Below are 230,686 nucleotides of genomic sequence, written 5' to 3' on the forward strand. Positions count from 1 at the left end.
CTCAATTTATTATTATCAATCCAGCAGCCTTTACGCACACCAGTGTTGCTTTGCGTGATGCCATACTTGGGGTAGCGATTCCGTTTATTGAAGTACATTTATCTAACGTACATGCCCGCGAACCTTTTAGGCACCATTCGTACTTTTCAGATAAAGCCCTAGGAGTAATTTGTGGCTTAGGCGCACAAGGTTATGATTTTGCTCTGCAAGCGGCGATTAAGCACTTGAGCGATAAACACTAAATATCATTCTATAAAGGGATAGTCCTTGAGTAAGTTAAAAGCGGACGTGAGCATTATTTACAGTGGCATATTCAGCCAATGGGACAATCAAAGCGATGACTTGCCGCGCTTGTTGCAGGCAACGATACATGTGCCTGCGATTATCGACACCGAATTTGGTTTCATCACGCGCATAAAAAAAGCCAAAAACCAGCAATTAACCTACTGTATTTATCATCCTGATATTCCGGATGACGATGGTCATATTCGCCCGCCATTTGATGGTACTGTATTCATAAAAGAAAACGATTGGCGCTTTTATCTGGGCGATTGCATTTGGGCACCAATTAGCAATAAAGTCGGTAATTGGCGTATGACGCTGGAGTTAAATGGCAAAATCATTGCAGACAAAACCTTTAAGGTGCATGTACCAGATTAATTGCGACGCTTAATAGTCTGTACCGCAACTTCACTAAGTTAGAATGTTTGCTATAATCCGCGCCAATAGCCACACCATTTAATGAGCCCTCATGTCCATTCAAGCTGTTTTAGCCGATGCTTTAGCCAAGCGTGCCACTTTTTTTGAGCAAGCTGCCAAAGATAATACTGATTGTTATCGGGTTTTTCACGGTACCGTTGAAGGTGAAAATGGCCTTAACATTGACCGTTACGGCGATGCATGGCTTATTCAAACATTTCACCAAACCTTATCGGCTCAGCAACTTGAAGACATATCAAGCCTACTGACTGCTCACGCGGACTATCATATCGTCTATAACGATCGCTCAGGCAGCCATTCTCGTGTGGTCAATCATGCCGAAAATGAAGCCCAAGACTTCTCGCAATCAGAGCAAGTCATCCATGAAAATAGCATCGCTTTTACCTCCAAGTTGCGCCATGAAGGTCAAGATCCGCTGCTATTTTTAGACATGCGTATTGGGCGTGAATATGTACGCGCTAACAGCCAAGGTAAGAGTGTTCTAAACTTGTTTTCATACACTTGTGGTATTGGTACTGCTGCAGCGATGGGCGGTGCTCGTAAAGTCATGAATGTCGACTTTTCATCATTTGCATTAGCTGCGGGACAAAAAAATGCTGAGCTAAACAATGTCACTGATGTGTGTGAATTTGTTCAAAGTGATGCGTTTCCGGCATTGCGTCAATTAGCGGGTTTGCCTATTGGCGGTCGTCGTAATCAAAAACTGCCTAAATACCCTAAACTGCGTGTGACTCAGTTCGACCTAGTGTTTTTAGACCCGCCACGGTTTGCTAAAAGCGCCTTTGGTATTGTCGACTTAGTCAATGATTACCAAGGTTTATTTAAACCAGCAGTATTAACCACCAAAGTCGGCGGTAAAATTGTCTGTTGTAATAATGTCGCTAAAGTTGATCGCCAAGCATGGTACGACAGCCTAGTCCGTTGCGTAGAAAAGCAAGGCCGTAAAGTCACTGCGACTCAGTGGTTAGATTGCCACCTAGACTTCCCCGCATTTGATGACAATCATCCGTTAAAAATTGTCGTGCTAACAATAGACTAACAGTAAATTAGTTATATGTTTAATTAAGCGTTATGCCTCTTATATAAATAATTCAGCCACCTTTAAGGTGGCTGAATTGTATCTGCGAATTCACATCAGCTGATTACGACACCGGCGTGACTTTAGGGCTACCAGCGGTACTGGTAGCACTGTAACCACGAGCATCTAACTTAACAAATGTCTTATCTAAAATAGTATCGACGTATTGCCAATCACTGCGGACTTCATTTTCGGTAAATGTCAGTAATAAGTAACCACGATCCTTCAAATTAGCGTATTTAAGATCGGCGACCAAACCGACTATTGCCGCTTCAGTTGCCGGCATTTCAGCATCAGACAAGCCTAAGTAATACTCAAGCCCGGGGGATGACACCGAGCTTGTGGCAAATTCTATTCCGACAATATCACCACCACTATCGGTTAAATCGCTGGCCCAGGCATTATGAGTATCTCCGGCAATAACCACCAAGTTATGCTGTAACGACTTTGCTGTCGCTAAAATCACTTCGCGCTCGTAGGCGTAACCGTCCCACGCATCTAAGTTGTATGGAATGGCTGGCAGCTGTAGCAATGCAATAACTTCTGGCGTCAGCTTGGCTTGATTCGCTTGTAAGTAAGCTAACTCTTCTGCGGTTAATGTTGGGTCGCCCGCTTGAGCACGGCCCGCTAGCTGCGCTAATCCTGCAAGTTCAGCAAACTGCGGAATACTCATTTGCAGAGTCGCAATGGCCGCTGGCATTAACATTTTGCCCATTAACACTTGTTGACCTAATACTTGCCACTTAGCAGTAGACTGCAATAAGGTTTGTTGTAACCACAATAGTTGAGTCTGGCCTAACAGGGTGCGGTCAGTATCGGTTACATCAGCTAAAAATGTGCTGCTGTTAAATGCACCTGTGGTCGCATCAATATATTGGCTATATTCTAATTGTTTATCGCGAGCCAATACCCGAGTATCGAGCATGTGCAAATCAACCAAGTTACCGTAATTAAAACTTCTGTAAATTTCTTCATGGTTACCTTCACTCCATGGACGAATTGGCAGCCATTCAAAGTAAGCTTGTAGTGCGGCTTGTTTGCGTTGATCAAAATCCCCTTCTCCATCATTATGATTTTCAGCACCGTCTTTCCACGTATCATTGGCCACTTCATGGTCATCCCACACGGTAATAAACGGTACTTTGGCATGTAGTTTTTGTAAGCTCGCATCACTACGATATTGGCTGTAACGGGTGCGATAGTCGTCTAATAAAAATAATTCACCGGCTGGCAACACTTCACGCCCAAGCTCGACAGCATGTTCACTGGCATATTCACCACGAGCATACTCATATAAGTAATCGCCTAAGTGCACGACAGCATCCAAATCATTTTGCTGTGCGGCCATTTCATACACATTAAAATATCCAGCAGGAAAGTTAGCGCATGACATTACCGCCAACTTAACAGACGCCACGCTACCTTCAGGTAATGTGCGTGTTTGACCCATTTCAGATACCGTTTCACCCGCTTTAAAACGATAGAAATACTGTTGGCCCGCTTCAAGTCCGACAGCGTCAACTTTAACGGTATAGTCTCGGTTTTTATTCGTTATCATTTGGCCGTTAGTGACTAATTGGCTAAAACCGCTGTCGGTGGCCACTTCCCATGACACAGTAATGTCACCTTCCACATCAGGCGTAACCCGAGTCCATAAAATCACCGCATCTGCAGCTGGGTCGCCACTGGCAATCCCTTGCAAAAACTGACCCGATACGACATCGTCATCATCACTGCTACAGCCCATTAATCCATAAGACACCACTACTGCCCCAGCACCTTTAGCTGACATAGCCAAAAAGTCACGACGAGTTACAAACCGTTTCATAGCCTATCCTTATTTTTTATCTTTCGCATATTATGTGGCGATGCTTAGCACTGCCTAAGAGGTCTAATGAGTGGCTATTGTGAGAGCTAATGATGACATAAAGGTGACAGAAGAATGACAAGCTAATCAAATTGATACTGAAGTACAGCTAAGGTTTATAGCCATTGAATAGTAATTTTTAGACAGTGATTTTTAAATAATAAGACAACAACGGGAATTAAATTGCACACAATGTAGTTGCAAATTGTTTGTGGCTTAGCTATAGTAAACACAATTAGATTGCGCGCAACTTAAATTAATTTACTTTTACATGAGGTTTACTATGAAAGCACTATATACCACTTCAGCAACAGCATTAGCAGGCCGTAATGGTCAAGTTTCTACCGACGACAAAAAAGTTGATTTACAGTTAAGTTACCCAAAAGAAATGGGTGGCAGCGGTGAATTTACTAATCCAGAACAGTTATTTGCTGCAGGTTATGCCGCATGTTTTTCTAACGCGATTCTGCATGTAGCCAGCCAAAGTAAAGTCGCTATCAAGGCCGCTCCAACGACAGCAACTGTCGATATCGGTGCCAATGATAATGGTGGTTTTGCATTAACAGTAGCGCTAGCAGTTGAACTTGATTTAGACCAAGCAGAAGCTGAACAGTTAGTAACAACAGCGCACCAAGTTTGCCCATATTCAAACGCAGTACGTGGCAACATCGATGTAAAATTAACCGTAAACGGTCAAGCAATTTAAGCTTTTTGTAAACCCGTTTTATTGACTTACAAACAAAAAACCAAGACAGATGTCTTGGTTTTTTTGTATTTGTGCCAACCCATCAACACTGACTTAGTCAACTTACTTAGCCAACTCGATGACTTTAGCGGCGCTATTGTTTCACGCTCATTAAAATATCCAAGGCGCGTAAACGATGTTCACTGTCATATAAGTCATTGGTAAACATAAGCTCATCAACACCTAGCTGTTGAACAATCACTTCAAGTCGATGTTTCATCGTTGCTGGTCCGCCACACACCGACAAACTTAAAAAGTTATCAACGTAGCTTTTCTCTTGCTCGCTCCACAACCCATCCATACTATCGACAGGCGGTTTAAGCCACATTTCATTGCCGCGAATTAACGCCAAAATACGTTGTTTCGAGCTAGTACTAAGGTGCTCTGCTTCAGCATCTGTTGGGGCGGCGACCAGAGGTAATCCCAACATAACATAAGGCTTGCCCAATACAGCTGAAGGAATAAATTCACGTCGATAAAGCTCAACTGCATCATATAAAAAACGCGGTGCAAAGTGGCCTGCAAATACATACGGCAATCCACGTTTAGCAGCCAACTGAGCGCTAAACAAACTTGAGCCTAATAACCAAATTGGCACATTAGTGTCTTCGCCCGGAATCGCTCTCACTTGGGCGGATGCAGCTTGTTGACGCTGCGATCGCGGACCTAATAATGACTGTAGTTCGCTCACTTCTTCTGGGAAGTGTTCAGCTCGGCTATCATCACGATTCAATGCACGACTCGTCACTTGGTCGCTACCGGGTGCGCGGCCTAAGCCTAAATCTATACGGTTGGGATACAAACTGGCCAAGGTGCCAAACTGCTCTGCAACCACTAAGGGTGCGTGGTTAGGTAACATGATCCCGCCAGCACCAACACGAATACGTTGAGTCCCACCTGCTATATAGCCAATTAATATCGAGGTTGCCGAACAAATAATGCCTGGCATATTGTGATGTTCAGCCAACCAAAAACGATTAATACCAACATTTTCGGCATGTTGAGCATAACGTAGGCTACCGTGTAATGTTTCAGCGACGCTGGCGTCTTCGCGCATCGGCGCGAGTTCGAGTAATGAAAAAGGAATATCTGCCAATATTGACATCATGGCTCCTTATTTAAGGTAAGAATTGATGGCATCCACTGAAAACCAAGCTGTCGAGCTAGTAAGAAAGGTTTTCAACAGATGATGATCTAAAAGGCTTGTAGCATCTCGGGAGTAAACTCATCAGCATCAACAGAAACACCGGCGGCATCGATACATTGCTGTAGTTTATTTAACTCATTATTGACGTTTGAAATAGTTAACGTGTTGTTATCTAACTCATACACTAGTGCCAAGCTTTGATAATAAAAACTGAGTATCACTAATGCATTACGGTTATTGTCTTTGGCAGCTTGTTGAACAGATTTCAGCTTGCGGTAAATTTTGTTCTGCAGCTGCTTCAGTTGCCACACATAATAGACTTCATAAAATTTCTGTTTGGTACGCAGGTTACGTATTAATAGGCTGCATACCATTAGCGCCAAAATCACCCCAGTAAAATTAAGATGAAAATTGCCAGTAGCCTCTGCACCGGGTAATGGCTTAACGCCAAAAAAATAGATCATCAACTGACCAAATATCACAGACAAAATAGCCAATGTTGCCACTAAACCTATCTGTACTTGATTGTTAACCGAACGATACTGGCTTTTATTAATTGTAACTAACTTCATCACGCCGCTCACATCACTTATTTATCTATAGCTTAACGCGTCACAGCTATTTATAGAATGAAATATTAACGCTTATTAAGTGTGATTTAATCTAATGCTATTGGGGGTAAGTGAGTTGATAATCAGGAGCGACCAAGATCGCTCCCCATTAATTCATCATTCAAATAGGCAATGCCCGATTGTAAGCGGAATATTAGTTACGACCAGCCATCACGCCGCCATCTACATCCCATATCGAGCCCGTCACCCAAGCGGCTTGCTCTGATAACAAAAATACTATGCTGTTTGCTACATCGGCCGGACTACCTACTCGACCAATTGGATGGAATGAATTAAAACTATCAAGCACAGCGGCCATATCTTGCGGTTCAATAAAGGCTTGATAAATTGGCGTACTCACAACGGCTGGTGATACTGCATTAACGCGAATGTGATGCTCCGCCAGCTCCATTGCCATGTGTTGAGTTAATGCATGTAAACCCGCTTTAGCCATAGAATATGCGCTTGATGGTGTGGCTTTAATCGCTTGTTTAGCCCACATAGAACCAATGTTCACTATGCTACCGCCATGATGTTTAATCATGTTTCTGGCTACTGCCTGTGAAATCACAAAAATGGCTTTGTTAAGCTCCATGTAGATATCGTAATCGCTCACTTGGTGATCTAAAAACGGCTTAGGATTAAAATAACCGGCAGCATTAACTAAATGATCAATTTTATGATCGATGGTGTTGATCATATTGATCAAACGGCTGAGATCTTGCGAATCGTATAAATTGGCTTGAAAGCCACTGACATTTCCAAGTGGAGACAGTTGCGCCACTGCAGCATTGAGTTTGTCGGCTTTATTGCCAACAATAATGGTATCAACACCCTGAAGCACGAGTTGTTTGGCCGTTTCAAAACCGATACCACTTGTACCGCCAATAATCAGCGCTGTTGTTTGAGTTGAATTCGTCATTTGAACACACCTAATAAAAGAGTAAGTGTGTTAAGCTTATTGGCAAACTATCTGATTGAATAGTAAGTACAATTAAGTCCTATAGGTACTTTTAGGTACATATTAATGAATACAAAAGAAAAATTATTTCTGCGAAAGTCTGCCCCAGAGAAAAGTGCCCGTATGGTCGAAACCATTTACGGCTGTAAATGGTCATTAACTGTGTATCAGTTATTAGCCAATAACATTAACCGTCCTGGTGAAATGGTAAAATCAGTTGAAGGGCTCAGCACCAAAGTGCTCAATCAATGTTTGAAAAAAAACATCGAATTTGGCATTTTGAATAAAATTAATTACCCTGAAATTCCACCGAGAGTAGAATACCAAGTGACCGAATTTGGCCAAAAATTTATGCGCATATTAGATGATATTGAAAAGCTGCAACACGAAATTGATGCTTAGCCCGCAGGCTAAGCAATCGTTCAGCTCATAACACATTCACTCAAATTAAGTTTCTGATGGCTCATTAGACCCACTCGCCGTATTCAGCCACACAAACTCAGGTAACGCGTTTAAGTCTAGGCAATCTCCTCGTTGGGCAATCGCACTATTTTTCGGTTTATTGTCACTGTCTTGATTAAGCGCTTCAATCAATACTTGCTGTGCTTCTAGTTCACCATGTACCAATATCACTGCGGGAGAATGCTCAAAATGGCGATACCAAGACAATAACTCGGCTTGGTCGGCATGGGCTGATAACCCACCGACAGTATGGATACTGGCAGCCACTTTAATACTTTGGCCATGAATCGTCAGCTCTTCAGCGCCGTCGACTAGTATTCGCCCTGGCGTTCCCATTGCCTGAAAACCACAAATAATAATATCGGCTTCTTTACGCCATAGATTATGCACAAAATGATTACGAATTCGGCCACCATTACACATACCACTACCTGCAATAATGATTAACCCTTCATGAATATCGTTCAGCTCTATCGACTCTTCGGTGCTACACACAAATTCAGCACTAGATAACAACGGATGGTTGCCTGGTGACATGCGGGTAAAACGCTTAAAGTCATCGTCCATCAACGGATAATTATTAACATATACCTCAGTTGCTTTAATCGCCATTGGACTGTCTAAACAAATACGCCAACGCGATAAGTCCCACTCTTTGGCATATAGATGGAACAGATAAAGCAGCTCTTGAGATCGGCCAACAGAAAATGCCGGGATCAAAATATTGCCTCTACTTTCACGAGTTGTTCGTTTAAAAATTGATTTCAGTTCAACCAATGTATCTTCCCAACTGCGGTGCAATCTATCACCGTAAGTACTTTCCATTAGCACTAAATCAGCTTGTTCAATAAACGTTGGATCATCCAAAACCGGCATGCCTGCACGACCTAAATCACCACTAAAAACCAGTTTTTTCTGTTCAGGTTTATTGCCTAACCACAACTCAACCACAGCAGAACCTAAAATATGTCCTGCATCTGATAAACAAACCTCTACCGCATCGGCAACCTGTACGCGTTGACCATAATCTACCATCACAAACTGCGCCATCACTTGATCAACATCTTTCTCGGTAAATAGCGGTTCTAGCAGTTCTAAATCATGTTTTGCACGTTTTTTATTTTGCCTGTCGGTATCTCTTTCTTGCAGCATGGCTGCATCACGCAACATGACATCGCATAACTGCGCGGTGGCTTTTTGAGTATAAATAGGTCCAGTAAACCCCTGATTAATCAAATAAGGCAGACGGCCGGAATGATCAATGTGTGCATGGCTTAATACCACGGCATGGATTTGTGTTGCATCGAATGGAAAAGGATCGTGATTACGTAACGCGTCAGCTTTACTCCCTTGAATTAATCCACAATCAAGTAGCACTTGCTGCCCTTTGACGGTGAGTAAATGGCAAGATCCAGTGACCTCTTGAGTTGCGCCGTGAAACTGTAAAGTCATGTCCATAATGTCGCCCCCGATAAAATCGATAACATTGCTAAATTAAGCGTATGCCATTGGTGAAATAAAGTCGCGATCTACATCAAATAAACGCTTAAAAAACACTCGCCTCAACAAATAGATAAAAAACCATATTAAGTGCATAAACAACCACCTCGCAACATTTACTTACATTTATTAACCATAACGCAACCCATTACTAACACTCGGTTTTACTAAGTCATTGAACAATGAATTATATGAGATATATCGCCTTTTTTGAGCATATTTCACTTTGAGAGTCACTCATAGGTTTGATATTCTCCGTCGCCTCAATGGAAAGATATATTAACGGACTAAGCTGTGCTTACTCAAACAACAAGACAAGAGATTAAAATGAACAGAACATTAATTGCAGCATTGATTTCAACAATTCTTATCGCACCTGCAGCGTCGGCAATCGAAGTTTATAAAGATGATGTCAATGCGGTTAAAATTGGCGGCTTTATTGATGCGCGCGTGATCAATACCCAAGGTGAAACAGAAGTTGTTAACGGTGCTTCACGCATTAATTTTGGTTTTAGTCGTCAACTCCAAAATGACTGGAAAGCTTACGCCTTGCTTGAGTGGGGTGTAAATCCGGTCGGTAGCACAGACATTGTTTACAACAACCGCTTTGAATCAATTCAAGAAGAGTTTTTCTATAACCGTCTTGGTTATGCCGGTTTATCGCATGACAAATACGGTAGCATCACAATTGGCAAGCAGTGGGGTGCTTGGTATGACGTGGTATACAGCACAAACTATGGCTTTGTATGGGACGGAAACACTGCGGGTGTTTACACTTATAACAAAGATGACGGCGCGGTAAACGGTGTCGGTCGTGGTGACAAAACCGTTCAGTACCGTAACAGCTTTGGCGACGTAAGTTTTGCCGTGCAAGCTCAACTTAAAAACCGTGCTTTCTATACTTGTGATGTAGAAAATATTACTCAAGAGGCCTGTGAAGAGTTATGGGCAACAAGTTCAACGTCGGCACAACAAGTTGAGTATAACTATACCTATGGTGGTGCTGTCACTTACCAAGCAACTGATAAGCTAGTGCTAACTGCCGGTGTTAACCGTGGTGAGTTTGATGTGACCTTTGGTAACGGTGGAACATCCACTGCTGTTGATCTTATTTACGGCATGGGTATCACTTGGGGCAACTTTGAGCAAAATGGTTTTTATGCTGCTGCCAACGTAAACAAAAACGAAAATCATGACACCGACAATATCGGTCGTTTAATTAACGACGCTGTGGGTGTTGAATCATTGTTCTCATATAAGTTCGATAACAATATTCGTACTTTTATTTCGTACAATATTCTTGATGCTGGCTCTAACTACGTGATCCAACCTAACTACAATACCGATCCAGATGACGTATTCAAACGTCAGTTTTTCGTAGTAGGTTTACATTATGTATTTGACCCAGATACTGTTTTATATGTTGAAGCTCGCCGTGATTACAGCGATTTCACCAGTGCAGACAAAGCACAGCAAGCCAGAATGGAAGTGTCTGAAGATGACGGCGTTGCCATTGGTATTCGTTTCACTCTTTAATGTAAGTACTGTGGTTTAACAAACCGATCAAAAAAGGTTCGACAGTGATGTCGAACCTTTTTTATTGCGTTGTTTTAAGCTAGTGCTAATAGTTAATCGCTAGTGCTTAATAGCTATTACTTACTCGCTAATGATTAATAGCGAGTGTTTAGATAGTGCAGCGCACTTAAGCGACGGGTTTCTCGTCAACAATCGTCACTTTCTCAACAATAATCGGCTCACGCGGTACATCTTCATGGCCTGCCATCGTCGTTGTTTTAACTCGCTCCATTTGCTGAATAACATCCATACCGGCAGTCACTTTTGCAAACACTGCATAACCCCAACCCGCATTAGTCATTGCAGCGTGGTCTAGAAAATCATTGTCGGCGACATTAATAAAAAATTGCCCAGTAGCTGAATGCGGCGCATCTGTACGTGCCATCGCCAAAGTACCTAACACGTTGTTCAAACCTTTATTGGCTTCATTGGCAATCGGGTCACGGGTTGGCTTTTCTTTCATTTTGGCGGTTAAGCCACCACCCTGCACCATAAAACCTTTAATAACGCGATGAAAAATAGTGCCTTCATAAAAACCATCTTGGCAGTATTTTAAAAAGTTTTTTGAAGAAACCGGCGCACGTTCCATTTCAAGCTCTACGGTAAAATCGCCAAGGTTGGTGCTAAAGATAATCATATACGGCCATGTTCCAAAAATGAGAATAGCCGCCATTATATTATATAGAACCGAAGGCGGCTATTGCACTTATCGTTGAATGAAATCCTGTCCTTTAATACTGTTCGTTTATTTTGCTGGTTGATTAAATAAATCCATCGCAGTGCGTGTCATCGCCCTAACCCCAGTACGAATAGTTAACGGCATAGATAACCGGGTGCAAACTGACTTGAATGTAAACGTTCAAGTTTATTGCGCTGGTTGATTAAATAAATCCATCGCGGTGCGTGTCATCGCCCTAACGCCAGTGCGAATGGTTAACGGCATAGATAACCGGGTGCAAACTGACTTGAATGTAAACGTTCAAGTTTATTGCGCTGGTTGATTAAATAAATCCATCGCGGTGCGTGTCATCGCCCTAACGCCAGTGCGAATGGTTAACGGATAATCTGGCGCGAACTGGCTAGAATGCAAAGAAGGTAAGGTATTGCCAGACTCAACACTCGCTTGATACTGGCTAGGTTCTACCCCGCCCAGCCAGAATAAAGTAATCGGGCGTTTCTGTGGTGTGAGCCCATATAAACCAAAATCTTCGCCAGCCATTACTGGCGGTGCCACCAGCACATTGTCACTGCCTAACTCGGCTTCAATACTGGCTTTAACCTTAGCGGCTAACGTAGGATCGTTATAGGTTGACGGAATGGTTTCATCATCATGTACATACACCACAGGCATAAGGTCATCTGGCAAGCCAGCACTAATCGCGATACCGGTAGTAATACGTTTAATCGCCGCTATTTGCTGCTCACGAACCTTAGGGTTATACGAGCGTAAGGTGAGCTGAAGCTTCACTTCATCTGAAATAATATTGTGCTTTGAGCCGCCATGAATAGACCCAACAGTAACCACATTAGGCTCTAACGGCGAGACCTCGCGGCTAACAATGGTTTGCAGTGCAAGTACTGTGCGCGCTGCAAGTACCACAGGATCGATAGTGACGTGCGGATAGGCGCCATGGCCACCTTTGCCCTTAATGGTAATATCAACCGAATCAACATTGGCCAGGGCATAACCACTTACCGTGCCTACTTTTCCTGCAGGAATTGACGCACTAACATGCAAACCAATAATGCTGTCTGGTGTTGGAAACTGGCTAAACAAACCCTGTTTAAGCATGGCTTTGGCGCCGCCACCGACTTCTTCTGCTGGTTGAGCCACCATCATCAAAGTACCTTGCCAGTCGGCTTTGTGAAGCATCAGTTGCTGTGCAGTACCAATTAAACTGGTCATGTGAATATCGTGGCCGCAACCATGCATAATACCAACGGTACTGTTGTCCGCATTAAGGGTTGTCACGGTCGATGCGTACTCTTTTCCCGTTTGCTCAATAATGGGTAAGCCATCAATATCTGCACGGATCATCACCACGGGTCCATTACCGTTTTTGACAATACCAACCACACCATAACCGCCAAAATTAGACGTAACCTCAAAGCCTAATTGCTTGAGTTCTTGCGCCATACGTTGGCTAGTGGCTTTTTCTTGATATGACAATTCAGGGTGTTGATGAAGATGTAAATAAAGCTGCTCAAGCTTTGGTAACGCTTTACTTACAGAGAGATCAAGATCGCTCGCACTAGCAGTAACAGACAACGACGAAGCTGAAAACACTAACGCCAATAAGGGGTACGCAACACGTAAGCAGGTCATATTATTATTCTTAATTGTCGGGATTTGAGTATGTTAACCTACCATAAGCTTAAGCCACTTTGTAATGGGTTTTAGGTAACCGCAAGTTAAGGGATAAGGTTAATTGTGGCATAGTGATTAAGTCATTGTGGTCAGAGAAATAATAATAAGGGAAACCAATGACAGTCATTACTGAAACACCAAGGTTAATTATAAGAGAATTTACCCTTGAAGATGCACCTGCAGTATTGCATTTTAATGCTCCAGAACAAGTCAGCCTCTATACCGGTGACGCAGGAATGTGCACAACACTAACCGACGCAGAAAACATCATTACCAATATTTGGTTAGCTGAATATCAGCAATACGGTTTTGGCCGTTGGGCTGTGGTACTTAAAGAGACCAATACTGTTATTGGGTTTTGCGGTTTTAAAAATGAAACTCGTATTAATGCCGTCGATATTGGCTATCGCTTACACCCGGATTACTGGGGCATTGGTTTAGCGACAGAAGCCAACCTAGCTTGTATCGAATATGCCAAAAAACACATGGATTTAAGCATCGTCTATGCCACTGTTGTCGATGCCAATAGCGGCTCAATCAATGTGGCCACTAAACTAGGCATGACATATCACTCTCAATACCAAGATGGCGAATTCACTATTAATCGTTATGAGATTTTATTAAAGACTCATACAGTTTAACTTGAAATAAAAACAACATAGCTGTTTGTTTACGCTCAACCTCTTACGTGAACCTCATCACAAAATGAATGTTTTTCACCCAATATCGGTTTAACTAATGTTTGCATAACCTAGATTATTTAAGTAGTTTATGAATAACAACTGCATAAATTTAAGTCTTCAGACAACATTTATGCTCAACACCGTTATATGACATATTTATGATGGTATGTAAGAAATGTAAGAGATTCATGGATGAAGAGCCTCCACTGCGCTTAGCATAGCCAGAACAGTTACGCAGCAAAGACACGGATGCTTTCGAAATTACACAGCCCGTATTTCCCCTTCATTCCATAGCCTCTACAGATCCAATGACATGCCTTGCATCGTATAAGTAAAATTCGTTTATTTTTATAGGCTTAGTTTTTAAAACTTCTATTATCAGCCATAACAATCGAATTTACAGAACGATAGACCGTTAAGCGTATTTATAATCGTTAAATCTATCGAACTAAGGTTTATTTATTGAGTCGCAATACTATAAAGAAGAGGTAATCCCGCTGTTGAAAAACAACACGATTTCGATACCACCAGAAATGCTAATGTCTTGGCAAACTACAGTAGACCTCATCGCTAAGGTCGCTAAAGTGCCGGCATCATTAATCATGAAACTGCATGCAGATGAAATGGAAGTATTTGTTGCCAACAATAACACCGACAGCCCATATTCTCCTGGGATGAAGGACAAGCTGGGTCATGGCTTATATTGTGAATCAGTCATTGAGCAACAAACTGAATTACATGTTGAAAATGCATTAACCGATACTCGTTGGCGCCAAAATCCAGATCTTGCTGTTGGTATGATTTCGTATTACGGCTTACCGCTCAATTGGCCTAACGGCGAGGCCTTTGGCACCATTTGTGTACTCGACAAAAAAGCAAAAGGTTACTCAGCCGATCTTGTTATGCTGCTGGAGTGCTTTCGTAAAAATGTTGAAAGTAATCTAGAAATACTCGATCAAAAGGAAAAGCTGGCACAAGCTAATTTACAATTAGAAACCCGTATTGCACAGCGCACTTTTGAATTAGAAAAGCTTAACAATGATTTAATGCAAGAAATCGACTCACGAATAGCGGCAGAAAAACTACTCGATATTCAACAACGTTTCGACACTGTCACCGGATTACCCAAATTCAACCAGCTCGAAACGATGTTTAACCAACTAACGACCAAAAATGAATTTACCAGTATTTCAGTAGTCCATTTCAGCATCACAAACTTAAAAGTCATTCAAGACGGTTTAGGTTATGACATGAGTGAAAAAGTGCGTAATTTAGTGGCTCAGAAGCTACAGCGCTTTATTACTAATAACGCCTACCTTGCTACTGTCAGTGAAACCACATTCTGCATCGTTATCTCCACCAAGAAACAGCTATATGCCGATAAGATGGCGGCTTTTTGCAGTCGTTTGTGTCAACATTTTGCTCAAGTTATCCATGTTGATGACTTCCCAGCATCCATTACCACCGCAATAGGCGTATCATTTTATCCTAACGATGGTAGTTGTTTTATGGAGCTCTCCAGAAAATCCAGCGCAGCACTTTCACACTGTGAAATAAGTAATAACAATGGCTATAAGTTTTTTAACCCCAAAATGGAATCCGAACTCTCTAATCGTATACAAATGGAGTCATTATTAAGAGGTGCGCTTAGCCGCGATGAGCTGTCGTTAAATTACCAACCTTTTGTCGACACCCAAAGCCAAAATGTTATTGGTGCCGAAGTACTTATCAGGTGGTATAACCCAACTTTAGGTCAAGTGTCACCGGTCGACTTTATTGAAAATGCTGAACAATCTGGACAGATTATTGAAATCGGTTATTTTGTGTTGAGAAATGCGTTGAAACAATTAGCTTACTGGCGCGAATTATATAACCGAGACTTTTACCTGGCGATTAATATTTCTCCTGTACAGCTCAAAGATAGTTACTTGATAGATAAGATTGTGCAACTGCTGGAGTTATATAAAATACCTGGCAACTTACTTGAAATAGAACTAACAGAGAATGCGTTTATACACGATGCTACACATGCCCAAGAAATATTAAATAAGTTACACCATCATGGGATCCGGTTGTCTTTAGATGATTTTGGTACCGGCTATTCATCACTCAGTTATTTGCAAAACTACCCGTTTAATTCGGTTAAAATTGATCGCAGTTTTATACGTAATCTTGAAACTTCAGAACAAAGCCGACAGTTAGTTAACACCATTATCGCCATGGCAAATAATTTACAATTATCGTTGGTAGCAGAAGGGGTTGAAAATCAATTCCAAGCCGATTTTGTGGCTAAACAAGGTGCCAACATATGGCAGGGTTATCATTTGGGGAAACCTGTAGATGCCAATGATTTTGCCCAGCAATACTTAATTCCCTCAATGACACCTCTATTTTAATCTACTGCATGTGTCGCAATAGTGTAGCAATAGTTCCGCACTCAACGAGTACCGTATAAGCCGACCGATACAAAGTCGGCTTGTATTTACTACAGTAAGCCGTATCACATTTTTAACTGCACATTCGAAGTCATTTTAGTCGAGCACGCCAATACAAAACCTGCAGCGATTTCTTCAGCGGTTAATGCCATTTTGCTAGACGATACAGTAGTGCCTGAAACAACCTGACATTTACATGCACCACATACACCCGTTCGGCAAGCCGCAATCATCGGTAATTTTGCAGACTCTATGCCATCAAGTAGGCTTTGATCGCCAGTTAACTGCACCTGCTTATCACCAATACTCAGCATAAACCGTTCTGTTGATGGATTACTGTCTAGCGCCGCTTTTAAACCCAGAGCGCTACTTGCGCCAAAGCTTTCTTGATTAAACTGACTCATATCAAATTCGGCAGCTTCAAGCATTAATTTTACTGCAGCCATGTAGGGTTCTGGTCCACAAACAAATACCGTACGCTGTTGATAATCTGGTACTAATTTGACTAAGGTTTCTAAACTTAAGCGGCCACCTTCGCAACCTGTAGAAGTATGTTTATCGGTTAAATCTTGCTTATTACTGTCTGACTCAAGTACATAATTAAGATTAAAACTCGGGCTTCGTGATGCCATTGACGCCATCGAATCGGCAAACATAATGTCATGAACCGTTTTGGCACTGTGTACAAAGGCAATATCACTGTCGGTAGTGGTATCGCAAAGCCAACGCGACATAGAATGCATAGGTGTGACACCACAACCGGCACTTAACAATAAGTACTTATCGGCTTCAATGTCGATCAAGTTAAATATTCCATCAGGGCCAGTAACCGTCACTTCATCGCCAACATTGAGCGACTCAGTTAAGTAATTAGACACCAAACCACCAGCGATTTTTTTAACCGTAACCACTAACGAAAATGGTCGTGAAGGTGACGATGAAATAGTGTAACTGCGGTAAACCTTGTCGCCATTAATGTCGAGTTTAAAGGTAATAAACTGTCCCGGTTTAAAATTAAACTTAACCGGTTCAATCCCTTGAAATCGAAAACTCACCACATCATGGGTTTCATTCCATTTTTCAACACAGCAAAGTTGCACCTCACCTCGTTGCCAGTTCTCAGCAGCCAAAAGTGCTTTCGAGCCTGTCAACGCAGGTGGTTGCACCGTAGGCGGAGTCTCGATAACGGGGGCCTCGATAACAGGAGTCACCTTTTTTGCCGCTTGGGCAGAAAGCGCTTGTGAAAATGAAAAACCAATTGAGGGAGTACTACTCATTTTGACACCTTTAACGCAGTAAAAAACACAGAGCGCGATATGAAAATCTCATATCGCCTTTAATCGTTATCGTGCAAATACGGGTAACATAAATGCACGATTTTTAGGGCTAATTACGCCACGTTCATCATGGCTTTTAAGTCTGACTCAACATCGGTAGTGCCACGTAAACCAAACTGTTGCTCTAAAATATTCATTAGATTTTCAGATAAAAACGCTGGCGCAGTAGGTCCTGTACGGATGTTTTTCACGCCAAGCGATAACAAGGTTAATAGCACCACAATCGCTTTTTGCTCAAACCACGACAACACTAGGCTCAGCGGTAAATCATTAAGGTCACACTCAAAAATATCTTTTAACGCTAACGCTAACTGAATAGCAGAATAGGCATCGTTACATTGGCCCACATCAAGTAAACGTGGCACACCATTGATGTCACCAAAGTCTAATTTATTGAACTTGTACTTACCGCAACCTAAGGTCAAAATAATTGAATCGTCAGGCACAGATTTAGCTAAATCGGTAAAGTAATTACGTTCTAACTTGTCACCATCACAACCACCAATTAAGAAGAAGTGCTTAATAGAACCATTTTTAACGTTTTCAACTACGGTTGGTGCTGCTGCCATTAAGGCGTTACGGGCAAAACCGATGGTGATCATGTGTGGAATTTCATCATAAGCAAAACCTTCAAGTTCAAGGGCTTTGTTAATCACTTCGCTGAAATCATCACCTTCAACGTGAGTTACACCAGGCCAACCTACGATACTGCGGGTATAAATACGGTCAGAGTACTCACCCACTGTAGGGTCGATAATACAGTTTGAGGTCATCACTACTGCACCTGGGAAAGTGGCAAATTCTTTTTGCTGATTCTGCCAAGCGCCGCCGTAGTTGCCGACTAAATGCGAGTATTTTTTAAATGCTGGGTAAGCAAGTGCTGGTAACATTTCGCCGTGAGTAAAGACATTAATGCCCTTGCCTGCGGTTTGCTCAAGAATAAGCTCTAGATCTTTCATGTCGTGACCAGACACTAAAATCGCTTTACCTTTAACAGATTTGGTATTCACTTGTGTTGGCTCAGGATGGCCAAAAGAGGTGGTTTCGCCTAAATCTAACATCGCCATAATGCGATAGTTTAATTGGCCAATTTCCATTGCGGTAGCAAATAACTTGTCAGCATCAACAGAGTCTTCGCCTAAGAATGCCATGATTTTATGGAACTCAGCAGCCACATCGACATCAGTTTGATCTAATACGCGAGCATGCTCCATATAAGCCGCTGCGCCTTTTAAGCCATATAGGCATAATAAACGTAAGCCTAAAATGTCTTCATTTACGCCTCCGCCGTTAAGCAGTGCAATTGGCGCCTGGGCTAAAATCTCAGGTTTTGAGGTAGCAAGTAATAACTCACCTTGGCCGCTCACCATTTCTGGCTCGACACCTTGGCCTTTACAAGCAGCAATGTAAGCCGCTTTTAATTGGTCGCGATACGTTTGTGCCTGGTAGGCATAATCAATTAAGCGTTCATCGTCGAAGTTTACGTTAGTTAACGTGGCAAAAAAGGCTTTCGGCACAAAAGTGTCAATGTCGTTGTCTACAATGCCAAACTCACGCGCTTTCACTGCATAAGCCGACACGCCTTGCAGCATATAGATTAATAAATCTTGAATATCAGACGTCGACGCTAACTTGCCGCACATACCTTGCGAGTAACTACAGCCATTGCCTTCTGGTGTTCTAATGGTTTGCTCACATTGCACACAAAACATAACTCTACTCCTCAAATATTATTCATGTATAAGTTTTACATGTTAGAAGCGAGTTTACTCTTTACACTGTAAATCAAAACCCGTTTTTGGTAGCAATGTTAGATTTTATGAGCCACATCACCTTCAGCAATCGCTAATATTGATTGGTATTTGTTGAATGAAAACGGAGGGTATGGCGCGCTAAAATCAATATCTATAGCGACATAATGAACATGAATATAGGGAACATAACGTAGCTAGAGTCAGTAAGACATCATTAACTGTATGTCTTACTGATTTAGTTGATTGACCAAATTAAATAGTTAAAAAAGTCTTTTGCCGGAACAAATAAAGCATTAATAAAACGATAGAAAGATCTATTAACCTCAGCACTAGCCTCCGTGGCCACCATGCCCTTCATGATGCCCACCATTGCCGTTGCCGCACTCATGTATCGTTTGTTGTCCACCAAGAGGGCCTGATTCAATCGTTATAGTGTCTGCATCTTTATACATTACAAATGGGCCTGCGCTAATGTCATCAAGGATTGGATCATCTAAATGACCTAAACAACTATAACCCACGCGGTAGTTCCCTTCGGGTAAATATCCCATTGCAAAATACCAATCCCCATCAGTAGTTTGTAACAATCGGCTCACCGACAACGGAGCCGTTAGCCCTGTTGGAGGTGTTGTTCCCATATCGGCCATTTGATCAATAGAAGTGACACTGTCTGGGTATAAATAAGCTAAATGATAAAATTCCCCGCCAACTGGAGTGAGATCTGCGTAGTCCATTTCACAACTGGCAACCCATTGCGGATCGACTTCGCCAATTAAATGGCCCATTTGACTGTTATCAACTGACCACATTGCACGATGACGCAATTGGTATTGCTCTTGCTCCATCAACAAACCCCGAAATAAATTAATTTCCAACGTCATCACACGTTCTCGGTTAGCAATAATCTGCACATCATCTATTGGCAAATAACCATTTTCAACTTGTAAACTATGACGGCCTTGACCATCTTCAACGTAACAACCCTGATTGCCATCGCCCTGATCAATTGTCACGTGGACATTATGATATTGGCCAACAGGTAGATCGATATTATCAATGGCAAGATGCCTATTCATGCCCTGATAATCGAGTAAATTGAACTCCCTATGTTGTAAGCTATAACGGTGTATTTCTCCCTTAGCGTCCGTCATAACAAGTTCATTCATCACTAATCCTAATCGAGACACTCCAACCATAGGAGCATCAGACACTCCTAAAGAGAATTGGCCTACATCGGTTGTGCTATCGCTATCGCTGCCACAAGCGCTCAGCAATAAAACTGAAGATAACATTAATACTGAATAATAAGTTTTCATCACATGTCCTCAATGTATTTGAAACACGACTAGTGTTACCTACAAAGAGGTAGTTGAATTTGATCAACATCAACAAACAGCGTTTAAATTAGTATGATTTATAACCTAAAATTAACATTGTAAAATGAATTCACACATAACTTATCAATAGCGACATAAGCATAAAATATTGCGCTACAACATGCGGCTGTGAAATATGAATATCGAACCACACTTTATTTCCATTTCTACTATAAAAGTACGTAGAATGAGCAAAAGAGTTAAAGACTTTCAATCAGGATGAATAGATGAAAACCAAACTTAATGCGATCGCATCAGCCCTATTTTTATTACTCGCTCCAGCAGCAATGGCCGCCAATGTTGCTGTTATCACCTTAGAAAATGGTGCCAATGTTCGTCTAAAAGACGACTTCACTTGGGAATACATCATTACCGAAACAGTAACCCAACCAGTGCAAGCTGCTAAAGCAGACATCACAGAGCAAGCAAACGGAGTAACACCGCCTGCAATTGCACCTGCAGCGTCGGTAGCTGCAGCAACAACACCTGTTGCAGCACAATCGGTTGCCATGCCTACTGCGCCTGCAGTTAATTCTCAAGTAGCAACCACACGCTTAACTGCAGCGGCGTTAGCACAACCAGAATTATTAGGCAGTACGGCTAAAGACGGCATTAAAATCACCCTTGCAGACACAAAATGGAAAGGCGATAAGCTCGGCTTAGTGTTCGATTTTGACAGCACCAGTAACGAACATGTCACAGTTGTTGAAGTTGAAGTGAGTTTTTACAATGACAACGGTGCATTGCTCAAAACAGAAAAGCTTGAAGCCTGGGAAGCTATATTCCGTATGCCAGAAACTTACCTGCGTAAAGGTCAGCATCGCCAAAGTGATACAATTTGGGTAGAAGGTGTTAATAAGCAGCAATGGCAAAAGCAGTTAATCAGCTTAAAAATTATTGAAATTGAATCACGTTAGTAAAATCGATATTAGCGCCTGTACATACAGGTGCTAAAGACAAAAAGCCCAAATGAAATATCGTTTCATTTGGGCTTAATTTAGTGTGTAGGTTGGTAACCTTAGTTCAATAATTCATGTTCTTTAGGCAGTTGCTTACTAATCCACAATATCAATTTATGTTTACGATTTGGACCATCATCTTTATCTTCGGCTAATGGTTGGATTAAATTGTCTTGCACTAATAATCGATAAATACATTCCACTTTATCTTTTGGCGAAATGCCTTTGCCAAAATCTTCAAAACCACGCTTTTGCGCGTATCCCATGCCAATCTCCATCGCGAGCTTGAGCAGTTTTGTATCGTGTTTACCCGCTTTCATCTATCACCCTCGTCGTGCTATCTATTGCTATTAAGCTACGCGAATATCCACAAATTACCACTACAATTACAACCGGAATGCCGCAAAATCTAACAAATATCACTATTAGTAACTTTAGTTACAATAATTAATCTTAGTTAATACCATTAACCTTTGCTGCAAGGCGCAGGCTTGGTATTGTACTGGGGTTATTACTTTATGTTTTTATTGTCACTATTCAGCCGCACAACACATTTTGAATAGGCATAAAAACACCTAAAAGGGCCAAGACCCAAGGATATTTCAATGCGTAAAACACTTATCACGACTGCAGTTAGTGCTGCACTGATGCTCAGCGCGTGTTCAGAGCAATCAGCAGACACCGCCATGGCAGCCAAAACCACAACAGATGCATCAACAACAATGACCAAAGCGCCTGCAACTGCCGACAACGTACTGTTAACACCAAGCCCTTTACAATACATGGCACCACAGTTCGACAAGTTTAATGCGGGCGACTACTTACCTGCGTTTGAACAAGGTATGCAAGAGCACAAAGCAGAAATCGCTGCCATTACTAACAACACTGAAGCTGCCACGTTTGACAATACCATCGTCGCACTTGAAAAAACCGGCGCGATTTTAGACCGCACTCAACGGGTATTTTTCAACCTTTCAGGGCTTATTTCAGACGACAACTTCATCAGTGTTGAAGAGCAAATTGTGCCTAAACTCACAGCACACCAAGACAACATCTATCTTGATGAAAAACTGTTTGCGCGCATCCAAGCAATTTATAAAAACAAAGCCACATTAACAGGCGAAGACTTACGTTTAGTTGAAGTGTATTACGACCGCTTTGTCCGTGCCGGTGCTGAATTATCAGTCGCTGACAAAACAACAATGCGTGAGTTAAACGGTGAGCTAGCCAAATTTGAAACCAGCTTCTCACAAAACGTATTAAAGTCATTTAATGACGATGTGATCATAATTGAAGATAAAGCCCTGCTTGATGGCTTATCAGACAACGACATTGCATCATTAGCTGCTGCCGCTAAAGCTGCTGGTAAAACGGGTTACATGATCACTTTAGTGAACACCACCACTCAACCATTGCTTTCTAGCCTTAAAAACCGCGATGTACGTAAACAGCTATGGGAAACCTCAGCATATCGCGCCATGGACACCAACGCGCCGTTAAACATCAAAATTGCTCAACTGCGTGCACAAAAAGCCAAACTATTAGGCTACCCAACATGGGCGGCATACTCTCTAGGCGACCAAATGGCCAAAAACCCAGAAGCGGTTTATGGCATTCTTGATGACTTAGCGCCAAAAGCACTGGTTAAAGCCAAAATTGAAGCGGCAGACATTCAAGCCGAAATCGTTAAAGACGGTAAAGACTTTACTTTAGAACCATGGGACTGGGCTTACTACGCAGAAAAAGTACGTAAAGCCAAATATGACCTAGACGACAACCAAGTTAAGCCATACTTTGAAATGAACACAGTGCTTAACGACGGATTGTTTTTCGCAATGGAAAAGCTGTACGGCATTACAGTTAAACCACGTAACGACCTTCCTGTGTGGCACAAAGACGTCACAGGCTATGAAATCTTTAACAAAGACGGCAGCTCAATTGGTTTATTCTATCTCGATATGTACGCACGCCCTGGTAAGCGTGGTGGCGCATGGATGGATGAGTTCGTTAGCCAGTCATTCTTAAAAAATACAAAACCAGTGGTATACAACGCACTTAACGTGCCAAAACCTGCTGAAGGTCAACCAACACTGCTAACCTTTGACGAAGTGAGCACGTTATTCCACGAGTTTGGCCATGCCATTCACGGTTTATATTCACAAGTTAACTACCCAAGCCTAGCCGGTACTTTAACAGCACGTGACTTTGTTGAGTTTCCATCACAAGCTAACGAAGACTGGAGCATCGACCCTGCCGTGCTAGCCAACTACGCGAAACACTACCAAACTGGTGAGCCGATTCCTGCAGAGTTATTAGGCAAAGTGTTAAAAGCCCACACCTTTAACCAAGGTTTTGGTACAGTTGAATACTTAGCTGCTGCGCTACTTGATATGGAATGGCATTCAATTCCAGCAGGCACCGAAATTACCGATGTAGCCGCTTTTGAGAAACAAGCACTAGCCAAACACGGCCTAGACTACGGCCCAATTGCGCCACGCTACAAAACCACCTACTTTAGCCACAGCTTCGGCGGCGGTTATTCAGCTGGTTATTACGCATACCTATGGACCGAAGTGTTTGCAGCAGACTCGTTTGCTTACATGATGGCTCACGGTGGATTAACGTTAGAGAACGGCCAAAAATACCGTGACGCAGTATTGTCAAAAGGTAACAGCCGAGATCTAATGCAAAGCTATATCGACTTTGCTGGTAAAAAGCCATCAACCGACGCCCTATTAAAGCGTCGTGGTTTAGTTCACTAATCGTTACTGATGTTACTGCCTCTCTCGTTAGCAACAAGCTATCGAGAGAGGCAAACTCACTATCGTCAACAGAGCTAATAATAAATTAATCGCGTTAAAAGTGTAAATATTGTCCAAACGCGACCCTTTTAAGGTCATTTTGCACATTTGTTGTGCCATTGAGCACATCAAGGCTTTACATTTTTTAGAATACCCTTATTATTCACCGCGTTCGGAGGGATGGCAGAGTGGTCGAATGCACCGGTCTTGAAAACCGGCAACGGTTTATCCCGTTCTAGGGTTCAAATCCCTATCCCTCCGCCACATTTAACGAGAAAGCCTCATCAGAAATGATGAGGCTTTTTTGTTTTGGCGAAAGATAGGGATTTAAACCCCGGGTTCCTCTTTATTACAAGCAAGCTATCCCTCCTCAAGATTCAAGTAAAAAGGCTCATCAGAAATGATGAGCCTTTTTTCGTTTAGGTGAAAGATAGGACTTTGAACCCACGGGTTCCTATTTATAAGATCGATACTTACATATGAGTTGTAAAGTGTATTCAGCATGTGGTTAATCATTCAATGACGAATTAGTGTGGTCATTTATGTCTACGGGCGGCATGTCTCTGCACACGGAAATGTATGCGCGGAGGTATACACGATGAACACAAGCCTAGTTCGTCATAACATGAATAAAAGCCGTATATCTTTGCAATTTCTCTCTTTCACTATGTGGTAAAAATCTAGATATGCTGATAACTTGTCGTTCATGTATGATTTTTGGGATAAAGCCGCATGGATAGCAAGAAATTACTTATTAAAACTGTTTGCGAGAGAATGCCTTGGAAAGTGCTTCAAGTAGCTCTAAAGTCAGTGAAGTTACCAGTATCCAAAGGAACTGAAGCTACATTAGATAAATTGTTAAATTTAGTAACACTTGGACAGATTGACGATGTGCTTGAACGACAGTTATTCAATCTTTATTGTGATTACCTAAAGTTTGGTGATAAGACAGTACGGTTTGATAGTGCAAGTGGAGAATCTATTCAGTTTATAGTTGATAACGTTTGTAATATGCAGTTGGATATATCACCAAAGGATATTAATTTTCCATTTAGAGATAGTGAATCAGATTGCAAATTATCGAGTAAGTATAAATTAGTTCAACTAGACGATACCGAGGAACATATCTACTTTTACTTTGTCTCACTGAAGTCTCTAACTGAAAAAATCATCTTAGATAGTAATTACTTGCAATCAATCAATGCTTCTTTTACGTTACCTTTAGATCTATTTAATATTACGGCAAATCAAAGAAAAGAAAAACGATACTATGATATCGTTTGTGTGAATAAAAGCACTGGGGTCGTTGACTATAGGCTCGACACCGCTAGTGGATTAAGTACTGATGATCTTGAAACTTCGTTTAGGGATTTGAAAACATATTTCGCAACAAAAATTCAATCTCTAGAAAAAAATAATGCTGTTCAACTTAGCTTTGAAAGGAAGAATCTTTTTCCATACATTCCTGCGCTTTATCGTGAATCTGATGATCGTGTATGTGAGCTCGGCTTCCAAGTTGGCTCGGTGACTCATCATGAAAGAATGAGAGTATCTAACAAAGACCTCAGAGATGAAGTTTTTCATAAAGCAGGGAAAAAAGAGGTTGATTCTATCGATGTCTTTAGAATTGCTGTAAGAAAACTGAATGATATCAATCATCAAACTTATGAGTCTGAAGTTTATCTTCCCGGCACAATCAAATTAATGTCCGGTACTTCTATTTCGAAATTAGATCACGCTATTTTCTCAAACTGTCTTAATGAACATGACTATAATTACCTAATGAGTTCGATGGAGAATTGTATGAGTAAGTATCAGAAAGATGACTTCATTGATATTGAATTAGTCAGTTAAAATTTTATTATGAATCAAATAAAAAAGCTAAGATCTCGTATAGAAAACGACTGGAGTGGAAGTTCCACATTGCCGGTGGTTTTAGGTATATTTGATCGGCTGTTAGAAAAGCAATCATTTTACTTTGATTCTTTTTTAACATTGATGACATTTGAAGAGTTAACAAAGAAAAACTTCTCTAATACCTCAGTATTTTGGTCTCGAAGAATGGTTATAGAGTCAGTTTGTAGTGGTCAAGTAATATTGGCCACGGTTTTAGAGTCATTCCAATATAAACGTTCTGACTCATTTGGAGTTAACCCACCATTATATTGATGGGGTCTAGTTTCACTGTAATATCCAGTGATGTAATTTGTGATCGCTTTGTCTGCTTCTGTAAAATTCCCATAGCCACTTGCGGGTACCCATTCAGATTTCAAACTTCTAAAGAAACGCTCCATTGGTGCGTTATCCCAACAATTCCCGCGACGACTCATGCTTTGCTCAATCTGAAGACGCCATAATAACTGTCTGAATTTCAAGCTTGTGTAATGTGAACCTTGGTCGCTGTGATATATCACATTCTCAGGTTTCCCCCTTAACTCAAATGCCATTTTCAAGGCTTTAGAGGTCAGCTCGCTGTCAGGCGATAATGACAAAGCCCACCCAACAGGTTTGCGGGAAAATAAGTCTAAAACAACGGCTAAATATGCCCAACGATTACCGACCCAAACATACGTCACATCGCCACACCACACTTGATCTGGTTGAGTTACTGCAAACTGTCGATTAAGCGTGTTTGGGATCGCTACATGCTCTTGTGCAGCTTTCCTATAAGAATGCTTAGGCTGCTGACAGCTTAATAATCCAAGCTTTCTCATTAGATTACGGGCTCGATAACGACTGAGATTAATCCCTTTGTTAGTCACTAATTGCGCTATCGTTCTAGCACCGGCAGAGCCATTACTAATACGATGCGCGGCCTTCACTTCACTGCATAAAATAGTAAAGTCAGCATCGATATGTTCTTTTCTTTTTAGCCAATATTTATAGCTACTTCGATGCACTTTGAATGCATTACAAATTGTGAGAATAGAGTGGCTCTGCTTGAGTGCGCTGATCAGCGTAAATTGTTCATCGAGTCTGACATCAAGAGAGCGGTAGCCTTTTTTAGAATAAGATTATGCTCCTCAAGACGGGCTACCTGTTTCTTCAGTTCACGGATTTCAATTTGTTCAGGGGTAATGGGAGAGGCTTTTGGCGTGCCACCCTGGCGTTCTAGTTTTAACTGTCTCACCCATTTATCCATGGTTGATTTACCCACGTTCATCGCCTTTGCTGCTTCGATGATGCTATGGTTTTTATCGAGGACTAATTGGGCTGCTTCAAGTTTGAATTCAGCACTAAATGTTTTTCTGGTTATCGATCTCATGTGTTCACCTAAAGTCATGTACGAGGTAATAATATCACCTCTATTTAGGTGGCCAAAATAACTATGCCACTACAGTTAATTATTTACTTGATCCAAGTATAAATGTTTTGAAAGTCAGATATGAGTTTATAGATGATTATTGTACATCTATACTTACCCCTGATGACATTATAGAGGCTGATAGTGACGGTTTCTTAGTTCACCCAGAAACGGGGAAGGTAGTTGATAATTATAAAGAAAGTATAGTTTTAACTTTCCACTTAAGCGAATGTGTAGCGGAGGCAGAAATTGAATCTGCCTAATCAAATACTTGAACGTACATCATTGAAAGAGCTACTTGATGGCGATCTTGAAATGCTTCTCCCGAACGCAACAGCTTCTATCCAAAGTGAACTTTCTAAAAGTAATTTTGATGAGTTCATAAACAATACTTATAGTTTGCTAGATAAAATTATTGGTAGAATTGAGTTACATCCGATTCATCGGGAACATGATTCAGAAGATAGAACGACGATCGAAATAGTCAATGCATTTAACTACTTAGGAGAGCGACTAGAACACGAGGCTAGTTATGGTGGTAATTGTGATTTAACCAGCAATTTTCAAAATAAATATTTATGGTTAGGTGAAGCCAAAATAGACTATAGCAATGCTCATATCTACCAAGGCTTTAGGCAGCTTTGCGACCGTTATCTGATGGCCTCAAAAATGAGCAAGCAAGGTGCATTATTAATTTATTGCAAAAGCAAAAATATTGCTGAAGTGATTTCATCGTGGAAAACATACTTTAAAAGATCCGCTCAGACAGAATATAGCATTAGTATAGAAGAAGAAGGAAATGGTTACTTTATTACTAACCATTTTCATAAACCTACACAACAAAACCTAAAAATTAAGCATATGGCAATATCATTATTTATATCTGCTTCTGATAAAAGTGCAGTCAAAAGAAAGCCATGCTTACATAGTTGCCCTCAATGTTGCGCTGAAGTAAAGCCAATAACTCTATAAATTAATAAACAGCCTATTGATACATAAGTACATTAAGGCTGGTCAATGTTGGTGAATGTCTATGCTTTAATTATTACAGTTTGGTGTAACAATTTACTCATTCAATACTCGTACAACCCGCGAATACAGGCGCCATAGAAATAGGGGGGAGGGTTCAAATCCCTACCCCTTTGAATATTGAGTTTTCAGAACGATGACTTTACGTTTATATTCTGTAGTTATACTTTAGCCCTCATAAAGTTTCTGTGTTAACCGTATTTGGCCGCCTATTTACAACACGCTTTGTGACTGAACCACTGACCTTGTCACTAACCCATTAGGAATTGAAACGATGAAACAAATTTGCTTGGTTTTATTGGCCTTGGTCTCAATGACTGCATTGGCTGATGACGTGATGTTAGCTGACACGATGAAAGCGCTTGATACTGCGGTGTTTGACTCATTTAATCATTGTCAAAATCCGCAAGAGCTAGATAAGCACGCAAGCTTTTTTGCAGCGGATGTTGAGTTTTATCATGATAATGGTGGGGTAACGTGGGACCGTGACAGCATGATTACGAATACTAAAAACAATGCATGTGGTCATTACACTCGGAAGTTGGTTGAGGGCTCTTTTAACGTCCACTCGATTAAAGATTTTGGTGCGATTACCGAAGGGGTGCATATCTTTTGTCAGAATAAAACCAACCAATGTGAAGGTAAAGCTGACTTTGTCATGGTTTGGCGTAAAGTAGATGAAAAATGGCAAATACCCCGAGTATTAAGTTACGGTCACCAAGAAAATAAATAAAAGGATATTAATAATGTACAAGCAAGTTTCAATTATTACACTCAGCATGATGCTGTTAATGGGTTGTTCTGGCACTGTGCCTACTTTAGGCATTAATGATGGCCAGTTAATGCCATGTCCTGAATCACCAAATTGCGTCAATAGCCAACAATCAATTGCAGATGAAGAACATGCTATACAACCGATTGAGTTCGTCGGCACACGCCAGCAGGCACAGGCAAAACTGTTGCACGTACTAAAAGCTGCTGAGCGAGCGAATATCGTCGTGGTTGAGGATGATTATATCCGAGTAGAATTTACCTCGCAGATAATGCGTTTTGTCGATGATGTTGAGTTTTACTTTCCGTCAACAACATCTAATAACATTACTATCCATGTTAGATCTGCTTCACGTATCGGAAAGTCTGACTTTGGGGTTAACCGCGAGCGAATAGAACAGATTAGAAATAACGTCAAACTATAGTGACTATAAAAAGATCGATCAACGTAATAACAGGTTAGCTTGTGTCTGTTTCATTTTACTAAAAATGAAACAGATGGAAGTCACCGCCCCCCAGAGATTGGTCTGGGTGCTTGTATAAAGAGCCCTCATGAGTTTGGTTAGTTTCGGGTTATCTACTGCAACATTATCAACTAAACTTCATCAACGGTGGTATCACTGCCACCTCATCAAAGTCTGGAGTTAGTATGAATAGTAAAATTATTGGGATTGTACTTGTTATTGCGGGTATTTTTTTAGCGTTGTGGGGCTACAATATTTATGATGCAGCGAGCTCTCAAGTTACCCGCGCGATAAGCGGTGATACGCCTATTGAAGCCTGGGCTGGAATGGCCGGTGGTATTATTGCGGTTCTAATAGGTATTACAAAGTTGAAATAATGGATTGTGATTAAACGTTGATGTAAAAACATTCAACCATAATGGCTGCCAGCTGATGACTATTTATCAGTAACGTTATTGACTCCAAAAAACCAAATTAATACCTGTAAACAGCAAATGATTATTGGTTTTTACTTTTGAACATTCATTATTATTGGCATCGGTAAAGGTTACAGTAAATAACCTCTGTAACCTTATTTTAGACCTCACCTAAATAACGTTATCCAGCCAGCTTATCGTTAAGTAAATCGAGTCTATCTTGTCCCCAAAATGGCTCATTTTGATACACATAGGTCGGCACACCCAACACACCTTTTTCAATAGCATCTACGGTATTTGATTCGTATATTGCTTCTATTTCGGCTGACAATGCTTGCTGCACAACACCGTCGGCATCTAGATTGAGTGAGGTTAATATTTGTCGGATAACCGCTTCGTCTGCAATGTTTTGATCTTTTGCCCAACATGCTGCCAGTACATTGGCAACAAACTCACTGACAGCTTGTCCAGCTTGCTGTAACACAATAGTACATCTGTCGGCCAAGCCTGGGTCTGCAGGGAAGAAAGCGGGCTGCAGATTAAGGGTTAATTTGCGCTTTGTTGACCAACGAGCTAACTCAATCAAACGATAGTCTTGCCTGGCTTGCAGGCGTTGTTTTACCGGTAACACACCTAATACTGCAAACAATTTTGGCAGTTTAATCGGCTTATAGTTGATAGCAGTTTTGTGCTGTTCAGCCAACGAGGTAAAGGTGTTATGGCCTAAATAGGCATAAGGTGAAAGGCTAGTAAAATAATAATCTATTGCTGTTGTCATGGTTCACATTACCTTTTTAGGCTTATTTGAGGGACTGAGTGATTACACAAGTGTATTTAGCTTATACCTAGCATTAACTGCTAATAGATAGCGGGTAACAGGTAACAAGTAACTGGTAACTGGTAACTGGTAACGACCATAATACAATAATAACGAACAGATAAATTCTAAGTACTATTGCTTAAAGCCTGTCTTTTGGCCACTGAACACTTTTCAACCAAGCTCATAATAAACTAACAATAAACCTTAAAGAATATTAAGTCTCTCTACGATTAAGACCATAATTTAATAAGGTAGAACAACATAAACCTGTTACAGGGCCAGCTGTTGTAACTCACTCTTTAGCGTAAAAAAGTGTTTCACACTCTCGCTAAGTGACTGAGATTGAACATAGTCGGCATGACTCTGTTATAGAGTAATGCCGATAAATACAAAAAGTGCCAAAAGGCACTTTTTGTATTTTAAAGAGGAAAGATACCTCTTTAGCAACTTAGCATTTATTGCGCTGGATTAACGCCAGGGGTAACTTCATCCACACTAAAGTTCGTGTTGGCCGATTGAATGACATTAATCGCTTCAGATGTCAGTGCATTATTGCCTGTCAGTAGGTCATTTAAGTTACCAGACTCTGAATTAACTAAACCTAACTCTCGTAGCATGGCGTCAACCACAGGGGCATTAGCACGATAGTTTAATGCTGCAGTGGTTACTTGCTCTGCAATACCACCCTGAGATTGGTTACCCTCGCCGTTACTCATTTGATTGCCCGTACCATAGCCTTGTAAAATCTTAATACCTTCAATTTTTTCAAGCGGTTTAACGGCTTGAGCAATAATGTCGGGTAAGGCTTTTAATATGGCTAATGATCTTTGCAGTGCAATTTGTTCGTTGCTCAGTACGTTTTCAGCTTCGTACTGTGCCCGCTTACCAGCCGCTTCAACTGCATAGATTTTCTCATCGGCTGAGGCTTTTAGCATTTTAGCGTCTGCACTGGCTCGCGCTTCAATTAAAATGGCGCTAGCTCTATCTTCCGCGGCAACTTTTTCTGATTCAGCTCGAACTGTAACGCCCACGGCCTCGCGCTCAGCTTCTTTACGGGCGTCAATCACCTCAATGTCTTTACGACGATTAGCTTCTGCAGTTTGGCGCGCAGTAATAACCGCTTCTTCTTTTTCTACCTTGGTTTTTTCAGCTTCTGCAGCGCGAGCGCGAGCGGCTGACTCTTCTTCCGACTTAGCAGCTACCGCAATGCGTTTGTCTTGTTCAGATACTTCAATATCGCGTTGTTGCTGAATGCGTGACTGTTCAATAGACTTATACTTTTCAATTTCACGGGTTTCGATGTCTTTGGTTTTTTCAATTTCAGCCGTTTCAATTGCGCGCTCTTTGGCAATTTCTGCTTCACGCTCTTCGCGGGATTTGTTTTCTTTTTGTTTAATGATTTCAGCTTTTTGATCGGCACGTTTAAATTCGAGTGACTGCTGCTGAGCAAGGCGAGCTTCTTCTTCCGACTTTTCGATTTCTAACGATTCTTTTTCCGCTTCAAGATTACGCTGTTCAATTTTGATACGGTTTTCTTGTTGAATATCGTTGGTTTCTTTACGTTTTTCTTCAATGATTTTTGCTAGACGAGCACGACCTTCGGCATCAAATGCGTTATTTTCATTAAAAAATTGCAAGTCAGTTTGATCAAAACCCGTGAGCGACACAGATTCTAATTCTAGGCCGTTTTTCTCAAGGTCATTGGCGACATTGTTCTGCACTCGCTGGACAAAGTCTGCGCGCTGCTCGTGCATTTCGGTCATGGTCATTTCAGCTGCAACGGTACGCAATACGTCGACAAACTTCGATTCCATTAACTTTTTAAGTTCTTCAACACGATTAGTGCGAGTACCTAACGTTTGCGCTGCCATTGAAATCCCTTCGGCATTTGGCGCAACACGTAAATAGAAGTCAGCTTTTACATCCACGCGCATTCTGTCTTTGGTGATCAGGGCATCTTTTTGATTTTTTTCAACTTCAATACGCAAAGTATTCATGTTGACCGAAATAGTTTCGTGCAGCACTGGCAGCACAATTGCGCCACCATCTTTAATGATTTTCTCACCGCCGAACCCCGTACGAACAAAAGCCATTTCTTTACTGGCTCGTTTGTACAGTTTGGCAAAAATAAGTCCAATAATAATCAATCCTAATACTGCTATGCCAGCAATGAGGAGGACAAAGCCGCTTCCTGAATCAAAGTTTGTTAACGTTTCCATCTAATTTCCTTTTAAATACAACTGTGTTTATCAAAAAGTGTCATTGGAATGACATTTTTATTTTTAGGGTATATCTCAATAAGATATTTTTAGGTTAACTGAACCTGGTTGCTGTCCAGACTTTGCCTTGATGAGCGATGAGTACAACATCGACGCCAGGCAAAAATTCGACATCGTCGTGTTCTGGTTCAACTAACACGTAGTGTTTCTGCCCAAATGTGTCCCGAACCACCGCTTCTGTCGGCATGCCTTTTATTGCACGACCTTGGGTGATCTTGCCAACACAACCGCCAAGCGCATCAATTGATATTGCTGAGGTTTCGTTTTTAGGAAGAATATTGGCAATACCATTACCAATAAAGTGGCTTGAAAAAAACATTATGACTAACGCAACAGGTACGGTGATGATTTGGGGTAAGAAACTGCCAAAAAGTTGTGAATAGCCAAAGTTAATCACATACCCTGCTATCGCAAAACTACTTAACGCTAATACAAACCAGATAAGTAACGGTAAGCGATTAAGACACAGCCAACCCAATATACCGGTCATACCGGTAACAGATACCGTGGTATCAACATCTGTATCGACATCGAGTGAAAACCAATTATCAAGTGCACTAAATACACTTAAGCCTGCAATCAAGGCGATGATTTCGAACATCCCCAATATGACCACAATAGCGAGCGCAATTGAAAAGGGTATATTTGCTTGAGCGACTAAAAAAGCCTGCATTGTTTCTCCATAAACCTAACGGGTTAAACTCCATTTGATTGTAAAATATCATGTTATTTTGCAGGAGGATATGAGCGAATAATAATTCCGGATGCTTTTTGAGATGTAAGCCTACTATTATGGATAAATCGGAACCATTTTGATTCGACAATACTCAGACAAAACCGCGCGCATAAAGCAGTGATGCCATAATTGTTGAGAACAACCTAAAACGTAAGTTGAGTGTTTTCTGTGCTTCGACACGACGTAAACACAAACGATACTGCAGACTAATGCAGTGACCTGAGGCCGTGTTATTTGTACGTAAGCTAGCTCATATTGCTAGCTCATATTGCTATCTGATAATACCAACTCTTATTGCTTAGTTATTTGCTAAGTACGATTTAATCTAAACTGTAAATAGGCAGCGATAATGGCATTCGCGTCTTCGACTTGTGGGTAATGCCCCAACGTAGGCAGTTCGGTTACATCTGCATGAGGAATCAATTTACGATAATGATCGATCATGTGTTGGCCCGAGATCGGATCTTTAACCCCAGCGATCAACTTGATCGGTATTGTACTGTTGATAATCGCCCCAACCCAACGTTCGCGGTGTTGTTTACGCTGGGTGATATAGTTAATCAATTTATGCATTACCGCTAAGCCATTATTGTGGTTAAGCAGTTGCCATAAAGCGTCGATAACCTGTGGCGTAGGCGGTGTCGATGGCCCAAATATACGTTGTAAATTAACTGCAAACTTTTGTTTGTTAATTAACTTAGACACCAGAGGCCCTAATGGAGACAGTAGCAAGGTTTGAATGAGCAAAGGTTTGTGGGTTTCGGGAAACAAACCACCATTTAGAAAACACACACTGTTAATGCTCAATGTACTGTTGCCATCAAGTTGTCTTGCTAACAACTCTTGCGCGACCGTATCACCATAGTCATGGGCTAAAATATGATAATGGCTAACGCCAAACTGCTGTAAAACAGCTTCATAAATATCGGCTTGCTGACTGATTAAATAATCAACATTTTTGGGCTTGTCTGAAAATCCAAAGCCCAACATATCAAGAGTTACCACAAAATAGTGTTGAGTTAACTCATGCCACATACCTTCCCAATCCCAACTTGCGCTAGGGTAACCATGAATTAACAATAACGCTGGCGCCTTTCTATCACCCGCTTGACGAGTAAAGATCTGCTGATCGTTAATAGACAAAAATTGCCCCTGCTGTTGCCACTCGCACAGTTGGATCATGACCATATTATCCGTTAAATAATGAGCTTAGATAACAGAATCACACATCATCTCCATATTGGCTAGCATGTGTTTATGGAAATTAATCCATAAAAAATAACTTAGAGTCATATATGTTAATGATAAATAATACTTTAATCGAAACTCATTTTTCGGTCCTTAAATCATCACGAAAGTAGTATTCCCTTCTTATTGCGGTCTGCTAATTCTTAATCTAGTCATAAGCACTTAACCTCCTGCTAATTTCTTGCCTAATTAACGGGAGCGGGTGCTATGATTCCATCTCGTTTAACTTCAACCAAACGACATGTTCAGTTAACTTATTCATTTTCATGAATAGGCTATTAACCATCTGTTATTAGCCTATCCATTTTAACTGATTAACATCGCGAGGAACGTCAGTGTTAACAGATCCATTATTTTGGTTAGTGGCTATTCCAGCGGTATTAATTACCGGGATGTCAAAATCAGGCTTTGCTGGCGGTGCGGGCGGATTAACCGTGCCTTTACTTGCCTTGGCCATTAGCCCTGCTGCTGCCGCGGCAGTCATGTTACCGCTATTGGTTTACATGGACTTTTTAAGTGTGCGCTCTTGGTGGGGAAAACAAAATACGACTCAACTATGGATTTTGTTGCCGGCGGCCATTGTCGGTATTGTGGTGGCTTATCTGCTATTTGATCAACTGAATGAGCAGTATTTACGCGGCTTATTAGGGGTTATTTCGTTAGGGTTTGGTGTTTATGGCCTGACCTTAGGAGAATGGTCACAACGAAAACCATCCTCTTTTATCGGCCGAATTTGCGGCACGATTGCTGGCTTTACCAGTTTTGTTGCTCATGCCGGTGGGCCGCCATTAAATGCTTATTTAATCCCACTACGTTTGCCCAAAACAGAATACTTAGGCACTGCGGTGGTATTTTTTGCGGTTGTGAATGCAGTAAAGTTAATTCCCTACAGCATGCTAGGACAAATTAACCTTAGTAATTTATTAGTCTCCGCACTATTGGCGCCAATTGCCTGGGTTGGGGTAAAACTCGGGCTGCGCATTCAAGATAAGTTTGATGAAAAACAGTTTAAAAAAATCATCCTAAGCTTAATGATAGTGGTAGGTTTACGCTTACTGTGGACGGCGCTGATACCATAATTGATGTGGTAATATTTGATGTCGCTATAACAAGCTCAACAATATAAAGAAGGTAAAATATGAGTGCTGATAATCGCTATTTTTATGAACCTAGTAAAGGTCATGGCCTGCCACATAACCCACTCAATGCCATTATTGGCCCACGCCCCATTGGCTGGATTGCCTCTCGCAATACCCAAGGCCAGCGAAATCTAGCGCCTTATAGTTTCTTTAACTGCTTTAATTACGATCCGCCAATTATCGGTTTTGCCAGTACTGGTTGGAAAGACAGCGTCGCCAACATTGTTGAAACTGGCGAGTTTGTATGGAACTTAACTACCCGCAGTTTAGCCGCGCAAATGAACCAAACCTCTGCCGCATTACCCCGTGGTACTGATGAATTTGAATTTGCCGGACTAACGCCAATAGCAGGCAACATTGTTAAAGCCGATCGCATTGCACAAAGCCCAGTCAGCTTCGAATGCAAACTGTCGCAATGCATTCAGTTAACCGCAGCTAATGGTGACAAAATTGATACTTGGCTAGTACTTGGTGAAGTAGTGGCTGTGCATATTGAAAAGCACTTGCTGAGCGCAGAAGGGATTTATCAAACAGCATTAGCTGAACCCGTATTACGTGCTGGCGGCCCATCGGCTTATTATGGTATTTCTGACGAGTTACGTTTTGATTTACATCGCCCGACTTTATAAGTTGAATAAATGATGGATGCTAAACGATGGATAATGAGCAACTTGCTTCACATCAGCCAGAAATAGCCTTAACGAGATAGCTTTGAAAATTCCAAACCGTATTTTACAAACAATTAGTCAGGCTATTTCGGCAGATAGAGTCACTCATATAGAGGTAATTCAACCGCTTTGGGGTGGTTATGGCCAATTATTTCGCGCTTATGTAACAGGCAAACAGTACTCATCGGTGATTGTGAAATATATCTGTTTGCCTCAACCGGAGTCGCATCCTCGAGGTTGGAATACTCCACTGTCGCATCAGCGTAAATTACAGTCGTATCAAGTAGAAGTGAATTGGTACCAACACTATGCAAATAATCATACACAGCAGCAATTCAGTCCTCTTCCGCGTTGTTTGTATGTAGACCAACAAGCCAATGAAACCCTATTAGTATTACAGGACTTGCATACCCTGGGGTTTACCCAAGTCAGAAAAACCGCCACATCTGCCACCGTACTCGCGTGCTTAACGTGGTTAGGGCATTTTCATGCTAAATACATGCACGTAGAGCCAAAAGGACTTTGGCCTATTGGTACATATTGGCATCTCGATACGCGACCAGACGAGTTAGCCGCTTTAGCCCACAGCCCACTTAAGTCGGCAGCCCATCTCATCGACGATGCCTTGAAACAATGTCCATTTCAAACCTTGGTGCATGGCGATGCCAAATTAGCTAACTTTTGTTTTAGCCAGAATGACCATGCTGCAGCAGTCGATTTTCAATATATCGGCCAAGGTTGCGGCATGAAAGACGTAATAATGTTGTTAAGCAGTGTATTGAGCTATCACGAACCAGAAGCGTTAATTAATGGTTATCTTAATCATTATTTTGCCGCGCTAACCCAAGGCCTAGCTGAGTGTCATCCGTTAATCGATCCACTTGAGGTACAACAAAAATGGCGACCTTTATATTGTGTGGCTTGGGCTGATTTTCAACGTTTTATTAAAGGTTGGAGTGTTGAGCATTTCAAAATCAACTCATATACCGAAACGCTAACCGAACAAGCGATAAAACAACTCGCCACAGCCTAACCTCATTATTGCTGATTAATTAACCATCCAAAAGTTATTATCTTATCCCAATTGGCTAAGGCTGCTATTGCCGTCTACAGTTGATAAACACTGTAGTATTTGTTGCCCCATCCATCGGTTATTTATTACCAGCAAGCACTGCAATCCGCTGTCTAGTTCAAGTAAACATAGCTTCGTTTTGGATTTGTATAAACAAAGCCATAAGCTAGGAAGTCACCATATGGAAAGTCCGTTTACGTATATTTTAATCACCTTGTTTTTTTCTAGCATTCTGCTGTCGATAATCTTTTTCATGACATGGCAAACCATGGGAAAACAAAAATATGCGTTAATGTTTTCATTATCTTTTTTAGCCTCAACAGTGCTGTGGGCTAATAGTCTGTTTAAAAGCTTATTTCTTTCTCACGAACTGTATTGGATGATAGGTTGCAGTGTTTCCATGCTGTCGGTGGTGCTCGGGACATGGGGGCATTGCTTACGCACTAACACTAAAATCCATCCCGCAACACTGCTAGGCATAGGCGTATTTGGGATGATGCTAACCTATTACTTTACGTATATTAGCCCCCACCTAGGCTTAAGAATGTCGTTGTATTTATACGTTGATGTGTTGTTATTGATGATCACCAGCGTGGTGATTATTAAACACCGCACCAAATCACGCCCTGCCGAAATTGGTGCGTCGTTAATGCATTTCATATTTGCAATGTGCATATTGGTTGCAGCGAGTATCGCACTATCCCAAGGTAAAGAGATGGATGTAGAACTTATAAAGCTCTACGCCATTGTTAACTTTACCGCCCTACCTGCGGCTTATGTTGGGATGTCAGTATTTGTGATTTATATGCTGGCTTCTGATTTGGCCGAAGAAATGAAGTTGCTGGCGATGACAGATCCGCTGACTGATTGCTTTAATCGTCGGGGATTTTATAGCCACGCAAAACAAAAATTACTTGAGTTACAAAAGCAGCCGCAACATGCGTGCCTCATTTATTGGGATATAGATAAGTTTAAAGCAATTAACGATCAGTTCGGCCATGCTGGCGGCGATCAAGTATTAATCAGCATTACCCAGTTAATCAAACAACATATAAAAAAAGACGACTTAATCGGCCGCATGGGCGGTGAAGAGTTTGTTATATTAATCGAGCGCAGCAATTATCAGGAGGCTATCAATGTCGCCGAGCGATTAAGGGCCATGATTAACCAAACACCTATTGTTTATTGCGGTCAGCAAATTAGCGTGACCGCCAGTTTTGGGGTCGTTGAACTCAGTAACCAAGACATACCAATAGAACAAGCAATCGATCTCGCCGACAGCGCGTTATATCAAGCCAAAAGCAGTGGCAGAAACAAAGTAGTCTTTAGCGAACTCAGCTCAAGATAGTTCACTACCTCTGAATCGAAGCCACTCCAGGAAAACGATGAGCGATTGACCAAATGAGGGACAGGTTAGTTAACTTCGATTCGAATATTATCGCTTAATGTTTCTAGCTGTGAAATTAACAATGCGATAGTCACATTTTCCGGTAATCTTAATGTCAGCTTAGCGCTGTACACCGTTTTACCTAAACTGGTGACTTGCACACGGTAACATTCCTGGTGGTCTACGCTTACCTCAAGATCGGCTAAAATTTGATTCATATCATGGGTTAAACCTGAGCGATCATTGCAATCTAGAGTGAGTTTACATTCTTGTGATAGACGAACAGAATCATGCTCATATTCTGCATAGACGAATGTTAATTGTGAAAACTGTTGCTCTAATGCTTGTTTTAATGCCGCTTCCTTATCGGCATCTATCATCACCCTCATCATGGCCACAAATTGCCCGTCGAGTTTAATGACTTTACTGGTTTCCCAACTTGCACCTATTTCACGGCTAACTTGGGCAAGTGATTGCAGTAGATTAGGCTTTAAAGTCCCTAATACTGTAGTGATAAACCTATGTTGCATATAACCTCCGATGCCAATAAACCACAAACATGCTGGTATATTTAATGTGGTTTTAGTTAAAGCCTAGCTACAGACTAGCTATCACACGAAAGCGCGTCTGTGGTCTAGCACACAAATCAAACAAATGAGTTGTCATCTGCGACCAAACATCTCGATAGGTGAAGTAATCGAACGGGTAAATACGCTTGGTATAATACGCAAAGTAGCAGCAGAAAATTGTCGGTGCTAGTCGGCATTTATTGACCATAGAGATAAATTTTGCAGCAAATGTTATTTTTGCAGGCCACAACAAACTTAGTGAATTTGTATCGCTTGCATCACAAAATTACGTTTATCAGCTACGGCTTAATAACCCAAGTGAATGGTATAACGATGCTGTTTTTGAGACTTATCACACCAATAGCAACAACTTGAACTATGTCACGCCATTCCGATGCAATGTCATTATCTAATTGAATTTAAACAACTTATTATAATCATCCCAGTCACCCTTAAACTGCCCCACAAAAACAACCGGTTAAGTCATTGTTTTTAAAGATAAATATTTATTTTACCATTAACGCTACATGCCCATTATTGCTTATTGCTACCCATAGACGCTTTCTCTAAAATGCGCGCCTTGCCCATAAGGGTACAGATTCACTTTTAGCGGCATTACATTCGCCGTTGAACTTTTCCATTAGAGGAACACAATGTCTACAAAATTAGCGAATCCGGCACCATTAGGATTAATGGGCTTTGGCATGACAACCATACTGCTCAATATCCATAATGCTGGCTATTTTCCAATTGATTCGATGATCCTCGCAATGGGGATTTTCTACGGTGGCATTGGCCAAGTTATTGTCGGTATGATGTGCTTTATGCGTGGCGACACTTTCGGCACCACCGCGTTTACTTCATACGGCTTATTTTGGTTAACCTTAGTGGGTATTATCTTAATGCCAAATATGGGCATAGCCGCCAGTCCTGCACACTTTATGGGGTGGTATCTAACGCTATGGGGCACCTTTACTGCCTTTATGTTTGTAGGATCGTTACGTTATCCACGAGCAAAACAAGTAGTATTTGGTTCATTAACTATCTTGTTTTTCTTATTGGCCGCTCGTGACTTTACCGATAATGCGTTGCTTGGCACGATTGCAGGTTTTGAAGGTATTTTTTGCGGAGCAAGCGCCATTTACTTTGCCATGGCCCAAGTGCTTAATGCTGAATACGGCCGAACTATTTTACCTGTTGGAGAGTTAACTCAGTCTAACACTCAGGTTCAGCCCCAAACAGCTGAAGCAGAAAAAGTGACCTTACACTCGGTTAAAGCATAAATAATCAGAGCTAGGTATAAATACTTAACAGGTCGATGCATTGCATCGACCTTTTTGTTTGCATAAATTAATGCACCAAACGACAGCCACATACGGTATTACTCGGCTGAAATAATACCACTGCATAATCTTTAGTTTCATCGCGTTCCAACACCTGGATGCTTAATGAGTGCATGCCATTCTTGTTTAAATTTATTCCGCTCACATACGACAAATATTCATAATGTGCTGGGGTCTCGAAACTGCTTCCGCCCAAATACTCTTGTTTAGTGGTCACTGAAATATCGTACATTTGCCTTTGAGCATCAATTTTATTTACTTTGCCCGTCATCGCTAATGTGCCAGCAGAATTGCCCTCTAAGTCATAATAGCGATAGTTAATTTGGGCTAAACCATCTTTAGAGACTAAATCGACCAATAAGTAATGATCGCTGTCTACTGTACCAACTTCATGATTAAACAGTTCAGAACTGCAGCTCAACATAAAGCTTGGAGCCTTAGATGTTAGCGAGTAAATGGCGCCAATACTGGCCAGCAAACACAGCAGAATGACAATATTGATGGCCCATAATCCTTTTCTTGCCATTGTACTAACGCCCCTGAGTTCTATGAGATGAGGCAAGTCGAACAGGTAACGAGTCGCAAATATTCACTTGTTCAAGCCATTCTGGATTGATAAACCGTTTAGGTTGGCGTAAGTCGCTAATTTTTAAATTACGAATAATAGATTGGCCAAAATAATCACCTCTTAGAGTAATATTCAATACTTGCTTGTCATGCGATAAAGATAAAAAAGCTCTATTCCATACCGTTTCAGTACAACCTAATAAACTTTGTGTGAGATGTTGCCCTTGATCAATCAGCAACTCATTATTAGTGTTTGAGGGGGAATACAAAATCACATCGACTTGCTGACCTGAATCTAAGGTTGCAGTTTCTATGCTCAACGGCATGGTTGGGCTGACAGCATGGCCGACTTGATTAAACCACCATAAACTTACCAGCGACACGCTAATAAGGGCAATGACCACCAGCAAAGCTTGTAAAGGTCGAATGAATACGCGGCCCAATTTATTGTCGGTTTCTTTACGGGCACGATGATGCCTTAGCAAATAACCTTGGCCTTTTACTGTTTCGATAAGCGTTTCATATTGTGGTCCAAGAAAAGACCGTAAGGTAAAAATAGCCCTAGCGACTGACGCTGAACTTAAATGTGACTCGTCTTCATGACCTGACTCTAATAATGGTTTAGCAACAACTTTCCCTTGATACTCGACCAATAAAGTCAGCACATGTAATTCGGCTCTGGGAAGATGCCACACCACCCCAGTTTCCTGGTTAATCAACTCCCCTTTGTCGATACTGAACCTGCAATGCCCCAATTGCATGTAGACCGCCTCTATAATTGACCTAATTTCGACATACTGAAGTGTATGCATAAAATCTTATTAATTCTGTGATCCTGATGCTTAAGCACTTTATTCCTTATAAAATGTAAGCCTTTAAATGTGCAAACTAATCAATTTGTGAGCGATATCACGTCATTTCATGATTTTAAAAACAGACTAAATGGCTGAGAAGATGTATGAAATGTGGAAAATAATGAGACTTACATCATGAAAACTCTTAAATTTAAGCCAAATTGTCCGTAAAAAAACGATGCCATAATCACTAAAAATCCATATTTCAATCTGCTATCTTTATCTGCTTTGAATCACATTTTTAATTGCTCCATTGCTTATTGTTACCACATCAAGTTGTTAGCTCGTTTTTTACTAGCAACTCAAAAACCCCCCAACACTAGAGATTGGGAATAATAAAATAACGATGAGTAAAGGGTGATTATTATGAGCATGAACAGACGTCAAGCATTGACACAGATTATTGGTTTAAGCACTGCAGCAGCTGGGGCAACATTATTAGGCACGTCTGCATTTGCTGCCACAGACGCAGATGGAAACTACCGTTTAGAACTAGGTGAAAAACTTAAATATGCGCCACTTGATGCGATGCTAACAGCAAAGCTTGCCTATGAAACGGGGGGCGGTTGTATGCACCAAGTGTTTCACGCCATTGTGACTATGCTAGCGGCATCTGGCAGCGTTGACGCCAGTAAGTTTGCCACTATCCCTACTGCATTAGCAGGCTATGGTTGGGCAGGCGTGGTTGGCCAAGGAACATTGTGTGGCAACCTTAATGCTGCCGGTATGTTGATTAATATTCTTGATGATATTAATGGGCAAAACAGCGCCATTATTGGTGCATCGTTCCGCTACTACGAAACTAACGATTTACCTTTATCATCTGCTGAGTTCATTGCGGGCATTGGCTCTACAGATGCTAAATCACTCGAAGTAGGTAAAACCTCTATTGCTAACAGCCCACTGTGCCATTCATCTATTAGTAATTGGTCTGCGGCATCTGGAAAGCCTTTTGCGTTAAAAGGTGAACGTTGCAAACGCCTCTCTGCCAGCATGGCTTTTTATATTGTTGATTTACTCAATCGTGCCAATGCCGGTGAAGATATTTCAGTATTAGCAGAAGCAAAACCGTCTGCTGAAGCGCAGGCATGTCAGTCTTGTCATGGCGTTACCGAAACGATGGGCTCTGCAGCTAGCGTGAAAACGGATATGGAATGTACCACTTGTCACACAGGGCATTACAATTAAGGAGCGCATCATGAAGGTTAAATATCTTAGCGCCATATTAGCGAGTTCATTGTTAATCTTTGGCTGTAATAGCGACAATGATGACGAAGTTGTCACTGAGCCACCAGTGGTTGTTATTCCCCCTGTTGTTGTGCCACCTGTTGTTGTGCCACCAGTAGTAGTTGTACCGCCTGTTGTTGATGGCGTGAGTATTGATGATGCCAGCACTGTGGTGGTTAAACTCGACACATTTGACTCCATTACTGGCGCACTATCATTCACTGTTGCTAATAGTGAAGGTGAAGCGCTAACGAACGTAGCCAATTACGATATTGTGTATTTTGGTTTTCCTGACCCGGCCTCACCTTCCATAAAGCCTAAAGCTTGGAAACGTTGGCATGTCACTCAAAACTATCAATGCGATAGTACAGCCACCGACACCTGTACAGGCACATTAGAAGCGACAGATACTGCGGGTAAATATACTTTTAATGTGAGCGATCTCGACTTACAAAGTAAAGCATCGGCAAATGCTGAAATGGTCTTTAAGGTTGCGGTCCAAATTAAGGGCGCGCTTGCCAGTAATGAAATTGAGTTGATTGACCCAAGCAATTAATCATCATTCAGCCTCCCCCCGGCTAATGGCGAGAGAAAACCACTTGTGCTCATTAGCTTCAGGCTATTTGCCGCAGCACTACACTGCGGCTCTTTTTATCATTTTCGCAGCACGGCTTGAATATACAAAACTGGGTATGCACCGCTTAGATAAATAGTTTAACACTGTATAGCTGTGAATATTGAAAACAAAAAAAGGGTTTCAGCAGCGCTGAAACCCTTTTTTATTCAACCCTGGCTACTGATAAATTTAACGAAGCTGTTGCATTAAGTATGCGTAAACCATTGAACTTAACTCGGCGGCCTGAGTATTGTCTGCCGCGCCAGCATGGCCACCTTCAATGTTTTCGTAATACAACACATCTATGCCCATGTCTTCCATTTTCGCCACCATTTTACGCGCATGCGCTGGGTGCACACGGTCATCACGTGTTGACGTGGTGAAGAACACTTTAGGGTATTTAACCCCTTGTTTTAAATTGTGATATGGCGAATAGGTTTTAATGTATTCCCACTCTTCTGCGATATCAGGGTTACCATATTCGCCCATCCAACTGGCACCAGCCAATAACTTGTTATAGCGCTTCATGTCCAACAATGGCACCTGGCACACTACAGCGTTATACAGCTCAGGACGACGAGTAAATGCAGCACCCATTAACAAACCACCGTTACTACCACCTTGAATACCAAGATGCTTGCTTGACGTAATTTTACGGGCAATTAAGTCTTCAGCAATGGCTTCAAAGTCTTCATACGCTTTATGACGATGTTGCTTTAACGCTGCTTGATGCCAAGCTGGGCCGTACTCTCCACCACCACGAATGTTAGCAAGTACATAAACACCGCCCTGCTCTAACCAGTTTTTACCAATAGTGGCCGAATAGGCTGGTAAGCGCGATACTTCAAAACCGCCATAACCATAAAGTAATGTAGGGTTACTGCTATCGAGTTTAATGTCTTTAGCCATCACCACAAAATAAGGCACTTTTGTGCCGTCTTTTGACTTAACAAAGTACTGTTTCGTGACAAACTTATCGGCGCTAAATTGTTGCGGCATGGCTTTAATTTTATCGGTTTTTAAGCTTGCACCATTTAAGCGATATAAACTGGCTGGTTCTAAAAAGCTGGTGTAATTAACAAAAAAATCATCACTATCACGTTCAACATCAAACACACTTAAGGTGCCATTGGCTTCAAATGGCACAGGTTTGCTTTGCCACTCACCTTTATCGTTTTGCATGTATCGTACAAGTTTGCTTTTTACATCATCTAGCCAAGTGACAAAAATGGCATTCTGGCTAAATGCGACTTGTGAAATAGAAGCATGCTTCGTTGGCGATACCAGTTCACTAAACTCAGGTTTTTGCGCAATGAGTTTATCAACGGGTGTGTAAACAATGGCACCTTGTTTGAAAGTACCTTTGGGGGTGACTAAATCGCTTTTTAACTCTATATATAGCTGACCTTTAAAGTAACCTTTTAAATCGGCATCTTTAGGAATAGGCAGCGACACTAACTTACTATCTTGATAAACATAATGTTTAGCGGTGTAGAAGGTTAAACTTTCTGTGACGATATTCAGCGGTGTTTTATCATCAAACATCACATAACCCGACACGGCAACTGAGGCTTTATCACCTCTAAACACTAATTTGGCTGCAGATAACGGTGTGCCGCGTTTCCATAATTTAACCACACTTGGATAGCCTGAATCCGTCATGCTTTGCGCATCACCAAAATCAGTTCCGACAAACACGGTATCTTTATCAATCCAGCTTAACCTTGACTTAGCTTCAGCCAACACAAACGGCTTTTGAGTGCTGTCGACAAACGCTTTTGCGGTTAAATTAAATTCTCGCACCTCAGCGGCATCTGCGCCCCCACGAGACAACGACACAAAGCAGCGCTCGTTCTGTGGATATTGGCATTCAATGCCCTTAAATACCCAATTAACCCCCTCTGCTTTACCAAGGGCATCGATATCAAGCACGGTTTCCCAGTTGGGTTCAGCCTTAGCATATTCCGCCAGTGTGGTACGACGATAAATACCACGCTCGTGGATTTCGTCTTTCCAAAAATTATACAAATAATCGCCAATACGAGTGGCATAAGGAATACGGGCTTTATCGTTTAAAATCTCTAGGCTGTTTGATACTAAGTTATCAAAACCTGAGTAAGCCTTAATGTGTGTTGCAGACACAGCATTTTGCTGCTTAACCCACGCCAGCGGCTTAGCGCCTTCAACATCTTCTAACCAAATATATTTGTCTTCTTCTGCATTAACTGGTGTAGCCATTGTCATCGCACTCGCTATACATAAGGGTATGATTCGCTTAAGCATTAAAAATTTCCTTTTTTGTTATTTGCTTGCGGCATTTTACTAGCATGCATCTACTTTATAGGATCCATGTAGATGTTCAATCGATAAGGAGAGCAAACAGTAACAGGCCATGCCCCATAACAGAGCAAATTATTGCTAGATTATCATGCCAATTTGGTCGACTAAGCAGGTATAATGTCGCGCTAAACATTGCTCTACCCATTCAAACAAATAAATACAGGCACCAACATGGCCAAAACCGCAGCAGCATTACATATTTTAGTTAAACACCAAACTCAGGCTGAAGACATCATTAAGCAGCTTAATAACGGTGCTAAATTTGATGTTTTAGCCAAAAAACATTCTAGCTGTCCTTCGGCCAAAAGCGGCGGCAATTTGGGTGAATTTAAAAAAGGTCAAATGGTGCCACCATTCGATAAAGTCTGTTTCAACGGCGAGCTCATTACGCCGCACCTCGTCAAAACCAAATTTGGCTGGCATGTGGTGAAGGTACTTTATCGCACCTAGCAATCGTCGGATTGAAAAGAGTAACATCGACAATAGTCGCGCATATAGTGAACCGTATTTCGAATGAGCCACACTTCGAATGAGCAAGCCCAGAACAGTTCAGTCATAAATAAATACTAAGTTGTGGGCTTGATATCAACGCCCACTTTTAAAAACACCAACGACTTACAATATTTACTTGCGCAGTTTGATCGACAACTCACCATCACGAATTTGAATATCATCAACACCATCAGCAAAAGCATTCCAAAAGCCACGATCGCCAAACTCACCGACCAAGTTAACGTTTTTCATGTTTCCTAGCCACGCATTCGGAATAGGCACGCCCATTAAGCTCACGCCAACTAGCGCAACAACTGGACGACGATTAGCATCAAGATGAATATCAAGCCCAGTATTCACGCGTAAAATCTCCCCAGCCATAATCGGAAAGTCGTCTGGGATCGGGATCAGCATTTTGGCACTGGCTAAGTTATTAGAAAAATCAATTGCGACACGCTGAGCAAAATCAGGATTACGACCAATCATCGAATTCACTTCTTTCTCACTAAATGTCACTTGCCGATCAGCGTCAAACTCACGATACGCTTCAGGGGTTAACTCATCACTATCTGCACTAACATTATCAGTAGTACGGGAATCACCACTTGATGCTGTAACCGCTGAGCGAGGTTCAACTTGCCAACCTAACTGAGTCAATTTTTGATCCAATTGTTGCTCTTCTTTAGCGTTTAAGCTGACTGGGGTAAGCGGTGACGGAAAGATATAAGTGCGGATAATAAAAAATGTCAGCCCTGCTGTAACAAGCATCGTTGCTGCAATAATCAGTAACAGTTTGGCTCCAGAGGCACCAGTTTGCCGACTGCGCGGTGGTGACTCATTGATTGATAAAGCTCGCATGATATGCCCTTTGTTATTCTCTTATTGTGCATCATGGTAATGCCCTACTCGACTAAACAGCAAATAAAAAACTGTTTTGTGGTTAAAACCAAAACACACAACGTTAATAATTTGTTAACCAAATGAATTTTATGTTACAAAATAAGTGTAGAAATAATTTAACTGCTGAAGACTAAGCCACGTTGATGTCTATAAAGCAGAGTTAACCACCACAAAATAATAACAAATAGGAATGCTTATTCTATGAAACTATCGACTATTTCAATGTCACTATTAGCTCTTGGTCTTACAGCAACGGCACATGTACAAGCAAGCGACGACCGTTATGTCATTCAAGTTGACCCACAAAAAAAAGGGATTGTAAAAGCTCTTGCCAAAAAATTAGGTGCACAAATTAATGTTGATGGAGAAGGTTTTATCGCCGCGACGTTTACCGGCAAAGATTTAGATCAAGTTAAAGGATTACTCAATAACCCACACGTTAAATTAATTGAAGAAGATCAACGACGTCATTTAATGGGCTTTTCCGACGACATTGGTAATCCAATGACAACCCAAATAACACCTTATGCAGTTTATCAATCGCAAGCCGATCAGGTCACATTCAACCCTAATGCGGGCATCAAAGTATGTGTAATCGACTCAGGTCTCGATCGCAGTAATGCTGATTTTGTGTGGAATAATATTACCGGTAACAACGACAGTGGTACAGGCAACTGGGACGAGAATGGTGGTCCACACGGTACACATGTAGCCGGAACTATTGGCGCTGCAGATAACGGTTTTGGCGTTATTGGCATGGCTCCTGGTGTTGATATGCACATCATCAAAGTATTTAACGCCGACGGGTGGGGTTACTCATCTGATTTAGCTCAAGCTGCAAATCTTTGTTCACAAGCGGGCGCCAATATTATTAGCATGAGTTTAGGTGGCGGCGGTTCAAACTCAACAGAATCAAATGCATTCCAAAGCTTCAGCGATGCTGGCGGGCTCGTCATTGCAGCTGCAGGTAACGATGGCAATAATGTGCGTTCATATCCTGCAGGTTATTCATCAGTGATGATGATTGGTGCCAATGATAGCAATAACGTTATTGCAGATTTCTCTCAGTTCCCGACATGTACATCGGGTAAAGGTCGTAAAGTAACAACTGATGAAACCATTTGTGTTGAAGTTTCCGCCGGCGGTGTAGATACCCTTTCAACCTATCCAGCAGGGCAAGCTACTGCGTCAAATTTATCAGCAGACGGATTCGCTCTTTCCTCATCGGCAATGGAAAACGCAGGTTCAGTAGTGGGTAACACATTTTACATGGGAACAGCTGAGTCAACCAACTCAGGTGCTAACGGTAATATTTGTGTGATCGACCGTGGTGTAATTTCATTTTACGATAAAGTCGCTAACTGTGAAGCATCTGGTGGTGTCGGTGCCATTATTATTAATAATGAACCAGGCATGCTGTACGGTACATTAGGTGATACTAATGCGACAAGTATTCCTGCCGTTGGGGCAGCATTTGAAGATAGATCAACCTTAGTTAATGCGGCAACTGCAAATATTGATATTGGTACATCAGACTTTGGCTTTATGAGTGGTACTTCTATGGCTACTCCTGCGGTGTCGGGAATTGCAGCCTTAGTATGGTCACAACATAACGAATGTACGGGCAGTGAAATCCGTGCAGCACTTAAAGTCACAGCGTTAGACGCCGGAGCATCAGGTAAAGATGACTACTTTGGTTATGGTATTGTGCAAGCTGCTGCTGCAGATGCTTATTTATCAAGTAATGGCTGTGCAGGCGGTGGGGTAACTCCGCCACCAACGGGCGGCGATATTACATTGTCACTTAATGGTTATAAATCGAAAGGCGTTAACAAAGTTGATTTAACCTTTGGCGGTGCAAGTTCAGCCAATGTAGACATTTTCCGCAACAACAGCAAAGTAACCACTACGGCAAATGACGGTAGCTATACAGATAGTATTTCAGCAAAAGGCGGTGGAACATACACTTATCAAGTATGCGAATCTTCTACTGCCACTTGTAGTGCAGAAAAAAATGTCACGTTTTAATTAGCTAGAAACAAACGTTATTAATGAGGCTATAGCTTAAATAGTCCGAACAAAAAATCATCTCAATTTGAGATGATTTTTTATTTTTTAAAACACTCAATGCCACATGTACTTCAATTGTGCTTTGCTAGTATTGTGTCAAGCTCCGCTAAAATCTCGTCAATAGTTGTAAGTTGTAAGTTGTATAGCATGACGAGTACAAATCAGTAATGCCAAGCCCTTGTTAAAAGCATGCTGGACCATAAAAAGAATATTAAAAACGCAGTGCAAATTCCAACATTTATCACGGTGTGATCTCGATTTTCTATATCTCTTTTTTGTCATTAAGCATATTGAAATACTAGTATTACATCGATAGCAGAATAATGAGCTTTATACTCAGTAAAGGTTAACCAAACAACCAAGCTCCACCTTTGAACAACAGACAAACCCCTGCACCCATCATAAATAAATAGCTAAAAATAAAACCAACGGCGCCACTAGAAGGACCAGTCCCATCTAAGCGAATAATCATTCCACTGATATAAAACAAGCTAAAAAAGTTTAGCATCATACTCAACATAAAATAGTCACCCATGACGGGAAGCACACCACCGATAACACTACAAATGAGTAGCAAAAAGTCGCTAAACTTTTCTTTGGTTATATATTTTTTCTCTAAAACTCGGACACAAAATACCACCAGCATAATCGCTAAATAAAGCAGTGAAATTGATAATGCGGAGTACATTCCTTGTTGTATTGTTACCGCCGTAACCTCTGATGTTACAGCGGTGTTTTGACTTGAGCCTGTAAATAAACCTGCAATAAAATGACCTATGCCAAATATTATCAACCACGCAATAGCGAATGAAATGAGATCATCGCGAACAATAGGATGGCTTGCCTTATGGTTAACCATTTTGGCCAATAGCAAACCGAATAACGTGATTGCAGCCAGTAAGCTTAACGCATACCAGTATTGGTCTAGATAGAAGAAAGCAAAGCTGGGAGGAATAACTAAAAAGGATTGATAAAACTCGTTTTTTTTCGTTGTCAGGCCGGTATCTTTATAAAATGCCAAATACACAATTAACGGTTGAGAAATAACAACGGCAATACAAAGGGTAACAATATCCATATAAAACATCCGTGTAGTTAAACGAAACATACAGCACCATGCCATACCGGGCTTAGTATAAACGCCAATATTGTAAACTCAATCAATAATGCATCGCCGTTAATATAGACATGATGAACTATCACTATAATCCCTCAACACAACACCAAGCAGGCAGGCATGAATAAGCCTATGAATTATTACAGATTTTTATTCATGTAGTTAATTCAAGTAGTTGATATGTTGTAGAGTAATAAGACAGAGCAATTAAGATAGAGTCATGAAACGGAGCTACAAGACTGAATCACTAGACTGACGTTAATAGTAGCGGCGACTCTGAGGCCGTAAACAATACATCAATCATATCGACAGTTATCATGAATAGATAATGAGGCTTGCACCAGTATTATGAAAACGTGATAAAATCACAACTTAGTCAATTAACATTACAAGGTATAGCAATGAACCCGATTCTTGCCATCTTCAAAGAACACAATATCAGTGACGTACAAATTAATGAGTTGTTCCAGACGTTAACTGAAAACCCATTCGCAGCAATGGCAACTATTGGTCAATTAGGTATTCCTGCAGAAAAGCTACAACAGTTGATGGGCATGGTGATGCAAAACCCAGCCTTGATCAAAGAAGCTGTGGTAGAACTTGGCTTAGATTTTTCAAAAGTTGAAGCGGCAAAAGCCCAGCTACAACCATAAGCACTAAGCTATTAAAAATGCACTAACAAAAAACGGCCAGTATCTAAGATGCTGGCCGTTTTTGATTTCATCGGTTTGTTACTAACGGGCTGAATAAATAGTTTGAATTGTCTTTTTTATTTCAGAGCTCAAGAAATCGTAACTATTAAGTTCTTTTTCTATGGCTCTGTATGCTGACGGGCTGCTATTAACTGCTGAATTAAAAAGTTCAGTAACCAGTTTGTCAGCACTTGGTGGTTGATATGCACTCCATTGGATCAGTGCTACAGCAGCTTCATATTGCCCCATATTAGCAAGTGTTGTAAGCGACACCTGACTTAGTTCACTGTTTGGGTCTCTCGAGTTAATTATTTGCTGTAGCTTAGGAACAAGCTTTTCTTGAGTAATATTCTCCATGCTATTCATTGCAATACTGGACTTATCACCAAGGCTATCGATTTGATTAATAATAAAATCGAAACTTGATTCTGAAGCATTTTTCGCAATAGCATTGGCAATATCAGATAAAAAGATATTATCGCTATCCATACGACTAAAACTCGATTCAAACAAACTCATATGAGTATCAGAACGAGCTATTTTTTGTAGTGATTTTTTCGCCGAATATATCGCATTCGAATCGGTAATGGGAGTATTTTCTAGTGTCGTTAGGAGCAATGAAACCGATTCATGGGTATTTATTACGGCTAGTAAACTTAATAAATACTCTTGATTTCTGGATGTTAAGTTAACATCTGGTTGCTGCAATAATTGGCTAATTTCTGCCAATATTTGTGGGTTGCTCGTCTGTTTCAATGAATTAATGAGTTGCTTTTCAAGACCTATATCTATTTTACCCGCAGTTAAGAGGGTTTTGATTTCCCCCCATACATCAAAGAGCTCATCGGGTGATATCGACTTAGTTGTTGGCTTAGACATTGCGGTTTCAATTTTTGCTATTGGTGCAATTTTATCTGGAGCATTATTCACTAAGTGAGTGACATTTTTTGCATCACTGGCAGCTTGAACAATATTTTGACCTTGTTTGCTCGCATCAGAAACAACATAAGTCGCGACAGAAATAATGCCAATAGCTAAAAGGATAATAATCTTCTTTTTCATATAATTACTGCTCCCAGCCAATTTGTACCCGAACCGATTCAAACATTGAGTATAAATCACTCACTTGTTGAGTCTGTTCTGTATGGATTACATTGTATGCTGTACTAGAAAAAGATAAATCAACATTTCGAGCAACAGGAATCAATAACTCACTCAACTGTTGGCTATAAGCAGGAACGATACCATCACCAATAAAACTATCTCTTGTTTGGCCATTCTCAATATAACGCAGGGTACTTGGATGTGGATGATCACCCCCGAACCATGCGCCATAATCATATAGATCATAATCAGAACCTAATCCAACATCCTCTGCTAATATGCCAAAGTTGGTTCCACGATAACTCAATTGAGCAATAATGATATTTTCAAGAGCTAAAATATTACCATTTAACTCTATTATTTCTGTAGATTCTGGCGACAAAAAGTCAATACTGGGAACTCTTAAATCTATATACTCATAATCTAAGTACCATCGTTCTCCAGCTAACATTTTGACAACTTCCCAGTTATCTTCACACATGCCACTATCATTTTGATAAGAAATTTGTGGGATACAATTTAATTCCATAAAACGATAAAAACGCCCTAAAGGTGAGCCTTGATGTGGAGTACCAGTAGTAACTAAACTTTTAACGTATTCTTTATATAGTGAATCCGAATTTTGTAAATAAGCTCTAGCAGCTAACCCACCGCGACTGTGTCCAAGCAAAACAACTTCAGTATCTATACCTAATGCAGTCACAATTTGGTCAATAGCGGTTTCGACTTCTTTACCTAATAAATTAAAGTTTGAAAAGTCACCATTACATCCATCAACAGTAATACACGTTTTACCATCTAAACCAGCTGTGGCTAAGCCACTATCTCGGTCATAACCACCAAAATCAAGCCTAAAGCAATATTCACCTTTACTGTTAGCTTGGGGCAATTCGGTTAGTTCATCAGCTATATTCAACCTAGTACATGAACCAGAAAAGAAACTATCATCATCAACTAGCTTATTCCAAGTCCCTGCCTCTGACGCTAAGCCATGCAACAATAAACTCACTTTACTCACTACTATTTCATCTAAAATAGCTTCTAAGCGATACCCTGAGTCCTCCCTCGCCGCAACGGCAATAAAATGTTTTTGACCTTGTTTTAATCTTTGAAGACACTTTTCTGCGCTTTGGAAACTATTATTTGAACGGCAATCATAATCAAACCTTGTCGGAACCGAATCTTGCTTTACATATAGATCGACATCTCCTGTTAATTGCGACAAATTAACATTTAATAAAATATTATCTAGAGTTGTCAATTCAAAGTAATGCCATTGACCCGCTAGGAGAGTTTCAGTTTTTATCTGTCCCAGTAGTAATTCACTTGGCTTTCTTTCTGTATGGCGATCAATAATGTAGGGATAAGGATCTTGTTCATTTGGAATATCGTCACCATCAATATCCCCATCTTCACCATCGGCAATACCATCATTATCAGTATCCAATTCAATAATATTAGATGAATTTCTAACAACGGCTTTAAAGCTACTGGTGTCACTTTGTATATTGGCATATTGAGTAACTTCGGTTGAAATATTTAGCGGGTTAACAGTCACCTCGACTAATTGAGTAGGTGTTTCTGGGAAAATATTTAATCTCACCATATCTGCAGCAATTAATGTCATACGTTGATTATTATTAGCAATAAAATCTGTAAGTAATTCAACATTTGAAATTTGTAACTCATTAGCAATGTCAGAAATAGCAGCATCTTGAGACAATCCAGATTTCATTTTAATATACACAAGCGTAGAGAATGGAGTCACTACCCTCTCACCTGCTGGTGCAGCTAAAGTAAAACTATTAGTGACTAACCGGTTAAGACCTTTATCAAAAGTGATCAACGGTTTTGCTTCTACAATAACTGGAAAATTTGTTGCTATTAAAGTATCTGGAATACTTAAAATAGCCTCTCCATTGCCATGCGTTTGAGATGTTGGATGAGTTGAAGAGTAACTTCCCGTATTATTTACATCTAACCATGCAGTCGCATTTTCTAAATAACCGTCAATGGCTGTAATGGTATAATCAGTGTAGATAATTTTAGGGGCTGGCGGTGCAGTTTTTGCCGGCTCATCAGAGGAACCACCACCACAAGCTGAAAGTATAAAAAATAATATTGATGATAATATCACCATCGTCATCCGTTGACATATAAACATAAAACATCCATTTTTTTGAGTAAAAAACATACAAAACAGTAAGTAACAAAATTTATATTATCATAATAAATTTACGATGTTACTTTTTTAATATGGGATTATTGTGATTTCTCTGCTCACAATCGCTATTGATTGCCTTCAAAACCAGCTAACCAGGTTTTGAACAATTGGTTGAGCTCGGGCAGTTCAGAATCTGAAAGGCTTGCCACCAGTTTGTGTTGAATGCGTACGTGCTCCTCAATCGCTTCATCTATAATGGCAAGGCCTTTGTTAGTCAAAGCTACCGATACGCTGCGCCTGTCTTCAGTGCTGTGTACGCGTGCAATTAAGTCTTTAGATTCAAGCTTGTCTAAACGATTTGTCATCGCGCCAGACGTTAACATCATCGACGATAATAATTTCGAAGGGGTTAAGGTGTAAGGTTTACCATTACGTCTTAATGTCGCCAGTACATCAAACTCACCCATAGTCAGGTCAAACTGCTTATGACAAGCTGATATTTCAGCCTCTATGTGTTTTTGCAAACGCAAAAAACGCCCAAGAATCGCCATTGGCTCAGTATCTAAATGCGGCTTTTGTTCGTCCCATTGCGCTACAACTCTATCAATATCCTCCATACCTCACCCTTATCATTTGGCACTCAAAACACAGCTTAAAAACTTAACGTAAAGATACTTCATAAAAAGGTACTTTACAAAAATAACTTAACAGTCCAGAATCGGCACTTATCTTTACATGAAGATATTTAATATAAAGGTAGTTTATGAATATTTTACTGGCTATGATCCCTGCATTCTTTTGGGGTACAACTTATGCGATGACCCAACTTACTTTGCCAGACTGGCCACCATTATTACTCGGTGCCCTTCGTGCGCTGCCTGCAGGACTGATTCTACTGGCGATTAAACCAAGCCTACCGCAAAAAACCGACTGGTCTATTTTAATTAAACTCGGTGCCATTAACATTGCGGTGTTTTTCAGTTTGATTTTTATCATGGCACTGACGCTGCCATCGGCTATTTCTGGCATCGGAATGATTTCAGTGCCGGTATTCGCAATGTTATTTCATTGGGTAATCAGTAAAAAACGTCCTAATTTGCTACAAGCACTGTCTGGAGCGGTGTTAATTGGCTTAGCTTGGATGCTGTTTGACCCAAGCTCCATTAGCTTAAACCCCATAGGATTAGTCGCAATGTTTGCCGCAATCAGCTGCATTATTATCGGCAGCACGATGACCAAAGCGTTAGGGTCGCGCATTCATTGGTGGACGATACTCACCTGGCAATTGATTATCGGCGGCACATTACTATTGGTTGTTGCGGGTATTCAGGCACTCTTTTCGCCACAGCAATATATCGATGTGGTCAGCCAATTTAGTCTGACTAATGGCTTTGGTATAAGCTGGATAATCTTGCTCAATACCGTACTCGGTTACAGTATGTATGTGTGGTTACTGCAACGTATGTCGGTGGTCGACTTTACTTTTGGCGGCATTGCCAACCCAATAGCGGGCATCGTCTGTGGCCTAGTATTAATGGCCGAATCATACACTCCACATCAATATTTATTGATGAGCGGAATGATTTTAGCCTCTATCGCGCCAACATTAATTCAGCTAATACGCCAAAAAAGCTCCGTGCGATAGCAAGCGATTAAGCGAGCCATCGAGTGAGTAACTAAAACGAGTAACTAAAGCAGAGCTCTTAACTGATTAAGTGCATCGACAGAGAAGCCTTGGTCATAAAAGTAAATGATTTTACCTTGCTCATTGAGTAGCACGACTCGAGTATTATTAGGATTTTCATTACCGGTAAAGGCTTGTACTTGGTCGCCATCTTTATAGATGGTGACCACACCTTTCCATAATGGCTTGGGTATACCAGCACGCATGCCATTATTAATCAGAGGACTGAACATTCTAGGAAACAACCCTTGTATGGTCGGAACTTCATATACCGCCACTTGAGTTTGGGTCATATCTAGGCCAATCAACCAGCGGTCAATATCAAACTGTGAATCTTGCTTGTAACCAATCAACAACAGCGACATTTTACCTTGTAAATCGTCAGGAAAAGCCATCGACTCTTTTTCAAGTGTTTGCCCTGTCACCGACGGAAAATCTTGCCCTGTAATAGCCTGGTTTGGATAACTGGTGCTACAAGCACTCAGCAGTAAAGCCACAATAATCATTAAAAAACGCATCTGTAATCCTTGTTGATAAATAGCTTATTCAGTTATACGCAAGCAAACGGCAAAAAGATTGCTTGTTGCCAAATTCAGATAAAAATTGACTGCATTTACAACCAAATGTAACCGTTGCAGCATATTTTTACCCAAAGTATAAACATGTCATTCAGCTAGCTATTCTCTAGCTGCCATTCCTCAATGGCTTCTTTCGCTGCCCGAAAAGCCTCAATACCAGCCGGCATGCCGCAATAAACGGTTGAATGCAGCAATACTTCCTGAATTTCTTCAATAGAACATCCATTACGTAATGCCCCACGAACATGGCCCTTTAATTCAGTGGGTGCCTTTAATGCTGCCAGTGTTGCAATAGTGATTAGGCTGCGCGTTTGCTTAGAAATAGCATCTCGCACCCACACTTCTCCCCAACAATTTGCAGTGACTAACGCTTGCAATGGTTGAGTAAAATCAGTGACATTACTAAGCGCTTTATCGACATAAGCGTCCCCCATTACCTGGCGACGTACCTCAAGCCCTTTTTGGTATTGTTCATCATTCATCTGTGGCCCCCTCTATTTTCACTTTTGGTTAATTCATCAAAATAATCCTGCCTATATACACGTTAAACTTAATCTTAAATAACACCACGCTTTTGTTGCAGTCAGTTGATAATGTGCCCAAGTCGATATCAATTCAGTTTTTACCTTAGCAGGTAAGCGTGGCGGATATATTTTATGACTCTATCTAAAAACTCAATCAAATTACTGGCTAAAACACTGTAGTTATAGGTATTATGTTGCTGATTTAAAAGCATGATTCTACATCATGATTTTTATTAACTTAATGACTATCAAGGAATGGTATCGCCATGGAAAGAGGCACGTTAATTCGTTGGAACACCGAAAAAGGCTTTGGTTTTATCAAGCCAGAAACCGGTGATAATCAAGATGTCTTTATTCACATCTCAACCCTAAAGCACATGGCCAGAAAGCCTATTGTTGGCGATGAGATACTATTTCATCGCGAGAACCAACCCGATGGCAAAGTCAAAGCCGTAAAAGCCAGTATTGAAGGCGTCGCAGTTGTGTCAAACACTATTCGACCAGCGTCTCACACTGGCCAACATCATCGAAACAACCAATCTCATCATGACGAAAACTACCGCTCAAGTCCCGTGCTTGGCCGTTTGATCATGCTTATTATTCTGCTTGGGGTTGGTATTTTCGGTTATAAACAATATCAAAAAATGACCGCCACGCCAGTGCTCACCAATGCAGATGTTGAACAGATGGAGTGGACACCAACCGTATCAAAACCAAGCTCAATCAATCTACAACCACAGTTCAGATGCGAAGCTGGTAAAACACACTGCAGCCAAATGCGCTCATGTGCAGAAGCAACCTTTTATATCCGTAACTGTCCAGGAACTGAAATGGATGGTGATGGGGACGGAGTTCCATGTGAAAGGCAGTTCTGTAATTAAACATTAAGGAATGAATCATAGAAAGCTGGTTCTGGCTAACCGCTTGCTTGGGCACTAGAGTGCTAAATCTTAGACCTTAGATATGAGGCTTCAGGCATAAGGTTCCAGCTAGCCTTTATCTATTTGGCACAGGCGGCTATCGCTATTTTTTCGCCTGCTTTCGATACTGGCTTGGGGTTATATTTTTGCAGCGCTTAAAGCTGTGGCTAAAATTGGCCCCATCACTAAAACCAAGGCGTTCGGCTATTTCATCAAGTTGCATCGGCGTTAATAATAACACTTCGGCTATGCCAAAACGCACATCGTCACGCACCTGGCGCCAACTGGTTTGTTCTAGTGTTAGTTGACGATGCAAAGTGCGAGTCGTTCGAGCCAAATGCTGGGCGATATCTTCCATTGATGCTGCTAAGCCTAAGTGTACTAAGGTGTCTTTGACCAACTTAGCAACAGGGTTCCAGTTTTGCTTTTGTTGCAGTAGCTGGTTGCATTGCGCCTCACATAATCTGGCGGTGGCTTCATTGGCTTTTAATAATGGCAGATCTAATAGCGGTGTTAATCCAGTAAAACCGTTATAACTAGCATTGAATTGGATCTCAGCACCCAGTTTTTGCTTTATACCTTCGAGTGACAAGCCTGCGGGCTGAGGCGACGTAAACTGCAATTTTATCGGTAAGTCGTTACTTTCAAATACTTCTCGTTGGATCATCGCAGCGCCCAACATGTCTCTAACTAACACCAGTTCACCTAACTCACCAGGAATGTCGCATGAGAACCTTAGGGATAAATCGTCCTTAAGCTCAGTTAATGTTATCTGTGAAAAAACATAGGTTAAATCTAGATAACGTAAGCCTAATTCAATCGCCTTTCTCGCAGTGCTGCTCGCCAATAGAGCATAACCCATGATGCCATAACTGGTCAGGTGATAACGGCAACCTAACTCCATTCCAACCTTGAATGGGCATGAAGTATTGAGCATGAGGTTATTTAACACCTGTAATTCTTGTTTTTCTTCAACCAATTGCTCGTGATCGGTTAATTGGGCGCCCACCAAACCAGACCCTTGCAGCAACCGCTCTTGCTCAATGCCCTGCTCAATGCCATAGGACACAATAATTTGCACACTGGTAATGCTGCGAAATGTCATAACTTAAGGCTGCCATGTCTTAAAATCACAAATATACGTCCCTTTAGCGCGTAGATCAATGAACAATAATTTCCTATGCTGGATAGATAATACAATTTGTTAACAACTGTTGAATGGTCCGCTATCGAGAAATTAATGCTCAACGTAACAAGTAAAAATACAGATGGCTAATCACAAAAACCAAACTATCTGATAAATAACCATAATAATAGAGGGCGTGATGACCCAAGTTAAACGAAATCCTTCTGTGGTGATCATTGGTGCAGGTATGACGGGCATCTTAATGGACATTAAACTGCGCCAAGCTGGCATCACCGACATTGTAGTATTGGAGAAAAAAGACTGCGTGGGCGGAACGTGGCGAGAAAACACCTACCCTGGAGCTGCCTGTGATGTACCCGCTCACATGTATACCTATTCATTTGAACCTAATCCAAATTGGAGTCGTTTTTTTGCCCATGGACCAGAGATTAAACAATACTTTGAGCACGTAGCAGATAAATATGATGTTAAACGAGACATTCGCTTTAACGAAGCCGTTACCGATGCACAATATGCCAATGGCAAATGGACCGTAAAAACCAGCCAGCAGCAAACCTACATCGCTGATTTTATTGTGTGCGCCACGGGCATTTTGCACCATCCACAATTTCCAGACATTCCCGGATTAAAAGATTTTAAAGGTACAACATTCCATACCGCCCAATGGAATCACAATGTCGACATATCCGCCTCTACCCGTGTTGGAGTTATCGGTACTGGGTCAACGGCCGCACAGGCCATACCCGAATTGATTAAAACCGGTGCTAAGGTTTCAGTTTTTCAGCGCACACCACAATGGCTAATGCATCTGCCCGATTTTACTTTTTCAAAAACCAGCCGAAAGTTAATGGCTCGCTTTCCCATCATCACCAAAATTCATCGCAATATGGGCAAGTTTTTTCTAGAACATTTTTTTACCAAAGCAGTCACGGGACACTTTATCCAAAAGCATGCGTTAAATTTTTTGTGTAAAGCCAACTTACGATTAAGCATTAAAGACAAAACCTTACGCGAAAAGCTACGACCTCATTATCAAGTAGGCTGCAAACGGGTCATTATCAACACCACCTTTTATAAAGGCATTCAAAAACCCAATGCTGAGTTAATAACAGAAGGCATTGAGCGCATAACTGAAACAGGCATTATCACTAAAGACGGTAAACACCATGAGCTAGACGTATTGGTGTTATCGACCGGTTTTAATGCATTTAATTTTATGCGCCCCATGAATCTAATTGGGCGTAACAATTTGCACATTGATAAAGCCTGGGCTCATAAAATCAAAGCATATCGATCAATGTTACTCAGCGACTACCCTAACTTTTTTTTAATGCTCGGCCCCAACACACCTATTGGTAACTTCTCCGTTATCGCCATGAGCGAAGTGCAAACTGACTACGTTATTAAACTGATCGATAAATGGCGTGAGCATGAATTTGATGAGTTTGAAGCCAAGCAACAAGCCATTGACGACTTTAATGCCTACGTAAAGGAGGGGTTAAAGGGCACTAGCTGGGTTGGAGGATGCCAAAGTTGGTATTTAGATGCCGATGGCGACCCAATTTTATGGCCCTACACCTGGCAGCGATGGGTTGATGAAATGAAACAGCCGCAGATGGAACACCTTAATACCCGATCATTTTAATTGGCTTATCCACCTTTTCATCCTTACATATCCACCCGTATTGATTCACTCGTGCTGATTGACTCATACTAGAAAAACCAGGTTTATGATGAATAAAAATACTATATTTATTACCGGCGCAGCTTCCGGCATTGGCTTAGCGACTGCAAAACACTTTCACAAAAAGGGCTATTGGGTCGGTATGGCCGACATCAATTTAGCGCAATTAACACAGGCCACCGAAATATGGGACAGAACTCGAGTACGGTTGTTTCAGCTAGATGTCAGTGATTTTTCACAAGTACAACACGCCATGGCTAAATTTTGTGCGGAACATAATAACTGCTTGGCTATATTAGTTAATAATGCCGGCATATTGGAAATAGGCCCCTTTGAAGACATCCCTATCGAACATCATCAGCGCACATTAAGTGTCAATGTCATCGGGGTCATGAATCTGTGTCATGCTGCATGGCCATATTTAAAAAATTCCGGCACAAGTACTATTATCAACATGTCATCAGCCAGTAGCGATTATGGTGTACCAGAATTAGCCAGCTATTCGGCCAGTAAGTTTGCCGTAAAAGCACTGACCGAGGCGCTGGAACTTGAGTGGAAAAAGTACGGCATCAGCGTATGCGATGTCATGCCGCCCTTTGTGGCAACCAATATGCTTAAGGCGCAGAAAAACAGCGCCAAAGTCATGCAACGACTCGGCGTGAATATCACTGCTGAACACGTAGTCGCTGTGATTGATAAACAAGTGAAACAGCCTAAAACCCATAGAACAGTCAGTGTTTTTTATGGCTTATTGCATAGATTAAATAACGTATCACCGGCATTTATCAATCGCCTAGCGATGAAGTGGCTAAGTCGATAAAACATGTGGTTTTAATCAGTTAACAATAATAAAAGGCCATAAAAATGGATAACATTAATAAGCCAACACCATTGTCACAAGACAAATCATCAACTGACAAGCCATCACTAAACGAACCACTGGAAGGCGAGCCGCTACAAGGCAAACGTCTACAAGCGCCCAAGCTTGAAGCGAAACAATTAATGGTTGCCAAGTGGTTATCATTAGCGCCGCTATACAAGTTGCCAGTCACATTATTCAGATATGTATTTCTAGCGATGGACCGAGTACTGGGGCTGACTAAAATTGAAATGGATAAGGTGATTAATTTAACGGTCCCGGTGAGTACTGGCACTCCTCTTTTGGGCACTATTCCTTTGAACGAACATAGCGCCAGCGATAGCAGCCATACCATCGCCAACAGAATAAAGCTTCGCATCTACCATCCCAGCGCCACCAAACCTCAAAAAACCTTAGTGTACTTTCACGGTGGCGGCGGCGTTATTGGCAGTATTAACACTCACGATCACTTTTGCCGCTATCTGGCTAAACATGGCAACATGAACATTATCTCAGTCGGTTATCGATTGGCCCCAGAACATAAATTCCCCATCCCGATTTGTGATGCCATCGAAGCGTGGAACTATATCAACACCAACCATCAACAACTTAATATTAATCCACAACACATAGGCGTAGGTGGTGACAGCGCTGGAGGGTATTTAGCGTGTATCATCGGTTTACATTCACTGCAAACATCACTACCAGTACAGGCAAAAGTAACACCCGCATTTCAGTTTTTAATCTACCCAATGGTAGATTTACAAGGCTTAACCGAGTCTTATCGCCGTTTCAATAAACAGTTAATACTCACCCGCGATTTAATGGATTATTTCAGGTTAAAATATTTACACTCTCTCGACGAAGTTACTCTGCCATTAGTGAGTCCACTACAAGCAAAAGACATCAGCGAATCACCAAAAAGTTACATCTTAACCCTAGGTTACGATCCATTAAGGGATGATGGCATTGCATATGCGCAGCGCCTAAAAGCGGCAGGCATCAACACCCAACACCAGCATTTTGATGATTGCATGCATGGCTTTATTTCAATCACAAAACTCAGCGCGCGCGCCAAACAAGCCACTCATAACATCGCAATGGGATTAAACAGCTTTAATGAATGATCGTTATAGGTAACTGACAGCAGAACCGACTCTAGAAACCACCAACAGATGATAAAGTTTACTCAGACGCCATGTATTACAGGCTAACAAGCCAACTTATGCTAAAATGCGCCGATCAGCTTTATGAATGTGCAATTCTCATTTGTTTGACTGAGCGTAGTGACCCCTACCGTGATTAACTAATGAGGATACACCAATGAGTAAGTTAAATGCCGAAGAGCGTAAAGCTCGAGATAACGATCGTTTTTCAAAACGAGTGGATGAACGCAGAGTAAAAGGCGAAGATGTCGTTGCGTATGCACTTGCCAATGAAAAAGCGTTTAAGTTTCTGACCAAAGATGAGAAACACAGCCTTAAAGAAAGACAAGCGGCACTAGTAGAAGAAGTCAGCATTAAAAAACAGCAACAAGTTGAGCTTAAAAATCAGCAAGAATTAGACAAGGTTCAAGCTGAATTTACTGATACCGCACAGTAAAACCCCATCAACAGCCATTGTTAATGATGATGGCTGACCACATTCAAATACTTATTTTTATAAATTCTAGTCTATAAAAATCGGTATTTGAAAGCTGGTGAAGCTCCACAGGCATGCGACTAAATTGAATCCACTCACTCCAATTCGACTTTCGCAATTTAATGGTTCATGTTTAAAAGTATTCGTCCGAACCACTTATTTATAATCTAAAGATCAACGTTTCATTCCGGCTTATAAGCATTATCGCTTAAAAACCTTAGTGAATAGCAGCTAAAAACTTAACCACTAAATCTCACGTTTCGTACACACAAATAAGGCATTGCCAGATGCTAAATCCCAAGGGATGATTTTGTCGTAATCGTGTTCAAATATTTGAATATCGAAATACGGGCTTAACAATGCTTCAAGTTCAGTAAAGCTAGTGGCGACCATCGCATGCGAATCTTGCCATAACTGCGTCGCATCAAACTGGGTTTTGCCAATGCTTAGATTGAGCGATTGCATCTCACCTTCACCGCTGTAATGCCAACCCGATTCAAACACAAACTGACTATCTTCAAATTCGGCACTGTGTCTCACTAACGCCTTGTTATTGATTTTATGTTTATCAACGGTGTTAAAACAAAACAAGCCGCCGGTATTTAATGCCTTATGCACACTGGCAATACAGGCTTTAAGTGCCTCGATACCTTGTGAGTAGTGAATGGAGTACAAAAAGCAGGTAATAAGATCGAGTTTTTCTTCTACATAAAACTCAGTCATATTTTGCAAACTAAACTGCGCTTCAGGACAACGACGCATAGCTATATCGAGCATGGGTTGATTGATATCGAGACCACTGCTTTGAAACCCTAAATCGATAAAATGCCTTACATGAGGCCCCGTTCCACAGGCTAAATCTAAATGCTGTTTACCACTGTTACCCAAAAACTGATGCAAGCGCACGATGCTATTGCTTTGCTGCTGGTAATTAATGTCACAGCACATTAAATCGTAATAACCGGATAAATCGGTATAGAGGGCATTGGTAGACATAAAAAGGGATCAGCGACATAGGCAAATTTAGGGTGGCGCATCATATATCAAATTGCACAATGGAGGAATAAGGAGTGAGAAATAAGCAATGAGACATGATAAATAGCTAACGACTAAAATCTAGCGAGTCTTCTCTCGCAAAAATGCTAGAAATACCCCCTATACCGTTAAGTCACAAAGCATTTTTTTTAATCATCAATTAATCAGGATGTTGTACTAAACAGTTTGGAATATCATTTATCCTACACATCCCATAAAAAGTGTACTTACATACACTTTTTGTAATGCCAAACCGTAAACCAGCCATAAAGTGTAGCGTTGTATACTATTTACCCATTCAGATATTAAAAAGCCCCGATACTGTTAAGTATGGGGGCTTTTTAAAATAGTGTTGAAGCAACGCAGTTATTGCCGCGTTAAGTCAGATGAAACGTTAAAGCAGACCCACTTACTCTCTCAACTGACTCCCTCACTTACTCTCTCGCTAATCACAGATGGCGATCGCGCTAAAATGACTAACGTACCCATCGCATCAGCTCATTCGCATCTATTACCGCAAGCTGTCTTTCAGTTAGGCTTCCAGCTGAATCAAAGAGGAATAGTTCAGTTACTCGTGCGTTATGCTTGGCGATAAACGCATCGCCCTCAGGCGTTGCTGTTCTAGCAAGCAGAAAGTACACGTTATCACCAAGATGAGAACGGGCTTCATTCATCTGCTCAGTCTGGGTAATACTTGAAACAAGGTTAGGATCATAGACAAATACTACCGCAGGTTTGCCCGTACCAATTTGTTCAAGATTAGACGTAAACCCCTTGGGCATAAGCATTAGCAACAGCCCAAACAGCAATACTATGGATGCTATGACACTTATCGCAACCCAAGGCATTTTACGAGGCGCGTTGGTAGGTTTATCCATAATGATAGATCTCTCTTTTAAGTGTTGAAATACGTACCCAAGCAAAACAGTATAATCAATAAACCTGAGGCTTAGATTAAAAACGTCTGGGATGAATAGACAATAGATGATTTAGACGGCAATAACGTTTACTCTGCCCTCACTAAATATCGACCACTAAGAACATAATGCAATACACTGTGCATTATGCAAAGTGTACAGGCAACACATCATCACGTGTGCCACTGCATGTCGGCGCAGTTAACGTTCATTTTGTTATTGTTTTAGAATGAGTGACTTGAGTTATTTTTACCTATTTTATCTGAAGGATTAATTTTTAATGGAAAAAGTGTTTGAAAGATTGATGTATGCATCGCGCTGGATCATGGCGCCGATTTATCTGGGATTAAGCCTAATCTTATTCGCTTTAGGCATAAAGTTCTTTCAAGAGATCTTTCATATTATCCCCAATATTTTCTCGATAAAAGAAGTCGATTTGGTGCTAATCACCCTATCGTTAATCGACATCACTTTAGTCGGTGGCCTACTCATCATGGTGATGTTTTCAGGTTACGAAAACTTCGTATCACAGCTTGATGTGGGCGAAAACAGCGAGAAACTCAACTGGCTTGGCAAGATGGACGCAGGCTCGCTAAAAAATAAAGTAGCAGCGTCTATAGTCGCGATTTCGTCTATTCACCTACTTAAAGTCTTTATGAATGCCGAAAATATCGCGAACGACAAAATCATGTGGTATTTGCTCATCCACATCACCTTTGTATTATCGGCCTTCGCCATGGGATATTTGGATAAAATTACTAGGAAGTAACCATCCATCTCCAAATAAAAAGCCCTGATACATAACAGCATCAGGGCTTTTTATTTACTATCGATTAGTACCACACTTTAGGATCAGCGTTATGATTCTGCGCTGCATCAATACTAATCCCCAGACCATTAAGAATTTTGAACACTGTCGAAATATAAACATCATTGCCTTTCTCAACACGGATTAAGGTCTTTTTGGTCACGCCACACAGCATCGCCGCCACATCTTGAGTCAATGCCGCATTGTTTCTGGTTTCTTTAATGAGTAAACCCAAGGATTGTTGATTGAGTGCAGGTGTCATCACGTTAGTCCAAAGTGTACTTTGTTACACTTTACTGTAATTTCCCCTGTCAAGATCAACAACAGTGTAGTTAAGTACACTTTTTAATTATCTAAGTTGCCAAATGAGTTATAAGTGTAGGTTGTTACACTATCGAATCGATTACGCCATACTTTTAAAATTAACACTGGCTTTTTCATCAGCATCATAGATATTATGAGCTTGATTATTATCAAGTTATGAATGGATGCTGTTGGTAAATGATTCTTAAAACTAAAACACTACAAATGACCAAAACGCCGCAAACGATTGCCGGTCAAAAACAAGAACAGGATGTAGCCTTCTTCTTACGCCGCGCATTTAAAGACAACCCTGAAGTACTGGTTATCAACGACTTCAAATTCAGCTTTAATGATGAAACGGCTCAAATTGATCACTTGATCGTATACACCTATGGCTTCGTGCTCATTGAATCAAAAAGCATAAAAGGTCACGTTAAAGTGAACAACCAAGGCGAGTGGACACGCAGCTATAACAGTCAATGGTCAGGTATGTCTTCGCCCATCAAGCAAGTTGAGCTGCAACAAGCCTTATTGAAAGAAATGCTCATGCATCATAGGAATGACATATTAAGTAAGTTACTGGGTATAAAGCAGCAAGGCTTCAATGGACGTTGTTGGCACTATTTATGTGCGGTATCCAGTAATGCTGTGATCGACAGAAAACCCATGCCCAAAGAGATTTCGGACAAACTGTATAAAACTGAATTTTTGGTCGACGAACTCAAAAATATCATGAATCTTAAACACAAACTGATCCGCTTGGTCAGCGTCACCGACACTCGACCAGACTTTAGCCAACGGGAACTCGATTCAATCGGCCAATTTCTTATTAGCCAACATATCGACTCAAATATTCAGCAAGCTAATAATGCTTCGGTGGGACTAAAGCAAACCCAAACGATACTCAAAAGACCAGAACTAAAACTAGAGCTTGAGCAAGGGCCTAAACCAACATCAGCGCCCACTCATCATCTAGCTCAATCTACTGCCGCAATACTTGCACCAGTAGCGGTTGTCGCATTAGCGCCAGACCAACACCCGATACTAAGCTGTAAATATTGCGGTGAATCAACACAATATACACCTATGTATGGCAAATTCGGTTACTACATCAACTGCAACCAATGCAGTAAAAACACAGCAATGAAATTACCATGCCCACAATGCATGAGTAAAAATACCAAAGCCACCAAGCGCAAAGAAACCTACACCTTGAATTGTGTGGATTGCGGGTTTGAAAAACGAATTATTTAATCATTAACTCTGATTCTCAGACTAGGACGTCAACATGAAAGATAAGGATAAAATCGCAGTATTTATTGATGCTGATAATGCTCCTGCAAAGAAAATTGATAAAGTGTTATCAGAACTTGCTCGCTATGGTGTGGTAAATATACGTAAGGCTTACGGTAATTGGAAAAATGCTAATTTAAAAACTTGGGAAGATGTGCTGCATGAGTATGCAATTCAACCCATCCAGCAATTCGATTTAACTAAAGGTAAAAACGCCACAGACATGGCACTGGTTATTGATGTTATGGATGTTTTATATACAAAAGATGTAGATGTTATTTGTTTAGTCTCATCAGATTGCGATTTTACCCCCTTAGTCACTAGAGCACTGGCGGATGGTAAAACCATCATCGGGTTTGGAGAGCGCAAAGCTCCTATGCCATTTGTGAATAGTTGTTCTCGATTTTTATTTCTCGATGATGACCCAAGTGAAGATATTCCATTACCTACAGCCACTAAAAGCTTAAACAAGAACACAAAGCTCATCAGTTTATTGGGGCAAGCTATTGAAGCTGTAGAGGAAGATGACGGATGGGCAATGTTAGGACCTATAGGTACTCATATTTCTAATCATGCCTCGTTTGATCAACGTAATTATGGCTTCAAGAAGCTGAGTGATTTATTCGCATCTATAGATCTTTTTGATATGAAAAAAACCAACGGCTCAGTCATTTGGGTAAAAGACAAAAAAAGGCATAAAACGGCAAACGGTAAGGGGAAATAACTATTATTGTCTCGAGATAATTTAGTAATAGTTTACAACGATAATTTCGTAACGAATTGACTACTATGACAGGCTCACCATGACATTCACTCACCGACACGCCGTAAACTCATCCATGAGGGCTCGAACATCCCGTCCATGGGATGGACGGTCATCTCGCAAATACTCATGGTTCACCTTTCAGCATCAGCGTAACTTGCTGACTTCAGAGCTTACTTCTAAGATTTAACAATGCGTGGCACTGCTAATTTCAAATTATACCTAACTTGTGGAAAAATAATTTATTTCGCATACCAGCGTCTTTTAATAATTTATCCCAGCTTAATACTTCAATATATAAATTGAGACTTGCATGCCATTTGAAATAGCCCTTTCTATCAGGCATAGGTTTGAAATCATGTTCTTCTTCTAACCAATCTCTTACTTTCACATCAAAATCACAGACCACATAACCATAAAATGGTGTGTTAGATTCAATATTAATCTCACGACCTTCTGGCGTTTCGAAATAACCATCACGAATTTTACGCACGTAACGGATGATCTGCTTTACAGGATCATCTTTTGAAGAAGGATTAGCAAAGTCATTACGCTTTGGTTTCTTAAACTCGAATACCATAACTGGATTGCTAGCTTCGTTTTCCCCTCTAAACACCACTCTTTTATCATAAGCTAACAAGTCAGGCCTATCAGATAAATGACCTTCCAATGGTAAATCTGACGATAAGTATTCAGTAAAGTTTAACCTTTCATCAATAAGCCATAGGTTGTGTTCTTGAAAAGGTGTTTTAATTGAATTCCCTTTGCGTGGAAATATAATATCATGCACAACTCCTTCATTTGAAAAACTACCATTTTCGTTTGCTTCCAAACTTTTCTTAAAAATATCGATCACACTACGCCTAAGGGCAACATAATGTGCTAAATCATTTTTGTTAGATTCAGAGATACGATCTAATATATTAGCCGCTTTATCATGTAATGACTCACTATCATCAGAAGCGAGAATCACTTTAACATCCTTTTTTAGTTCGTCTTCAATATAAAACTTCGCTTTTTGGAAGGTCAGTTCTATTTGTTCCTCTGATGGATTCATAGGTAAGCTAGACAAATCAACACTGTCCAGCATGAGCACATGCCAAGGCGCTTCTTTATTAATATAATCAACCACAAACCTTTGCTTTTTGCTTGTGCGTTCATCAACCTCTTCGCTTACCACCTCGAGAGCTGTTTTCACTGCTTGCTCTTCTATTTGAGATTGTGAAATACCATATTGCATATCATTATCTTTATGAAAATCAAAATTGCCACGTTCTAGTGAAACATGCTCATCTAAGAAAGATGAAAAAACATATACTTTTAAGATAAAGTTTCTAACAACACCGGCTCCAATTGTTTCATTAAACTCTTCTGAAAATTCAGGAATATAATTTTGAATTTGCGTAGAAGTTACAGTCCTCTTATGAGCAACTAAATTAACTTGGCTTTTTTGCTGTTTAGGGGAGTAAAACTTAAAAACGCGAGCACAAAAAATTTGTTGAACACCATTATTTTCTGTCAATAAGAATTTTTGATTAAACGTTGGTAATTCTACAATTGAACCACGGCCTTCATTTACTAGAAAATCATTTAAAGAAATGATTTTATCACTAGCTTCATCCCTTAATTCAACAACAGGGCATTGGTAGCCATCGGTACAAAAATAAGGAAGAAGTTTTTCAAATAATGTTCGTGCAATAGTCGAGCTCTTTTTGTCAATAAATTTTGATGATTTTATTGATTTTAACTCTGCAACTGTTCCTGATTTAATAAACTCAGCAGGCACAATTTTTTCGTCTTCTATAATATCATTAGCTTTACCCATCTTAAACGATCGATTAAGTTTAGTATCACCTAAAATATAATTGCTAGAAATAATTAAATCATCAAAATATTTTAAGCAGGTAAATCGCCCAAAGCCTTTACCACCAATAGCAATTTTATGAGCCGAATATAAAGTATCGAATGAATCTCTATTATTGTCAGTAAAACCTATACCATTATCCTTTACTATAAAACCTATGACTTCCTGAAGGTTATTAGAGTCGAGTTGCAGTTGAGAAGCTCGTTTTATGAGAACCTCAACCTTCCCACCTTGGGTGGATCCCATTTCAATGGCTTGGATTGCATTAACAATTAACTCAACTAAAGGTGTGTATACGTTAATCCCTGATTTTATATTATCGACAGCACGTCTAATATTTACATTACTCATAATATCCCTATTTTTTGACACCTTAAATGAAATTACTAAGCTTTTGTATAGTTAATAACATAACGACTCATCATTGTTTGTAGACGACTTTGTAGCATAGATAGCTTCTTCATTCCATCGATTCACATACGGTGCAGTATGTTATAACTCATGAGTAAAAGAAGCATATTTAAAGTGAAGTTCCCGATAGTAATCAGAATGATTCTGCTCTTAAATTCCCAAAATATCAAAAAAAAGCCTCGATACTGTTAAGTATCGAGGCTTTCTCTTTTCTTTTACAAGAAGTTTGGCTTTAAGCTTTTAGGCTTGAAACAACACTTGATCTAACGCAGGAAAAATCAGCTTAGAGCAAGGCTTTTTGTCACGAAGCGTAGTGTTTTTCTACGTGAGTGGCAAAGTAACGCCGCTATAACTGATTTTAACCAGTTAGATTACATCATGCCGCCCATTCCGCCCATTCCACCCATTCCGCCCATATCTGGTGCAGAATCTTGTGGTACTTCAGCAATCATCGCTTCTGTTGTGATCATAAGACCAGCAATAGATGCGGCGAACTGTAGCGCGCTACGAGTCACTTTAGTTGGGTCTAGGATACCCATTTCTAACATGTCACCGTAAGTATCGTTACCCGCGTTGTAACCGAAGTTACCTTCGCCGTTTTTAACAGTGTTAGCCACAACTGATGCTTCTTGACCTGCGTTAGTTGCGATTTGACGTAAAGGCGCTTCCATAGCACGTAGTGCGATTACTACACCGTGCTTTTGGTCTTCGTTCAATACTTCAACATCTTTAATTTTGCTTGCTACGCGAACAAGGGCAACACCACCACCGGCGACCACACCTTCTTCAACCGCTGCGCGAGTTGCATGCAATGCATCTTCTACGCGAGCTTTTTTCTCTTTCATTTCAACTTCTGTTGCTGCGCCAACTTTGATTACTGCAACACCGCCAGCTAACTTAGCCATACGCTCTTGAAGCTTTTCTTTGTCGTAGTCTGAAGTTGAATCTTCAACTTGTTGTTTGATTTGCGAAACACGTGCAGAAATTTGCACTTGGTCGCCACTACCATCGATGATTGTAGTGTTATCTTTAGTGATGATTACGCGCTTAGCTGTACCTAAATCTTCTAGAGTGGCTTTTTCAAGTTCTAGACCGATTTCTTCAGCGATAACAGTACCGCCAGTTAGGATAGCAACGTCTTGAAGCATTGCTTTACGACGGTCACCAAAGCCAGGAGCTTTAACAGCAGCTACTTTAACGATGCCACGCATGTTGTTCACAACTAGTGTTGCTAATGCTTCGCCTTCAACGTCTTCTGCAACGATAAGCAATGGCTTACCTGTTTTAGCTAGACCTTCAAGGATTGGCAACAATTCACGGATATTAGAGACTTTTTTGTCTACTAATAAAATGAATGGGCTGTCTAATTCAATGCTGCCAGTTTCTGGCTTGTTGATGAAGTATGGTGATAAATAACCACGGTCAAACTGCATACCTTCAACAACGTCTAATTCGTTTTCAAGCGCTTGGCCTTCTTCAACGGTGATAACGCCTTCTTTACCGACTTTTTCCATTGCGGTTGCAATGATGTCGCCGATTGACTCGTCAGAGTTAGCAGAAATTGTACCTACTTGAGCAATCGCTTTAGTGTCTGAACATTCTTGAGAAAGTAGTTTAAGTTCAGCAACGGCTGCGATAACCGCTTTGTCGATACCGCGCTTAAGGTCCATTGGGTTCATACCCGCTGCAACTGCTTTTAGGCCTTCAACAACAATAGCTTGTGCTAATACTGTTGCAGTAGTGGTACCGTCACCGGCAGCATCATTGGCTTTAGAAGCAACTTCTTTAACCATTTGTGCGCCCATGTTTTCGAACTTGTCTGTTAGTTCGATTTCTTTAGCAACTGACACACCATCTTTGGTGATCATTGGCGAACCAAAGCTTTTATCTAAAACAACGTTACGGCCTTTAGGGCCTAAGGTTACTTTAACTGCGTTGGCTAGGATGTTAACACCAGCAAGCATTTTTACGCGTGCGTCGTTACCAAATAAGACTTCTTTTGCTGCCATTTTTTGATGTTCCTTTAAATTTAATGATTAATTGGAAAGTCGATTGATGCGTGAGGCTTAGCCTACTACTGCCATCAGGTCAGCTTCTGACAGGATTAACACTTCTTCACCGTCAATTTTTTCTTTCTTCACGCCGTAACCTTCATTGAAGATCACCACGTCGCCCACTTTAACGTCAAGTGGTGTAACTGTGCCATTTTCTGAAATACGACCGTTGCCTACTGCAAGGATTTTACCGCGAGTTGATTTTTCTGCTGCGCTGCCTGTAAGCACGATACCGCCTGCAGATTTAGATTCAACTTCTAAGCGTTTAACGATAACGCGGTCATGTAATGGACGAATATTCATCTATGAACTCTCCTAATGATTTGATGCCCAAAAAGCGAGGCTATTGACTAACAAATAAGGGTTTCCCCCTTGATGCATGTGATATGGGGGTGACTGGTCACAGATCCAAGGGGAATTTTAAAAAAAATTGCACTTTTTTTACGTCTGTTTTATTAAAGCAATGCTAATCCTGATAGAATTCGGCTCCTTTGAAACATCAAACGTTTGAGAATAGATGAAAGACAGACACGGGTTGCTCAGCGCACCTATTGGTCGTGTACTGCTTAACATGACTTTGCCTAACCTGATTGGGATTATGACCATTCTAGGTGGCAGTCTGGTGGACATTTTTTTTATTAGCCAGTTGGGTACAGATGCACTGGCAGCAGTGAGCTTTACGTTTCCGGTAACCTTAGTCATCACTAGTATCGGCATTGGCATTGGCGCGGGTGTGTCTACCAATCTTGGCCGCTTGATTGGCTCTGGCCACGCGCCCGAATCCAGAGTGTTTTTATTTGATGCCTTGTGCATGACACTGCTTATTATTTGGGGTTTGTCGATACTGGGTTGTGTGTTTATTGAACCTATTTTCAGTTTACTTGGGGCCAACAGTGCCAGTTTGCCATTAATTAACGACTACATGTGGTACTGGTATTTAGGCGCTCCGGCATTGGTGTTGTTAATGGTGGGTAATCAAGCCTTACGCGCCACGGGTGACACCCACTCACCGGCTAAAATTATGATGTTAGCCGCGATTGTAAACTTGATCCTCGACCCGTTACTTATCTTCGGCATTGGCCCTTTTCCGCGTTTAGAAATTCAAGGCGCTGCTATTGCGACCACACTATCCTGGTTAGTGGCAATGTCATTAGCGGGCCACTTAATTATTGTCAAACGTAAACTGGTTCAGTTTACTGAGTTTGATGTGGGTCGATTAATTTTACATTGGAAAGTCTTATCCCATATTGCTCGCCCTGCCGCATTAATGAATGTGATTAATCCTATTGCCAACGGCATTATAATGGCGATGTTGGCACGGATTGATCATGCTGGTGTGGCTGCTTTTGGTGCTGGAATTAGGCTTGAGTCGGTACTGTTGATTGTGGTGATGGCACTGTCGTCGAGTTTAATGCCGTTTATTGCCCAAAATTTAGGTGCCAGCCAACCTGATCGCGCCAAAAAAGCCTTATTGATGTCGTTGCGATTTGCTTTTGTATTTCAAACAATCTTGTTTATTCCGCTGTATTTTTATGCCGAACCTATCGCAAGATTGTTTACTCACGACCCACTGGTTATTGAGTGGCTGAGTTTTTATATTATGGTGTTGCCTGCCTCTTATGGGCCACTTGCCATTGTTATTATGGTTGCCACTAGCTTAAATGCTTACCATAGGCCGTTGAGTTCACTGGTGATTAACTTGTGCCGCTTAATGTTATTAATGTTACCGCTGGCGGCGCTAGGCTCGTATGTTGGTGGGGTGAAAGGGATTTTATTGGCGTTACCCATTGCTAATACATTGATGGGGATAGCTTGCTATTACCTTGCGACGCAAATTAGCGAGCCAAAAGAGATTAAGCACACTGTGCCTTGTTCAGATAACTCAATAGCTACAGACGGCGAACAAGACGATACCAATAAATCAGCCTCTCGCCTTGGCGAATATTAAACTGTGTTAATAATGGCAGCCACACTTGCTTTTTAAACTGTGTCGGTGGATTAATAACACTATATTACTGGTAAAAAATCTTGGTTTAACATGAAAAAATCCATTTACGCCGCCATGCTTTCTGGCATTGTTTGCCCTGGCAGTGGCCAGATTTGGCTAGGTAAAAAGCTACTCGGCTGGGGGTTTATCAGTGTCAGTGTGGTGTGTATTTTGGTGATAATGGATCAAATTATTAGCCGTGCACAAGTGATTGCGGAGCAAATTTTAGCGGGCAATATCGGTAACGATTTAACTTCCATTTATGCCGCGGTATCCAACGTAGCCCTCGACGCCAGTAACTCAACCATGCCAGCACTCACTTGGATATTTATAGTCAACTGGGGATTAAGTGTCGCCAGTGCATTTTGGTTTGGTGCTCAGCAAGATAAGCAACTCCAGCTGCAAGCCGATTCCAAGACAGAAGCATAAACAAAAACAAAAACAGCCGAGCAATGCATCTGCACTAGTCGGCTGTTTTACCTTGTTTCTTATCACGCGCTAAACACGGCGCTCAATAAAACCTGCTCTACACATCACGCCAAATAAAAGATCAAACTTGGTCTTGTTAAATAAGCTGGTATTACCATAATGTGTATTAAGATGGTGTGTCAAAAGTGGTGCGTATTAAGACGGCTTGTCGTCATCTTTAGGCTTAATGGGCTCGACATCTATAATATCGTCACGATTTTCGTCATGGCGCTTATCTTTAATATCATCACGATCATTGTTAATGTCATCATCAAGATCAACTACTTCAATTTGATGGCTACGTGGACGTTCATTTTTATGTTCAAAATCACCGTCGAAAGTGTTGCCCTGTTGATCAAATGGCTTTTGCCCTGCAAATGGGCCTGATTGACCAAAAGGACTTTGTCCGCCGCCAAAACCAGGGGGAATACCACCATTAGCCACAACACGAAGTTGCATGCGTTTATATAAAAATGCCGCAATAGGAGCGCGGGTAAATGGGGTTAATAAAATTAAGCCAATAAAGTCGGTAACAAAACCAGGAATAAGCAATAACACCCCAGCGGCAGCCAACATCATACCTTCAACAATTTCTTGCCCTGGTGCTTCGCCTCGGGCTAATTTTTGTTGCACGCTCATTAAAGTACTTAAGCCTTGGCTGCGTACTAATGACACACCTACAACCGCGGTAAATAACACTAGCGCGACAGTGGTCCATGAACCGATTGAGCTGGCTACTTCAATGAGTACATTGAGCTCAATAACCGGTATTAAAACAAATATTAACAATAAAATAAAAAACATATTGGCCTCTAAGGATCGCTTTTTGATAGAGTGACGACTTATAAGATAACAGAGTGGCGACCTGTAAAATAACCGTTGCCGATGAAACTTAAATGGGGGTGAACGGGTCTCTTTTCAAGACGCGTCACGAATATCATCTCAGTTTAATGAAAATGCGTTTAAAAAAGCGTACTGTGATGACCTTGCGCATGATAACAGCATTAACTTAAGTAAACTTTAAGACAACTTATGTATAAACCTGAACAGCTACTTATTTTTACCACTTGCCCAGACGCTAACATTGCTTGTCGCATTGCGACGGCATTGGTAGAAGCAAAGTTGGCGGCATGCGTACAAATAGGCCAAGCCGTTGAGTCAATTTATCAGTGGGACAATAACATTTGTCAGTCACACGAAGTGCCGATGCAGATAAAATGCATGACAACTGATTACCCTGCAATTGAACAACTCGTGATCACAATGCATCCTTATGAAGTACCAGAATTCATTGCCACTCCGATTATCGGTGGTTTTGGCCCTTATTTACAATGGATAAAAGACAACTCACCATCATGAAAAAACTCGTTGCCATATGCCTTACATCATTGTTAATGATGTCATCAATTTTACTCGCGCCAGCAGCACACAGTGCTAATGTGTTGAGTAATAAATTCAGCTTTTTAAGCAGCGAACCTGAGTTAATGAAGGTTAACGATGCTTTTGTGTTTGATTACCAACAACAAGGTAATCAACTCAAAATCAATTTTGTCATTGCTGAAGGCTATTATTTATATCGCGACAAGCTGCAGTTTTCGGTCGACGGTGCAGTGATTGGCGATATTGAATTACCTCATGGTAAAAACCATCACGACGAATACTTTGGCGACCAAGAGGTGTTTTACTCGTTTGTTGAAATCCCTATCGCATTTAAAGAAGCCCAAGCCGATGCGGTATTTCATGTCACCTTTATGGGTTGTGCAGAAGGTACTTTGTGTTACCCGCCCACCAAACACGATGTAACGTTAACAGCGATTGAAGCAAATGACGGCACATTAAGCAGTAAAAAAGTGATTGGTGCACCTGATGACGCGCAAGCATCGACAACGGCAACCGATGCTCCTGCAGCACCCATTACTCAGCAAGACACGTTAAACCAAATGCTCCAAAACGATAGCCTATTATGGACCTTGGTGATTTTCTTTGGTTTAGGTATTGGCTTAGCATTAACACCATGTGTGTTTCCGATGTACCCTATTTTGTCGGGCATTATTGTTGGCCAAGGTAAGAAGTTATCTACCGCTAAAGCCTTCACTCTATCAATGGCCTACGTACAAGGCATGGCGATTACCTACTCTTTATTAGGATTAGTGGTTGCCTCTGCCGGACTTAAGTTTCAAGCAGCCTTGCAACACCCAGCCATTTTGATTTTCTTAGCGGTGATGTTTGTGCTGCTGAGCTTATCAATGTTTGGCATGTACGATTTAAAACTGCCATCGAAGTGGCAAGAAAAAATGAACTCGATGTCGAACAACCAAAAAGGTGGCAACCTTATTGGTGTGTTTATGATGGGGGTGATTTCAGGTTTAGTCGCTTCGCCTTGTACCACGGCGCCGTTATCTGGCGTGCTGATTTACGTGGCGCAGTCTGGTGATTTACTGCAAGGCTTTTTAGCGCTGTATGTACTCAGCATGGGTATGGGTTTACCGTTATTAGTGATTGGTACTTCGGGTGGCAAAATCTTACCACGCGCAGGAGCGTGGATGGACATTATTAAAACCATCTTTGGTTTCTTACTAATTTCAGTCTCGATAGTAATGATTGGCCGTATTTGGCCTGGTTTAGTGTCCGATTTACTCTGGTCATTATGGGCAATATGCTTAGTCGCTTACTTAATGCATCAAAACAGGTTGTCAGAATTTAACTGGAAACAAAGCACTCGTGGGGTATTTTTACTACTGGCTTTGATGGCAAGCTTTTCGTATGGTTTCCAAGCAATCATGACAGGTTTTGGTCATAAAACCCCAGATATTACTCAAGCGGGTGTTGAAGGAAAAACCCAAAATAAAGAGAATCATTTTATTCGTATTAAGTCGCTTGAAGACTTAGAAGTTGAATTGGATAAAGCCAGCATTAGCGGTAAAACGGTGATGTTAGATTTATACGCCGACTGGTGTGTGGCCTGTAAAGAGTTTGAAGCGATTACCTTTAAAAATAAAGATGTCGCCACGCGCATGAGCCAAATGGTGCTATTGCAAGCTGACGTAACGGCCAGCGATGACATTGATATCACCCTTTTAGAACATTATGGCGTGTTAGGTTTACCTACCTTGTTAATGTTTAATAGCGATGGCAAACAGCGTGAAGATTTACGAGTTACTGGCTTTATGGGACCAAAAGACTTTGCCGCTCATTTAGATATCCTGCTAGCAAAGTAAATTAGCGAAAGGAATTTAGCGGGCTCATTAGGGTCTGTTGATCTTTCAAGGTTATTTTTGCAGCGAATTGTTGGCCATTTGTACAAGGCTGAGACTTTGATGTGTAGTTATTCTACATAAGAAGTTGATAACGCAGTAAAAATGACCAACAAACTCTGCCCGAAAGGTTCGGCTAAAAACGTTTTACTCTTTGTTGAATGAATTTTGCTTAGATGACTAGGCATCAATCCATTCGCCTCGATTAAAACGTTTTTAACTCGAACAAAATTCAACCAGAAAAGATCAACAGACCCTAGCTAAAGCGCTATGTAAACCTCACCCAATAAACATTATGCAAAACAGCATCTTTAGTTACTAAAGATGCTGTTTTTTGCATTTAACGCATTAAAGTCATCGAAAGTTAACTTTTTTCTTATACAATAAGATTTTATCCCCCTCATTCAAGGCGCTTTATGGAACCCGCTATCCTGATTATCACCCTACTTTGCGGAATGCTTGTCAGCCGAGTGGGTTTACCGCCACTGATTGGTTATCTTGCTGCTGGTTTTGTATTGTTCACCTTAGGCATTGAAGACACTAGCTTACCTATTTTGCAGCAACTTGCTGACCTAGGTGTCACCTTACTGCTATTTTCCATTGGCCTTAAACTTGATCTTAAGAGCCTGTTTAAAGCCGAAGTTTGGGCCGGTTCAAGCTTACATTTAATTGGTTCGATTCTATTTTTTGTGCCAGTGCTGAAGTTGTTGGGCTTTTTAGGCATTGAGCAGCTCGACGGGTTCAGTTTCAATCAACTAATGCTCATTTCCTTTGCATTAAGTTTTTCCAGTACCGTATTTGCGGTAAAGGTGCTTGAAGACAGCGGTGACATGCAGTCACTTTATGGCCGAGTAGCGATTGGTATCTTGATTATGCAAGACATCTTCGCTGTGATCTTTTTAACCATTTCTAAAGGTAACATCCCGTCTGTTTGGGCGTTTGCATTGTTATTACTGCCGCTTGCAAGACCGCTTATTTATAAAGTGTTCGATCGCGTCGGCCACGGTGAAATGCTGGTATTGTTTGGCCTTGTGATGGCATTAGTGGTGGGCGCATGGTTATTTGAAGCCGTCGGTTTAAAACCCGATTTAGGCGCATTGATAGTGGGTATTTTATTAGCTGGGCATGCTAAATCATCCGAATTAGCCAAGTCGATTTACTTCTTTAAAGAGTTATTCTTAGTCGCCTTCTTCTTAACCATTGGGTTAAACGGATTACCCACATTGGCCGATATTGGTTTAGCGGCGATTTTAGTTGCGCTAATTCCAGTGAAAATTTTGATGTTTGTTTATCTGCTAACCCGCTTTAAATTGCGCTCACGCACATCGTTATTAGCCTCGTTTAACTTAGGTAACTACAGTGAGTTTGGTTTAATCGTAGCAGCAGTAGCGGCACACAAGGGTTGGTTACCACCAGAATGGTTGATCATTATTGCAGTGGCATTAAGTATCAGCTTTTTATTTGCAGCGCCGTTTAATAATAACGTCAGTAATATTTATCAGCGTTTCCAATCAAAATTAACCAAACTCGAACGCCACCCATTACACCCAGAAGACAGACAAATCCGTATTGGTAATCCGCGCTTTTTGATCTTAGGGATGGGCCGTATTGGTTCTGGGGCATATGATGAATTACGCGCCAAATACACCGGCGAAATTTTAGGGATTGAACACAAACAAGAGCTGGTTGATTTTCATCGAAATGAAGGCCGTAATGTTGTACAAGGTGACGCTAGCGATACTGACTTTTGGGTCAAGCTTGAACGTGCGCCACACTTAGAGTTAGTGCTACTGGCAATGCCACATCACGCGGGTAATTTGTTTGCAGTGCAACAATTGCAAAAGCTTAATTACGAAGGAAAAATCAGCGCGATTGTGCAATACGCTGAAGATGCTGAGTCATTAAAAGAGTCTGGAGTTCATACTGTGTATAACTTGTATGAAGCTGCAGGCGCCGGTTTTGTTGACCATGTGATTAAAGAGCTACTCGATTCACCACCAGAACTGGTACCTGGTTCAGTTGTGGCTAGTAGTGATCAGCCAAACCAATCGGCAATAAACGATACGACATCTGAGTCGCCATCATAAAACTAATCACCAATTGCAAACGCCTAGATAACTCTCTAGGCGTTTTTGTTTACTACAGCGTATTTTCAATTTTGCTTCGGATAAAAAAATCTCAGTTACAGACACGGTAAAGACATGCTATAACTCAAGTAACAAGTCTTTCCATGTCACCCTTTGTCGGATTTTTTGAAGTATGTCAAACCCTGCTCAACGCGCCACTAAATTATTTGTTCGAACATTTGGCACTAAACCAGATGATTTATACCAAGCGCCCGGGCGAGTTAACATTATGGGCGAACATACCGACTATAACGAAGGCCTCGCATTACCCGCTGCAATTAACTTTCATACTGTTATAGCGGTAAAGCATCGCGATGATAATTTATTTCGCGCGGTGACAACCGCTTTCCCTGGGGAAATTAAGCAATGGCACTTTGGTGAAGAAGGCCCAGTCGCTGCAGGCGATGACTGGAGCCATTATCTCAAAAGTGTAACCGCTGCTATGAACCAATCGGGTTTACGAGCTAAGGGCTTAGACTTAGCCATTGTGGGTGACGTACCACTGGGAGCCGGTTTATCATCGTCGGCAGCACTGGAAATCGCTTTTGGTACCGCCATCAGTTATGCCAGCCAATTAAACTTATCTCCTATCGCTATTGCCCAATTAGCTCAACGCGGCGAAAGTCAATTTATGCTGTTAGATTGCGGCATGATGGACCAAATCATTAGCGCGATGGCAGAGCCTGATCATGCCTTATTGATTGATTGTTTAGAATTAGAAAGCGAATCGGTGCTATTACCAGAAGAACTTAGCTTAATCGTAATCGACTTAAAGCAAGACCGTCATGGTTTTACCCAACAATTTGAACAACGTAAGCAAGAGTGTAATCAGATAACCAAGTTACTTGGCCTCGATTCTTTGCGTGATTTATCATTGAGCCTACTCACGGCAGATAAAGAATCACTCAGTGATGTTCAGTTTCGTCGAGCACGCCATGTCATTACCGAAAATCAACGTACTAGTAATGCTGCCAGAGCTTTGCAACAAAACAATATTGCCCGTTTTAGTCAGTTAATGGCACAGTCTCAAGCATCAATGCGCGATGACTTTGACATTATCACTGCCGACATTGACACCTTAGTGAGCATGATTGCGAATTTAATCGGTGAAAAGGGCGGCGTACGTATGAGCGATGGCTGCGTATTGGCATTGGTCAATCATGACCTTACCGATGAGGTGATTAACCTAGTTGAAAACCAATATTTTAAGCAAACAGGTATCGAAGCAACAATATACTTATGTTCAGCGAGTGGCGGTGCAGGACGCATCGGCTAATAATTTACAGATTAGAGAGGCATAAATGGTACGTTTTAGTGTGCTGGAACCTTGGCAAGATCCCCGTGGTGGTGAGATTGAGCGGGTTAGAATTGATAATGGCATCATCGCACTTGAAGTATTAAGTTTAGGCGGCATCATTCGATCATTATGGACTCCAGATCGCAACGGTGAACGTAAAAATATCGTGTTAGGTTGCGACAGTGTCGAAGATTATCTGGCTCAACAAGCCCATTTAGGCGCGATAGCAGGACGTTACAGCAATCGTATTGCCAATGGTAAAACCCAATATAATGGCCATCAATACCAACTTAGCGTTAACCAAGCGAGCAATTGTTTACACGGTGGCGTTGAAGGCTTTAATCGGAAATTGTGGCAACTCGGTACCTTAAGTGATGGCGTCCGCTTAACCTTAACAAGCCCAGACGGCGACATGGGATTTCCGGGCAATTGTACTGTGCAACTCGATTACCGTTTAGTGGGTAATAACTTGTACATTGAAATGCTAGCTAGTACCGATAAAGCCTGTCCTATTAGTTTAACCCAGCACAGCTACTTTAATTTAGACGGTAATCGCAGCGACACTAATGAGCAACATACTCTCCAAGTGGATGCCACAAAGTACCTCACAATGAATGATGTTGGTGTGCCGACCTCAATACAACCTACCGCAGGTAGCGATGTAGACATGGCAAAACCCACGCCAATGTCAGTACAAACCGAACGCCCAGCATTAGCCGCTACTAAGGGCTTTGACCATTGTTATGTGTTAGATAATCCCGGTGCGGATTTACAGCGCTTTGGTTGCTTAGCCAGCCCTAATAGTGGCCGCAATATGACGGTTTATACTAATCAGCCTGGGGTGCAGGTTTATGGAGCAAACTTTTTGCAAGGTACGATAGGTAAAAAGCAGCGAGTATTAAGCGATCATCAAGCTGTGTGTATTGAACCACAAATGCTACCCGACTCGCCTAATCAGCCAGACTTACCCGGCGATGTATGGATAACACCTGGTAAGCTATATCACCACATAACTCGATATCAGTTTGATGCCGAATAATCAGCCTGTTAAACCCAATTTCAATGCCGAAGATATTGGTCAAATTGCCGTTGGGGCTTTTGCGCTGTCGGTGCCGATTGCATTTTCTGAAGAAGCGTGGCGATTGTCGGCCAGTTTGCCAACATTAAATTTGGTATTGGTGGTGGTATTGTCGCTGGCATTTATTACCTTATTTGCTTATCAGAGTGTGTTTCAGGCAAATATTGTTAAGCGCAGACGAGCATTTTTTTTGCGGGTAATTGCGGCGTATATATTGACGTTATTGGTGGTGAGTATCGTACTGTTGGCGTTAAATAAATTGCCATTAATAACCGATCCAATCTTAGCGTTAAAGCGGATTATTTTAATCGCGATGCCCGCATCAATGGGTGCGATTATTGTCGACAGTTTCGACAAAGAATAAACCATATAAGGAATAATGAATTATTCCTTATATGGTCAGTAATCTTTAGCAGATATAAGCAGAATAATACGATGAACCAACAACACTCTGAGCCAGAGACTCAATGTTATCTGCAGGGTTAATCGTCTACACTATCACCCATATCATCAAAGCTATCATTGTCATCATCTGAATCATCAAATTCTGGAATGTCATCATCTGCGTTAATCGCTTCATCTGGCTCTGGAGCCGGTTTAGCCTTACGCGGTGGCGCTGTATCGGGTACTTTTGACAAATCAATTCGTAACTGATGCTTTGCCATAAACTCACTACGCGCCGCTTTCCATGCATCGCCAAACTCAGCCATAGCAGCTTTTGTTTGTTGCTCATCTAAGTCGTGTAAGTTTACTTTAACGATGTCTTCTACGTACTCCACAATCGTATTACGGATAGTGTTGTACATGAAAATGCGCCCTGGTGACGCTTCTGGCAATTGATTATCATGAACGACGATAGTGTTACCTTTCGATGTTCTTAATTCACCAAACCAAAGTTGTTTTTTTGCAGTGTTATACATATATGCTAACGCCCTTAATCAACACATATTCTAAAAATGGTGCAGGATTATTGAAGATAATATCTTCATACTGCGCCACGATTATCTGTTCTGTATTTGTGTGGGTATTTAAACAGAATATTTCTGAGAATCAATGCCTAAAACGATGAATTTTTCGCGTAATCGCATAAAAATGTCGGTTGTAGTCAATTTTTAACACTTTTCTGTCATTTTTCTCACAAAATAAACGCCTCACCAAGTGATTAGCCACCTTATGACCAATCACTTTGTGATCACGACTTTAGCTTAAAAACATCAAGCTTCAAGTTTTTTATCAAAATTTATCGCTGATTAAAACCACATTATAAATAAGTGTATTGGTAAGGGATTAATACACTTAACGAGGATCGGCTTGCAGATCCAACACTATCTTGCCTTTGTGTGTACCCGACTCCATTAGTTCATGTGCCTGTACCACTTGCGAGAATGGGAACACACTATCGATTGGAATACTCATTTTGCCACTATTTAATAGCGGCCATACGAACTCAGCCAAACCTTGAGCAATCAGGGCTTTATTCGCCACGCTTTGTGGTCGTAACGTTGACCCAGTCCAAATGACTCGTTTAGCCATAATGCGGAAAATATCCACGTTTGCTTGTGGACCACGTTGCATGGCAACCGACACCATACGTCCGTCGGTTGCGATAGCTTTAAGATTTTCGTTAATGAAGTCGCCACCAGCAATATCCATAATCACATTAACGCCTAATCCATTTGTCGCTTCTAAGATCGGCTCAACAAAATGCTGCTCGTTATAGTTAATCGCTACGCTAGCGCCTTGATCAAGACAGTATTGGCATTTCTCTGCACTGCCAGAGGTTGCAAATACCGTTGCACCTAAACGACTCGCCATTTGGATCGCAGTTGTACCGATGCCACCAGAGCCCCCATGAATAAGCACCGTTTCACCCGCGTTAAGTCCACCGCGAATAAACAAGTTACCCCACACGGTAAAAAAGGTTTCTGGCAACGCGGCAGCTTGCACAAAACTGTAACCAGTAGGAATAGGTAAACAATGTGCTGCGTAAGTATTCACTAACTCGGCATAGCCGCCACCAGGCACTAAGGCACACACTTTATCGCCAACTTGCCACTGAGTAACATCGTCTGCCACGGCAACAATTTCACCGGCGACTTCTAACCCAATAATCGGGCTGGCATCTGCTGGCGGTGGATAAGCACCAACTCTCTGTTTAATGTCTGGGCCATTGACTCCAGCAGCATACACCTTAATCGTCACTTGGCCTTCTGTTGGCATCGCAAGCGTTGATTGAGTCATGGTCATCACACTGGGTTCGCCAGGCTGTTCAACCACTACATGGGTAAATTGTCTATTTACTGTCGCCATAAAAATATCACCTTGGTTAATTGTTACCAAAAAGTAACTTGGATTAATAGTCTGTTACAGGCGCCGATTACCTGTTCACAAATTCAGCATGTTTGTTAGCAAAACATAAAGTAGTATCTTTTTTAATCAAAAATGATTGCCTATACACTTTAAACCATTACTATACCCGCCCGTTCAAAACATGGAGCAAAATACTTGTTAAAGTACCTGTTCGTTTTACTGTCTATTTTCAGTATTCACGCCCATGCTGCACCTATCCGTATCGCCTCTGATATTTGGTGCCCTTATATCTGCGACAACCAAACAGGCTACGTTGTAGAACTCACACGTCGCGCTTTTGAGATCCAGGGTCAACCGGTTGAATTTCAGATTTTTCCTTATAAACGCGCACTGATTGAACTGCAAAGAAATAACATCGACGCTGTACTGGCATTGACGTCTAGCGCCATTGTCGAAAATCAATTGATTAATGCTGATGTGATTGTCGGCTATAACAGCAACGACTTTTATACTCTTGTTGATAGTAATGAAACATTTGAGCAGATTACCGATCTCAATAACACTCAACAGGCTGCGATAGTCACTGGTTACCACTATGGTGTTGAGCTCGACGCTTGGTTTGGTGCACATCCTAATACGTACTTTGCCTCTGGCAGAGATCCATTGGCTATGAATATTATTCGGCTAGTAAAAGGACGTCATTCGGTCATCATCGACAACAAAAATGTCATTGAGTACACCGCAAGTCAATTAAACTTAACTCAACAACTTCGCTATGCTGGCACTATAGGCAAACCGGTGCCTTTGTATGTTGGCTTTAATCCACACAATAAAGCTTACGCGGTGACCTTTACTAATGGCATCGAGATGCTAAAAGCCAATGGCGAATATCAACAGATTATGAGTAAGTACAAAATATTACCTGCTCTGACATCTGACGAGGCCCGTCATAAAAACCTGCAAAAATTCCTGCCTATCTTTAATTAATCTCGCTTGCTGTAGTGATGCCATACGGAATTGGCATCAACAAGGCTGCACATTGCAGACATTTGGCACTATATCGAAGTTGCTAAACCAGCCCTATAACTCACAAAGCGTTATCGTAGCGAGTTTATCGAAAACACCATACTGGTTTGTCAGCCTTTTATGGTGTGTTTAAGCTCCAGCCACCACATCATCAAGTGCATCTGCCAGCGTAGAATATGTCACACATTGCACACCATCTGGCTTAAACCCTGCTTTGGCTAAGGTTTTAAGTGGCTGAAATTGAAAATCGGCCAACAAGACTCGAGTATTATCACGCTTACATTTATCAATAAACTTATACAGCGCCGAAACGCCACCAGAGTCTAAAATAGACACCCCGTCAAAATACAACACCACCCCATCCTGGTCGCCACTCAAATGCGCCAACTCACCAAACACACTGTCGGCAGCAGCAAAAAACAATGGCCCATTAATTTTAAACACTTTCCAGCGTGGCGGTAACTCAACATGAATGTGCTTTTTCTGCTCGCTAATGTCTTGCACCTTGGTCATGTCGGCCACTTGTTTCATGAATAATAACGACGCCAAAATGATCCCAGCACTGATCGCAATCACCATGTCAAAAAATATGGTCAGTAACAAGCACACCATCAACACCAGTATTTCACTGGCAGGGGCTTTTTTAACAAGATGGACAATCTTAGGCGCTTCACTCATGTTCCAAGCCACCATAATAAGCAGCGCCGACATGCCCGCCATGGGGATATAAGCTAAAACAGTGCTGAGCGATAATAAAGACACTAACACCACCAGCGCATGGATCATGGCCGCGATTGGGCTTACCGCCCCCGACTTATAGTTAGCCGCCGAACGAGCGATGGCAGCAGTCGCGGTAATACCGCCAAAAAATGGCGCGATAATATTACCGATACCTTGACCAAGTAACTCGCTATTGGCGCTGTGCTTTTTACCTGACATGCCGTCTAGCACCACTGCGCACAGTAACGATTCAATGGCACCTAACATGGCGATAGCAAAGGCGGCAGACAATAGGTCACTGGCTAATTGCCAAGTGAGTACCAATGGCACTTCACCCGATTGCGCGCGAAGCCAGGGCCATTCAAAGTCAGGCAGCATAGAGGGAATACCTGCACCGATTGAGCCATCGGCTAGGGTGAAACTGAACGTAGATCCAATGGTCGCCACATGAAAACCGAGTTGATTTAGTACCAGCGCCACAATACTCGCCACAACCACTGCAGGAAGATGTGCGGGTACCGCCAACTTGAGTTTTGGCCACAAAATAAACACCACTAATGTGCTTAATCCCACCAGTAATGTCGGCCCCGAAAAACTAGGAATTTCTTGAACTAAGGTAGCTACTTTACCGACAAAACTTTCTGGCATCTCGGTAATAGTTAGACCAAAAAAGTCTTTAACTTGCAGCACTGCAATCACCACGGCAATACCACCCGTAAACCCTAACGTGACTGATTCGGGAATATATTGGATATAACGCCCTAAGCGAAACAACGCCATGATAATCAACATTAGTCCGGATAACATGCTGGCCAGCAATAAACCAGACAGACCATATTGATGCACGATGGGATAGAGGATCACCACAAATGCGGCGGTAGGGCCAGACACGCTATAACGTGAGCCACCGGTGAGCGGAATAACAAACCCAGCAATAATCGCAGTATACAACCCGTATTGCGGCGCGACCCCAATGGCAATCGCAAGCGCCATTGCTAATGGAATAGCAATAATGCCAACAGTTAAGCCGGCTAATAAATCTTTAGTGAATGCATTGGCATTGTAGGGAGCGTCTTTTAAAGACTCTCGGAGTGCATGCCCGATACGAAGAGAAAATAAATGTGTGCGGTATTTCATTGCGGCGATCCCATAACCTAGTACGGCGTCAAGATACCCCTCATTATAGGCCGATTACCTTACAGTACAATCGAATTAAGTTAACACTTGATGATAATATAATTATCATCACATTATAATATAAAATTTATCTAAATAGAGGTAATAAGATCCACTGGCTCTGATGACTCGCGCAAAAAAGCCACCGATTATTGCGGTGGCTTCGGTGGTGTTTATTAAGAATGCACACAACAGTTGGCTGCCTAATCTTAGTCGCTAATCAAAGGCCAATCTTAACGGCTTAAACGTTAACGGCTAAAATCAATAGACACTTTGCGGCCGCGATTAGTATCTATATTTTGATAATCCCAGTCGTATTGCGAAATAAGTCTGGTCGTTAACTCAAGCCCTAAGCCAAAGCCTAACTCTTCAAAGCTATTAGCATAAGACTTACACTGATTAGCGATGCTTACCGATGTGGCTGACTGGCGAATAGTCACACTACCTTCAACAGTGTGCTGTAAAGCGTTGCGGATGAGGTTGGTAATAATTATCCGGCATAGCGTGTCAGGGAGTTGGTGAGCAGAGTCATCGGTTTCAATGCTGATTTCAATATTTTTGCCGTGGATTAAATACCTTAAATCTTGCACTAGCTGGCGAATAAGCTGACCTAAATTCACCTCTTTTAACGGCAAACTTTTACCTTCACGGCGTGTTAACCACAATAAGGTTTCGGTGAGATCGGTCATGGTGAGCCCAGCACGTTCGATGCGGTTAACGACTTGAGCTTGTTTTTCAGCGCTACCGCCTTTGCTTATCAGCTTTTGCAGTAATTCAGTATTGGTACGGATCACCGCTATTGGGGTGCGTAATTCATGGCTGGCATAACCTAAGAATTGTTGCTCGCGATCTAAGCTTTCCTGCACAGTACCTAAACTGGTTTTAACAATATTGGCTAATGTGTTTAGCTCGCTGTAATGAAAATCTGGCGCAGGGTCTGCTAGTTGTTTGCTATCTAACTCTTTGGCCCAATTTTTTAGGCGCTCAATCGGCAAAGTCACTTTGCGCATCATTAACAGCAATATCAGCGTAAACATCACAATACTAAAAATGGCGGTAGCAAGAATCACCAGAAAAAAGGGTTTATCTTTGGGCGGAGGAATATTGCCCATTTTTTTATCTAAAATGCTCGAGACATAACGGATCTGGTCACCTTTAAGCACTTTGATGACAAAAAAGCCTTTTTCTGGTGGTTTTAACGGTGAACCGCCAATAATATTTTTGTGTAACACATTAAACTCGCTGGGCTCCTGCTTAATGTGTAGTTGAATATCTTTTGGTAAATCCTGCCAACGACTGGCGACAGTAAACAATTGTGATTTGCTAGGGTGTCCGTCGGTTACAACTTGCTCTTGTCCATGCGCATACATCGTCGCCAGCATGACTTTGTCCATGCCAGAGATATAATAATGCACGCTCAATGCCGATAAAATTAAAATGGTGCTAATGCCAGTAAATAACATTACCAGCAGCACAAAAATTCGCAGACTCGGTCTTAATTTCATGACGTAGGGGTATTCCTATTGCTGTCGTAATTTAAATCAAAACATTATGTAGTCAGCGCTATGATGAAAGCTCTGCGTCTTTAATGGCAAAGCCATGGCCACTAATCGTGTGCAGTAACTTTACGTCATGCTCAGCATCAAGCTGTTTTCGCAAATTAAAAATATGTACTTTTAAGCTGTTACTGTCAGGTTGATCATCGCCCCACACACTTTGCATGAGCTTTTCACGCGACACCGGATTAGGGCTTGTTCGCATTAGCACGTCTAAAATCTTAAACGCGGTCGGCGATAACTTTACTAACTCATTGGCGCGATACGCCTGCTTTTGTTGTAAATCTAAGGTTAAGTCACCGACAGATAAGCGCATGACTTGGCCACTGCGCCGACGCGCTAACACTCGCGTCCGCACAATGAGTTCTTCCATGGCAAAGGGTTTCACCAAATAATCATCCGCCCCTTTAGCAAAGCCAGTTAGCTTATCGTCTAACGTGTCTTGGGCTGTCAGCATTAACACTGGCACATCCATACCTTGCATGCGCAACGACTCGCACACTTGCAACCCATTCATTTTGGGTAAGTTTAAATCTAAAATCACCACATCGTATTGATTCTGCAAACTTAAATTAAGCCCAACTTGCCCATTGGCGGCATGGTCACAAAGAATATCTTCTAGCTCTAAATACTCGATCACCGCCGTAGCTAAGTCGAGGTCATCTTCAACCAGTAACAATTGCAGTTTGTCGGTGTTCATGTCACTAATTCCTTGGTTGATCACGACGTTGCCACGTCACGATTTGGGCGCAGTTTGGTCATCAGGTTATGCATAAAAGCCTTCGACTCGCATTGAATTAACAGCAAAGATGGCGTCAAAATCAAGGTGATAAAGGTAGCAAATAAAATACCATACCCTAGCGCCGCTGCGGCAGGAATTAAAAACTGCGCTTGTAACGAGGTTTCACCTAATAATGGCGCTAAGCCCGCAAAGGTGGTCACCGAGGTAAGCAATACCGCTCGAAGTCTTCCGGTGCATGACTCAACAATTGCATCGTGTACCGACATGCCTTCTTCGTTAATTAATTCGTTATAACGCGACACCAGTAACAAGCTGTCGTTTACCACCACGCCACTTAAGGCCAAAATACCGTTTAACGACAAAATACTAATGGTTAAGTCATTCAACCAATGGCCTAAAATTGCGCCCACAATACCAAACGGAATTGCAGTCATGATTATCACTGGCTGTATATACGACTTTAACGGAATGGCTAACAAGGCATAAATGGCAATCAGCGCCAGCACAAACATCGATTCTATCGAGCTTGTGGTTTCTGCTTGCTGTTCAGCTTCGCCGGCAAAATTGAAACTCACACCTGGGTACTGTACTTCTAACTGCGATACCAATGTTTGCTTAAGCTGGCTAACCAACTCATTTGAAGCAATTTTATCTTTGTCTAATACCGCACTGATGTATACCGCCCGCTGGCTGTCGATACGGGTAATATTCGACGGTTGATAATCATTAAAAATCTGGGCTACGTGACTCAACGGCACAATAGTCCCGTCGCTGGTTCTCACATTGGCAAGCTGAATATCTTCAAAAGTTTGACGATCTTCATCGGGGTAACGAACGCGCACTTTCACTTCGTCTTTACCACGCTGAAAACGTTGTACCACTCCGCCGCCAAATGACTGCAATATCTGACTCGACAAGGTTTCGGTATCAAATCCTAATGCGCGCCCTTGCGCTGTTAATTCAAAGCGATATTGTGGGTCGCCTGCATCTAGATTGTGGTCAATGCCACTCACACCGTCCATCACTTCTATTGCGGCTTTTAGTGCTTGGCCAGCAGCGAATACAGACTCTGTATCACTGGCTTTAATCTCTACTTTAAAGTTATCGAGCATTTCTTTTTTCGATAATACTTTAAGTTTTTTAATGCCTTCCATTTGGCCAACTTGTTCAGTCCACTTTTGAGTAAACTCTTTAAGGGTATAAGGGCTGTTGGTTGCCAACTCGACCTGCACTTGGCCAGTGTCACTGCTGCTTGCCATAATGTGCAAACTGGTTAAATAGCTGTCTTGGTCGTTGTCACCGTCTTGTCGTTGAGCCACCAGCTCTGCATCCACTCGTTTAGCAGCGCGTTCTAAGGTCATTAAATTTTTATAGGTTTGGCCAAAACTGGCGTCGTTTTGCATTGAAAAGTCAGCTACGACTGTGTCGCCAGCAATATCAGGGAAAAAAGCCACTCGCACGCTACCCGTTAACGGCATTCCGGCAACCAAAATAAACATTGCAATAAACATCAATACCACGGCATAACGAAACCGCAGTGCAAACTCAATAACGGGTTGGTAAATTACGCGACTAAACCACTTCAAGCCACTGTCCGCGGCGTGTTGAATATGGTTAAACCATGATTTTTTGGCACTTTTTTGAGTATTAATATGGGCTAAATGCGACGGTAAAATAAACTTAGATTCAATTAACGACAGCATCAAACAGATGGCAACAACGGTACCAAACTGGGCATAAATTTGGCCTAAACGGCCTTCTACGTTGGCCAAAGCGACAAAGGCAACCACGGTAGTTAACACACCAAATATGGTTGGGGTCGCGACTTTTAAGGTACCTTTGATGGTGTTGTCGATGTTGTCGCCGTATTTTTGCCGAGTGGTATAAACACTCTCACCCACTACCACGGCGTCATCGACCACAATCCCCAGCGCCATAATAAAGCCAAAGGTGGTCATTTCATTTAGGGTTAAACCAGCAAAAGTATTGCTCATAAAAAACAAGGTGCCGAAGAACACAAACGGCAAACCTGCGGCAACCCAAAACGCCACGCGCAAGTTTAAAAACAACGCCAAAATAATAAACACTAATGCGATACCACTGAGGGCATTTTTAACTAGCAAGCTTAAGCGTTCGGTAATCAGAGTACTTTTGTCATGCCAAGTGGCAATATTTACACCATCGGGCAACGCATTAGCATTACGCCATTTCTCAACGACTTGCTTAGCTTGCTCGACAATATTAACGATATCGCCATTTTCATCCATCACAATTTCAATGGCGCTTGAGTTTGCTTGGTTATAACGCGACAACACAAAGGTGTCGTCGGCATAGCCGTCTTTCACTGTGGCAATATCGCCCAGTGTAATCATCGAGCCTTGGCTATTGGTGATAACTGGAATCGCCATAAAATCTTGCAGTTGATAAGCTTGTTGAGCCACTTTCAAACGCACGGTTTTATCATCGTTGTATAAGCTGGTCGAAATAGACGCTGATGACTCGGCGTTCACTGCACTTGCGACTGACGCTAACGTCAATCCATAAGCTTGCAGCTTGGCTTCGTCAACTTCGATAGAAATCATCGGCTCGGCTTTGGCTTTAATTTCCAGATCATGAATGGCATCTTGGCTGAGTAAATCCGATTTAAGTTGTTCCGCTAAAGCTTGTAACGTCGCGCGGTCGGCATCGCCATAAATCTCAATCCACAAGGCATGGTCTTGCATGCGCATTTTATCGATAACAGGGTTTTCAGCTTCGCTAGGAAAGTTATAAATTGCATCAACATTGGTTTTAATGTCAGTGAGCAAGGTGTCTAAGTCATAAGAGCTGGTTTTCTCAATCATCACACTGCTGCCATTGGCATTGGATGTTGAGGTAATCCGCTTTATGCCCGGCACCGTTTCTAAGGCATCTTCGATTTTAATTGCGATGCCTTCTTCTGCTAACACTGGGTCGCCACTGTCGTAAGTGACTGACACAGTCACGCGGTCGGGCTCTAAACTCGGAAAAGCCTCTTTGCGTAAGCTGCCTAATGAAAAAAGCCCCACGATGATCATGCCAATGAGCAATAAGTTAGCCGCTACTGAGTTTCTGGCAAACCAGGCTATTGCTCCTTTGTGTGTAGATAGAGATCCCGACATGGCTACACCTCTACCTTAGCAAGCACCTTAGTGCCGACTTTAAAGCTGCTTAAAGGACGTTTAACAATTTGCATGACACTAGGCTGATTTTTTTGCTCATTAGTTTGCTCAGTGACAATGGGCGACACATATACAAAACCGTCTTTTTCAAAGGCGACTGTCGCAGGTGCTTTAGCCAATAACCCTTGGTCGTCAACAAACCAGATATCACCTTGTTGTGAAATAGCAGATGAAGGTAACTGCCATATATTGCTTAATGATTTACCGTTAATATGTGCTTTAACAAAGGTGCCAGGATACAGATCCGTTGTTTGTAGCAGTGGGTTATCGACCACCACAATTAATGAACGTTGGCGGCTAGTTTGAGTTAAATGTTGCTCGACACGTTCAATGTAACCTTGCCATTGATGTAGACCATCGGCGCTGAACAAAGTCACATCCCACGGCGCTTTAACCAGCTGTGCATTATCAAATGCAGGTAGGTTTTGCCATTGCAGTTCAGACAACGGTACGCTGATTTCAACTTCGGCCACGCTGTATAAAGTGCCAAGCTGGCTGCCGGTTTGCACGTAGCTGCCTGGCTGAATATCGCGGCTCACCACCAGCGCATCAAACGGTGCGGTAATGTGGGTATAACTTACGTCTTGTTGCGCTTTTTTAAGTGCTTGTTTGGCGTTATCTAGCGCCGCAGTTGCTTGGGCTAATTGCGGCGTTCTTAATACTAGTGGAGAGGCTGGCTCGCCAGACAAACCTGAACGAAGCCATTCTGCTTTAGCTTGCTCACCTTGGCGTTGTTCTTCTAATAAATCGAGTTCCGCTTGAGCAACATCGGTTTGTGCTTGGGTTAACGCTTGTTGATAACTGGTGTCGTTAATTTTACCTAACAAAGCCCCTTTTTTGATCACCTGTCCTGACTCAAATTGACGATTAACCTGTGTGATTTTGCCACTGACTTCGGCGCTAAGTGTTAGCTCATAACGTGGCCTTGCTTCACCAAATCCAACCACTTCTGCTTGATATTCTTGGCCATTAACCACAACAACGCCCACTTGCGGCAATAGTGATACCGCCGCACTAGTCGTGACAGGTTTGACAGACTGTTCAGCAGTAGGCGCTTTTTTATTCGCTGGAGGTGGTAACTGCGCTGCGGTATAGCCTAACGCAACGGCAATACTGCCCAGTGACAATACAGTGACGATGACGTTTACACGGTTAAGCTTCATGCGAGACTCCTAGACCTAGCGCTAAGCCTAAATCAATTCGGTTTATGAGACGGTTGTAAATGGTAGTAACAAGTTGCGCTTCAACATCAAAGGTTTGCTGTTGCACGGTCAGTAAATCAAAAATATCGACTAAGCCTTGGCGATACTTTTGCTCATAACTGACAAAGCTGCGTTGGGCACTAAGCTGCGCATCGGTTAAGTGCTGTTGTTGTTTGGCGAGGGAATACTCTTGGCCAACGCTATTTTCGACCTCGTTAACCGCATTTAATAAGGTTTCTTGGTAGACCCAATAGCGCTGCTGAGTCGTTAAACGTGCCAACTCCGCTTGTGATGTTAACTTTCCCCCTTGAAACAAAGGTGCAGATAACTGTCCAAGTACGCTCCATAGTGGTCCAGTGAGTAGTGCATCACTTGGCGACTGCGCCATATCACTCAAACTGGCGGATAAACTAATGGATGGCAACATGGCTTTATAGGCGGCATCGGTACGTAATGATTCTGCTTCGATATTGTAAAATGCGGTTTTTATGTCTGGACGACGCCCAAGGTTTTGCTGACCGAGTGAATCGATTGGATTGAGAACCGTAGGGAACTGGGCGCTAATATCGACACTGACATCACTGCCGGTCCACTGCCCTGTTAGCAAGGTTAAGTTACGGCGACTTTGTGCGAGCTGTTCTTGATAATCCACTAATGTTGCTTGCGTACTGGCGACGCTGGTAGTGGCATTATCCAGATCTTCTAAACTGCCTAAACCGACGCGATACCGCGCTAAAATAAGGGCTTGGTTGTTATCTAATACCGCTAAGCGCTGAGTCTCAATCGCCACGAGTTGTTGCTTAAGGCTAATGTCTAACCAGCTGCGCATTACGTTGGCCACCACTAAATCTTGTGCGCTCTGTAAACTGGCTTGTGTGCTGGCAATGTCTTTTAGCGCAGCATTACTGCTGTCAGCAATTTTTTGCCATAAATCCAGCTCCCAACTCACGGTAATATCAGTAGTGTAACTGTCATCACTGTCTTCGGTTGAAGTACCGCTAAAACTGGCATCCACAGATGGTAAACGACTAGCAGAGGTAATACCGTGTTGAGCATAGGCCATATTTAACGCCACTACGCTTTGTTGTAGGCTGGGATTATTTTGCAATGCGGCTGATATAAAGGTTTGCAGTTCAGGCACATTGATTAAATCAGTGAGTCGCGCTAACGATTGCGACGGCACACCTTGTGTGTTTTTGGTGGCTAATAGCTGTTCAATTAACTGCTGGCTTGTTTTTGCTTGTGCTTGGCTAGCTTGGTCGATGTAATTGCTATTATCGACAGTACTGCAGCCCAACAAGCTCACTACAATCAGTGCCAGCATTGCGTGTCGTCGCGCCGGTTTTACCATCATCAAGTGCTTCTCCCAACTTGTGTATTACACAATAATGGAGCAAGCATACCGATGGGCGGGTTAAGGAGAGGTTAAGGTGAGAATAAATAGTGAAATTGAATATAGAGATAAAACGTTAGCATTAAACATCAATATGGTTCAATAAAACCATAAGCTAATCATGATAAATAGCAGCTATATGCCCCTACAGAACATATAGCCATCAAGATAAGCATGTTAATAATGGATACCATTATTATTGTTAAGCAATTATCGAACTTGGCTACAGGACGCGTTAACGATTATCAGCAATAAAATTAACGATTACTTTAGCTAATACTTCACCCTGCTCTTCTTGTAAATAATGGCCAGCATTCACAATAGTGGTGTGTTTTTGCCCTTTTGTGCCCGGTATTATTTCTTGCATCATTTTATCACCACCGGCAGTGATAGGATCAGAGTCACTAAATGCGGTCAAAAATGGCTTGTTCCACTGAGATAAAACTTTCCATGCTGCACGGTTTTTAAGTGTTGCTGGATCATCAGGCGTAATAGGCACTAACAAAGGAAATTCACGTGCACCAGTTTTGTATGTTTCATCAGGGAATGGGGCGTCATATGCTGCAATAACGTCATCTGATAAATCAGAAACAGATGCACCATTTATCATTTGTCCTGCAGGGAAATCAACCGATTCTTGCGAGTAGTTAAACCACTTCATAAATGCATCATTAGTTTCTTCATCACCCGTGGGTAACATGGTGTTTGCTGCAACAATACCGGTATAGCGTGGAATATCTTCAGCTGCCATACGCAGCCCGATTAAGCCGCCCCAGTCTTGGCATACCAAAGTAATGTTGGTTAATTCAAGTTGTAAAACGAATGATTTCATCCAATCAACATGACGTTGATAAGTATAATCAGAACGTTTACTTGGCTTATCTGAACGGCCAAATCCAATAATGTCAGGAACAATAACGCGATAACCAGCTTCAACAAGGATCGGGATCATTTTACGATATAAAAAACTCCATGAAGGCTCTCCATGCAGTAATAATATTGGCTCAGCATCTTTGTCTCCTTCATCAAGATAATGAATCCGTAACTGGCCTCCTTCAGTATCGTCCACTAATAGGTAATTAGGTGTAAACGGATATCCTGGTAAGTTAACAAAATAACTATCATCTGTTCGTAAAAATTCCATAACTATCTACTTTCCTTTTTTATAAAATAAATCAACTCTATGAGTCAGCTTTTTATTGCATGCACTACAACGCTAATAATTAAGTAACGAAGAGTGGTTGAGATTTCTAACACTAATTGAACTTAAATGACTTTCGTGTTTTATTAACTACACGAAACTTCTATCGTAGAAAAGTTTTTTATGACTAAGTAAAAAGATCAACTTCAACCCATATTACATTGTGATTTACGATGTTCTTTACGAACTATTTCAAGCCGAGACATTGCTGTAATAATATGAGCACTCTTTTGAAGATCACTTATATCAACACTGTCTGGTTGTTGATTTATCTTATTGGCGAAATAAACTGAAATAGATAGAATTAACTGTTCAGCTTGGGTCAAACTGTGATGTTCAACTTCTTTAATAAAAAGCAAATGAAAACATTGAAAAAAACAATCGAAAATTGAATTTTGATCTATTTTATATTTTTCATCATTTAGTTTTATCGGTGACTCAATCATGGCTGCAATAATATTACATATAGTAGCTTTATTTGTCGCACCCACGAATAAATCGTTGATAACTTGCTCTTGACTTAAATAGATATGTAATTGGTGAGCAAACTCTGCTTTATGCCATTGTTCTGAAACAGACCTAATCACATTCATATTAAACACCTTATTTAACGAAATAAACGCATTGGCATAGGCACCACATTCATGGTGGAAGCAAGTACTGATTCAAAATCTTGGGAAAGCAGAGCAATAGCCTTATAAAAATCAGTTTGTGCATATTCAATTGCTAACTCATGGCAGCGCCCAGACCATGGCAGCATATGTTGCTGTAATAATATGATTAATGCTTCTTTTGCCAATTTGTTATTGGGTTCATCTAATAATTGCTGTAACAGCTGATCGATTACTGAATAGAATAGAGAAATATGATCTATTGGTTGGTTGTACTTTAAGTCAAAGCTAATACCAAACTTTTTATAAAAACTCATCAATTGAATGGTGGATTGATCATTAAGAATTTGTTGTTCACCTAAATATACCGAGCCCCATGGCATTGCATTAGGTTCTCCGGGTCCAAAATATAATTGGCCATAATCCAGTTTCACTTCGTTAATTTGGTCTGGTTGCCATTGCGATATAAATTGACTTAATAAAACCTTACCTTTTTGGTTCGCTTCAGATCCTATCAATACTGGCCAGTTTTGATCAAGCTGGTTATCATTGAAATACTGGATAGAATCTACAGTCGGATAATCTAAAAACACATTATGTAATAAGCGAGCAATAGCATGAAGTTCAAGATATATATTCGTTGTTGTGTCGGTCATTATGCCTTCCTTTATATAGTATGATGCCCATGGGGGCATCATACTTAATGATTAGTATTAAACTTCAGAGTAGTTCAACACTTCACCTTGGCGGCCACCGTTCTTGTTTGCTTTTATGATCAAGTTTGGTGAGGTAATACTTTGTGGTGGTAGTGGTGCTATATGTCCGTCGCCATTACCATACTTAGCACGTAAGTTTTCCATCGTATCAAAATCCAATGCACGTAATGGGCATGAACCAACACAAATGGGCTGCTTTCCTTGTGCTAATCTATCGTAACAACCATCACACTTAGTCATTACTTTCCGTTGGGGATCTAATTGTGGAGCGTCATATGGGCAAGCCTCAGCGCAACTATTACAACCAATACATAAGTCTGTATGAACAAGAACTAACCCATCCTCACGACGCTTATGCATGGCACCAGTAGGACATGCTTTTACACATACAGGCTCGTTACAATGATTACAGCTAATAGAGGTGTAATAAGAGAAAACATTTTGCTCGAAACTACCGTCAGCATTAGTAGACCAATCACCACCACCATATTCATATACTCGGCGCCAGTTAATACCTTCTAATGCCGGTACACCTTGTTCAATTGGATTAGTTTTGCGAATAATATCACCTTGTCTATCTTTACAAGATATGTGACACGCTTTACAACCTGTGCACTTGGTGGTATCTAAATAAAAACCATATTGAGTTTGTTCTGTCATTTTTAATTACTCCATCAAGCGCTAGCAATTTGTACGCGATTTGTGTGCTGTGGATTACCTTTTGCCAAAGGGCTAGGCTGGTAACGGGTAAGAGTGTTAATACATCCACCAATATCAATAATATGGCCAGATGGACCGACTCTTCCTGAAGGATCTGGTGTGTACCAAGCTCCTTGGCCAAGAGCGAGAACACCTGGCGCAACACGAGGAGTTACTCTGACTGGGAGTTCAATAGTACCGCGTTGACTCCAAATAAGGGCTTTTGATCCTTGAGTTAAGCCTTGCTTGTAGGCATCTGCAGGATTCATCCAAACGGCATCTTCAACAGCTTCACGTAACCAAGGAACATTATGATAACTAGAGTGAGTACGACCTTTTGTATGATAACCCACTAATTGAAATGGATAATCCTCTGATGTTTCACTGTCCTCATAACCTTCCCAAGTCGCTTGGTACATAGGTATGCTAGTAATGTAATTGCCTTTTACTGTGCTATCAAATTCCCAGTCTGTACCCTTTTGAGCTAACTCAAGTGAGAAAATTTCGATTTTCCCTGATGGAGTATTTAGCGTATCGGTGCCATTTATATAGTCTTCTAATGCAACGACAGTTTTACCATCAAATGCACGGAAGACTCCTTGTGCTTGTGCTTCTTCATACGTACTAGGAAGAGGAGGAATTGCATTAGCATTATTACTATTTGTACGCGTTTTTTCATAAAGCTCAGTTAACCATCCGGCCTCATCTTTACCTTCTGTGTACTCGCCAAGTTTACCCATTTTCTCAGCAATCAAAGCACACATATCGTACATTGATTTACATTCCCATAACGGCTTAATGGCGGCTTTCATCGCAACTAAGTAGCCCATGATGCCCGAAGCATAACTGTCATTCACTAAATCGTTTGACTCTAACCAAGAGGTATCTGGGAGTAGAATGTCAGCGAATTTAGCTGATGATGTCATCCAACAGTCACAAACGACGATGAGTTCACATTTAGTTTCATCTTCAAGAATTTTAGCTATGCCATTAGAATCTGAATGTTGATTAATTAACGCATTAGAATTAATCGCGAAAATTGCTTTTGTATCAGCGCCCAATGGCGTATCTAAGTCAGCAGTTCCTCTAATCCCGTCTTTTCGAGTGGTCATTTCATGACCACGTTCTATTGCGTCAGGAAAAGTGAAGCAAGAAATGGATTCTTTGATCGGGTTAGATAAGCCAGACATTCCACTTCGGCTGAGACTTCCTTGACTTGGAAGAGCACCATTACTTACACCTGGTTGACCAACCTTACCCGTTAAGAAAGATAACATGTAGCAAGATCGCATGGCTTGTTCACCATTCGCATGTCGGTTTATACCTGCACCAGCAACAATGAATGGGGCACGAGCATTCATCAATTTTGTCGCAATTGATTTAATATGTGTTTCAGAAATACCACAGATCTTAGCTGCCCAGCTCGGTGTTTTAGGGCCAGTTGAAATAAACGTACCCTCACCTAAAATATAATCTTTGTAATTATCATTAGGATTAATGTATGGGATATATGCTTTTTTTTCAGGATCTTCAGAGATTTCGAATTCAGCTTTTAAATTAATTAAGGATTCTTTATCGTAACCAACACAGAATTTATCTAGAAAGTTTTTAGAATGGTTATCTACCCAACCAGAGCTAATCATTTCATAGGCAATACCTTCACATAGCGCTGCATCAGTACCTGGACGAATTGGGAACCAGTTATCCTCCTTCCCAGCCATTGAGTCGGTATATCGAGGATCAATCATGATCACTTCTAAACCATTGTTCTTTTGCAGTGCATTTAAAAAGTCATAACCTTCACCAGATCCAGACTGACGCATCTCACTGGGGTTATAGCCTAAGCCAATAAATAAATCACTATCATTTAGTGCTAGCAAGTTAGAGCCTGAAGTACTACTAAACCCTGTTGCAGCGGCAGCTTCAGTTTGTTGTGCCCACGAATAGTTACCATAAATATTCAGGAAACCACCATTGAGATTTAACACACGATTAAAACAACTTGAGCTAGAGAATCCATAATAAGCACCTGTACCATATATCTTTAATATGGACTTATTGCTGTATTCATTTGCAATACGTTGTAATTCACTTGCAATAGTGGATGCTGCTTCATCCCAGCTTATGGGTACAAATTTTCCTTCACCACGCTTACCAACACGTTTCATCGGTGTTTTTAAACGATCGGCAGCATAAGTGCGTTGTCGTAAAGAACGTCCACGAGCACAAGCGCGAATTTGATGATTAACACCATACTCGTCAGTCGTTTCGTTATCCGCTTCAACACGCGTGATAATCCCATCGCTGCTAAATACCTTAACAGGACAATTTGAACCACAGTTAACTAAACACGCAGACCAAGTAATGGTTTCATCACTGACTGGCGGTGTCGGAGGTATGACATTGGCATCATCAGAACTTGTGTTACAACCAGTAACAGTTGCAACACAGCTCAGTGCGGCACTTGCTTTTAAAAAACTTCTACGTTCCATAGATATATCCTCTCGTAGCATGAACGATGCGTCTTAGCGCAATTTGTAGGTAAACGCCAACATCACCTGGTGTGCGTTGTAGTTATGATTGATATCACCCAAGGTAATCATCCCTGCAATATCATTGACCCCTACGTTGGCTGCATCAGTATCGAAATAGCGTTCATAGCGGTAAGTTAATTTAAGTGCCATTTGCTCACTTAGGGCATAATCTGCATACATGCTGGCACTGTGACTATATGAATAATAATCGCCGTAAGTGCTACGCGTATCTGTAGAGCCAATGTAACTGTGAACTAGGGTGTCACTAATGGAATTACTGAATAGATAATCGATCCCTACTATCAGACGGTCTTGCATTAAACCGCTGTAGCTTAAACCCGTACCTATATTGATAAATTCATCTTCAATATCGTCTTGCCAATCAGATGAACTAAAGCTTTGACTGCCTGCTTGATTAGAGTTAATCCATTGCTGACTCCCAAACACATAACCATCTATATACTGATTAAATTGAATATTTACATTAACGTCATATCCGTAATCTTCTGATTCAGTTAATCCAATTTTAGTATCGTCATATTCGTCTTTGGCATAACGAGTTGTGATACCCAGATTCATCCAATCAGTTGGGTTATGCACAATCTTGAATTCGAGTGCATTGCGGTCACGATCTGCTAAGTAGTATTTACGCAATAAACTGTTGCTTTCAGATGAGGTTAGGTCGCTTGCTTCATACTCAGATCCACTGCGATTGGCATGCTCAACTTTAAGATTAACGTTAACGTTATCTAATGCGCGAACATTGAACTTCATCCATAAGTTATCGTCATTGGTTTGTTCTCTGTCACTAAAAGTACGATCAACGTCTTTGCGATCATAACCAGCTTGCAAGCGATAACCGCTGGCGATGCGATAGCTTGCGTTAACTTTATAAGTATTACGTTCCAAATCACGAGGGGTATTTTGTCTAAAAGCGCCGGTTAAACTATTAAAGTTATATTGAGCAAACTCGGCGGTAGAGCTTTGATTATCTCGCTTGGTGTAATCAATACTGCCACCTAAACGTAATCGATTAGTTATCATTGAGGTCAGAGCGAAACGACCGTCTAGCGTATCTATTTGACCGTCCCAATTTTGCAGTGGATTACCCGCCATTTGGATAAGATCTTCATCTTGGATCATACGTCCTGCGACAATACGTCCATTCATCACAGTGCGGTGGAGCTGATATTGACCTGATAACGACACTTGATGAGCTTGATTATCTGGTGTCGCCGAATACATGTCATTAACGTATGGAAGACTTAGATTGTCGATGTTGTTTTCATAATAGCTGCCAAAGTAACTCAGTTCAGTTAACCAGTTATCACCCGACAAGTGGATACCAGCATCCAATTGTTGAGTGGTAGAATCTGTCGGTAAACCAAAATTTATTGGGCTGGGTGATACGAGACTACTAGACTTGTAACCCGTTTTATCTTCTTGGCTATATTTAACAAATACACCATAGAAATCTTGATCAAATTCAAACCCTAAACCGACTTTTTCACGTTGTTGATTTAGGTCAAATTCATTAAGACTGTCACTAGGCGTCAACATACCGTTGTTGTGCCAAAGCGAACTTTGAACATCGCCAGCTTGATAGGTTTTGATAGAATCAATATCTAAGTTAAATTCATACAAGCCAGCTTGACCGCCAGATAGATGAGCAAAACCATTATCCATACCTAACTGATAAGCTTGAATCTTCGCTTCATAGCCTGACTCACCTTGGTATTTGATATTTCCACTCACTGCCGCAATACCGCCGTTATTGTCAGTACCTAAGGCATTAGCCGCATGAATATCATTAATGTCGTTATAACCCGCAGCAAGCGTTACCTCACCTTGGTACCCCGTAGAACTTATACAACGATTACACTCATAATTTTTTGTATTCACCGAATCCATGTTTGCGTTACCAACTGCAAAATTAGCAGCCATAACAGGTGATGACATGGCTATCATGGATATGGTGATCAGATTCAATTTAAATGACATAAACTTGCTCTCCATTAACGTTGTAGCAAACTGCCAGCAGGATGATTAGAACCATGAATTTTGCTATGACAATTCAAACAACTTTTGCCGCCACCAAATGAATCAATACCAGGTTCTGGGACAACACGGCTAGCATGACCGTCATTGGCATGACATTGCTGACATAATTGTGGTGCTCGGCTTTCAAGCATATTGTCATTGACACTGCCATGAGGGTTATGACAAGAGACGCAGTTTTCTGTTACTGGAGCATGTTCCCACAAGAAAGGTCCACGTTTTTCAGCATGACAGCTATAACAAGTGTCATTTACCGTTGGTTTATTGAGTGCGCTTTCGCTCATTGAGCCATGAGGAGAATGACAATCAATACAGGTCATTTGGTCCCACTTCATTGGATGCGATGATCGCTTGTTCATATCCGCTTTTTGTTGGGTATGACATGAGGTACATGTGTTATTCACACTCAATTTATCTAGTGCGGGGTCTTTCGCTGTATGAATGGTATGGCAATCACTACAAGCAATTTCTTCTAAGTTATGAGTGCTGGTATGCCACGCCATTTGTTTAGGGTCATTATGACAACCTTGGCAAACAGTATTTTGGGCTGGAGCAGATAGCTTGCTGTCTTTACCAAAAGCTATCATCGGCTCTTTACCACCGCGATTATGATTACCTTGTGGGCCATGACATGCCTCACACTGTAAGCCCGCCATTGGAGATGCCTCTGAAATGACCTTTCCGTGAGTTCCCTTAAATAAATCCATCACCTTTTCATTTTTTTTATGACACATAAGACAAGAGTCTGCCCCTTTAGGAGAATATTTCCCGTCAGTAAATTTTTGTTGTAATGTTGTATCTAACTGCTCTGCGGTTAAATCGTCCCACGGTAATGCATGAGCACTTTGCATTACCAATAATCCGCAACCAATGAGCATGGCGAGTTGATAGAGAGACCTCATTGTTAAATACCTCCTTAAATCTGAGTTTTTTACCTTCATGTCTTTACCTGTTGAATAATTACTTCATTAAAGTAAGTTTCTATATTTATTGTAGAAAATAAAATCGTAAACTTATTTTTCATTCTTAAGATCCAAAATAAACAATACTAACTAGCCGGGACTCTATTTGGTTTTCAGTTAACATCTATAAATCTATTGAGCCAATTTAATCAGAACATGCGTTCAAATACCTACATATAGGTATAAACAATGATAAATAACATGTGATTTACTTAACAAAAAAACAAACCTTATTTTCTTATCAGTCACGCATCACAACTAAAAGAAATATGTGATAGACACCACATAAGTTGGATATAAATAGGGTTTGAACTTGTTATATAATGTTTGGTTTTAAATGTTAGAATGTCAGCTTAATACAATGGAAATTTAAGGTATTACTTTATGGCTTTTGCTATGTCTCTAAGTTCTGAAAAAAAAAGCAGGTCTACTATATTCTTTCCTGACGTGGTCAAAACCGACATAATGAATTTCATTAAAGAAAATGGTGAGCTAAAAACGTTAAAGAAAGGAGAGTTGATTTCTAAAGATATTTTACTTAATAATTTTATATATTTAAAATCTGGATTGTTATTTTATATAAAAAGGACCAACAACTACACCAAACCTAAATTTGTGAATGTCATCATCCCTAACAGGTTGACTGATTATCATTTATTATTAGAAGACAATTGTACTTGCTGTAAAAGCATTAAAGTTGCTCGCGATAGCGAGATAATCCTTATCGATAAGTCTTTGATTAAAAGCTTAATAAAAAAAGATATTGAGCTTTTTACTCATTTTATGTTTGATGCCAACTATTTTACAGAAAGACAAACTGCATTGGCTATTTTTTTATTAACATCATCACCAGAAGATAAACTGATTAAGTTTCTATTCGATATTCTCGTCGCTTTAAAGACAGCGTTTTCATCAAAGTGGCTTACGATCAATTTAAAATTAACCCGCGAAGAAATTGCTGACATCTTACATATTAGCGTTATAAAGTTAGACTTAATGCTGGGAAGCTTAAAGAAAAAAGGCATGTTAGCCAAAGAAAAAGGGGGGTTTAATATTAATACAACATTATTTAATGAACTTTCTCCTTGTCCTTTAGGTAGGGAAGATGCGCAAGGATGCAAATCGAATAATATGTCAAAATTTAAAGTAAAAAATATGATTGAAATCAAAAGTTATTAATTAAAAACTTATAGATAAACGTTAAAACTAGCGCCTTAATTAGAAACATCACAACTACTTAAATGAAACATAAAAACTACTTCAATGAAACAATAATAACACAACCACTAACTAGTATGAGTTGATAGATTATGATGTAATCGGGTTTTATGTAAATAAATTAAAATTGGGATTAATTGAAGACACCTATAAAGTAGAATAAAACATACATTTGATCATTTTTCCTTCTCGATTTACAACGAGGTTTGATATCGTTGTAAAAATCGCTTTTCAACTAGATATCCGCTCACATATTTTAATAATAAATAAGTTGTATTTAAATTAACATCTAATGCCCTTCAACCGCCTGCTTAATGCACTTTGGCTAATTCCCAATATTTGCGCTGCCGCTGTTTGGTTGTTAGCTGTACGGCTCATGGCTTCGTCCATTAACGCTTGGTTCATCTGTGCAATGGTAGGCAGTTGTTTAGGAAAGATAATTCGGTCTTGCGGTACTGCCGTTAATGATTTGTGTTCATTAATGGCTTCCATAAAAGCAGAGGTGTTAAGCGCTATGCCATCACTGCGACTAACGGCATCAAATACCATGCCTTTGAGCTCGTGTAGATTACCGGGGAAATCATAACTGGCTAGTCTAGAGGCTAAATCTGCAGGTTGAATCGGCGCTGGTAAATTCATTTCTGCTGCGGCTAGGGCGATGAAATGATTGATCAACATCGCAATATCTAACTGCCTTTCAGCTAATGGCGGTAATTTAATTTTATGTGCCCGTAAACGGTAGAGTAGATCGCTCCTAAACTTACCTGCTTGATGAAGTTTGAGTAAATCATCTTGAGTTGATACCACAAACTTACATTTTACCGGATAGGCAGTGTCGCTACCTAAAGGGTAATATTGTTTGCTTTCTAACAGCGCTAATAACTTAACTTGAGCATCCAATGGTAGCGTGCCAATTTCATTAAGATAGAGTACCCCACTGCCCACTTGATGCAATAAACCTGCAACTGCTTCTAGCTCGCCATTATTGTGATGATACAGTTGACCACACATTTTTTGCTCAAATGACTCACAACTAATACCCGCAAGATTAATGCTAACGAAGGGTTCATTAGGGCTATAAAGTGCATGGCAAGATTGAGCAAACTCGCTTTTACCGGTTCCGCTAGCGCCATAAATTAACAAGGGCTCAGGGCTACATGATACGGCTTCAAGATAACGAAACTGATCTAATAGCTGTGGCTCGCAAGTTAACATGTTATTGAATGCTTGCGGGTTATCTAAGGTTCGGCTTAAAAATTTCTCTTTGATATAAAGGTAGTTTCTTTCAAGCCCGACCACTTCAAGTGCACGGCGAACTGTTCGTGCAAGTTCATCGACATTGTCTGTTTTAATAAAGTAGTCATAAGCACCATTCTTAATACAACGAACTGCAGTATCAACCTCATTTACCCCAGTCACTATAATGACTCGAGTGTTAGGGAAATCGCTGCGGATCATCGCTAATAATTCTTCACCGGAGTGAAATGGCATAGTGAGATCAACTAGCACTAGCGCATAGTCGCCAACCTGTAAGCGACTACTCACCTGGCGACTGTCGACACAAGTGTCAATTTCAGCTTCGGGAACTAGGCGGTTAAGGGTTATCGCGAGTGTTCGTAACCATGCAGCTTCGTCGTCGATTAACAGAATATTTCTGGCTAGTTTCATGGGCTAATCCTGTTGTGCTAATGCAAAAATAAGTCGAATTTGCGTGCCTTTGCCTAAGGTAGACTGAATCTGCATTTCGCCTTGATGTTCTTTAATTATTTTACTGCACACCGATAACCCTAAGCCGCTACCACCTTCGTTACGCCTAGTGGTGAAAAAGGGTTCGGTAATACGTTTTAATGTGGCACTGTCCATCCCGCAGCCATTGTCTTTAATACTGAGTATGGCCATGTTGTTTGCAACATGTGTGTCTATCACTATTATCCCTGGCTGGGTTGAGCAAGCATTACACGCATTTTGAATGAGGTTAATTAACACCTGATGTAACTGTTGAGCATCGCCTGTAATGCAAGGGCTAGGATCACATAACATGGTGCTGATCTGGTGAGATTTTGTTTGATTCGCGGTGAGGCGCTGGGCCACTTGAACCACATCATTTAAACTCACTAGGGTATATTGATCAGCAATATGCGGCATAGCGTAACGCTTTAGGTCATTAACAATTCGACTGATACGTTTAGCACCCTCTTCTATAGAGCCACAACTATACTGTAACTCTTCAATAGCAATGTCTGGGTTTAGCCCTGCAATAAGCCAGAAAGGATTTTGTTTCTGATAGTGCTTAGCGGCAGGCGTTAAGTCTTTCATGGCTGCGGTAAATAGTGATACTGCATGTACAATAAGGCCGGTTGGATTATTGATTTCATGGGCAATTCCCGCAGACAACTCTCCCAATGAAGCTAAACGACTGGCTTCTTCATTAGCTTGGCGTAATCGATGCTGCTCGGTTGATTCTTCAAGTAGAATCACCACCTGATTGTTGGCAATGGGATGAATTTGTAATTGCCAAAATTGCTGCTGATACCGCATATCGGCAGTAAACGACTTTTGAGTCGACAACACCTCTAATACTGCGGCTTTAAGCTTAAAAACATTGTTGTCGACATAGTAAAATTCATCTGAATCTAACAAGTGAATATTGTTATCGTTACTCCATAAATGCTGGAGTTCCTGGTTTACTATGGTCACGCCATTAGGAAGCCCATCGAGAACAGATTGGAACTGTTGTGACAATTCAGATATTTCAACTTCAATCCGCTTTCGTTGAATTAATTCGGCATCGAGCGCTTTAGTATGGCGGCGTAAACTAGCGCTTATAAACCCGGTGAAAATCATCCCAATAGCAGACATAATCGCTACTAAAATTGCGAGGGCAAACATGCGCTTTTCGGAAGAGGTTAAATCAACTTTTTCACGCCCGGTGCCAAACCATTTATTAACCAGTTTGTCGTATTCACCCGATAATTTTAACTGCCTAAGCGCCTCGTTAATTTGGTACATCAGTTCAGTTTTTGTCTCATTCGCGACAAAATTAAATGCCCCGTAAATTAACGCATCACTGGAACTTCGCACCGATGGATATAGCGGAAGTAAGCGCCGCGCAACAAAACTCTCGGCAATAACCACGTCGACTTGGTTTTTTATCAGTAATTGAAAACCGGTTTCATACAAATCAACATCCACGCGGTCGAAATTTTGCAGATGGTCAGATAAAAACACATCAACAAAGGCACCATTTTTAATAGCAACCCGCTTACCAACAAGATCTGCCCAATTGTTTATTAACGCCTTACCCTGCAAGGTATAAGCTTTAGCGTGGGTTGCATATATAGGATCAGATTGCGCTAACTTACGATCCATGTTCACCGGGCTAACCACAGCAATCACATCGATATCGCTGTCAGGATCATGAACATCTTTTACCAATTGTTGAAAACTCTTTCGACGTACAATAATGCGCTTATTGGTCAGCTGGCCAATTCTATCCATCAACTCGATATTAAAGCCTTGATCAACGCCGTTATTCCGCCACTCTAATGGCGCTGTTTTTGAATGTACGCCAAAGACAATGCTGTCTTGCGCGAGCACAGGCATAGTGATGATGATAAGTAATAACAATAGAGTTTTCATGCCGCGATGTTACCCATTTTTTCCACTTGAAACTGTGCAGCATTACCCGAATTAGCAAATCATTATGTACGTTTTCTTATGATGTTAACTCGATGTGATCTATCTCCACATAAGCTATGCAAAATTGCATATACCTCTTTATAACTATGCATGTTTGCATAGCGCATTTTTAGGCTTGTGATTGAGTTGTCATTTCTGCCCTCTATTCTGGTTATCTGGTTGTTGATTGCGCCCCCTTAGGCAAAGATTACATTGAGCGAAAATAATAGCTGATCAACTCGATGCTAATTTGGACCGTATTTTTAAAGTGAAGTGAAGTCAGTTTCACTTCAGCCTAACTAAAACAATAAGAGGCTTCTATAGTTAATGAATAAACCGTCATTACGTATAGAAGGGGGAGCAAAAATGAAAAAGATGAATCTTGCAGTCTGTATTGCTACATTAATGGGCACAGCAGGCCTAATGGGCACTGCTGTTGCGGCTGATAACTTAGCTGAATTCCATGTACAAAACCAAGAATGTGATAGCTGCCATACACCAGATGGTGAACTGTCAAACGACAGCTTAACCTATGAAAATACCCAATGCGTATCTTGCCATGGCACACTTGCTGAAGTAGCTGAAACCACAAAACATGAACATTATAATGCTCATGCTTCTCATTTCCCTGGCGAAGTAGCTTGTACCTCATGCCACAGCGCACACGAAAAATCGATGGTGTATTGTGACTCTTGCCACAGCTTCGATTTCAACATGCCTTATGCTAAAAAATGGCTACGTGACGAGCCGACTATTGCTGAATTGGCCAAAGACAAATCAGAACGTCAGGCTGCTCTTGCTAGCGCACCTCACGATACTGTTGACGTAGTGGTTGTCGGTTCTGGCGGCGCAGGTTTCTCAGCGGCAATATCAGCAACAGACAGTGGTGCTAAAGTCATTCTTATTGAAAAAGAGCCTGTTATTGGTGGTAATGCTAAGTTAGCTGCGGGTGGCATGAACGCTGCTTGGACTGATCAACAAAAAGCCAAAAAAATTACTGACAGCCCAGAGTTAATGTTCGAAGACACCATGAAAGGTGGCCAAAACATAAATGACCCTGCATTAGTTAAAGTATTAAGCTCACACTCTAAAGACTCTGTTGATTGGATGACCGCTATGGGTGCCGATTTAACTGATGTTGGCATGATGGGTGGCGCATCTGTTAATCGTGCGCATCGTCCAACCGGTGGTGCGGGTGTTGGTGCTCATGTTGTTCAAGTACTTTATGATAATGCAGTGAAACGCAATATCGACTTACGCATGAACACTCGCGGCATTGAAGTGCTTAAAGATGATAAAGGCACTGTTAAAGGTATTCTGGTTAAGGGGATGTACAAAGGTTACTACTGGGTGAAAGCCGATGCGGTAATCTTAGCAACGGGTGGTTTCGCTAAAAATAACGAGCGTGTCGCAAAGCTTGATCCTTCACTAAAAGGCTTTATCTCTACTAACCAACCTGGTGCAGTAGGTGATGGACTGGATGTAGCTGAAAATGCGGGTGGCGCATTGAAAGACATGCAGTATATCCAAGCTCACCCAACACTATCTGTTAAAGGTGGCGTAATGGTCACTGAAGCGGTACGTGGTAATGGTGCGATTTTGGTTAACCGTGAAGGTAAGCGTTTCGTTAACGAAATTACTACTCGTGATAAAGCATCTGCCGCTATCTTAGCGCAAACCGGTAAATCAGCTTATTTGATTTTTGATGATTCTGTGCGTAAGTCACTGTCAAAAATTGATAAGTATATTGGTTTAGGTGTTGCACCAACGGCAGATAGCCTAGTTAAATTAGGTAAAATGGAAGGTATTGACGGCAAAGCACTGACTGAAACTGTCGCGCGTTACAACAGCTTAGTGAGTAGCGGTAAAGACACTGATTTTGAGCGTCCAAACCTACCGCGCGCACTTAACGAAGGTAACTACTATGCAATTGAAGTTACACCTGGTGTTCACCACACTATGGGTGGCGTGATGATCGACACTAAAGCTGAAGTCATGAATGCTAAGAAGCAGGTTATCCCTGGCTTGTATGGTGCTGGTGAGGTTACTGGCGGTGTTCATGGTGCTAACCGCTTAGGTGGTAATGCTATTTCAGACATCATCACCTTCGGTCGCTTAGCGGGTGAAGAAGCTGCAAAATATTCTAAAAAGAACTAATCGATTTAGAATTCACTGACTCGCTAGTATCAGTAAGCCACAGTTCATTGCTGTGGCTTTTTTTATGCGTCAATATCTCCATACCTATCGAATTAACCTCAACTAGGGGTAGAGATGAGAATAGAATTATAAAGATATTAAGCTTAGCCATTAACCACTCTCAAACTTGTCATTTGTTTTACTAACAAGGCGAATTAACCCGTCAATAGCTGGCCTATTGCAAGTCTTCTCATGTAAAAAATAACGCAGTTAGCAAGACAAAGGGCTGTTTGCGAGGCGTTTGTTATCTCGAGTTCTGGTTAATTAATGCATAATCGATGGCACTGAAAATTTTGCATTAACTCATTAGCTAATTTACAACGCTCATTCACTGGCTAATTTACAAAGCTATCAAAGGATAATAATGAAACAGTCTATAGTTCACATCGCGCTAGTGGTGAATGATTACGATGAAGCCATCGATTTTTATGTTAATAAATTGAAGTTTGATTTAATTGAAGACACCTATCAAGCAGAACAAGACAAACGCTGGGTTGTGGTGTCGCCTCCGGGGTCAAACGGAGTCTCGTTGCTGCTAGCAAGGGCATCAAAACCAGAGCAGCATGATTTTATTGGTAACCAAGCCGGCGGACGGGTATTTCTTTTTTTGAATACCGACGATTTTTGGCGCGACTATAACCGCATGCAACTCGATGGGATTAAGTTTGTGCGTCCGCCTCAAGAGCAAGACTACGGCACAGTGGCAGTTTTTGAAGATCTATACGGCAATCTTTGGGACTTACTGCAGTTAAATGATAAGCAGCCAATATAGATAATTAATCCACAAAACTAGCCAAATCCTAACCAAACATTTGATTCCGACACATAGGGAAAAAGCGTTTTTCATTTTATGCTGACTAACTAAACCACACATACTGCAAGCTAACTAACATAAAAAAGCCAGTTGGAATATCCAACTGGCTTAATCAAAACCGTCACTCTATTTCAGAGCCGGTATATGTGCTGTAGCACTATTACAAAGCAAATTTATAATAGACGTAAAAACGAGTGTCAGTTAAGTCGTCGTCAGTTGAGTAGTTAACTATGGCGTGACGCGCGCGTACACTCAGGCCGTCGACATATTTAGCCAGGTCGTACACCACTGAAAAGTCGGTTTCGTCGATGTCTTTGCTTGAGTCGCCATCAATTTCATAGCTAGCCCAGTTAAGATATGTGCTAACGCCGCTTAGTGCTGAGTCGGGTGAAAAATTATAAGCGAGTTGAGCACCGTAGCCGTCTTCGTTAGCACGTGATGACTGAACCACTTGTTGAATAATCACTTTTTCATCGCCAAATGGAGCCACTACGTCGCCATCGCCAGTGGTCACATACTTAAATGTGGCATCAAATCCGTTCCATTTCATCCCTAAATGGAAGCCTGCTTGGTAAGTGTCGAATTGTGCAGCGCTTTGGTCTAGCAGACCTGTAGAGTCTTGTTTTAAATAAGACGGAATGAAATACCAGTTGGCGGCACCCATTTCACCGCTCATATCTAATTTAACATGATACTGGTTGTACACATCTTCCATTGAGTAGTACCACAAGCTAGTTTTAGCTTTTACCGACTCTAACGGTAGATTGTAATCTAAACCTAAAGCGTAAATAGGGTTGTCTTCTACATCGATGAACACGCCCTTACGTGCAAATTCACCTCGGATACCATCAGCCACACTAGCAAACTCTTCGTTAGTCCAACCCATGTAGTCAGTGATATACAGTGCTGATACGCCCAAGTTCTCAATTGAGGTATTTTTAATACTGGCACCACGATACGTGAACGGGATTGCTCTTAATGGAAACGGGTTCATCATAGGTGTACGTAACTCTTGAGCACCAACCACTATTTTGGTGTCATACCAATTACCGCTAACAAAGTATTCTTGTAAACGGTTAACTGATGTACGTTCTACCACAGAGCCTGGTGCTCCTCCACCAACAAGTCCGTACAGACCATCATCGTTTGCATCCCAAATTGGGTTAGCTGAAGCAAATGAACTGCCAAAGCTTATGCCGTTAGCTTCGCCAGAGCGCAAGTAAAACAGACCACCAAATGATGTATCACGTCTGTCAGTACTTTCTCCATCAAAGTTACGCTGAAAATCAAATAGTTGAAATTGACCTTTTACACTGCCGTCATTAAATATGTTGGCCATAGGCTCAGCCGCAAAAGCTGGACTTGCAGCGAGACATGCAACAACCAAAGGCAGTAGTTTTGTTTTCATCATCATTTTTCTCATCCTAATTATTGTTAACTTTTCTTGTGGTCGAGATATTAAGGTGCCAAATGGCCGACTTATGGCACAACAAAGTCAAAACGAAGGTGGCAGCTACCACAGTAGTTTTCTGACTTTTGGTGTACGTTGTGACATTTAACGCAGTCGGTTTCGGTGCCAAAATGGCGATTTTCATGTGGGTTTGTTGGCTTAACATCCTTGGTTTTAGCGGCTAGCTTTTTAGTGTTGTGGCATGTCACGCACTTAGACATAGTCACAGGCTCACGCGTTTCAGCTTTACCATGGCAGCTAGCACATTTAAGTCCTTTAGCCGCATGAGTTTGATCCAATAAGGTAGTATTGTCAGCCATTGCAGTACTTGCGAAAAAGCTCAATGCAAGACAAAGCAAGGTGTTGCGCAGTGTTAATTTCTTCATTGTGTTATTCCATTATTCATTGGGGAAGGTGCCGAACGTCGGGCATCCATTTAACTGTCTTTACGCCCTATAGCTTGGCCACGTACTTACCGGCTAAATAGCCAAACGTATAACAACGCCCTAGTGACAATCCGAATACAGTCAGTGGGTAATCAACGCCACCATAGAAGCCGCCACCTAAGTTACCGATAACGAATAAACCGCCAATTTTTTTGCCATCAGCATCAAGTGCTTGATGATTTTTATCGACTAGCATTCCTGAACAAAGGGTTGAGATACGCATGCGGCGATGAATGCCATAGAAAGGAGCTTTAACAATGGGAAGCATTTTTGCTGAAGGCTTACCAAAATCGTCATCTTTACCTGTTTTGCAAAGCTCGTTATAACGCTTAATATTGGCAACGAAGGTTTTAGGGTCACATTCAAGTTTTACTGCAAGCTCTTCCAAAGTATTGGCTGAGTAGGTATTTGTCTGAGATGCATACACGCCGATCTTAGGCGCTGGATCTTCAGGCATATAGATTTTCATTTCTTCAGGTGAGTACAGTTTTCCAGGCCAGTCTTTAGCTTGAGTCATGTAATTTGAATCGAAGACCTGAGAGTAATTACCCGCATTTTCTGCATCACGTAGGTAGTTATTCATCAATGACATTTCAACAGTTTCATTGACGAAACGATTACCTTTACGGTTAACAGCAAGGAATGGCATATCACACATTGAAGCAGGACCTGCATCAAAATCGTGTAACATTTTGGTATGGCCAATAGGTTCAATTACGCCACCCGCCCAGTACGCCATAGAGAAACCGTCGCCAGTACGATCCATTTGCTTACGTTCGAAATGCTTTAAATCAGGAATGAAGAAATTACACATCGCTTCGTTATTCTGGTAATCACCAGACGATAAAATCACACCTTTTTTGGCTAGGTATTTGTGATACTTACCATCACGATCTTTGGCAATAACACCGATAACTTTGCCAGATACATCTTGGATAAGTTGCTGTGCAGGCATGTTGAAGAAGAATTTAACACCCGCTTTTTCAGCCACTTTAGCCAAATCACGCATGCCGTCACCGGTGGTATATGGCTTAGGGCCACAAAATGAGGTAACAAAGTTGAGTTTATGTTCAGTGACACCATGAATACCATGTTGCACTTTTGTGCCTTGGTCTACGATTTGCGCGCCACCTTTTTTAGCACGATCAATCACCCAAGAAACCGCCTCACCAGAGTTATACGCCCATTCTCTTACAAGTTCTGGGTGACAACGGTGAGCGCTGTCACCCATAAGACGGTTTACCATTGCTTCTACGGCAGCCTTGTCGCTGTTGGCCAAATCAATACCAGAACCCGTGTTACCTTGAGACACGACAATCGCTTGTTTTTGCAATACTGCAACTTTAGCGCCGTTTTCTGCCGCAGATAACGCAGCAGGAACACCAGAAGCACCAGCACCAACCACAACCACATCGAACGTTTGTGTCGATGCGATCAGTCTGTCAGAAATCGGTTTCGGCTTAGGCATAAACTCTAACGTTGCGCCGCCATCTGAACTTTTAGCTGCGTTTTGGCAAGCTTCATCTGTTGCAGCAGAAGCCATTCCGCCACTTAGGCCGGTAAATGCAACTGCGCCAGTACCCACTGCAGCACGAGTTAAAAAGCTACGTCGTGAAATACCATTTTGCAGGACATTCGCGGTGTATTGATCGATTGCTTCCGGCTTGTTTGAATCATTATTACTCATTGTCATACTCCTTTTGCCCCCACCGTCACAATGGATACAACATCATTTACTGCGATATTGGACCCGCTCATAACCGTATAGAGCTACTGTGTTCTACTTGCATCAAAAGTAGGGCTCGCTCAGAAAGTGGGGAAAAGTCTTAATATGATAATGGTTAAATATTAACCCCAAATTCGATACGTTAAATGTATGACATATGACATTACTCATAAAGGGATAGTTATTACATCTATGGAGTAGATCTCAAAAAAAATGAATTTTGTGACTTTCTAACAAAAACATTACAAATCGTATCGACGGTGACGTAAATTCAGGATGTATATCAACAGAAAAGCGAATAATCGGAGTTAAGTCACACACTTATAAGTCATCGTGACGCATAAATAGGGGCGTAGAAACATGGATATTTCATCAGCAAAACTATTAAGCATATGTATGAGCATGATAGAATATAGGCAAGAACAAACGTAGGACAATGAACTTGGTTAACTTTACCCCTGTCAAACACATGAAGGCTTCCGATGAAATTGGAAACCAGCTAAAGAATGCTATTTTTGAAGGTAAATATGTAGCTGGCGATAAACTACCATCCGAACGAGAACTTATTGAGCTGTTTCAAATAAGCCGCACCGTTGTGCGAGAAGCAATTAAAGGACTTGAAGCGAGTGGCCTTGTAGAAATTAAACAAGGTGCGATGGGTGGTGCTTTCGTAAAACTGATGACATTTGAACGACTGACTAATGTGTGTCAGGAATTGTTCATCATGGAAAAAATGTCATTCGCCGAAGTCTGCGAGGCACGATTACAAATTGAACCTATGGTCGCAAAATTAGCAGCGCAAAACTGCACACCAGAAATGGCAGAAAAATTGCGTGAAGCCTCACGCAATGAAGAACACATATTAGACTACCCTGATACCGTTTATTTACGTCAAAAAGTGCATTATATTTTGGCTGACATGTCAGGGAATCGTTTTTTAGCTGCTATCGTCAAATCATTGCTACAAGTTATCAGTAATGCGACTACAAAATTTGAACCTAGCCATGACAAAGTCCATCCTGCGGGCCTGCATGACGGTATTATTGAAGCCGTTATTGCACAAGACGGCCAACAAGCAGAGGCAGAAATGCGCGAACACTTACAAGCATTTACCCTAAGACTTAACGTTGTAGAAAAAGATTATAGAGACACTGAAAAATAGCTTTTTTTATATCATACAGTCTTGATTATATGCAGGTTCATGTTTATTCATGAGCCTGTTTTTATATCCACAGTCAAACACAATCCTACCAAGGTTTTCAACATGATGACTTAACCCACGAACAATATAACTTAGTCAGCTAAATGACCTTATCACATTGCTAACAGCCTATTTATTCTCGCCACAAACCGCGTAAATTTCTGTTTTTTAACCCCGACTGCGATCCATTTCCCAACAATTTCGAAACTGAGACCTCTTCTTCATTAAATTCTTATCAGTATTTACCTAATAAATCATATGTTATACGTTTGACGTATCACCATTTAAGTATAAACAATAAGGATTAGTATGAAAACGGAAAATCTATGGGTTCCCCTAGCTTTGGCACCTTTGTGTATTGCCCTTTACGGCTGCAACAGTGACTCATCCACAAAAACGGCTCCACAGCTTGAGGCCGCAACACCTGCGAGTATTATTAGCTGTGCCACACTAACAACTGAGTTTAATTATGCCGCTACTACAATCACTAGTGCAGAACTTATCCCTGCGGGTGACGTGGAATATGCCGCAGGCGAAATCTACCCATCTCCTTCACATTGTTTAATCAAAGGGCTAATGAACGAAAGAACTGGCATAGGAATGGGCGGATACGCCGACTATGCCATTGGTTTTGAAATGCGTTTACCTTCTGACTGGAATGGCCGTTTTTATTATCAAGCCAATGGCGGCTTAGATGGTTCAGTGCAAAAAGCGGTGGGTCGCTTCCTTATTTCTGAAAGCAAAGATTCTGGCGCACTAAACAAAGGATTTGCGGTCATCAGTTCCGATACCGGACACGCATCACCTGCGCCCTTATTCGGGATGGATCCTCAAGCACGTTTAGATTATGGCTACAATGCAGTTGCCGAACTCACACCAATGGCCAAATCTCTGATTGAAACAGCCTATGGAAAACAGCCTGACCGCTCCTACTTTGGTGGTTGCTCAAACGGTGGACGCCATACCATGGTTGCCGCTACACGTTATGCCGATTTATATGATGGTTTCTTAGTGGGTAATCCTGGTTTCAACCTACCCAAAGCTGCTGTTTCGCAAGTTTATGGTATTCAGCAATACTCAAGCCTAGTGAATGTTGATGCCGACAATGTACTCACCTCTTTACAAAGTAGCTTCACCCAAGAAGAGTTTGCACTCGTTTCAAGTAAAGTCGCTCAGCAATGTGACGCACTAGATGGTGCAAGCGACGGAATGATACAAGATACTTACGGTTGCCAAGATGCATTTGATTTAGCTCGAGATGTGCCAACCTGTTCTGCTGACCGAGATGGCACATGTTTAACTGCTGCGCAGAAGTCAGTAATGACCAACATTATGTCTGGACCACATAATAGCAATACAGATGAAGCCATTTATTCAGACTTCCCTTATGACGCTGGTATGGGAACCAGTGACTATTATGGCTGGGAGTTTTTCATGGCAATGATGAGAGACCCTGGTGCGTTGGCATTTATATTCTCAACCGCACCAACCCCTTACGATTCATCGGAGCTCGGCTCATATGAATATGTGATGAGTCTCGATATGGATACCGATGTTGAGCGTATTTATAACATTAATGACACTTACACCGAGTCTGGCATGGAGTTCATGACGCCACCAAACCCAACAGATCTGACGATATTACGAGATCGTGGTGCAAAAATGATGGTCGTTCATGGGACTTCTGACGCGGTATTTTCACCTAACGATACGGTTAATTGGTACAAAGGGTTACAGGACGTTAATGAAAGTCAAGCCGACGAGTTTGCTCGCTTATACTTAGTCCCTGGTATGAACCATTGCGGTAACGGACTGGCTACAGACCGCTTTGACATGCTTGATTCACTTGTTGAGTGGGTTGAACAAGGCCAAGCACCTGAGAGCATAAAGGCTGCTGTTCGTTCTGAAAATACTGAGTTGCCTGCTAACTGGTCTAAAACTCGCACAAGACCACTATGCCCTTTCCCAAAAGTGGCAACCTATAGCGGCACAGGCGACATGGAAGAGGCGATTAACTTTACCTGCGTGACGCCTAAATAATGAGCCGCTGAGCAATAAGCCCCGCAGTAATAATGACAACAGGGCCACATCATGGCGCACCTAGATTGTTGAGCTAGATTGTGGCGCTAGATGTCCATCACTGGAATGCGTTTTGGGCACAGCTTCATTTAGAGGTAAACAAAAAAGGAGCATTTTATGCTCCTTTTTATTGGTTAAAACCTACCACTTAATTTATTCAAGACTCAGAGAACCGCTGACTAAATTCTTGAATACGCTTTGCATTCACTCCCGCATCACCAATGCCAATCCGCGAGACGCTGCGTAAATCAATACGACTGCCCTGCTCTAGCGAAGAAACAACGATAACGACATCATCTGCAAAATTGAAAAAGGGCGTTGTTGCCGTACTTTCAAAGCGCAGTGCTTTTGGGTCTTGAGCTACAATGGTCCAGCCCATGGTTTTAGCGACCGTTAATGCTTTTTGATAAGCCGCTTCTACCGATAAGTCTGTCGCAATTGGTTGGATATTAGGGAAAGCTTGTCGTTGTTGTGCGGCAACCTCTTCTCCGCCATAAACCAGACTATTTTTAGCGCCAATTCGGCTGTCAGTTAAAAACTCAAACTGCGGTGGTGATTGAGTGTTGGTAGTAATATCGTGAATAGGTGGGTATTTCACTGGCTTGATAACCAACGCCATAATGCTTGGCGACAATATAGCTAAGCCCAGTAATAACGCTATTGTAGAGGTTAATATGCCTTTGCCTTTAGCGTTACTGTCTTGCTTAATGGTAAAGCTGGTACCTAATGCCAGCACCGCCACCACCACCACTAAATAACCCAACAGGTTATTGTAATTACGGCTGGCCATAAAGCCGACAATTGGGTCCCACAATCCCAACGACGAGCCAAACACCATCAAAGCCGTAATCGCGACAGAGACGATGGCAACGATCAATGCGATATTGCCTATATTACGTTTTTGCATAACATCCATCCTTTAGAAGACCCTAATTAACCCAACTTATACTGACCTGTTTTTGTCGGAATAAATTTCTGTTCATCGATAATATATTTTCGATTACAGGCTATTCACACAACCTATTTTAGGTTTATACCTTACGATTAATATGCCGCATTTGGATCAAGTCCTAAACGACGCATTGTGCGAATTAAATTGCTTCTATCCAGCTGTAAACTTCTGGCGACAGCGGCTAAATTACCTCGTTCCGTCGCTAATACCGTTTGTATTATTTGTCGTTGGTACTCATCGGTAGAATCGCGTAGTCCAAGGGTTAACACCTGCGATAATGCGGCTGCGGCATTATTGTCGTTGATAATATCAACCTCGGCTATTGCTGGTGCTACTGTATGGCTCACAACAAACTCTGAACCGAGATGAACACGGCTAATGCTAATAATGCTGGCATGACGCCCTTGCTCGCTAATAGCCCTTAACGCAGCACGGCTGAGTAAGTGTTCTAACTCGCGCACATTGCCTGGCCAATGGTATTGGGTTAACTGCTCAATCGCTGTTTGTTGCAATCTTAGTTTCGCGACGCCAAGCTGATGTTGGCTTTTTTCTAAAAAATAGCCTGCCAGTAAAATAACGTCTTTACCACGCTCGCGTAATGGTGGTACAGGTAAAGGATACACACTCAAGCGATGATATAAGTCAGCCCTAAAGCGACCTTCTTTGACTTCTAACTGTAAATTACGGTTAGTTGCGGCAACAATTCTGACATCTACTACGATGATATTATCGCTGCCGACACGTTGAATTTCACCATTTTGCAGCGCACGTAACAACTTAGCTTGCACGGCAAGCGGTAACTCACCCACTTCGTCTAAAAATAGCGTCCCACCATCGGCTAATTCAAAGCGGCCACGACGATCACTTACCGCACCAGAATACGCGCCTTTTACATGGCCAAAGAGTTCACTTTCAACAATGCTTTCTGGCAATGCAGCACAGTTAATTTGCACTAGCGGTTGCTCACTGCGACGTGATTGCTGATGAATACTTTTGGCAACCAGCTCTTTACCCACACCAGTTTCGCCAGTGATTAATACTGATAGATCACTGACAGCAACGGTATTTATCTCTGACAATAAATCCGTAATTGCGACACTGTTACCAATAATACTCGACGGGCCAGCAGTCGCTAACATGCACTGCGCCACTTGATGATTACGTTCCACTTGAACTTCTAACGCTTCAATATGTTCACTGGTACTAATCGCAGCGGCCACAGCGGCAATATAAGCACGGGTTTCGGTTGGGTTAAGCGAATCAAAGCTACCGGCTTTCATGGCGTCTAAAGTTAAAACGCCCCACGCTTTACCATCGATATAAATGGTACTGCCCATACAGTCATGCACGTGCAATTGTTCACTGCCATCATCAACTAAACCGTCATAGGGATCGGGCAGCGTTGAGTCGGCATCAAAGCGGGTAATATGTGGGTTAGCTAAAATTTGCTGTAAGCGTGGATGGTGGTTAATCGAAAACTGTCTGGCGAGGGCTTGCTGCTTTAGCCCTACAACGGCTACTGGCACTAAATGATCATGTTTAAGTTTCAACAAGGCCACTACGTCGCATGGGATAGCGCGCTGAATCGCTAAAATCAGCCGTAAGTAACGCTCCGATTTTATCAGGTCACGATTTAAGTCTTCTACAATGTCGATAAAGGGAACAATATTCATAATATGTCAAATTAACCCAATTTAGGTTAATTTGACATATATATTGATCTAGGTCAAATTAACCTTTATATAATTTATATGTTTGAAATCAGCTGGATAAATGTTGGCACGTTATGTGTAATGTCTGCATATACAAGGTAATTGATTGAAGCTTATCGCTATTTTACTCCCTAAGAGGAATCACGAATGTTAGACACTGCAACTGTTCAAATAATTAAGGCCACTGTTCCCGCGTTACAACTGTACGCCAATGACATTACCAGCCATTTCTATCCATTACTGTTTGCACAGCATCCTGAAGTATTGCCTTATTTCAATCAAACTAACCAAGGTAAAGGTACTCAACCTAAAGCACTTGCTAACGCTGTGATTGCTTATGGTGCCAATATTGATGCGCTCGGTAACCTAAGCGAAGCCGTCAGTAAAATCGTTCAAAAGCATGTTGCATTAGGCATTTTACCTGAACAATATGACGCTGTTGGCAGTTGTTTAATACAAGCCATTAAAGCCGTACTCGGTGATGCTGCAACAGACGAAGTGATTGATGCTTGGACCAAAGCTTATGGCCAATTAGCCAACATATTGATTGCGGCGGAAGAGTCAATTTATACAGCTAAAGAACAACAACAAGGTGGCTGGCGTGGCGAACGTGACTTTATTTTAGTCAAACGTGTGGATGAAAGCTCAGTAATTACCTCATTCTACTTTCAGCCATTTGATAACCAAGGGTTGCCAAACTTTGAAGCTGGGCAATTTCTGACCTTGGTATTTGATGATATCGACGGTGTATCAATGCGCCGTAATTACAGCTTATCTGACTCTACAGGCAAAGATTATTTAAGAATTAGCGTCAAGCGTGAACCTAATGGTGTGGTATCAAATCACTTACATAACAACATTCAGCTAGGTGATAAAGTGAAACTACGTGCCCCAAGTGGCGATTTCACCTTACGCAAAAATACCAAACCGCTAATTTTACTCACTGGCGGTGTGGGCATTACTCCTGCGATTAGTATGCTCAATACTGAAGCCGGTTCAGGACGTGATATTCGCTTTATTCATGCGGCCATTAATAGTGATGTCCATGCGTTTAAACACCATGTAGATCAACTAGCCTCAACACATGACCACATCAAACCTTTGTATATATACAGCCAGCCAGAACAACATTGCCAGCCTCATGCCACTGGGTTCATTGACGCATCATTGATTGCAGAGCAGCTACCAGCAGACCGCGATGTAGAATTCTATCTGCTTGGCCCTACTGGTTTTATGAAAGCAGCATTGGCCATTGCCACCAGCTTAGGTGTACCAGCAAGCCAAATTCATTATGAATTCTTTGGTCCAGCTGAAGCATTAACCGCTTAATAGCCCAACAAACAAAAGCCCTGACCATTAGGTCAGGGATTTTTATTAACCTGTAGAATTAAAATGGAATATCGTCATCCAACTCGTCATTCCACCAGCGATTCAACTCGTTAAAAATATCGAGTGAATGATCTTAAATAAACTGGATTGCGCACATGGTCAAATCATCCTGAAATTCAGAAAAACCACAAAACTTTTTCATTTTCTGCTCAAGAAATTCCAGCATAGCCTCGGGTTCGTCAGGTGCTGCGCTGATGGCTTTTTCTAAGCGATCGAAACCAAATAATTCTTTGTGAGCATTTTGTGTTTCGATGACCACATCGGTATACACAAACAAGATATCACCCACATCAACACTGACCCGGTAAGTATCCCAGTTTTGCTCACGCAACACCCCAATAGGAATACCGCCTTGATCTAGGGCAACCAGCCTGTTGGCTTTTTTCAAATAGGCATGAGGATGACCTGCATTAGCATAAACCAGTTCTTTTTCGTTGAAATTATAACGTAATACTGTGGCGGTTAAAAAACTGCCGCGTGGCTTTTTAGTGAAGAAATGCTGATTGATATAATTAAGTACTTCAGAAGAACTACTGCTTAAATCTTTCGGTTCAAAGGTACGTAAGATAGCATCTATCATTGCCGTTTCTACAGCAGCAGCAGGGCCATGGCCCGATACGTCGGCAATAATCATTCCGATATCGCCTTGGGCTTCAGGGCGAGTTTTGCCAAGATCGACAATGTCTAAATAATCGCCGCCAGCACCTTTCATCGCTTTATAGGTGTAAGCCATTTTGACAGAACTGAGTTCGATATTCTTGTCTGGCAACATCAACTGTTGTAAGCGTGAAATTTCCTCTATCTCGTCGCGGATCCACACTTGGGCAGCATTAAGTTGCGATGAGGCTTCGGAAAACTGAAAACTTTTTAACTGATACAAAAGCTTAAAATACAACGAGCTAACATGCTGAGATTCAGTTCCTTCAGGTAAATCGAGCAGAATGATACAGTCAAACAAGCTCGATTCTTTACCAAAAGGCAATGCCCAGCACACTTTACCATCGTCATTTAATGGCAAAATTTCTGCAATACTGTGTTGAAACGACAATGCTTGAAATTGTTGATAGAGCCTACTGTAATGCTCATCGCACAAGGATGAAAAATTACAACTAACTTGGCCGTTTTTTTTAATTAAGTAATAATGGAACTCACTTAATGTGACCGCCAAATTGGTTTTAAACCATAATGTTTCATCAATAATGCTGTTAGCTAGCGCTCTGTCTATGTTCAAGGGAATACCTTACGTTTGGGCTAATTTAGCAGCAAGGGCTTCATTCAAACCAGAGACACCGCTTTTTTTCAAAGTACTTTTATAGTCGTTACTAAAAGTACGGATCATCGATAAACCTTCAGCAACAAAATCGTAAATTTTCCACTCATTATTACGCTGATAAAGCTGATACGAAACCGGAATAATATTTTCTTTGGTATGAATTTCGGTATCTACCGATGCATAAACCTTTTTCTTAATGGTTTCATTGGTGTAATCAACCGTTTGATTATCATATTGTTCTAGTAGCACAATATAGGTATCAACTAATACGCCTTTTAATAACACCATAAATTGGCGTTTTTCAGTATCACTTGCCTGTCTCCAATACTTACCTAACACCCGTTGTGCAGAGGCTTGTATGTCAACATGCTTTTCAATCACATCACTGAGTGATTGCTTTTTCTGTTCAACTGACAAGGTACTATCTGATGCGATACTAATGATATCTGTCACACCTAATTTAACGCGTTCTGTCGGTTCTTGTACCGCAAAAGCTACAGACGGCATCACTAACATCATGATTAAAAAAATTATTGATTTCATTATTTATCCTGACTAAACATATACTTGCTTATTAACTCTTCTATGCTGATTGATGATTCTGTTTCTATAAACTCTTCACCATCTGCCATGTTTACTTCTGAACCACCGGTAGATATTTTAACAAATCTGTCGCCGATAATACCAGATGTCCGAATGGAGGCTATCGAATCATCAGGCACAGTAATCGCATTATCTAATGATATTTTAACGACTGATTCATACGCTTTAGGGTCGTAATTAATCGATTGAATTAGTCCAACGCGTACACCGGACATTTCGACAAAAGCACCTTCTTTTAAACCTGAAGAATTTTCAAATTTAGCGACTAAGGTGTAGTTACCACTATTAGAAACCGATGCTCCACCAATGGTAATTGACATAAATACCAAGGCCCCAATCCCGAATAATACAAACAGGCCGACGAGAAAATTGACGTAATTGTTTTTCATTGATACCTCTAGTTATAGCGCTAACGAGCTAACGATATAGTCACTAAACAACATAATAATTGCACTCATTACCACCGCCTGAGTGGTGCCATTGCTGACGCCTTCAGCGCCCATGTTTTTTTGATTTAGGTGTAAATAAAAGCCGTAATACAAAGGTATCCACATAATAAACAAACCAAATACCAGTGACTTTATTTGACCAACCAGCACATCTTTAAAGCTAATAGTATCCATTACACCTTGAATATACGCACCCGGACTTTCTCCTTGAATGTGTACTCCAACGATATAACCACCGCCAATGCCCACCAAGTCAAACACGGCCGTTAGCATAGGCACACAAAACAACGCCGCTAATAGCCTTGGCAACATCACATAGCGGTAACTGTTAATCGCCATGCAATCAAGCGCATCAAATTGTTGCTCGTTACGCATAATACCAATTTCTGAACAGGTCGCAGAGCCAACTCGTGCAATCACCATTAATGCCGTCATTACCGGGCCCAATTCTTTAATCAGGCTCAAGGCTACTGCCGAACCCAATAAATCCACTGAACCGAAGCGCACTAAGGTATCGTAAAACTGCAGTGCTACGACCATACCGGTAAAAAGTGCGGCAACAATAATGACAATTAAAGACCGATTACCAATAAAGTATATCTGCTTAATCACTTGCTTAAATGACACCAGCCCAGTGAATAAGCTGCTGACGATACGCAGTAAAAACAATGTAGCTAAACCGATACTATCAATATTTTTACGCGTTGCAGCGCCCAAATTACTGACTGAATTAAATAAGGCATTCATTAGTTTTTATCCTTATTTAATAAACGATTTAAATAAACCTCACCATCGTCTCTTTGTGTATTAGGTTGACGGTTGATCATGTTTTGAATCCGTTCATCTGGCGAGTTTCTAATCTCATCTACGGTGCCATTAGCTACCACTTCACCAGCAAACAATACCACCACGCGATCGGCAATTTTAAATACACTTTCAAGCTCATGAGTCACCACCACTATGGTCATGTTCATGGCATCTCTTAAGGTGAGAATAAGCTCATCAAGTTCAACGGCGGTAGTGGGATCAAGCCCTGCAGAAGGTTCATCAAAAAACAGTAATTTAGGGTCCATAATAACGGCCCTAGCCAGTCCAGCTCGTTTGAGCATACCACCTGATAATTCCGAAGGCATAAGATGGCCTGTACCTGCCATGTTCATTAATTCAAGCTTCATCCGCACCATAATATCAATGGTTTGGGTATCCAACGAAGTGTTGTGCTCTAAGGGTAGCCTGACATTGTCTGCCACCGTTAATGAACTCAGTAGTGCGCCACCTTGGAAAGCCACGCCCATTTTTTTACGTAAGTTACGTAATTGCTTATTTTTGGCCGTAAAAATATTCACACCATCAATCATGATAGTGCCTGATTTCGGGGTTTTAAGCCCAAGCATATGGTTAAGCAAGGTACTTTTACCAGAACCAGAACCGCCCATCACCACCAGAATTTCTCCGGGGTTGACCTCTAAATTGACGTCTTTGAGTACATGGGTGTCGCCATATTGGGCAAACAAATGCTCTACAGTAATAATAGGCTTAACCATTGTTACTCACAGCACTTACTGAATCAGCTAAGTTAAACACCGTGTTTAAACGGGTTAGTTGCAGTACTTGAAGCGGTGAACCGTTGGCACCAACGATATGAAATTCAGTGTCATTTTCTCTGGCTTCATTGAAAGCTTCAACCAGTGAAGCCATGCCTGAACTATCGATATATTGCAGGTGGGTGAAGTCGACAATGATATTATTTTTACTCTTAATTAATTTTATGATGTCGAGTTTGATACTGCGAGAGTTGCTCAGATCGACCTCGCCATAAAGCTTAACTACTTGGTAATTGTTATGTGTCTCAATTTCAATATTCATTTAATATCACTCAAATTTAACCGTCAGTTCTAGCCAGTTACCTTTGCCTTTATGTGGGATAAGTCTTACTTTTTCAGCCACATAATGAATAAGACAAAGGCCTAACCCACCAGGTTTACATAAATTGTTTTCTGCCGGTGTTAATTGCTTGTCAGTAATCTGCGAACACACATCTTTAATCACAAATAGCGCATGCTCATCATCACTGCTGACCACTATTTCTATACAGCCCTTTTTCGACATGTGATAACCATGACGAATAACATTGGCGCAAGCCTCATCAACGGCTAATACGATTTCATTGACTTTACCTTCGCTAAAAGGAAAATCGCGGCATGCATCTACCACAAATTCGCGAATATTTTTTAATTCACTCGTACAAGATGAAAACGTTTTGATGTTTGACATTGGCTAGTCCGTTATCTCCAAATCAGTGTTGTGGTCTAATTTGTCGTCTGCAGGTGCGTCATTTAATAGCTCATCATCTAATAGTTCGTCATCAAACTCTAGATCAAATTCGTCAGATTCAGTCTCATCGACTTTACCGTCATTAACCAAGTGAGCATCTCGCTGCAAATAGACATCTTTAACATAGCCATAAGGATCTAACGATCCGTCTAATATGGGTTCATATTGCTTAAATTCAATCCGACTGTCTAAACCTTCCAGCACAAACTTTCCGGCCCTTTGTTCAAACGACAGAATAGATAAGGGATAAACAAACACATCAACAAAATCGCCAACGGTATTACGTGCAGTACTGGCACCATAAACAGGCCACATAATAAAAGGTCCGTTGCCAATACCCCAAACACCAAAGGTTTGCGCAAATGTTTCTTCTTTTTTCATTAATCCCATATCGGTAGCTGGATCAAAAAGCCCCACAAGGCCGATTGTCGTGTTGACCACAAAACGTAAAACACTGCTACCGCTGTCGGTCACTTTCCATTGTAAGAGGTTATTTACTGCGTAAAGAGGTTCACTTAGGTTGGATAGCAGATTTGTCACACCTTGTCGGATCGGCTGAGGGATGGTTTCATAGCCTTCTGCTGCAGGTTTTAAAGCATATTTGTCCATAACCTGGTAATTAAAATCCCAGTTTTTCGATTCACCGCTTCGAATGGATCACCCGGTGTTGAGGTGCTAGCGCAGCCGCTAAAAAATAGTAAAGTGGCACCAATAACTAACAGTCGACCAATTATTCCCACTCATTCCTCCGGCTTTTTTCAAAAAATATATGCTAAAAATATCGGTATTAAACACGACATTTAGTATCGTTAACATCACTCAAGAGTGAAAATATAACATTAAAACGGTCAAAACTATTAGCATAATTTTGATTGATCGTTCAAAAACGAATTATACCATCACTCAATCGACCAAATGGACTATTTTATATTGTTAGGAATCGCTTAACCTATGTATCGGTTACTTATTGAATATTGGTCAAAATTGCTCTGTTGCGAATAATTTCATCCGGCTGTTACAAGCCATTTTGAATCATTTGTTTAATTTTGTGAGCCTTCACAAAATGATCCAATTGGTGTGTTTGAATCCACCATGTCGCTGCTTCCATCAATAATTGAGGATTATCATTTTTGTTGGCAAAAAATGCATAAAATGACAAACCGACGTTATCACCTTTAGCCGCGATTTTTTTGTCACACACTTCAATAATTTTCGATCTTAGTTCCGCTCTCATTATATCCTCAATCACTCGAAATTAATTTACTTAAAATGGCCTGCATCTTGTTAGTTTTTTGATGTGTAGATAGCGTTACGTTTAACACATCATCTAATAGCAACCAAAACACTAGCCATAAATACTAACCATAAATACTATGCTAAAAAGTCATCGCCTCTGAACAATAAAAAACCGTTAAAGCATCGTTATACTTGTCAGCTAAACATTAAAATAACGTGTCACTTAGTGAAGAGCTTTACTATTTTAGCTGGAGAGATCATAGAGAACACTCTAGTAACGGAGTAGACTTGATGCCTACTGTTTTTGATTCAGAGAACGAGACTTGCCATGAAATTCCTTGTTGATATTCACGCGCATACTATAGCGTCAACTCACGCTTATAGTACCTTCCATGATTACCTTGGTGTTGCGAAAGCCAAAGGTATCAAGTTATTCGCCATTACCGATCATGGCCCAGATATGGCTGATGCGCCCCATTTTTGGCACTTTGTAAATATGAGAGTGTTACCTAGAATTGTTGACGGTGTCGGCGTGCTGCGCGGCATTGAAGCGAATATCAAAAATGAACATGGCGAGATTGATTTTTTTGGTGATTATTTAAAAGAACTCGATATTGTGTTGGCAGGTTTCCATGAACCCGTTTTCCCACCATCGACTAAAGAAGCTCACACTACAGCACTTATTAACAGTATTGAAAGTGGTAATGTCGACATTATTACTCACCCAGGCAACCCTGCTTATCCAATCGATGTTAAGCGTGTCGCCTCTGCCGCTGCCAAACATAACGTGGCGCTAGAGATAAATAACTCCTCTTTTTTGACGTCCAGAAAAGGCAGTACATGTAACTGTATTGAAATCGCCAATGCAGTAAAAGCAGCAGGTGGACTGCTCGTGATGGGTTCTGACTCACACGTTGCTTTTAGCTTAGGCGAGTTTGAAAAAGCCATTGAGGTGATTGAAACAGTGGGGTTTCCAATTGAACGCTTACTGAACCGAAGCCCTGAAGCGTTGTTGAGCTTTCTGACGGCAAGAGGTCATAAGTCACTTGATGAATATTCAGCTTTAATCGACTAAACATTTTATATCCCAAAACTGCCACAGTGAAATTTGGAGCATAAAAATACGGCTGGCAAACAGCTGAATTATTATCCTAACTTCCCTAGTATAGAAAAACAAAAAGGCCTGCAAACGCAGGCCTTAAAGGTTTTAATCAACACATTATATTGTGTAATATCAAGTGTGAATTAAAACGGAATATCGTCATCCCAGCCTTCATCTAAATCTGGAGTGAAGTTCTGTTGTGGCTGTGGTGCTGGACGCTGTGCAGGAGCATTTTGTTGTTGGAAATTCCCCTGAGGTGCAGCTGCTGGCTTTGGTGCATAAGCAGGTGCAGCTTGTTGCGCTGGCGCAGATTGTTGCTGGTAACCACCACCTTGCTGGCCAGCATTAGGCTGAGCTTGGTAAGCGGCATTACCTGCGGCTGGCGCAGTTTGATTGTATTGCGCTTGTGGCGGACGAGCTTGAGGCGCTGGTGCAGGACGAGACTGTTGCTGTCCCATATTTTGTCCGGCGTTTTGACCAGAGCTTTGGCCTTGCCCTTGATATTGACCACCACCGGCATTATCACCTGAGTTGCGGCTGTCTAACATTTGCATTTCCATAGCGTTGATTTCAGTCTTATAACGGTCTTGACCGGTAGTCTGATCCTGCCACTTACTGGTTTGCAATTTGCCTTCTAAATATACTTTAGAGCCTTTCTTTAAGTACTCGCCAGCAATTTCCGCAAGACGACGATACATAACAATGTTGTGCCACTCGGTACGTTCTTGCATTTGACCTTGTTGGTCTTTCCACGACTCACTTGTCGCTATAGTAAAGTTGGCAACAGCATTGCCGTTTGGCATGTAACGAACCTCAGGGTCTTTACCTAAGTTACCGACCAAAATCACTTTATTCACACCACGACTAGCCATCGAAATCTCCTGAGATTTTTATCTGTTTACTTTAACTGAATACTAAGCTTAATGATCTACACGATCTAATTCACAGAGCCTAACACAGCTCGCGCTTCGCTTAAATTGAATTTATCATCGACCTTTAAATAAGCCACTTTCTCTTCGAGCACCACAATGGCTTCTACAACGCCGATTAACTGTGACAGTTTACTGGCCATATCTTGTGCATCGCTTCTATCTTTTACTGTAGCTTCAAGCGTATAGCTTTTCAATAACACAGGCTTTTGCATGCCAATGGTCAAAAATAACCACACACACATTAGCCCTAGCGCAACAAAAAACACCCCAGATGCGCCAACAAGTTGATAAGCTCCACCGCCTAACATGCCGCCACAAAAAGCCCCTAAAAACTGGCTAGTTGAATACACGCCCATTGCTGAACCTTTATCGCCAACAGGACAAAACTTAGCAATCAAACTTGGCAATGATGCTTCAAGGTAATTAAAGCCGGTGAAAAATAACACTACCGCACCACTTAACACCCAAAGGTTATCGGCATAAAACCCCATCGCGGCAAGTGACACCATCATGATCATTAACGACAATTGGAACATGGTTTTGGTGTTGTTGCGTTTCACCCCAATGATAATTAACGGCACCATTAAGAAAAATGCGCCAACAAAAGCAGGGAAGTACAACATCCAATGCTTTTCTTTGACTAAACCGGCATCCACTAAATCGAGCGGCAATGCCACAAACACCGCAGTGAGCACTAAATGCAGAATAAAAATGCCAGCATCTAGGCGAAATAATTGCGGGTCTAACAACATACGCTTTAATTTTGTCGGAGTGGCGACCGTATCGCCTTTAGGTGCTTGGCTAATAGGATTGGGGACAAAAAACTGTACAATTAACATGCCCAATACCGCTAATACTGCGGTTAATAAAAACAGCCCCGTTAAGCCCATGTATTGCGCCACAATAGGCCCGACCAATAATGACAAGGCAAATGAAAAACCAATACACATGCCGATAATCGCCATGACTTTAGTGCGTTGCTCGTCTCGGGTTAAATCGGCGGCAAGTGCTAATACTGCGGCAGCTATTGCGCCCATACCTTGTACTGCACGACCAAACACCACCCCGTAAATATGATCAGATGATGCGGCAATTAAACTACCAATGGCAAACAATACCAAGCCACCTAGAATAATCGGCTTACGTCCGTATTTGTCGGACAAAATGCCCATTGGTATTTGTAAAAAAGCTTGAGTTAATCCGTACGCACCAATGGCAATACCCACCCATAGCGGCGAAAAGCCTTCGAGGTGCTGACCATACAGCGCGAAGACAGGCATAATCATAAACAATCCCATCATTCGTAAACCAAACACACTGGCTAACGAAAATGCGACCTTTTTCTCCATACCCGACAGTCCATTACTGGCCATGCTGTTGCCCTTTGATAAGTAATTCAACAATATTATAAGGTGCGCATATTATCACAGCGCCATAAATTAGCTCAAAAGGAAATCACAGTTTTTGATATAAGGTGTTTTATCTGCACATGTTAAACTTTAGCGGAGTTTGATGCGTACCATAAAACCACCATAGTCAAAATTGATATGAAGTCCCCCAACAAACTATGCGATACTGATCGCTGTTTTGTTTTACATAAGTCATAGAGTGATATAGATGGATAAAATTGAAATACGCGGTGCCAGAACCCACAATCTTAAGAACATCAATCTAACCATTCCCCGTGACAAACTCATTGTGATAACTGGGTTATCCGGTTCAGGAAAATCATCATTAGCCTTCGATACTTTGTATGCAGAAGGCCAACGTCGTTATGTCGAATCGCTGTCGGCGTATGCACGTCAATTCTTGAGCTTAATGGAAAAACCCGATGTTGATCATATTGAAGGCTTAAGCCCTGCCATTTCAATTGAGCAAAAATCAACCTCGCACAATCCACGATCTACGGTCGGTACCATTACCGAAATCTATGACTATTTACGCTTGTTGTTTGCCCGTGTGGGTGAGCCTCGCTGCCCAACGCATAATCAACCCTTGTCGGCGCAAACAGTCAGCCAGATGGTTGATAAAGTATTGGCGATGCCAGCAGACAGCCGTCAAATGCTGCTTGCTCCAGTGGTTAACGACCGTAAAGGTGAACACGTTAAATTGCTTGAAAGCTTATCGGCACAAGGCTACATCCGCGCCCGTATTGACGGTGAAGTATGTGACTTAACGGATCCTCCAACATTAGATTTACACATCAAACATACTATTGAAGTGGTTGTCGATCGCTTCAAAGTACGCGAAGACATGAAACAGCGTTTGGCTGAGTCGTTTGAAACCGCTTTAGAATTATCTGGTGGCATTGCAAAAATTGCCAGTATGGATGATAGCAAAGCCGAAGAACTGATATTTTCAGCTAATTTCGCGTGTCCGCATTGTGGCTATTCGATGGCCGAACTTGAGCCGCGTATTTTCTCGTTTAACAATCCGGCCGGTGCTTGTCAAACTTGTGATGGTTTAGGTGTGCAGCAGTTTTTTGACCCTGAGCGAGTAATTGCTAATGATGAACTCTCATTAGCAGGCGGCGCGATCAGAGGCTGGGACCGACGCAACTTTTACTATTTCCAGATGCTCAGCTCGCTAGCCGAACATTATAAGTTTGATGTTGAGAAGCCATATGCCGAACTAAGCGACAAAGTTAGAAAGATCGTCTTATATGGTTCAGGCAAACAAAATATTGCCTTTAAATACATTAATGACCGCGGCGACGTAGTGATCCGTAATCATCCGTTTGAGGGCATTTTAAATAATATGGATCGCCGTTATCGTGAAACCGAAAGTAACTCGGTGCGCGATGAGCTGTCTAAATTTATTAATATGCAGCCGTGTAACAGCTGTGGTGGTTCGCGCTTACGTGAAGAAGCCCGTAACGTATTTATTGGTGAGTTAAACCTACCGCAACTGACAATGTGGTCGATTGGCGAAGCCAAACAATACTTCGACACCGTAGTGTTTGAAGGTCAACGCGCACAAATTGCCGAGAAAATATTAAAAGAGATCAGTCAACGCCTTGGCTTCTTGGTCAATGTGGGGCTTAACTATTTAAGCTTATCGCGCTCAGCTGAAACTTTATCGGGTGGCGAGGCGCAACGTATTCGCTTAGCCAGCCAAATTGGTGCGGGTTTAGTGGGCGTAATGTACGTGCTTGATGAGCCTTCAATTGGTTTGCATCAACGCGATAACGAACGTTTATTACAAACCCTTATCCATCTGCGTGATTTAGGCAATACCGTGATTGTGGTTGAACACGATGAAGATGCGATTCGCTTAGCGGATCACATTATCGATATTGGCCCTGGTGCTGGTGTACATGGTGGTGAAGTGATTTGTGACGGTACCCTAGAAGATATTCTTAACTGTGAAGAGTCGGTTACGGGCCAATATATTTCCGGTAAAAAGCAAATACACATTAGTGACCAGCGCACCCCTATCGATCCGAAAAAGGTGATTGAGTTATTTGGCGCATCGGGTAATAACCTAAGAGATGTTGATTTAACCATTCCAGTTGGATTGTTTACCTGTGTTACTGGCGTATCGGGTTCAGGTAAATCAACACTGATTAACGACACCTTCTTTAAAATTGCCCATCGGATGCTCAATGGCGCTACCGTTGATGAACCTGCACCCTACAGAAGCATTGAAGGCATGGATCATTGCGACAAAGTAGTCGATATTGATCAAAGCCCTATTGGCCGTACGCCACGCTCGAACCCTGCCACCTATACGGGTATTTTCACCCCAATACGTGAACTGTTTGCTGGCACACAAGAATCGCGCACCCGTGGTTATCAGGTGGGTCGCTTCTCGTTTAACGTCAAGGGCGGTCGTTGTGAAGCCTGCCAAGGTGATGGGTTAATTAAAGTGGAAATGCACTTTTTACCTGATGTTTATGTTCCTTGTGATTCGTGTAAAGGTAAGCGTTATAACCGCGAAACCTTAGAAGTAAAATACAAAGGCAAAAACATTCACGAAGTGCTGCAAATGACGGTTGAAGATGCTCGTGGCTATTTTGATGCGATTCCATCTATTTCACGTAAATTGCAAACCTTAATGGATGTCGGCTTGTCGTACATTCGCTTAGGACAAAGCGCGACAACCTTATCTGGCGGTGAAGCTCAGCGCGTTAAACTGGCCAAAGAGTTGTCTAAACGCGATACAGGTAAAACCTTATACATTTTAGATGAACCCACTACAGGGCTTCACTTTGCCGATATTCAACTATTGTTAGAAGTACTGCATCGCTTAAAGTCTCATGGCAACACTGTTGTGGTGATTGAGCATAATCTAGATGTGATTAAAACCGCAGACTGGATTATCGATTTAGGCCCTGAAGGTGGTGCTGGCGGCGGCATGATTTTAGCCGCAGGCAGCCCAGAAGAAGTAGCAGAGCACCCAGAGTCTCATACCGCGAGATTCTTAAAGCCGATGTTGGCGCTTCACAGCAAACGTATAAAGGCTAAAAAAGCCAAATAACACGCTGAGATCAAATACCAAACCTTAGGTGAATAAGAGGAGAACACACTATGTTTACTACTCAAATTCACCTTAAGGTATTGGCTATGATGTTATTGTGCGGCTTACTCAATGCCTGCAGCCAAACACCTCAACAATGCTCGTCAGCTATTATCACCACTTGGTCTAGCGCCCATAGCCAAATTACTCAAGATATCACCACACTGAGTTCCACTGAATTTCAAGGCCGCAAGACTGACTCTGAAGGCGCCCGCCTGACTCAAGCGTATTTAATCACACGATTTACAGAGATGGGCTTACAACCCTGGCAGCCAAATTTTGCCGTCCCGTTTAGCTTTCAACATCAATTTTCAACCGTCTCTGGGGTTAATATCATTGCCACTATTGCGGCTAAAACTCGCTCAAACCGATGGCGAGTGATTACAGCTCATTATGATCACTTAGGTCAAACGGCCAATAAAATGTATCCAGGTGCTGATGATAATGCCTCAGGCATTGCCGGAATGATGGCAATTGCAGCCCAATGGCAGGAAAATCCACCGTTAGATGATGTTAATTTGATGATTGTCGCAACCGACGCTGAAGAACCCGGCTTATATGGTAGCTATGCATTAGTGACGTTATTGCAGCAATACCCACTTATGGACATTGAGCTAAGCGTAAACTTGGACATGATAGGTCATCCAGATCGTCGTAGAGCAATCTACATGGAAGGGCAAAAAAATCTGTCAAATTTTGAGTCAATCAAACCATTGTTGATGCAACAGACCCAATTATGTATTCGAACTCATCACACAAATTTACTAAGTGGCCGGATGAAAAAAAGTGATTGGCTCAGAGCGTCAGACCATTACCCATTTCATAAAGCTGGCTACTCCTGGGTGTATTTTGGCGTGCCACCCCACGCGCAATATCACACGGCCGACGACACAATAGCCACGTTAGACATCGACTTTATAGTGGCGGTTGCTGAAACAGTATATCAAATGCTCAGCATCGATAAGCTGACCAAGGCCCCATAAACAGCCTAATCCACGCCAACAAATGTTCACTTTTCAACCAATTAACAAATCTTAAAAATCAAGAATCAGGCCAATCTTAAACTAGAATAGGCAATTTAATGTTTATTTTCAGTTTTTACGTGGTCAACACGCTTTGTTGCTGCTATAATACGCCCCCTTATCGGCGCGGGAAATCGACACGGGGTTGATTTTCTGTCTGTGAAACTTTAGCACGAGCTTCCGAACTTCGTGCGCATCCACAAGGCTACAACTCAATGTCATCTGAAAGAACTTTCCGCGAACTCGGCCTGTCTGAGTCTTTGTTGCGTTCGCTTGACGAGTTAGGTTATGAAAACCCAACTCCTATTCAAGCTGCTAGTATCGACCCGCTTATGGCTGGTAAAGATATTATCGGTCAAGCACAAACCGGTACCGGTAAAACAGGCGCGTTTGCCCTGCCTTTACTAAACAAAATCGACATGAAAATCAATGCTCCACAGATTTTAGTGTTAGCACCAACCCGCGAATTAGCGGTTCAAGTTGCCGAAGCATTTGGTAGTTATGCCAAATTCATGAAAGGCTTCCACGTACTACCGATTTACGGTGGTCAAAGCATGCAACAACAATTAAACGCCCTTAAGCGTGGACCACAAGTCATTGTTGGTACTCCTGGTCGTGTAATGGATCACATGCGTCGTGGCACATTAAAGCTAGATAATCTAAAAGCCTTAGTATTAGACGAAGCCGATGAAATGCTAAAAATGGGCTTCATCGATGATATCGAATGGGTATTAGAGCACAAGCCTGCTGACAGCCAACTTGCATTATTCTCTGCCACTATGCCTGAGCAAATTAAGCGCGTAGCAGCTAAGCACTTATCTAATCCAGTGAACATCAGCATAGCGTCTAGCCAGACAACTGTTGAGTCTATCGACCAACGTTATGTGCAAGTATCACAACACAACAAACTAGAAGCGTTAGTACGTGTTTTAGAAGTTGAAAATACTGAAGGTATTATCATCTTCGTTCGTACCCGTAACAGCTGTGTTGAATTAGCCGAAAAATTAGAAGCCCGTGGTTATGCTTCATCTCCATTACATGGAGACATGAATCAACAAGCTCGTGAGCGTGCTGTTGAGCAGCTTAAGCGCGGCAAGTTAGACATTTTAATCGCGACTGACGTTGCGGCACGTGGTCTTGACGTTGAACGTATTGGACACGTAGTAAACTACGATATTCCTTATGATTCAGAAGCCTATGTTCACCGTATCGGTCGTACAGGTCGTGCTGGTCGTACTGGTATGGCAATCCTATTTGTAACCAATCGTGAAATGCGCATGTTACGCACTATCGAACGCGCTACAAACAGCCGTATTTCGCCAATGAAAGTGCCTAGCCCTGAATCAGTTGCAGAGCGTCGTTTATCTCGTTTAGGCGAGCAAATCCAAGAAACCATTAACGGCGACTTAGATTTCATGAAAAATGCTGTAGCTGAATTATGTCAACAGCTTGAAGTTGATACCGATTTACTAGCTGCTGCGTTGCTACAACAAGTACAACAAGAGCGTCCACTACAGTTACCAACTATTACCGAACGTCAACGTGATTCACGTGACGAGCGTAGTGATCGTGGTAGCGACCGTGGTGACCGCAATAGCAGCGACCGTCCACGTCGTGAACGCAGTGACCGTGGCGAGCGTAGTAGCCGTCCAGCACCAAATAGCTTTGGTGATGCAGAAGGCTTAAAAGATAACCCAGACGTTAAAATGAATCGTTATGTTATCGATGTAGGTCGTGAAAATGGTGTTGGTGTAGGTAACATCGTTGGCGCTATCGCTAACGAAGCAAACATCGACAGCCGTTTCATTGGTCAAATCCAATTGTTTGATCAAGTCACAACGGTTGATTTACCAGACGGAATGCCTAAAGACATCCTTTCACACCTAAGAAAAGTTCGTGTGTGTGGTCGTCCTTTAAACATTCGTGAAGCGGGTGATGAAGTGTTTGCTGACACGACTCGCGGCGCAGGCGCTCCACGTCGCCCACGTAGTGATCGTGCTCGTAGTGACCGTCCACGTACCGACCGCCCAGCGGGTGATCGTCCGGCTAGTGATCGTCCGGCTAGTGACCGCCCTGCAAGTGCAGAACGTCGTCCACGTAAGCCACGTGACAACGGTTAATCATTCAGTTGAATGACACAAAAAATGGAGCCTAAGGGCTCCATTTTTGTTTTCTGCTTTTACTCTCTATTCTCTATTCTCTATTCTCTATTCTACAAAATAAGTCTAAAAAATAATTAACATCCATTAACGTGGCGATTACCTGTTTAATATCACTATTCCTAGGTTCTAGGTCGCTACGCGGCTAGATGCTATAGCAAGAGCCTAGATCGCTACGCTGCTAGGACGCTGCGCGGCTAGACTCTATAAAATCTTAGCAGCGAAGCTGTCCCTACCTCCTGAGAGAGCAAGCGGTGACGAGAGAGATTAAGAGGTGGCAAACCAGTCAGACCGTTTTATCTGTGAGCGCAGCGTTCGCTTGTTATCACTTCCTAGCAGGACGCAGTCCGCCCTAGCAGCGAAGCGACCCTAGTGATAATCTGTTTGCACCAAAGTGTTATAATACAGTCCTGAACGCTTTTGCCTGTTTACGCTTTTGATACATAGGCACAATTTGCACCACAAATACCGCACACACAATCAGCACTATCCCCATAAATGACAATACATCGATGTTCGCACTGGTAAACACCCCGCTCCACCAGCCAAAACTGACCACCAATTCGGTAGCACTAAAACTCAATACCGGCGTTAACGATAACATCGCACTCACTTGCGCGGTTGGCCAATAATGTAAAGCTTGACCAAAACAGCCGTACGCAATCAAAGTATTGGCGCCGCAAAAAAGTACTATCCACCATTGATCGAGCGTCATCGCTTCAAACTGACTAAAGTCACTCAATGGCGCCATAAGCACAATGCCTAATGCATAGATAAATAACAGCACATTGCTCGGCGATAACTGTTGGCTTATCGACTTTTGTAATAGGGCGTAGCTGGTCCACGAGATCACCGAAAACTGCACAATCATAATACCGAGCAATACTTGGTGAGCGCTCGCTTGATTTAAATCGAATTGCGGGTGGAAAAACATCAGCATGCCCAGTCCAAGCGTGGCAAAACAACTTAGCTGGAATGCATTGAAACGCTCTTTGAAAAACAACACCCCACCAAATGCCAAGAAAAAAGGCGCGGTTTGAAAGTTAAGCTGGGCAGTACCTGGGGCTAAATATCCTAACGAATAAACAAACGACACGTAATTGCACATCAACAGCACGCCAGCGAGCAGCAATTTCAACCATACTAATGAAGGTAAACCGACAAATTGACGTAATGCACCTAAGCGCCATTGAATTAACAAGGTCACGACTAATGCCATGACAAACCGAAACCAGGTCAACGTCACTGGTGTAATAAATCCACCCGATAGCTTTAATGCTATAGGCAAAATACCCCAGAAAAATACTGCTATAGAAACAAATATCAGTCCTAAACGGGTATTCGCGCTTGCTTGTTCACTGTTCACGTTGGTTTATCCATCACATCATTAAGGCGTGAATTCTGCCTGATTAACCCAATAAAGTCTTTATCAAGAAAGGCTAACCTTACCCTTGATTGTTCGCATAACAAAAAAGCCTATTTCAACACCTCCTTTTATCGTGCAAACGCATTGAATGCAGGTAAAATAGCCGCCATAAAATCCTATGTACCCTACTACCTAAGGAACACTCGCATGAGTCTTGCCGATTCCGTTCTTGCCGTGAACAATGATTTACCTATCCGTACCGACAAGCCTGTCCACAGTGGCAAAGTACGCAGTGTTTACTGGTTAACCGACACTGATAGCCGTCGCTTAATTCGCGACAAAGGTTACGATGTACCTGAAGATACTCCGCTAGCGATTATGGTGATCAGCGACAGGATCTCGGCGTTCGATTGTATTTTTCATGGCGAAGGTGACTTGCAAGGTATTCCAGGTAAAGGCGCTGCACTGAATGCGATTTCAAATCATTGGTTTGGTTTATTTGCCGAAAATGGTTTAGCCGACAGCCACATTCTAGATATTCCGCATCCTTTTGTATGGATAGTGCAAAAAGCCCGTCCAATTAAAGTAGAAGCGATTTGCCGTCAATACATTACCGGCTCAATGTGGCGTGCTTATTCAAAAGGCGAACGGGTATTTTGTGGTATCACCTTGCCAGAAGGGTTAAGCAAAGATCAAAAACTGCCAGAGTTACTGATCACTCCATCAACCAAAGGGATTTTAACCGGTATCCCAGGTGTGCCAGCGCAAGATGACGTTAACATTAGCCGTAGTGATATTGAAGCCAACTACCAAGCCTTTGGATTTGAAAAACCACAAGATATCGACTTGTATGAAACCTTGCTAAAGCAAGGCTTTAAAGTAATTTCAGATGCGCTAGCAAAGCTTGATCAAGTGTTTGTCGATACTAAGTTTGAGTTTGGCTACGTCAATGACAAAAATGGCCAATCAAAACTGATTTACATGGATGAAGTCGGTACGCCTGATTCATCACGTATTTGGGACGGAGCCGCTTATCGTGAGGGCAAGATTGTTGAAAACTCAAAAGAAGGCTTCCGCCAGTTCTTACTGAATCATTTTGACGATGCTGACATTTTGCTAAACAAAGACAGAATGCCAGAACGTGAAGCGCTTGCTCGTGACAATGACTTACCATTAGACGCAATGATGAATGTATCGCGCACTTATATAGGTGTTGCAGAAAAAGTCACAGGTTCAAGCATTCCATTACCAGCCAACCCAAAAGCTGACATTATTAAAGTGTTACGTGAACAGTATGATTTAATTGTGTAAATTAATTTAACGGTATAATAAACAAGGCGCTAATAGCGCCTTGTTTATTATTAGCTGACCCAATTAATGCCTATCAAAAAAGATTATCTCCTTCCTAAAACCATTGCCAGTAACTCACGCCGTATGTTTATGTTCGCTTAGTACCTTTTCACCACTTAAAACCTTTCGCTGCTTAACAAGCTCAACGACAGCATCACCTAGCAAAAAATTCCCCGCACTAACCAAAATTTACAATACTTACAATTGTAAATGATAATGATTTCTATTTAATGCTTATGTATCATCATGGCGGTTGAATAATTACGCTACAAAAACCGACTTGGTAAACACTCAGAACATGGATTCGTTCATAGCAGTAAAAGATGATAACACCATGAAATTAAATAAAATTAGTTTAGCTGTATTATGTGCCATCAGCCTCAGTCAACAGGCCATTGCCGCCGACACAGTGCCTGATGAAAACACTAAAAAAGAAAATATCGAAACAATTGAAGTAAAAGGCAGTTACATTGCCGGCTATAACGCCCACTCAGCCAGCGGCGCATCACGCTTAGATTTAGCCATTACCGATATTCCCCAATCTGTTTCAGTCATTACCGATGCCCAATTGCAAGATTTTCAGTTGCATGACATTAACGCGGCACTCGATACCGCTACCGGCGTCAATGTTGAACGTATTGAGACTGACCGTACGTATTATACCGCTCGTGGTTTTGACATTACGAACTTCCAAATCGATGGCATTGGTTTACCGCTAACATCTGGTAACAACCATGCCGACGAAGACACAGCTATTTACGACCGTATTGAGGTCATCCGTGGAGCCAACGGTTTAATGACTGGCGTAGGTAATCCATCGGCAACCATTAACTTCATTCGTAAACGCCCAACAGCAGACAATCAACTTACGGTTAATGGTACTTATGGCAGCTTTAATAACACCCGCTTAGAAGCAGACGGAACTGTCAGAATAAATGACACCTTTGCCGCTCGTGCAGTTGCCGTTACCCAAAGCAAAGACTCTTACTTAGATCGCTACCAAACAGACAAAAATGTCTTTTATGTGTTTTTAGAAGCCAACTTATCTGACGACACTAGTTTGTCACTAAGCCACAGTTACATGAATAACGATGCTACCGGCAATAACTGGGGCGCGTTACCGTTATATTATACTGACGGCAGCGCGACTAATTACGACAGATCGACCAATACCTCTGCCGACTGGTCAAACTGGCAAGTTGTTAAAAATAATACTGTGTTAGAGCTTAGCCATCATTTTAATGATGATTGGCGTTTACGGGCGACTTATTCACATAAAACAACCGATGAAGATACTGAGCTATTTTATGTTTTCGGTACGCCAGACAAGGATACCGAATTAGGCTTAACCGGTTATGGTAGCGAATATGATTTAGATGATAAGCATGACCTAATCGATATGTATGTTGATGGTAACTTCAGCTTGTTTGGCCGAGATCATCAGATTGTAGCGGGGGTAAATTACTCTAAAATGAGCTACACCGACAGCTCACTTTACGATTACACCACCGGCAATGGCTTCCCCAAGATGCCAGATCTCAACACCTGGGATGGCAATACACCAAAGCCGACCTTCAAAGATAGCTTACGTGGCAGTGATGTCTCGCGTGAACAGCAAGCCGCCTATTTCACCGGACGATTTAACATCGTTGATGATTTGCACGTTATCGTTGGTGGTCGCTACAACGACTGGCAGGCAGAAGGTGTGTCTTATGAAGTAGACCAAGAAGCTGACTACCAAAAGTTTATCCCTTATTTAGGCGCCGTTTATCGCTTTATGCCAGAGTTAGTGGCTTATGCAAGCTACACCGAAACCTTTGTACAGCAAGATGAAGTGGACATTGACAATCGATTCCTTGATCCCATTACCGGTGAAAGCCGCGAAATTGGTTTAAAAAGTGAATTGTTTAATGGACGTTTAATTGCCAGCCTAGCGTACTTTGATGTGGTTCAAACCAATATAGCAGTACTTGACCCTGCCACTGAAGGGTTACCAATAGACTTACAGAAGTATTATGGTTCCGACGGTATCAGCAGCACAGGGTATGAAATCGATATTGCTGGTGAAATTTATTCAGGTCTTAATGTCAGTATTGGTTATACCGATTTTGATATCGAAGGTGATGATATCGTTGCAGCTTACACACCAAGCAAGTTATTCAAACTAGCGGCCACTTATGACTTTGAAGCCATTGAAGGATTCTCTGTTGGCATGAACATGCGTTGGCAAGACGACATCTCTCGCAACCAAGGTGTCGTTGCCGTAGGGTTTGATAATGCAGGTGCTGACATTGTCACTAAGCAAGACGCTTACACGGTTATCGACCTCATGGCTAAATATCAAATCACCGAAAACTTAGGTTTAGCGGTTAATGCCAATAACGTTGGCGATGAGAAATACATCAATAGTTTATATTGGGCTCAAGGGTATTACGGTGCACCTGCCAATTATAGCGCGACCCTAACCTGGAAAATGTAAGTTTAAACAGCATCAATTGAAGAGTAAATGATGTAACCCGCTAATGGCCTGCGTCACTTACATAAAAAAAGGATGACCCAATGGTCATCCTTTTTTATTAGTGCTTAAACAGTCAATAAAAATTAACTGCGACGGCGTAAGCCTAGCGCACCTAATAACATCAACGCAAAGTAGCCTAAGCTACCACCATCACTGTCTTGAACAGGCTCTGGTGTTGGTGTTACTGGCGTTACTGGCGCTGGATAGCTTAATGCAATAATCACTGGATCGTGGTCTGAAGCTGAGAATGGACTTTCAGTTTTAACCAGCTCTCCGGTGTACTTGCTACCATATTCAAACAGGTTAGATTCAACTGAGTTAATGTGCCAGTCGTCAATACCCACTAATTTAGCCGCTAAACTTTCATTGGCTAACGCATGGTCTAAATTACCTAATTCGCCGTTATAGCTATATGAGTAAGTATCTGCACCATGTGCTTGAGTGTTTAAGTTAATTAAACCATAACCTTTATCAATCACGCTGCCTTCACGCTCGTACACTTTACCGTTTAAGGTAGTCCACGATGCGGTGCGGATAACATGGTCAGTGGTTGAGGCATCATAATCAGTTAATACTGCAACCGGATCTTCTTTGCCATAGGCATTTAAATCACCAATAACCAGTACATCACCTTCAACATCTTTTAGTGACTCACCGAGTACTTTAGCTGCCGATACACGGAAAGAGTTACACTTTCCTTGTAAATCCGCTGGCTCACCGTTTTCGTTAAAGTCAGCCCAATCTTCAATACAACCTGAACCTTTCGATTTTAAGTGGTTAACCACAATCGTCAGTTTTTCATCATTAATGCTAAAGGTTTGCACCAAACTATGACGTTGGAACTTGTCATAACTTGGGTTTTGCTCAACAACGCCATCTTTCTCGCGGGTTTGAGCACCTTCTGCTGCATGTTGTTCTGGCGTCGCAATCACTTTTGCCGCACCGTCTAATGTAATACGGGCTGGGCGATATAACATGCCAACCGTAATCGCATCACTGCCGATAAATTTGTCTTCATACTTATCAGCATCTTCAATTTCAACAAAACGATACGCTTGATCATCAGTTAATTCTGCGTTCAATGCATCTACTAGGTTTTGAATAGCACTTAACTCGCCAAAGCCATTGTTAGCGATTTCCATTAAGCCAACAACATCAGCATTCATGGCTACAAGCGCATTCACAATTTTAGTACGCTGTAACACCATTTCTTCTTCTATTAATGCACCACGGTTGCTGCCTGATGGATTAGCATCACCGCCAACGACGTCATTGAAGAAGTTCAACACGTTAAAGCTCGCCACGCGAATGTCACCCATATCTGCCACTGTAGGCGCATCGGTACGATCATTTACACGGATAAAATCGCCAGCAGAAATAAGGTTAGTAGGTAAGATGCGGTATGCGTTGTAGCTATAACCAATAACGCCTTCAAGGTTAGTGAGTTGATCGCCAACACGAATGTAACCAGTTTCAGCGTTAAAATCTGGGAAGTAAGGCACTTCGCCATCTTTCGCTTTGAAATCAGATTCAACAAATAACTGGTTTACTGCGTTAGCTTTAGCCAGTGCAATAGAATCTGCAGAGTTTGGTTCAAATACTTGAGTAGGCTTCATTAATGGCGCTTTATGTGACAACACCATATTGTTACGACGTCCGTCATAATCGTAGCTAAAGGTACGGGTGATTTTCATCTCACTGCCCGCATCTAATACCACTTTCATGCCTTCAACACGCTCTAATGCTTGCGTTAGGGTTTCGCCATCTGCAACATAAAATGCACTGGCTACAGGCACTTCACCTAATGCACCAACTTCAAATTTTTGTTCGTCTTTAAGGTTAATCTGAGTCGAGCCGTAATACTCGTTTACTTTACCTTGCACACACACTTCAGTACCTGGCTGAATAGTGTCTGGAGCGGCTTCGTTCAAGAAGACAAAAATGCCGTCTGAAGTATAAGGTGAGTTGTCACCTTGCATGTCTTGAATAAAGAAACCTTTGTATAAACTGTCGCTTCTAGAAGTAACAATGCCTTTTACGGTCACTTCATTAGCCGACTCATAACTACCATCGGCAATTAATGGGCTTGAATCACCAGCGCCTTGAATGTCATAAATATTCGTTAGCGTTGCACCGTTACAAGTAAATGTACTTGGTTCTGGTGTAACAGCGGCGTCAAGCGAGCCCAAACCACTAAAGGTGTCTTTATCTAATGTGGCCCATTGGCTAGCATCATAAGTGGTGCTAGCGGTTAAGGAGTCTAATTTACGCTGAAATGTGGTGTCGAACCCCCAACCTGCTGGCGTTGGAATTTCACCAACAACATCAACCAACACACCGTCTTTTAATAGGCCGACAGCATCACCACCATTAAAGTACAAGTTACCAGTCATAGAGTCGGTTGAGGCTGGTAAGGTAATCGCTGCACTTGGGTGCAAAATGACTTTGACACTTTTTGCCGCAATAGTGTCAGTTAACTCCACCATATCAAGCGATGCCGAGTCACCGTCTTTATAACGTACTAATTTGTAGCCTGTTAAATCAATTGCAACGTCACTGTTGTTATACAGTTCAATCGCTTTGTTGTTTGAACTACCTTCAACGTATTCACTAATTAACACTTCTGCATTTGCCATTATCGGCAATGCTGCTGCAACTGCGAGTGAAACCGCCGTTAGTTTAGTCAGTCCTTTCATTTTTAAACCCCATATTTTGTAATATAAATGCTATTTTTTTGTAATATGCGGGGCGATTGTCCCAAAGTTTGTTTACAGAAAAAAGAACATTGATCACATTAATGAGGTAAACAAATTTGCTATCTGATTGATTACCAAGTAATTTTGTTTTAATTAGAAAACGGTAATAGATAAAGTTAAAAATACTTCAACTAAAACAATAGCTAGCACAAGAACAAGAGGCAGGGATTCAGATGTTAAAAAATATAAATTCTGTAACACTTATATACAAAAAACTATAAAATTAACGACATACGGTTTAATATTTTATCTCACGTCATAAAATAATATTGAACATTTAGGTTTTTTACCCGATCATTACATTAACATTGGTCATTTACACTGCTCGAATGTTAAGTACACCATGCATATAAACCAATAAATCACTTAAGATATGTGATTTATTGTCGATATTGATCATGACTCAATGTTATGTTGGTCACAGAAGAATATTATAAAGTTGACTATTTTAGTATCCAAATGCTAATTGCTCATCTAATATTTGAATTTATTGTCTTTACCGGTTTAGGTGCTCAAACCATGAAACAAGTTGATTTCAGAACTATCGATAAACTTTTCATCAAAATGTCCATTAATGATAAATTTTGGGCTATTTTCGGACTGTTCCTGATCATTTTATCAAGTGTATCGATTAGTAGTTACTTTAGTAAAATTGAAAATATTGAACAGCAATCGTTACATGTTTTAGAACAAAAAACCGCTGCTACTGTCCAAGCTCTTGAGGCGACAAGTCAGCTAGACCAAGCTTCAAACTTAGGTTTGCAAGTCTCAGGTCGTTCGCAAACCAGTTCACGCCAACAAGATACTATTACCGCCGTGTATGCATTAGATGGCCAATATTATACATTGAGCGAATCAGTTTCTGGACAAGAAGCCAATGCTAAACAAGCTGCATTAATGTCACTGCTAATGTCATTCTTATGGATAATACCTTTTGCAGTAGTGATTTACTGGACAGCAACTTTCCTTGGTGGTGCACTTTGGGTGTTATGGGATACCACGGAAAAAATTGCTAAAGGAGATTTAACTTCTCGTTTAGGTTTCCATCCTGGCCGTGATGAATTCGGTACCATTGGTTGTGCACTCGATAAAGCCATGGATACATTGACCGAGCTCGTTGTTGCAGTGAAAAAAAGTGCCGATACCTTGCAAACGACCTCCAGTTCATTTGCCAATGACGCAGTGCAAAGCGCGGAACAAATTGATTTACAATATGCTTCACTTGACTCAGTTGCTACAGCAATGGAAGAAATGACGGCATCAGCTGCCGAAGTATCTAATATCGCTCGAAATTCAACTCAACGCGTTGAGCAAGATTCTGAGTATACACGTCAGAGTTATGACCGAGCTAAGCGGGCGATTAATGAAATTAAGCAGTTATCGACCTACATTGAACAAACATCAAATTCGGTCAATACCCTAAAAATTAATGCGACTAATATTAATGAAGTGATCACCACCATTAATGCTATTTCAGATCAAACTAACTTACTGGCATTAAACGCAGCAATTGAAGCGGCACGTGCAGGTGAAATGGGCCGTGGTTTTGCGGTGGTTGCTGACGAAGTAAGAACCCTTGCGGGTCGTACACAAGCTGCGACGGTTGAAATTCATAAAATGATTGAATTACTGCAAAGTGAAACGCTCAATATTGACAGCATTACTCAAGATACCGTCAAACAAGCACAAACCAGTAGCGACCTAATCACTAATATTGGAACCGATATTAATGCCATTTCTGAATCAGCAAATTCAATTATGGACATGAGTTTCCAAATTTCTACATCGTCAGAAGAACAAAGTGCAGTGGCCAATGACATTGCAAAAGAGCTGACTGACATAAGACAGAAATCAAATATTATTAGAGGTTTATCGCAACAGTCTTCAAGTGGTGTTAAAGATCTTGCAAAAGCATCAGCAGATTTGGGTAAAATTCTTAGTCAATACCGTACTAATTAACCTTAGGTTAACTAACCTACTCGTTTGTATGTCCATTTGAATATATACGCTAAATGAAAGCCGATATCGATGATATCGGCTTTTTTATGCTTTATAAGCGGTGATTTAACTCACTATCAATTCAACTTAACATTACTGTAATGACGTCAGTCTATGACCTAGTGCACTAGTAGTGTCTGGAGTCAGCACAAAAGTATAATTACTGTCACCATCAAAGCTAATTGAATCAGACTGATAAACTAAGGTTTGCGTGCCATTATCGGCTTCGTAAACAATGTTAATTTCATAATCATCTTCGGGCAATGTCAGACTGAGTTTTTCCACAAAATCTAAATCAGTTAAGGTGTATTCGGCGGTTTCAATGGTTTCTGAAGCACGGACAAAATACACGGTTAAGTCATCATAATCATAAGCTAAATTCACCACATCGACTTTATATTCAAAAGCTCGAGGTCGTAAGTCTTGCTCGATCACCATACCTTTTACAGAACTGTCTTCTTGCTGATAAATCAGTAAAGACTTCACTTCATCTTGGTTAAACGTTACCAACAAGTTATCGAACAACTTAGCTTTACTTGTCGCATCTTTAGTGGTGATACCATAATCATTAAACGATGTTGATTGGTAAGCCGTTACTGTGAAGGGTGAAATCCCATACAAGTACTGTGTTTCTTGCTTACTGGCCACATCAACATCAATGCTTTGAGTTTCTAAACCATTAAACACCCGATAATCAGCTGTTGCCTCTAACGCGGCGTAAGTGACTGGAGTTGTGGTTGAGTCAATACTGTCGATAGTGACGTTAATATCACCCGCGCCAAAGCTATTACGAATAATCAATTTATAAGCCGTTTCGGAGGTTAAACTCATGCTACCTGTCGTGTAGAGCACATTTTTTGTACCTGTTTCGGTAAGATAGACAATATAATCATCTGTATCGAATATCTGTTCGCTCGTGTAACTACTGTATGGCACATTACCCAGCATCACCGCTTCGTCAATGGTTTGGGTATCGAGTGAAATATAGCTATCAAACGCACCTTCATCAGTGGCTACGTTAGCCACCAACACTTCCATTTTGCTGTAGTCATTATCATCGTCGGCATTTAACTCGTCCATTTCATCACGTGAATAGTTAATATCCAGTAGTTCGGGATCATGATAGTCACCATACAAAACATACAAATGGTTCGAGTCGCTCGCTAAATCAACGGTGTCGCTGTAAACGGTTACCGTTTCACTATCCTCATCTTGACCATAAATCTCCAGCTCTGTACTCCCCGTACTATAAGCATAGCGCGGCATTGCATCAGCAAAATCAACCGCTGTATATGAATAGTCATCCAGCACTAACGAAGTTGATGTGCTATTCGGTGATGCATTATAAAACTGCACATAAGCGACATCATCACTGCTTTCTTCACTGTCTGAGCCACACCCTAGTAACAAGGCTCCCATTGCAGACACCATCATCAATCGACTTATTTTTTTGTTAAACATATTTACTCCATTAACCATCTAGTTACATTTGCAAGAGTTATGACAACCCTTGCCTGTAAACGACTGTCAAGAAAGGTAAAGTAAAGATATAAAGCGTCAAGAGCCAAGTTGAAGTTAAAAAAAAGCCTCTTAATCAATTAGATAAGAGGCTTTAACTATTTGGTATTTAACCATAAATGCGTTTTTCAGCGAAAGGGTTAATTACCCGCGATTTTCATCTCGCTCAGTAAAATACCACCAGTGCGGATTGATGAACGTAAATCGCGATCTTTACCTACGCCTTGTATTCCCATAAACATGTCTTTTAAATTACCCGCGATAGTAATTTCTTCTACTGGATACAACACTTCACCATTTTCAACATAAAAACCTGCTGCGCCACGAGAATAATCACCAGTAACACCATTAACGCCCTGGCCCATAACTTCCGTAACAATTAAGCCGGTATTCATGGCTTTAACCAAGTCATCAAATGTTTGGTTTGAATGACTTAGGGTCCAGTTATAAATGCCACCAGCATGACCCGTGTTGGTCATCGATAATTTACGCGCCGAATAACTGGTTAATAAGTAAGTTTCTAGCTGGCCACGATCAATAATACGACGATCTTGGGTAGCGACACCTTCACTGTCGTAATTAGCACTGGCCAGAGCACCAATTAAATGCGGTTGTTCTTCAATACTAAACCAGTCTGGGAATATTTGAGTATTCAATGCTTCCATTAAGAAGCTCGACTTACGATAAATACTGCTGCCACTAATTGCGCCGATTAAATGCCCCATTAAGCCAGTGGCAATTTCTGGCGCAAACAACACTGGCATTTTTGCAGTCGCAATTTTACGGGCATCCAATCGACTTAAGGTTTTGTTTGCCGCTTGTAAACCTACCGCTTCAGGTGACAGTAAATCATGATATTTACGGGCAACGGTATAGTCATAGTCGCGCTGCATATTGCCATCAGACTCTTCGCCTATGACCACACAACTTAAACTGTAGCGAGAGCTGCAATAGCCGTTAAGAAACCCATGGCTATTACCATAAACTCTGGCGGCAGTATGGGCATTGGCACTCGCACCATCTGAATTACGGATACGGCTATCAACCGACAAACTGGCTTCTTCAGCACGAATAGCCAACTGAGCGAGCTCTTCTGCATCGATATCTTGTGGATGATATAACTCTAAGTCGCGAATATCTTGCGCCATCAAAGCGGGATCAGCCAAACCGCTGAAAGGATCTTCTGAAGTATATTTTGCAATACCATCAGCCGCTTTTACCGCTTGGCGAATCGCCTCTGGGCTTAAGTCTGAGGTTGATGAGCTGCCTTTGCGACCATCACGGTAAATGGTAATGCCTAACGCACCGTCTTTATTAAACTCAACGGTTTCAACTTCTTTTTCACGGGTTGAAACCGACAAACCTTGCTGCTTACTGATAGCCACTTCAGCGGCCGAAGTGCCTAACTCTTTCGCATATTCTAATGCGACAGATACAGCGTCTTTTAACGCCGATAATTCAGAATCAATTCTAGGTGTTGGTTCAGTTGCGCGAGGCGCTGAAGAAGGATGAGAAGCCACAAATTTACTCTTTGATTAGTCTAATTGACGCTAGCATATCAAATTCAATTGGCGATTGATAACCGCGCATTTATATCGCAGTTGATCATCAATAAATTCTGCATATTCTAGGCCAAATAAATGCTATCATTAACGCATATTGACTTGAGGTTTATGACTATGAAAATTGTTGGCGATTCTGAGCTATTTCAGCAGCCCTATGATAATGATGACAACTATGTCAGCAGAACAGGCGTTAAAAAAGAAAGTGAGGATGCTCAAGCACTTGGCATGCGTTTAGTGGCCCTGAGCAAAACTCAATTAGACAAAATGGGTTTAGATGAATTTCTATATGATGCGATTCTAAAAACAAAACTGATTAAACAAAAAACTGAAGCCTATCGCCGCCATTTACAATACATTGGTAAATTAATGCGTGGCTTTGAGCATGAGCCTATTGAAGCAGCACTGGATAAAGTGTTGAACAAAAACAATAATGAAGCTGCTCAAATACAGATTTTTGAAAAAATGCGTGAGCGTTTATTAGCTAATGGCGATGATGAGGTCCAAGTATTACTGGATTTGCATCCACAACTTGATCGTCAAAAAATGCGCCAACTGATCCGCCAAGCGAATAAAGAACTGGCTAAAGGCCCAGAGTCAAAATCGTCTAAAGAGTTATATAAGTATTTAAGATCTGAAATAAAAGACTAGGGTCCATCTCTAAAAATAGTCTGTTTAATAGAATAAGGATGTTGCTAATGCGGCTAAAAATGATGACTCGCACACTATTGTTATTATTAACTTCAGTGTTGTTATTTACAGGTTGTAACGGTGCCGCGGACGGCACCGATACTGACACATCGAATGATAGTTATAGTATTACCGTCAGCTATCAAAATGTCGTTAATGGCCAATGTGATACGAGTACTGACTCACTGATCTTTGATCTTGATAGTAGCTTCTGTGCCGTTGCACACCTTAAGTTAGGTAATGCCAACGTCAGTGGCGCACTCATTACTTTTAGTACCACCAATGCAGCAATAACGCCTACAACGGTGTTAACCTTGTCTTCTGGTCTTGCGACAACAGTTGTCACATCAAGCAGCACCGACGCCGGCACGCTTAGCGTGAGTTACTCTCCAAGTGATGCTGATGCAGTTAGTGCGACTCGCAATTATCAATTTAAAGAATATGACACCAATGTTCCTGTCGAAGCAATTAAATTAACCGCTTCTATAAGTGATGCAACCGGTCCGATTACTCGCTTTAATATTGATAAAACAGTTCAACTCAATGCCTTGCTTACTGACAGTAATAATCAAGCTATTGCTAACCAAATTGTGACATTCAATGCTGGTAGTGCTTCGTTAGCGCCAGCAACTGCACTAACAAAATCTTCAGGCATTGCTACGCTCAACTATACGCCGTCCGAGGCAGAGTTAGGTGCCAGTCTGTTAACCGTCACCACAGAATATCAAGGTAGTACTCTTACCAGCAGCAGCGCTTTTGAAGTGTTAGCGTCTGACGATATTGCTACGAATGGTAATGTTAAGATGGGCTCGTATAATGCTAATGGTGAGTTTGTTGAAAGTGAATTGGCGACAACGCTAGTCGCTACAACCGATGGCAGTTATAACATTAGCGCCGGTGGCACATTTGGGATTACAGCTACGTTAGTTACCGAAAACACCGATGGCACATTAACACGCTTGCAAAGTCCAACCAGCATCAGCTTTAGTTCTGACTGCTCTACCAATGACAACGCCACACTTGATTCACCTGTCACTAGCTTATCAGGCTCCGCTAGCTCAACTTTTTCAGATGTCAGTTGTAGTGGCAATAGTGAACGTAATGACACCATCATTGCGACAGCAACTGTTAATGGCAGTAGCTTAAACGCAAGTTTACCTTTTACCTTAGCCCGTCAAACGTTATCTAATGTGAGCTTTGTGTCAGCTGACCCAAGCCAAATCCGCATCAAAGGTTCAGGCGGCACCGGTTCAACTGAATCATCGTTAGTGACCTTCTTAGTGACTAGTGCAAATGGCCAACCAGCAGCACAACAAACGGTTAATTTTAGCTTAGACACCAGTGTGGGCGGTTTACAATTTGCTAATGGTAAAGTGACGGACAACAGTATTACCAATTCCCAGGGATTAGTCAGCGTGCGAGTGCAAGCTGGCACCATTCCTACCCCAGTAAGAGTGGTGGCATCAACCACTGACGCCGACACTAACCAAACCATTACCAGCCAATCAGAACAGCTGACCGTCAATACCGGTTTGCCACAACAGCTTGGTTTTAGTATTTCAAGATCAAATGGCAACCCTGAAGCGGGCGACTACAATGGTGAAGAAGTTACCATTACAGTGTATGCCTCTGATAGTTTTGCAAACCCTGCACCAGACGACACTACCATCAACTTTACCGCTGAAGGTGGTCAAATCCAACCATCATGTACCATTGCAAATGGCAGGTGTTCCGTCATTTGGACATCAGCATCACCACGAGTCAGTGACCATCGCGTAACAATTATGGCTTATGCGCTAGGGCACGAAACCTTCTTCGATATCAATGGCAACAATGTATTTGATGATGCTGATGGCGGCGTAGTTAACGGCTGTTTAAGTGGTACAACGTCAGTAGCATGTAGTGGTAATGGCATGGATGTAGAAACTTACCATGACGGTGGTTTTGTTGACTTGCCTGACGCCTTTAGAGATGACAACGAATCTCGCGTCCATGATTCAGGTGAACCTTACTTTAATATTCAAGCGAGTAACACATATCAATTAGCTGACGGTAAATTTAACGGCCCACAATGCCAAGGTACATTATGTGACAGCACGGCTATGAGCACTTATATCCGTAAAGCATTAGTATTAACAATGTCAGGCTCTGATGCTAATTTCGTGGTTAGCCAAGATGGCAGCTTGATTAATAATTACGACACTGATGTTCAGCCTATTACACTAGATGCAACGGCAAAGTTTGATGTGGTACTCACTGATAGCGCCAATCAGATATTGCCTTCAGGTACAATTTTAACGGTTACTAGCACCGAAGGTGAATTGCAGTTCACTGGTTATACCGTACCTAACAAGAGTTCAGCAGGAGGAACATCAACCTCATTTACCTTGAAAAATAATGGTACACCCGGCACAAGCCAAGTCACACTGACAGCAACTACGCCTAAAGGTGTGGTCACTGAATTGATATTTTATGTGACCTTGTCATAAGCTCAATATTCTCACGTCCCATAATATTTACCGATCATTAATGCCTGCTACTTAAGCAGGCTTTTTTATACTTGGCATTAACAAATATGTTGATACAATAAGACATGCTATACGGTATTAGATCGATACTTTGTTGAAATTAAGAACTATTTTTCTAACTGACTTTATGTTCAGCTAACAAATTGTTCAGCGAGTAAATAGCGCACAACACCTCTCGTTTCGATACCATCAATAGCATCTGTAAACAGGGCTAGTTTACTACTCCGAGGGACCGATTTACGACTCTCGACGCATACTAAGGAATACTAATGCGCAAAATTTCTCTACTTCTTACCATTACAGCAGGCGTACTACTCACCGCTTGTGCAGCTAAACCACCCATTGTGGCTCAAAACAAAACGGTTGTCGTCAATGACCAAACTTTCGTACTTGGTGGCTCGTATGATAAAGCAAAAAATAAACTGCTATTGACCGCTAATGGTGACCCGATCATGCAGGGTCGATTCCCGCCAATGACGCCTACTCAAAATCTTAATGCAAACTTTAAAGATATGAAATTTAAAGGTGATTGTTACTTTGGTTCGGTACTAGGAGATCAAGGTGGAAGCTTTGGTATTGTTGCTAGCATTGTTCAATCGGCAAAATCGAGCACTGCAGATAAATGCGACATCTTTATCGATGGCACTAAGCAAGAAACACTGTACTTCTAATTAGACATATTAATTAAGCGCTAGCCCTGCTTACCCACCTATCTATTAATCTATTTCGTTATTTCAGCAGAGATAACGTAAAGTCAGTTAGCACCAAGTTGGTGCGAACAAGGTACATTCAGCACCAGAGCAACTCAATCAATTTTTATACAACTAGTTAAACCTATGTTTATAAGAGACTTTAACTACTGGTCTAATCCTTGCTTTCTCTTCAAGAATAACCCTAGTCTCACTAAACGATTACTCAGTAGTCGACCCGCACACATTACAGATGTCATCACAATTGATTATCATCAAGGGGAAGTGAGTTGATAAACTGTCCTTGTTGAGAATTGAATGATCCCTTTACACACCTCCATGCGCGGCCTACGTTGTTTTTGCGTCGCTGCTGAATGCTTAAGTTTTAAAGAAACCGCTAAAAGACTGTATCTAACCCCTTCGGCGGTAAGTCATCAGATTAAACAGTTAGAAGAATCTCTAAACCAGAGCTTGTTTATTCGTCAAACCCGCGCGGTGACATTGACCGAAGTTGGCGCACGCTTTTACCAGGCCATCGAGCCGGTAATGCAGCAATTAGTCAACACAGTCAGTGAATTTAACCAATCAGACAGAATGCTCGAAGTCAGTATTTCAATGCCAGAATTCTTTGCCAGTGAACTGTTTATGCCTAAACTCATTGGTTGGTCATCTAAATATCCCAACATCAATCTTAAGCTCGAAACCATTAAGTCGCGCAGCGATATGATAAAGCATACTGATGCATCAATTATGCTCTCTGGTAAGCAACAAACTAATGCTGATGTGTATGATTTATTCCCAATCACTTATATCCCTGCGTGTAATGCACAACTTCATGCTGAATTATCTTCACAAGGTTTTAAAGCATTAACTCAGGTGCCATTAATATTGCATAAAGCTCGACCATACGCTTGGCATCAATGGGCCGAAAATGTTGGCTTTGATGCATTTCAGCCTAAGCAGATAATTCAACTAGACAGTATGTTCAGTGTCGCCCGCGCTGCAGAACAAGGATTAGGTATTGCTCTCATTCCATTACCCATCAGCCAAGCATGGTTCGATAACGGCACCCTTCTGTCATTATTTCCTCATCCACTTTTTAGCCATGATCGCTATTACCTCATCCGTCATACTAATGAACAGCAGCGGCCAGAAGTGCAATTGCTGATCGATTGGATCCTCAAAAGTTTCCATGATGAAAGTCATTAGGTATCAAACTTCAAGGTAGACTTTGTAGCAAAGATTTGACAAAGCGGGGGAGCTGATTAGATGAACTTAACTGTTATTTAAACAATTTCTCTCAAACCATGTCGTTCTTAATATCCATTACCTAGATCGACAGGACGTAGAGCATGTCGCAACATCGTGAGCGACTGAGTAATGATAAGGAAACAAACGCCGTAGGTGCATCCATGTAGACTTAAGTAAAACTGTAATGACTACTATATCTGCTGATTCACAATTTAAACCAATTAATTACCTCATCATTATAAGTGAATTTTTTTAACCCATTAATGCGTTTTTTATCGTTTGTCGACGCTAGTCGTTTTGACTAAAGTTCACCTGTAGCGCGGCGCTACACAAACGTTTAAAGGAGCGACATCATGAAAAAAAGCATCGTTAATGGCCTAATTTGTGCCACATTAGTACTGACAGCATCAGCAAGTGTAATGGCTGACGAGCAAGGTCAACATATCAAGAGTAATGCCTACAAAATGGTATTAGTGGAAGATGTGCCTGGTGTTAATGCATTGCAATCAGGTGATGTCGAAGCTGGCTTAACCGCTACTTTATCTGCAAGTAAGTTCGCCGTGGATGACTATTCTCGTAACGTGAACTTGTGTGCTGGATATGTGCAACTAGCGGATATGGAAAAAGCCCAAAAAGCCTGTAGCGCAGCCGTGAAAAGTGCTCGTACCCAAGTGGCGATCCCATCTATGACGGTTCGGGCTTATGCCTATAATAATCGTGGTGTAATGAAGTTAATGAATAATGATAATTTAGGCGCATTAGCCGATTTTAAATATGCAGCAAAAGTCGATCACAGCGATATATACCAGCATAACGTTGAACGTTTAGAGGCCGCTTTAAACAGTACTCAAAACGGGATGATGTAATTGGATCCAGACCAAAAAAAACGTCATGGTTACCCTTTCTCAGTCAGCAATAAATCTCATAAAACAAGTGAAATAGACAGGCCTATTGAGATGATAGCTGTCTATTTTTTGTTTACTCAGTGACAAATCTAACGATAAGGCTATTTCGATATGATAGAACCAGCCTAGCGTCTATAGGTATTTTATGATGCAATGCTAACGCTTTTCTGTTTACGCGAAATGGCGACTATGGCCATGGTGACGAATACCGCAAACAAGCCCCACAATTGTAACCATTTAGGCATTATCGCCGACCAACCAGCTCCTAATTGATTTAACTCGAGCATCCCCATAATTGCTGGAACGGCAGGAATAACTTGAGATGCTAATACCAATGGTTCTGGAATTAATGCAATCGGCCACACAAAACCTGACACAAATAAAATTGGCATAGACACCAGTAAATACAATTGGGTAGGTAATTCCCGACGATTAAATAAACTACTGAGATAAATACCTAGCGATCCTGTGGCTAATAAAAAGGGCAACATAAATAATCCGACCTCAACCACTGTAGCTACCACGCTCACTTTGTACCAATAGAAACAAAAGCCTAAATAAAAACTACTAAATAGCACGTAAATCATCATAAACACACTTAACCGTGCAAGCACTAAGGTGACTGGACGTACTTGCTGCCAATAACCGGGTTTGCGCCATTGGCCTGCGCCCAAAATACCGGTGCCAATTAATAACGTTTGATGCAGAATTAATAAAAATAATCCCGGCACCACATATGGTGTGTAGCCTAAACTGGGGTTAAACGCTGGAATTGAATTAATATTGACAGAATTAACCGCTTGCTGGGCAAGTTGGGGATTTTGACCGCGAGCCAACAAACCAATTAACTGCACTTGTTTACTGGCATCGATGCCTGCTGACACTAAGCCTTCAGCTACAGCAGAATAAATCAGAAAGTAACTCGCATCGCCGCCATAACTTAATGTTGCGCCCTTACCTAGCAATAAATCACGTCTAAAGTTAGCCGGAATAACCAATAACCCATGTGCTTTACCTTGATCGATCCACGTTTGTGCTTGATCAATACTGTTTACATTAGCGAGTATTTTTATCTTAGCACTGGCATCTGCGTGGCGAGTCACCAGCCTACTGAGTGACGAATTATCGTGATCAACCACCACGACCTTTTGCTCTGTCGGCACCTGATACAAATACGGTAACGGATACAGAACTGAGTAAAATAGCACCCCACCAAATAACGTCACCACAATCGCTTTGTCGGCTAATATGGCTTTACATTCTGCTACGATTAATTGCCAGAAGTTCATCGGTTGACCTCCAGGTTAACCGGGTGACTAACTTGACCCTGTGGCGGTATTTTCTGCGCCTGACGCCCCAACACATAAAGCAAAGGCAATAACAGTAAAAAGCCCCAATAAGAGCTGATTTGGGTTAATACTTGCGGCAAGCCAACACCATAGCTGACGACGCTGACATGGGAGTCGATATAGTGACTCGATGGCATCACCAACCGCCACCATTTAGCCAATATGGGCATATCGTTTACCGGGAAGGTTATCCCCATAAACGCAAATGCTGGAGCAAATAATGCGGTACAGAAACTGACCGTGCGGGCACTGTCACGCATAATCATAAAAATAACCAACACTAACAACCACAATGCCATGAGCATGAATGCCTGTGCCAAAAGCAATAACCATAATGAACCCGACACGGGCAAAGCTAAATAGTGGTATAACCACACTAAAATAAAGCCACTATGAACGAGCATTATCGGACTATAAAATAACACTTTAACCCACACTTTTGGCCAAATGTTTCGGGCTACATAATAGCGTTCACCTTGAGGAATAAGCTCAGCATTAACACTATTAACAAAAACCAACATCGACAGTAATTGCCATAATGCAATCAATATCGGCGGGACTAAAAAACCAACATAGTTATTATTTCGGTTAAATAACGCCGTCGTTTGGTTACTAATAGGCGTTAAGCTCACATCAACGGTGGCTTTTTTTGCGCCTTTAAGTAATAGGCTCACCTCGCCAATTTGCGTTAACCCCTCTGCAAGGCTGAGTTGTAGCTGGCTGGATAATAACTTTCCCACTAACAAAAATTGGCTGTTATAGCGAATATCAATAGTGGGTTGTTTTGATGTGAGTAAATCTTTTCTGAGCTGGTAAGGTAAAATAACTAGCCCGTATACTTGCGCTTGACGCATAGCTTCAATCGCCGCGGCTTCATTGGCAAATGAGCGGGGGGCAATCACGGCATTAGCCGATAATTGCCTTGTTAGCATGCGGCTAATTTGACTGTTATCTAAATCAACTACGGCAACGGGGAGCTGCCTTGGCAAGCCCGCACTGAATAACCACCACAGTGCGAGCACGCCAATTAGCGGAATATAGCTAACCAAAGCCAGTTGCCATGGCGAATGCCACAACGCTTTACATTCACGCCTGAATAAATGCCTCATCAGCAAGCCTTATTAATGTTCGGCAAGCTTATCGGCACGAAACAACACCGACATACCAACTCGTAAATCGACAATCTTTTGCTTAGGTGTCAGTTCAACTTCGAAGGTACGCATATCAAAGTCGTGGCCGCTCTCGGTCGAGCGCCAAGTAGCAAAGTTACCCATGACACTCACGTGTGACACGGTAAATTCGACTTGCTGCTGTAATGCTGGAATATCTAACATGACGGTTTGATCTTGCTTAAATTGCAACAATTGATCTTCTCGAACTTGCAACACAGCCCACGCATCACTCATATCAATAATGCTCACCACCGGAAAACCACTCGGCGCAAGCTCACCAGCTTGTAATAATACTTCACTCACCTCAGCTTTTTTAGGTGAGCGCATTTGGCTGTCGGCTAAAATGGCATTCACCTCGTTAACCGCGCCTTCTGCCATACGAGTTTTACCTGCTGCTGCGGCTTTAGTTTCAACCCGGGCGCCTTCATTAGTCATTTGATACATAGCATAAGCTGCTTGCTCGTTATATTTAGCGGCTTGCCATTGGGTATAAGCTTCATCGCGCTTTTGCCGTGCAACAACACCTTCATCAAATAAGTTTTCAATTCGTTGATACGTTTTTAGGCCAAGTTCGGTCGCAGCTTTCGCTTTTAACCATTGCTCTTTAGCCGCGGTAACTTGTTGCTGCCTTGCACCGTTATTAGCTTGTTGTTGCATAGCGGTTGCAGCTTCAAGACCGCCTTGAGCCTGTAGTAGCTTGGCATCTAATTCTGGGCTGCTGATAGCAAACAAAATATCATCCACATCGACTTGATCGCCTTTGCGAACTAAAACTTGCTCAACTCGCCCCGGAACTTTAGACGAGATATTATATTCACGAGCTTCGATTTGCCCTTGTAACACTGTCGGTTGAGGCGTAAAAGCCAGCTTTACGCCGTATCCTAACAATAATATAAGCAGCACGAATGCGACCACCGCGATGATCTTGTTAGCCCGCATTAGCAGCCCCTTGAAATTGAGTTCGGTTAATAAATTCTTCTACTTGACCACTAATGGCCATCACTTTGGCGTAGGCTTGCATATAACGATATTTAGCGCCTAACTGCTGAGTTTTAACCGCAGTTAAGCTTAACTCAGCATCGATTCTATCAATTGAAGTGGATAAGCCTTGGTTAAAGGACAACTCTCGCAAACGTAAATTCTCGGTCGCTAATGCTAATGACACATCCAGCGCATCCGCTTCTTCTTTAGCTTGCAGCATCTGCCGATAACTCTGATCAATCAGCAAACTTAAATCTTGTTTGGTTTGTGCTTTGGTATAACGCGCTTGCAGCAAAGCACTTTTCGCCGCTTGCACTTTTCCACTGCGACCATCACGGCTAATCAGCGGTATGCTCATCCCAACTCCCACCATCCAGTCGGGCTCCACTTGGGAAAATAAACTGTCATCTTCATACAAGGTGTAGTTACCGTATAAATACACCGTGGGATAATAACTACCCTTTTCTAAGTCGACTAAACCATTGGCTTGGGCTTCTTTAGCTTCGAGTAATTTTAATGCCGGATGCTGAGTTAATGTCAGCTGACTAAGATAGGGCAATGAAGGTTGTTGTTCGAGTAAAAACAGTGCCGAAATAGGCTCGACCGACGGTATGTGTAACATCCTTGCTAAAGCTATTTCGGTCATTTCGTATTGACGCTTGGTTTTACCCCAGTTTACTTTGGCATTTTCTAACGCGACTTGGGCATTTAAGCGTTCAACTTTGGCGATTTGCCCTTGTTGCTCTAATTTTTGCGCATGACTCACATGTAAGGTTAACGAGTCCACCAGCTGCTTTTGGGTATCTACTAAGGTTTTGGTCACCGACACTGCGTAGTAGCGATCAACTAACTGAAGAAATAACTCACGCCGAGCGAGGGCAAACTCTTGTTCTCTCTCTGAAACTTGGGCTGCATGTATTCCTTGGGCTGCGGTAATTTTACCGCCGGTATAAATGGGCCACATGGCTTGCAAACTGGCACGAAACACATCTTGTTCGGTAAAAGGAGTGACAAAAAGAGAGCCTGGAATTTCAGCTAATGCACTACTAAGAGCTGCTGGTAATGTACTTGTGTCGAGAGTCGCTAATGGATTCAAGTCACGTAAATCAAGTTCGATAGGTTTTTCGAGGCGAGTATAGCTGCCAGCAATATTAAGTGACGGGTAATTTAACGCATCACCTGCATCTTCTTCCGCTTTGGCACGGTTGACTAGCTGAGCTTTAGCTTGAAGCTGATCACTCACTTGCGCCAATTGCTGCCAAGCATGACTAAAGGTAACGGGTTCTGCAAAAACACTAAGATGAACAAATAAAACACTGAAGCACAGAGTAAGGCTCACTCGTCTGCGACAATATGTACTGATATGACGTTGTGCAACCATAAACACCTCTAGAGCTAATACTCTAATTCTTGATAGATGATAACGTAGTTCCGTTATTATCACAGCCACTAGATCATAAAGTGAATATTCATTTACTCACACAAGAGAGTGATCACAGTTTAGATAGCAACAACTCACTGAGTATAGATATTCAGTGAGTTGCCAACGCATTGAAGATTAGTATTAAGCAGTGCCGCCAACCGTTAGACGATCAATTTTTAGAGTAGGCTGACCAACGCCAACAGGCACGCTTTGCCCGTCTTTACCGCACACGCCAACGCCTTTATCTAAGGCCAAGTCATTACCGACCATTGAAATGAGTCCCATGGCTTCGGGGCCATTGCCAATTAAGGTCGCGCCTTTAATCGCCTGAGTCACTTCACCGTCTTCAATCAAATAGGCTTCGGAAGCTGAGAACACAAACTTACCAGAGGTAATATCGACTTGTCCGCCACCAAAGTTAGGTGCGTAGATACCTTTTTTAACTGACTTAATAATGTCAGCTGGGTTTGACTCACCAGCATTCATATAAGTATTGGTCATACGCGGCATAGGTAAATGTGCATAAGATTCGCGGCGTCCGTTGCCTGTAGGTTCTTGCCCCATTAAGCGGGCATTTAACTTATCTTGCATGTAACCTTTTAAAATACCGTTCTCAATTAAGGTAGTTTTTTGACTTGGCACGCCTTCATCATCGATGCTTAATGAACCGCGACGATTTTCCAGGGTACCGTCATCCACGATGGTCACTAAAGTCGACGCCACTTGCTGGCCCATTTTACCGCTAAATGCACTGCTGCCTTTACGGTTAAAGTCACCTTCTAAACCATGGCCAACAGCTTCATGCAGTAAAACACCAGGCCAACCATTACCTAACACCACGGTCATTTCACCGGCGGGTGCATCAATAGCATTGACATTAACTTGTGCTTGGCGCACTGCTTCGCGGGCAAACTCAAAACTCTGCGGTAAGCCAGCGTCATCGGTGGCTAAAAAAGCGCTGTAATCGTGACGACCGCCACCACCAGCACTACCACGTTCGCGCTTACCTTTGTCTTCTAAGATAACACTACAGTTAAAGCGCACTAATGGACGAATATCAGCCGCTAATGTTCCGTCACTGGCGGCAATCAATATTTCTTCATGTACGCCAGATAAACTCACGACTACCTGAATAATACGGCTGTCGAGGCTACGAATATAAGCATCAGCTTGCTTTAACAAATCGATTTTCTTTACTTCGTCCATAGCAGCAATGGGATCGGCACTGTCATACAATTTATGGGCTGTTTGGCGCTTAAAAGCTTGTACTTTATGTTGCTCACCAGCACTGGCGATACCGCGAGCCGCTTTTGCTGCTGCATCTAAAGCTGCTGGGGTAATTTCGTCAGCATAAGCAAAACCAGTTTTTTCACCGGTAATGGCACGCACACCGACTCCGCGCTCAATATGAAAGCTGCCTTCTTTTACAATGCCATCTTCTAATACCCAAGACTCATGGCGACAAGCTTGGAAATACAGGTCTGAAAAATCGATATTGTGTTGATGAATGGTATTTAAGTAACCTTGCAGTCCATCTAAGGTTAATCCATCTTGCAATAAACTCTGCTCTACTTGGGTTAAAAATGGCATTAAAACTCTCTTTTTTAATTGGTAACGCGTACTGCGAATTTAGTTTCTGTCAGGCTCGTTCAGTGTTATTTCAACCAGTATTATTTCAACCAGTGTTATTTCAACTGCGGCGCTAAAAATCGATTATGGCCAATCACCGGCATTTGTTGACGAATACGCCTTAGCTCCGTTAAATCGACTTTAGCTTGTACCCAGCCGCATTCAGTGGCTTGCTCTGCAATCACTCGGCCCCATGGGTCGACGATCATACTGTGACCCCACGTTTCTCGACTGCCTTCATTATGTTGTCCCCATTGGCCCGCCCCCAATAAATAACATTGAGTTTCAATGGCTCGTGCTTGTAATAACACCTGCCAATGCGCTTCGCCAGTGACTTTGGTAAAAGCAGATGGTAACGCAATATAGTCTGCACCCGCTAAACGCAACGCTCGAAACATATCGCCAAAACGGATATCGTAACAAACGGCTAAGCCGACTTTGCCAAAAGGGGTATCAATAACACAAATGCGATCACCAGGATGAAAGGTATCACTTTCGCGATAAGTCTTGGTGCCATCGGCGACCTCTACATCGAATAAATGCAGTTTATCGTAATGACCTAGGGTGACGCCATGATCATCAAAAAAATAACAGCGGCTAAAGACTCTACCATCATCTGCACGCATGGGAATGGTGCCGGCAATAAAATACACTTGGTATTGTTTCGCCATTGCCGCTAATGCGTCTTTGAGCTCACTTTGATGCTCGCTGCCAGCATGTTCAAGTTGTTGGCTCTCATGACCACCAAACAATAAACAGCACTCGGGTAACACAACTAATTGCGCTTCATTGGCATCACGGGGTAAGTCTTTAAGCTGTGAGTCGACAAACGCGAGATTGGCTTTGACATCGCGACTGCTTTGACATTGTAATAAGCTTATTTGCATCTCTCACTCCTTGTAGCATAACGACATTAGTTGCAGGCTTGGCCAAAGACTTACTCATTGGCTCTACTTTAGCGTTCTTGGCTGATGGTTGATTCACATCAGATGGATTATCGATAACTGGCATGAGCAGGTCAGAAGGCGAGTTTGGTAACGATTTATCTTCTGATTCACGGCTGTGATTGCCACGCTGAACATCTGCATCAATGTTAGTTGCTGCTTTAGTGTCTATGTTAGCTTTAGTTTCTACGTTAGCTTTAGTATCTACGTTAGCTTTAGTATCTACGTTAGTTTTGGCTTTAGTTCCAATCGTCGTCTCTACACTGGTCTCATCCGCCTGCGGCAAAATTGCCTTAGGTATTTCGATTTCTTTACTCTTACGCTCAAGCTCTTCTAGTTGCGGATTGTCCATGGTACCGGTGACTCGAAATCGAATTTCAGAGATAATTTCAATAACCGGCTCTAACACTTTCGTAAGAGCAAACGCGCCTAAACCCAAAGTCCATGCACTGGTACTCAATAACACCACGGTTGGCACACTTGAGGCAAGTTGCGGCACAAAACGGATATCATAATTTAAGCTTTGGGTGGTTAAGTCGGTATAACCTCTTACTCGCATATTACCAGCAATGGCATCCATTTCAGAATCGGTGGTTTTAACCACACCATTATCAATCGTTAGGTTACCGTTAAAGGTATTGAAATATAAACCTTCGCCGAACACATCCGAAAAATCTAACGATAATTTACGTAATAACGAATCTAAACTGAATAACGAAAACACTCGAGCGCCTTTATCACTAATCTCCGATAAATGACCTTTGCCTAAATCAAACTTAAGTTGGCCATTTAAGGTGTCGAGGGTGAAGTGGTAAGGCGTGCCTTGCCAAGATAACTGGCCGGAGAGATCCAGTGGTGCATCCTGCAGCCCAGGATTAATTTTTAACATGGTCGATAAGTCATCAAACTTGTCGGCCTGTAAATTAACCTCAAATAGGGTTTTATCGATATCATTTTCAACAGACCATAAACCATTAGCCTGTAATGCTACCGTCGGTTTTGTGATGGAAATAGTTTGAAATTGGTAGCCTTGCTTATGTGGTAAACCTTGCAACACTAGGTGACCTAGAGATAAATCATTAACGCTAAAGTCATCCACATCTACGGCTAAAGTAGGCAGATGTTCTAGCATCGAAGTTGGCGCTAACGCAACGGTTTCAGTGCCACTCACGACTGGGGATAAATGCAGCTTTTTCGCAACCACTTTGATGCCTTGATCGCGCCAGTTAGGATAAAAATCGATACGCCCTTCAAACTGTTGTGAATCAGCATCAACGCGCCACACATGTTCAGTGGGTTGAGCATCAAAATGCAGTTTATCAAATGATTGTCCCAATACATTTAATTGGGCGATGTTGGCATGAATACCGGCTAATGTGGGAAATGCAGGTGCTTTAGCGTCAATCGATGAGGTGGTATTTTGTTGTGCCGCAGCACCAGGTAGCTCTGCAGTCGATAATATACGGTCGCGTACCGATGAGGTGATCACTTCAGGTTCTGCGGTAGCACTAAAGCGATTAATAAGCGGAAGCCATTGCGCTAAATCCACTTTTGGCATATCTAAATGTAGATGCCCTTGTTGCTTATTTAAGTTATCACCTAGTCTAAAGTGACGACCAATCATGACATCATAAAAGGCAAGCTGACTGCCACTATCAGCATTAAATCCGCCCCAAAACTCCACATCATTACCCAGTTTAATGCTCAATGATGATTGTTTGTTATCGCCAATAAGATCTGCGCTCAGTTTTCTCGGCTCGTCTGCCGATTTTTGATAAGGCATCGGTAAATCCAATGACGTACCGATAAGATCAGAATTAGCGGAGACTTGTAAACTATAACCACTTGGGTCAAAAATCATGGTTAACCCGCCATTCCAGTCTAGTTGTCCATAATACGTTTCTGTCAGTGGGTTATCTAAACTGGCAGGCAGAGCATCAAGATCCCATTTACCACGCATATCGACATTCAATGCTAAATTGCTGTTGTATTTTCCGGTTTTTACGCTAAACGTTAACGGTTGCTGAAATAATCGAGCCTTAATATTTTTACCTTCAATCAATTGATTCACAAAGCTCACTTGCCCAGATACACCCTGTAAATCTAAGCCGGGTGTGCTAATAAACACTGGATTATTATTAAGGGTAACTTGGCCTTTAATTAATTGTTCACCCCCTTCATATAAGGGAATGGAAAGATCTAATGTGGTATTAATTTGCTTTTGGATCTGCACCACGTCTAACGTTGCCCCGACAGAATCCTGCAGTGAAGAAGCATTAATCACCTTAGTGGCTGCTTGCGCATCGGTAGTGATATCAGCTTCAACTCTTAATAAAGATTCTTTACCAAGATGTGGAATAGAAACTCGTGCACCATCCACCACCACGTTATCGAGTTTGCCCTGGTCAATATGCAAATCCATCATGTCATTTTCAAACAATGCAGAAAGCGTTAGCGAACTAACGGCAGGCCAATCTGGTTGGAATTTAAAGATGCCTTTATCAAGGGTAAAGTCGGCTTGAAATACGCCACTGCTGTCTTGATAAGGGTAATCGCCTAATGCACCATGCCAAACAACTTGCGCATCGTTAATCTGCCCTGCCACTAAACCATCATTAAGGTAGGTGGTTAAATTAGGGCTCATCGCCATTAATGGAAAATAACGCCCAAGATGGGAAACATCATTTATAGTGACATGGGCCGCTAAGCCCATATGTGTTTGTTGGGAAAACTCAAGATTCAAACCGGCTTGCAGGGCAATATCATCATTAATAAATTCAATGTTGGGTACTGTTAAACGTTGCTCGCCGAGATTATAACGCCCCGTAATTGGGCTGCCGCGCATTGCAATTGGTTGACTAAAATCACCGCTAAAATCGAGCGAATATTCCTGCTCTGGTAATGCAAATTCAAGTTGATTATTGGCCCAGGTTAATTGAGCATCAACAGGGCTAATGCCAGGTATTGATTGATAAGGTTGCCACTGTAACTGCTGTAACTCGACTTTGGCGATAATAGGTTTGTCGGCCGATTTATACAGCCTCATCGGCCCAATTAGCCCTTGAGGATTGAGTTGTTGCCAAATGTTCACTTGCTGCTTACCCAAATCGGGCACTAACGGCAACATTGGGGTTAAGTTTGCAGGAACAATCTGGTTAGCATAACCAAAAAAATCCCCCTCGCGAGTACCTATGGCCAACGTCAATGATGGCCAAGTTTGATCGTTAGTTGATAAATCTAAATCGTGACTGTCGATTTTCCAGCCATCGGTTTGTGGGGTCCATTGCAATGAACCAGAGTTAATAGCAAACTTTTGCTGAGTGTCTGCATCGCGCCATTGTAGCCAACTCGGTTTAAAAACCAATATACCATCACGAATTTGACGATTGGCGAATGTCATCCACGCATCGAGGTTTATCACACCTTGAAATTCAATATTATCAGTGTTTTTTTGAGCGGTATGCTGCCTAGAAGCCCATTCACCTAAGTCTAATGAGTCTGCGGTAACATAAAGCTGGCCTGCTACAGTATCGGGTTGATAACCATCACCAGTAAGGTCAATGCGTAATGTTAATTGCTCTTGCTGCGACTTAAGTTGATCGACGTGGATCATACCTTGTGCTTGGTGACGATTAGCGGTGTTTTGCCATAGCAGATTATCGATAAAAATTGGTTGATAAGCATGTTGCTTACTCACCAGTTGTAAGGACGCGTCGGTAATTGAAAAATGCCCCAGCTGTTCTAATAACAAACCATATAACCAATCAAGATTAGCTTTATCGCCCACTGTAGGCTGGCCATCACTAGCTGTTAACTCATCAAGGTTTAACGCCACTTTAACGCCATCAAATACCACAGTTTCAATCTGTGGGCTTAAGGTGAAAAGCGACTGCCAAAAATCGAGTTTGATATGCACATTTTCGCTAATAACGGTAATCGGTAGATTATCTTGTGGCGGTAAGACTAAATTATTAACGGTAAGTGCTGGCCCAAAAGCTTGCCACTCTGCACTCAGTTTATCCATCTGCACATGCAGTTGGTATTCGCTTTCAAGATAATGAATTAACTCAGTACGGACTTCAGGAATATGAGGCAATAAACCACGAATAAGGCTCACTACCAGTGCAAAAAGCACCAGCGCGATAGCCAAAATTTGCCAACATAATCTGTTGATAGTTACTGCCTGAGTTGTCGACACTACATCATCACCACATCATATTTACTTTGAATGTATAACGGTTCATTTTGCAAACGAATACGCTTACCAATGTAGACTTCTAATTCTGCCAGCAAATGCGATTCATCACCACTAAAGCTCATATACACCGCCGGCGAGCAATAAAGCAAAAATTCATCGGCTTTATATGCTCGGTCTAAACGGATAATCTCTCGAAAAATTTCATAAGACACGGTTTCAATCGTTTTCATGGTGCCGGTGCCTTTACAGGAAGGGCATTCACCACACACCACATGCTCTAAACTTTCGCGAGTACGTTTACGGGTCATTTCCACTAAACCTAAGCCCGAAAAACCACTGACACTGGTTTTGACGCGATCTAACGCCAATGCTGCATTTAAGCTTTCTAGCACCCGTGCTTGATGTTCCTTACTTAACATATCGATAAAGTCGATAATGATAATCCCACCCAAATTACGTAATCGTAGTTGTCTTGCAATTGCTTGAGTGGCTTCAAGATTAGTATTGAAAATGGTTTCTTCTAAATTGCGATGGCCAACAAATGCGCCGGTATTAATGTCGACGGTGGTCATGGCTTCTGTTTGGTCAATAATTAAATAACCGCCAGACTTGAGTTCAACTTTACGGCCTAAAGCCCGTTGAACTTCGTTTTCAACATCGTACAATTCAAAGATAGGTGCAGGGCCAGCATAATGCTCAATTTTATCCGCGATTTCAGGCATAAACTCTCGCACAAACTGTTGCAGTTCGGCATAAGTTCGGCGCGAATCGACTTGAATATGGTCAAGCTCGGTTCCGACAAAATCACGAATGATCCGCACTGGTAAGGCTAAGTCTTGATACAGTAACGTGACGCCTTTACGCTTACGACGTTCGCTTACTTTAGCCCACACCCGGCGTAAAAAGGCCGCATCTTGAGCAAGCTCATCTTCACCCACATTTTCCGCAGCGGTTCGAATAATAAAGCCGCCGTCATCATCAACATAAGGAAGAGTAATATTTTTAAGGCGTTGCCGTTCGTCTTCAAGCTCAATACGTTGTGATACGCCAACATGACTAGAGCCAGGCATAAAGACTAAATAACGTGAGGGTAAGGTAATGTCAGTAGTGAGGCGGGCGCCTTTGGTACCGAGTGGGTCTTTGACCACTTGCACCATAATGTCTTGCCCTTGACGCACGAGCTCAGCAATATCACGTACCACAAAGTTGCCTTTTTCGACATCAGCAACACATTCAGTATGAGGAACAATATCTGAGGCATGTAAGAAAGCGGCTTTATCTAAGCCAATATCCACAAACGCGGCTTGCATACCTGGGAGGACACGGCTAATTTTACCTTTATAAATATTGCCGACCAAACCTCGTTTCATACGACGTTCGATATGCACTTCTTGTAAAACACCATGCTCGACTAATGCTACACGCGCTTCTGTTGGCGTGACATTGATAAGTAATTCTGTGCCTTTTTTACGTTGTGCTTTTATGTTCATAAGCCACCAGTATTCGGGTCATGCTCCAATCGTAATATTGACAGCAGTTGCACCACCGTAGATGACCGATTAAAGCAAAGGTTAAGTGTGCTGCATCATGCAGGCTAATAATTCACGTGTTTCAACTAACGGTAGACCGACCACAGCAGAGTAACTGCCAGTAATTGATTTAACAAAACAACCACCCAGTGCTTGTATGCCGTAAGCACCAGCCTTGTCCATTGGTTCACCCGAGCCAACATAAGCATCTATGTCTGCCGCAGATAATTCACAAAAGCTCACTTGGGTACGACATAGTCGGTTAAAGGTATGTTCACCGTCTGTTAATGCTACCGCGGTCATCACTTCGTGAGTTTGACCGGATAATAATGCCAGCATACGCTTGGCATCATTTTGATCTATTGGTTTGCCTAATATCAGACCATTTAACACCACTATCGTATCAGACCCCAGAACTTGAGGCTTAACCACATGACTGCTAAGCGCTAGACCCGCTTGGGCTTTTTCAAGTGCGAGGCGACATACATATTGCTCTGCGGTTTCAGTCGACAAAGGTGTTTCATCAATATTGGGTGCGACGAGCTGAAATGAAAAGTCGAGATGACTAAATCCTGCTTGTGCCAATAATTCTTTTCTTCTTGGTGATGTTGAAGCCAGTACCCATGCCATCGGTTATTTACTCTAATTAGTGTACATTAAAATCATACTCACTTTAGTGTGTATGGATTAACGTACTTTATAATGGCGGCGCATATTGCGTAACACCCAAAACACCCACCACCAAATAAATAAACTCGAAATAGCGGGTAAAAACATGTCCACATTAAATGGGGCTGCGCCAACAACAACAAACTGCACCCAAAATATCACTGCATGATAAATACAAATAAAACATGCAACTAGTAACGACTGTTGCCAGCGAGGATAGTTACGTAACTGTTGGCACAACAACACCACAATATAAATCACTAATGATAATGCTAATGAACGGATCCCTAGATGAGCTCCCAACAACACATCAAGCATCACCCCTAACAACCACGCAGTGAGAATACTGTAACGATGCGGTAGCGCCATGGCCCAATACATCATCACCATCAATAGCCAATCCGGTCGCCAGGCTTCTACCATTTTTGGCAACGGCATAATCTGAAACATCATCCCGATGAATAAGGTCAGCCATACCACTAAGCGACCATTTGCAATATGTGCGCTCATTGGTTTACCTCGCTTGTTACTGGTGTAGTGGTTGTTTCTACGGGTTGAGGTTGGGGTTGGGGTTCTGAAGAATTTGCAGTGGCAGCTGCTTTATCTGCCGCTTCTTTTATTAATTCTTGTACGTCATTAGGCAGCGTAAACGGTTTGGTTTCATCAGGCCAAATAAGCAACACGTATCGAATACGATCTAGCGCTGCCAAAGGTTGAGCATAAATCACGGCATAACTCTGGCCATCATCACGCGACACACTAATAACACGCGCGACGGGATACCCTTCAGGAAAACGATTACCCAAGCCTGAAGTAACTAATAAATCACCCACTATAATGTCAGTACTTTTAGCCACATGACGTAGTTCAATTTGATCAATATCACCCATGCCATTCGCTATTGCCCGCACATCGTTACGGGTAACGCGTACCGGAATACCATGCGTGGTATCTGACACCATCAATACTCGACTGGTAAACTCACTCACTTCAACCACCTGCCCCACAACACCTTGGGCATCAACTACAGGCTGACCAACATAAATGCCGGTTTGCGAACCATGATTTAACACCACAAATTGACGAAATGGGTCACTGGCAACTTCCATGACCTCAGCCACCATTTTACGAGAATCCATGTGCACAGGCGAACCAAGTAATGCGCGTAAACGCTCATTTTCTTGACGTACATGCTCAAAACGTTGTAAACGTTCTGACATAACCAGTTGTTGGCGTAATAATTCTTTGTTTTGCAGTTCAAGCATATTGCGGGTGGCAAATGCCTCGGCCGACCAGTCGAGCATCACCCCTGGCACATTGGCTAAATACTGTAGAGGACTTAATACTGAGGATAAGGATTGGCGTATAGGATCTAGGCGATTATTGGTCATAAGTAATGCCACCGACAATATAATTGCCAGTGTCAATCTAAATTGACTCGAGACGCCACGAACGAAAATTGGTTTCATAAATTGTTCGCAACTTTGTTAACCCATAAAACGTCATTAACAAAGCCGCTCAGCAGTTGATAATTAGTTCTCTTCAGAGAACAAATCACCACCGTGCATATCAATCATTTCAAGGGCTTTACCACCACCACGAGCTACACAAGTCAGTGGGTCGTCAGCAACCATAACGGGAATACCCGTTTCTTGCATTAATAAACGGTCTAGGTCACGTAATAACGCTCCACCACCAGTTAATACCATGCCACGTTCAGAGATATCTGAAGCTAGTTCTGGAGGTGATTGCTCAAGGGCAACCATTACCGCGCTCACAATGCCAGATAACGGCTCTTGTAATGCTTCTAGGATTTCGTTGCTGTTTAAGGTGAAACTTCTTGGTACACCTTCAGCAAGGTTACGACCGCGCACTTCAATTTCAAGCACTTCGTCACCAGGGTATGCGGTACCAATAGTATGCTTAATACGTTCAGCGGTTGCTTCACCAATTAAACTACCGTAGTTACGGCGCACATAATTGATAATAGCATCGTCAAACTTATCTCCACCGATACGCACTGATGAAGAATACACCACGCCATTCAATGAAATAATCGCGACTTCGGTAGTACCACCACCAATATCGACAACCATAGAACCGGTCGCTTCAGATACGGGCAAACCTGCACCAATCGCCGCAGCCATTGGCTCTTCAATTAGGTAAACCTCACGAGCACCAGCGCCCATCGCTGATTCGCGAATAGCACGGCGTTCAACTTGAGTCGCGCCTACTGGCACACACACGAGTACACGAGGACTAGGACGGAAGAAACTGTTGTTATGCACTTGTTTGATAAAGTGCTGAAGCATTTTCTCGGTAACATAAAAATCGGCAATTACGCCGTCTTTCATTGGACGAATAGCTTGAATATTACCAGGCGTTCTGCCTAGCATTTGTTTTGCCTCTCTACCGACTGCAGCAACTGACTTTGGCCCATTGCTATTGCGTTCGCCGCGAATGGCAACCACTGAGGGTTCGTTCAACACGATGCCTTCATCGCGAACATAAATAAGAGTGTTTGCCGTACCTAAATCGATGGATAGGTCGTTAGAAAAAATGCCGCGCAGCTTTTTGAACATGTATCAGGCCTGTATTCTGTGAAATCAGAAGAAGAAAAATCAGCTAACTTTATCAATGACACCCCCATTCTACAAGACCGAACAGGTTAACAATTGCTAATCTGACGTTTTTTTTTATAAAAGTATCTAAAAAAATGCTAATCGGTCAAATTTAATCCTAAAAAGCGTAAAAGAGATGCTTTTTTATTCGGATTATTGATTCACCTCACGCCAATAAATGATCTTATCATGTCCTCGGTAGCGACCAAAGTACGCACTTGCTCTTGGATCATAGAGTTGAGTCGGACTTGCTTGGTCCCAATACCACTTAAGCCAATCCTCCACTTGTAGCGGTGCAGTCACTTGACCCCGATATGCTGCAGAACCAGTGTTTTGCCATAATAAAGGGAGCTGACCACTGGTCATCGGAATGTTGACGGTACTGTTGCCATCACTGCGGGTAACCGTTTGGCCAAAAGTTAATAATGGTGTGTATATTTCGCTGCCATCAAGCGGATCGATAACTTGAGTACAGCTATCACTAATGTTCGTTACCCAAGTACTACCATTCCAATATTGGGCATACGTTGGCATGCGTAAAATTTCATTTTCAGGGCCATAAGTATTGTCCATCACCACTCTGCCATGACGAAAATCCTGAGTCGACAACAGTTTCGCGTTGCAGTTACTATTATCAGCACAAATAGCACTGCTGTTGGCTCGCATATCTGGTGATGCAATAAACGACCAGTCACCATCATTATCAAAAGCTTGCACACCAATAGCTAACTGACTAAATGGTCCATCAACACTTGGGGACACTGTACGACTAAAATTAGCTTGATAAGATAATCCTACGTTTGCTTCACCCAACGCCCAAGACCCAGCATTAATAGGTAGAGTGCTTAATCTGCCACTCAAATCTACACCATTGTTAATGTTTTCACCCACAAGGTTTGCAGTACCTTTAGCAAAAGCACCTTGATAATTTTTGGTGATATAAGTACCGGTATTAAATGCGCTCAAAGTCAACGTCAGGCCAAAAGGTTGATCCATATAAGTAAAGCTACCGCAAGATGGCAACACACTTGAACTACTCACAACAAATCGGTCTGGCACAAAGCGACCCATGGTAGGTGATACAGCGAGTGGAATATCATGAAAATTCGAACCCAAATAGCCAAGTGGTGGGTTAGCTGTAAACTGAAACACACCAACTTCGGTTACCGACTGAGACACGGTATTACTGTTAGTGGTTTGCGCAACATGATTGTATCGCGATGAGCCCACAGCACCCAACACTCCTCCGAGCGGATCAATCAATTGATGGCCTAACTCAATTTTTTCATGGGCGTAATTAGGGGTATTTAAATTATCACAGTAATTTGTGTCACCATCCACTTGCCATGCTTTGCCTTGAATAATTAGATCAAATGACTCGCCTGCTTTTTTATATGGATTATAAATACCGTTATTTTTAGACCACTGTGCAGCATTATCTTTGGGGGTAACGCATAAACCTACCGGAAAGCTCACAAACTGATCTGAACCAACCATCACCAAGCCTTGTTCATCACCTGTGCCAGTAAACTTTGCATCTAGCTGCATTTTTCCTGCATCTGGATAGTTAACAATAATATCTGCTTTACCTTCTGCATCAAATGCCAACGCAAGCGTGGTTGCTGCACTACTCTGTTTACCCACCACGGTACTATTTACTGTTAATGACTGGCCATTAATTGGATTGATGGGGTCGATATAAGAGCTCCAAAAATTGACATTTTTAGTGGTTTTGGAAAACAGAGGTACGCACTGTTGAGTGATATCTGAGGTTTTCACTGCACTAATAGTAATGTTGTCAGTAGGCTTGTTTGCCAGCTTATCTGGCACAACAAAAATAAAACCGCTCTCGGCAAAGCTTAAGGTACAACTTGCTGTAGTTAGCCCTCCCGAACCACGGCGGCACAAGGTGTTACTGCCTGCTATGGTTGAAGGAATGGAAGATGTTACCCCAATAGTGGTTGGCGTAGTCACATTGTTGCGTAAAGCGACCGTTGCACTACCATTTTCAAACCTCACTACATTTGTTTTACTACTGTCGACATACCAAGCACCATTTGAATTAGGAGCAAGCGACAAATTAGCCTCTACGGGATCAGTAAACAAATTACATACCGCATCTTTACAGGCTCTGACCGTCATGGTTTCGGCCTTACAGGTAAATGGCGAGCTGGTATAGTCAAACTCAAAATGATGAATTTGTTGACCGACCGGATTGGATTTAAGGGCACAAACCTTAAAGTTATCCATCTCATGATTATTGTTAGAGCCACCCGTAGAGCCAGTTATAGATAAGTAAAAATCTTTAGGGACAGGAGCTTGCCCAGAGAAACTTAATGCATCAAAAGGAGCGATTAAAGTCACGAAGTCAGCTGGATTATCTCTATTTAACGTATCACGCAGCACTGATACCATGGCTTTGCCTGGTGTTCGCGAATCGATGATGATTTTATATTTATGGTTTGGCTGAGCACTGGCCGTATTGCGCACATCAATTCTGGGGGAAATGTTGGCATTAGTACCTGTTAGATATTGGTAATTTGTGCCTGAGGAACCACGGATAGCCACCGCCTGACTTCTAAAGCCTGGTCCACCCACTTTACCTTCATTGGGGCTAGAAAAATTACCATACTCATCCAGTGCGATACCTAACCAACCACCAGCAAAACCGGGAGTGCCGTTGTTACGCTGGGCATATCCTAAGGCACCACCAAAACTGCCAGGCTGAGGAGTAATACTGGCATCGGACAAGATAATTGCAATGCCGTCAGCCCCTGTGCCACTTAGACTCGACCAAGCATAATAGTCAAACTCCAGCTCAACTAAATTATTCGCAGCAGGGAATAATCGCTGATAAGTACTGGATGTCGCTTGATTACCGCTAGCAGAGGTAAAACGCAGACGCCCTTCCTTTATTGAGGGCGGTAATGAAGAGCCTAATACCTTAAGAGCCCAATCATCACCGACATCAGTGCGATTAAAATCGTCGGTAAAACACGTTAAGGTGTCTACTTTTTTCTCAAAAGCCACAAAACTGTAATTCTCCCAACGATGTTTGCGGTCGTTATCTCTAAAAGTATCTTCGTCAACGACCATACTCACTTTGTCGTTAGTCAACTGACAACGACGAAGCCAGCCGCCATCGCCACCTAAGCGGCTGTTTTTACCCGCAACTAATATAGGGACTCCCTTAAAGCCAATTAAAGGCGTGGTATAACGACATTGATCACTAATATCTTTGGTACCATTATCTGTAAAGGTTTGCGCTTTGCCAAAATGATAATTAGTGTCGACACCATTTAATTTCATTGTGCCACTACCCGATTTAAATGATAAATAGCCAATGGTTTCATTTTGAATTTGATTATTGTTCAAATCACCTGGTTGACATTTTCTATTGTTACTTCTGACCTCTGAAGTATCTAACGCAAGTTGTATACCTGACTTGGTAAATTCCGACGTGCTAGTGAACCAACAGTTATTATTTTTAGTTTGGATTTGATTTAACAAAACATCTTGAGTAGAAGGTAAAGCAACAGGTGTATAAGGTGAATTCGAACCAATTAAAGCCTGATCGTAGTCAACAGCACCGGCGATAAGTTTTGTGTCGTTTGGTAATTTATAGGTTCCAGGAGTGACAGCTATCCAGTGAATTTCAGCCATTTCCTTTGATGCTACATAACGGTTATTAGGTGATTCAGGCTCTTTTTTTGACCAGGTAAACCCTTGTTCCGATACACTATCAATAAATACTGATGCGGGGCCGTCGTTATTACTATTCTCTACAGTCGGCATTAAAAAGACTAAGGGCGTCACACCTGTAGGAAATTGTTTGTCAAAAGTAATACTATTTGCCGTCGCTTTACCATATTGAATATGGAACACAGCAGGTGTTGAAACGGTATCATTAATTTGATTGTTAGAATTAAGCCATAAATATTTAGATGTTACGCGCCCGTTAATAATTGAGTTGTTATTAAGAGTCAATTTTTCATCGCTATAAATATACCCACCAATAACAGAACCAGTATTCAAAGTTAAATTTTTATACGCGATTAGTTGTAAAGCACTCGAATTTACAGCATTTATTTTACCGTTATTTAATTCAGAATCACTACCGATAAATAATCTAACATCCCCTTGTAATACGATTTCTGCATTTTGATTTAATATTAAAGAATCGATCCAATAATCACCGGCTGGAAAAATTAATTTAGCCCCATTTCCAGCTTCTATTTTGTTAAAATAATATTCTTGTTGTGTCGAAGACATTGTTACAGTACAAGCAGAATATAGCGTAATTGAATTAAATTGGTTTAGACCAGTATTTCCCAAAACAATGTTTTGATTGCCTGTACAAGAGCCCAATCCACCACTTGTCCCTTTACTACTTTGAAATTTATTGCCACCAGTTAATTGCAATCCACTTATATCACTTTTCATTACATCACAATAGCGATCGCCTCCAGTAGCAGTGTCACAACTATCACTAGGTAAACCTGAACCGGTATTAATTGAACAAAACGCTAAACTATCCCCTAACGTACCATTGATTCTTGAACCGCTTTGCATCATTAGCTGGGGATTCGTAATTTTATGACAACTATTATTATTGTACTGGTGATGCCCTTGAGCTACGTCAGGCCACATTACAGACTCATCAATAATATCAAACGCAAAAACACTCTGAACCAGTAAAGCCATGACCACAAAAGAACTAGCAACAAAGCGACTAATTGAATTAATTCCCACGGGCTTCTACCTCCACTTGGCGACTGACTCGCAAACATGTTGAACTGTTTGAGTTTCCTACACAGTTAGCTGTTTCGCATACCGCTAAACTATTAATTCGATATTGAACAACACTGCCAACGCTAGCGGTATTACAACTAATGGTGACACTACAATTATGGAATCCAACGGCGTTATTTGGCGGTGTCCATGTAGAGCTAACACTAGTACAAGTTGCCACAGTGCCACCAACCGGAAATAACTCAGCCAGCGCTGCATCGGCGCCACTATTAGCGCTAAATAAAGCTCGAGTGCCCCACACTTCCATGTTCACGGACTCATCAGCATCGCCAACAATACGAATTAAACTCGCGGCAAGTAAAAACATCACCGTTAGCACAAACACACCAATGATGAGTGCGCTACCTTGTTGTGAATGTTGGGTTAATTTCAGCTTAGGGAACATTCATCACCTGCACTTGATGTTGATATTGAAATGTTTCGCCATTAACGCTAAATAGTGGCTGTAAATGCACAATTGCATTAGTCACCAGTGTCGATGGAGTCATTATCACCGCGGGATTAACAGTTAAGGCATTAGTGACATTTTGTGCCATCAATGCGCCATTGCCCATTGCAGCGGGTGCAGGCTGATTGACCTTATAACCGTAGTTTTGGTACAGGAGCAGATCAACATTGCTAGCTGTATTAACAAAACAATAGCTTAATGGGCTATCGGCAACATATAAGCGTTTTAACGGTGAGGCCTCCGTAAAACGCACATTTTGAGTTAATGTAATGGTGAGTTGATCACTTGTTTCAGCCACACTTTGCACAATAAATCGTTTGGCGATAGTCCCTTGAGGATTATAAATTTCGCTATTGGTTAAAGGATAAATTAGCACTGACTGAGCCGCATTAATGGGACGAATACTTTTAATCGCGGTTAAAGTATTTTGCGCAGATTGAGGCACAAATGGCGCATCAAGATAAGAAGTACTGGCCGAAATAGGCAGTAACTCCAAACACTGATAACTGCCATCGGTTGCGGTAAGTACCCGCACACTATTGGGCACTGCACGCCGAATATCTCGGGTCATACGCTCGATACCAAAACGGCTTTGACTGAGCACCTGATCTACCGCACTTGATTCAACAAAAATGCGGGTGCCAAAAATAACAAAACTACTGATACCAACAATAATAATCCCTAAGATTAAAATGACCGTAACCATTTCAATTAAGGTAAAACCTGCAGCTTTCAATCCTCGTCGTAAAGGCATTAGTAGTTACTCCTTACCGCTTGGTAAGTGATCTCTTCATTGGCAGGCGTTGTTACTGCTACGGTAATTAATTTTTGTGCCTTCGTCGCAGCGTCAAGATACTCAACTGACACTTGCAACTGATAGCGAGGATAAGCTTGGGTATAAGTTTGGCTAGAGTCGAGCATGTTATCGGTTTCATCCAAGCCATGATAATCATCAACGTCGTTGAACGTGTCTCGGCTTTCACCGTCTAGGCCTAATGCTGACTCTGTTGTACAAGCGATACCTGTAGGTGCATTACACGCCGGAATACCACCATTAGGATTAGTATTTTGATCATATCGTTTACCCCAGATCTCATTCATTACCGAATGAGCTAATTCTGCTGAACGTACTCTTTGTAATGTCGATGCAGCTCTATCTGCTTGGGGAAATAGCATGCTAGTGAGCATCACTATCGCAATGCCGATCACCATCATACCAATGACGAGTTCGATTAAAGTAAAACCACGAGTAGGTTGTGATAAACGATGAAATTGAATGTTACGGAGCATAAATATACCCCTCTGACTCAACCGCAATGGTTAAGGTCTCATCTGCTACTACATTAAAACAATTACCTGCACACGCTGGAGACAGCATGCGACCTAAGCTGTCAAAGGTAATCGAAAACACTTGGCTAGCATTACTGCTTAAAGCAATATGAGCATTGCCACTGAAAGTTTGTTGTTGCTCAATACGTACCTGGTTTGTACATAAGCTAGCGGCCCTTTCGCTAAAATGGCGTAACGTATAACCGCTTGATGTCACATCAATTTGATAACACTGATCGGTATTTTGAATGGCTTTAAGCTGGACCTGGCGTAACTCACTGATAAATTCACTGCGTAAACTGTAGGCACTAAAAGATGAATCAGACATCAAACGCGGCAACACCGCCACGGCAATAATAGCAATCACAATCATGGTAGTAACCAATTCAACCAAGGTAAACCCAAGCTGAACATTACGTTGTTGACTCACTTTAATGATTTCCTCATTTAATTCAATGAATACTTCGACACCTAAAAAAGCTAAATCATAATAATGTCATAGAGTTATACTATCGAATTTAGTATGGCAAAAACAACCAAGATTGTCTGTTTATTTATTACCTTGTACCATTTTATAGGGAAGCTAAGTGAGTCAATTAATATTTTTTTAAAATCAAAAAACTCAAAAAAAAACCTGCATGAGCAGGCTTTATTACTTAAAAATCAAGTGTTAACAATCGTCAGCATCAGGAACTTGAGAAAGCACTGGAATTGCAGTTGAAGTTGCTTGAGTATAAGTAAAAGAACAAGCAGCAGGTGCACCGGCTTGCCAAATTTCGACACTACCTGTACCTGCTTCTATAATCCAATCTCCTACTGTCACAGGATCCGTAACAGTAGCAGTGCCATCAGCACCAGCAGCAAATGTTACATCCAATGCTCTTTCTAAATCAGCTTCTGTCGCAGCAATATAACCATAAACAATATTAACGTCATCTGTTGTAGCTGTTGTACCAGCAATATCTAAAAGCGCAACGCCACCGGTACCACCCTTTTCTTTACCCGCTAAAGCCGCTTTTGAATAAACTAAGGTATTTGCACCTTGAATTGCCGCTTTCATTCCTGATAATGCTGACGCGCGTGCATCACCTTGTAAGTTGATAAACTTCGGCGCTGCCGTAACCGCTAAAATACCTAGAATAATGATCACAACCACTAATTCGATTAATGTAAAACCTTGTTGTTTTTGCATATTAAATAACCTCTATAGAAAATAACTGGGTAAACCAACATCACTGCGAACAGTGATAAATCAAATTAGTTGTTAGTAAATGATACTACCTGACCTGTACCTGCATTATATGTTACACCGTTAGCACCAACAGTGTCTAAATCAGGCGCAGGATCTGCGACACCCGAAGTCTGATTTAGCGCTAAAGTAGCGACTTGATGATAAACACACAAATCTAGACCTGTAACAGTTTGGCCATCAATACTGGTAGATGAACCGCCGACACCATTTTGCATTCTTACGGTATAACGATGTTTACGGGCGTCTTGATCGAACAGTACATTTCTTGGAGCATTTTGTAAAACTGAATCAAATACTTCCTGACATGTTTCGTTTGTCATTGAGGTAACATCAGTATTGGTTGTGCCAGTTGGAAAACCAAAACGTGTATCGAGTGATACGCTAGTACCATCTAAAATAACGCTGTTGTTACGACGACCATCAACTTCCCATTGTGCACGTACAAAGCTCACTGCTGTGGCTAAACCACCAGCAACACCATCAACGCTGGCGTCTTCAGCATCATCGGTTACATTTAAAAAACGCGGGATCGCTGTAGCGGCTAATAAACCGAGGATGACAATAACAATGACCAACTCGATCAATGAAAAACCTTGTTGTTTCAATTTCATAATAACTCACTCTTATCTATAGCGCCTACAACAGGAAATAATACTGATTCAGCTATAACTTCACTAATATTAGCAGCTTATTAAAAATTTAACACTAATGGCATAAACTTTATCGGTCACTCATCAAAAAAATAACTCTTCCTGTTTGTAGTTGATAACTTAAACTGGCTTCATTACCTGAATGATAGCGACAAATGTTCTCATCAGACTGATAATCTACCGCTATATTTAACTCTTGAACATTAGTTGCCAATAAATGGCCCCACAGTTGCTCACAACCTTGGACATCATTAGTATCAATGGTTGGCCAACCTTGATCAGACATAGAAATCCAATTATCGGTGCCAACCAAATCGGTATCAGTATCTATAGCATCTATTTTACTCGCAGCATCTTGTAATACAGCATTGTCATTGCTTACCTTACTCGATGCTACATTCGATGCCATATGATGCCAGGACAACTGCATTTTATGTGGTCGGCCAGAAGCTAACCATTGACTATGCACCATAGCTAAGACATTCAAAAAACGATTATGTTCAAACTCTAAACCACGCCCACCTATGTTTGAAGTAGTATTGACATAACGCCCACCAAAAATAGCCAGCAGCGTTAACACCACAACAATAGCAATAACCCGACCATAGACTTTAAGCAGATCACCATCCGCTTTTTGCTGGCTCAACATCTCGATATCCAATGATCTGTTTGCTTTCTTTGTTGCATGCTTTGCTAACCGCCTTTTACCACATTCAGCATATCCCACATAGGAAGATAAATACCCAGTGCCAATATCAATACAATGCCAGCAACAAATGCGATTAAAATAGGTTCGAGTTTTGCGGTGAGATTTTTTAAATCGTAATCAACCTCGCCTTCATAAAAATCAGCGGCATCATTGAGCAGCTGATCTATTTGACCGGTTTCTTCACCCACAGCAACCATTTGCAATACCAATGGGGTAAACAGTTGGCTGCTATTTGATACCCTTAGCATTGACTCACCTGATTCAATACCCCGGCGCATACCGACTATTTTGTCATGCATATATGCGTTATCGACCGCATCTGCTACCAAACTGAGTGCTTGGGTCATCGGAACTCCCGCGCTGAGCATCATCGAAAAACAGCGACAGTAACGCGACAAGGTTGAGCGCTCAATAATAGATCCAATAACAGGTATGTGCAGCTTCCATAAATCCCATTGCTTCTCACCTTTTTCAGAGTGATGCCAATATCGAATCCCGACTATGATGCCGATTGATAGCACAATCATATGAGGCCAAAAATTAACAAACAAATTAGACGTGCCGATTAATATTTTTGTCGCCCAAGGTAATTCAGCGCCAAAACGAGAGAACATATCAGCAAATTTTGGGATCACCATAATATTCAAAATAACCATCGCTATGGTAATGGCAATCAAAACAAACATCGGATAACGCATTGCAGCTTTAATCCGTCGACGAGTTTCTTGTTCTCGCTCGATATAACCAGACAACTGGATAAAGGCATCTTCCAACTTACCGGTGTTCTCACCAACATGGATCATCGATACAAACAACGAATCAAATATATCTGGATGTTGATTCATTGCCGAAGATAACGGTCTTCCCGACGTCAGCTGTTCAGAAATATCATCTAAGGCTTTTTTCATTCGATCGGAATGAGTTGTTTCAGATAAGCCAGCTATAGCTCTTAAAATAGGAATACCTGAACGCGTTAACGAATACATTTGTCGACTAAAAATTTGCAATTCTTCCAGCGACACTTTGCCTTGAAATAAGCTCATCGAAAAAGATTGCTTCGTTTTCACTTCACGTAATTCTAGCGGAATAATCCCACGAGAAAGCAATGCATCTGCCGCAGAACTTTCATTAGCAGACTCAAGCTGCGCACTGACCGCCTGCCCTTGTGAATTACGTCCTCGATATTGATATATTGGCATTGTTATAACCCAATATCTTGTTGGCTAACGATATCTTTCGATAAAGGCACTTTTGATTCACTGACATCTTCAACCAGTTTTGACACTTCTTCGAGTGTTGTCGTGCCAAGGAATAGATACTCCATCGCAGAATGCGCGAGGGGAATAAAGTTAGGACTGCGCAGTGCTGCACGGGCAAAATCTTGCGGATTACCTGTTCGCATGGCATCTATCATATTTTCGTCAAGTTCAAGTATTTCGAAAATACCAATTCGACCGCGATAACCAGAACCATTACAGGTTTGACAACCACTCCCCACTTTAAAGGTGGCGCTGCTAATATCTCTTTTCGTCACACTTACAAGCCAACTGCGTTCAGCTGCTGTTGGTTGATAATCCACGGCACAATTGTGGCAAACGCGCCTAACAAGACGTTGAGCGATAATGACCCGCAGCGCACTAGCGACCAAATAACTTGCCGCACCCATATCAAGTAATCGCAACGCACTGGTAACCGCATCATTAGTGTGCAAAGTCGATAATACAAAGTGACCCGTCAACGCACCTCGTAAGCCAATTTCCACGGTCTCTTGGTCACGCATCTCTCCCACCATGATAATGTCGGGATCTTGACGAAGTGTTGTACGCAATACGTTAGAAAAGTCTAAACCAATCTTGTGATTGACTTGCACTTGGTTAATTCGCGGTAATTGATACTCAACCGGATCTTCTACAGTGATAATCTTTCTATCGGCAGTGTTAAGCTCACTTAAAATACCGTACAGGGTAGTCGTTTTACCACTACCTGTTGGCCCTGTGACTAACAACATACCGTGAGGGCGTTTAATCTGTTTACGAATACGTGCCACAATATGCGGTGGCATACCGGTTTCATCTAACGTACGTAAACCTGTGGTTTGATCCAATAAACGCATCACCACAGACTCACCATGATAAATCGGCATGGTCGACATTCGCACGTCGATTTTATGACCTTTTATTTCCATATGAAAACGGCCATCTTGTGGCATACGTTTTTCTGAAATATCCAGTCCTGCCATTAACTTAAGTCGTAACACTAAAGCAGAAGCAATATTAACTTCACTGAGGAGGTTTTCATGTAATTGGCCATCAATACGCTGACGGATCCGCAGCACTTTCTCACCAGGTTCAATGTGAATATCTGACGCACGCATTTGCACCGCATCTTCAAAAATTGACTGCAATAACTTCACCACCGTGGTTTCATTATCACTGTCGCTTTGAGTCAAATTAGCCAAATCGAACATGTCATCTGCGGCATATTCTTCATCAAGCTTGCCGGCAATCTCAGCGATTTGCCCAGTACGGCGATAAAGGTTATCAAACGCATCGAGTAATTGTTGCTCTGGCGCCACCGCAATCATCAACTGTTTAGGGGCAACTAACACTTCAATATTATCGATAGCCTGCAAATCGGCAGGGTCGCTCATAGCAACTAACACATGGTCGGAATTACTTTCCACCACTAATGCTCGATAGCGCCTCGCTTGTACTTCGGGGAGTATATTCACCACTTCAGCGGCTATCGGACGACGACTAATATCGAGGTACGGTAAATTAAGTTGTTGAGATAAAAACTTAAGTAACTGGTCTTCTGTAATACTCTTCAAATCAATTAAGGTGCGGCCGAGCTTTTTACCTGAATTGCGCTGTTCCGCCAATGCTTGCTGTAATTGGGTGTCAGTAATAATCAGCTCTTGAACAAGAAGATCTCCTAACCGCATCTTTAACTTAGGCTTCATCGGTTTTCTCCTAGCTGATCTAAACGTTGTTCAATAAATGTCATGGCTGAAGTTGATAACCCTTCATAGCTTAATGCCGATCGGTAAGCTTGCGCGGCTTGTGGATATTTTTGTTGTGAATCGAGCGCATAACCTAGCCCCATCCACCAGCGAGATTGAGTCGACTCAGATACCAATAAGTTTCGGTAAGCTTCCTCAGCTAAAGCAAAGTTTTTAGAGTTTTGTGCCAAATCCGTTTGTGCGATCCACTTATCACGAGCCCACGATGAGCTATCTGGGATCATCGCCACCGTTATTAAGGCTTCATCATAAGCTTTAATTGCGGTTTGAATTTGCGACAAAATCACATAAAACTCCCACTGTTGCGGAAACATACTGATCCCACTCTCGAGTAATCTCATCGCAGTTGTTGGATTATTTTGCGCAAAATAAATTTCGACTAATTGCTTACGAGCTTTATGTAAACTCGGTTGTAAAATAATGGCTTCTAAATAGTAACCCGCCGCATCGTCCAGACGTTGCGCTTGCTCAGCATCCATCGCTTTGCGATATTGCAGCTGCGCCATTTGCGTTTTGGAAAGCACCACTTCGTTAACGCTCATATCAACAGTTTTTGCTGCAGCAGGGATTTTTGCGGGTACTTCTGCGGGTAAGAAGCGAGATGTTTGCGCTGTGATTTGATCTTGAGTGAGTTCAGTATTCAGCAGTGAAGCCATATTCTGTGAATTATGATCTACCGAAATATTGGGCTTCTCTGCGTCTACGGTTGAAGCTAGTACTGCTTGTGTGTTGACGGTTTCGTTATTAACGACTGATGCAGTGCTCACTTCGGATAGTTCAAGCTCAGATATGCGATCCGTTGGTTCAATAACCTCAGCAGTGATTTCTGGCGTGCTCGCTTGAATAGGTACTTGATTTAGCGTTTGAGCTGGTGCTTGGGTTAGTACTTCAGTTGAGATTTGAGTAGACTTATGATCAACAGCAACACCATTACCTTGTGGCTGACTTGCCAGCGATGACTGAGTATCTTCGGTAACCGATGCATTGCTATCTGTTGGCTGATTGGCCATTTGAATATTGGCTTGGCGGTACATAGATACACCAAACCACAATGTAGGGATCAATAGTACGGCAACAACAATAAGGCTAATCAATGGTGAGCGAGATTTAGCAACGGATTGATACTGAATTTGAGGTCGCACAAATTCACCCGCGGGTTGCACCGGTGGTTTGTCTGTTCCGGGTTGCTGATGCTGCTCTAAATCTTTCAACATCTTGATAATCACGCTCATTTAATCTCGCCTATTTGTGTCATCCATTCACCACAACAATTATCACCATTGAACCCAATAACCACCATCACTGTTACAAGCAACATAATTATCAGTATGCTGACACGAGAAAACCCTACTTTATGTTGTAAATTAATATCTTCTGTATCCGTTATTGCAGCCAGACAATGTTGAGAGGTCACCTTTTTTTTACCTTGGCCATAACATAGTAATAAGCTCTTATGCGCCAATATATTCACCAAACGCGGGATGCCTCGAGCGGCTTTGGCAATGCGTTTAATATCCGCGGTACAAAACAACTCAGGCCCTTGATAACCCGCAACAGCAAGGCGGTAATGAATATAAGCTTGTATTTCATCCCATGTTAACGGACGTAAGTCATAACTGAAGGTAATACGTTGTCTTAACTGTCTAAACTTAGGTTGTGCCAAACGTTGATCTAATTCTGGTTGGCCAAACAACACCACTTGCAATAATTTACGACTTTCGGTTTCTAAATTGGTAAATAACCTTAACGCCTCAATACTTTCATCTGGTAGCGATTGCGCTTCATCTAACACTAACACCACATGAAAGCCTTGATGATTTAACGCTAACAAACGCTCATGTATCAGCCTTGTCAGTTGTTGTTGATCTAATTTGTTCGGCAATGCTAAACCGAGTTCGCCCGCTACAGCCAAGCGTAACTCTTTAGGATTCAAATAGGGATTAGGTAAGAAAGCGCAATGATATTGAGTCGGTAAATCATTCAACAGTTTACGACAAACTAAGGTTTTACCTGTACCCACTTCACCAGTGACTTTAATAAAACCTTCGCCTGTTTGTAATGCTGTTTGCAGTACTTGCAACGCTTCCACATGCGGTGATAACCCAAAAAAGAAACCTGTATTTGGGGTAAGCGTAAAAGGCAACTGACTTAAGCCAAAATGCTGCAAATACATAATTACTGGCTATCCCTTATCAATTTCGACCGCTATTTTTAATCGTCAATTATCTACCGCCAACGGTCGCTATTTAGAAGGATACCAACGCTCGATTAAATCTTGTGAACGCTTTAATTCATCCTTCCATGTGTCTCCACCAACAACAGTCGGTTTCAACATAATAATCAATTCAGTTTTCTTTTTAGATTTAGTACGGCTGGTAAACGCTTCCCCCAGAAAAGGAATGTCACCTAATAACGGTACTTTTGATACAGTTTCAATGTTCTCACTCTTCATTAAGCCACCAATAACAACCACATCACCTGATGCAGCGCGGATAACGGTATCCGACTCACGGATCTCACTTTGAGCAAGAGGCAGTTCTAATGTTGAATCACTAATTTTAATTTCTTTAGTTTGTGAGGTCACATCGATTACCGACGGATGAACATGCAATATTACATTGCCATATTCATCAATCTGCGGGGTTACATCTAACGCAATACCAGAGAAAAATGGCGTTAGTTCAACCTGCGGCGTCGTTACCGGAGTGGTACCCGCTACAGTCGTTGAGGATACATCGGTAACAAAGTATTCGTCATTGCCCACCTTAATTACCGCTTTTTGGTTATTAGAAGCGGTAACACGAGGGCTTGAAAGTACATCAACATCACCTTGGGTATCGAGCAAGTTAATAATGGTGCTGAAATCACTTCCGGTGAAATTAATCGAGGTTACACCGCCAATTGCAGACGTAATCGCATTACTTAACCCTTGTCCTGCAGAAGTGCTGAAATCAATGTTGGTACTGCCTGCATGACCTAGGACATTTTCCCACTGGATCCCTTGTTGGTAACCATCAGATAAAGTGACTTCTATAATTTTCGCTTCCAAAATCACTTGGCGCTGTAGATGGCTTTCGGCTATTTGTAAGAAACTTCGAATTTGACGTAACTCATCAGGGAAAGCTCGAACAGTAACAAGCCCAGCTTGAGGGGTTACCACAACTTGTCGTCCGCCACCTGTTTCACCCATGATTGACATTAATGTGGCTTGTAGCTCGCCCCAAAAATCTGTCTTGGTTGTTGAACGAATAAACGTACCATTGGTATTGTCACTGCTGTTCGAATTTCCATTGCTACTATTACTATTCGAACTACTGTTACTGCTGTTGCTATTACTATTGTTACTGCCATTGCTTGAATTATTGTTTTGGTCTGAAATGCGCCCTGAGCTAACGGAGGTTAATGACAACCCTTCACGTTGCATGTAGATATAATTCAAGGGGAAAGTTTCGGTTCTCATACCCGACGGGAATACACGTAAAATACGACCTTCTCGATTCACTTCGTATCCATAAATGTCTTCAACAACTTGAATGGCTTCAGACAAAGTTACTGCCTTTAAAGATAGAGAAATTTTACCTTGTACATCAGGATGTACCGCGACACTCAATGGAGTGTCTTTTACTAAGCTGGGGAAAAAAACTCTCGCATCAACTTCATTGGCTGATACATCAAAACGACGCTCGGCAGGCAACGCTCTTGCTGATTGGCTCAACACATTATTACCATTAAGCTCGCGCTGAACATCTTCAGGCATTGCCGCTGGAGGTGGCGTAATGGCTTGACTCGCCTCAGCTTGCTGCCTTGACTCATTCAAAGCCGCTTTCGCTGTTTGTGGGTCGGGTCTATCTGTCGTTTGGCAAGCAACTAAGCACAGCGACATCAGAGGAGTAACATATCTAATCACATTCATTTTTATTCTTATCCTATCGCTCTGTTATCGACTGAAATAGCTGAAGTTTTCTTCCATCTGACAAGATTACATAATCCTTGCTAATCTTTGATACTCGTAATCCACTACCGCTAATAGCATCACCTGCTGAAAGAATAATATTATTAATAACCGCATAGGTATTCTGTCCGTTAACAATGCTGTTTAATACCAAAGATTGATTATCTGCTTTGGCTTGCACAGCAATAAAGCCCTGCCCCGGTAAGGTTGGATCTCGTAATGTTTGGGCGTTAGCAGCCGACATTAATAGCATCATTAGGCAGGATGCATACGCCATGGCACTAATCTTGTTTCGCAACACTGATAAAGTCCTTGTTCACACTAAGTGTGTAAAGTTCTAATTCAACTAACGCATCGGGATGAGATTCAACACGGTAATCTAAACGCTTCCAATACAATTTATCGGGCATACTTTCCACAGCTTTAATAAACGCTAAAATAGAAAAGTAATCGCCTTGTAACGTCAACTTAATACCATGGCTGTAAAGATTAACTTTACTACCATCACCCACTTGTAATAAGGCTTTGGGCGCAATAGAGGCAAACGAAATGAGCGAGACGCCCTTCACATTGCCCAGCAAGTTGGCTAATACTGTCGGCATATAATCCGCAGGAACCATATCAACCATTTGATTAGCGAGTTCGGCATCCATCAATTGCATCTGTTCAGTAATCAACTGTAATCGTTGTTGATAATCTTGATTGGGATCGAGCTGTAAACGCTCTTCATAAAGCGCCACTTGTTGTAATGAAATCGAATTTTCTTGTTCGAGTCCCTTTAGTTGATTCTGGACACTTTGCTGTTGCTTCCACAATGACTCTAGTGGCATAAACAGCAACATCCCAATGACAACGAATAAGGCAACCGTAATCAATATCCGCTCTCGTGGACTTAGTTCATTAAATTTTGACGACCACACCAGCCATTGTTGCTTCATTGTGCGAGCTCCTTAGCAACGGGCTGACTTATCAATTTAAACGCCAACGGCTGTACTTCACCGCGGTCCATTGTCATCGCTGAAAATGCATAACCTTTTAACGTTGAAGTAGTTTTTAATTTATCAATCCACAGTGGAATACTTTGAGGGTTACGACCATAACCTTCAAACTCAATTCGCTGAGCGCTAGTGTTTTGTTGCTCAATAGTAATATGACTCAACCACACATTGCTATCTGCCACGGCAGCCAAGTCGGTCAACATTGGCGAGTAACCCTGGCTTATCATCGTTTTGCGCTGACTAAGCTCATCTTTTAGTAGTTTTTTAAGATCTAATCGTTGTTGTTCAAGTTCAACCTTTGCTACCAAATCTGCATTAGGTTTACGTAAAGCAATTTGTTGTTCTAGCTGTGTCTTTTGGTTAGTTAACCGACTTTTTGTGCTGTTTGCTTGTTGATTTAACCTTTGCAATTCATCGGTATGCCACAGCCCTACAACATAAAGAACTGCACAACCTCCGGTGAAAAAAGCCAATGCCAGCATCATTCTTGCAAAGGTCAGCCTTTGCTTTTTCGGCAACAAATCTGCGGTATATAAATTAACACTGGTTTTTATCACACTTCACCTCGAGCTAATTCTTGCAACGCTAACTGCGCGAGTAAATTCGATACGCCATCATGATTAACCGCAACCACTTTTTGATTAAAGTTAGCACTAACGAGATTGGCCAATGATGAACTATCACCTTCAGCCAAGATGCTAATTGATCCTACTGGAGCTTGACGTAATTGGCTTTCAAAATAATCCATAGAACGTTGAATTTCTAAACTGAGATTATCGGCTAAGCCCTGCTTTAATTCTTCTAGAGTCGCTTTATTTAGATGGTTAAATCCTCTAACGCGACGTTGCATTAGCACTTCGCCCGCTTTAACAACTAGCAATAACAATTCTTGTTGCGGCAAGTGAGCGACTAACATATGCGCCATATTATCGTGGGCTAATACATGACTTAATGCCAATTCTTCAATACTGACCCCAGCAATATCTAATCCATTGGCATCACAAGCACTGGCCAATTGCATTAAAAATTGACGACTACTGACTACCACATTCACTTTTGAACTGGAAATGAAACTGGACTCGAAATAATCTAAATGAATATCAGTGACTGGCTCGGACACCATATCTTTAACGGACCAAATTAACGCTTGAGTGACTTCACCAGGTTCAACATTGGGTTTTTCAACTTGTAATAATTGATAATACTGCTGCGATAGCACTAATTGAACACGAACTCGGCCAAACTGACTCTTTAATGCTTCAAACGCTTGAGACCAATTGTTTTTTTGTACCAGAAACTGGCTGATAACAGGTGCTAATTGACCTTGTTGTGGCTTACACACCCACAGGGAATTACTGGCGATAAATACGCCTACATTACCCATAAATTGCGATGTCTGCCAAAAGGCTAGTTTACTCAAAAAACCATTGTCCATTGCGTGGCCCATATTCGCTAACATATTAATTATTTAAGATTACTGATGATAAATATATCAGCAAAAATGACATTTTTAAGCCAATGTACAAACATATAACATCAAGATGATTCGAATAAGCTGCATTGTCTTTTCTAGTATTATTGGTCAAGCCCATAACAATTAAACTTTGTTACTGATGCGTTAACGTAATAACTGACTATTAATATAGCGCATATTGAATGAAAATAGAGTGCAATCTATTGATAAACAAGATCTAACTTAAACAAACATAGCATTATATGACTTAAACTTCAGATCTTTGCCCCAAAAAATCGCCTTGGGCTGCACTCACACCAAGAATTTTTAACGTTTGCCATTCTTCAAAACATTCAACGCCCTCGGCAATCACTTTCACTTCGGCTCTATAAAGGCCACCAATGAGACTTCGTATAAATAATTGATTTTCTGAACGTTGATCTACCCGGCGCACGATAGAGCGATGTAGTTTTACTAAATCAAAGTGATACTCCTGGATATAGTGAGTACCCACAACAGATTGACCAACGTTATCTACTGCCAATTTTGCGCCCATTTTTCTCAACATATCGAGAGTTTTAACTAACAAAGTATTTTTCTGATTTTTGACAATAATGTCTTCAGAAACTTCAAAAATAAGTCGTGCGGCTAAAGGGCGATGCTCTAATAAGGTAGATTGTACCCAACGTACAAATGCCCTACTGGTTAAACTATCAAGGCTTAAGTTAATACTGTAAATAGACTCATTATCGGACATTAACCTAAAGAGTACTTGTTCCAGTACTTGCCTCTCAACCTGCGGCATTAACCCACACTTGTTAGCCATGGGAATAAACAATGTAGCGCGAACATCATTACCTTTTAAATCACGAGCGCGGCTAAATATTTCATAGTGCATAATTTGATTATCACTATCGATAATGGCTTGTTGTAAGGTAAAAAAGCGTTTGGACACCAATGCATTTTCAATAAAACTACGCCAACGAACAGACCCTTTAGCGATTTCCTCATCTAACGCGCCTTTATCGTACATAAACCAGTTATTAACACGTTGCAGTTGCGCAGCTCGAAGTGCCATTTCGGCCTCTTCAATAAGCTGAACTTGTAAATCTCCAGCGTTAAAAAAAGCACTGCCTAAATGTAAAAAATTATCCGGATTGCCAATGCCATAAAAAGGTAATGCAAGGCAGGTTTTGAGTATTCGTTGCGCTAGTTGGTCGGCTTCTACTAGTGACAATTGTGGCACGATAATGACTAATTGTGAGTAACTGCGGCGGGCAAAAATACTGTCTTCGTATTGAACGAGTGCGGCTGTAATGGCTTCCGTTGTTAATGACAGCATTGCCTTAACGCCGCTTTCACCGTATTGGTCTTCCACTAAGTCAACATCATCAAATTCAATTAACATCAATACGCCATGAGCTACCATTTTTTGATTATGGCTTAATCCATCGAGACGATTTTGAAAGAATATCGGGTTACCAATCTGAGTTTGTTTATCAAGAAAAGTATCTTTACGAATAAATTGATCTAAGCGACCACGTTCTTTATGAGCATCATCCAACTCTGCAAGCAATTTACTGATAGCACGATTGATCATCCGTGGTTTACCATTTGTCGGCATATCGGCTGCTTGCTTTAAATGTCCCTCTAAAATGAGTTTACTTCGTTGAGCAAGTTGTTCAATTCCATCTAACTCTCTGGAGTACCAGCCATAACCAAAACGCACAAAAATTCCTATGCTGATAAAACCAATAACAAGAATAATGAGCTCGTGCCAGCCGAGATCATGTAGAGAAAATGGCGGTGGCATAATTAACGTCATAGATAATTTTCCATGGCTTAATTCGGTCTTATAGAGCGTTAAACTGCTTTTAACGATATCGGCTTGGTCACGATGAAATTGATAAACTAATTGGTTGTCTTGCGACAGGGAGAATTCAACCGCTTTATAAGCTGTCAATAAAGGAGGTAACCAAGTAGAAAATTGACTACTGCCATGTTGTTGATAGTCGTCAGCTAACATGGTTTCTAACTCAGCCACTTTCTGCTGTTGGAAATTGTAGGTCAATTGAGTAAAACCCATCACCGCACACAGTAAAAATACAAATGCCACCGCAGCTAATGAAAGCAGCCAAAAGCTGGTCAGTTTTTTAGTAAGGATCTTGGTGAGTTTCATTTATCCGCTATCCTGCTGGATTTATTTTATTAATGACTCCAATGCTATCCAGTATAACGATTGTGCTACACAACTTCACTAATCGTTTTTAATCACGCTTATCTCAGGCCTATAAAAAAGGGGCAAAAGCCCCTTTTACTAATGACAACAGACCTCATTAATCCCTGTTCAGATTAATAAACCTGATTATTTATACTTGCTTATTACACTTTGTATTCAGTCGGTAATGTGGTGATTTTTGCCACCCCTGAATCGATAGCCGCTTGCGATACTGCGCGAGCTACCAGCGGCAGTAATCTTGGGTCCATTGGTTTAGGCAGCACATATTGTGGGCCAAAACTCAATGATGACACGTTAGGATAAGCCGCTAACACCTCAGCAGGAACAGGCTCTTTAGCGAGGTTAGCAATAGCATATACAGCAGCTAGCTTCATTTCGTCATTAATGACCGCAGCTCGAACATCGAGTGCGCCTCGAAAAATAAACGGGAAGCACAATACATTGTTCACTTGATTTGGATAGTCACTACGACCAGTACCCATAATTAAGTCTTTACGGATGTTATGAGCTAATTCAGGTTTAATTTCAGGATCAGGATTTGAACAGGCAAAGATCACCGGATTAGGCGCCATTAACGCAATATCATCGGCAGCCAATAAATCTGCACCCGACAGTCCTAAAAATACATCGGCATCTTTAATCACATCTTGCAGGGTGCGTTTATCGGTATTGTTAGCAAATAACGCTTTATATTCATTGAGATCTTCACGACGCGTATGAATCACCCCTTGCCTGTCTAACATATAAACATTTTCACGTAACGCGCCACATTTAACAATCATCGTCATACATGCAATAGCAGCTGCACCAGCGCCTAAACAAACAAAAATAGCATCATCAATTTTTTTACCTTGAATTTCCAGAGCATTCAACATGCCTGCTGCCGTGACAATAGCGGTGCCGTGTTGATCGTCATGAAATACCGGAATATTACATCGCTTAATCAGCTCTTGTTCAATTTCAAAACATTCAGGCGCCTTGATATCTTCTAAGTTAATCCCGCCGAAGGTATCAGCAATAGATTCGACGGTATTAATAAAATCTTCCGTTGTACGGTGTTTCACTTCAATATCAATCGAATCAATATTCGCAAACCGTTTAAACAGAAGTGACTTGCCTTCCATAACCGGTTTTGACGCTAATGGGCCTAAATTACCTAGACCTAAAATAGCCGTGCCGTTGGTAATAACCGCTACTGTATTACCTTTATTGGTATATCGATAAGCGTTTTCAGGATTAGATGCAATCTCTCTAACAGGCTCTGCTACCCCAGGACTATAGGCCAATGCTAGATCATGGCTTGATTGAGCCGGTTTCGTCAGGCAAACAGCTGTTTTACCTGGTACTGGGAACTCATGATAATCGAGAGCTTGTTGACGAATATCTGACATTTTATACATCCTGAAATGCGCTATCTATGAAGGAAAGTATGATCCGCTGTCCACATTAACAGTGAGCTTGCTGGCCATCTAAAATTTTAATAACAATACGCTAATACAGAGATTATATAAATCAAAAACTAAGTGATAGGAGGTGTTGTGAGTCGAAACAGAGGGTACGTTTTATTATTCTAACTAATCGAACATGAATATATATAAATCAATAAGTTAAAAATGTAGGAAAATAACAAGATTTACGATAGTAATCGGATATAGACATCGATATTTGCAGTTTATTTTGTCTAAATAACAATAAAGTGAGGTTTGTGTTTTTTTGTATTGTTTACCACTAAAAAATTAGTTTTCTTCACAGCACAATACAATAGTAATATCAAAAAACAAAAAAGGCGCCAAAGGCGCCTTATTCAAGTAAATTGCAATGCAATTACTTTTTACCAAGCATACCAAAACGCTTGTTGAACTTGTCAATACGACCACCAGTATCAACAACTTTCTGAGTACCAGTGTAGAATGGGTGACATGCACCACATACGTCCAAGTGTAGGTTTTTACCTGCAGTTGAGTTCACTTTGATGATGTTACCACAAGTACAAGTTGCAGTGATTTCAGCGTAATTTGGGTGAATACCTGTTTTCATTTTGGGCTACCTTAAATTGAAGGCCATGTCGCTCTCCCAACCCGAAGTTGAGCACCACATGCAGTTAATAACAATATGTTTTAGGCGCGAGATAATACAGTGTCTCTAATACACAAACAAGTAGAATTTCTAATCGATACTATTATTGGCGATGCGTGCGCTCTAGTGCTTCATAGGTGATTTGTGCCTTAGATGAATTTTGATGTTGCTTTAACATCTCACCTGATGGGCATTGTAAACGGCTATCAGACATCAATAAGTAGATTTTACCATTGGCAAACGCATCTGGGTTTGCCTCATAAATCGCTAGTATTGCGCCATAGACACTGATTTGCCATTGTCGATAATAACGATCAGCAACTCGCCATAAAGTGTCTTGAGGGAATTTATCCATTACGCAGATGTTATCTTGGCCATAAGTCGGTAGAGATAGCTTGGCTACGTTCTTAATTGGCAATGGCTGAGGCAATATTTTCGTTTCATGAATAGCCGCCAATAACTCATTACTTTCAGATTTTTTACTGTCCATATCATTCATCGAACCATTGCTCAATACCGGCTGGGTGGCGATAACAGTTGCTGGCACTGTTAGAGTAGGCATTGGTACTACTTGAGACTTACCGCGTTGACTGGCGACTAAATTGTCGAATGTTATCTTATCTACAGCGACATTTTGATAGCGCAAAAGAGTCGCCATTGATGGACAACGTAACGAGCTGCCTAATTGCAGTAGACTAATTTTATCTTGATAGAATGCAGAGGGATTCGTTTGATAAAGCGCAAGCATTGCACCATAAATATTTGAATTCCATTGTTTACGGTAGCGCACCGCTATTTTCCATAAAGTATCATTCGGTAACTGATTTATCTGACAATTATTCAGATTTTTTTGCGTTGTAGTTACCTGAGGTATAGCAATGGCCTTGCGACTTATTGTTGTTGGCATAGAAGTCGATAATGCCGAGGCTGACTTCATGGTTTTAATGGCTACAGGCTGGTATTGACTCTGAACAATGGCTTGAGAAAATAAAGGTACAGGTGAGTATTGTAGCCATTTAGCATTACGGTATTCAGAAACAATGAGTGCTGCATCTTGATCGCGTATTTTCTCGGTACCACTTAATACAAATACATCACGATCACGCTGTTCAACTTCAAGCTTTTCTAACACAATATTATCTTGATAAATTTGGCGCAAATAAAATGTCAGCCGCGATAAATCATGGTGATCGGTTATAATGTTCACGGTTAACTGAGGAGATTGTCCACTTTCAAATGGAATAGTATCAATACTGATATGACTGACTTGTGCAATAGCAGTTGAAATACTATCAACGGCCAATAATGCTAATACTGCTAGCACCTTAAAGCTTTTCATTAAATCAATCCTTTCGATTATAAACCGCTTCAGCACAGCGTAAAACACGCCGTAAAACCATGATGTTAAATTCACTTATACACCAACAAATAAAATGCTCATGCTTAGCTCGTCAGCACTGTAATTTATTATTATTGTTTACTTTTTTAACCTTATCATTGAGCCAAATCATAAGTATTAACACGCGCAACTATATAAACTAACATAACCAGCTGCAACTAATTACTGATAAACAAAAGTAAATACTCGATTAAGCACTACTTTTTATCACTAATTATGATCAGAAACCTTATTTAGCAGCATGTTTTGCTTCAATAACCTCAAAGACTTTTTTATCTACTGCTTTATTATTGTATCCGGCCAAAATAGCCGTTGATGGGCAATTCAACGAAACATCTTTGAGTAATAAATGAATTTTTTGCTTGGAAAAAGCCAACAAGTTAGCCTCAAAAATAGCTAACATCGCACCATAAACACTGGTATGCCATTGCTCTTTGTAACGGTTCGCTATACGCCATAATGTGTCACTATTATCTCGCTCAATTAAACATCCCGCGTGTTGAGAAGCTTCGGTTTTGGATGGGGCGGATTGTGGTTCTGCTAATGATGTAGCCTGATCCAAACCGCTATCATCTTGGCGACTTTTGGATGCTTTTGTACTAGCGGTGTCTTTTGCTACTGGCAGTACTCGAGGCTTTTCAATATAAGGGACTAAGGTTGCACTATTAACTGAATAAGGTGCATCAAATAACGCTATTACTGCTAACGTAACCGCTCCCGCCTCAGTGTTTTCGGTAACGATTAACTGTGCATTTGAATCACTGACAATATCTGTACCCTTGAGCTGCAACAAAAAACGATTAATACTCTGCACAGCTAACTTCTGTTGCAGCACGTTCCTACCATCCAAGTTGCCATCCAAGTTGCCATCCAGCTGACGAATATAAAACCTTAACCGCGATGCATCATCATTTTGTGCCACAATATTGATTTTTAATTGCGGTTCATTATTCAATTCAAATTGACGACTATTGATACTGACATGATTCACTTGAGCCATTGGCGTAGCAATATAGCCCAATACCCCAAATACTAGGATGATGACCTCAATAAGTCCTTTACGCATATATATGTTGCCCTATCTCTTTGATGACACTTAGAGGTAAACTGATCCGCAATCCACTATCGAATTGAAAAATGATGAAGTCTTATGCCCGTGTTTGTTGAAGTCGCCTTACCCGTCCCATTACGCAGAAACTTTAGCTATCGCGTAAAAGACGAACAACAAGCAGGATTGCAAATCGGTCTTCGAGTAAAAGTCCCTTTTGGCCCTCAACAACTCATCGGCTTAATTACTGCTATTACTGACAGCTGTGACTTAGCACCGCAACAAATAAAATCGGTAACTGCAGTACTAGATGATGCCCCATTGTTACCCGATTCGCTATATAAATTAACCCTCTGGGCCGCCCGGTATTACTTTACGACTCAAGGACAAATGCTCAGCCAAGCGTTGCCTGTCGCATTGAGAAAAGGCCTCGAAGCGGCGCCGCAAGCGGTGGTTGAATATCATTTAAGCCCCGAAGGGCGCAATGCTGATTCTAGCGTATTAAAACGTGCTCCAGCACAGAAAAAACTGTACGAGTTATTGCTTGCAAACCCTATCAGCCAAGATGATTTCACCACCCAACAATTAAGCAAAGCGGCATTAAAAGCATTAGAACAAAAACAATGGATTGAACGGCAGCAAAAAGTACTTAGTCATGATTTAAGCTGGCGCCAACAGCTTATTATGAATGAGTCACCTCATAAACTGAACAAACAGCAAGCCGTCGCAGTTTCAGTGCTTACTCAACAACAAGGGTTTCATTGCACCTTATTAGAAGGCATTACTGGCTCTGGCAAAACCGAGGTCTACCTCACCTTGCTTGAGACAATTTTAAAACAAGGTAAACAAGCACTGATCCTCGTGCCTGAAATTGGCTTAACACCGCAAACCATTAATCGCTTCAAGCGTCGTTTTGAAGTCAATGTTGCCGTGATACATTCCGGATTAACCGATAATCAACGCCTAGAAGCTTGGCGTCAGGCTCGTGTCGGTGAAGCAGCAATTATTATCGGCACTCGCTCAGCACTCTTTACCCCAATGGCTTATCCAGGGTTAATTATTCTTGATGAAGAGCATGACAGCAGCTTTAAGCAGCAGGAAGGTGTGCGTTACCACGCACGTGACTTGGCGGTAATGCGTGGGCATCTTGAAGATATTCAAGTGGTATTAGGCTCCGCAACGCCATCATTAGAAACCTTACAAAATGCGCTATCAGGCCGCTATCATCACTTGGAACTGAGTGAACGCGCTGGTGCTGCGCAAAAGGTTAAGCAAGGTATTGTCGATATTACCTCGCAACCATTAAAAGCTGGCATGTCGACATCATTAATTAATGAAATGCGTATGCACCTTGATGCGGGTAATCAGGTACTGCTATTTCTAAACCGCCGCGGATTTGCTCCGGCCTTACTTTGTCATGAATGCGGCCATTTACATGAGTGCGATCGTTGTGATGCTTTTTTTACCGTCCATCAAGGCTTAAACGAGATTTGTTGCCATCACTGCGGCAATCAATACGCTATCCCGCGCCAATGCCATCAATGTGGTAGCACCATGCTAATGGGCCACGGTTTGGGTACTGAACAACTAGAACAAGAATTGATTAAACTGTTTCCCAAATACCCGGTTGTCCGCATTGACCGAGACACCACCAGACGTAAAGGCTCCCTTGAACAACAGCTCAAAGGGATTTACATGGGTAAATATAAAATTTTGGTCGGCACCCAAATGCTCGCCAAAGGACATCACTTTCCCGATGTCACCTTAGTCGGTTTACTTGACGTCGATGGTGCATTGTTCAGCGCAGACTTTCGCGCACCAGAACGTTTTGGGCAGCTATACACTCAAGTTTCAGGTCGTGCTGGCCGTGCAGACAAACCCGGTAAAGTGCTACTGCAAACCCATCAAAGTGATAACCCCATTTTACGTGATCTGTTAAAACGCGGTTATGGCGAGTTTGCTCGCAGTCAGCTAAAAGAGCGCCAACAAGCATTATTACCACCCGCATGGCACATGGTTCTAATTCGTGCAGAAGCACATTTAGCCGAAGATGCTGATGCTTTTCTAGCGCGCACTAGCGAGCTACTACCACAAGATAAAGACTTTGAAATTATTGGCCCAATTCCGGCGCCGCTAGATCGTAAAGCAGGAAAATACCGACGCCAATTAATACTGCAAGCTAAAAGTCGTCAGCGCTTGCAAACCGAATTCGAACGCGTATTAGCACTCATTGAACAAATACCTGAAAGTAAGCGATGCCGTTGGAGCATCGATCGAGATCCGCAGGATTTGATGTAAAGCTGCATTTTTACTAAGCCAACGGACCCTATATCTGTCATAAACTTCGCTTAGGTTGATAATCAGCATAAAAAAACCAATATTTCCGTTAAAGCAGATAGCAATCACCCCCCATAAACGGCTAAAATATGCGGTTCCGTCATGTCATTCATTTAACGAATTAGTGCAAGCAAACGCCCATGAAATCACATATTGAATCTTTACTAGAACAAACCATCGAATCCTTCAAACAGCAAGGAATTGTGCCGGCTGATTTTCAAGCTCGCATTCAGGTCGATCGCACTAAAGATAAAAGTCATGGTGACTTAGCGACTAACCTTGCAATGATGCTGACCAAAGTAGCTAAAAAGAACCCACGCGAATTAGCACAGCTAATTATTGATACCTTGCCAGCATCATCTTATGTGGCCAAAGTAGAAATTGCCGGTCCGGGTTTTATTAACTTTTTCATTGATGACAATGCATTAGCTAATCAACTACAACAAGCGCTGACCAGCGACCATTTAGGGGTGGCTTTACCGACTAAGCAAACCATCGTTGTCGACTATTCTTCGCCAAACTTAGCCAAAGAAATGCACGTAGGCCACTTACGCTCAACCATCATTGGTGACAGCGTCGTGCGCGCACTCGAGTATTTAGGCCATAACGTCATTCGCCAAAACCACGTCGGCGATTGGGGCACTCAGTTTGGTATGCTACTGGCGTTAATGGAAGAGTTACGCGCAGCCAATGGCGAACAAGCCAAAATGGAATTGTCTGACTTAGAAAGTTTTTATCGTGCGGCTAAAGTACGTTTTGATGAGTCTACTGAATTTGCTACTCGTGCCCGTCAACTTGTCGTCGCATTACAATCAGGTGATGAATACTGCAATAAGCTATGGCGCGAATTTAACGACATCTCTTTAAGCCATTGTCATGATGTATATAAGCGTTTAGGCGTTAGCTTAACCCGCGCAGATGTTCACGGCGAAAGTGCCTACAATGCCGACTTAGCCCAAGTAGTTAAAGATTTAGACGCCCAAGGCCTGTTAAGCGAAAGCAATGGCGCTAAAGTGGTATTCCAAGAAGCATTTCGTAATAAAGAAGGCGAGCCTTTACCGGTTATTATTCAAAAAGCAGATGGTGGCTATTTATACGCAACCTCAGATCTTGCTGCTATGCGTTACCGCTCAAACGTACTAAAAGCCGACCGCGCCATGTACTTTGTCGATTTACGTCAAGCGCTGCACTTCCAACAAGTGTTTAGCCTTGCCAAACTCGCTAAATTTGTTCGCCCTGAAATGTCGTTAGAGCACACAGGCTTTGGCACCATGAATGGTGAAGATGGTCGTCCATTTAAAACCCGTTCAGGCGGAGTAGTTAAATTAGTTGATTTACTGGATGAAGCCGATGTTCGCGCACTTGAGCTGGTTCGCAGTAAAAACCCAGATATGGATGAAGCAACCCTCACTGAAATTGCTCGCGTAGTGGGTATCAGCTCAGTTAAGTATGCCGATCTGTCCAAGAACCGTACCAGTGATTATATTTTTAGTTTTGAGCAAATGCTTAGTTTTGAAGGTAATACAGCACCTTATCTACTATATGCCTACACCCGAGTAGCCGGTATTTTTAAACGTGCAACGGATATTGATCTTAGCCAAGCTAAGATTGTGCTTGAGCATGAAAAAGAAAAAGACTTAGGTACTAAACTGGCGCAATTTGGTGAAGTGTTAACTCGCATGACAGACAAAGGCTTGCCGCATGTATTATGTGGTTACCTTTATGAACTAGCGAGTGAGTTTTCGAGTTTCTATGAAGCTTGCCCAGTGCTTGCTGCCGAAACTGAAGCGCAAAAGCAAAGCCGTTTATTGCTTGCACAATTAACCGCTAAAACCTTAAAAACGGGCTTGTCGCTGCTTGGCATTGAAACCCTAGAGCGGATGTAATCATGAGTCGTGACTACGCAAATCGCAAACCTCGTGCGGGCGCTAAAGCCCGTGCGCCACAACGAAAAAAAGCACCTAAACGCTCTTTTCCTTACTTGGCTGTTTTTGTGATACTCACCTTAGTCATAGGTTTTGGTTATTTCTTATGGTCCATTAATGGCAGCTCCGACTCATCCGTCGTATCAGAGCCAGCTCAACAACCCAAAAAGAAAACGGTATCAACCGCGACTGTAGAAGCACCAAAAAAAGTGATCAAGAAAGATCCTAATGCACTACCACCTAAGCCACAGGAAGAATGGACTTATCTGGAAGAGCTTGAAAACAAGCAAGTTGAAATAGACTTGCCGCAAACTGGCGTAGTGTCTAGTGGCATTTATCAAATGCAATGTGGATCGTTTAGGCAAGAGTCGCAAGCAAATGAAATGAAGGCCAGAATTGCCTTCCAAGGTGCAGAGGCACAAGTGCGTCGCAGCGAAGGTACCAATGGCGTATGGTATCGCGTGGTATTAGGACCTTATCCTAACAAGCGCGATGCTGAACATAATCGTCATAAGATGCAGAACGCAGGTTTAAATGGCTGCTTGATTTGGTTGTGGGAATAACACTGCTGGTCTGATATTGCTGTATAAATCACTTTAGCCCTGTTCTCTGTAACAGGGCTTTTTGTTATCCATCGCTTGATATCTGTCATTTTGTCCCCATATCCATTTTATCAATCAACAATTGCATTCACCCTAATGACCCGTTGATGTATTAGTGAAGAGGATTTACCGTGACTACTATCGTATCCGTACGCCGTAATAATCAAGTTGTCATCGCTGGTGATGGCCAAGTGTCTCTAGGCAATACCGTGATGAAAGGTAATGCACGTAAAGTGCGCCGCCTATACCACAATAAAGTATTAGCCGGTTTTGCTGGCGGTACTGCCGATGCATTTACTCTTTTTGAGCGTTTTGAAGCCAAGCTCGAAATGCATCAAGGCCATTTATTAAAATCTGCCGTAGAGCTTGCCAAAGATTGGCGTAGCGACAAAATGCTGCGTAAGCTCGAAGCTATGTTGGTTGTGGCTGATACTGAATCATCATTAATTATTACCGGTAATGGCGACGTCGTTCAACCGGAATATGACTTAATTGCGATTGGTTCTGGCGGAAACTATGCTCATGCATCAGCCTTAGCATTACTGCAAAATACTGAGTTAAGCGCGGAAGAAATAGCAGAAAAATCACTGACGATTGCAGGCGATATTTGCGTATTCACCAACCAATTCAAAACTATCGAAAAGTTAGACTACTAATTCGAGCGTTAATAAAGGAACAGTTATGTCTGAAATGACTCCACGTGAAATTGTTCACGAACTAGATGCACATATCATTGGCCAACAAAATGCCAAACGCTCAGTAGCCGTTGCATTGCGAAACCGCTGGCGCCGGATGCAACTTGAGCCAGAACTTCGCCATGAAGTGACTCCAAAAAATATTTTAATGATTGGCCCTACCGGTGTTGGTAAAACTGAAATCGCCCGTCGTTTAGCTAAATTGGCTAACGCCCCCTTTATCAAAGTTGAAGCGACCAAATTTACCGAAGTAGGTTATGTCGGTAAAGAAGTGGAACAAATCATCCGTGATTTAACCGACTCAGCAGTGAAAATGACTCGCGAACAGCAAATGAAAAAATGCCGTCATCGCGCCGAAGAAATGGCCGAAGAACGTATTTTAGATGCGTTATTGCCTAAGCCAAAAGATGACTGGGATACCGACCAAAAAGATGACTCGACTACCCGTCAGGTTTTCCGTAAAAAGCTGCGCGAAGGTCAATTAGACGACAAAGAAATTGAAATAGATGTTGCTGCGCCTCAAGTTGGTGTTGAAATCATGGCCCCTCCAGGCATGGAAGAAATGACCAATCAGTTACAAGGCTTATTTCAAAATCTTGGCCAAAGCACCTCTAAACGTAAAAAGCTTAAAATCAAAGATGCTTACAAGCAGTTGGTTGAAGATGAAGCGGCAAAGCTAGTCAATCAAGAAGACTTAAAAGAACAAGCCATCGAGCTGGTTGAGCAAAATGGTATTGTGTTTTTAGACGAAATCGACAAAATTTGTAAGCGCGGTGAAAGCTCAGGTCCCGATGTATCGCGTGAAGGAGTGCAACGTGACTTACTGCCATTAGTCGAAGGCTGCACAGTTTCCACTAAACACGGCATGGTTAAAACCGACCACATTTTGTTTATTGCTTCTGGTGCATTCCAGATGTCTAAACCGTCTGATCTAATTCCAGAGCTTCAAGGCCGTTTACCTATTCGTGTTGAATTAGACGCCCTTACCGCAGCTGATTTTAAACGCATTCTAACAGAGCCATTTGCCTCACTTACTGAGCAACATGTCGCCCTAATGAACACCGAAGGCGTCACCATCGAATTTACAGAGTCAGGTATTGAACGCATTGCAGAAGCGGCATGGCAAGTGAATGAGCGCACCGAAAACATTGGTGCACGTCGTTTACATACCGTGATGGAAAAATTGATGGAAGAGATTTCATACGATGCTTCTGAAAAGTCAGGTTCTAAATTTGTCATTGACGCTGAATATGTCAATGATCACCTTGATACCTTGGTACAAGATGAAGATTTAAGCCGCTTTATTTTATAACCATTATTTGAATCAAGCGCCCTCCCATTTGATTATTATTGATGGGAGGTCTCGTGACTTTTTGGTTTATGAATAAACATCACGAATGCAGGTTACAACAATAGGATTAACAGCAAAATCGCGTATGATGATAATCTGCGATTTAGCGTTAATCCTTTTTTTTATAGGTATTCCCATGACCCAATCAACGCCTACCGTCACCGGCATTAAACTTAAACGCCAATCTAAGTTACTCGAAGTGACATTTGATAATGACCAAACTTACAACATCAGTTGTGAAATGCTCCGAGTCTTCTCACCATCGGCTGAAGTACAACGTCATGGCGACCCAATATTGGTTACCCATAAGAAAGCCGTAAACATTAAAGCGCTCGAACCTGTTGGTCATTATGCAGTAAAAATCACCTTTGATGATGGTCATGATACCGGCTTGTATTCTTGGCAGGTGCTACATAACTTGTGCAGTAATCAAACTGAATTATGGCAACAGTATTTAGCCCGATTGCGTGCAGAGAAAGGCTCACGAGAACCACTGATTTCGATGAATATTAAGTATTCATGATTACGGTACGTTTTAACGATAGTCGTTAATTTCAATACTATATTTGCATAACTTTACTCATCGCGATCAGCAATTGACATTCAAACGATTATGCTTAGTCATAGTCTTCACTCGTACCGAGGTGTGTATGAAACAGTCAATTCAATTTCCTGTCATTAAAGTGTTATTAGTCGGATTCGCTATTATCAGTTTAAGTGCTTGTGCCCCACGTGCTCATCATGGACACGCAAAAGCGCCTACTAATAAAAAGACGGTAACTAAAGTGGTCGTTGTTAAACCCGCGGCATATCGCGTCGTTAATGTTAATAACGTTCATCAAAAGGATGTTGTCATCATTCGCAAACGTTAAATGACTCTAATACAAATGCCAGCGATTTTGCTGGCATTTTTGAATGATGGGTATGGTTAATTATCGATGAATATTTAATATTCATCTTTTTTAACAATGGCCTGTGGCCACTAACGTCGTGGCGCTTCGCCCACACCAGACCAAGTGCCAAAGTTGCACTTCTGGCAATAAATCTCATTAACCTCGTCATCCCGGCAATGCTTTTGAGCCGGGATGACGAGGTGTTTCTTTATGCTTAATGCTTATGATGACATACGGCCACTAAGGTCGTAGCGCCTCGCCCACGCCGGATTTTTCAAACTTCGTTTGAATTAAGATCGCAAGGTTCCACCCTGCACCGGCCAAAAGGGGATCAACAGCAATCCCCTCTTGAATCACCCCTGCCGTTCCGGCAACATTTTCGCTATTTAACCAAACAACAGCAGCGAAAAAATTGCGACGGAAATAGATCCAGCTTTTGACTTCATTTTCGTGTTCTTCGGCCTTATTCGAAAATGCTAACGCTTCCGATGGTACATCCTGTACCGCGAAAGCTAAGCTCACATCCATGTGAGCTTCACGCTATTTTCTTCAACGTCCTCAAGTTATTGATCCCTGATGATTTACAAAAACTGAAACATGAATAATTAAGAATACCACCTATTTTTGTACAATTTTAATTGGCCAAATCACAAACGATTAGCTTAAGAGTTGTACAAACAACTACCGTAAAAAAGAAAATTCCTATAGCATAAAGTTTAACAATTAATCCGAATGCACATCGACCAAACCTAGAAAACAATTTATATCTGATAAACAACTCAACACATAAATACTAAATATTGAATAACAACTGAGGCATCCGTGGATAAATCACAAATAGCGATTTTTATTTCCTTAGGAAGTTTGTTAATTTCAGCTCTCGGCTTTGTATTCGCAATACGCCAATCAAAGATTAATCGGAAGTTAGAAAAAATAAGGGCTTATGACAAGGTATACCATGACGCATCTGATTTATTGTTATACGACTATAAAAAACAATTAGGAAAACTATTTGAAAGTGAAGATAAGTACTTAGAAAAAGCTGTAAATGAATATGCTAGTGCACATTGGTTAGAGCAAACATATGGAATGGACTTTGATTATCCTCCAGAAGCTATTACAGACAGAGAAAAAGCTGATTTTAATACTAAAGTGTCAGTTGCTTACCGTGAGAATGAGAGTAAGAAGCAAGGCGAGCATTTCGATGCGTTCATCAACTATCAGTCTCCAGTTTTCCACTTAAAAAATAATGAGTTTGATAAACGATTTAAAAGATTGATGGAACATGTAACTGAGAATCTGTCATATTTCAGTCCTCAAATACACAAAAGTTGGGAAAAAATGAGGTTATTAACACCCGAAAGTGTAAAAAATGAATACATAGCTTTAAAAAGAATTAACGAATACTCTTGTGAAGCAATTGAAGAAGTAATCGAAGACCCATATTTGCAAATATTATTAAGTATTCGCCACGAATATAGACAGTTAAATAGAACCGCAAATGACCGATTTTCAGACTTCTGGTTTGAACTATCGTATTTACCCTCACGCTTAAAATCTAAATTAAAAAGAAAATTTACTCGTAATGAATTTGATATTTAGTAGGGTCTGAGAAAACTTTCATAAAAGATAGGTTCCAATCCATATCTGTCCACTGGCGAGTTTTCCTAGCTTGTCAAAGCCTAAATTCAACTCTGAACTTGAGGCCGTTGAAGAAAATAGCGTGAGCTGGCCATGGATGATGAGATGGACGCTCCCTAATGCGCCAAACTGATGTTGAACCACACAGTTACTTAAGGAGCGTCCACCATGAAAGTTACCACTATTTCGATTGATTTGGCCAAGAATGTATTTCAAGTCCTTGGGATGGATTGTCATGCAAAACAAGTCTTCAATAAGCGTTTAAATCGCACTCAACTGACCGAATTTATGCTGCAACAACCCAATTGCGATGTGGTCTTCGAGGCTTGTTATTCATCCCATTACTGGGGGCGTAAGTTTCTCGCTATGGGGCATAACGTTAAGCTCATTCCTGCCCAACATGTCACCCCGTTCGTGCGAGGCAGTAAAAATGATAACAATGACACTATGGCGATTTATGAAGCCAGCTTTAGGCCTAACATTCGTTTCGTGCCAGTGAAAACCGAAGAGCAGCAAGAGATATTGATGTTGCACCGTATCAGGGAGCGATTAGTAAAGGAGAAAACCGCCTGTACTAACCAAATTAGAGGTGTCTTAGTTGATTTTGGCATTTGTTTTGCCCAAGGCTATAAAGCGTTTGAAGTGGCCATTTGGGACATCATTAATGATGCATCACAACGTCCCATAATCAAGCTGATGGCAAATGACTTCTGGGGTGAATATCAAAGTGTAAATACACGTTTAGACAGAATTAATACCTTGATAAAAAAGCTTATTGAGCGTGACCCTAATGGCAAAATATTACTGAGTATTCCAGGTGTCGGCCCCATCATCGCTTCAGCATTTGTCGCATCAATTGGCCGAGGCCAGGCTTTTAATACCGCTAAAGAGTTGGGTGTGTGGCTGGGGTTAACTCCTAAACAATTTGCCTCTGGCCATAGAAGTGTTAATGGCAGTATTACCAAACGAGGCAATGGCTATTTACGCAAGCAACTTATTCATGGTGCCAGAGCAGTCGTCAGCCACGCTAGTAAAAAACAAGATGATTTAAACCTTTGGATAATGCAGTTAAGAAGCCGAAAAAGCATCTGCAGTACGGTGGTTGCCACCGCCCATAGACTCGCCAGACTAATATGGATTTTATTACAAAAACAAGTGCCTTATGTTCCGCAATATGCTGCAAATCAAGGTGTAAACCATGGTACTTGTTAACACTGTTGTCGCTATCTTGCTGAGCTCGGGCTGGCCAAGGGTAATAAACCCGACTGGATGATAATAGCCGCAAGATAGCACATTAAACACTCACCAAGGTTGTTGTTAACGATGAATAAATGGCTCAGTCCAACCAGTGCTAGCCTGAATAGGCCAAGGATAGTGTAAACCTAATCCGCATGGATGTTTCAATTGATAGGCGCAGTGGTACGGATTTCATTAGGGGCGCAGCTTGACTGTTAAGCCCGTATATATGGCAGTTCAACCGCTTCTAGCGGTAAATGAGCCGCATCAAAAACAATGACAAGTGTGAAGCAATAGAATAGAAAACTAAGGCCAAAAAGCTTTGGGTAAGCAGAGTATTATCTTGACTCACCGGGAGCGTCCATATATGGCCCGCTAGCTTTCGAGGGGAAGGGACGCCCCATCGTAAGCGTTAGCATTTTCGAATAAGGCTGAAGAACACCAACACGAAGTTAAAAGCTGGATCAATCCCCATGGCGACCTTTTCGCTGTTTGAAAATGTTGCGGGGCGGCTGGGAGTTCCAAGAGGGAACAGCCGTTGGTTTCCTCTTGGTCTGGTGTGGGTGAAGCGCCACGACGTTAGTGGCCTCAGGCCATAAGAACATAGATATGGCTAATTTTCGCATTGGTTTTAGCCGTTGATTAATTTAGTGGGATCAGGGTAAATCTTTATAAAAAGATAGGTTGAAACTCATTTTTATCCTGAAATAAGTTACAAGTTAAACAATATAACACCAATAAAAATGCCAGCATTTCTGCTGGCATTTTTGATCAATTGTTAACTAGTTTAAGCTTAAAGCGCGGCTTGGAAAATCACGCTGTCGGCTTTCTTAGTGTAAGAATCGATTTGGTCGAAGTTCAAGTAACGGTAAGTATCAGCTGCTGTTGCATCCAATTCTTTAGCGTAGTTTTGATATTCTTCAACTGAAGGTAAACGACCTAGTAACGCTGCTACAGCGGCTAACTCAGCTGATGCTAAGTAGACGTTTGCGCCAGTACCTAAACGGTTAGGGAAGTTACGTGTAGACGTTGATACTACAGTAGCACCTTCTGCAACACGTGCTTGGTTACCCATACATAGAGAACAACCAGGGATCTCGATGCGAGCACCAACACGGCCGAAGATTGAGTAGTAACCTTCTTCCGTTAATTGATCGCGGTCCATCTTAGTTGGTGGTGCAATCCATAAACGAGTTGGTAACGTAGTAGCAAACTTTTCTAACATCTTACCAGTCGCACGGAAGTGACCGATGTTAGTCATACAAGAACCAACAAACACTTCGTCAATCTTAGTTTGTGCAACGCTTGATAATAATACAGCATCATCAGGATCGTTTGGTGCACAAAGGATTGGCTCTTTGATGTCGTTTAGATTGATTTCGATAATTTCAGCATATTCTGCATCTTTATCTGCTTCCATCAACTGTGGGTTAGCAATCCATTCTTGCATCGCGGTAATACGACGTTCAATAGTACGACGATCGCCATAACCTTCTGCAATCATCCACTTTAACATTACGATGTTAGAGGTTAGATATTCAATGATTGGCTCTTTGTCTAGCTTAATGCTACAACCTGCAGCTGAACGCTCAGCAGATGCATCAGATAATTCGAATGCTTGTTCAACTTTAAGTTTTTCAAGACCTTCGATTTCTAATACGCGGCCAGAGAAAGCGTTGATTTTGCCTTTCTTCTCAACCGTTAGCAGACCCATTTCAATTGCTTTTAATGGGATAGCATGGACTAAATCACGTAAGGTAATACCTGGTTGCATTTCGCCTTTAAAGCGCACTAGCACAGACTCAGGCATATCAAGAGGCATGACACCTGTTGCAGCAGCAAATGCCACTAAACCAGAACCGGCTGGGAACGAAATACCAATAGGGAAACGAGTATGTGAATCACCACCAGTACCTACGGTATCTGGTAATAACATACGGTTTAACCACGAGTGAATAACCCCGTCACCTGGACGTAAAGCAACACCACCACGGTTCATAATGAAATCTGGTAGTGTGTGGTGAGTGGTAACATCCACTGGCTTTGGATAAGCTGCAGTGTGGCAGAATGACTGCATGGTTAAATCAGCACTAAAGCCTAAACATGCTAAGTCTTTTAACTCATCACGTGTCATAGGGCCAGTAGTGTCTTGTGAACCAACAGAGGTCATCTTAGGTTCGCAGTATTGACCAGGACGAACACCTGATACGCCACATGCTTTACCGACCATTTTTTGGGCTAAAGTAAAACCTTTGTTAGATGCAGCGATATCTTGTGGACGAACGAATACTTTTGATGCTTCAAGACCTAAGGTTTCACGCGCACGGTCAGTAAGACCACGACCAATGATCAATGGAATACGACCACCAGCACGAACTTCATCTAACAACACTTCGGTTTTAAGTTCGAATGTAGAGATAACTTCATCAGTGCCGTGACGCTTAACTACACCTTCATAAGGGTAGATATCGATCACATCGCCAGTGTCCATTTGATCAACGTTTAGTTCGATCGGTAATGCACCCGCATCTTCCATGGTGTTGAAGAAAATAGGTGCAATTTTGTTACCTAAACAGAAGCCACCAGCACGCTTGTTAGGTACAAAAGGAATGTCATCACCCATAAACCATAACACTGAGTTAGTGGCAGATTTACGTGAAGAACCCGTACCAACAACATCACCTACGTAAACTAAAGGATGACCTTTACCTTTTAACGCTTCGATTTCTTTGATTGGACCCACAACACCTGATTCATCAGGCACAATACCGTCACGCGCATTTTTTAGCATTGCTAATGCGTGTAGTGGAATATCTGGACGAGACCATGCATCTGGCGCAGGAGACAAATCATCAGTGTTGGTTTCACCAGACACTTTGAAAACAGTTAAGGTAACTTTGTCAGCCAATTTTGGACGATTTAAGAACCAATCTGCATTGGCCCAAGCGTCAACCACTTGCTTAGCAAAATCATTACCCGCTTGCATTTTTTCAACAACATCGTGGTATGAATCAAACATCAACAATGTATTTGAAAGTGCGGTAACCGATAGAGGTGCTAATGCTGCATTATCTAGTTGGTCAATTAACGGCTCAATGTTGTAACCACCTTGCATAGTGCCAAGCAGTTTAACAGCGTGTTCTGCGCTTAAGATAGGAGATGACACAGTGCCTTTAGCGACTGCATCAAGGAAAGCGGCTTTAACGTAAGCAGCTTCATCTACTCCTGGTGGAATACGATTTTCGAGCAAGTCGAGGATGAATGCCTCTTCACCTGCTGGGGGTGTTTCAAATAACTTAACCAGTTCAGCCACTTGTTGTGCATTTAATGGCTTAGGGACTACGCCCTCTGCAGCACGTTCTGCGACGTGTTTACGATATGCTTCTAGCACGGCAACATTCCTCTTTGTTTGACGCCTAACGGCGAAACTCAGCGCCACTATGGTTACGCTGATAATTCCACTGGTTCGGGCTTGAAATCCGACCTCCAGTATACTACAGCTTTATAAAAGTATGAATCAGCTCACACTATCAGAGGTATGAAATCAATGCGATTTATCAACCTAAAAATCAATTTAACGCCAAGTTGAATAAAATAAAATTAGACAATAGTTTGAAACAGGCGGAAATTCTCTTAAATACATTAACTTATACAGTACCCACTGATTAAACTATATACAAAAAAATATCCCCTTTTTTAAATGAAATATTTTTTAAAAAGTGTGTTTTGATTGTGTCCAATCAACAACAACGTGATAATTAGCGCTTAACATTGTGCCGTTTATGGAGTCAGTATTGTGTCAAACCAAATAAAAGCCGTTATTTTTGATATGGATGGGATTTTAATCGATTCCGAACCGGCTTGGCAGTTGGCCGAGCAGACTGTCCTAAATAGCTTTGGACTTAATCTCAGCCTTGAAGAAGTGGAGCAAACCACAGGCTTGCGTATTGATCATGTTGTTAGCTATTGGCACCAACGTTTTCCTTGGCCAAATTACGACAATACAGCTACGGCCAATACCATAGTTAATGAAGTTGTAAGCCAAATAAAAGCCAATGGTGAACCAATGCGAGGCGTTATTGAGTCGCTAGAGACGTGCAAACGTTTAGGGCTTAAAATAGGTTTAGCCACATCGTCATCGTCATTAATTATTGAAGCTGTGCTGCATAAGTTGGCCATTGGCCATTATTTTGATGCGATTGAGTCCGCTGAAAATCTCGATTATGGCAAACCACATCCTGAAGTATATTTAAATTGCGCTAAAGGACTGGGCATTGCGCCAGGACAATGCATCGCAATTGAAGATTCGTTTAATGGTTTAATTGCCGCGCGGGCTGCCAGTATGCAAACCGTAGCCATTCCTGCGCCCCACACAGCCACACAAACTAAATGGGTGATTGCCCATAACCAACTTGCTCATGCCGGATTACTGCCCGCGCTTCTAGAGGCCTAGACCGCTACGCGGATAGTCCGCTGCGCTTCTAGAGCGGACTTCGTCCTGCTAGGGACAGCTTCGCTGCGAGGACGATAACAAGCGATAACAGCGAACGCTGCGCTCACGGATAGGGCACTCTAGGCTTTTAGCTTTTAGCTCGATTGTTATCTCTCGTCATCGCTTGCCACCGCTCGTCACCAAGATTTTATAGCCTCTAGCAGCGAAGCGCTCTAGCCACTAGGCTTTTAGCTCGATTGTTATCTCTCGTCATCGCTTGCCACCGCTCGTCACCAAGATTTTATAGCCTCTAGCAGCGAAGCGCTCTAGGCTTTTGGCTTAGATAGACTGCCTAAAAGTTTTTACCAACAAATAAGTAAAATGCTGTTTCACCGCGGTCGGTAAAACCAAAACCTAATGCTGCAGGGCCCCAATCGGTGTCGGTTCCGAGATAGAAACTACCGGCATAAATTAAATCATCTAAATCGACATCATCACGATCAAACCACACATTACCAGCTTCAAGACTGGTGCCTAAATACAAAGGCAAGTCGGTGATCAATACATCACGGCCGAGATCGTATTGATAAATCACTGCCCCAAACACTTTATGTGCACCAATTAAGGTGTCTTTACGGAAACCCGACAAGTTCAAGAAACCGCCTAAATCTGCCACATGCAAGGTAAAGTTACCGTCATTCTCTACGGTCGCCAGCTCCACCTTACCTACAATGGCGTGATTTCCGAGTTTCAACGCACCCTTCCAATCCGCTTCAAATTGCCAAGCAAGATCATCACTAAAGGTCGTATCGACATTGCTTAATCCATTGTAGGATTCGTCTCTTAAGTAGCTGACAAAGGTAATTCGATTACCTTCAGTCGGGAAGCTAATGCTGTTTAGGCTGTCGTAGGCCACTTTAAAATAGCCACCCGTTGAATGATAATCTAGTGAATCAACCGAGCCAAATTCACTGCTAACCCGACCATCTTCGCCGACAAAGCCTAATTCGATAATTCCATCTGAATTAAAGTTATAGCCGATACCTAAAACGATTTGAGCGACATTATTTTCGAGTTCTACATAACGGCTATCTTGATCAATTAAATCCCAATCTTTCATTTCATACTGGAATCGCGCTAGGCTATAAAATGTTTGATCACGATCTAATGGTTGATAAAACTCAGTGCCGACTAACTTTTTATACCCAAGTTCTAATTCATTACGCCACTCACCACCATTTTCGGTTAAGTCGGTCATGGTGTAAGCCAAGCTTAACGTAATAGCTGAATCTAAGGTGAAGTCATCTTCCCAGTTAAAGCCTGCTTGAAAGTAATTCGGCCCCCATGATTTTGCTCGGGTGGTAATGGTTAAAATTCGGCCTTGCTCAACATCTTCAAACTCAGCATCGACACGCTCGAATTTATTCAATGAATACACTCGGTTTAAGGCTAAATTTAACTCTTCTTTGGTTAGTACAACGCCTTCGGTAATCCCTAAACGATCGCGCAGTAATTTTTCGCTGACTTTTGATTGATTATCAAAAGCAATTTTATAGATGGGTTTTTTAAGTGGATCGATCCACATTAAGCTTTGTTGTAATTTATCCGCTTGATAAGCCAAATAGTCTTGCTCACCAATACCAAGCGGTTCTAGCTTCACCAACTCTAATATAGCGGCATCTTCACCTAATTTAAGCGCTAATGGCATGATTGAAAAATCAGTGGTACTTAGGCTATCAATGGCGGGACGAATGAGAATATCACCAGTCGTCAGTAAGGTCTTTTGGCGGGCGGTGCTCGCTTGAGTTAAAATGGTTGAGAGCTGCTCTAGTACGGCAATAGTACTGTCTAAGTTTTCTTGTTTGGTCAGTGCTGAACCAATATCGACGGCAATGATAATATCTGCCCCCATCGCTTTCACCACATCGATAGGCATATTATTGGCAATTCCGCCATCAACCAGTAAACGACCGTTAATCAGTGCTGGCTGCAATGCTCCTGGTACTGTGGCAGATGCTTGCATGGCTTGTACTACACTGCCGCTGGATAACACTACAGCTTCACTGGTTGCTAAATCCGTCGCCACCGCTCGGTACGGAATCGCGAGTTCATCAAAGTCACCAAACTGTTCAACTAAACCTGTCGAGTGGCGCAATAATTGAGACATGCTTTGGCCACGTAACAAACCACTAGGTGAAGTTAAGCTATTATTGTTATAACCCACGGTCAGTGGAATATTAAACTGATCACGTTGCTGTTTATCGCGGTAGCTTAATTTATCGCGCGGAATAGTGTCTGAGTAGCCTTTAGACCATTCACCACTGAGCATGATTTCTTCAATTTGGTCGGCGTTATAGCCTAACGCGTACATACCAGCAACGTAAGCGCCAATACTGGTACCCGCAATGTAATCGACCGGAATATGATATTTTTCAAGTACTTTCAACACACCAATATGTGCAGCACCTTTTGCCCCACCGCCACTCAGCACTAAGCCAATAGTGGGTCTTTCTTTAGCGGCTTTTTTCGCAGCATAGACAGGTTGCACTGCTAGGCTAAAGCAAATACAGCTAGCCAAAAACCAGGTAGATAAGTTAAGGCGCAAAATTTGTTGCATAAATCATTCCGAAAGTAAGTAAAAACAACTTATTCTAACAAAATTTAACCAATACCCATACTAATGGATAGCAGCAAGAAGATTACCTTGGCATCATCAATGAACACATCATTCATTAATCCCCATTTGTCGCTTAATATCGAGCTCAAGTTCGGCTTTGGGCATCGGCTTGGCAAAATAATATCCCTGAATAATGTGGCAGCCACGCTGAACGACTTGTGCAAGCTGTTCAGATGTTTCCACGCCTTCAGCAACGACCTCAAGGGATAGGTTACGAGCTAATTCAATAATACTGCTCACAATGGCTTGATCGGCTTGATGGGTGTCAATATGGATTAAAAACGAGCGATCAATTTTCAGAATATTGACTTGGAATGAACGTAAATACGCAAGCGACGAATAACCGGTACCGAAATCATCGATGGCAACATCAATACCTAACTGCTCTAACGCGCGTAAATGCTGGCTGGCAATATCAATTTCTTTCATCAATACGCCTTCGGTAATTTCTACCGACAAACATCTAGCAGGCATACCAGTTTGATGCAATGTCGCAGTCAAAAAGTCGATAAAATCTGGTTGTCTAAAATGCATTGCAGACACATTAACCGACACTGTTATCTCGCTTTGATATCGCTGATGCCAATCTGCACCGTCGAGACAAGCTTGGGTAAGTACCCAACGATCAATCTCAACAATCAAGCCGCAAGATTCTGCAATACCAATGAACACATCGGGGTTAACCATGCCATCTTTTGGGTGTTTCCAACGAATTAATGCTTCAACGCCAACAATACTATTTTGTTGGTCGACATCTATCTGAGGCTGATAATACAATTCAAATTCATTGCACAGTATCGCTCGATGTAAATCAGCCTCTATGCGCAAGTGATACAACGCTTCTGCATTACGTTCTGCTGAATAATATTGAAAATGACCACGGCCTTCTTCTTTAGCGTGGTACATGGCTAAATCGGCGTTTTTAATCAAGGTTTCAGGCGTTTGATCATCATCAGACCAAATGCTAATACCAATGCTGGTCGAAATGAAAAATTCTCTTCCGTATAATTTAAAAGGAGTTTCTATTTGTTTTAATAACTGTTTTGCAATGTGGTTAATGGTGTCGACGTCTTTTGCATCACGCAGCAAAATAACAAATTCATCACCGCCAAAGCGACACAACAAATGCTCTTCAGACAAACAAGACTGCAGCCTACTTGCAGCTTCAACGAGTAATGCATCACCCATACTGTGGCCATATGAGTCATTAACATGTTTAAATCTGTCGAGATCTAAAAATAACAACGCTAGGGTTTCTTTCTGCTGCTTTGCCGTTTCAATAACTTGGCCCAATCGACGCGAAAACATCGCTCGATTAGCTAAGCCAGTTAACATGTCATTGTTTGCTAAACGGCGCAGATGTAACTCATTATGCTTACGTTCAGTGATATCTGAAAATACCACCACATAATGTAATGCCGAACCATTCATATTAAACATGGTCGATACATTTACCCAAACAGGGCATCGGCTACCATCACTACAATTAAACTCACATTCTCCAGTCCAAAAACGTTCCTTATCGAACACCTCTTCCATGTCAAAAGGCTCTACAGTCTCAAACACTAAATCGGAAAAAGGTTTGCCAGCTAAATCACTCTTTTTAGCCGCTAGAATTAAATTAGCCGCTGCGTTGCTAATTTTTATGTTCTTTTTCATGTCTAATATCAACATGCCTTCGGAGGTATTTTCAAATGCTTGAGCTAATAAATTGGCTTCACTTTCAAGGGTTCTTTGTTGAGTGATGTCGGTATACATCCCTGCAGCATAAATTAACCTTCCATTGTTAATATCTACCTCAATAGCGCGGCCTTTAATGCGTAACCAATGCCACTGATGATCATGCTGATTACGATATCGATACTCGGCATCAATCATCTCCACTTTACCGTTAACAAGGTCCTGCCACACAGATGTGATTCTCTCAACATCGTCTTGATGTATTGGGATATCTTCTAATTTAACGTTAATGTGCGTGTCTGGTCCTAATACCCCACCTCGGTTATCGAGTGACAGCACTTGTGTTGATGCATGCCATTCCCATAGGTCAGAGTCACTGCCTTTTAACGATTGACGTAGGCGTTCGTCACTTTCAACCAATGCATGATTCATTTGCTTAAAACGATGAATTTGTCTCTGTCTGTATAACAATATAATGGCGGCTATCAGCAAAATGCTAAAAATCAATGCACCAGTAAATTGTTGCGAGCGCCACCAAAACTGCTTTACCGTAAATCGATATTGAAATGGCTCATTCGACCACACACCATTTCTTTTATATAAAAGCTCAAGTGCATACGCCCCAGCGCTTAAACCGGTAATATTAATCTGTGACTGGCCCTCTAATAGCACGTAATTGCCAGAGTCTGCGCCATCTTTAACCAAACGATACTGTATGGTCATCGGCTTATCATCAAGGTAATCGAGTACGGCAATTTGAAAGCTAATTAAACTGGCTCCGGGTTCTACTTGCGACAATTGACTTGGAATGAGATAAACCTCGGTATTGTTTTCATAAAACACCGATACAGATTCAAGTATCACTTTGTCATTAACAGTGCGCGGCGCCAGTTTATCGAGGTCGATTAACATCGCTCCGTCTGGTGTACCCACAAAAAAGCCTTTAGCAGGATCATAAAATTTTGCCGACTCATTAAATTCATCGGAAATAAAACCGTCTTTATGGCTATACGAGCTGACTTTACCTGTCGCCTTATTAACCTTAATAATGGCACTGGCACAGCCAACGATATGATCTGTTTCAGTATCTTGTAAAAAGAACACCACTTTACAATCGATCTTCCACTGTTGATCCAGCGAAATAACCTCATCGGTTTGAGTATTGAATTGATAAATCCCTTGCTGGGACGTACCTAACCAGATAACACCCGGTGACACTTGCATAAGACTATTCATGGTTGGGACATTAGTAAAATCAGCAAATACATCCACTTTAGAAATATATTCGCCAGAGGTCGTCAAATAGCCAAAATGTTTACCGCCACTAATCCATAAATGGCCAGCATCATCCCTTAATAAAGCTTTATAAAAGGTATTACTCAATGACTGCTGCCCATCTGATAAAACTTGTAACGTTAAATCAGCATTACCATCTTGCCAATAATACAGACCTTTATTGGTGGTAAACCAAATAACATCTTTGTGTAGCTCATCACGATAAATCCCAATAACAATTCTATCGTTTAGTGACTCGTTACCACCGCTCCAAGTAGCGAAATCGGTTCTGACATTAGTCTTTTTATTGACTACATATAAGCCACTGGTAGTGGCCAATACAAGATGCTCCGCGTTCAAGGATTCAATCCGGTAAATACTGTCGCTCAGTGCAAAACCTGTGGGAATAACCATGGTTGAAGTTTGGTTCTGAGTGTTAACTACAGACAAACCACCATCGGTACCTAGCCACACCTTATCGCCTTCGCTGTATACCGACCACACCATTTCATTATCAAGTTGATAGGGTGGCTTTTTAGAATAATCTTCAATTAAAAAATGAGGTTTACCAGCAATCACCGCCAACCCATCACCAGAACCACCAACCCACAATAAACCATCAGAATCCACCGCCATATCATGAATGTAATCAATATTGGCTCGCTGCTTAAGCTCGTCACGGTGTACGGTTAATTTGTTGTTTTCTGGACTCCAAAATATCAATCCTGCTCGGCTTGAAATCCACAAATCACCATTAAGATCTTGTTCCATTTGATCAACATAATAGGGGATTTCAGGCACCGATTGCACGGTAAGCGTCTCAGTATCGACCTTAAATAACCCTTTCGATGTCAGCATCCACACTCTTTGTTGTTTATCTTGGAACAACTTTCTGATGGAATCGTTTTTATCAGACCACGGAAATGTGCCAATGAAGGTTCCATCGGCCTGGTGCAGCTGAAGTTCGTGATTAGTCGAAAACAAATACTGGGAGTTGTGTAACTCAAGCGCATTGCGCCAAGGTAAATTGTGGTCTAATGAATGGCTTGGAGATAAAGACAATTGCTGAGAAGCATCATCAAAATAATACACTTGGCCAGAGTAAGCGAGCATCAGCAACCGTCCATCAAGCTGACGCTGAGTTGCCGCCACGCGAATACTTTTATTGATATTAGTCGCATCATTATCTTCAGGTTTAAGCAATAAGCTGAAGTGATTGTCTAAAATACTGTAAAGATATGACGAGGAATTAGTGCCAACAAGCAAATGGTCTTGGCCAGAATTAACGACTGTTGTAATCAGTTCATCATCAAGTACCGAATCAAACCCCACTTTATCAATACGCCTTACCTTGCTATTACTAACGCGATAAATACCTTGTTGAGTCGCTAGCCATACGTGACCATAACCGTCAAAACTAATGTCTTGAATAGTCGCATTAGCTAAACCATCTTTGGCGTTAAATACTCGCTGAACAATGTCTGCACTACATGCAGGTAATACCGTAAATAAGGATAATATAAAACAGCCTAGGCTTACCAATACAGCTCTGGTCATAAATTCAATTTATCCTTTACGTGATCAAATGCAGGCAAGCCCCACACGTAGTAAAAACAGGTTTATCGTCATCCACACATTAATCATCTTGGTGTTGTGATAATTTTTTTTCTGCAGCCAAAATCAACATAGGTTGTTGTCGTTATTCTGGACGATTAAAATGAGATTTTTATAAATAATATTAATGTTTTAACATTATTTTAATAGGAAAGTCACCCCCGAGCTAATCATAATTAGATTCACTTTCAATCAGACTAAATCGGCATGCTGCAAAATATCCCTATAACTGAATAGGGCTTACAAACAGTTATGATTAAGACTAGCCTAAAATATCAAAAAAAAGACAAAAAAAAGCATCCCGAAATGGAATGCTTTTTTAAGGCTATTTAGTTAGCGTAAATTACTTCTTCTTAACCGCTTTAGGGTTAGGTAAGTCAGTAATTGAACCTTCATACATTTCAGCAGCTAAACCGATTGATTCATATAAAGTCGGGTGAGCATGGATCGTTAATGCTAAATCTTCAGCATCACAACCCATCTCAATCGCTAGGCCAATTTCACCTAATAATTCGCCACCGTTAACACCAACAATAGCACCACCGATGATACGATGAGTTTCTTTGTCGAAAATTAACTTGGTCATGCCTTCGCTGCAGTCAGATGCAATTGCACGGCCGCTAGCAGCCCAAGGGAAAGTAGCTGTTTCATAAGCAACACCTTGCTCTTTTGCTTCTTTCTCAGTTAGACCCACCCATGCTACTTCTGGGTCAGTATAAGCAATTGAAGGAATCACTTTAGGGTCAAAGTAATGCTTCATACCCGCAATAACTTCAGCGGCAACATGACCTTCATGCACACCTTTATGAGCCAACATAGGTTGACCAACGATATCACCGATAGCATAAATGTGCGGAACGTTAGTACGTAACTGCTTATCAACATTGATAAAGCCGCGCTCATCAACATTAACACCGGCTTTTTCAGCAGCAAGAGACTTACCATTTGGTGAGCGACCAATTGCCACTAAAACAGCATCGTAACGAACAGGCTCAGCAGGTGCTTTCTTGCCTTCCATTGTTACGTAAATACCGTCGTCTTTTGCTTCAACTGCGGTCACTTTAGTTTCAAGAATAAGATTAAACTTCTTCTTGATTTGCTTAGTGAATACACGGACAACGTCTTTATCTGCAGCAGGAATAACTTGGTCAAACATTTCAACCACGTCAATTTCGCTTCCTAAAGATGAATACACAGTACCCATTTCTAGACCGATAATACCGCCACCCATTACTAATAACTTACCAGGAACTTCTTTCAGTTCAAGTGCATCAGTTGAGTCCCAAATACGTGGGTCTTCATGTGGAATAAATGGTAATTTAATTGGACGTGAACCGGCAGCAATAATCGCTTGTTCAAACTGAACAACGGTCACAGTGCCATCTTCTGCAGTGACTTCTAAGCTATTAGGACCAGTAAATTTACCAAAACCATTAACCACGTTAACTTTACGCATTTTAGACATTCCGCCTAATCCGCCCGTTAACTGGCTAATTACTTTGTTTTTAAAACCACGTAATTTGTCTAAATCAATCTTTGGCTCACCAAAAACAACACCATGGTCAGCAACAGCTTTGGCTTCTTCAATGACTTTTGCTACGTGCAATAGTGCTTTTGAAGGGATACAGCCAACATTCAGACACACACCACCAAGGGTACTGAAACGCTCAACAATTATGGTGTCTAAGCCTAAGTCAGCAGCACGAAACGCCGCAGAATAACCTGCTGGGCCTGCTCCTAGTACGACTACTTGAGTTTTGATTTCGTTGCTCATGATTTCCTCTAATCTTGTTCATTCCGTGTGAAAGACGGATCGGCCCAAATGTCGATGTCGCCAGCTTGAAACTTACGTTTCACTTCCAATTTCTTTCAATTGTGGACTAAAAAATTGGGATGGGCGCATTTTATACTCAAATCAATTTGTTTGAAACCGATCACAATAAAAAGGTCGCTCATATGAGCGACCTTTTGGGTTATAAAATCAATGTACGAATGTCTGATAGTATCGCAGACAAGGTCACACTAAAGCGTGCAGCCATTGCGCCATCAATAACGCGATGGTCATATGACAACGATAACGGCAACATTAATTTAGGTTCAAACTCTTTACCGTTCCACTTTGGCTTAATCTCAGATTTTGATACACCTAAAATCGCCACGTCTGGGTAGTTAACAATCGGCGTAAATGCCGTACCGCCAATGCCACCTAAACTTGAAATAGTAAAACAGCTACCTTGCATGTCAGCAGACTTAAGTTTACCGTCACGAGCACGGATAGAAATGTCAGTTAACTCACGCGACAATTCAACAATGCCTTTCTTATCAACGTCACGTACAACCGGAACCATTAGGCCGTTTGGTGTATCAACAGCAACACCAATGTGGAAGTACTTCTTCTGAATAAGCGACTCACCATCAGCACTCAAACTAGAGTTAAATACTGGGAACTCAGCTAATGCTTTGGCGACGGCTTTCATCATGAACACTAATGGAGTGATCTTGTAATCCGCTTTCTTCTTGGCAGCAAGGTCGTTCTGCTGCTTACGGAATGCTTCCATCTCAGTGATATCAGCTTCGTCAAACTGAGTAACATGTGGAATGGTTACCCAGTTGCGATGTAAGTTAGGACCAGATATTTTCTGGATACGGCTTAGTGGTATTTCTTCCACTTCACCAAACTTACTGAAATCAACTTTAGGCGCTGCAATTACGTTTAAGCCACCAGCACCACCAGAAACCGCTGTAGCAGCCGTTGCTTTAGGGCGTGATAATTCGTATTTCACAAACGCTTGCACATCTTCTTTCAAAATACGCGCTTTACGGCCAGTACCAGAAACCTTGGTTAAATCAACACCAAACTCACGCGCTAAGCGACGTACCGCAGGCGATGCATGAACAACGCCGGTTGACGCAGTAACAGCAGCACTTGGGTGAAACGGCACTGGTGGAGTTGATGGACGATTGGCAGCCATAGTTGGTGCGGCTGCCGCTGCAGCAGGCTCTGCTTGAGTCGGCTCTGCTTGAGTCGGCGCAGCTTGTGCCACTGGTGCTGAGCTAGCGGTTTCAATAGTCGCAATTAAGCTACCTTGAGACACTTTATCACCCACTTTAACCGTTAACGACACAAGTTTACCGGCAAATGGTGCTGGTACTTCCATTGTCGCTTTGTCTGTTTCAAGGGTAATTAACCCTTGATCTGCAGTGATTTCATCACCAACAGCAACCAGCACTTCGATAATATCAACATCATTGGCGTCGCCAATATCAGGCACATGAATTTCTTGTACTTGAGTTGTCGTTGCGGCTTGTGCTGCTGGAGCCTGAGCTGCTTGTGCTACCGGAGCGGCAGCTTGTGGCGCAGATGCAACAGGTGCTGAACCGGCTACTTCTAGCGTGATAACCAATGAACCTTCAGACACTTTGTCGCCAACGGCCACTGTCACTGATTTAACCACACCTGCTTTAGGTGATGGTACATCCATTGTTGCTTTGTCAGTTTCTAAGGTAATTAAACCCGTATCAACGTCAATGCTATCGCCAACAGCAACCAATACTTCGATGACAGACACATCAGTGTCGCCGCCGATATCAGGTACTTTAACTTCAATGACTTCTGAGCTACCAACACTTGGTGCGGCAACAGGCGTCACTGGTGCAGGAGCTGCAGCTTGTGCCACTGGCGCTTCAGCTTTAGGTGCTGGCGCAGCAGCTTCTGCTTTAGCCGGTGCAGCGTTAGCTGCACTCATCATAGCAATTAAGGTACCTTCAGAAACGGTATCACCGACAGCGATTTTTAATTCTGCTAACGTACCAGCAAAAGGTGCTGGAATGTCCATGGTCGCTTTATCACTTTCAACTGTAATGATTGATGCTTCTTTTTCAAGATAATCACCAACCGCAGCACAAATTTCAATAACCTGTACTGCATCAGTATCGATATTAGGAACCAAAACTTCTTTTAATTCAGCCATTTTGTATCCCCTTACGCGAACTGTGGGTTAATCTTGTCAGCATCAATACCATATTCAGCGATGGCTTTAGTCAACACATCAACAGGCATTTCATTACGCTCAACAAGAGACTTCAGTGCCGCAATAACAATAAACTTAGCATCTACTTCAAAGTGATGACGTAAGTTTGCGCGGCTATCGCTACGACCAAAACCATCAGTACCAAGTACTTTATAGTCTGTCGGTACGAAAGCACGTAATTGCTCGCCGTATATCTTCATATAGTCAGTCGCCACAATCGCTGGCGCGTCTGCAGATAATACTTGGCTAATATACGCTTGCTTAGGTTCAGCTGTTGGATGCAACATGTTCCAACGTTCAGCAGCTTGGCCGTCACGAGTTAACTCGTTAAAGCTAGTCACACTGAATACGTCAGCGCTTACGCCAAAGTCTTTTGCTAATGCTTGTGCTGCTTTACGCACTTCTTCAAGTATCGTACCGCAACCCATTAACTGCACTTTACCTTTACCACTACCGGCAACTGTTTCAAGCTTGTAAATACCTTTGACAATACCTTCTTCGGCACCGGCTGGCATTTCTGGCTGAACATAGTTTTCGTTCATTGTGGTTAGGTAGTAGAAGATATCTTCTTGATTTTCGCCATACATACGACGAATACCATCTTGCACTACAACCGCAATTTCATAACCGTAAGTTGGATCGTAAGAGATACAGTTTGGAATAGTATTAGCTAATACGTGGCTATGACCATCTTGATGCTGTAAACCTTCGCCGTTCAATGTTGTACGACCTGAAGTTCCACCTACTAAGAAACCACGTGCGCGCATGTCGCCAGCAGCCCATGCCATGTCACCAATACGTTGGAAACCGAACATAGAGTAGTAGATGTAAAACGGAATTGTTGGCATGTTATTGACTGAGTAGCTGGTTGCAGCTGATACCCAAGATGACATTGCGCCTAATTCGTTAATACCTTCTTGTAAAACCTGACCGGTTTTATCTTCACGGTAGTACGCCACTTGATCAGAATCTTGTGGAATATATTTTTGGCCTTCGTGAGCATAAATACCCACTTGACGGAATAAACCTTCCATACCAAAAGTACGTGCTTCATCAGGAATAATCGGCACAATACGCTTGCCAATACCTTTGTCTTTCAATAACGCAGTTAATACTCGGACAAACGCCATCGTTGACGAGATTTCACGGCCATTAGAGCCTTTTAAAATCGAATCAAAAATTTTCAATGAAGGAATTTCTAACTCTTCAGTGAATTTTTCACGGCGTTGCGGTAAATAACCTAATAATGCTTCACGGCGACTCTTTAAGTATTTCACTTCTTCAGAGTCTGGACCTGGATGATAGAAAGGCAAATCTTCTAGCTGGTCATCAGGGATCGGGATATTGAAACGATCGCGGAAGTAACGAATAGACTCAGCGCCCATCTTCTTCACGTTGTGAGCGATGTTTTTACCTTCGCCTGCATCACCTAAACCGTAACCTTTAACTGTTTTAGCTAAAATAACGGTTGGGCGACCTTTGGTTTTTTGTGCATGTTCAAGTGCAGCGTAAACTTTAACAGGATCATGACCACCACGGTTTAAACGCCAAATGTCATCATCTGACATGTTAGCAACCATTTCGGCAGTTTCTGGGTACTTACCAAAGAAATGCTCACGCGTGTACGCGCCGCCTTTGGCTTTACAGTTTTGGTATTCACCGTCTACGGTTTCTTCCATTAACTGCAATAATTTACCGCTAGTATCACGAGCCAATAACGGATCCCAATAGCGTCCCCAAATCACTTTAACCACTTCCCAGCCTGCGCCGCGGAATTCGCCTTCAAGTTCTTGGATAATTTTACCGTTACCACGAACAGGACCATCAAGACGCTGTAAGTTACAGTTAACGATAAATACTAAGTTATCTAATTCTTCACGTGCAGCTAAACCAATAGCACCTAATGCTTCTGGCTCATCACACTCACCGTCACCTAAGAAACAGTAAACAGTCTGCTTAGAGCAATCTTTTAAACCACGGTCAGTTAAATACTTCAAATAACGCGCTTGGTAAATCGCTTGAATAGGACCTAGACCCATCGATACCGTCGGGAACTGCCAGTAAGTAGGCATTAACTTAGGGTGTGGGTACGAAGAAAGACCTTTGCCATCAACTTCTTGACGGAAGTTGGCCATTTGGTCTTCAGTAATACGGCCTTCAAGGAACGAACGCGCATAAATACCGGGTGCGATATGGCCTTGGAAATA

General features: G+C 41.8%; 184 protein-coding genes and 1 tRNA gene (2 of these 185 running past the window's edge). 72 read left to right on the forward strand and 113 right to left on the reverse strand.

Translation table 11 applies throughout. From position 1 onward, the window contains the following. From aroQ to SFRI_RS18480, 3 genes are all read left to right on the forward strand, one after another. On the forward strand, window positions 1-242 hold the 3' portion of the coding sequence (gene aroQ, locus SFRI_RS18470; protein WP_011639010.1) for a type II 3-dehydroquinate dehydratase. The gene continues 205 nt to the left of window position 1, outside the view; only the last 242 of its 447 coding nucleotides appear in the window; its start codon lies off the left edge, out of view; the stop codon is at window positions 240-242. A gap of 25 nt (window positions 243-267) precedes the next feature. Further along, window positions 268-660, forward strand: a complete 393-nt coding sequence (locus SFRI_RS18475) for a DUF3859 domain-containing protein (RefSeq protein WP_011639011.1) — start codon at window positions 268-270, stop codon at window positions 658-660. A 91-nt stretch (window positions 661-751) separates the two neighbouring features. Further along, the gene (locus tag SFRI_RS18480) at window positions 752-1,759 is read left to right on the forward strand and encodes a class I SAM-dependent rRNA methyltransferase (RefSeq protein WP_011639012.1); all 1,008 of its coding nucleotides are present in this window, start codon (window positions 752-754) and stop codon (window positions 1,757-1,759) included. A gap of 103 nt (window positions 1,760-1,862) precedes the next feature. Here the strand turns inward: SFRI_RS18480 and SFRI_RS18485 are convergent, their stop codons facing one another. After that, complete coding sequence (locus SFRI_RS18485; RefSeq protein WP_011639013.1) at window positions 1,863-3,626, reverse strand: alkaline phosphatase D family protein; 1,764 nt, start codon at window positions 3,624-3,626, stop codon at window positions 1,863-1,865. A 322-nt stretch (window positions 3,627-3,948) separates the two neighbouring features. On the opposite strand from SFRI_RS18485, the gene ohr reads away from it, so the two are divergent. Next, window positions 3,949-4,371: an organic hydroperoxide reductase Ohr gene (gene ohr / locus SFRI_RS18490; protein WP_011639014.1), complete on the forward strand. Its 423-nt coding sequence runs from the start codon at window positions 3,949-3,951 to the stop codon at window positions 4,369-4,371. Between the two features lie 133 nt (window positions 4,372-4,504). On the opposite strand, the gene SFRI_RS18495 is transcribed toward ohr, so the two are convergent. The 3 genes from SFRI_RS18495 to SFRI_RS18505 all read right to left on the reverse strand — a co-directional run bounded on the left by SFRI_RS18495 (window position 4,505) and on the right by SFRI_RS18505 (window position 7,090). Then, complete coding sequence (locus SFRI_RS18495; protein WP_011639015.1) at window positions 4,505-5,515, reverse strand: LLM class flavin-dependent oxidoreductase; 1,011 nt, start codon at window positions 5,513-5,515, stop codon at window positions 4,505-4,507. Between the two features lie 89 nt (window positions 5,516-5,604). Continuing rightward, entirely contained in the window at window positions 5,605-6,129 is a 525-nt protein-coding gene (locus tag SFRI_RS18500; protein WP_011639016.1) for a DUF3087 domain-containing protein, read from the reverse strand. A 193-nt stretch (window positions 6,130-6,322) separates the two neighbouring features. After that, window positions 6,323-7,090, reverse strand: a complete 768-nt coding sequence (locus SFRI_RS18505; protein ID WP_011639017.1) for an SDR family NAD(P)-dependent oxidoreductase — start codon at window positions 7,088-7,090, stop codon at window positions 6,323-6,325. 105 nt (window positions 7,091-7,195) lie between these two features. Here SFRI_RS18505 and SFRI_RS18510 point away from each other — a divergent pair, with 105 nt between their 5' ends. Then, window positions 7,196-7,531, forward strand: a complete 336-nt coding sequence (locus tag SFRI_RS18510) for a winged helix-turn-helix transcriptional regulator (RefSeq protein ID WP_011639018.1) — start codon at window positions 7,196-7,198, stop codon at window positions 7,529-7,531. A gap of 45 nt (window positions 7,532-7,576) precedes the next feature. On the opposite strand, the gene SFRI_RS18515 is transcribed toward SFRI_RS18510, so the two are convergent. Then, window positions 7,577-9,049 (reverse strand): MBL fold metallo-hydrolase RNA specificity domain-containing protein, encoded by a 1,473-nt coding sequence (locus tag SFRI_RS18515; RefSeq protein WP_011639019.1) that lies wholly within the window; start codon window positions 9,047-9,049, stop codon window positions 7,577-7,579. A 369-nt stretch (window positions 9,050-9,418) separates the two neighbouring features. Here SFRI_RS18515 and SFRI_RS18520 point away from each other — a divergent pair, with 369 nt between their 5' ends. Next, entirely contained in the window at window positions 9,419-10,627 is a 1,209-nt protein-coding gene (locus tag SFRI_RS18520; RefSeq protein WP_011639020.1) for a porin, read from the forward strand. Between the two features lie 166 nt (window positions 10,628-10,793). On the opposite strand, the gene SFRI_RS18525 is transcribed toward SFRI_RS18520, so the two are convergent. Next, window positions 10,794-11,303, reverse strand: a complete 510-nt coding sequence (locus SFRI_RS18525) for a peptidylprolyl isomerase (protein WP_041413233.1) — start codon at window positions 11,301-11,303, stop codon at window positions 10,794-10,796. 348 nt (window positions 11,304-11,651) lie between these two features. Further along, window positions 11,652-12,992 carry a M20 metallopeptidase family protein gene (locus tag SFRI_RS18530; RefSeq protein WP_011639022.1) on the reverse strand — a complete coding sequence of 447 codons (1,341 nt, stop codon included), beginning with the start codon at window positions 12,990-12,992 and terminating at the stop codon, window positions 11,652-11,654. Window positions 12,993-13,150: 158 nt separating this feature from the next. On the opposite strand from SFRI_RS18530, the gene SFRI_RS18535 reads away from it, so the two are divergent. Then, entirely contained in the window at window positions 13,151-13,675 is a 525-nt protein-coding gene (locus SFRI_RS18535) for a GNAT family N-acetyltransferase (RefSeq protein WP_011639023.1), read from the forward strand. A gap of 581 nt (window positions 13,676-14,256) precedes the next feature. Then, on the forward strand, window positions 14,257-16,113 hold the full coding sequence (locus SFRI_RS18540; protein WP_049763558.1) for a sensor domain-containing phosphodiesterase: 1,857 nt from the start codon (window positions 14,257-14,259) through the stop codon (window positions 16,111-16,113). A 104-nt stretch (window positions 16,114-16,217) separates the two neighbouring features. Here the strand turns inward: SFRI_RS18540 and SFRI_RS18545 are convergent, their stop codons facing one another. From SFRI_RS18545 to SFRI_RS18555, 3 genes are all read right to left on the reverse strand, one after another. Further along, the gene (locus SFRI_RS18545) at window positions 16,218-17,429 is read right to left on the reverse strand and encodes an FAD-binding oxidoreductase (RefSeq protein WP_011639025.1); all 1,212 of its coding nucleotides are present in this window, start codon (window positions 17,427-17,429) and stop codon (window positions 16,218-16,220) included. A gap of 113 nt (window positions 17,430-17,542) precedes the next feature. Further along, window positions 17,543-19,201, reverse strand: coding sequence for a hydroxylamine reductase (gene hcp, locus SFRI_RS18550; protein WP_011639026.1), 1,659 nt, complete (start codon window positions 19,199-19,201; stop codon window positions 17,543-17,545). Window positions 19,202-19,572: 371 nt separating this feature from the next. Next, entirely contained in the window at window positions 19,573-20,559 is a 987-nt protein-coding gene (locus SFRI_RS18555) for a DUF4382 domain-containing protein (RefSeq protein WP_011639027.1), read from the reverse strand. A 287-nt stretch (window positions 20,560-20,846) separates the two neighbouring features. Between SFRI_RS18555 and SFRI_RS18560 the strand changes: the two genes are divergently transcribed. Then, the gene (locus SFRI_RS18560; RefSeq protein WP_011639028.1) at window positions 20,847-21,536 is read left to right on the forward strand and encodes a DUF3157 family protein; all 690 of its coding nucleotides are present in this window, start codon (window positions 20,847-20,849) and stop codon (window positions 21,534-21,536) included. Between the two features lie 101 nt (window positions 21,537-21,637). Here the strand turns inward: SFRI_RS18560 and SFRI_RS18565 are convergent, their stop codons facing one another. Next, window positions 21,638-21,898, reverse strand: coding sequence for a DUF5062 family protein (locus SFRI_RS18565; RefSeq protein ID WP_011639029.1), 261 nt, complete (start codon window positions 21,896-21,898; stop codon window positions 21,638-21,640). Between the two features lie 285 nt (window positions 21,899-22,183). Here SFRI_RS18565 and SFRI_RS18570 point away from each other — a divergent pair, with 285 nt between their 5' ends. The 3 genes from SFRI_RS18570 to SFRI_RS18580 all read left to right on the forward strand — a co-directional run bounded on the left by SFRI_RS18570 (window position 22,184) and on the right by SFRI_RS18580 (window position 26,233). Then, window positions 22,184-24,340 (forward strand): M3 family metallopeptidase, encoded by a 2,157-nt coding sequence (locus SFRI_RS18570; RefSeq protein ID WP_011639030.1) that lies wholly within the window; start codon window positions 22,184-22,186, stop codon window positions 24,338-24,340. Between the two features lie 213 nt (window positions 24,341-24,553). Continuing rightward, window positions 24,554-24,643, forward strand: a tRNA-Ser gene (locus SFRI_RS18575). Between the two features lie 468 nt (window positions 24,644-25,111). Then, window positions 25,112-26,233 carry a hypothetical protein gene (locus tag SFRI_RS18580; RefSeq protein WP_011639031.1) on the forward strand — a complete coding sequence of 374 codons (1,122 nt, stop codon included), beginning with the start codon at window positions 25,112-25,114 and terminating at the stop codon, window positions 26,231-26,233. A 233-nt stretch (window positions 26,234-26,466) separates the two neighbouring features. Here the strand turns inward: SFRI_RS18580 and SFRI_RS18585 are convergent. Then, a protein-coding gene (locus SFRI_RS18585; protein ID WP_086019740.1) for an IS3-like element ISShfr6 family transposase occupies window positions 26,467-27,644 on the reverse strand; the annotation gives its coding sequence in 2 pieces (ribosomal slippage) (window positions 26,467-27,386 and window positions 27,386-27,644; 1,179 coding nt in all). 288 nt (window positions 27,645-27,932) lie between these two features. Between SFRI_RS18585 and SFRI_RS18595 the strand changes: the two genes are divergently transcribed. From SFRI_RS18595 to SFRI_RS18610, 4 genes are all read left to right on the forward strand, one after another. Beyond that, complete coding sequence (locus tag SFRI_RS18595; protein ID WP_244262842.1) at window positions 27,933-28,655, forward strand: hypothetical protein; 723 nt, start codon at window positions 27,933-27,935, stop codon at window positions 28,653-28,655. 331 nt (window positions 28,656-28,986) lie between these two features. Continuing rightward, window positions 28,987-29,445, forward strand: a complete 459-nt coding sequence (locus SFRI_RS18600) for a nuclear transport factor 2 family protein (protein ID WP_011639033.1) — start codon at window positions 28,987-28,989, stop codon at window positions 29,443-29,445. 13 nt (window positions 29,446-29,458) lie between these two features. After that, a complete protein-coding gene (locus SFRI_RS18605) occupies window positions 29,459-29,908 on the forward strand; it encodes a DUF1499 domain-containing protein (protein WP_011639034.1) in 450 nt (149 codons plus the stop codon). Window positions 29,909-30,132: 224 nt separating this feature from the next. Then, a complete protein-coding gene (locus SFRI_RS18610) occupies window positions 30,133-30,324 on the forward strand; it encodes a DUF3185 family protein (RefSeq protein ID WP_011639035.1) in 192 nt (63 codons plus the stop codon). A gap of 220 nt (window positions 30,325-30,544) precedes the next feature. On the opposite strand, the gene SFRI_RS18615 is transcribed toward SFRI_RS18610, so the two are convergent. The 4 genes from SFRI_RS18615 to SFRI_RS18630 all read right to left on the reverse strand — a co-directional run bounded on the left by SFRI_RS18615 (window position 30,545) and on the right by SFRI_RS18630 (window position 35,380). Next, the gene (locus SFRI_RS18615) at window positions 30,545-31,141 is read right to left on the reverse strand and encodes a 2-hydroxychromene-2-carboxylate isomerase (RefSeq protein ID WP_011639036.1); all 597 of its coding nucleotides are present in this window, start codon (window positions 31,139-31,141) and stop codon (window positions 30,545-30,547) included. A 497-nt stretch (window positions 31,142-31,638) separates the two neighbouring features. Then, window positions 31,639-33,402 carry a flotillin family protein gene (locus SFRI_RS18620; protein WP_011639037.1) on the reverse strand — a complete coding sequence of 588 codons (1,764 nt, stop codon included), beginning with the start codon at window positions 33,400-33,402 and terminating at the stop codon, window positions 31,639-31,641. A 94-nt stretch (window positions 33,403-33,496) separates the two neighbouring features. Further along, window positions 33,497-34,135 carry an OB-fold-containig protein gene (locus SFRI_RS18625; RefSeq protein WP_011639038.1) on the reverse strand — a complete coding sequence of 213 codons (639 nt, stop codon included), beginning with the start codon at window positions 34,133-34,135 and terminating at the stop codon, window positions 33,497-33,499. A gap of 372 nt (window positions 34,136-34,507) precedes the next feature. Further along, entirely contained in the window at window positions 34,508-35,380 is an 873-nt protein-coding gene (locus tag SFRI_RS18630) for an alpha/beta fold hydrolase (protein WP_041413235.1), read from the reverse strand. A gap of 401 nt (window positions 35,381-35,781) precedes the next feature. Here SFRI_RS18630 and SFRI_RS18635 point away from each other — a divergent pair, with 401 nt between their 5' ends. From SFRI_RS18635 to SFRI_RS18650, 4 genes are all read left to right on the forward strand, one after another. Next, window positions 35,782-36,525 carry a sulfite exporter TauE/SafE family protein gene (locus SFRI_RS18635; protein ID WP_011639040.1) on the forward strand — a complete coding sequence of 248 codons (744 nt, stop codon included), beginning with the start codon at window positions 35,782-35,784 and terminating at the stop codon, window positions 36,523-36,525. Between the two features lie 59 nt (window positions 36,526-36,584). Further along, window positions 36,585-37,214, forward strand: coding sequence for a flavin reductase family protein (locus SFRI_RS18640; protein WP_011639041.1), 630 nt, complete (start codon window positions 36,585-36,587; stop codon window positions 37,212-37,214). An 82-nt stretch (window positions 37,215-37,296) separates the two neighbouring features. Beyond that, on the forward strand, window positions 37,297-38,286 hold the full coding sequence (locus SFRI_RS18645; protein ID WP_011639042.1) for a phosphotransferase: 990 nt from the start codon (window positions 37,297-37,299) through the stop codon (window positions 38,284-38,286). 220 nt (window positions 38,287-38,506) lie between these two features. Next, window positions 38,507-39,673, forward strand: coding sequence for a GGDEF domain-containing protein (locus tag SFRI_RS18650; RefSeq protein WP_011639043.1), 1,167 nt, complete (start codon window positions 38,507-38,509; stop codon window positions 39,671-39,673). A gap of 65 nt (window positions 39,674-39,738) precedes the next feature. On the opposite strand, the gene SFRI_RS18655 is transcribed toward SFRI_RS18650, so the two are convergent. Continuing rightward, the gene (locus SFRI_RS18655) at window positions 39,739-40,242 is read right to left on the reverse strand and encodes a glycine cleavage system transcriptional repressor (RefSeq protein ID WP_011639044.1); all 504 of its coding nucleotides are present in this window, start codon (window positions 40,240-40,242) and stop codon (window positions 39,739-39,741) included. A 692-nt stretch (window positions 40,243-40,934) separates the two neighbouring features. On the opposite strand from SFRI_RS18655, the gene SFRI_RS18660 reads away from it, so the two are divergent. Further along, the gene (locus tag SFRI_RS18660) at window positions 40,935-41,564 is read left to right on the forward strand and encodes an acetate uptake transporter (protein ID WP_011639045.1); all 630 of its coding nucleotides are present in this window, start codon (window positions 40,935-40,937) and stop codon (window positions 41,562-41,564) included. A gap of 67 nt (window positions 41,565-41,631) precedes the next feature. On the opposite strand, the gene SFRI_RS18665 is transcribed toward SFRI_RS18660, so the two are convergent. After that, on the reverse strand, window positions 41,632-42,150 hold the full coding sequence (locus SFRI_RS18665) for a hypothetical protein (RefSeq protein ID WP_011639046.1): 519 nt from the start codon (window positions 42,148-42,150) through the stop codon (window positions 41,632-41,634). 4 nt (window positions 42,151-42,154) lie between these two features. Beyond that, complete coding sequence (locus SFRI_RS18670; protein WP_011639047.1) at window positions 42,155-42,952, reverse strand: winged helix-turn-helix domain-containing protein; 798 nt, start codon at window positions 42,950-42,952, stop codon at window positions 42,155-42,157. 459 nt (window positions 42,953-43,411) lie between these two features. On the opposite strand from SFRI_RS18670, the gene SFRI_RS18675 reads away from it, so the two are divergent. Together SFRI_RS18675 and SFRI_RS18680 are read left to right on the forward strand one after the other, a co-directional pair. Next, window positions 43,412-44,233: a cytochrome c3 family protein gene (locus tag SFRI_RS18675; protein WP_011639048.1), complete on the forward strand. Its 822-nt coding sequence runs from the start codon at window positions 43,412-43,414 to the stop codon at window positions 44,231-44,233. 10 nt (window positions 44,234-44,243) lie between these two features. Then, window positions 44,244-44,828, forward strand: coding sequence for a hypothetical protein (locus SFRI_RS18680; protein ID WP_011639049.1), 585 nt, complete (start codon window positions 44,244-44,246; stop codon window positions 44,826-44,828). A 249-nt stretch (window positions 44,829-45,077) separates the two neighbouring features. Here the strand turns inward: SFRI_RS18680 and SFRI_RS18685 are convergent, their stop codons facing one another. Then, window positions 45,078-47,171: a prolyl oligopeptidase family serine peptidase gene (locus SFRI_RS18685; RefSeq protein ID WP_011639050.1), complete on the reverse strand. Its 2,094-nt coding sequence runs from the start codon at window positions 47,169-47,171 to the stop codon at window positions 45,078-45,080. 228 nt (window positions 47,172-47,399) lie between these two features. Here SFRI_RS18685 and SFRI_RS18690 point away from each other — a divergent pair, with 228 nt between their 5' ends. Beyond that, window positions 47,400-47,678: a peptidylprolyl isomerase gene (locus tag SFRI_RS18690; protein WP_011639051.1), complete on the forward strand. Its 279-nt coding sequence runs from the start codon at window positions 47,400-47,402 to the stop codon at window positions 47,676-47,678. A gap of 174 nt (window positions 47,679-47,852) precedes the next feature. Here SFRI_RS18690 and SFRI_RS18695 read toward each other — a convergent pair whose 3' ends face one another. After that, entirely contained in the window at window positions 47,853-48,578 is a 726-nt protein-coding gene (locus SFRI_RS18695; RefSeq protein ID WP_011639052.1) for a hypothetical protein, read from the reverse strand. 243 nt (window positions 48,579-48,821) lie between these two features. On the opposite strand from SFRI_RS18695, the gene SFRI_RS18700 reads away from it, so the two are divergent. Continuing rightward, on the forward strand, window positions 48,822-50,648 hold the full coding sequence (locus SFRI_RS18700; RefSeq protein ID WP_011639053.1) for a S8 family serine peptidase: 1,827 nt from the start codon (window positions 48,822-48,824) through the stop codon (window positions 50,646-50,648). A gap of 388 nt (window positions 50,649-51,036) precedes the next feature. Here SFRI_RS18700 and SFRI_RS18705 read toward each other — a convergent pair whose 3' ends face one another. Beyond that, on the reverse strand, window positions 51,037-51,768 hold the full coding sequence (locus SFRI_RS18705) for a hypothetical protein (RefSeq protein WP_041413236.1): 732 nt from the start codon (window positions 51,766-51,768) through the stop codon (window positions 51,037-51,039). Between the two features lie 440 nt (window positions 51,769-52,208). On the opposite strand from SFRI_RS18705, the gene SFRI_RS18710 reads away from it, so the two are divergent. Beyond that, window positions 52,209-52,460, forward strand: coding sequence for a DUF2999 family protein (locus SFRI_RS18710; protein WP_011639055.1), 252 nt, complete (start codon window positions 52,209-52,211; stop codon window positions 52,458-52,460). An 81-nt stretch (window positions 52,461-52,541) separates the two neighbouring features. On the opposite strand, the gene SFRI_RS18715 is transcribed toward SFRI_RS18710, so the two are convergent. The 3 genes from SFRI_RS18715 to SFRI_RS18725 form a co-directional block, all read right to left on the reverse strand. Next, a complete protein-coding gene (locus SFRI_RS18715; protein ID WP_011639056.1) occupies window positions 52,542-53,561 on the reverse strand; it encodes a hypothetical protein in 1,020 nt (339 codons plus the stop codon). A 4-nt stretch (window positions 53,562-53,565) separates the two neighbouring features. Then, window positions 53,566-55,767 carry an alpha/beta fold hydrolase gene (locus SFRI_RS18720; RefSeq protein ID WP_244262843.1) on the reverse strand — a complete coding sequence of 734 codons (2,202 nt, stop codon included), beginning with the start codon at window positions 55,765-55,767 and terminating at the stop codon, window positions 53,566-53,568. A 125-nt stretch (window positions 55,768-55,892) separates the two neighbouring features. Further along, window positions 55,893-56,384, reverse strand: coding sequence for a MarR family winged helix-turn-helix transcriptional regulator (locus SFRI_RS18725; RefSeq protein ID WP_011639058.1), 492 nt, complete (start codon window positions 56,382-56,384; stop codon window positions 55,893-55,895). Between the two features lie 146 nt (window positions 56,385-56,530). On the opposite strand from SFRI_RS18725, the gene SFRI_RS18730 reads away from it, so the two are divergent. Further along, window positions 56,531-57,412, forward strand: a complete 882-nt coding sequence (locus tag SFRI_RS18730; protein WP_011639059.1) for a DMT family transporter — start codon at window positions 56,531-56,533, stop codon at window positions 57,410-57,412. A 44-nt stretch (window positions 57,413-57,456) separates the two neighbouring features. Here SFRI_RS18730 and SFRI_RS18735 read toward each other — a convergent pair whose 3' ends face one another. Both SFRI_RS18735 and SFRI_RS18740 read right to left on the reverse strand, forming a co-directional pair. Then, complete coding sequence (locus SFRI_RS18735; RefSeq protein WP_011639060.1) at window positions 57,457-57,969, reverse strand: hypothetical protein; 513 nt, start codon at window positions 57,967-57,969, stop codon at window positions 57,457-57,459. A 155-nt stretch (window positions 57,970-58,124) separates the two neighbouring features. Then, complete coding sequence (locus tag SFRI_RS18740; RefSeq protein WP_011639061.1) at window positions 58,125-58,511, reverse strand: carboxymuconolactone decarboxylase family protein; 387 nt, start codon at window positions 58,509-58,511, stop codon at window positions 58,125-58,127. A gap of 308 nt (window positions 58,512-58,819) precedes the next feature. Between SFRI_RS18740 and SFRI_RS18745 the strand changes: the two genes are divergently transcribed. Further along, window positions 58,820-59,434 (forward strand): excalibur calcium-binding domain-containing protein, encoded by a 615-nt coding sequence (locus tag SFRI_RS18745; RefSeq protein ID WP_011639062.1) that lies wholly within the window; start codon window positions 58,820-58,822, stop codon window positions 59,432-59,434. Window positions 59,435-59,576: 142 nt separating this feature from the next. Here the strand turns inward: SFRI_RS18745 and SFRI_RS18750 are convergent, their stop codons facing one another. After that, window positions 59,577-60,578, reverse strand: a complete 1,002-nt coding sequence (locus SFRI_RS18750; protein ID WP_011639063.1) for an AraC family transcriptional regulator — start codon at window positions 60,576-60,578, stop codon at window positions 59,577-59,579. A 220-nt stretch (window positions 60,579-60,798) separates the two neighbouring features. On the opposite strand from SFRI_RS18750, the gene SFRI_RS18755 reads away from it, so the two are divergent. The 4 genes from SFRI_RS18755 (at window position 60,799) to SFRI_RS18770 (ending at window position 64,765) form a co-directional block, all read left to right on the forward strand. Beyond that, complete coding sequence (locus SFRI_RS18755; RefSeq protein ID WP_011639064.1) at window positions 60,799-62,265, forward strand: flavin-containing monooxygenase; 1,467 nt, start codon at window positions 60,799-60,801, stop codon at window positions 62,263-62,265. 85 nt (window positions 62,266-62,350) lie between these two features. Beyond that, complete coding sequence (locus SFRI_RS18760) at window positions 62,351-63,124, forward strand: SDR family oxidoreductase (RefSeq protein ID WP_244262844.1); 774 nt, start codon at window positions 62,351-62,353, stop codon at window positions 63,122-63,124. Window positions 63,125-63,168: 44 nt separating this feature from the next. Then, a complete protein-coding gene (locus SFRI_RS18765; RefSeq protein WP_011639066.1) occupies window positions 63,169-64,290 on the forward strand; it encodes an alpha/beta hydrolase in 1,122 nt (373 codons plus the stop codon). Between the two features lie 196 nt (window positions 64,291-64,486). Next, a complete protein-coding gene (locus tag SFRI_RS18770; protein ID WP_011639067.1) occupies window positions 64,487-64,765 on the forward strand; it encodes a hypothetical protein in 279 nt (92 codons plus the stop codon). Window positions 64,766-65,050: 285 nt separating this feature from the next. Here SFRI_RS18770 and SFRI_RS18775 read toward each other — a convergent pair whose 3' ends face one another. Then, the gene (locus tag SFRI_RS18775; RefSeq protein ID WP_011639068.1) at window positions 65,051-65,800 is read right to left on the reverse strand and encodes a class I SAM-dependent DNA methyltransferase; all 750 of its coding nucleotides are present in this window, start codon (window positions 65,798-65,800) and stop codon (window positions 65,051-65,053) included. Window positions 65,801-66,315: 515 nt separating this feature from the next. Beyond that, the gene (locus tag SFRI_RS18780) at window positions 66,316-66,717 is read right to left on the reverse strand and encodes a hypothetical protein (protein WP_041413238.1); all 402 of its coding nucleotides are present in this window, start codon (window positions 66,715-66,717) and stop codon (window positions 66,316-66,318) included. Window positions 66,718-67,036: 319 nt separating this feature from the next. On the opposite strand from SFRI_RS18780, the gene SFRI_RS18785 reads away from it, so the two are divergent. After that, window positions 67,037-67,525: a TIGR00645 family protein gene (locus tag SFRI_RS18785; RefSeq protein ID WP_011639070.1), complete on the forward strand. Its 489-nt coding sequence runs from the start codon at window positions 67,037-67,039 to the stop codon at window positions 67,523-67,525. Window positions 67,526-67,589: 64 nt separating this feature from the next. On the opposite strand, the gene SFRI_RS18790 is transcribed toward SFRI_RS18785, so the two are convergent. Then, the gene (locus SFRI_RS18790) at window positions 67,590-67,826 is read right to left on the reverse strand and encodes a helix-turn-helix domain-containing protein (protein WP_011639071.1); all 237 of its coding nucleotides are present in this window, start codon (window positions 67,824-67,826) and stop codon (window positions 67,590-67,592) included. Between the two features lie 239 nt (window positions 67,827-68,065). Between SFRI_RS18790 and SFRI_RS18795 the strand changes: the two genes are divergently transcribed. Continuing rightward, complete coding sequence (locus SFRI_RS18795; RefSeq protein ID WP_011639072.1) at window positions 68,066-69,121, forward strand: nuclease-related domain-containing protein; 1,056 nt, start codon at window positions 68,066-68,068, stop codon at window positions 69,119-69,121. Window positions 69,122-69,155: 34 nt separating this feature from the next. Continuing rightward, window positions 69,156-69,884, forward strand: a complete 729-nt coding sequence (locus tag SFRI_RS18800) for an NYN domain-containing protein (RefSeq protein ID WP_011639073.1) — start codon at window positions 69,156-69,158, stop codon at window positions 69,882-69,884. 250 nt (window positions 69,885-70,134) lie between these two features. Here the strand turns inward: SFRI_RS18800 and SFRI_RS18805 are convergent, their stop codons facing one another. From SFRI_RS18805 to SFRI_RS18815, 3 genes are all read right to left on the reverse strand, one after another. Beyond that, window positions 70,135-72,138, reverse strand: a complete 2,004-nt coding sequence (locus SFRI_RS18805) for an ATP-binding protein (protein WP_011639074.1) — start codon at window positions 72,136-72,138, stop codon at window positions 70,135-70,137. A gap of 431 nt (window positions 72,139-72,569) precedes the next feature. Then, window positions 72,570-74,207 (reverse strand): chaperonin GroEL, encoded by a 1,638-nt coding sequence (gene groL, locus SFRI_RS18810; protein WP_011639075.1) that lies wholly within the window; start codon window positions 74,205-74,207, stop codon window positions 72,570-72,572. A gap of 57 nt (window positions 74,208-74,264) precedes the next feature. Beyond that, a complete protein-coding gene (locus tag SFRI_RS18815) occupies window positions 74,265-74,555 on the reverse strand; it encodes a co-chaperone GroES (RefSeq protein WP_011639076.1) in 291 nt (96 codons plus the stop codon). A gap of 214 nt (window positions 74,556-74,769) precedes the next feature. Here SFRI_RS18815 and SFRI_RS18820 point away from each other — a divergent pair, with 214 nt between their 5' ends. Together SFRI_RS18820 and SFRI_RS18825 are read left to right on the forward strand one after the other, a co-directional pair. Next, a complete protein-coding gene (locus SFRI_RS18820) occupies window positions 74,770-76,200 on the forward strand; it encodes an MATE family efflux transporter (RefSeq protein WP_011639077.1) in 1,431 nt (476 codons plus the stop codon). Window positions 76,201-76,290: 90 nt separating this feature from the next. Further along, entirely contained in the window at window positions 76,291-76,668 is a 378-nt protein-coding gene (locus SFRI_RS18825; protein WP_011639078.1) for a hypothetical protein, read from the forward strand. Between the two features lie 195 nt (window positions 76,669-76,863). Here the strand turns inward: SFRI_RS18825 and SFRI_RS18830 are convergent, their stop codons facing one another. Next, window positions 76,864-77,511 (reverse strand): FxsA family protein, encoded by a 648-nt coding sequence (locus SFRI_RS18830; RefSeq protein WP_011639079.1) that lies wholly within the window; start codon window positions 77,509-77,511, stop codon window positions 76,864-76,866. A 228-nt stretch (window positions 77,512-77,739) separates the two neighbouring features. On the opposite strand from SFRI_RS18830, the gene cutA reads away from it, so the two are divergent. The 6 genes from cutA to SFRI_RS18860 all read left to right on the forward strand — a co-directional run bounded on the left by cutA (window position 77,740) and on the right by SFRI_RS18860 (window position 84,826). Further along, complete coding sequence (gene cutA / locus SFRI_RS18835; RefSeq protein ID WP_011639080.1) at window positions 77,740-78,066, forward strand: divalent-cation tolerance protein CutA; 327 nt, start codon at window positions 77,740-77,742, stop codon at window positions 78,064-78,066. Further along, window positions 78,063-79,925 (forward strand): protein-disulfide reductase DsbD, encoded by a 1,863-nt coding sequence (locus SFRI_RS18840; protein WP_041413239.1) that lies wholly within the window; start codon window positions 78,063-78,065, stop codon window positions 79,923-79,925. Before cutA ends, SFRI_RS18840 begins: the two co-directional genes overlap by 4 nt. Window positions 79,926-80,377: 452 nt before the next feature. After that, window positions 80,378-82,048, forward strand: coding sequence for a cation:proton antiporter family protein (locus SFRI_RS18845; RefSeq protein WP_011639082.1), 1,671 nt, complete (start codon window positions 80,378-80,380; stop codon window positions 82,046-82,048). 172 nt (window positions 82,049-82,220) lie between these two features. Beyond that, window positions 82,221-83,363 carry a galactokinase gene (gene galK, locus SFRI_RS18850; protein ID WP_011639083.1) on the forward strand — a complete coding sequence of 381 codons (1,143 nt, stop codon included), beginning with the start codon at window positions 82,221-82,223 and terminating at the stop codon, window positions 83,361-83,363. Between the two features lie 25 nt (window positions 83,364-83,388). Continuing rightward, window positions 83,389-84,423 carry an aldose epimerase family protein gene (locus tag SFRI_RS18855; protein WP_011639084.1) on the forward strand — a complete coding sequence of 345 codons (1,035 nt, stop codon included), beginning with the start codon at window positions 83,389-83,391 and terminating at the stop codon, window positions 84,421-84,423. Next, window positions 84,413-84,826 carry a DUF2391 family protein gene (locus SFRI_RS18860; RefSeq protein WP_011639085.1) on the forward strand — a complete coding sequence of 138 codons (414 nt, stop codon included), beginning with the start codon at window positions 84,413-84,415 and terminating at the stop codon, window positions 84,824-84,826. The genes SFRI_RS18855 and SFRI_RS18860 overlap by 11 nt, the downstream gene beginning before the upstream one ends. A 118-nt stretch (window positions 84,827-84,944) precedes the next feature. Here the strand turns inward: SFRI_RS18860 and SFRI_RS18865 are convergent, their stop codons facing one another. Both SFRI_RS18865 and SFRI_RS18870 read right to left on the reverse strand, forming a co-directional pair. Next, a complete protein-coding gene (locus tag SFRI_RS18865) occupies window positions 84,945-85,382 on the reverse strand; it encodes a hypothetical protein (RefSeq protein WP_011639086.1) in 438 nt (145 codons plus the stop codon). Window positions 85,383-85,758: 376 nt separating this feature from the next. Further along, window positions 85,759-86,772, reverse strand: coding sequence for an NAD(P)H-quinone oxidoreductase (locus SFRI_RS18870; protein ID WP_011639087.1), 1,014 nt, complete (start codon window positions 86,770-86,772; stop codon window positions 85,759-85,761). Between the two features lie 195 nt (window positions 86,773-86,967). Here SFRI_RS18870 and SFRI_RS18875 point away from each other — a divergent pair, with 195 nt between their 5' ends. Further along, complete coding sequence (locus SFRI_RS18875) at window positions 86,968-87,759, forward strand: substrate-binding periplasmic protein (RefSeq protein WP_011639088.1); 792 nt, start codon at window positions 86,968-86,970, stop codon at window positions 87,757-87,759. A gap of 168 nt (window positions 87,760-87,927) precedes the next feature. Here the strand turns inward: SFRI_RS18875 and dauA are convergent, their stop codons facing one another. The 13 genes from dauA to SFRI_RS18940 all read right to left on the reverse strand — a co-directional run bounded on the left by dauA (window position 87,928) and on the right by SFRI_RS18940 (window position 106,484). Continuing rightward, on the reverse strand, window positions 87,928-89,655 hold the full coding sequence (gene dauA, locus SFRI_RS18880; protein WP_011639089.1) for a C4-dicarboxylic acid transporter DauA: 1,728 nt from the start codon (window positions 89,653-89,655) through the stop codon (window positions 87,928-87,930). A gap of 287 nt (window positions 89,656-89,942) precedes the next feature. Further along, window positions 89,943-91,199, reverse strand: a complete 1,257-nt coding sequence (locus tag SFRI_RS18885; RefSeq protein ID WP_011639090.1) for a sensor histidine kinase — start codon at window positions 91,197-91,199, stop codon at window positions 89,943-89,945. Window positions 91,200-91,257: 58 nt separating this feature from the next. Next, on the reverse strand, window positions 91,258-91,950 hold the full coding sequence (locus SFRI_RS18890; RefSeq protein ID WP_011639091.1) for a response regulator transcription factor: 693 nt from the start codon (window positions 91,948-91,950) through the stop codon (window positions 91,258-91,260). 20 nt (window positions 91,951-91,970) lie between these two features. Further along, window positions 91,971-95,132, reverse strand: coding sequence for an efflux RND transporter permease subunit (locus SFRI_RS18895; protein ID WP_011639092.1), 3,162 nt, complete (start codon window positions 95,130-95,132; stop codon window positions 91,971-91,973). Between the two features lie 2 nt (window positions 95,133-95,134). Beyond that, window positions 95,135-96,355, reverse strand: coding sequence for an efflux RND transporter periplasmic adaptor subunit (locus tag SFRI_RS18900; RefSeq protein WP_011639093.1), 1,221 nt, complete (start codon window positions 96,353-96,355; stop codon window positions 95,135-95,137). Then, the gene (locus tag SFRI_RS18905) at window positions 96,345-97,748 is read right to left on the reverse strand and encodes a TolC family protein (RefSeq protein WP_011639094.1); all 1,404 of its coding nucleotides are present in this window, start codon (window positions 97,746-97,748) and stop codon (window positions 96,345-96,347) included. Before SFRI_RS18905 ends, SFRI_RS18900 begins: the two co-directional genes overlap by 11 nt. 274 nt (window positions 97,749-98,022) lie before the next feature. Beyond that, window positions 98,023-98,931: a haloalkane dehalogenase gene (locus SFRI_RS18910; protein ID WP_011639095.1), complete on the reverse strand. Its 909-nt coding sequence runs from the start codon at window positions 98,929-98,931 to the stop codon at window positions 98,023-98,025. 203 nt (window positions 98,932-99,134) lie between these two features. Then, the gene (locus SFRI_RS18915) at window positions 99,135-99,581 is read right to left on the reverse strand and encodes a hypothetical protein (RefSeq protein WP_011639096.1); all 447 of its coding nucleotides are present in this window, start codon (window positions 99,579-99,581) and stop codon (window positions 99,135-99,137) included. Window positions 99,582-99,595: 14 nt separating this feature from the next. Then, window positions 99,596-100,255, reverse strand: coding sequence for a TorD/DmsD family molecular chaperone (locus tag SFRI_RS18920; protein WP_011639097.1), 660 nt, complete (start codon window positions 100,253-100,255; stop codon window positions 99,596-99,598). 57 nt (window positions 100,256-100,312) lie between these two features. Further along, the gene (locus tag SFRI_RS18925) at window positions 100,313-100,975 is read right to left on the reverse strand and encodes a DMSO/selenate family reductase complex B subunit (protein ID WP_011639098.1); all 663 of its coding nucleotides are present in this window, start codon (window positions 100,973-100,975) and stop codon (window positions 100,313-100,315) included. A gap of 14 nt (window positions 100,976-100,989) precedes the next feature. Continuing rightward, a complete protein-coding gene (locus tag SFRI_RS18930) occupies window positions 100,990-103,506 on the reverse strand; it encodes a DMSO/selenate family reductase complex A subunit (protein ID WP_011639099.1) in 2,517 nt (838 codons plus the stop codon). Between the two features lie 33 nt (window positions 103,507-103,539). Further along, window positions 103,540-105,549: an MtrB/PioB family decaheme-associated outer membrane protein gene (locus SFRI_RS18935; RefSeq protein ID WP_011639100.1), complete on the reverse strand. Its 2,010-nt coding sequence runs from the start codon at window positions 105,547-105,549 to the stop codon at window positions 103,540-103,542. A 14-nt stretch (window positions 105,550-105,563) separates the two neighbouring features. Then, window positions 105,564-106,484, reverse strand: a complete 921-nt coding sequence (locus SFRI_RS18940) for a DmsE family decaheme c-type cytochrome (protein ID WP_392342885.1) — start codon at window positions 106,482-106,484, stop codon at window positions 105,564-105,566. 468 nt (window positions 106,485-106,952) lie between these two features. On the opposite strand from SFRI_RS18940, the gene SFRI_RS18945 reads away from it, so the two are divergent. Beyond that, entirely contained in the window at window positions 106,953-107,747 is a 795-nt protein-coding gene (locus tag SFRI_RS18945; protein ID WP_011639102.1) for a Crp/Fnr family transcriptional regulator, read from the forward strand. 321 nt (window positions 107,748-108,068) lie between these two features. Here SFRI_RS18945 and SFRI_RS18950 read toward each other — a convergent pair whose 3' ends face one another. Both SFRI_RS18950 and SFRI_RS18955 read right to left on the reverse strand, forming a co-directional pair. Then, window positions 108,069-109,454, reverse strand: a complete 1,386-nt coding sequence (locus SFRI_RS18950; RefSeq protein ID WP_011639103.1) for a sigma-54-dependent transcriptional regulator — start codon at window positions 109,452-109,454, stop codon at window positions 108,069-108,071. Window positions 109,455-109,457: 3 nt separating this feature from the next. Further along, window positions 109,458-111,425, reverse strand: a complete 1,968-nt coding sequence (locus tag SFRI_RS18955; protein ID WP_011639104.1) for an ATP-binding protein — start codon at window positions 111,423-111,425, stop codon at window positions 109,458-109,460. Window positions 111,426-111,830: 405 nt separating this feature from the next. Here SFRI_RS18955 and SFRI_RS18960 point away from each other — a divergent pair, with 405 nt between their 5' ends. After that, window positions 111,831-113,621: a flavocytochrome c gene (locus SFRI_RS18960; protein WP_041413240.1), complete on the forward strand. Its 1,791-nt coding sequence runs from the start codon at window positions 111,831-111,833 to the stop codon at window positions 113,619-113,621. Window positions 113,622-114,024: 403 nt separating this feature from the next. Next, window positions 114,025-114,432: a VOC family protein gene (locus tag SFRI_RS18965; RefSeq protein WP_011639106.1), complete on the forward strand. Its 408-nt coding sequence runs from the start codon at window positions 114,025-114,027 to the stop codon at window positions 114,430-114,432. A gap of 202 nt (window positions 114,433-114,634) precedes the next feature. Here the strand turns inward: SFRI_RS18965 and SFRI_RS18970 are convergent, their stop codons facing one another. The 3 genes from SFRI_RS18970 to SFRI_RS18980 form a co-directional block, all read right to left on the reverse strand. After that, complete coding sequence (locus tag SFRI_RS18970) at window positions 114,635-115,888, reverse strand: OprD family outer membrane porin (protein ID WP_011639107.1); 1,254 nt, start codon at window positions 115,886-115,888, stop codon at window positions 114,635-114,637. A gap of 65 nt (window positions 115,889-115,953) precedes the next feature. After that, complete coding sequence (locus SFRI_RS18975; protein ID WP_011639108.1) at window positions 115,954-116,310, reverse strand: cytochrome c3 family protein; 357 nt, start codon at window positions 116,308-116,310, stop codon at window positions 115,954-115,956. A 67-nt stretch (window positions 116,311-116,377) separates the two neighbouring features. Beyond that, window positions 116,378-118,057, reverse strand: a complete 1,680-nt coding sequence (locus SFRI_RS18980; protein WP_011639109.1) for an FAD-dependent oxidoreductase — start codon at window positions 118,055-118,057, stop codon at window positions 116,378-116,380. A gap of 475 nt (window positions 118,058-118,532) precedes the next feature. Between SFRI_RS18980 and SFRI_RS18985 the strand changes: the two genes are divergently transcribed. Both SFRI_RS18985 and SFRI_RS18990 read left to right on the forward strand, forming a co-directional pair. Then, window positions 118,533-119,258 carry a FadR/GntR family transcriptional regulator gene (locus SFRI_RS18985; RefSeq protein WP_011639110.1) on the forward strand — a complete coding sequence of 242 codons (726 nt, stop codon included), beginning with the start codon at window positions 118,533-118,535 and terminating at the stop codon, window positions 119,256-119,258. A 348-nt stretch (window positions 119,259-119,606) separates the two neighbouring features. Then, window positions 119,607-121,337, forward strand: coding sequence for a tannase/feruloyl esterase family alpha/beta hydrolase (locus SFRI_RS18990; RefSeq protein WP_011639111.1), 1,731 nt, complete (start codon window positions 119,607-119,609; stop codon window positions 121,335-121,337). A 196-nt stretch (window positions 121,338-121,533) separates the two neighbouring features. On the opposite strand, the gene SFRI_RS18995 is transcribed toward SFRI_RS18990, so the two are convergent. Together SFRI_RS18995 and norR are read right to left on the reverse strand one after the other, a co-directional pair. Next, on the reverse strand, window positions 121,534-122,283 hold the full coding sequence (locus SFRI_RS18995; protein WP_150099393.1) for a DUF1499 domain-containing protein: 750 nt from the start codon (window positions 122,281-122,283) through the stop codon (window positions 121,534-121,536). A 137-nt stretch (window positions 122,284-122,420) separates the two neighbouring features. Then, window positions 122,421-124,001, reverse strand: a complete 1,581-nt coding sequence (gene norR, locus SFRI_RS19000) for a nitric oxide reductase transcriptional regulator NorR (RefSeq protein WP_011639113.1) — start codon at window positions 123,999-124,001, stop codon at window positions 122,421-122,423. Between the two features lie 186 nt (window positions 124,002-124,187). On the opposite strand from norR, the gene hmpA reads away from it, so the two are divergent. Beyond that, window positions 124,188-125,369, forward strand: coding sequence for an NO-inducible flavohemoprotein (hmpA, locus tag SFRI_RS19005; RefSeq protein WP_011639114.1), 1,182 nt, complete (start codon window positions 124,188-124,190; stop codon window positions 125,367-125,369). A 133-nt stretch (window positions 125,370-125,502) separates the two neighbouring features. Here hmpA and SFRI_RS19010 read toward each other — a convergent pair whose 3' ends face one another. From SFRI_RS19010 to SFRI_RS19050, 9 genes are all read right to left on the reverse strand, one after another. Beyond that, a complete protein-coding gene (locus tag SFRI_RS19010; protein ID WP_011639115.1) occupies window positions 125,503-126,660 on the reverse strand; it encodes a PP2C family protein-serine/threonine phosphatase in 1,158 nt (385 codons plus the stop codon). Between the two features lie 9 nt (window positions 126,661-126,669). Continuing rightward, window positions 126,670-127,245, reverse strand: coding sequence for an MlaC/ttg2D family ABC transporter substrate-binding protein (locus SFRI_RS19015; protein ID WP_011639116.1), 576 nt, complete (start codon window positions 127,243-127,245; stop codon window positions 126,670-126,672). Beyond that, window positions 127,245-127,694 (reverse strand): outer membrane lipid asymmetry maintenance protein MlaD, encoded by a 450-nt coding sequence (mlaD, locus tag SFRI_RS19020; RefSeq protein ID WP_011639117.1) that lies wholly within the window; start codon window positions 127,692-127,694, stop codon window positions 127,245-127,247. The genes SFRI_RS19015 and mlaD overlap by 1 nt, the downstream gene beginning before the upstream one ends. Window positions 127,695-127,706: 12 nt before the next feature. Beyond that, window positions 127,707-128,501, reverse strand: coding sequence for an MlaE family ABC transporter permease (locus SFRI_RS19025; RefSeq protein ID WP_011639118.1), 795 nt, complete (start codon window positions 128,499-128,501; stop codon window positions 127,707-127,709). Beyond that, on the reverse strand, window positions 128,501-129,298 hold the full coding sequence (locus SFRI_RS19030; RefSeq protein WP_011639119.1) for an ABC transporter ATP-binding protein: 798 nt from the start codon (window positions 129,296-129,298) through the stop codon (window positions 128,501-128,503). Before SFRI_RS19030 ends, SFRI_RS19025 begins: the two co-directional genes overlap by 1 nt. Beyond that, window positions 129,291-129,620, reverse strand: a complete 330-nt coding sequence (locus tag SFRI_RS19035) for an STAS domain-containing protein (protein WP_011639120.1) — start codon at window positions 129,618-129,620, stop codon at window positions 129,291-129,293. Before SFRI_RS19035 ends, SFRI_RS19030 begins: the two co-directional genes overlap by 8 nt. Window positions 129,621-129,626: 6 nt before the next feature. Further along, complete coding sequence (locus tag SFRI_RS21095) at window positions 129,627-130,028, reverse strand: ATP-binding protein (protein WP_011639121.1); 402 nt, start codon at window positions 130,026-130,028, stop codon at window positions 129,627-129,629. 3 nt (window positions 130,029-130,031) lie between these two features. Beyond that, on the reverse strand, window positions 130,032-130,697 hold the full coding sequence (locus tag SFRI_RS19045; protein WP_011639122.1) for an MlaA family lipoprotein: 666 nt from the start codon (window positions 130,695-130,697) through the stop codon (window positions 130,032-130,034). 406 nt (window positions 130,698-131,103) lie between these two features. Next, complete coding sequence (locus SFRI_RS19050; RefSeq protein ID WP_011639123.1) at window positions 131,104-131,322, reverse strand: DUF6500 family protein; 219 nt, start codon at window positions 131,320-131,322, stop codon at window positions 131,104-131,106. Between the two features lie 330 nt (window positions 131,323-131,652). Between SFRI_RS19050 and SFRI_RS19055 the strand changes: the two genes are divergently transcribed. Beyond that, on the forward strand, window positions 131,653-132,399 hold the full coding sequence (locus SFRI_RS19055) for a phosphatase (protein WP_011639124.1): 747 nt from the start codon (window positions 131,653-131,655) through the stop codon (window positions 132,397-132,399). Between the two features lie 170 nt (window positions 132,400-132,569). Here SFRI_RS19055 and SFRI_RS19060 read toward each other — a convergent pair whose 3' ends face one another. Together SFRI_RS19060 and SFRI_RS19065 are read right to left on the reverse strand one after the other, a co-directional pair. Further along, window positions 132,570-133,298 carry a single-stranded DNA-binding protein gene (locus tag SFRI_RS19060; RefSeq protein ID WP_011639125.1) on the reverse strand — a complete coding sequence of 243 codons (729 nt, stop codon included), beginning with the start codon at window positions 133,296-133,298 and terminating at the stop codon, window positions 132,570-132,572. A 65-nt stretch (window positions 133,299-133,363) separates the two neighbouring features. Further along, a complete protein-coding gene (locus tag SFRI_RS19065) occupies window positions 133,364-134,731 on the reverse strand; it encodes an MFS transporter (protein ID WP_011639126.1) in 1,368 nt (455 codons plus the stop codon). Between the two features lie 244 nt (window positions 134,732-134,975). Between SFRI_RS19065 and uvrA the strand changes: the two genes are divergently transcribed. From uvrA to SFRI_RS19080, 3 genes are all read left to right on the forward strand, one after another. Next, window positions 134,976-137,837 carry an excinuclease ABC subunit UvrA gene (gene uvrA, locus SFRI_RS19070; RefSeq protein WP_011639127.1) on the forward strand — a complete coding sequence of 954 codons (2,862 nt, stop codon included), beginning with the start codon at window positions 134,976-134,978 and terminating at the stop codon, window positions 137,835-137,837. Window positions 137,838-137,887: 50 nt separating this feature from the next. After that, a complete protein-coding gene (locus SFRI_RS19075) occupies window positions 137,888-138,859 on the forward strand; it encodes a M20/M25/M40 family metallo-hydrolase (protein ID WP_011639128.1) in 972 nt (323 codons plus the stop codon). Between the two features lie 254 nt (window positions 138,860-139,113). Next, entirely contained in the window at window positions 139,114-141,018 is a 1,905-nt protein-coding gene (locus SFRI_RS19080) for a DEAD/DEAH box helicase (protein ID WP_011639129.1), read from the forward strand. Window positions 141,019-141,454: 436 nt separating this feature from the next. On the opposite strand, the gene SFRI_RS19085 is transcribed toward SFRI_RS19080, so the two are convergent. Then, entirely contained in the window at window positions 141,455-142,423 is a 969-nt protein-coding gene (locus tag SFRI_RS19085; protein WP_011639130.1) for a DMT family transporter, read from the reverse strand. Window positions 142,424-142,630: 207 nt separating this feature from the next. Here SFRI_RS19085 and SFRI_RS19090 point away from each other — a divergent pair, with 207 nt between their 5' ends. Both SFRI_RS19090 and SFRI_RS19095 read left to right on the forward strand, forming a co-directional pair. Continuing rightward, window positions 142,631-143,734: a phosphoribosylaminoimidazolesuccinocarboxamide synthase gene (locus SFRI_RS19090; RefSeq protein ID WP_011639131.1), complete on the forward strand. Its 1,104-nt coding sequence runs from the start codon at window positions 142,631-142,633 to the stop codon at window positions 143,732-143,734. Between the two features lie 373 nt (window positions 143,735-144,107). Beyond that, window positions 144,108-146,252: a TonB-dependent siderophore receptor gene (locus SFRI_RS19095; RefSeq protein ID WP_041413782.1), complete on the forward strand. Its 2,145-nt coding sequence runs from the start codon at window positions 144,108-144,110 to the stop codon at window positions 146,250-146,252. A gap of 122 nt (window positions 146,253-146,374) precedes the next feature. Here SFRI_RS19095 and exeM read toward each other — a convergent pair whose 3' ends face one another. Further along, window positions 146,375-148,987 (reverse strand): extracellular exonuclease ExeM, encoded by a 2,613-nt coding sequence (exeM, locus tag SFRI_RS19100; RefSeq protein WP_011639133.1) that lies wholly within the window; start codon window positions 148,985-148,987, stop codon window positions 146,375-146,377. Window positions 148,988-149,458: 471 nt separating this feature from the next. On the opposite strand from exeM, the gene SFRI_RS19105 reads away from it, so the two are divergent. Then, window positions 149,459-151,006, forward strand: coding sequence for a methyl-accepting chemotaxis protein (locus SFRI_RS19105; RefSeq protein WP_244262845.1), 1,548 nt, complete (start codon window positions 149,459-149,461; stop codon window positions 151,004-151,006). A gap of 132 nt (window positions 151,007-151,138) precedes the next feature. Here the strand turns inward: SFRI_RS19105 and SFRI_RS19110 are convergent, their stop codons facing one another. Together SFRI_RS19110 and pmbA are read right to left on the reverse strand one after the other, a co-directional pair. After that, window positions 151,139-152,506, reverse strand: a complete 1,368-nt coding sequence (locus SFRI_RS19110; RefSeq protein WP_011639135.1) for a hypothetical protein — start codon at window positions 152,504-152,506, stop codon at window positions 151,139-151,141. Between the two features lie 197 nt (window positions 152,507-152,703). Next, window positions 152,704-154,083, reverse strand: a complete 1,380-nt coding sequence (gene pmbA, locus SFRI_RS19115; protein ID WP_011639136.1) for a metalloprotease PmbA — start codon at window positions 154,081-154,083, stop codon at window positions 152,704-152,706. A 159-nt stretch (window positions 154,084-154,242) separates the two neighbouring features. On the opposite strand from pmbA, the gene yjgA reads away from it, so the two are divergent. The 5 genes from yjgA (at window position 154,243) to SFRI_RS19140 (ending at window position 160,149) form a co-directional block, all read left to right on the forward strand. Beyond that, on the forward strand, window positions 154,243-154,776 hold the full coding sequence (yjgA, locus tag SFRI_RS19120; protein ID WP_011639137.1) for a ribosome biogenesis factor YjgA: 534 nt from the start codon (window positions 154,243-154,245) through the stop codon (window positions 154,774-154,776). Window positions 154,777-154,823: 47 nt separating this feature from the next. Further along, window positions 154,824-157,304 (forward strand): Ig-like domain-containing protein, encoded by a 2,481-nt coding sequence (locus SFRI_RS19125; RefSeq protein ID WP_011639138.1) that lies wholly within the window; start codon window positions 154,824-154,826, stop codon window positions 157,302-157,304. 308 nt (window positions 157,305-157,612) lie between these two features. Then, on the forward strand, window positions 157,613-158,014 hold the full coding sequence (locus SFRI_RS19130) for a YajG family lipoprotein (protein ID WP_011639139.1): 402 nt from the start codon (window positions 157,613-157,615) through the stop codon (window positions 158,012-158,014). Between the two features lie 336 nt (window positions 158,015-158,350). Continuing rightward, complete coding sequence (locus SFRI_RS19135) at window positions 158,351-159,241, forward strand: LysR family transcriptional regulator (protein ID WP_011639140.1); 891 nt, start codon at window positions 158,351-158,353, stop codon at window positions 159,239-159,241. Window positions 159,242-159,636: 395 nt separating this feature from the next. After that, on the forward strand, window positions 159,637-160,149 hold the full coding sequence (locus SFRI_RS19140; protein WP_011639141.1) for a tetratricopeptide repeat protein: 513 nt from the start codon (window positions 159,637-159,639) through the stop codon (window positions 160,147-160,149). Window positions 160,150-160,331: 182 nt separating this feature from the next. On the opposite strand, the gene SFRI_RS19145 is transcribed toward SFRI_RS19140, so the two are convergent. The 34 genes from SFRI_RS19145 to SFRI_RS19310 form a co-directional block, all read right to left on the reverse strand. Beyond that, a complete protein-coding gene (locus SFRI_RS19145) occupies window positions 160,332-161,477 on the reverse strand; it encodes an ABC transporter permease (RefSeq protein ID WP_011639142.1) in 1,146 nt (381 codons plus the stop codon). Next, on the reverse strand, window positions 161,474-162,646 hold the full coding sequence (locus tag SFRI_RS19150; RefSeq protein WP_011639143.1) for an ABC transporter permease: 1,173 nt from the start codon (window positions 162,644-162,646) through the stop codon (window positions 161,474-161,476). Before SFRI_RS19150 ends, SFRI_RS19145 begins: the two co-directional genes overlap by 4 nt. Before the next feature lie 12 nt (window positions 162,647-162,658). Further along, window positions 162,659-163,648: an HlyD family secretion protein gene (locus SFRI_RS19155; protein ID WP_011639144.1), complete on the reverse strand. Its 990-nt coding sequence runs from the start codon at window positions 163,646-163,648 to the stop codon at window positions 162,659-162,661. Continuing rightward, window positions 163,638-165,071, reverse strand: a complete 1,434-nt coding sequence (locus SFRI_RS19160; RefSeq protein ID WP_011639145.1) for a TolC family protein — start codon at window positions 165,069-165,071, stop codon at window positions 163,638-163,640. Before SFRI_RS19160 ends, SFRI_RS19155 begins: the two co-directional genes overlap by 11 nt. 183 nt (window positions 165,072-165,254) lie before the next feature. Further along, a complete protein-coding gene (tldD, locus tag SFRI_RS19165) occupies window positions 165,255-166,703 on the reverse strand; it encodes a metalloprotease TldD (RefSeq protein ID WP_011639146.1) in 1,449 nt (482 codons plus the stop codon). Between the two features lie 95 nt (window positions 166,704-166,798). Beyond that, window positions 166,799-167,629 carry a carbon-nitrogen hydrolase family protein gene (locus tag SFRI_RS19170; protein WP_011639147.1) on the reverse strand — a complete coding sequence of 277 codons (831 nt, stop codon included), beginning with the start codon at window positions 167,627-167,629 and terminating at the stop codon, window positions 166,799-166,801. After that, window positions 167,553-171,884, reverse strand: a complete 4,332-nt coding sequence (locus SFRI_RS19175; protein ID WP_011639148.1) for a YhdP family protein — start codon at window positions 171,882-171,884, stop codon at window positions 167,553-167,555. The genes SFRI_RS19170 and SFRI_RS19175 overlap by 77 nt, the downstream gene beginning before the upstream one ends. Then, window positions 171,884-173,374, reverse strand: coding sequence for a ribonuclease G (gene rng / locus SFRI_RS19180; RefSeq protein ID WP_011639149.1), 1,491 nt, complete (start codon window positions 173,372-173,374; stop codon window positions 171,884-171,886). The genes SFRI_RS19175 and rng overlap by 1 nt, the downstream gene beginning before the upstream one ends. Window positions 173,375-173,455: 81 nt before the next feature. Continuing rightward, window positions 173,456-174,043 (reverse strand): Maf family protein, encoded by a 588-nt coding sequence (locus SFRI_RS19185; protein WP_011639150.1) that lies wholly within the window; start codon window positions 174,041-174,043, stop codon window positions 173,456-173,458. Window positions 174,044-174,100: 57 nt separating this feature from the next. After that, window positions 174,101-174,592: a rod shape-determining protein MreD gene (mreD, locus tag SFRI_RS19190; RefSeq protein ID WP_011639151.1), complete on the reverse strand. Its 492-nt coding sequence runs from the start codon at window positions 174,590-174,592 to the stop codon at window positions 174,101-174,103. Further along, a complete protein-coding gene (mreC, locus tag SFRI_RS19195) occupies window positions 174,589-175,551 on the reverse strand; it encodes a rod shape-determining protein MreC (RefSeq protein ID WP_011639152.1) in 963 nt (320 codons plus the stop codon). Before mreC ends, mreD begins: the two co-directional genes overlap by 4 nt. Window positions 175,552-175,614: 63 nt before the next feature. Continuing rightward, window positions 175,615-176,664, reverse strand: a complete 1,050-nt coding sequence (locus tag SFRI_RS19200) for a rod shape-determining protein (protein WP_011639153.1) — start codon at window positions 176,662-176,664, stop codon at window positions 175,615-175,617. Window positions 176,665-176,856: 192 nt separating this feature from the next. After that, window positions 176,857-181,455 (reverse strand): DUF6701 domain-containing protein, encoded by a 4,599-nt coding sequence (locus tag SFRI_RS19205; protein WP_011639154.1) that lies wholly within the window; start codon window positions 181,453-181,455, stop codon window positions 176,857-176,859. Further along, complete coding sequence (locus SFRI_RS19210) at window positions 181,445-181,900, reverse strand: hypothetical protein (RefSeq protein ID WP_011639155.1); 456 nt, start codon at window positions 181,898-181,900, stop codon at window positions 181,445-181,447. Before SFRI_RS19210 ends, SFRI_RS19205 begins: the two co-directional genes overlap by 11 nt. After that, window positions 181,890-182,717, reverse strand: coding sequence for a prepilin-type N-terminal cleavage/methylation domain-containing protein (locus SFRI_RS19215; protein WP_011639156.1), 828 nt, complete (start codon window positions 182,715-182,717; stop codon window positions 181,890-181,892). The genes SFRI_RS19210 and SFRI_RS19215 overlap by 11 nt, the downstream gene beginning before the upstream one ends. Further along, window positions 182,717-183,253: a type II secretion system protein gene (locus tag SFRI_RS19220; protein ID WP_011639157.1), complete on the reverse strand. Its 537-nt coding sequence runs from the start codon at window positions 183,251-183,253 to the stop codon at window positions 182,717-182,719. The genes SFRI_RS19215 and SFRI_RS19220 overlap by 1 nt, the downstream gene beginning before the upstream one ends. Then, window positions 183,243-183,722, reverse strand: a complete 480-nt coding sequence (locus SFRI_RS19225) for a prepilin-type N-terminal cleavage/methylation domain-containing protein (protein WP_011639158.1) — start codon at window positions 183,720-183,722, stop codon at window positions 183,243-183,245. The genes SFRI_RS19220 and SFRI_RS19225 overlap by 11 nt, the downstream gene beginning before the upstream one ends. 240 nt (window positions 183,723-183,962) lie before the next feature. Next, window positions 183,963-184,484 (reverse strand): type II secretion system protein, encoded by a 522-nt coding sequence (locus SFRI_RS19230; RefSeq protein WP_011639159.1) that lies wholly within the window; start codon window positions 184,482-184,484, stop codon window positions 183,963-183,965. A 65-nt stretch (window positions 184,485-184,549) separates the two neighbouring features. Further along, on the reverse strand, window positions 184,550-185,155 hold the full coding sequence (locus SFRI_RS19235) for a prepilin-type N-terminal cleavage/methylation domain-containing protein (protein WP_011639160.1): 606 nt from the start codon (window positions 185,153-185,155) through the stop codon (window positions 184,550-184,552). 109 nt (window positions 185,156-185,264) lie between these two features. Continuing rightward, window positions 185,265-185,843, reverse strand: coding sequence for a hypothetical protein (locus tag SFRI_RS19240; RefSeq protein WP_011639161.1), 579 nt, complete (start codon window positions 185,841-185,843; stop codon window positions 185,265-185,267). Between the two features lie 44 nt (window positions 185,844-185,887). Further along, window positions 185,888-187,102 carry a type II secretion system F family protein gene (locus tag SFRI_RS19245; protein ID WP_011639162.1) on the reverse strand — a complete coding sequence of 405 codons (1,215 nt, stop codon included), beginning with the start codon at window positions 187,100-187,102 and terminating at the stop codon, window positions 185,888-185,890. A 2-nt stretch (window positions 187,103-187,104) separates the two neighbouring features. Beyond that, window positions 187,105-188,865 carry a GspE/PulE family protein gene (locus tag SFRI_RS19250; RefSeq protein WP_011639163.1) on the reverse strand — a complete coding sequence of 587 codons (1,761 nt, stop codon included), beginning with the start codon at window positions 188,863-188,865 and terminating at the stop codon, window positions 187,105-187,107. After that, a complete protein-coding gene (locus SFRI_RS21100) occupies window positions 188,862-190,157 on the reverse strand; it encodes a tetratricopeptide repeat protein (RefSeq protein ID WP_049763559.1) in 1,296 nt (431 codons plus the stop codon). The genes SFRI_RS19250 and SFRI_RS21100 overlap by 4 nt, the downstream gene beginning before the upstream one ends. Then, window positions 190,154-191,098 (reverse strand): ExeA family protein, encoded by a 945-nt coding sequence (locus SFRI_RS19260; RefSeq protein WP_011639165.1) that lies wholly within the window; start codon window positions 191,096-191,098, stop codon window positions 190,154-190,156. The genes SFRI_RS21100 and SFRI_RS19260 overlap by 4 nt, the downstream gene beginning before the upstream one ends. 69 nt (window positions 191,099-191,167) lie before the next feature. Beyond that, window positions 191,168-192,838, reverse strand: a complete 1,671-nt coding sequence (mshL, locus tag SFRI_RS19265) for a pilus (MSHA type) biogenesis protein MshL (protein ID WP_011639166.1) — start codon at window positions 192,836-192,838, stop codon at window positions 191,168-191,170. 13 nt (window positions 192,839-192,851) lie between these two features. Then, window positions 192,852-193,154, reverse strand: coding sequence for an MSHA biogenesis protein MshK (locus SFRI_RS19270; RefSeq protein ID WP_041413799.1), 303 nt, complete (start codon window positions 193,152-193,154; stop codon window positions 192,852-192,854). Window positions 193,155-193,158: 4 nt separating this feature from the next. Continuing rightward, window positions 193,159-193,815, reverse strand: a complete 657-nt coding sequence (locus SFRI_RS19275; protein ID WP_011639168.1) for a hypothetical protein — start codon at window positions 193,813-193,815, stop codon at window positions 193,159-193,161. After that, window positions 193,812-194,432, reverse strand: coding sequence for a hypothetical protein (locus tag SFRI_RS19280; RefSeq protein WP_041413243.1), 621 nt, complete (start codon window positions 194,430-194,432; stop codon window positions 193,812-193,814). Before SFRI_RS19280 ends, SFRI_RS19275 begins: the two co-directional genes overlap by 4 nt. Further along, on the reverse strand, window positions 194,429-195,310 hold the full coding sequence (locus SFRI_RS19285) for a hypothetical protein (protein ID WP_041413800.1): 882 nt from the start codon (window positions 195,308-195,310) through the stop codon (window positions 194,429-194,431). The genes SFRI_RS19280 and SFRI_RS19285 overlap by 4 nt, the downstream gene beginning before the upstream one ends. A 286-nt stretch (window positions 195,311-195,596) precedes the next feature. Further along, window positions 195,597-197,507: an RNase E specificity factor CsrD gene (csrD, locus tag SFRI_RS19290; RefSeq protein WP_011639171.1), complete on the reverse strand. Its 1,911-nt coding sequence runs from the start codon at window positions 197,505-197,507 to the stop codon at window positions 195,597-195,599. Between the two features lie 203 nt (window positions 197,508-197,710). Then, the gene (locus tag SFRI_RS19295) at window positions 197,711-198,958 is read right to left on the reverse strand and encodes a malic enzyme-like NAD(P)-binding protein (RefSeq protein ID WP_011639172.1); all 1,248 of its coding nucleotides are present in this window, start codon (window positions 198,956-198,958) and stop codon (window positions 197,711-197,713) included. A gap of 433 nt (window positions 198,959-199,391) precedes the next feature. Then, the gene (gene rpmE, locus SFRI_RS19300; protein WP_011639173.1) at window positions 199,392-199,604 is read right to left on the reverse strand and encodes a 50S ribosomal protein L31; all 213 of its coding nucleotides are present in this window, start codon (window positions 199,602-199,604) and stop codon (window positions 199,392-199,394) included. Window positions 199,605-199,746: 142 nt separating this feature from the next. Then, window positions 199,747-200,982 carry a FimV/HubP family polar landmark protein gene (locus SFRI_RS19305; RefSeq protein ID WP_011639174.1) on the reverse strand — a complete coding sequence of 412 codons (1,236 nt, stop codon included), beginning with the start codon at window positions 200,980-200,982 and terminating at the stop codon, window positions 199,747-199,749. A 289-nt stretch (window positions 200,983-201,271) separates the two neighbouring features. Then, window positions 201,272-202,108, reverse strand: a complete 837-nt coding sequence (locus tag SFRI_RS19310; protein ID WP_011639175.1) for a FimV/HubP family polar landmark protein — start codon at window positions 202,106-202,108, stop codon at window positions 201,272-201,274. 84 nt (window positions 202,109-202,192) lie between these two features. On the opposite strand from SFRI_RS19310, the gene priA reads away from it, so the two are divergent. From priA to SFRI_RS19345, 7 genes are all read left to right on the forward strand, one after another. Beyond that, window positions 202,193-204,388, forward strand: a complete 2,196-nt coding sequence (priA, locus tag SFRI_RS19315) for a primosomal protein N' (protein ID WP_011639176.1) — start codon at window positions 202,193-202,195, stop codon at window positions 204,386-204,388. Between the two features lie 179 nt (window positions 204,389-204,567). Continuing rightward, a complete protein-coding gene (gene argS, locus SFRI_RS19320; RefSeq protein ID WP_011639177.1) occupies window positions 204,568-206,313 on the forward strand; it encodes an arginine--tRNA ligase in 1,746 nt (581 codons plus the stop codon). 2 nt (window positions 206,314-206,315) lie between these two features. Beyond that, window positions 206,316-206,915 (forward strand): SPOR domain-containing protein, encoded by a 600-nt coding sequence (locus tag SFRI_RS19325; protein WP_011639178.1) that lies wholly within the window; start codon window positions 206,316-206,318, stop codon window positions 206,913-206,915. A gap of 170 nt (window positions 206,916-207,085) precedes the next feature. Next, window positions 207,086-207,610, forward strand: coding sequence for an ATP-dependent protease subunit HslV (gene hslV, locus SFRI_RS19330; protein ID WP_011639179.1), 525 nt, complete (start codon window positions 207,086-207,088; stop codon window positions 207,608-207,610). A 25-nt stretch (window positions 207,611-207,635) separates the two neighbouring features. Continuing rightward, window positions 207,636-208,961, forward strand: coding sequence for an HslU--HslV peptidase ATPase subunit (gene hslU, locus SFRI_RS19335; protein WP_011639180.1), 1,326 nt, complete (start codon window positions 207,636-207,638; stop codon window positions 208,959-208,961). A gap of 175 nt (window positions 208,962-209,136) precedes the next feature. After that, window positions 209,137-209,523: a gamma-butyrobetaine hydroxylase family protein gene (locus SFRI_RS19340; RefSeq protein ID WP_011639181.1), complete on the forward strand. Its 387-nt coding sequence runs from the start codon at window positions 209,137-209,139 to the stop codon at window positions 209,521-209,523. 127 nt (window positions 209,524-209,650) lie between these two features. Next, complete coding sequence (locus SFRI_RS19345) at window positions 209,651-209,872, forward strand: hypothetical protein (protein WP_041413245.1); 222 nt, start codon at window positions 209,651-209,653, stop codon at window positions 209,870-209,872. Window positions 209,873-210,133: 261 nt separating this feature from the next. On the opposite strand, the gene SFRI_RS19350 is transcribed toward SFRI_RS19345, so the two are convergent. Further along, window positions 210,134-210,421 (reverse strand): hypothetical protein, encoded by a 288-nt coding sequence (locus tag SFRI_RS19350; protein ID WP_011639183.1) that lies wholly within the window; start codon window positions 210,419-210,421, stop codon window positions 210,134-210,136. A gap of 294 nt (window positions 210,422-210,715) precedes the next feature. Here SFRI_RS19350 and SFRI_RS19355 point away from each other — a divergent pair, with 294 nt between their 5' ends. After that, window positions 210,716-211,495, forward strand: a complete 780-nt coding sequence (locus SFRI_RS19355) for a hypothetical protein (RefSeq protein ID WP_011639184.1) — start codon at window positions 210,716-210,718, stop codon at window positions 211,493-211,495. A gap of 207 nt (window positions 211,496-211,702) precedes the next feature. Beyond that, a complete protein-coding gene (locus tag SFRI_RS19360) occupies window positions 211,703-212,746 on the forward strand; it encodes an IS110-like element ISShfr3 family transposase (protein WP_011635888.1) in 1,044 nt (347 codons plus the stop codon). 817 nt (window positions 212,747-213,563) lie between these two features. Here SFRI_RS19360 and acnB read toward each other — a convergent pair. Then, window positions 213,564-216,161: a bifunctional aconitate hydratase 2/2-methylisocitrate dehydratase gene (gene acnB / locus SFRI_RS19365; protein ID WP_011639185.1), complete on the reverse strand. Its 2,598-nt coding sequence runs from the start codon at window positions 216,159-216,161 to the stop codon at window positions 213,564-213,566. Between the two features lie 402 nt (window positions 216,162-216,563). Here acnB and hxpB point away from each other — a divergent pair, with 402 nt between their 5' ends. Beyond that, a complete protein-coding gene (gene hxpB, locus SFRI_RS19370; protein WP_041413246.1) occupies window positions 216,564-217,223 on the forward strand; it encodes a hexitol phosphatase HxpB in 660 nt (219 codons plus the stop codon). A gap of 331 nt (window positions 217,224-217,554) precedes the next feature. Here the strand turns inward: hxpB and SFRI_RS19375 are convergent, their stop codons facing one another. The 5 genes from SFRI_RS19375 to aceE form a co-directional block, all read right to left on the reverse strand. Beyond that, window positions 217,555-219,819 carry a patatin-like phospholipase family protein gene (locus tag SFRI_RS19375; protein WP_011639187.1) on the reverse strand — a complete coding sequence of 755 codons (2,265 nt, stop codon included), beginning with the start codon at window positions 219,817-219,819 and terminating at the stop codon, window positions 217,555-217,557. Window positions 219,820-219,927: 108 nt separating this feature from the next. Beyond that, window positions 219,928-224,391: an EAL domain-containing protein gene (locus tag SFRI_RS19380; RefSeq protein ID WP_011639188.1), complete on the reverse strand. Its 4,464-nt coding sequence runs from the start codon at window positions 224,389-224,391 to the stop codon at window positions 219,928-219,930. A gap of 400 nt (window positions 224,392-224,791) precedes the next feature. Beyond that, complete coding sequence (lpdA, locus tag SFRI_RS19385) at window positions 224,792-226,222, reverse strand: dihydrolipoyl dehydrogenase (RefSeq protein ID WP_011639189.1); 1,431 nt, start codon at window positions 226,220-226,222, stop codon at window positions 224,792-224,794. A gap of 199 nt (window positions 226,223-226,421) precedes the next feature. Next, window positions 226,422-228,419: a dihydrolipoyllysine-residue acetyltransferase gene (gene aceF, locus SFRI_RS19390; protein ID WP_011639190.1), complete on the reverse strand. Its 1,998-nt coding sequence runs from the start codon at window positions 228,417-228,419 to the stop codon at window positions 226,422-226,424. Between the two features lie 11 nt (window positions 228,420-228,430). Then, a protein-coding gene (gene aceE / locus SFRI_RS19395; protein ID WP_011639191.1) for a pyruvate dehydrogenase (acetyl-transferring), homodimeric type crosses the window boundary here: on the reverse strand, window positions 228,431-230,686 show its 3' portion. Its footprint extends 411 nt past the window's final position; the window shows 2,256 of its 2,667 coding nt (coding positions 412-2,667); its start codon lies beyond the right edge, outside the window; the stop codon is at window positions 228,431-228,433.

Source organism: Shewanella frigidimarina NCIMB 400, from assembly GCF_000014705.1.
Classification (GTDB): Bacteria; Pseudomonadota; Gammaproteobacteria; order Enterobacterales; family Shewanellaceae; genus Shewanella; species Shewanella frigidimarina.

Bases quoted from the DNA above. Each gene is read 5' to 3' on its own strand.
- SFRI_RS18480 (WP_011639012.1), top strand. From the start codon at position 752: ATGTCCATTCAAGCTGTTTTAGCCGATGCTTTAGCCAAGCGTGCCACT.
- SFRI_RS18485 (WP_011639013.1), bottom strand. From the start codon at position 3,626: ATGAAACGGTTTGTAACTCGTCGTGACTTTTTGGCTATGTCAGCTAAA.
- ohr (WP_011639014.1), top strand. From the start codon at position 3,949: ATGAAAGCACTATATACCACTTCAGCAACAGCATTAGCAGGCCGTAAT.
- SFRI_RS18495 (WP_011639015.1), bottom strand. From the start codon at position 5,515: ATGTCAATATTGGCAGATATTCCTTTTTCATTACTCGAACTCGCGCCG.
- SFRI_RS18500 (WP_011639016.1), bottom strand. From the start codon at position 6,129: ATGAAGTTAGTTACAATTAATAAAAGCCAGTATCGTTCGGTTAACAAT.
- SFRI_RS18505 (WP_011639017.1), bottom strand. From the start codon at position 7,090: ATGACGAATTCAACTCAAACAACAGCGCTGATTATTGGCGGTACAAGT.
- SFRI_RS18510 (WP_011639018.1), top strand. From the start codon at position 7,196: ATGAATACAAAAGAAAAATTATTTCTGCGAAAGTCTGCCCCAGAGAAA.
- SFRI_RS18515 (WP_011639019.1), bottom strand. From the start codon at position 9,049: ATGGACATGACTTTACAGTTTCACGGCGCAACTCAAGAGGTCACTGGA.
- SFRI_RS18520 (WP_011639020.1), top strand. From the start codon at position 9,419: ATGAACAGAACATTAATTGCAGCATTGATTTCAACAATTCTTATCGCA.
- SFRI_RS18525 (WP_041413233.1), bottom strand. From the start codon at position 11,303: ATGATTATCTTTAGCACCAACCTTGGCGATTTTACCGTAGAGCTTGAA.
- SFRI_RS18530 (WP_011639022.1), bottom strand. From the start codon at position 12,992: ATGACCTGCTTACGTGTTGCGTACCCCTTATTGGCGTTAGTGTTTTCA.
- SFRI_RS18535 (WP_011639023.1), top strand. From the start codon at position 13,151: ATGACAGTCATTACTGAAACACCAAGGTTAATTATAAGAGAATTTACC.
- SFRI_RS18540 (WP_049763558.1), top strand. From the start codon at position 14,257: ATGTCTTGGCAAACTACAGTAGACCTCATCGCTAAGGTCGCTAAAGTG.
- SFRI_RS18545 (WP_011639025.1), bottom strand. From the start codon at position 17,429: ATGAGTAGTACTCCCTCAATTGGTTTTTCATTTTCACAAGCGCTTTCT.
- hcp (WP_011639026.1), bottom strand. From the start codon at position 19,201: ATGTTTTGTGTGCAATGTGAGCAAACCATTAGAACACCAGAAGGCAAT.
- SFRI_RS18555 (WP_011639027.1), bottom strand. From the start codon at position 20,559: ATGAAAACTTATTATTCAGTATTAATGTTATCTTCAGTTTTATTGCTG.
- SFRI_RS18560 (WP_011639028.1), top strand. From the start codon at position 20,847: ATGAAAACCAAACTTAATGCGATCGCATCAGCCCTATTTTTATTACTC.
- SFRI_RS18565 (WP_011639029.1), bottom strand. From the start codon at position 21,898: ATGAAAGCGGGTAAACACGATACAAAACTGCTCAAGCTCGCGATGGAG.
- SFRI_RS18570 (WP_011639030.1), top strand. From the start codon at position 22,184: ATGCGTAAAACACTTATCACGACTGCAGTTAGTGCTGCACTGATGCTC.
- SFRI_RS18580 (WP_011639031.1), top strand. From the start codon at position 25,112: ATGGATAGCAAGAAATTACTTATTAAAACTGTTTGCGAGAGAATGCCT.
- SFRI_RS18600 (WP_011639033.1), top strand. From the start codon at position 28,987: ATGAAACAAATTTGCTTGGTTTTATTGGCCTTGGTCTCAATGACTGCA.
- SFRI_RS18605 (WP_011639034.1), top strand. From the start codon at position 29,459: ATGTACAAGCAAGTTTCAATTATTACACTCAGCATGATGCTGTTAATG.
- SFRI_RS18610 (WP_011639035.1), top strand. From the start codon at position 30,133: ATGAATAGTAAAATTATTGGGATTGTACTTGTTATTGCGGGTATTTTT.
- SFRI_RS18615 (WP_011639036.1), bottom strand. From the start codon at position 31,141: ATGACAACAGCAATAGATTATTATTTTACTAGCCTTTCACCTTATGCC.
- SFRI_RS18620 (WP_011639037.1), bottom strand. From the start codon at position 33,402: ATGGAAACGTTAACAAACTTTGATTCAGGAAGCGGCTTTGTCCTCCTC.
- SFRI_RS18625 (WP_011639038.1), bottom strand. From the start codon at position 34,135: ATGCAGGCTTTTTTAGTCGCTCAAGCAAATATACCCTTTTCAATTGCG.
- SFRI_RS18630 (WP_041413235.1), bottom strand. From the start codon at position 35,380: ATGATCCAACTGTGCGAGTGGCAACAGCAGGGGCAATTTTTGTCTATT.
- SFRI_RS18640 (WP_011639041.1), top strand. From the start codon at position 36,585: ATGAGTGCTGATAATCGCTATTTTTATGAACCTAGTAAAGGTCATGGC.
- SFRI_RS18650 (WP_011639043.1), top strand. From the start codon at position 38,507: ATGGAAAGTCCGTTTACGTATATTTTAATCACCTTGTTTTTTTCTAGC.
- SFRI_RS18655 (WP_011639044.1), bottom strand. From the start codon at position 40,242: ATGCAACATAGGTTTATCACTACAGTATTAGGGACTTTAAAGCCTAAT.
- SFRI_RS18660 (WP_011639045.1), top strand. From the start codon at position 40,935: ATGTCTACAAAATTAGCGAATCCGGCACCATTAGGATTAATGGGCTTT.
- SFRI_RS18665 (WP_011639046.1), bottom strand. From the start codon at position 42,150: ATGGCAAGAAAAGGATTATGGGCCATCAATATTGTCATTCTGCTGTGT.
- SFRI_RS18670 (WP_011639047.1), bottom strand. From the start codon at position 42,952: ATGCAATTGGGGCATTGCAGGTTCAGTATCGACAAAGGGGAGTTGATT.
- SFRI_RS18675 (WP_011639048.1), top strand. From the start codon at position 43,412: ATGAGCATGAACAGACGTCAAGCATTGACACAGATTATTGGTTTAAGC.
- SFRI_RS18680 (WP_011639049.1), top strand. From the start codon at position 44,244: ATGAAGGTTAAATATCTTAGCGCCATATTAGCGAGTTCATTGTTAATC.
- SFRI_RS18685 (WP_011639050.1), bottom strand. From the start codon at position 47,171: ATGCTTAAGCGAATCATACCCTTATGTATAGCGAGTGCGATGACAATG.
- SFRI_RS18690 (WP_011639051.1), top strand. From the start codon at position 47,400: ATGGCCAAAACCGCAGCAGCATTACATATTTTAGTTAAACACCAAACT.
- SFRI_RS18695 (WP_011639052.1), bottom strand. From the start codon at position 48,578: ATGCGAGCTTTATCAATCAATGAGTCACCACCGCGCAGTCGGCAAACT.
- SFRI_RS18700 (WP_011639053.1), top strand. From the start codon at position 48,822: ATGAAACTATCGACTATTTCAATGTCACTATTAGCTCTTGGTCTTACA.
- SFRI_RS18705 (WP_041413236.1), bottom strand. From the start codon at position 51,768: ATGGATATTGTTACCCTTTGTATTGCCGTTGTTATTTCTCAACCGTTA.
- SFRI_RS18710 (WP_011639055.1), top strand. From the start codon at position 52,209: ATGAACCCGATTCTTGCCATCTTCAAAGAACACAATATCAGTGACGTA.
- SFRI_RS18715 (WP_011639056.1), bottom strand. From the start codon at position 53,561: ATGAAAAAGAAGATTATTATCCTTTTAGCTATTGGCATTATTTCTGTC.
- SFRI_RS18720 (WP_244262843.1), bottom strand. From the start codon at position 55,767: ATGTTTATATGTCAACGGATGACGATGGTGATATTATCATCAATATTA.
- SFRI_RS18725 (WP_011639058.1), bottom strand. From the start codon at position 56,384: ATGGAGGATATTGATAGAGTTGTAGCGCAATGGGACGAACAAAAGCCG.
- SFRI_RS18730 (WP_011639059.1), top strand. From the start codon at position 56,531: ATGAATATTTTACTGGCTATGATCCCTGCATTCTTTTGGGGTACAACT.
- SFRI_RS18735 (WP_011639060.1), bottom strand. From the start codon at position 57,969: ATGCGTTTTTTAATGATTATTGTGGCTTTACTGCTGAGTGCTTGTAGC.
- SFRI_RS18740 (WP_011639061.1), bottom strand. From the start codon at position 58,511: ATGAATGATGAACAATACCAAAAAGGGCTTGAGGTACGTCGCCAGGTA.
- SFRI_RS18745 (WP_011639062.1), top strand. From the start codon at position 58,820: ATGGAAAGAGGCACGTTAATTCGTTGGAACACCGAAAAAGGCTTTGGT.
- SFRI_RS18750 (WP_011639063.1), bottom strand. From the start codon at position 60,578: ATGACATTTCGCAGCATTACCAGTGTGCAAATTATTGTGTCCTATGGC.
- SFRI_RS18755 (WP_011639064.1), top strand. From the start codon at position 60,799: ATGACCCAAGTTAAACGAAATCCTTCTGTGGTGATCATTGGTGCAGGT.
- SFRI_RS18760 (WP_244262844.1), top strand. From the start codon at position 62,351: ATGATGAATAAAAATACTATATTTATTACCGGCGCAGCTTCCGGCATT.
- SFRI_RS18765 (WP_011639066.1), top strand. From the start codon at position 63,169: ATGGATAACATTAATAAGCCAACACCATTGTCACAAGACAAATCATCA.
- SFRI_RS18770 (WP_011639067.1), top strand. From the start codon at position 64,487: ATGAGTAAGTTAAATGCCGAAGAGCGTAAAGCTCGAGATAACGATCGT.
- SFRI_RS18775 (WP_011639068.1), bottom strand. From the start codon at position 65,800: ATGTCTACCAATGCCCTCTATACCGATTTATCCGGTTATTACGATTTA.
- SFRI_RS18780 (WP_041413238.1), bottom strand. From the start codon at position 66,717: ATGGATAAACCTACCAACGCGCCTCGTAAAATGCCTTGGGTTGCGATA.
- SFRI_RS18785 (WP_011639070.1), top strand. From the start codon at position 67,037: ATGGAAAAAGTGTTTGAAAGATTGATGTATGCATCGCGCTGGATCATG.
- SFRI_RS18790 (WP_011639071.1), bottom strand. From the start codon at position 67,826: ATGACACCTGCACTCAATCAACAATCCTTGGGTTTACTCATTAAAGAA.
- SFRI_RS18795 (WP_011639072.1), top strand. From the start codon at position 68,066: ATGATTCTTAAAACTAAAACACTACAAATGACCAAAACGCCGCAAACG.
- SFRI_RS18800 (WP_011639073.1), top strand. From the start codon at position 69,156: ATGAAAGATAAGGATAAAATCGCAGTATTTATTGATGCTGATAATGCT.
- SFRI_RS18805 (WP_011639074.1), bottom strand. From the start codon at position 72,138: ATGAGTAATGTAAATATTAGACGTGCTGTCGATAATATAAAATCAGGG.
- groL (WP_011639075.1), bottom strand. From the start codon at position 74,207: ATGGCAGCAAAAGAAGTCTTATTTGGTAACGACGCACGCGTAAAAATG.
- SFRI_RS18815 (WP_011639076.1), bottom strand. From the start codon at position 74,555: ATGAATATTCGTCCATTACATGACCGCGTTATCGTTAAACGCTTAGAA.
- SFRI_RS18820 (WP_011639077.1), top strand. From the start codon at position 74,770: ATGAAAGACAGACACGGGTTGCTCAGCGCACCTATTGGTCGTGTACTG.
- SFRI_RS18825 (WP_011639078.1), top strand. From the start codon at position 76,291: ATGAAAAAATCCATTTACGCCGCCATGCTTTCTGGCATTGTTTGCCCT.
- SFRI_RS18830 (WP_011639079.1), bottom strand. From the start codon at position 77,511: ATGTTTTTTATTTTATTGTTAATATTTGTTTTAATACCGGTTATTGAG.
- cutA (WP_011639080.1), top strand. From the start codon at position 77,740: ATGTATAAACCTGAACAGCTACTTATTTTTACCACTTGCCCAGACGCT.
- SFRI_RS18840 (WP_041413239.1), top strand. From the start codon at position 78,063: ATGAAAAAACTCGTTGCCATATGCCTTACATCATTGTTAATGATGTCA.
- SFRI_RS18845 (WP_011639082.1), top strand. From the start codon at position 80,378: ATGGAACCCGCTATCCTGATTATCACCCTACTTTGCGGAATGCTTGTC.
- galK (WP_011639083.1), top strand. From the start codon at position 82,221: ATGTCAAACCCTGCTCAACGCGCCACTAAATTATTTGTTCGAACATTT.
- SFRI_RS18855 (WP_011639084.1), top strand. From the start codon at position 83,389: ATGGTACGTTTTAGTGTGCTGGAACCTTGGCAAGATCCCCGTGGTGGT.
- SFRI_RS18860 (WP_011639085.1), top strand. From the start codon at position 84,413: ATGCCGAATAATCAGCCTGTTAAACCCAATTTCAATGCCGAAGATATT.
- SFRI_RS18865 (WP_011639086.1), bottom strand. From the start codon at position 85,382: ATGTATAACACTGCAAAAAAACAACTTTGGTTTGGTGAATTAAGAACA.
- SFRI_RS18870 (WP_011639087.1), bottom strand. From the start codon at position 86,772: ATGGCGACAGTAAATAGACAATTTACCCATGTAGTGGTTGAACAGCCT.
- dauA (WP_011639089.1), bottom strand. From the start codon at position 89,655: ATGAAATACCGCACACATTTATTTTCTCTTCGTATCGGGCATGCACTC.
- SFRI_RS18885 (WP_011639090.1), bottom strand. From the start codon at position 91,199: ATGAAATTAAGACCGAGTCTGCGAATTTTTGTGCTGCTGGTAATGTTA.
- SFRI_RS18890 (WP_011639091.1), bottom strand. From the start codon at position 91,950: ATGAACACCGACAAACTGCAATTGTTACTGGTTGAAGATGACCTCGAC.
- SFRI_RS18895 (WP_011639092.1), bottom strand. From the start codon at position 95,132: ATGTCGGGATCTCTATCTACACACAAAGGAGCAATAGCCTGGTTTGCC.
- SFRI_RS18900 (WP_011639093.1), bottom strand. From the start codon at position 96,355: ATGAAGCTTAACCGTGTAAACGTCATCGTCACTGTATTGTCACTGGGC.
- SFRI_RS18905 (WP_011639094.1), bottom strand. From the start codon at position 97,748: ATGATGGTAAAACCGGCGCGACGACACGCAATGCTGGCACTGATTGTA.
- SFRI_RS18910 (WP_011639095.1), bottom strand. From the start codon at position 98,931: ATGGAATTTTTACGAACAGATGATAGTTATTTTGTTAACTTACCAGGA.
- SFRI_RS18915 (WP_011639096.1), bottom strand. From the start codon at position 99,581: ATGAATGTGATTAGGTCTGTTTCAGAACAATGGCATAAAGCAGAGTTT.
- SFRI_RS18920 (WP_011639097.1), bottom strand. From the start codon at position 100,255: ATGACCGACACAACAACGAATATATATCTTGAACTTCATGCTATTGCT.
- SFRI_RS18925 (WP_011639098.1), bottom strand. From the start codon at position 100,975: ATGACAGAACAAACTCAATATGGTTTTTATTTAGATACCACCAAGTGC.
- SFRI_RS18930 (WP_011639099.1), bottom strand. From the start codon at position 103,506: ATGGAACGTAGAAGTTTTTTAAAAGCAAGTGCCGCACTGAGCTGTGTT.
- SFRI_RS18935 (WP_011639100.1), bottom strand. From the start codon at position 105,549: ATGTCATTTAAATTGAATCTGATCACCATATCCATGATAGCCATGTCA.
- SFRI_RS18940 (WP_392342885.1), bottom strand. From the start codon at position 106,484: ATGCTCATTGGTTGCGGATTATTGGTAATGCAAAGTGCTCATGCATTA.
- SFRI_RS18945 (WP_011639102.1), top strand. From the start codon at position 106,953: ATGGCTTTTGCTATGTCTCTAAGTTCTGAAAAAAAAAGCAGGTCTACT.
- SFRI_RS18950 (WP_011639103.1), bottom strand. From the start codon at position 109,454: ATGAAACTAGCCAGAAATATTCTGTTAATCGACGACGAAGCTGCATGG.
- SFRI_RS18955 (WP_011639104.1), bottom strand. From the start codon at position 111,425: ATGAAAACTCTATTGTTATTACTTATCATCATCACTATGCCTGTGCTC.
- SFRI_RS18960 (WP_041413240.1), top strand. From the start codon at position 111,831: ATGAAAAAGATGAATCTTGCAGTCTGTATTGCTACATTAATGGGCACA.
- SFRI_RS18965 (WP_011639106.1), top strand. From the start codon at position 114,025: ATGAAACAGTCTATAGTTCACATCGCGCTAGTGGTGAATGATTACGAT.
- SFRI_RS18970 (WP_011639107.1), bottom strand. From the start codon at position 115,888: ATGATGATGAAAACAAAACTACTGCCTTTGGTTGTTGCATGTCTCGCT.
- SFRI_RS18975 (WP_011639108.1), bottom strand. From the start codon at position 116,310: ATGAAGAAATTAACACTGCGCAACACCTTGCTTTGTCTTGCATTGAGC.
- SFRI_RS18980 (WP_011639109.1), bottom strand. From the start codon at position 118,057: ATGAGTAATAATGATTCAAACAAGCCGGAAGCAATCGATCAATACACC.
- SFRI_RS18985 (WP_011639110.1), top strand. From the start codon at position 118,533: ATGAACTTGGTTAACTTTACCCCTGTCAAACACATGAAGGCTTCCGAT.
- SFRI_RS18990 (WP_011639111.1), top strand. From the start codon at position 119,607: ATGAAAACGGAAAATCTATGGGTTCCCCTAGCTTTGGCACCTTTGTGT.
- SFRI_RS18995 (WP_150099393.1), bottom strand. From the start codon at position 122,283: ATGCAAAAACGTAATATAGGCAATATCGCATTGATCGTTGCCATCGTC.
- norR (WP_011639113.1), bottom strand. From the start codon at position 124,001: ATGAATATTGTTCCCTTTATCGACATTGTAGAAGACTTAAATCGTGAC.
- hmpA (WP_011639114.1), top strand. From the start codon at position 124,188: ATGTTAGACACTGCAACTGTTCAAATAATTAAGGCCACTGTTCCCGCG.
- SFRI_RS19015 (WP_011639116.1), bottom strand. From the start codon at position 127,245: ATGAAATCAATAATTTTTTTAATCATGATGTTAGTGATGCCGTCTGTA.
- mlaD (WP_011639117.1), bottom strand. From the start codon at position 127,694: ATGAAAAACAATTACGTCAATTTTCTCGTCGGCCTGTTTGTATTATTC.
- SFRI_RS19025 (WP_011639118.1), bottom strand. From the start codon at position 128,501: ATGAATGCCTTATTTAATTCAGTCAGTAATTTGGGCGCTGCAACGCGT.
- SFRI_RS19030 (WP_011639119.1), bottom strand. From the start codon at position 129,298: ATGGTTAAGCCTATTATTACTGTAGAGCATTTGTTTGCCCAATATGGC.
- SFRI_RS19035 (WP_011639120.1), bottom strand. From the start codon at position 129,620: ATGAATATTGAAATTGAGACACATAACAATTACCAAGTAGTTAAGCTT.
- SFRI_RS21095 (WP_011639121.1), bottom strand. From the start codon at position 130,028: ATGTCAAACATCAAAACGTTTTCATCTTGTACGAGTGAATTAAAAAAT.
- SFRI_RS19045 (WP_011639122.1), bottom strand. From the start codon at position 130,697: ATGGACAAATATGCTTTAAAACCTGCAGCAGAAGGCTATGAAACCATC.
- SFRI_RS19050 (WP_011639123.1), bottom strand. From the start codon at position 131,322: ATGAGAGCGGAACTAAGATCGAAAATTATTGAAGTGTGTGACAAAAAA.
- SFRI_RS19055 (WP_011639124.1), top strand. From the start codon at position 131,653: ATGAAATTCCTTGTTGATATTCACGCGCATACTATAGCGTCAACTCAC.
- SFRI_RS19060 (WP_011639125.1), bottom strand. From the start codon at position 133,298: ATGGCTAGTCGTGGTGTGAATAAAGTGATTTTGGTCGGTAACTTAGGT.
- SFRI_RS19065 (WP_011639126.1), bottom strand. From the start codon at position 134,731: ATGGCCAGTAATGGACTGTCGGGTATGGAGAAAAAGGTCGCATTTTCG.
- uvrA (WP_011639127.1), top strand. From the start codon at position 134,976: ATGGATAAAATTGAAATACGCGGTGCCAGAACCCACAATCTTAAGAAC.
- SFRI_RS19075 (WP_011639128.1), top strand. From the start codon at position 137,888: ATGTTTACTACTCAAATTCACCTTAAGGTATTGGCTATGATGTTATTG.
- SFRI_RS19080 (WP_011639129.1), top strand. From the start codon at position 139,114: ATGTCATCTGAAAGAACTTTCCGCGAACTCGGCCTGTCTGAGTCTTTG.
- SFRI_RS19090 (WP_011639131.1), top strand. From the start codon at position 142,631: ATGAGTCTTGCCGATTCCGTTCTTGCCGTGAACAATGATTTACCTATC.
- SFRI_RS19095 (WP_041413782.1), top strand. From the start codon at position 144,108: ATGAAATTAAATAAAATTAGTTTAGCTGTATTATGTGCCATCAGCCTC.
- exeM (WP_011639133.1), bottom strand. From the start codon at position 148,987: ATGAAAGGACTGACTAAACTAACGGCGGTTTCACTCGCAGTTGCAGCA.
- SFRI_RS19105 (WP_244262845.1), top strand. From the start codon at position 149,459: ATGTTGGTCACAGAAGAATATTATAAAGTTGACTATTTTAGTATCCAA.
- SFRI_RS19110 (WP_011639135.1), bottom strand. From the start codon at position 152,506: ATGTTTAACAAAAAAATAAGTCGATTGATGATGGTGTCTGCAATGGGA.
- yjgA (WP_011639137.1), top strand. From the start codon at position 154,243: ATGAAAATTGTTGGCGATTCTGAGCTATTTCAGCAGCCCTATGATAAT.
- SFRI_RS19125 (WP_011639138.1), top strand. From the start codon at position 154,824: ATGCGGCTAAAAATGATGACTCGCACACTATTGTTATTATTAACTTCA.
- SFRI_RS19130 (WP_011639139.1), top strand. From the start codon at position 157,613: ATGCGCAAAATTTCTCTACTTCTTACCATTACAGCAGGCGTACTACTC.
- SFRI_RS19135 (WP_011639140.1), top strand. From the start codon at position 158,351: ATGATCCCTTTACACACCTCCATGCGCGGCCTACGTTGTTTTTGCGTC.
- SFRI_RS19140 (WP_011639141.1), top strand. From the start codon at position 159,637: ATGAAAAAAAGCATCGTTAATGGCCTAATTTGTGCCACATTAGTACTG.
- SFRI_RS19145 (WP_011639142.1), bottom strand. From the start codon at position 161,477: ATGAACTTCTGGCAATTAATCGTAGCAGAATGTAAAGCCATATTAGCC.
- SFRI_RS19150 (WP_011639143.1), bottom strand. From the start codon at position 162,646: ATGAGGCATTTATTCAGGCGTGAATGTAAAGCGTTGTGGCATTCGCCA.
- SFRI_RS19155 (WP_011639144.1), bottom strand. From the start codon at position 163,648: ATGCGGGCTAACAAGATCATCGCGGTGGTCGCATTCGTGCTGCTTATA.
- SFRI_RS19160 (WP_011639145.1), bottom strand. From the start codon at position 165,071: ATGGTTGCACAACGTCATATCAGTACATATTGTCGCAGACGAGTGAGC.
- tldD (WP_011639146.1), bottom strand. From the start codon at position 166,703: ATGCCATTTTTAACCCAAGTAGAGCAGAGTTTATTGCAAGATGGATTA.
- SFRI_RS19170 (WP_011639147.1), bottom strand. From the start codon at position 167,629: ATGCAAATAAGCTTATTACAATGTCAAAGCAGTCGCGATGTCAAAGCC.
- rng (WP_011639149.1), bottom strand. From the start codon at position 173,374: ATGAACATAAAAGCACAACGTAAAAAAGGCACAGAATTACTTATCAAT.
- SFRI_RS19185 (WP_011639150.1), bottom strand. From the start codon at position 174,043: ATGGCATGGGTACTGGCTTCAACATCACCAAGAAGAAAAGAATTATTG.
- mreD (WP_011639151.1), bottom strand. From the start codon at position 174,592: ATGAGCGCACATATTGCAAATGGTCGCTTAGTGGTATGGCTGACCTTA.
- mreC (WP_011639152.1), bottom strand. From the start codon at position 175,551: ATGAAACCAATTTTCGTTCGTGGCGTCTCGAGTCAATTTAGATTGACA.
- SFRI_RS19200 (WP_011639153.1), bottom strand. From the start codon at position 176,664: ATGTTCAAAAAGCTGCGCGGCATTTTTTCTAACGACCTATCCATCGAT.
- SFRI_RS19210 (WP_011639155.1), bottom strand. From the start codon at position 181,900: ATGTTCCCTAAGCTGAAATTAACCCAACATTCACAACAAGGTAGCGCA.
- SFRI_RS19215 (WP_011639156.1), bottom strand. From the start codon at position 182,717: ATGCCTTTACGACGAGGATTGAAAGCTGCAGGTTTTACCTTAATTGAA.
- SFRI_RS19220 (WP_011639157.1), bottom strand. From the start codon at position 183,253: ATGCTCCGTAACATTCAATTTCATCGTTTATCACAACCTACTCGTGGT.
- SFRI_RS19230 (WP_011639159.1), bottom strand. From the start codon at position 184,484: ATGCAAAAACAACAAGGTTTTACATTAATCGAATTAGTGGTTGTGATC.
- SFRI_RS19235 (WP_011639160.1), bottom strand. From the start codon at position 185,155: ATGAAATTGAAACAACAAGGTTTTTCATTGATCGAGTTGGTCATTGTT.
- SFRI_RS19240 (WP_011639161.1), bottom strand. From the start codon at position 185,843: ATGTTGAGCCAGCAAAAAGCGGATGGTGATCTGCTTAAAGTCTATGGT.
- SFRI_RS19245 (WP_011639162.1), bottom strand. From the start codon at position 187,102: ATGCCAATATATCAATATCGAGGACGTAATTCACAAGGGCAGGCGGTC.
- SFRI_RS19250 (WP_011639163.1), bottom strand. From the start codon at position 188,865: ATGAAGCCTAAGTTAAAGATGCGGTTAGGAGATCTTCTTGTTCAAGAG.
- SFRI_RS21100 (WP_049763559.1), bottom strand. From the start codon at position 190,157: ATGAGCGTGATTATCAAGATGTTGAAAGATTTAGAGCAGCATCAGCAA.
- SFRI_RS19260 (WP_011639165.1), bottom strand. From the start codon at position 191,098: ATGTATTTGCAGCATTTTGGCTTAAGTCAGTTGCCTTTTACGCTTACC.
- mshL (WP_011639166.1), bottom strand. From the start codon at position 192,838: ATGAATGTGATTAGATATGTTACTCCTCTGATGTCGCTGTGCTTAGTT.
- SFRI_RS19270 (WP_041413799.1), bottom strand. From the start codon at position 193,154: ATGGCGTATGCATCCTGCCTAATGATGCTATTAATGTCGGCTGCTAAC.
- SFRI_RS19275 (WP_011639168.1), bottom strand. From the start codon at position 193,815: ATGAAGCAACAATGGCTGGTGTGGTCGTCAAAATTTAATGAACTAAGT.
- SFRI_RS19285 (WP_041413800.1), bottom strand. From the start codon at position 195,310: ATGGACAATGGTTTTTTGAGTAAACTAGCCTTTTGGCAGACATCGCAA.
- csrD (WP_011639171.1), bottom strand. From the start codon at position 197,507: ATGAAACTCACCAAGATCCTTACTAAAAAACTGACCAGCTTTTGGCTG.
- SFRI_RS19295 (WP_011639172.1), bottom strand. From the start codon at position 198,958: ATGTCAGATATTCGTCAACAAGCTCTCGATTATCATGAGTTCCCAGTA.
- rpmE (WP_011639173.1), bottom strand. From the start codon at position 199,604: ATGAAAACAGGTATTCACCCAAATTACGCTGAAATCACTGCAACTTGT.
- SFRI_RS19305 (WP_011639174.1), bottom strand. From the start codon at position 200,982: ATGAAAAGCTTTAAGGTGCTAGCAGTATTAGCATTATTGGCCGTTGAT.
- SFRI_RS19310 (WP_011639175.1), bottom strand. From the start codon at position 202,108: ATGCGTAAAGGACTTATTGAGGTCATCATCCTAGTATTTGGGGTATTG.
- priA (WP_011639176.1), top strand. From the start codon at position 202,193: ATGCCCGTGTTTGTTGAAGTCGCCTTACCCGTCCCATTACGCAGAAAC.
- argS (WP_011639177.1), top strand. From the start codon at position 204,568: ATGAAATCACATATTGAATCTTTACTAGAACAAACCATCGAATCCTTC.
- SFRI_RS19325 (WP_011639178.1), top strand. From the start codon at position 206,316: ATGAGTCGTGACTACGCAAATCGCAAACCTCGTGCGGGCGCTAAAGCC.
- hslU (WP_011639180.1), top strand. From the start codon at position 207,636: ATGTCTGAAATGACTCCACGTGAAATTGTTCACGAACTAGATGCACAT.
- SFRI_RS19340 (WP_011639181.1), top strand. From the start codon at position 209,137: ATGACCCAATCAACGCCTACCGTCACCGGCATTAAACTTAAACGCCAA.
- SFRI_RS19345 (WP_041413245.1), top strand. From the start codon at position 209,651: ATGAAACAGTCAATTCAATTTCCTGTCATTAAAGTGTTATTAGTCGGA.
- SFRI_RS19350 (WP_011639183.1), bottom strand. From the start codon at position 210,421: ATGGATGTGAGCTTAGCTTTCGCGGTACAGGATGTACCATCGGAAGCG.
- SFRI_RS19360 (WP_011635888.1), top strand. From the start codon at position 211,703: ATGAAAGTTACCACTATTTCGATTGATTTGGCCAAGAATGTATTTCAA.
- SFRI_RS19375 (WP_011639187.1), bottom strand. From the start codon at position 219,819: ATGCAACAAATTTTGCGCCTTAACTTATCTACCTGGTTTTTGGCTAGC.
- SFRI_RS19380 (WP_011639188.1), bottom strand. From the start codon at position 224,391: ATGACCAGAGCTGTATTGGTAAGCCTAGGCTGTTTTATATTATCCTTA.
- lpdA (WP_011639189.1), bottom strand. From the start codon at position 226,222: ATGAGCAACGAAATCAAAACTCAAGTAGTCGTACTAGGAGCAGGCCCA.
- aceF (WP_011639190.1), bottom strand. From the start codon at position 228,419: ATGGCTGAATTAAAAGAAGTTTTGGTTCCTAATATCGATACTGATGCA.